Annotated in this window: 217 protein-coding genes and 4 pseudogenes (2 of these 221 cut by a window edge); 138 read left to right on the top strand and 83 right to left on the bottom strand. The window is 63.8% G+C overall.

All coding sequences use genetic code 11. From position 1 onward, the window contains the following. The 4 genes from Q4F19_RS09205 to Q4F19_RS09190 form a co-directional block, all read left to right on the top strand. Positions 1-448, top strand: partial view of an HpcH/HpaI aldolase family protein gene (locus Q4F19_RS09205; RefSeq protein WP_303541801.1) — the 3' portion only. 347 nt of this gene lie to the left of the window's left edge; the window shows 448 of its 795 coding nt (coding positions 348-795); its start codon lies off the left edge, out of view; its stop codon occupies positions 446-448. Between the two features lie 87 nt (positions 449-535). Then, entirely contained in the window at positions 536-1,531 is a 996-nt protein-coding gene (locus Q4F19_RS09200; protein WP_303541799.1) for a thiamine pyrophosphate-dependent dehydrogenase E1 component subunit alpha, read from the top strand. A 10-nt stretch (positions 1,532-1,541) separates the two neighbouring features. Next, on the top strand, positions 1,542-2,546 hold the full coding sequence (locus tag Q4F19_RS09195; RefSeq protein ID WP_303541797.1) for an alpha-ketoacid dehydrogenase subunit beta: 1,005 nt from the start codon (positions 1,542-1,544) through the stop codon (positions 2,544-2,546). After that, a complete protein-coding gene (locus tag Q4F19_RS09190) occupies positions 2,546-2,785 on the top strand; it encodes a biotin/lipoyl-containing protein (protein ID WP_303541796.1) in 240 nt (79 codons plus the stop codon). Before Q4F19_RS09195 ends, Q4F19_RS09190 begins: the two co-directional genes overlap by 1 nt. A 34-nt stretch (positions 2,786-2,819) precedes the next feature. Here the strand turns inward: Q4F19_RS09190 and Q4F19_RS09185 are convergent, their stop codons facing one another. Next, positions 2,820-3,290, bottom strand: a complete 471-nt coding sequence (locus Q4F19_RS09185; RefSeq protein ID WP_303541794.1) for a nuclear transport factor 2 family protein — start codon at positions 3,288-3,290, stop codon at positions 2,820-2,822. Positions 3,291-3,642: 352 nt separating this feature from the next. Here Q4F19_RS09185 and Q4F19_RS09180 point away from each other — a divergent pair, with 352 nt between their 5' ends. The 4 genes from Q4F19_RS09180 (at position 3,643) to Q4F19_RS09165 (ending at position 7,356) form a co-directional block, all read left to right on the top strand. Further along, positions 3,643-5,079, top strand: coding sequence for an aromatic ring-hydroxylating oxygenase subunit alpha (locus tag Q4F19_RS09180; protein WP_341850176.1), 1,437 nt, complete (start codon positions 3,643-3,645; stop codon positions 5,077-5,079). A gap of 160 nt (positions 5,080-5,239) precedes the next feature. Further along, positions 5,240-6,028, top strand: a complete 789-nt coding sequence (locus tag Q4F19_RS09175) for an SDR family NAD(P)-dependent oxidoreductase (protein WP_303541790.1) — start codon at positions 5,240-5,242, stop codon at positions 6,026-6,028. A gap of 18 nt (positions 6,029-6,046) precedes the next feature. Beyond that, positions 6,047-6,538, top strand: coding sequence for a nuclear transport factor 2 family protein (locus Q4F19_RS09170; RefSeq protein WP_303541788.1), 492 nt, complete (start codon positions 6,047-6,049; stop codon positions 6,536-6,538). A 107-nt stretch (positions 6,539-6,645) separates the two neighbouring features. Next, complete coding sequence (locus Q4F19_RS09165) at positions 6,646-7,356, top strand: hypothetical protein (protein WP_303541786.1); 711 nt, start codon at positions 6,646-6,648, stop codon at positions 7,354-7,356. A 150-nt stretch (positions 7,357-7,506) separates the two neighbouring features. Here Q4F19_RS09165 and Q4F19_RS09160 read toward each other — a convergent pair whose 3' ends face one another. From Q4F19_RS09160 to Q4F19_RS09155, 3 genes are all read right to left on the bottom strand, one after another. Continuing rightward, entirely contained in the window at positions 7,507-7,809 is a 303-nt protein-coding gene (locus Q4F19_RS09160) for a hypothetical protein (protein ID WP_303541784.1), read from the bottom strand. Between the two features lie 4 nt (positions 7,810-7,813). Continuing rightward, entirely contained in the window at positions 7,814-8,032 is a 219-nt protein-coding gene (locus Q4F19_RS21475) for a TetR/AcrR family transcriptional regulator (protein WP_431312381.1), read from the bottom strand. A gap of 80 nt (positions 8,033-8,112) precedes the next feature. After that, complete coding sequence (locus tag Q4F19_RS09155; RefSeq protein WP_303541782.1) at positions 8,113-10,176, bottom strand: alpha-ketoacid dehydrogenase subunit alpha/beta; 2,064 nt, start codon at positions 10,174-10,176, stop codon at positions 8,113-8,115. 288 nt (positions 10,177-10,464) lie between these two features. On the opposite strand from Q4F19_RS09155, the gene Q4F19_RS09150 reads away from it, so the two are divergent. The 4 genes from Q4F19_RS09150 (at position 10,465) to Q4F19_RS09135 (ending at position 15,277) form a co-directional block, all read left to right on the top strand. After that, positions 10,465-12,672 (top strand): acyl-CoA dehydrogenase, encoded by a 2,208-nt coding sequence (locus Q4F19_RS09150; RefSeq protein ID WP_303541781.1) that lies wholly within the window; start codon positions 10,465-10,467, stop codon positions 12,670-12,672. A 93-nt stretch (positions 12,673-12,765) separates the two neighbouring features. Next, the gene (locus Q4F19_RS09145; RefSeq protein ID WP_303541779.1) at positions 12,766-13,179 is read left to right on the top strand and encodes a Zn-ribbon domain-containing OB-fold protein; all 414 of its coding nucleotides are present in this window, start codon (positions 12,766-12,768) and stop codon (positions 13,177-13,179) included. Between the two features lie 4 nt (positions 13,180-13,183). Continuing rightward, positions 13,184-14,323, top strand: coding sequence for a thiolase C-terminal domain-containing protein (locus tag Q4F19_RS09140; RefSeq protein ID WP_303541777.1), 1,140 nt, complete (start codon positions 13,184-13,186; stop codon positions 14,321-14,323). A 78-nt stretch (positions 14,324-14,401) separates the two neighbouring features. Continuing rightward, on the top strand, positions 14,402-15,277 hold the full coding sequence (locus tag Q4F19_RS09135; RefSeq protein WP_303541775.1) for an SGNH/GDSL hydrolase family protein: 876 nt from the start codon (positions 14,402-14,404) through the stop codon (positions 15,275-15,277). A gap of 355 nt (positions 15,278-15,632) precedes the next feature. Here Q4F19_RS09135 and Q4F19_RS09130 read toward each other — a convergent pair whose 3' ends face one another. Continuing rightward, entirely contained in the window at positions 15,633-17,033 is a 1,401-nt protein-coding gene (locus Q4F19_RS09130) for an FAD-binding oxidoreductase (RefSeq protein ID WP_303541773.1), read from the bottom strand. 215 nt (positions 17,034-17,248) lie between these two features. Between Q4F19_RS09130 and Q4F19_RS09125 the strand changes: the two genes are divergently transcribed. Further along, positions 17,249-17,629: a nuclear transport factor 2 family protein gene (locus tag Q4F19_RS09125; RefSeq protein ID WP_303541772.1), complete on the top strand. Its 381-nt coding sequence runs from the start codon at positions 17,249-17,251 to the stop codon at positions 17,627-17,629. Positions 17,630-17,677: 48 nt separating this feature from the next. Here the strand turns inward: Q4F19_RS09125 and Q4F19_RS09120 are convergent, their stop codons facing one another. After that, on the bottom strand, positions 17,678-18,196 hold the full coding sequence (locus tag Q4F19_RS09120; RefSeq protein WP_303541769.1) for a cupin domain-containing protein: 519 nt from the start codon (positions 18,194-18,196) through the stop codon (positions 17,678-17,680). A 68-nt stretch (positions 18,197-18,264) separates the two neighbouring features. Continuing rightward, the gene (locus Q4F19_RS09115; protein ID WP_303541767.1) at positions 18,265-19,032 is read right to left on the bottom strand and encodes an SDR family NAD(P)-dependent oxidoreductase; all 768 of its coding nucleotides are present in this window, start codon (positions 19,030-19,032) and stop codon (positions 18,265-18,267) included. A gap of 279 nt (positions 19,033-19,311) precedes the next feature. Between Q4F19_RS09115 and Q4F19_RS09110 the strand changes: the two genes are divergently transcribed. From Q4F19_RS09110 to Q4F19_RS21410, 7 genes are all read left to right on the top strand, one after another. Next, positions 19,312-20,127, top strand: coding sequence for an NAD(P)-dependent oxidoreductase (locus tag Q4F19_RS09110; protein WP_303541765.1), 816 nt, complete (start codon positions 19,312-19,314; stop codon positions 20,125-20,127). A 67-nt stretch (positions 20,128-20,194) separates the two neighbouring features. After that, on the top strand, positions 20,195-21,385 hold the full coding sequence (locus Q4F19_RS09105) for a Gfo/Idh/MocA family protein (RefSeq protein WP_303541763.1): 1,191 nt from the start codon (positions 20,195-20,197) through the stop codon (positions 21,383-21,385). Between the two features lie 88 nt (positions 21,386-21,473). Continuing rightward, positions 21,474-21,842, top strand: coding sequence for a carboxymuconolactone decarboxylase family protein (locus tag Q4F19_RS09100; protein ID WP_303541761.1), 369 nt, complete (start codon positions 21,474-21,476; stop codon positions 21,840-21,842). Positions 21,843-22,122: 280 nt separating this feature from the next. After that, positions 22,123-24,573 (top strand): TonB-dependent receptor, encoded by a 2,451-nt coding sequence (locus Q4F19_RS09095; RefSeq protein ID WP_303541759.1) that lies wholly within the window; start codon positions 22,123-22,125, stop codon positions 24,571-24,573. A 115-nt stretch (positions 24,574-24,688) separates the two neighbouring features. Continuing rightward, positions 24,689-25,816 carry an NAD-dependent epimerase/dehydratase family protein gene (locus Q4F19_RS09090; protein WP_303541757.1) on the top strand — a complete coding sequence of 376 codons (1,128 nt, stop codon included), beginning with the start codon at positions 24,689-24,691 and terminating at the stop codon, positions 25,814-25,816. Between the two features lie 14 nt (positions 25,817-25,830). Further along, the gene (locus Q4F19_RS09085) at positions 25,831-26,676 is read left to right on the top strand and encodes an epoxide hydrolase family protein (RefSeq protein WP_341850175.1); all 846 of its coding nucleotides are present in this window, start codon (positions 25,831-25,833) and stop codon (positions 26,674-26,676) included. Positions 26,677-26,781: 105 nt separating this feature from the next. Beyond that, positions 26,782-26,970 (top strand): hypothetical protein, encoded by a 189-nt coding sequence (locus tag Q4F19_RS21410; protein WP_341850174.1) that lies wholly within the window; start codon positions 26,782-26,784, stop codon positions 26,968-26,970. 36 nt (positions 26,971-27,006) lie between these two features. On the opposite strand, the gene Q4F19_RS09080 is transcribed toward Q4F19_RS21410, so the two are convergent. Next, positions 27,007-27,606: a TetR family transcriptional regulator gene (locus Q4F19_RS09080; protein ID WP_303541755.1), complete on the bottom strand. Its 600-nt coding sequence runs from the start codon at positions 27,604-27,606 to the stop codon at positions 27,007-27,009. 191 nt (positions 27,607-27,797) lie between these two features. On the opposite strand from Q4F19_RS09080, the gene Q4F19_RS09075 reads away from it, so the two are divergent. Together Q4F19_RS09075 and Q4F19_RS09070 are read left to right on the top strand one after the other, a co-directional pair. Further along, entirely contained in the window at positions 27,798-28,082 is a 285-nt protein-coding gene (locus Q4F19_RS09075) for a hypothetical protein (protein ID WP_303541753.1), read from the top strand. A 112-nt stretch (positions 28,083-28,194) separates the two neighbouring features. Beyond that, positions 28,195-28,746, top strand: a complete 552-nt coding sequence (locus Q4F19_RS09070; RefSeq protein ID WP_303541751.1) for a nuclear transport factor 2 family protein — start codon at positions 28,195-28,197, stop codon at positions 28,744-28,746. A 35-nt stretch (positions 28,747-28,781) separates the two neighbouring features. On the opposite strand, the gene Q4F19_RS09065 is transcribed toward Q4F19_RS09070, so the two are convergent. The 3 genes from Q4F19_RS09065 to Q4F19_RS09055 all read right to left on the bottom strand — a co-directional run bounded on the left by Q4F19_RS09065 (position 28,782) and on the right by Q4F19_RS09055 (position 32,691). Next, on the bottom strand, positions 28,782-30,458 hold the full coding sequence (locus tag Q4F19_RS09065; protein ID WP_303541749.1) for an MFS transporter: 1,677 nt from the start codon (positions 30,456-30,458) through the stop codon (positions 28,782-28,784). A gap of 250 nt (positions 30,459-30,708) precedes the next feature. Further along, positions 30,709-31,584 (bottom strand): SDR family NAD(P)-dependent oxidoreductase, encoded by an 876-nt coding sequence (locus tag Q4F19_RS09060; protein ID WP_303541746.1) that lies wholly within the window; start codon positions 31,582-31,584, stop codon positions 30,709-30,711. A 51-nt stretch (positions 31,585-31,635) separates the two neighbouring features. Continuing rightward, complete coding sequence (locus Q4F19_RS09055; RefSeq protein ID WP_303541744.1) at positions 31,636-32,691, bottom strand: cyclase family protein; 1,056 nt, start codon at positions 32,689-32,691, stop codon at positions 31,636-31,638. Between the two features lie 75 nt (positions 32,692-32,766). Between Q4F19_RS09055 and Q4F19_RS09050 the strand changes: the two genes are divergently transcribed. The 7 genes from Q4F19_RS09050 (at position 32,767) to Q4F19_RS09020 (ending at position 40,849) form a co-directional block, all read left to right on the top strand. Then, positions 32,767-33,612: a sugar phosphate isomerase/epimerase family protein gene (locus Q4F19_RS09050; protein ID WP_303541742.1), complete on the top strand. Its 846-nt coding sequence runs from the start codon at positions 32,767-32,769 to the stop codon at positions 33,610-33,612. A 194-nt stretch (positions 33,613-33,806) separates the two neighbouring features. Continuing rightward, positions 33,807-34,616, top strand: a complete 810-nt coding sequence (locus Q4F19_RS09045; protein ID WP_303541740.1) for a helix-turn-helix domain-containing protein — start codon at positions 33,807-33,809, stop codon at positions 34,614-34,616. A 329-nt stretch (positions 34,617-34,945) separates the two neighbouring features. After that, on the top strand, positions 34,946-35,917 hold the full coding sequence (locus tag Q4F19_RS09040; protein WP_303541738.1) for an acyl-CoA dehydrogenase family protein: 972 nt from the start codon (positions 34,946-34,948) through the stop codon (positions 35,915-35,917). 4 nt (positions 35,918-35,921) lie between these two features. Further along, positions 35,922-37,100, top strand: coding sequence for an acyl-CoA dehydrogenase family protein (locus Q4F19_RS09035; protein ID WP_303541736.1), 1,179 nt, complete (start codon positions 35,922-35,924; stop codon positions 37,098-37,100). Next, positions 37,097-38,182 (top strand): Gfo/Idh/MocA family protein, encoded by a 1,086-nt coding sequence (locus Q4F19_RS09030; RefSeq protein WP_303541734.1) that lies wholly within the window; start codon positions 37,097-37,099, stop codon positions 38,180-38,182. Before Q4F19_RS09035 ends, Q4F19_RS09030 begins: the two co-directional genes overlap by 4 nt. A 157-nt stretch (positions 38,183-38,339) precedes the next feature. Then, on the top strand, positions 38,340-39,995 hold the full coding sequence (locus tag Q4F19_RS09025; RefSeq protein ID WP_303541733.1) for an AMP-binding protein: 1,656 nt from the start codon (positions 38,340-38,342) through the stop codon (positions 39,993-39,995). Next, entirely contained in the window at positions 39,992-40,849 is an 858-nt protein-coding gene (locus Q4F19_RS09020; RefSeq protein WP_303541730.1) for an enoyl-CoA hydratase, read from the top strand. The genes Q4F19_RS09025 and Q4F19_RS09020 overlap by 4 nt, the downstream gene beginning before the upstream one ends. On the opposite strand, the gene Q4F19_RS09015 is transcribed toward Q4F19_RS09020, so the two are convergent. Both Q4F19_RS09015 and Q4F19_RS09010 read right to left on the bottom strand, forming a co-directional pair. Next, a complete protein-coding gene (locus Q4F19_RS09015; RefSeq protein ID WP_303541728.1) occupies positions 40,846-41,736 on the bottom strand; it encodes an SGNH/GDSL hydrolase family protein in 891 nt (296 codons plus the stop codon). The genes Q4F19_RS09020 and Q4F19_RS09015 overlap by 4 nt on opposite strands. Before the next feature lie 12 nt (positions 41,737-41,748). Beyond that, entirely contained in the window at positions 41,749-42,846 is a 1,098-nt protein-coding gene (locus tag Q4F19_RS09010; protein ID WP_303541726.1) for a coniferyl-alcohol dehydrogenase, read from the bottom strand. Here Q4F19_RS09010 and Q4F19_RS09005 point away from each other — a divergent pair. Both Q4F19_RS09005 and Q4F19_RS09000 read left to right on the top strand, forming a co-directional pair. Continuing rightward, positions 42,845-44,026, top strand: coding sequence for an MFS transporter (locus Q4F19_RS09005; RefSeq protein ID WP_303541724.1), 1,182 nt, complete (start codon positions 42,845-42,847; stop codon positions 44,024-44,026). The two genes, Q4F19_RS09010 and Q4F19_RS09005, sit on opposite strands and share 2 nt — an antisense overlap. After that, positions 44,023-45,462 (top strand): aldehyde dehydrogenase family protein, encoded by a 1,440-nt coding sequence (locus Q4F19_RS09000; protein WP_303541722.1) that lies wholly within the window; start codon positions 44,023-44,025, stop codon positions 45,460-45,462. Before Q4F19_RS09005 ends, Q4F19_RS09000 begins: the two co-directional genes overlap by 4 nt. A gap of 15 nt (positions 45,463-45,477) precedes the next feature. Here Q4F19_RS09000 and Q4F19_RS08995 read toward each other — a convergent pair whose 3' ends face one another. From Q4F19_RS08995 to Q4F19_RS08985, 3 genes are read right to left on the bottom strand one after another with little or no spacing between them, the layout of a single operon-like run. Further along, positions 45,478-46,725: an acetyl-CoA C-acetyltransferase gene (locus Q4F19_RS08995; protein WP_303541720.1), complete on the bottom strand. Its 1,248-nt coding sequence runs from the start codon at positions 46,723-46,725 to the stop codon at positions 45,478-45,480. A 52-nt stretch (positions 46,726-46,777) separates the two neighbouring features. After that, positions 46,778-47,620 carry an SDR family oxidoreductase gene (locus Q4F19_RS08990; RefSeq protein WP_303541718.1) on the bottom strand — a complete coding sequence of 281 codons (843 nt, stop codon included), beginning with the start codon at positions 47,618-47,620 and terminating at the stop codon, positions 46,778-46,780. Between the two features lie 34 nt (positions 47,621-47,654). Continuing rightward, the gene (locus Q4F19_RS08985) at positions 47,655-48,050 is read right to left on the bottom strand and encodes an MAPEG family protein (protein WP_303541716.1); all 396 of its coding nucleotides are present in this window, start codon (positions 48,048-48,050) and stop codon (positions 47,655-47,657) included. Between the two features lie 218 nt (positions 48,051-48,268). Here Q4F19_RS08985 and Q4F19_RS08980 point away from each other — a divergent pair, with 218 nt between their 5' ends. Then, positions 48,269-48,940, top strand: coding sequence for a nitroreductase (locus Q4F19_RS08980; RefSeq protein WP_303541714.1), 672 nt, complete (start codon positions 48,269-48,271; stop codon positions 48,938-48,940). A 157-nt stretch (positions 48,941-49,097) separates the two neighbouring features. Here Q4F19_RS08980 and budC read toward each other — a convergent pair whose 3' ends face one another. Next, complete coding sequence (gene budC, locus Q4F19_RS08975; protein ID WP_303541713.1) at positions 49,098-49,886, bottom strand: meso-2,3-butanediol dehydrogenase; 789 nt, start codon at positions 49,884-49,886, stop codon at positions 49,098-49,100. An 87-nt stretch (positions 49,887-49,973) separates the two neighbouring features. Further along, positions 49,974-50,408 carry an acyl-CoA thioesterase gene (locus tag Q4F19_RS08970; protein ID WP_303541711.1) on the bottom strand — a complete coding sequence of 145 codons (435 nt, stop codon included), beginning with the start codon at positions 50,406-50,408 and terminating at the stop codon, positions 49,974-49,976. Between the two features lie 146 nt (positions 50,409-50,554). On the opposite strand from Q4F19_RS08970, the gene Q4F19_RS08965 reads away from it, so the two are divergent. From Q4F19_RS08965 to Q4F19_RS08945, 5 genes are all read left to right on the top strand, one after another. Next, entirely contained in the window at positions 50,555-51,451 is an 897-nt protein-coding gene (locus Q4F19_RS08965; protein WP_303541709.1) for a MaoC/PaaZ C-terminal domain-containing protein, read from the top strand. 137 nt (positions 51,452-51,588) lie between these two features. Further along, on the top strand, positions 51,589-52,830 hold the full coding sequence (locus tag Q4F19_RS08960; protein WP_303541707.1) for a cytochrome P450: 1,242 nt from the start codon (positions 51,589-51,591) through the stop codon (positions 52,828-52,830). A 34-nt stretch (positions 52,831-52,864) separates the two neighbouring features. Continuing rightward, positions 52,865-53,239 (top strand): VOC family protein, encoded by a 375-nt coding sequence (locus Q4F19_RS08955; protein ID WP_303541705.1) that lies wholly within the window; start codon positions 52,865-52,867, stop codon positions 53,237-53,239. Between the two features lie 114 nt (positions 53,240-53,353). Further along, entirely contained in the window at positions 53,354-53,671 is a 318-nt protein-coding gene (locus Q4F19_RS08950) for a 2Fe-2S iron-sulfur cluster-binding protein (RefSeq protein WP_303541703.1), read from the top strand. A 17-nt stretch (positions 53,672-53,688) separates the two neighbouring features. After that, the gene (locus tag Q4F19_RS08945; RefSeq protein WP_303541701.1) at positions 53,689-54,438 is read left to right on the top strand and encodes a tyrosine-protein phosphatase; all 750 of its coding nucleotides are present in this window, start codon (positions 53,689-53,691) and stop codon (positions 54,436-54,438) included. A gap of 60 nt (positions 54,439-54,498) precedes the next feature. Here the strand turns inward: Q4F19_RS08945 and Q4F19_RS08940 are convergent, their stop codons facing one another. After that, positions 54,499-54,741, bottom strand: coding sequence for a hypothetical protein (locus Q4F19_RS08940; RefSeq protein ID WP_303541699.1), 243 nt, complete (start codon positions 54,739-54,741; stop codon positions 54,499-54,501). Between the two features lie 120 nt (positions 54,742-54,861). Next, positions 54,862-55,575, bottom strand: a complete 714-nt coding sequence (locus Q4F19_RS08935) for a 2-oxo acid dehydrogenase subunit E2 (protein ID WP_303541697.1) — start codon at positions 55,573-55,575, stop codon at positions 54,862-54,864. Positions 55,576-55,891: 316 nt separating this feature from the next. On the opposite strand from Q4F19_RS08935, the gene Q4F19_RS08930 reads away from it, so the two are divergent. From Q4F19_RS08930 to Q4F19_RS08875, 12 genes are all read left to right on the top strand, one after another. Further along, the gene (locus Q4F19_RS08930; RefSeq protein ID WP_303541694.1) at positions 55,892-57,619 is read left to right on the top strand and encodes an N-acyl-D-amino-acid deacylase family protein; all 1,728 of its coding nucleotides are present in this window, start codon (positions 55,892-55,894) and stop codon (positions 57,617-57,619) included. Beyond that, a complete protein-coding gene (locus Q4F19_RS08925) occupies positions 57,606-58,715 on the top strand; it encodes an alcohol dehydrogenase catalytic domain-containing protein (RefSeq protein ID WP_303541692.1) in 1,110 nt (369 codons plus the stop codon). The genes Q4F19_RS08930 and Q4F19_RS08925 overlap by 14 nt, the downstream gene beginning before the upstream one ends. A 54-nt stretch (positions 58,716-58,769) precedes the next feature. After that, complete coding sequence (locus tag Q4F19_RS08920; RefSeq protein WP_303541690.1) at positions 58,770-59,870, top strand: hypothetical protein; 1,101 nt, start codon at positions 58,770-58,772, stop codon at positions 59,868-59,870. Beyond that, positions 59,867-60,883: a phosphotransferase family protein gene (locus tag Q4F19_RS08915; RefSeq protein ID WP_303541688.1), complete on the top strand. Its 1,017-nt coding sequence runs from the start codon at positions 59,867-59,869 to the stop codon at positions 60,881-60,883. The genes Q4F19_RS08920 and Q4F19_RS08915 overlap by 4 nt, the downstream gene beginning before the upstream one ends. After that, entirely contained in the window at positions 60,880-61,314 is a 435-nt protein-coding gene (locus Q4F19_RS08910; protein ID WP_303541686.1) for a hypothetical protein, read from the top strand. Before Q4F19_RS08915 ends, Q4F19_RS08910 begins: the two co-directional genes overlap by 4 nt. Before the next feature lie 292 nt (positions 61,315-61,606). Next, a complete protein-coding gene (locus tag Q4F19_RS08905; RefSeq protein ID WP_303541683.1) occupies positions 61,607-61,894 on the top strand; it encodes a DUF1330 domain-containing protein in 288 nt (95 codons plus the stop codon). Positions 61,895-62,022: 128 nt separating this feature from the next. Further along, the gene (locus tag Q4F19_RS08900; RefSeq protein WP_303541681.1) at positions 62,023-63,576 is read left to right on the top strand and encodes a class I adenylate-forming enzyme family protein; all 1,554 of its coding nucleotides are present in this window, start codon (positions 62,023-62,025) and stop codon (positions 63,574-63,576) included. A gap of 137 nt (positions 63,577-63,713) precedes the next feature. Beyond that, the gene (locus Q4F19_RS08895; RefSeq protein ID WP_303541679.1) at positions 63,714-64,694 is read left to right on the top strand and encodes a phosphotransferase family protein; all 981 of its coding nucleotides are present in this window, start codon (positions 63,714-63,716) and stop codon (positions 64,692-64,694) included. Positions 64,695-64,711: 17 nt separating this feature from the next. After that, the gene (locus tag Q4F19_RS08890) at positions 64,712-65,881 is read left to right on the top strand and encodes a hypothetical protein (protein WP_303541677.1); all 1,170 of its coding nucleotides are present in this window, start codon (positions 64,712-64,714) and stop codon (positions 65,879-65,881) included. A gap of 20 nt (positions 65,882-65,901) precedes the next feature. Then, positions 65,902-66,528, top strand: a complete 627-nt coding sequence (locus Q4F19_RS08885; protein ID WP_303541676.1) for a TetR/AcrR family transcriptional regulator — start codon at positions 65,902-65,904, stop codon at positions 66,526-66,528. A gap of 433 nt (positions 66,529-66,961) precedes the next feature. Continuing rightward, positions 66,962-67,432, top strand: coding sequence for a hypothetical protein (locus tag Q4F19_RS08880; RefSeq protein ID WP_303541675.1), 471 nt, complete (start codon positions 66,962-66,964; stop codon positions 67,430-67,432). Further along, positions 67,374-68,189: a carbohydrate porin gene (locus Q4F19_RS08875; protein ID WP_303541673.1), complete on the top strand. Its 816-nt coding sequence runs from the start codon at positions 67,374-67,376 to the stop codon at positions 68,187-68,189. Before Q4F19_RS08880 ends, Q4F19_RS08875 begins: the two co-directional genes overlap by 59 nt. Before the next feature lie 108 nt (positions 68,190-68,297). Here Q4F19_RS08875 and Q4F19_RS08870 read toward each other — a convergent pair whose 3' ends face one another. Continuing rightward, positions 68,298-69,269, bottom strand: coding sequence for an alpha/beta hydrolase (locus Q4F19_RS08870; protein WP_303541671.1), 972 nt, complete (start codon positions 69,267-69,269; stop codon positions 68,298-68,300). Positions 69,270-69,562: 293 nt separating this feature from the next. On the opposite strand from Q4F19_RS08870, the gene Q4F19_RS08865 reads away from it, so the two are divergent. The 8 genes from Q4F19_RS08865 (at position 69,563) to Q4F19_RS08830 (ending at position 78,425) form a co-directional block, all read left to right on the top strand. Next, entirely contained in the window at positions 69,563-71,113 is a 1,551-nt protein-coding gene (locus Q4F19_RS08865) for an acyl-CoA synthetase (RefSeq protein WP_303541669.1), read from the top strand. Between the two features lie 83 nt (positions 71,114-71,196). Beyond that, complete coding sequence (locus Q4F19_RS08860; protein ID WP_303541668.1) at positions 71,197-72,081, top strand: enoyl-CoA hydratase-related protein; 885 nt, start codon at positions 71,197-71,199, stop codon at positions 72,079-72,081. 116 nt (positions 72,082-72,197) lie between these two features. Next, positions 72,198-74,531 carry a 5-amino-6-(D-ribitylamino)uracil--L-tyrosine 4-hydroxyphenyl transferase CofH gene (cofH, locus tag Q4F19_RS08855; RefSeq protein WP_431312380.1) on the top strand — a complete coding sequence of 778 codons (2,334 nt, stop codon included), beginning with the start codon at positions 72,198-72,200 and terminating at the stop codon, positions 74,529-74,531. Then, a complete protein-coding gene (gene npdG, locus Q4F19_RS08850) occupies positions 74,528-75,184 on the top strand; it encodes an NADPH-dependent F420 reductase (protein ID WP_303541666.1) in 657 nt (218 codons plus the stop codon). The genes cofH and npdG overlap by 4 nt, the downstream gene beginning before the upstream one ends. Before the next feature lie 2 nt (positions 75,185-75,186). Continuing rightward, positions 75,187-75,957 carry a coenzyme F420-0:L-glutamate ligase gene (gene cofE / locus Q4F19_RS08845; RefSeq protein WP_303541663.1) on the top strand — a complete coding sequence of 257 codons (771 nt, stop codon included), beginning with the start codon at positions 75,187-75,189 and terminating at the stop codon, positions 75,955-75,957. Continuing rightward, positions 75,954-76,880 (top strand): 2-phospho-L-lactate transferase, encoded by a 927-nt coding sequence (cofD, locus tag Q4F19_RS08840; protein ID WP_303541662.1) that lies wholly within the window; start codon positions 75,954-75,956, stop codon positions 76,878-76,880. The genes cofE and cofD overlap by 4 nt, the downstream gene beginning before the upstream one ends. Further along, positions 76,877-77,455: a 2-phospho-L-lactate guanylyltransferase gene (cofC, locus tag Q4F19_RS08835; RefSeq protein WP_303541659.1), complete on the top strand. Its 579-nt coding sequence runs from the start codon at positions 76,877-76,879 to the stop codon at positions 77,453-77,455. The genes cofD and cofC overlap by 4 nt, the downstream gene beginning before the upstream one ends. 31 nt (positions 77,456-77,486) lie before the next feature. Further along, complete coding sequence (locus tag Q4F19_RS08830; protein WP_303541657.1) at positions 77,487-78,425, top strand: LLM class F420-dependent oxidoreductase; 939 nt, start codon at positions 77,487-77,489, stop codon at positions 78,423-78,425. Here the strand turns inward: Q4F19_RS08830 and Q4F19_RS08825 are convergent. The 3 genes from Q4F19_RS08825 to Q4F19_RS08815 all read right to left on the bottom strand — a co-directional run bounded on the left by Q4F19_RS08825 (position 78,418) and on the right by Q4F19_RS08815 (position 80,483). Beyond that, positions 78,418-79,272 (bottom strand): SDR family NAD(P)-dependent oxidoreductase, encoded by an 855-nt coding sequence (locus tag Q4F19_RS08825; protein ID WP_303541656.1) that lies wholly within the window; start codon positions 79,270-79,272, stop codon positions 78,418-78,420. The two genes, Q4F19_RS08830 and Q4F19_RS08825, sit on opposite strands and share 8 nt — an antisense overlap. A gap of 194 nt (positions 79,273-79,466) precedes the next feature. After that, positions 79,467-79,799: a 5-oxoprolinase subunit B family protein gene (locus tag Q4F19_RS08820; protein ID WP_303541655.1), complete on the bottom strand. Its 333-nt coding sequence runs from the start codon at positions 79,797-79,799 to the stop codon at positions 79,467-79,469. A gap of 63 nt (positions 79,800-79,862) precedes the next feature. Next, positions 79,863-80,483, bottom strand: coding sequence for a TetR/AcrR family transcriptional regulator (locus Q4F19_RS08815; RefSeq protein ID WP_303541653.1), 621 nt, complete (start codon positions 80,481-80,483; stop codon positions 79,863-79,865). Between the two features lie 122 nt (positions 80,484-80,605). Here Q4F19_RS08815 and Q4F19_RS08810 point away from each other — a divergent pair, with 122 nt between their 5' ends. Genes Q4F19_RS08810 through Q4F19_RS08800 form a run of 3 tightly spaced genes read left to right on the top strand, consistent with a single transcriptional unit; the run spans position 80,606 to position 85,393 of the window. After that, the gene (locus Q4F19_RS08810; RefSeq protein ID WP_303541651.1) at positions 80,606-82,627 is read left to right on the top strand and encodes an oxidoreductase; all 2,022 of its coding nucleotides are present in this window, start codon (positions 80,606-80,608) and stop codon (positions 82,625-82,627) included. 35 nt (positions 82,628-82,662) lie between these two features. Continuing rightward, positions 82,663-83,829 (top strand): acyl-CoA dehydrogenase family protein, encoded by a 1,167-nt coding sequence (locus Q4F19_RS08805; RefSeq protein WP_303541649.1) that lies wholly within the window; start codon positions 82,663-82,665, stop codon positions 83,827-83,829. Between the two features lie 13 nt (positions 83,830-83,842). Continuing rightward, positions 83,843-85,393 carry an AMP-binding protein gene (locus Q4F19_RS08800; RefSeq protein ID WP_303541647.1) on the top strand — a complete coding sequence of 517 codons (1,551 nt, stop codon included), beginning with the start codon at positions 83,843-83,845 and terminating at the stop codon, positions 85,391-85,393. A 70-nt stretch (positions 85,394-85,463) separates the two neighbouring features. On the opposite strand, the gene Q4F19_RS08795 is transcribed toward Q4F19_RS08800, so the two are convergent. The 3 genes from Q4F19_RS08795 to Q4F19_RS08785 all read right to left on the bottom strand — a co-directional run bounded on the left by Q4F19_RS08795 (position 85,464) and on the right by Q4F19_RS08785 (position 88,017). Further along, entirely contained in the window at positions 85,464-86,735 is a 1,272-nt protein-coding gene (locus tag Q4F19_RS08795; RefSeq protein ID WP_303541645.1) for a cytochrome P450, read from the bottom strand. 99 nt (positions 86,736-86,834) lie between these two features. Beyond that, positions 86,835-87,632, bottom strand: a complete 798-nt coding sequence (locus Q4F19_RS08790; protein WP_303541643.1) for an enoyl-CoA hydratase/isomerase family protein — start codon at positions 87,630-87,632, stop codon at positions 86,835-86,837. A 163-nt stretch (positions 87,633-87,795) separates the two neighbouring features. Beyond that, positions 87,796-88,017 (bottom strand): ferredoxin, encoded by a 222-nt coding sequence (locus Q4F19_RS08785; RefSeq protein ID WP_303541641.1) that lies wholly within the window; start codon positions 88,015-88,017, stop codon positions 87,796-87,798. Positions 88,018-88,280: 263 nt separating this feature from the next. Here Q4F19_RS08785 and Q4F19_RS08780 point away from each other — a divergent pair, with 263 nt between their 5' ends. The 15 genes from Q4F19_RS08780 (at position 88,281) to mmsB (ending at position 102,935) form a co-directional block, all read left to right on the top strand. Continuing rightward, positions 88,281-89,531 (top strand): cytochrome P450, encoded by a 1,251-nt coding sequence (locus Q4F19_RS08780; RefSeq protein WP_303541640.1) that lies wholly within the window; start codon positions 88,281-88,283, stop codon positions 89,529-89,531. 4 nt (positions 89,532-89,535) lie between these two features. Continuing rightward, positions 89,536-89,940, top strand: coding sequence for a Zn-ribbon domain-containing OB-fold protein (locus Q4F19_RS08775; protein WP_303541638.1), 405 nt, complete (start codon positions 89,536-89,538; stop codon positions 89,938-89,940). Then, the gene (locus tag Q4F19_RS08770; RefSeq protein WP_303541636.1) at positions 89,941-91,104 is read left to right on the top strand and encodes a thiolase family protein; all 1,164 of its coding nucleotides are present in this window, start codon (positions 89,941-89,943) and stop codon (positions 91,102-91,104) included. Continuing rightward, the gene (locus Q4F19_RS08765) at positions 91,104-91,838 is read left to right on the top strand and encodes a DUF2889 domain-containing protein (protein ID WP_303541634.1); all 735 of its coding nucleotides are present in this window, start codon (positions 91,104-91,106) and stop codon (positions 91,836-91,838) included. Before Q4F19_RS08770 ends, Q4F19_RS08765 begins: the two co-directional genes overlap by 1 nt. A gap of 16 nt (positions 91,839-91,854) precedes the next feature. Continuing rightward, the gene (locus tag Q4F19_RS08760; RefSeq protein ID WP_303541633.1) at positions 91,855-93,174 is read left to right on the top strand and encodes an amidohydrolase family protein; all 1,320 of its coding nucleotides are present in this window, start codon (positions 91,855-91,857) and stop codon (positions 93,172-93,174) included. A 229-nt stretch (positions 93,175-93,403) separates the two neighbouring features. Further along, positions 93,404-94,639, top strand: coding sequence for an MFS transporter (locus Q4F19_RS08755; RefSeq protein WP_303541630.1), 1,236 nt, complete (start codon positions 93,404-93,406; stop codon positions 94,637-94,639). A 71-nt stretch (positions 94,640-94,710) separates the two neighbouring features. Continuing rightward, positions 94,711-95,505 carry an enoyl-CoA hydratase-related protein gene (locus Q4F19_RS08750; protein ID WP_303541627.1) on the top strand — a complete coding sequence of 265 codons (795 nt, stop codon included), beginning with the start codon at positions 94,711-94,713 and terminating at the stop codon, positions 95,503-95,505. A gap of 16 nt (positions 95,506-95,521) precedes the next feature. Further along, positions 95,522-96,256, top strand: coding sequence for an SDR family NAD(P)-dependent oxidoreductase (locus Q4F19_RS08745; protein WP_303541625.1), 735 nt, complete (start codon positions 95,522-95,524; stop codon positions 96,254-96,256). 40 nt (positions 96,257-96,296) lie between these two features. Beyond that, positions 96,297-96,725, top strand: a complete 429-nt coding sequence (locus Q4F19_RS08740) for a DUF3237 domain-containing protein (protein ID WP_303541623.1) — start codon at positions 96,297-96,299, stop codon at positions 96,723-96,725. A 212-nt stretch (positions 96,726-96,937) separates the two neighbouring features. Next, on the top strand, positions 96,938-97,330 hold the full coding sequence (locus Q4F19_RS08735; protein ID WP_303541622.1) for a nuclear transport factor 2 family protein: 393 nt from the start codon (positions 96,938-96,940) through the stop codon (positions 97,328-97,330). Between the two features lie 94 nt (positions 97,331-97,424). Beyond that, complete coding sequence (locus Q4F19_RS08730) at positions 97,425-98,924, top strand: CoA-acylating methylmalonate-semialdehyde dehydrogenase (protein ID WP_303541621.1); 1,500 nt, start codon at positions 97,425-97,427, stop codon at positions 98,922-98,924. 10 nt (positions 98,925-98,934) lie between these two features. Then, positions 98,935-100,077, top strand: coding sequence for an acyl-CoA dehydrogenase family protein (locus Q4F19_RS08725; protein WP_303541620.1), 1,143 nt, complete (start codon positions 98,935-98,937; stop codon positions 100,075-100,077). Between the two features lie 14 nt (positions 100,078-100,091). Continuing rightward, positions 100,092-101,189 carry an enoyl-CoA hydratase/isomerase family protein gene (locus tag Q4F19_RS08720; protein WP_303541969.1) on the top strand — a complete coding sequence of 366 codons (1,098 nt, stop codon included), beginning with the start codon at positions 100,092-100,094 and terminating at the stop codon, positions 101,187-101,189. A gap of 37 nt (positions 101,190-101,226) precedes the next feature. After that, positions 101,227-102,003, top strand: a complete 777-nt coding sequence (locus Q4F19_RS08715; protein WP_303541618.1) for an enoyl-CoA hydratase-related protein — start codon at positions 101,227-101,229, stop codon at positions 102,001-102,003. A gap of 44 nt (positions 102,004-102,047) precedes the next feature. After that, complete coding sequence (gene mmsB / locus Q4F19_RS08710) at positions 102,048-102,935, top strand: 3-hydroxyisobutyrate dehydrogenase (protein WP_303541615.1); 888 nt, start codon at positions 102,048-102,050, stop codon at positions 102,933-102,935. Between the two features lie 173 nt (positions 102,936-103,108). Here mmsB and Q4F19_RS08705 read toward each other — a convergent pair whose 3' ends face one another. Both Q4F19_RS08705 and Q4F19_RS08700 read right to left on the bottom strand, forming a co-directional pair. Further along, complete coding sequence (locus Q4F19_RS08705; RefSeq protein WP_303541613.1) at positions 103,109-104,620, bottom strand: malonate--CoA ligase; 1,512 nt, start codon at positions 104,618-104,620, stop codon at positions 103,109-103,111. Positions 104,621-104,635: 15 nt separating this feature from the next. Next, complete coding sequence (locus tag Q4F19_RS08700) at positions 104,636-106,072, bottom strand: malonyl-CoA decarboxylase (protein WP_303541611.1); 1,437 nt, start codon at positions 106,070-106,072, stop codon at positions 104,636-104,638. A 149-nt stretch (positions 106,073-106,221) separates the two neighbouring features. Between Q4F19_RS08700 and madL the strand changes: the two genes are divergently transcribed. The 5 genes and pseudogenes from madL to Q4F19_RS21470 form a co-directional block, all read left to right on the top strand. Next, positions 106,222-106,656: a malonate transporter subunit MadL gene (gene madL / locus Q4F19_RS08695; protein WP_303541610.1), complete on the top strand. Its 435-nt coding sequence runs from the start codon at positions 106,222-106,224 to the stop codon at positions 106,654-106,656. After that, positions 106,653-107,432, top strand: coding sequence for a malonate transporter subunit MadM (gene madM / locus Q4F19_RS08690; protein WP_303541608.1), 780 nt, complete (start codon positions 106,653-106,655; stop codon positions 107,430-107,432). The genes madL and madM overlap by 4 nt, the downstream gene beginning before the upstream one ends. Next, complete coding sequence (locus Q4F19_RS08685) at positions 107,429-108,211, top strand: GntR family transcriptional regulator (protein WP_303541606.1); 783 nt, start codon at positions 107,429-107,431, stop codon at positions 108,209-108,211. Before madM ends, Q4F19_RS08685 begins: the two co-directional genes overlap by 4 nt. A 186-nt stretch (positions 108,212-108,397) precedes the next feature. Next, the gene (locus tag Q4F19_RS08680; protein WP_303541604.1) at positions 108,398-108,589 is read left to right on the top strand and encodes a hypothetical protein; all 192 of its coding nucleotides are present in this window, start codon (positions 108,398-108,400) and stop codon (positions 108,587-108,589) included. Between the two features lie 356 nt (positions 108,590-108,945). Beyond that, a pseudogene (locus Q4F19_RS21470) lies at positions 108,946-109,221 on the top strand (autoinducer binding domain-containing protein); the annotation flags it as partial. Positions 109,222-109,516: 295 nt separating this feature from the next. Here Q4F19_RS21470 and Q4F19_RS08675 read toward each other — a convergent pair. Beyond that, the gene (locus Q4F19_RS08675; RefSeq protein ID WP_303541602.1) at positions 109,517-110,137 is read right to left on the bottom strand and encodes an ester cyclase; all 621 of its coding nucleotides are present in this window, start codon (positions 110,135-110,137) and stop codon (positions 109,517-109,519) included. A 302-nt stretch (positions 110,138-110,439) separates the two neighbouring features. On the opposite strand from Q4F19_RS08675, the gene Q4F19_RS08670 reads away from it, so the two are divergent. From Q4F19_RS08670 to Q4F19_RS21465, 4 genes are all read left to right on the top strand, one after another. Then, complete coding sequence (locus tag Q4F19_RS08670; RefSeq protein WP_303541600.1) at positions 110,440-111,381, top strand: tyrosine-protein phosphatase; 942 nt, start codon at positions 110,440-110,442, stop codon at positions 111,379-111,381. A gap of 360 nt (positions 111,382-111,741) precedes the next feature. After that, positions 111,742-114,057, top strand: coding sequence for a TonB-dependent receptor (locus tag Q4F19_RS08665; protein ID WP_303541599.1), 2,316 nt, complete (start codon positions 111,742-111,744; stop codon positions 114,055-114,057). A 135-nt stretch (positions 114,058-114,192) separates the two neighbouring features. Further along, positions 114,193-114,948 carry an enoyl-CoA hydratase gene (locus tag Q4F19_RS08660; protein ID WP_303541598.1) on the top strand — a complete coding sequence of 252 codons (756 nt, stop codon included), beginning with the start codon at positions 114,193-114,195 and terminating at the stop codon, positions 114,946-114,948. A gap of 565 nt (positions 114,949-115,513) precedes the next feature. Next, complete coding sequence (locus Q4F19_RS21465; protein ID WP_431312389.1) at positions 115,514-115,645, top strand: fibronectin type III-like domain-contianing protein; 132 nt, start codon at positions 115,514-115,516, stop codon at positions 115,643-115,645. A gap of 596 nt (positions 115,646-116,241) precedes the next feature. Here the strand turns inward: Q4F19_RS21465 and Q4F19_RS08655 are convergent. The 6 genes from Q4F19_RS08655 to Q4F19_RS08630 form a co-directional block, all read right to left on the bottom strand. Then, the gene (locus tag Q4F19_RS08655; protein ID WP_303541597.1) at positions 116,242-116,652 is read right to left on the bottom strand and encodes a hypothetical protein; all 411 of its coding nucleotides are present in this window, start codon (positions 116,650-116,652) and stop codon (positions 116,242-116,244) included. A 484-nt stretch (positions 116,653-117,136) separates the two neighbouring features. After that, positions 117,137-117,409, bottom strand: a complete 273-nt coding sequence (locus tag Q4F19_RS08650; protein WP_303541595.1) for a hypothetical protein — start codon at positions 117,407-117,409, stop codon at positions 117,137-117,139. 164 nt (positions 117,410-117,573) lie between these two features. Beyond that, a complete protein-coding gene (locus tag Q4F19_RS08645; protein ID WP_303541593.1) occupies positions 117,574-119,055 on the bottom strand; it encodes an NAD(P)(+) transhydrogenase (Re/Si-specific) subunit beta in 1,482 nt (493 codons plus the stop codon). Positions 119,056-119,121: 66 nt separating this feature from the next. Next, on the bottom strand, positions 119,122-119,424 hold the full coding sequence (locus Q4F19_RS08640; protein ID WP_303541592.1) for an NAD(P) transhydrogenase subunit alpha part 2: 303 nt from the start codon (positions 119,422-119,424) through the stop codon (positions 119,122-119,124). Positions 119,425-119,488: 64 nt separating this feature from the next. Beyond that, complete coding sequence (locus Q4F19_RS08635; RefSeq protein WP_303541967.1) at positions 119,489-120,610, bottom strand: NAD(P) transhydrogenase subunit alpha; 1,122 nt, start codon at positions 120,608-120,610, stop codon at positions 119,489-119,491. A gap of 488 nt (positions 120,611-121,098) precedes the next feature. After that, entirely contained in the window at positions 121,099-122,334 is a 1,236-nt protein-coding gene (locus Q4F19_RS08630; RefSeq protein WP_303541590.1) for an NAD(P)/FAD-dependent oxidoreductase, read from the bottom strand. 313 nt (positions 122,335-122,647) lie between these two features. Here Q4F19_RS08630 and bktB point away from each other — a divergent pair, with 313 nt between their 5' ends. Beyond that, the gene (bktB, locus tag Q4F19_RS08625; RefSeq protein ID WP_459112927.1) at positions 122,648-123,838 is read left to right on the top strand and encodes a beta-ketothiolase BktB; all 1,191 of its coding nucleotides are present in this window, start codon (positions 122,648-122,650) and stop codon (positions 123,836-123,838) included. A gap of 298 nt (positions 123,839-124,136) precedes the next feature. Here the strand turns inward: bktB and Q4F19_RS08620 are convergent, their stop codons facing one another. Next, positions 124,137-124,589: a MaoC family dehydratase gene (locus tag Q4F19_RS08620; protein WP_303541587.1), complete on the bottom strand. Its 453-nt coding sequence runs from the start codon at positions 124,587-124,589 to the stop codon at positions 124,137-124,139. 364 nt (positions 124,590-124,953) lie between these two features. Between Q4F19_RS08620 and Q4F19_RS08615 the strand changes: the two genes are divergently transcribed. Further along, on the top strand, positions 124,954-126,225 hold the full coding sequence (locus Q4F19_RS08615) for a tyrosine-type recombinase/integrase (RefSeq protein WP_303541585.1): 1,272 nt from the start codon (positions 124,954-124,956) through the stop codon (positions 126,223-126,225). Between the two features lie 24 nt (positions 126,226-126,249). Here the strand turns inward: Q4F19_RS08615 and Q4F19_RS08610 are convergent, their stop codons facing one another. Genes Q4F19_RS08610 through cysD form a run of 3 tightly spaced genes read right to left on the bottom strand, consistent with a single transcriptional unit; the run spans position 126,250 to position 129,823 of the window. Then, positions 126,250-126,999 (bottom strand): 3'(2'),5'-bisphosphate nucleotidase CysQ, encoded by a 750-nt coding sequence (locus Q4F19_RS08610; protein ID WP_303541583.1) that lies wholly within the window; start codon positions 126,997-126,999, stop codon positions 126,250-126,252. Next, complete coding sequence (cysN, locus tag Q4F19_RS08605; RefSeq protein WP_303541582.1) at positions 126,996-128,918, bottom strand: sulfate adenylyltransferase subunit CysN; 1,923 nt, start codon at positions 128,916-128,918, stop codon at positions 126,996-126,998. The genes Q4F19_RS08610 and cysN overlap by 4 nt, the downstream gene beginning before the upstream one ends. Beyond that, complete coding sequence (cysD, locus tag Q4F19_RS08600; protein ID WP_303541580.1) at positions 128,918-129,823, bottom strand: sulfate adenylyltransferase subunit CysD; 906 nt, start codon at positions 129,821-129,823, stop codon at positions 128,918-128,920. The genes cysN and cysD overlap by 1 nt, the downstream gene beginning before the upstream one ends. Before the next feature lie 145 nt (positions 129,824-129,968). Here cysD and Q4F19_RS08595 point away from each other — a divergent pair, with 145 nt between their 5' ends. The 4 genes and pseudogenes from Q4F19_RS08595 to Q4F19_RS08580 all read left to right on the top strand — a co-directional run bounded on the left by Q4F19_RS08595 (position 129,969) and on the right by Q4F19_RS08580 (position 134,694). Next, complete coding sequence (locus tag Q4F19_RS08595; protein ID WP_303541578.1) at positions 129,969-130,883, top strand: HpcH/HpaI aldolase/citrate lyase family protein; 915 nt, start codon at positions 129,969-129,971, stop codon at positions 130,881-130,883. A gap of 114 nt (positions 130,884-130,997) precedes the next feature. Further along, positions 130,998-131,762 (top strand): SDR family NAD(P)-dependent oxidoreductase, encoded by a 765-nt coding sequence (locus Q4F19_RS08590; protein WP_303541966.1) that lies wholly within the window; start codon positions 130,998-131,000, stop codon positions 131,760-131,762. Between the two features lie 371 nt (positions 131,763-132,133). Further along, positions 132,134-133,420: pseudogene (locus Q4F19_RS08585) on the top strand (FAD-dependent oxidoreductase). A gap of 527 nt (positions 133,421-133,947) precedes the next feature. Beyond that, complete coding sequence (locus Q4F19_RS08580; protein WP_303541575.1) at positions 133,948-134,694, top strand: DUF899 domain-containing protein; 747 nt, start codon at positions 133,948-133,950, stop codon at positions 134,692-134,694. 1,437 nt (positions 134,695-136,131) lie between these two features. Here Q4F19_RS08580 and Q4F19_RS08575 read toward each other — a convergent pair. Next, positions 136,132-136,425 carry a hypothetical protein gene (locus Q4F19_RS08575; protein WP_303541574.1) on the bottom strand — a complete coding sequence of 98 codons (294 nt, stop codon included), beginning with the start codon at positions 136,423-136,425 and terminating at the stop codon, positions 136,132-136,134. Between the two features lie 172 nt (positions 136,426-136,597). Further along, entirely contained in the window at positions 136,598-136,864 is a 267-nt protein-coding gene (locus Q4F19_RS08570) for a hypothetical protein (protein ID WP_303541573.1), read from the bottom strand. A gap of 492 nt (positions 136,865-137,356) precedes the next feature. Between Q4F19_RS08570 and Q4F19_RS08565 the strand changes: the two genes are divergently transcribed. The 4 genes from Q4F19_RS08565 (at position 137,357) to Q4F19_RS21400 (ending at position 140,117) form a co-directional block, all read left to right on the top strand. Continuing rightward, on the top strand, positions 137,357-137,590 hold the full coding sequence (locus tag Q4F19_RS08565; protein WP_303541572.1) for an antitoxin: 234 nt from the start codon (positions 137,357-137,359) through the stop codon (positions 137,588-137,590). 2 nt (positions 137,591-137,592) lie between these two features. Continuing rightward, positions 137,593-138,324: a type II toxin-antitoxin system VapC family toxin gene (locus Q4F19_RS21405; RefSeq protein WP_341850173.1), complete on the top strand. Its 732-nt coding sequence runs from the start codon at positions 137,593-137,595 to the stop codon at positions 138,322-138,324. A 132-nt stretch (positions 138,325-138,456) separates the two neighbouring features. Next, entirely contained in the window at positions 138,457-138,837 is a 381-nt protein-coding gene (locus Q4F19_RS08555) for a single-stranded DNA-binding protein (RefSeq protein WP_303541571.1), read from the top strand. A 410-nt stretch (positions 138,838-139,247) separates the two neighbouring features. Then, complete coding sequence (locus Q4F19_RS21400; protein ID WP_341850172.1) at positions 139,248-140,117, top strand: lytic transglycosylase domain-containing protein; 870 nt, start codon at positions 139,248-139,250, stop codon at positions 140,115-140,117. On the opposite strand, the gene Q4F19_RS08545 is transcribed toward Q4F19_RS21400, so the two are convergent. Both Q4F19_RS08545 and Q4F19_RS08540 read right to left on the bottom strand, forming a co-directional pair. Continuing rightward, positions 140,104-140,379 (bottom strand): hypothetical protein, encoded by a 276-nt coding sequence (locus Q4F19_RS08545; RefSeq protein ID WP_303541569.1) that lies wholly within the window; start codon positions 140,377-140,379, stop codon positions 140,104-140,106. The two genes, Q4F19_RS21400 and Q4F19_RS08545, sit on opposite strands and share 14 nt — an antisense overlap. A gap of 80 nt (positions 140,380-140,459) precedes the next feature. Next, positions 140,460-140,903, bottom strand: a complete 444-nt coding sequence (locus tag Q4F19_RS08540) for a hypothetical protein (RefSeq protein ID WP_303541567.1) — start codon at positions 140,901-140,903, stop codon at positions 140,460-140,462. Positions 140,904-141,746: 843 nt separating this feature from the next. On the opposite strand from Q4F19_RS08540, the gene Q4F19_RS08535 reads away from it, so the two are divergent. The 17 genes from Q4F19_RS08535 (at position 141,747) to Q4F19_RS08455 (ending at position 156,394) form a co-directional block, all read left to right on the top strand. Further along, on the top strand, positions 141,747-142,013 hold the full coding sequence (locus Q4F19_RS08535) for a hypothetical protein (protein WP_303541964.1): 267 nt from the start codon (positions 141,747-141,749) through the stop codon (positions 142,011-142,013). 29 nt (positions 142,014-142,042) lie between these two features. After that, complete coding sequence (gene traL, locus Q4F19_RS08530) at positions 142,043-142,330, top strand: type IV conjugative transfer system protein TraL (RefSeq protein WP_303541566.1); 288 nt, start codon at positions 142,043-142,045, stop codon at positions 142,328-142,330. 9 nt (positions 142,331-142,339) lie between these two features. Beyond that, positions 142,340-142,918: a type IV conjugative transfer system protein TraE gene (locus Q4F19_RS08525; RefSeq protein WP_303541565.1), complete on the top strand. Its 579-nt coding sequence runs from the start codon at positions 142,340-142,342 to the stop codon at positions 142,916-142,918. Beyond that, positions 142,918-143,727 (top strand): type-F conjugative transfer system secretin TraK, encoded by an 810-nt coding sequence (locus Q4F19_RS08520; RefSeq protein ID WP_303541563.1) that lies wholly within the window; start codon positions 142,918-142,920, stop codon positions 143,725-143,727. Before Q4F19_RS08525 ends, Q4F19_RS08520 begins: the two co-directional genes overlap by 1 nt. Continuing rightward, on the top strand, positions 143,727-145,295 hold the full coding sequence (locus tag Q4F19_RS08515) for a TraB/TrbI/VirB10 family type IV secretion system protein (protein WP_303541561.1): 1,569 nt from the start codon (positions 143,727-143,729) through the stop codon (positions 145,293-145,295). Before Q4F19_RS08520 ends, Q4F19_RS08515 begins: the two co-directional genes overlap by 1 nt. After that, entirely contained in the window at positions 145,292-146,140 is an 849-nt protein-coding gene (locus Q4F19_RS08510) for a DsbC family protein (RefSeq protein ID WP_303541559.1), read from the top strand. The genes Q4F19_RS08515 and Q4F19_RS08510 overlap by 4 nt, the downstream gene beginning before the upstream one ends. Positions 146,141-146,258: 118 nt before the next feature. Then, positions 146,259-147,200, top strand: a complete 942-nt coding sequence (locus Q4F19_RS08505) for a hypothetical protein (RefSeq protein ID WP_303541557.1) — start codon at positions 146,259-146,261, stop codon at positions 147,198-147,200. After that, positions 147,197-149,752: a type IV secretion system protein TraC gene (traC, locus tag Q4F19_RS08500; RefSeq protein ID WP_303541555.1), complete on the top strand. Its 2,556-nt coding sequence runs from the start codon at positions 147,197-147,199 to the stop codon at positions 149,750-149,752. The genes Q4F19_RS08505 and traC overlap by 4 nt, the downstream gene beginning before the upstream one ends. After that, positions 149,733-150,119, top strand: a complete 387-nt coding sequence (locus Q4F19_RS08495) for a hypothetical protein (RefSeq protein ID WP_303541554.1) — start codon at positions 149,733-149,735, stop codon at positions 150,117-150,119. The genes traC and Q4F19_RS08495 overlap by 20 nt, the downstream gene beginning before the upstream one ends. Then, positions 150,116-150,724 (top strand): TrbI F-type domain-containing protein, encoded by a 609-nt coding sequence (locus tag Q4F19_RS08490; RefSeq protein ID WP_303541553.1) that lies wholly within the window; start codon positions 150,116-150,118, stop codon positions 150,722-150,724. Before Q4F19_RS08495 ends, Q4F19_RS08490 begins: the two co-directional genes overlap by 4 nt. Continuing rightward, positions 150,711-151,271, top strand: coding sequence for a S26 family signal peptidase (locus Q4F19_RS08485; RefSeq protein ID WP_303541552.1), 561 nt, complete (start codon positions 150,711-150,713; stop codon positions 151,269-151,271). Before Q4F19_RS08490 ends, Q4F19_RS08485 begins: the two co-directional genes overlap by 14 nt. Then, the gene (gene traW, locus Q4F19_RS08480) at positions 151,268-151,909 is read left to right on the top strand and encodes a type-F conjugative transfer system protein TraW (protein ID WP_303541550.1); all 642 of its coding nucleotides are present in this window, start codon (positions 151,268-151,270) and stop codon (positions 151,907-151,909) included. The genes Q4F19_RS08485 and traW overlap by 4 nt, the downstream gene beginning before the upstream one ends. Then, positions 151,906-152,232 (top strand): hypothetical protein, encoded by a 327-nt coding sequence (locus Q4F19_RS08475; protein WP_303541549.1) that lies wholly within the window; start codon positions 151,906-151,908, stop codon positions 152,230-152,232. Before traW ends, Q4F19_RS08475 begins: the two co-directional genes overlap by 4 nt. Continuing rightward, complete coding sequence (gene traU / locus Q4F19_RS08470; protein ID WP_303541547.1) at positions 152,229-153,245, top strand: conjugal transfer pilus assembly protein TraU; 1,017 nt, start codon at positions 152,229-152,231, stop codon at positions 153,243-153,245. Before Q4F19_RS08475 ends, traU begins: the two co-directional genes overlap by 4 nt. A gap of 266 nt (positions 153,246-153,511) precedes the next feature. After that, positions 153,512-154,018 (top strand): type-F conjugative transfer system pilin assembly protein TrbC, encoded by a 507-nt coding sequence (trbC, locus tag Q4F19_RS08465; protein ID WP_303541545.1) that lies wholly within the window; start codon positions 153,512-153,514, stop codon positions 154,016-154,018. 181 nt (positions 154,019-154,199) lie between these two features. Next, positions 154,200-155,954, top strand: coding sequence for a conjugal transfer protein TraN (locus Q4F19_RS08460; protein WP_303541544.1), 1,755 nt, complete (start codon positions 154,200-154,202; stop codon positions 155,952-155,954). A gap of 68 nt (positions 155,955-156,022) precedes the next feature. Continuing rightward, positions 156,023-156,394, top strand: a complete 372-nt coding sequence (locus Q4F19_RS08455) for a hypothetical protein (RefSeq protein WP_303541543.1) — start codon at positions 156,023-156,025, stop codon at positions 156,392-156,394. Positions 156,395-156,402: 8 nt separating this feature from the next. On the opposite strand, the gene Q4F19_RS08450 is transcribed toward Q4F19_RS08455, so the two are convergent. Continuing rightward, the gene (locus Q4F19_RS08450) at positions 156,403-156,690 is read right to left on the bottom strand and encodes a hypothetical protein (protein WP_303541541.1); all 288 of its coding nucleotides are present in this window, start codon (positions 156,688-156,690) and stop codon (positions 156,403-156,405) included. 52 nt (positions 156,691-156,742) lie between these two features. Between Q4F19_RS08450 and traF the strand changes: the two genes are divergently transcribed. Genes traF through Q4F19_RS08435 form a run of 3 tightly spaced genes read left to right on the top strand, consistent with a single transcriptional unit; the run spans position 156,743 to position 161,927 of the window. Further along, positions 156,743-157,561, top strand: coding sequence for a conjugal transfer protein TraF (gene traF / locus Q4F19_RS08445; RefSeq protein ID WP_431312388.1), 819 nt, complete (start codon positions 156,743-156,745; stop codon positions 157,559-157,561). Between the two features lie 12 nt (positions 157,562-157,573). Beyond that, positions 157,574-159,097 (top strand): conjugal transfer protein TraH, encoded by a 1,524-nt coding sequence (locus Q4F19_RS08440; RefSeq protein ID WP_303541538.1) that lies wholly within the window; start codon positions 157,574-157,576, stop codon positions 159,095-159,097. 25 nt (positions 159,098-159,122) lie between these two features. Then, complete coding sequence (locus tag Q4F19_RS08435; RefSeq protein ID WP_303541536.1) at positions 159,123-161,927, top strand: conjugal transfer protein TraG N-terminal domain-containing protein; 2,805 nt, start codon at positions 159,123-159,125, stop codon at positions 161,925-161,927. Here the strand turns inward: Q4F19_RS08435 and Q4F19_RS08430 are convergent. Next, entirely contained in the window at positions 161,924-162,181 is a 258-nt protein-coding gene (locus Q4F19_RS08430) for a hypothetical protein (protein ID WP_303541534.1), read from the bottom strand. The two genes, Q4F19_RS08435 and Q4F19_RS08430, sit on opposite strands and share 4 nt — an antisense overlap. Before the next feature lie 1,617 nt (positions 162,182-163,798). Between Q4F19_RS08430 and Q4F19_RS08420 the strand changes: the two genes are divergently transcribed. Then, positions 163,799-164,260 (top strand): Ros/MucR family transcriptional regulator, encoded by a 462-nt coding sequence (locus Q4F19_RS08420; RefSeq protein WP_303541532.1) that lies wholly within the window; start codon positions 163,799-163,801, stop codon positions 164,258-164,260. Between the two features lie 193 nt (positions 164,261-164,453). Here Q4F19_RS08420 and Q4F19_RS08415 read toward each other — a convergent pair whose 3' ends face one another. Beyond that, a complete protein-coding gene (locus tag Q4F19_RS08415; protein ID WP_303541531.1) occupies positions 164,454-164,690 on the bottom strand; it encodes a hypothetical protein in 237 nt (78 codons plus the stop codon). On the opposite strand from Q4F19_RS08415, the gene Q4F19_RS08410 reads away from it, so the two are divergent. After that, positions 164,676-165,764 carry a DNA/RNA non-specific endonuclease gene (locus Q4F19_RS08410; RefSeq protein ID WP_303541530.1) on the top strand — a complete coding sequence of 363 codons (1,089 nt, stop codon included), beginning with the start codon at positions 164,676-164,678 and terminating at the stop codon, positions 165,762-165,764. The two genes, Q4F19_RS08415 and Q4F19_RS08410, sit on opposite strands and share 15 nt — an antisense overlap. 39 nt (positions 165,765-165,803) lie before the next feature. Next, on the top strand, positions 165,804-166,418 hold the full coding sequence (locus Q4F19_RS08405; RefSeq protein ID WP_303541528.1) for a phospholipase effector Tle1 domain-containing protein: 615 nt from the start codon (positions 165,804-165,806) through the stop codon (positions 166,416-166,418). 385 nt (positions 166,419-166,803) lie between these two features. On the opposite strand, the gene Q4F19_RS08400 is transcribed toward Q4F19_RS08405, so the two are convergent. Further along, the gene (locus tag Q4F19_RS08400; RefSeq protein ID WP_303541526.1) at positions 166,804-167,193 is read right to left on the bottom strand and encodes a type II toxin-antitoxin system VapC family toxin; all 390 of its coding nucleotides are present in this window, start codon (positions 167,191-167,193) and stop codon (positions 166,804-166,806) included. Next, positions 167,186-167,434 (bottom strand): AbrB/MazE/SpoVT family DNA-binding domain-containing protein, encoded by a 249-nt coding sequence (locus Q4F19_RS08395; protein WP_303541524.1) that lies wholly within the window; start codon positions 167,432-167,434, stop codon positions 167,186-167,188. Before Q4F19_RS08395 ends, Q4F19_RS08400 begins: the two co-directional genes overlap by 8 nt. Positions 167,435-168,193: 759 nt before the next feature. On the opposite strand from Q4F19_RS08395, the gene Q4F19_RS08390 reads away from it, so the two are divergent. Continuing rightward, entirely contained in the window at positions 168,194-169,252 is a 1,059-nt protein-coding gene (locus Q4F19_RS08390) for a site-specific integrase (RefSeq protein WP_303541522.1), read from the top strand. A 500-nt stretch (positions 169,253-169,752) separates the two neighbouring features. Here the strand turns inward: Q4F19_RS08390 and Q4F19_RS08385 are convergent, their stop codons facing one another. From Q4F19_RS08385 to Q4F19_RS08360, 6 genes are all read right to left on the bottom strand, one after another. After that, on the bottom strand, positions 169,753-171,456 hold the full coding sequence (locus tag Q4F19_RS08385; protein ID WP_303541520.1) for a hypothetical protein: 1,704 nt from the start codon (positions 171,454-171,456) through the stop codon (positions 169,753-169,755). Between the two features lie 20 nt (positions 171,457-171,476). Beyond that, positions 171,477-172,373, bottom strand: a complete 897-nt coding sequence (locus Q4F19_RS08380) for a trypsin-like peptidase domain-containing protein (RefSeq protein ID WP_303541518.1) — start codon at positions 172,371-172,373, stop codon at positions 171,477-171,479. After that, positions 172,357-172,686, bottom strand: coding sequence for a CU044_2847 family protein (locus tag Q4F19_RS08375; protein WP_303541517.1), 330 nt, complete (start codon positions 172,684-172,686; stop codon positions 172,357-172,359). The genes Q4F19_RS08380 and Q4F19_RS08375 overlap by 17 nt, the downstream gene beginning before the upstream one ends. A gap of 471 nt (positions 172,687-173,157) precedes the next feature. Next, positions 173,158-174,375, bottom strand: a complete 1,218-nt coding sequence (locus tag Q4F19_RS08370; RefSeq protein ID WP_303541515.1) for an MBL fold metallo-hydrolase — start codon at positions 174,373-174,375, stop codon at positions 173,158-173,160. A gap of 107 nt (positions 174,376-174,482) precedes the next feature. After that, positions 174,483-175,187, bottom strand: a complete 705-nt coding sequence (locus Q4F19_RS08365) for a hypothetical protein (protein WP_303541513.1) — start codon at positions 175,185-175,187, stop codon at positions 174,483-174,485. Between the two features lies 1 nt (position 175,188). Further along, positions 175,189-177,279: a helix-turn-helix domain-containing protein gene (locus Q4F19_RS08360; protein ID WP_303541511.1), complete on the bottom strand. Its 2,091-nt coding sequence runs from the start codon at positions 177,277-177,279 to the stop codon at positions 175,189-175,191. Positions 177,280-177,507: 228 nt separating this feature from the next. On the opposite strand from Q4F19_RS08360, the gene Q4F19_RS08355 reads away from it, so the two are divergent. Together Q4F19_RS08355 and Q4F19_RS08350 are read left to right on the top strand one after the other, a co-directional pair. Further along, positions 177,508-177,648, top strand: a complete 141-nt coding sequence (locus Q4F19_RS08355; RefSeq protein ID WP_303541509.1) for a hypothetical protein — start codon at positions 177,508-177,510, stop codon at positions 177,646-177,648. Beyond that, on the top strand, positions 177,638-178,951 hold the full coding sequence (locus Q4F19_RS08350) for a DUF5623 domain-containing protein (protein WP_303541507.1): 1,314 nt from the start codon (positions 177,638-177,640) through the stop codon (positions 178,949-178,951). Before Q4F19_RS08355 ends, Q4F19_RS08350 begins: the two co-directional genes overlap by 11 nt. A 4-nt stretch (positions 178,952-178,955) precedes the next feature. Here Q4F19_RS08350 and Q4F19_RS08345 read toward each other — a convergent pair whose 3' ends face one another. Together Q4F19_RS08345 and Q4F19_RS08340 are read right to left on the bottom strand one after the other, a co-directional pair. Next, a complete protein-coding gene (locus Q4F19_RS08345) occupies positions 178,956-179,477 on the bottom strand; it encodes a hypothetical protein (protein ID WP_303541505.1) in 522 nt (173 codons plus the stop codon). A 14-nt stretch (positions 179,478-179,491) separates the two neighbouring features. Next, a complete protein-coding gene (locus Q4F19_RS08340) occupies positions 179,492-179,950 on the bottom strand; it encodes a DUF4087 domain-containing protein (protein ID WP_303541503.1) in 459 nt (152 codons plus the stop codon). Between the two features lie 219 nt (positions 179,951-180,169). Here Q4F19_RS08340 and rpsU point away from each other — a divergent pair, with 219 nt between their 5' ends. The 3 genes from rpsU to trxC all read left to right on the top strand — a co-directional run bounded on the left by rpsU (position 180,170) and on the right by trxC (position 181,594). Beyond that, on the top strand, positions 180,170-180,370 hold the full coding sequence (rpsU, locus tag Q4F19_RS08335) for a 30S ribosomal protein S21 (RefSeq protein ID WP_209516828.1): 201 nt from the start codon (positions 180,170-180,172) through the stop codon (positions 180,368-180,370). A gap of 180 nt (positions 180,371-180,550) precedes the next feature. Continuing rightward, on the top strand, positions 180,551-181,141 hold the full coding sequence (locus Q4F19_RS08330; RefSeq protein WP_303541498.1) for an alpha-ketoglutarate-dependent dioxygenase AlkB: 591 nt from the start codon (positions 180,551-180,553) through the stop codon (positions 181,139-181,141). 9 nt (positions 181,142-181,150) lie between these two features. Then, the gene (gene trxC / locus Q4F19_RS08325; protein ID WP_303541496.1) at positions 181,151-181,594 is read left to right on the top strand and encodes a thioredoxin TrxC; all 444 of its coding nucleotides are present in this window, start codon (positions 181,151-181,153) and stop codon (positions 181,592-181,594) included. Positions 181,595-181,656: 62 nt separating this feature from the next. On the opposite strand, the gene Q4F19_RS08320 is transcribed toward trxC, so the two are convergent. The 4 genes from Q4F19_RS08320 to Q4F19_RS08305 form a co-directional block, all read right to left on the bottom strand. After that, positions 181,657-182,457: a transglutaminase-like domain-containing protein gene (locus Q4F19_RS08320; RefSeq protein WP_303541494.1), complete on the bottom strand. Its 801-nt coding sequence runs from the start codon at positions 182,455-182,457 to the stop codon at positions 181,657-181,659. Positions 182,458-182,659: 202 nt separating this feature from the next. Further along, a complete protein-coding gene (locus Q4F19_RS08315) occupies positions 182,660-183,211 on the bottom strand; it encodes a hypothetical protein (RefSeq protein ID WP_303541492.1) in 552 nt (183 codons plus the stop codon). A gap of 225 nt (positions 183,212-183,436) precedes the next feature. Further along, on the bottom strand, positions 183,437-184,294 hold the full coding sequence (locus tag Q4F19_RS08310) for a DUF2971 domain-containing protein (RefSeq protein ID WP_303541490.1): 858 nt from the start codon (positions 184,292-184,294) through the stop codon (positions 183,437-183,439). Positions 184,295-184,338: 44 nt separating this feature from the next. Further along, positions 184,339-185,625, bottom strand: coding sequence for a hypothetical protein (locus tag Q4F19_RS08305; protein WP_303541488.1), 1,287 nt, complete (start codon positions 185,623-185,625; stop codon positions 184,339-184,341). Between the two features lie 286 nt (positions 185,626-185,911). Here Q4F19_RS08305 and Q4F19_RS08300 point away from each other — a divergent pair, with 286 nt between their 5' ends. The 3 genes from Q4F19_RS08300 to Q4F19_RS08290 all read left to right on the top strand — a co-directional run bounded on the left by Q4F19_RS08300 (position 185,912) and on the right by Q4F19_RS08290 (position 188,658). After that, positions 185,912-186,469, top strand: a complete 558-nt coding sequence (locus tag Q4F19_RS08300) for an HNH endonuclease (RefSeq protein WP_303541487.1) — start codon at positions 185,912-185,914, stop codon at positions 186,467-186,469. Beyond that, on the top strand, positions 186,466-187,104 hold the full coding sequence (locus tag Q4F19_RS08295) for a hypothetical protein (RefSeq protein ID WP_303541485.1): 639 nt from the start codon (positions 186,466-186,468) through the stop codon (positions 187,102-187,104). Before Q4F19_RS08300 ends, Q4F19_RS08295 begins: the two co-directional genes overlap by 4 nt. 336 nt (positions 187,105-187,440) lie before the next feature. Beyond that, entirely contained in the window at positions 187,441-188,658 is a 1,218-nt protein-coding gene (locus Q4F19_RS08290; RefSeq protein WP_303541483.1) for a phospholipase D family protein, read from the top strand. Positions 188,659-188,697: 39 nt separating this feature from the next. On the opposite strand, the gene Q4F19_RS08285 is transcribed toward Q4F19_RS08290, so the two are convergent. From Q4F19_RS08285 to Q4F19_RS08260, 6 genes are all read right to left on the bottom strand, one after another. Beyond that, positions 188,698-190,440: a DUF2326 domain-containing protein gene (locus Q4F19_RS08285; protein WP_303541481.1), complete on the bottom strand. Its 1,743-nt coding sequence runs from the start codon at positions 190,438-190,440 to the stop codon at positions 188,698-188,700. Then, on the bottom strand, positions 190,440-190,682 hold the full coding sequence (locus Q4F19_RS08280) for an ABC-three component system middle component 6 (protein ID WP_126849339.1): 243 nt from the start codon (positions 190,680-190,682) through the stop codon (positions 190,440-190,442). The genes Q4F19_RS08285 and Q4F19_RS08280 overlap by 1 nt, the downstream gene beginning before the upstream one ends. Then, complete coding sequence (locus tag Q4F19_RS08275; protein ID WP_303541474.1) at positions 190,679-191,734, bottom strand: ABC-three component system protein; 1,056 nt, start codon at positions 191,732-191,734, stop codon at positions 190,679-190,681. The genes Q4F19_RS08280 and Q4F19_RS08275 overlap by 4 nt, the downstream gene beginning before the upstream one ends. After that, a complete protein-coding gene (locus Q4F19_RS08270) occupies positions 191,731-192,891 on the bottom strand; it encodes a tyrosine-type recombinase/integrase (protein ID WP_303541960.1) in 1,161 nt (386 codons plus the stop codon). The genes Q4F19_RS08275 and Q4F19_RS08270 overlap by 4 nt, the downstream gene beginning before the upstream one ends. A gap of 176 nt (positions 192,892-193,067) precedes the next feature. Next, entirely contained in the window at positions 193,068-193,238 is a 171-nt protein-coding gene (locus Q4F19_RS08265; protein WP_303542005.1) for a hypothetical protein, read from the bottom strand. A gap of 179 nt (positions 193,239-193,417) precedes the next feature. Then, positions 193,418-194,617, bottom strand: a complete 1,200-nt coding sequence (locus tag Q4F19_RS08260) for an ATP-binding protein (protein WP_303541472.1) — start codon at positions 194,615-194,617, stop codon at positions 193,418-193,420. Positions 194,618-195,139: 522 nt separating this feature from the next. On the opposite strand from Q4F19_RS08260, the gene Q4F19_RS08255 reads away from it, so the two are divergent. Both Q4F19_RS08255 and Q4F19_RS08250 read left to right on the top strand, forming a co-directional pair. Beyond that, entirely contained in the window at positions 195,140-195,964 is an 825-nt protein-coding gene (locus Q4F19_RS08255) for a hypothetical protein (RefSeq protein ID WP_303541471.1), read from the top strand. A 255-nt stretch (positions 195,965-196,219) separates the two neighbouring features. After that, entirely contained in the window at positions 196,220-196,993 is a 774-nt protein-coding gene (locus Q4F19_RS08250) for a GntR family transcriptional regulator (protein WP_303541469.1), read from the top strand. A 4-nt stretch (positions 196,994-196,997) separates the two neighbouring features. On the opposite strand, the gene Q4F19_RS08245 is transcribed toward Q4F19_RS08250, so the two are convergent. Genes Q4F19_RS08245 through Q4F19_RS08225 form a run of 5 tightly spaced genes read right to left on the bottom strand, consistent with a single transcriptional unit; the run spans position 196,998 to position 204,061 of the window. Next, complete coding sequence (locus tag Q4F19_RS08245) at positions 196,998-197,522, bottom strand: hypothetical protein (RefSeq protein ID WP_303541467.1); 525 nt, start codon at positions 197,520-197,522, stop codon at positions 196,998-197,000. A 2-nt stretch (positions 197,523-197,524) separates the two neighbouring features. Then, entirely contained in the window at positions 197,525-198,148 is a 624-nt protein-coding gene (locus Q4F19_RS08240) for a hypothetical protein (protein ID WP_303541465.1), read from the bottom strand. Next, positions 198,145-201,345, bottom strand: a complete 3,201-nt coding sequence (mobF, locus tag Q4F19_RS08235) for a MobF family relaxase (protein ID WP_303541463.1) — start codon at positions 201,343-201,345, stop codon at positions 198,145-198,147. Before mobF ends, Q4F19_RS08240 begins: the two co-directional genes overlap by 4 nt. Further along, positions 201,345-203,753 carry a type IV secretion system DNA-binding domain-containing protein gene (locus Q4F19_RS08230; protein ID WP_303541460.1) on the bottom strand — a complete coding sequence of 803 codons (2,409 nt, stop codon included), beginning with the start codon at positions 203,751-203,753 and terminating at the stop codon, positions 201,345-201,347. The genes mobF and Q4F19_RS08230 overlap by 1 nt, the downstream gene beginning before the upstream one ends. Then, entirely contained in the window at positions 203,750-204,061 is a 312-nt protein-coding gene (locus Q4F19_RS08225) for a ribbon-helix-helix domain-containing protein (RefSeq protein WP_303541458.1), read from the bottom strand. Before Q4F19_RS08225 ends, Q4F19_RS08230 begins: the two co-directional genes overlap by 4 nt. A gap of 689 nt (positions 204,062-204,750) precedes the next feature. Between Q4F19_RS08225 and Q4F19_RS08220 the strand changes: the two genes are divergently transcribed. Next, the gene (locus Q4F19_RS08220) at positions 204,751-204,975 is read left to right on the top strand and encodes a DUF6437 family protein (RefSeq protein WP_303541456.1); all 225 of its coding nucleotides are present in this window, start codon (positions 204,751-204,753) and stop codon (positions 204,973-204,975) included. A gap of 222 nt (positions 204,976-205,197) precedes the next feature. Here Q4F19_RS08220 and Q4F19_RS08215 read toward each other — a convergent pair whose 3' ends face one another. The 8 genes and pseudogenes from Q4F19_RS08215 to Q4F19_RS08180 form a co-directional block, all read right to left on the bottom strand. Beyond that, positions 205,198-206,493 (bottom strand): hypothetical protein, encoded by a 1,296-nt coding sequence (locus Q4F19_RS08215; protein WP_303541455.1) that lies wholly within the window; start codon positions 206,491-206,493, stop codon positions 205,198-205,200. A 729-nt stretch (positions 206,494-207,222) separates the two neighbouring features. After that, complete coding sequence (locus tag Q4F19_RS08210; protein ID WP_303541453.1) at positions 207,223-207,816, bottom strand: hypothetical protein; 594 nt, start codon at positions 207,814-207,816, stop codon at positions 207,223-207,225. A 96-nt stretch (positions 207,817-207,912) separates the two neighbouring features. Further along, positions 207,913-208,296 (bottom strand): hypothetical protein, encoded by a 384-nt coding sequence (locus tag Q4F19_RS08205; protein ID WP_303541451.1) that lies wholly within the window; start codon positions 208,294-208,296, stop codon positions 207,913-207,915. A gap of 628 nt (positions 208,297-208,924) precedes the next feature. Next, positions 208,925-209,332, bottom strand: coding sequence for a hypothetical protein (locus Q4F19_RS08200; RefSeq protein ID WP_303541449.1), 408 nt, complete (start codon positions 209,330-209,332; stop codon positions 208,925-208,927). 77 nt (positions 209,333-209,409) lie between these two features. Beyond that, positions 209,410-209,892: a hypothetical protein gene (locus Q4F19_RS08195; protein WP_303541447.1), complete on the bottom strand. Its 483-nt coding sequence runs from the start codon at positions 209,890-209,892 to the stop codon at positions 209,410-209,412. 93 nt (positions 209,893-209,985) lie between these two features. After that, a complete protein-coding gene (locus tag Q4F19_RS08190) occupies positions 209,986-210,891 on the bottom strand; it encodes an ArdC family protein (RefSeq protein WP_303541445.1) in 906 nt (301 codons plus the stop codon). A 679-nt stretch (positions 210,892-211,570) separates the two neighbouring features. Beyond that, positions 211,571-211,855 carry a hypothetical protein gene (locus tag Q4F19_RS08185; RefSeq protein WP_303541443.1) on the bottom strand — a complete coding sequence of 95 codons (285 nt, stop codon included), beginning with the start codon at positions 211,853-211,855 and terminating at the stop codon, positions 211,571-211,573. A 657-nt stretch (positions 211,856-212,512) separates the two neighbouring features. After that, a pseudogene (locus Q4F19_RS08180) lies at positions 212,513-212,794 on the bottom strand (S8 family serine peptidase); the annotation flags it as partial. 280 nt (positions 212,795-213,074) lie between these two features. Here Q4F19_RS08180 and Q4F19_RS08175 point away from each other — a divergent pair. From Q4F19_RS08175 to Q4F19_RS08165, 4 genes and pseudogenes are all read left to right on the top strand, one after another. Beyond that, on the top strand, positions 213,075-213,938 hold the full coding sequence (locus Q4F19_RS08175; RefSeq protein WP_303541441.1) for an OmpA family protein: 864 nt from the start codon (positions 213,075-213,077) through the stop codon (positions 213,936-213,938). Positions 213,939-214,398: 460 nt separating this feature from the next. After that, positions 214,399-214,644 (top strand): hypothetical protein, encoded by a 246-nt coding sequence (locus Q4F19_RS08170; RefSeq protein WP_303541440.1) that lies wholly within the window; start codon positions 214,399-214,401, stop codon positions 214,642-214,644. A 64-nt stretch (positions 214,645-214,708) separates the two neighbouring features. Next, positions 214,709-214,882: pseudogene (locus tag Q4F19_RS21550) on the top strand (hypothetical protein); the annotation flags it as partial. A gap of 25 nt (positions 214,883-214,907) precedes the next feature. Beyond that, positions 214,908-215,402: a HipA N-terminal domain-containing protein gene (locus tag Q4F19_RS08165; RefSeq protein WP_303541439.1), complete on the top strand. Its 495-nt coding sequence runs from the start codon at positions 214,908-214,910 to the stop codon at positions 215,400-215,402. Positions 215,403-215,440: 38 nt separating this feature from the next. On the opposite strand, the gene Q4F19_RS08160 is transcribed toward Q4F19_RS08165, so the two are convergent. Further along, positions 215,441-215,980 (bottom strand): Ros/MucR family transcriptional regulator, encoded by a 540-nt coding sequence (locus Q4F19_RS08160; protein ID WP_341850171.1) that lies wholly within the window; start codon positions 215,978-215,980, stop codon positions 215,441-215,443. A 692-nt stretch (positions 215,981-216,672) separates the two neighbouring features. Here Q4F19_RS08160 and Q4F19_RS08155 point away from each other — a divergent pair. After that, entirely contained in the window at positions 216,673-219,585 is a 2,913-nt protein-coding gene (locus Q4F19_RS08155) for a TonB-dependent receptor plug domain-containing protein (protein ID WP_303541437.1), read from the top strand. Positions 219,586-219,782: 197 nt separating this feature from the next. Here Q4F19_RS08155 and Q4F19_RS08150 read toward each other — a convergent pair whose 3' ends face one another. Beyond that, a complete protein-coding gene (locus Q4F19_RS08150) occupies positions 219,783-220,028 on the bottom strand; it encodes a hypothetical protein (protein ID WP_431312379.1) in 246 nt (81 codons plus the stop codon). 575 nt (positions 220,029-220,603) lie between these two features. On the opposite strand from Q4F19_RS08150, the gene Q4F19_RS08145 reads away from it, so the two are divergent. Both Q4F19_RS08145 and Q4F19_RS08140 read left to right on the top strand, forming a co-directional pair. Then, positions 220,604-221,830 carry a multidrug effflux MFS transporter gene (locus Q4F19_RS08145; protein ID WP_303541436.1) on the top strand — a complete coding sequence of 409 codons (1,227 nt, stop codon included), beginning with the start codon at positions 220,604-220,606 and terminating at the stop codon, positions 221,828-221,830. A gap of 356 nt (positions 221,831-222,186) precedes the next feature. Continuing rightward, entirely contained in the window at positions 222,187-223,650 is a 1,464-nt protein-coding gene (locus Q4F19_RS08140; RefSeq protein ID WP_303541435.1) for a serine hydrolase, read from the top strand. A gap of 261 nt (positions 223,651-223,911) precedes the next feature. Here the strand turns inward: Q4F19_RS08140 and Q4F19_RS08135 are convergent, their stop codons facing one another. Next, on the bottom strand, positions 223,912-224,577 hold the full coding sequence (locus tag Q4F19_RS08135; RefSeq protein WP_341850170.1) for an SDR family oxidoreductase: 666 nt from the start codon (positions 224,575-224,577) through the stop codon (positions 223,912-223,914). 911 nt (positions 224,578-225,488) lie between these two features. On the opposite strand from Q4F19_RS08135, the gene Q4F19_RS08130 reads away from it, so the two are divergent. Together Q4F19_RS08130 and Q4F19_RS08125 are read left to right on the top strand one after the other, a co-directional pair. Then, on the top strand, positions 225,489-228,401 hold the full coding sequence (locus Q4F19_RS08130; protein ID WP_303541433.1) for a TonB-dependent receptor: 2,913 nt from the start codon (positions 225,489-225,491) through the stop codon (positions 228,399-228,401). 67 nt (positions 228,402-228,468) lie between these two features. Then, positions 228,469-229,672 carry the 5' end (the start) of a LamG-like jellyroll fold domain-containing protein gene (locus tag Q4F19_RS08125; RefSeq protein ID WP_303541431.1) on the top strand. Its footprint extends 2,642 nt past the window's final position, so 1,204 of the gene's 3,846 nt are visible here — the first part of the coding sequence; it begins with the start codon at positions 228,469-228,471; the stop codon falls past the right edge of the window.

Below are 229,672 nucleotides of genomic sequence, written 5' to 3'. Positions count from 1 at the left end.
GATCGGAGCCGCTCGCAATACGCTGGGCGGCGATCCGCTTAGCCAGGACCCATTCTGTGTCGTCATGATCGAAACCGAGGAGGGCATGCGCAACCTGGATGCGATTGTCGCCACGCCGGGGGTTGACTGCGTGCTGCTGGGCGGCGCCGATCTGGCGGTCAGCATGGGGCTACCGCCGGAACAGATCTATGCGACGACACCGCCGCCGGCCGTTCTCGAGGCCATGACAAAGCTGGCCGACGCCTGTCAGCGGCATGGCAAGATCGCGGGAAATGCCGCCATGGACGCCAGCGAGATCGAAGCGCTTCTCGCGCGCGGGATCCGCTTCATTCCCGTCGGCGCCGCCACCTTGTTCCTGACGAGCGCTGCGAAGCGCGCCCTTCAGGACTGCCGCTCCGCGGTTGGGGAATTCGCGGAAACGCCAGTCCCAGCGGCCATCGCGGTCTGAGCGGAGGGTGCTGGAGACTTCGTCCGACGCCGGCGACACTGCTAGCGGGCACCTCCTCGATCGACATCGCTTTTCGATAGGAATGACATGACCCATCAGGCAAACGATCTCAGTCTCGAGAAATATCGTCGGATGCTTCGGATCCGTGAGTTCGAAGCGGTCGCCGAGGCAATCCATGCGGGCGGCGAGGTCCCGGGGTCGCTTCATACCTACACCGGACAGGAGGCAACGGGCGTCGGCGCCTGCATCGCGCTGCGCCAGGATGATTACATGGTCGGCAATCACCGCAGCCATGGTCATCCGATCGCGAAAGGCGCGGCGCTTGGTCCCCTCATGGCGGAGCTGCTCGGCAAGGTGACCGGCGTCTGCAAGGGCAAGGGCGGCTCGATGCACCTGTCCGATTTCTCCGTCGGCAGCCTTGGTGAAACCAGCATCGTCGGATCGGGCATTCCGGTCGCGGCCGGAGCCGCACTGGGCGCCAAGCTGCAGGGGACAGATCGGGTTTCCCTATGCTTCTTCGGTGACGGCGCCAGCAATGAAGGCGCATTTCACGAGGGCCTGAACCTCGCATCGGTCTGGAAGCTGCCCGCGATCTTCCTATGCGAGAATAACGGCTACGCTGTGTCAACGCCGGTTTCGCAGGCGGTGGCGGTCGCCGATATCGCTGATCGCGCCGCAGCCTATGGCATGCCGTCGGCGGTCGTCGATGGGCAGGACATCGACGCCGTCGAGGCGGTGGTGACCGAGGCCGTCGAGCGCGCGCGCACCGGCGGTGGTCCGACGCTGATCGAGGCCAAAACCTATCGCTACGCCGAGCATGCGGTGAATATGGGGCGCGTGCTGCGCGATCGCGGCGCCGAGGTCGACACCTGGCGTGCGCGCGATCCCATCGAGCTCTACCGCGCCAAGCTGATCGCGCAGGGCGTCGAGAGCGAAGCGCTCGACGCCATCGCGCGCGACGCAAAGGAAGCGGTGCAGGAGGCCCTGCGGTTCGCGCGCGAGAGTGCCTATCCCGATCAGCTCGACGCTTTCGACGACGTGTTCGTCGAGCGCCTGCCGATCCCCGCTTATCTGACGAACTGAGAGACCGGACATGGCCAGAGCCAGCTTTATCGAAGCGATCCGTCAAGCGCAGATGGAGGAGATGCAGCGGGACGAGCGCGTCTTCATCATGGGCGAGGACATCGTCTGCAACGTGTTCGGCACCACGACCGGCTTTGTCGACATGTTCGGCAAGGAGCGGGTGCGCGACACACCCATCTCCGAGAACGGGTTTATCGGTGCCTCCGCCGGAGCCGCGATGGTGGGGATGCGACCGATCGTGGACGTCACGATCTCATCCTTCCTCTACCCGGCGATGGACCAGATCATGAGCATGATTGCCAAGTCGCGCTACATCTACGGCGGCCAGGCCAAGCTGCCTCTCGTGATCCGCAGCTGCCTGTTCTACGGAAACTCGAACGCTGCCCAGCATAGTGACCGGCCCTATGCGATGTTCATGAACGTGCCTGGTCTGAAGATCATCGTGCCATCCGATGCGCGCGACATGAAGGGGCTGTTGAAGGCGGCGATCCGGGACGACGATCCGGTCCTCTGCTTCGAAGACGGCAATTGCTGGTCGAGCAAGATGGAGCTCCCCGAGGATCCGGATTTCCTCATTCCGCTGGGGCAGGGCGAGGTGAAGCGCGAGGGGACAGACATCACGGTGGTGGCCGTTGCCGGCGGAGTTCCCATTGCGCTCAAGGCGGCCCAGCGGCTCGCCAAGGAAGGTATCTCGCTTGAGGTGATCGATCCGCGCTCACTGGTCCCGCTCGATCGGGGGCTGATCGTCAAATCCGTTCGCAAGACGGGCCGCGCGATCATGGTCGACCCGGCTCACCTTTCGTGCAGCGTCGCGAGCGAGGTCTCGGCGACGATCGTCGAAGAGGCCTTCGAGTCCCTGCGCGGACCCATCCTGCGCGTCACCACTCCGGACACCCATCTGCCGTTCAGCCCGGCCATCGAGAAAGCGCTCTACCCCTCTGTCGATCGTATCGTCGCTGCAGCCTACAAACTGGTCGGCGCGGATCACAGAATTCCAGCTCAGGAGACTGTGTAATGGCCAAGATCAAGGTACTCCTGCCGCAGTTCGGCATGGGCATGCAGGACGGTGAAATCGTGCGGTGGCTCAAGGTTGTCGGCGACCGCGTCGAGGCGGGCGAAACCTTGCTGGAAGTGGAGGCCGCCAAGAGCGCGGTCGAGGTGCCGTCGCCGGGCAGCGGGACCTTGACCGAGATCCTCGTGGAGGAGGGGGAGACCGTGGACGTCAGGACCCATATCGCGACGCTGGAAACCTGACGTCGAAGGCCTTGTCGAAGGGCGCCTACGGCTGTCACGCCGGATTCGGCGCGATGGTCGGGGGAAAGATCGCTCCGGGCGATCGGACGGTATGGAGATAGCGCAGACGGCGGCTGGTGAAGAGCCAGGTGCCGTCCCGTCGCTCATAGGTCTCGTAATAATGGCCGAAGGCGAGGAACCAGTGGCTTTCCTCGCCTTGCCGCCAGACCGACAGCCCTTTCATAGCCCAGATGCCTGACGCCGTGGTCTGCGTCTCGAACGTGATCTCCGGGGTGTGCGAATGATGGGCCGTGGTCAGGCCGGCCATGGATCTGCGGACATTCCGGATCATCTCGGCCGCGCTGGTCCAATGGCCGTAATCGTCATTGTAGCTCTGATGGTCGGGTGCGTGCAGTGCCTCGTAAAGGGTCCAGTCCTTGGTGTCTGCCGCCCTGTCCCGGCGCGCCTTCAGGAGAGCGATCTCCTCGAGCGCCGACAGCCTGTCCAGACCGGTCAATGCTTCCATCGCAGGCCTCCCCTCCGTTACGATGCCGATGGCGGGTTTGCCAACAGCAGGCGGGCCCCGGCGGGCAGGACGGGGCATCGCCCCGGCTTCCCCGCTCTTGCTGCCGAGCCGCTACTATTTTATATGCTAATGCATATGGGTGTTGTCTTTCCAGTGCGCTGTCGCTGGAGGCGGCGTCCGAAAATACCGTGCCTGTGATCTTTGCGGCCGTCGCTTGTCGGGCTCTGACCGTCAAACTAGGCCGGCATCGTGGCTGCCGACGGCATGCCGAGCTCAACACCGGCGGTCGGACGAGCAAGCGTAGGCCGAGAAAGAGCGTAGCAGCGCCAAGGCTTCTGGTTTGGAGGATATGATGACGGCACAAGACACGGCGTTGCTGCAGGCTGTCCCGCTGCAGGTGACCGATCCCGAGCAGATCCCGGCCAAGCGCTATTACGATAAGGCGTTCTTCGAGCTGGAGCGCGAGAAGCTGTGGCCGCACGTCTGGCAGATGGCGGCGCGCCTTGAGGAAATTCCCGAGGTCGGCGACTATGTCGAGTATCGCAATCTCGACAAGTCCGTCATCATCGTCCACACCAAGGGCGGCATCAAGGCTTTTCACAATGCCTGTCGCCACCGGGGCGTCCAGCTGGCAAACGGCCATGGCAATTGCAAGAATTCGGGTTTCATCTGCCCGTTCCACGGCTGGCGATGGAACATGGAGGGCGTCAACACCTTCGTATACGGCAAGAAGGTGTTCTCGCCGGACACCTTGTCGAAGGCCGAGATCGACCTGAAGCCGTGTCGCGTCGAGCTGTGGGGCGGCAGCGCCTTCATCAACTTTGACGATAGCGCGCCGTCCTTGCTGGACTCATTAGGGCCGGTGGCCGAGCGGCTCTCGGCGCGCAACGTTGACCAGCTCAAGATGGAATGGTGGTACGCGACAGAGCTGCCGACGAACTGGAAGCTCGCGATGGAGGCCTTCATGGAAGGCTATCATACGATGCGGACCCATCCACAGCTCAATCTTCTGTCGTCGCCGGAAACCAGCCTGTACGGGCCGGAGAGCAATAATCCGGTTCCGCCGTCCGTGATGACCGTCGACAAGTTTCGCGAGCAGATGATCCAATTCATGGAGCGTCTCAGCGAAGGCATGGCCGGTATGGTCCATCCTAGCGAAGTGGACATCGCGCGGCAGCTGCGCGACATGGACCTGCCGGAGGATGTGCCGAGCGCGGCTGGCGTCTTCTATACGCGTCTGCGCCAGGAGATCACGGATCAGGGGCGCGCTCGCGGGCTCCCGATGTTCGATCTGAATGAGGTGGCGGCCAACCACTTCTTCACCGCGGTCGATTTCCTCTTTCCCCATTATTTCCTGTTGCCGATGTTCGGCGCCATGTCGTCCTACCGGATCCGGCCGCTCACCGAGGAAACCTGCCTCTTCGAGATCTGGTCGCTCGCCTTCCTGCCGGAGGATGAGGAGCGCGAGCCGGTACGTCCGGTCTTTCTGCCACATGACAGCAAGGAGTTCCCGCCGATCCCGCGGCAGGACTATGACAATCTGCCGCTGCAGCAACTGGGCCTCCATGCCGGCGGCTTCGAGTTCATGCGCCTTTCCCACAAGGTCGAGGGCATGATCAGCAATTATCAGCGCCTCATCGACGGCTATCTGGCGGGTATTGAGCCCGAGCGGCTGGCCAAGGCGTCGGCAATCGTCAATTCCGGCTTCGAAGGCCCGATCGTCGATATCGGTTTCGGGCCTACGATGCCGCCCGAACCCGTGTCCGAAATCGCGGCGGCGGCCGAATAGTCCGATCGGGCTGCGCACGCGACGGTTCGTGGTGGCGCCCTGGGCGTCACGCCATGAGCCGGGACCGCCTGTCGGTCCAGCCTTTCGCTTCGCGAAAGGTCGTCGCGCGCTGCTGGAGCGATGATCGATCTCGAGCGAGACCAGGACAAAGGGACGGGCGATGACACAGGCGGGCAGGCTGGCAGGCAAGGTCGCGATCATCACGGGTGCCAGCAAGGGCACGGGGGCCGTGATGGGCAAGCAGTTCGCGGAGGCAGGGGCGCGAGTGATGCTGGTTGCCCGCAGCGAGGAGGCCGTGAAGCAGGTCGCGGCCGAGATTGGTGCGGGCGCCCTCGGCCTGGCGGTCGATGTCACGCGGGAAGATCAGGTCATCGCGATGGTGACGCGGGCCATCGAGGAGTTCGGGCAGGTCGACATCCTGGTCAGCAACGCGGTGATTCCAGGACAGGATAAATATGTTTGGGAACAGACCCTCGAAAACTGGAACGCGGTATTCGAGATCTGCATCACGGCGCCCATGCTCGCTGCGCGCGAAGTGCTGCGGCAGAGTATGATGTCGCGCAAATCGGGCTCCATCATCAACGTCTCGTCGACGGCCGGCTACATGGGCATGCCGCGCAAGTCCCATTACGTGACGGCGAAGGCTGCGCAACGCGCACTGACCAAGGTCATCGCAACCGAAGCCGGTCCTTATGGCATCCGCTGCAACTGTCTGGTGCCTGGAGGTATCGAGACCGACCTGTGGAAGAACTGGGGCATCCGCATGGCCGGTGAGCAAGGCATCAGCTTTGAGGAGTGGAAGGACAAGGCGCTGAGCGATGTGCCGCTCCGGACGATCTCCCAGCCCGAGGATATCGGCAATCTCGCCCTCTTCCTCGCCAGCGACGAGAGCCGCACGATCACGGGTCAGTCGATCAATTGCGACGCCGGCTCGATCATGGTCGGCTGACTTGAGGAAGGCATGACCATGGCGAGCGATATCCAGCGACTTGAAGCCCGACTGACCCTTCTGGAGGATCAGTTGGCCATCTATCAGGTGATCAACGGCTACGGCTATGCGGTCGATGGCCTCAATGCCGAGGCGGTTGGCGCCTGTTACGTCGAAAACGGCGTGTACGCGGTCGGGGATATCGGAAACATCGATGGTCGCGACGCGATCGAGGCCATCACTCGGGATGCCGGGCATCGTGCTCTCGTCGCTGGCGGCTGTGCGCACATGTCCACCGTTCCGCATGTGGTGATCGATGGCGATCAAGCCGTCGCAACCTGTCACACGATGGTGGCCCTGCACCGCGACGACGGCTTTGTCATCGGCCGGCTGAGCGCGTCCCGGCTCAGTCTCGCGCGCCAGCAGGACGGTGGCTGGAAGATCGTCCACCGGCAGAATTATCTGCTGAACGGCGATCCGGCCGCCTCGGCGCTGCTCGGTGAGCTCAAGACCGGTCCGACGCATGCATGACGCGGCTCTTCATCCCGGACGGCAAACCCATCGGGGCCCGACCCACCCGCAATTTGTGAGGAATGACCATGCATCTTGAAGGAACACCCTCCGAGCAACTCCCGGTCGTGCTCGGCACCGGCGCGACGGCGGCCAAATATGTGTTCATCTCGATGTCCGGCAAACATCCGGAAGGTCGAGATGCCGAGTATATCGCTTGGCATTCCCTGGACCACCGCCCCGAACAGTATCGGCTTCCCGAAATCCGGCATTCGCTGCGGCTGGTCTCGACGGCTGCCTGCCGGGCTGCGCGCGCCGCAAGCGTCGGCGAATATGATCTGGTCGATCATGTCATGACCTACATGTTCACCGATGCCGGTGGCATTCCCGGGTTCAACATCCTCGGGCAGGCGCTGGGGGAGGGCGGCCGGATGCCAATCCGGCTTCCGAGCATCCGCTACATGACGGCGGACCTGAGCGGGAAGGTGGCTGCACCGCGCGCGGTGGCGGGCGCCGATGTCATTCCGTGGCGGCCCGCCCTAGGCGTCTACATCATCATCGAGCAAGGGCAGACGTCGCCAGAGGCGCTCGCCGACCTTCCCGGGGTTGCCGGTGTCTGTTGGTACCACGGAGCGATCGCTCCGGAGCCCTATGAAGGCGATGCCCGCGGCCTTCAGGTCACCTACTGCTATCTCGATTCCGATCCGGTCGAAGCGGCCGCGGCGCTGGGCGAGGCGCTGCGCGCCCGGTGGGAAACGGAGGGCGTCGAAGGCCTTCTGGCCGCCCCCTTCTACGCGATCGTGCCGTTCGAATGGTCGCGTCACCTGCCCACCGCCTGACGCGCCGTCCGGCGATCGGCCGGGACAATCGCCCGGGATAATCGTCTCGTCACGTGAGTGCCGGGGTCGGGCGCGGCAGGCCCTTGGACGCCGCGCCTTGCGGGCCCGCGCCTCACGGGACCATGCCGGCACGCCCTCGACGTCTGCAGCTCAGCGAGGCGTCAGGCCCCGCATCACCAGATCGAGCGCCTCTGCAATAGTCTGGCGCCTTGCGCCGGGCGTCCAGCCACCGAGAGGTCGCTGCCAGATCATATGCAGCTCGACAAGCACGGTCCAGCCGTTGGCGTCCCCGCGCAATTCTCCGCGCCGATGCGCCTTGTCCACGATCGGACCCAGCGCGGTAACGAGACCGGTCACGCTGGTGCCGCGACGTGTGGCCTCGGCGCTATCCCCATCGCCAGGATCGCCGAAGAGTGCAAGTGGGCCTGCACCTTCGGCCAGCGTGATCAGCATGTCCTCAAACGGCAGGCATCGGCCCGCGCGGCGAGTGCTTCGACATTGCGCTTGAGGATGGCCGCCAACTCAAGCGATCCCGGAAATTCCGATACAGCGTTCCCCGCTCGACGCCGGCCCGCGCCGCGATCTCGCCGAGCGGGACGAGATATCCGCCCTCGGCGAAGCAGTGCGCGCCGGCGTCGATGAGGACCTCTCGACGAGCAGCGGCATCGCATCGCATCGATGGTTCCAGCGTCTTCCGATCCGGCCGACGGGCGAGACTAGCCCTCGGCTATGAGGCGAGGGGGCCGATTTGCCCGCTCAGCCGCGGTCCTTCAAGACCTCGCGCACACGCGCGACGATCGATCCGGTATTCGGCATCTGCTTCGCCTCGATCGCGGCCGAGAAGCTGATTGGCGTATAATAAGCACCAAATCGCGACGCTGGCGCCTTCAGGATCGGGAAAAGTTCCTCGTTAATCGTCGCGGCGATCTCCGAACCCAGACCGCAGAATTCGGTCGCGGCATGGACGACCAGAGCCCGGCGCGTCTTCCTCACGGAGTCCAGCACGCGGTGATAGTCGAGCGGCATCAGCGAGCGAAGATCGATCACCTCGGCGCTGACACCGTCCTTGGCCAGCTCTTCCGCCGCCGCCAGGCACTGGTTCACCTGCCAACCGAACGAAATGATAGTGATGTCGGTGCCTTCGCGGCGCACCTTGGCGACGCCCAGAGGAATGCGATAGTCCCCGATCGGGACTTCCTGCTTCGGCGCGCCGAAGACCATCGCCATCGATTCGAAGTGGACGCAGGGATCCTCGTCGAAAATGCAGCTGGCCAGCAGACCGCGCGCATCGAGCGTGGTGGATGGATAAGCGATCTTGAGACCTGGAACGTGGAGCAGCCACGCCTCGAGAGACTGGCTGTGCTGCGCACCGAAGCCGCCCAGTCCGCCCGCGACCAGGATCCGCATCGTCATCGGCACGTTGGTAGCGCTACCCGACATGTAACGCTGCTTGGCGGCGTGGTTCGCGATCTGGTCCATCGTCACGCCGATGAAATCCGCGAACATCAGTTCGGCCACGGGACGCATTCCGACCAAAGCGGCACCCGTCGCCGCACCGATGATCGCCTGCTCCGCAATCGGGGTCGGCCTGACCCGCTCCTTGCCCCATTTCGTCTGGAGGCCGGCCGTGGTCTTGAAGACGCCGCCGGGCGGATCGCCAATGTCCTCGCCCAGGAGAAAAACGCCGGGATCGGCCTCCAGCGCGAGGTCCTGTGCGCTGATGATCGCCTCGTACATCGCCATCAGCTTCGTCTCGCCGGTGACCGGCGCCTCCTCCTCTCGGAAGGAGTAGACGCCGCGCATCGGGATGACCGACGGATCGTCATAGACGTCGTTGAACATATCCTCTTCGGTGATCGGTTCGCTCGCGGTCGCAAAGGCGACGGCCTCGGCCACTTCCGCTGCGGCAGCACCGTCGATCGCGGCCAGTTCCTCCTCGGTCGCGATCTTGGTTTCCAGCAGGAAGGCGCGAGTCTTCGGAACCGGCCAGTTTGCGCGACCCGCCGCCAGCTCGTCCTTGGTCAGGAGCTCGTTCGGAGCGAAGCCCGCATGCGTGCCAAGCCGCAGCGTGACCGCCTCGACGAACACCGGACCCTTTCCGGCCCGCACGTCCTCGACGATCTCCTTCATGGCGGCGTGAAACGCGATCGGATCGTTGGCATCGACCTTGACGCCCCGGAAGCCATAGCCTGCCGCACGGCCGGCAAAGTCGGGGCTCGCCGTATAGTCCGGGATCTTGGTATATTCGCCGATCTGGTTGTTCTGGCACATGAAGATGATCGGCAGCTTCCAGGCGCCGGCCAGATTCATGGCCTCGTGTACCGCCCCGATGCTGGTCGCCCCGTCACCGAAATTGACGATCGTCACACGGCCTTCGCCCCGCATCTTCGCCGCCAGCGCCAGTCCGTTGGCGATGGGCGCGCCGGCACCGACGATGGCCGTCGTCAGCATCGATCCGCTCGTCGGATCGGAGATGTGCGGCGATCCGCCCTTGCCCTTGTTGAGACCGTCCTTGCGCGACATCGCCTCGGCGAACAGCCCCTTCAAGGGGACGCCCTTGGCGACCTGGTCGTGGATGCCGCGATAGATCGTGACCATATAGTCGCTGGCATCGGTCAGCGTGGCCAGGGTCGCGGGGATCGCTTCCTGGCCCGTCATCGGCCAATAGGTGAACTGGAAGCGGCCCGCCGACAAGCCGGACCGGATGGCCTTGTCGACTTCGTGGATGCGCGACATCTGGCGGTAGATGTCCAGAAGCACCGCGGGATCGATCCCGAGGTTCGTGCGCTCCAGCTCGTCGAGCATATCATCTCCATTCATGTCGGCCGTCATCTGCGCGGCGGCGCTTCACCTGCGGTCTGGTCCTGAACGGAAGCCGCAGCGTTCGACAGCCGCACCGTTTGCCCTCCCGAACTAGTGACGAAGGACAATGCGCTTGGCAATTGCCATTTCGTTGGAAACGCGCCAAGCATCGTCGGGACGAAGAGTGCGGGTTTTGCACGGCCGGAAGGGCCGACACGCTTGGTCGCGCGCACGCACCCGATTACGACGGCTGCGGTCGACCGCCCGTTTCGAGCGGAACCTTTCTCCATAGCTTGAGGCCGTTCGATGAATCTCAACCTGCCCGACGACAGCAAACCACTGCAGGACATGTTCGAACGCTTCTTTACGGACGAGGCGACGATGGCGCGCGTCCGCGCCGCCGAACCGGTCGGTTTCGATCCCGTGCTCTGGAAGGACCTTGTCCAGCTTGAAGCGCCTTTTCTGCGACTGTCGGCGGATCTCGGTGGCGGTGGCCTGGGATTGTTCGACGCATGCCTGCTGATGGCCGAAGCGGGGAGGCGGATTGCCCCGGCACCGCTCGCCGAGACGATCACGGCCTTGCGGATATTGGGTGAGGTTGGCGGCGACCTCGCGCGGGAGTGGATCGCCAAGGTCCGCGACGGCGAGACGCTGCTGACGCTCGCGCTCCGCCCGGTCGAGCCCGGCAAGCCGCAGTTCGTGCCGGGCGCTGCGGTCGCGACGGCCGTGCTGACGTTCGACGGCACAGAGCTTGCCATCGAAGTTCCGGCGGCTAAGCCCGAAGCGCCGAACACGCTTGGCGGCAGCGCTGTGGGCATCTTCACTCCAGGAGCGGGCCAGCGGCATATTCTGTCGGGCAATGCCGATGCGGCGACGATCTGGCAGGCCGGCATTGAGGAGTGGAAGCTGCTGACCTCGGCCGCGCTGATCGGGCTGTCCCGCGAGGCGCTCAGGCTGGCCTCTGAATATGCCTGCGAGCGCGTCGCGTTCGGCCAGCCGATCGGATCCTATCAGGGGATCGGACATCCGCTCGCTGTCGACGTCATCGATGCGGACGGCGCGGAAATGTTCCTGTGGTGGATCCTGCGCGGCATCCATGATCGCAAGTCCGATGCCGGAGCGTCCATCTCGATGCTGTTCTGGTGGGCGAGCCGGACGGCCACGAACGCGGTGGCCCACGCCATCCACACGTTCGGCGGCTATGGGTTGAGCAACGAATATGACATTCAGCTCTATCATCGTCGCGCAAAGTCCTGGGGGCTGGCGCTCGGTGATCCGGAAGCCGAGCTGACGCTAGGCGGCAGGCGGCTCTTTCTGGGCCAGGACACCTGCCTGCCTGATGTCGGGACGGTCGAGGTCGACTTCGAGGCGCCCGACCAGGATGATGCGCTCGCAGCGGAAATGCGCACGATCATGGAGCCGTTGCTCGATCCCGCCCGCGAAAACTTCGGCGAGCAGAATTTCGAAGCCCACGATTGGACCGTGCACCGGACGATGGGCCAGGCGGGCCTGCTTTTCCCGGACTGGCCGGAGCACTGGGGCGGACGGGGCGCGAATGCCGATACCACCCGGGCCTGCTCCGCCGTCTGGCAGGAAGTGGGCTACGCCGGCCTTGCCCGCGGCGTGACCGGAATGGCCGGTGTCCTGGTGCAGAAGGCCGGTACGCCCGAGCTTCAGGAGGAGGTCCTGCTGCCCTTCGCCCGCGGCGAGGTGACGTCGTGTCTGGGATTCACCGAACCCTCGGGTGGTTCGGACGTGTTCGCGGCGAAGACGCGCGCCGTACGCGACGGCGAGGAGTGGATCGTCAACGGACAGAAGATGTTCACGTCCGGTGCCGAGCTTTCCAGTTACGTCCTGCTGCTGGCGCGGACCGACCCGGAGGCGCCCAAGCACAAGGGCCTGACATTGTTTCTGGTGCCGCTGGATCATCCGGGCATCGAGATCCAGCCGGTCCATACCTTCATGGACGAACGCACGAACGCGACCTTCTACGAAGATGTGCGCATTCCCGATCGCTACCGGCTCGGCGACGTCAATGGCGGCGTCCGGATGATGGCGGCGGCGCTGTCGATGGAGCAGGGGGGGAGCTTCTACCACTATCAGCTGCGCGATATGATCGACGCGGTTGCGACGTGGGCACGCGATGAAATCCGCGATGGCGTTCCCCTGATCGAACATCCGGCGACCCTGGCGCGCCTTGCCCGCGTCTACGCTCATGCCAGTATCAGCGAAGGCATGAGCGCGCGGGCGCTCTGGTCGCGTCTCGCCCAGAAGCCGGATCAGGCGCAGGGACCGGCTTCAAAGGTCTTCACCACCCAGGCCTTTATCGAAGACTCGGCCGATCTGCTCGACCTCGCCGCGCCGGCCTCGCTCGTTCGGGGCAATAGCGGCCTCGGGCTCGTCGAGAAGGGCTACCGACACTCCACCGCAACGTCGATCTACGGCGGAACGAGCGAAGTGCTTCGCAGCATGGTGGCCGAAAAGCGCCTAGGGCTGCCGCGCAGCCGCGCCTGAAGACATCGCGGCCGCGGTTTTCCCGCACCGAACTTGCCGCACACTCGCGTCCGGCACTAGCGCGGGTCGGCCGCCCTTCGCTCGAGGAACGTCATGACCATCCTTCGCACGGTCTTGCCCCAGCCGACGCCGGAAACCCAGCATTACTGGGATGGCTGTGCGCAAAGCGAACTCCGGCTCCAGCGCTGTCGCGCCTGCGCGCAGGCCTATTTTCCGCCACGCCCCGTCTGCCCGTCATGCGCGGCGCGGGACATCGAGATTTTCGCCGCGAGCGGGCGCGCGACGCTGCACTCCTACATCATCAACCAGCGCCCCCGGCCCGACATGGGCAAGGACCCGCATTCGATCGCCGTCGTGTTGCTGGAAGAAGGACCGAAGATGATGACCAACATCATCGACTGTCCGCAGACCCCCGAGGCGCTGATCCTCGACATGCCCGTCGAGGTCGTTTTTATCCGGCAGAATGACGCGATCACCCTGCCTTTCTTCCGACCGGCACAAGGCTGATCCGATGAAACCAAACACCATTGCGATCGTCGGCGCGGCCGAGACGACCCGGCTCGGCGTCATCCCGGAACTCTCGACGCTGGGTCTCAATGTCGACTGCGCCATGAACGCGCTCGAGGATGCGGGTCTCAAGCCGAAGGACATCGACGGCATCGCGACCGCCGGCGAGCATCCGTGGAACGTCGCCGCCTCGCTCGGCATCACGCCGAAATGGGTTGATGGCACGAGTGTCGGGGGCTGCTCCTATTTTCTTCACGTGCGCCATGCCGCGGCGGCGATCGCGGCGGGCTATTGCGACACCGTGCTTGTCACGCATGGCGAATCCGGGCGATCGCAGGTTGCCCCGCCGCGCTACGGCGCCAACCCCGCCAACTTCCTCGGTCAGTTCGAGATGCCCTACGGCATTGCAGCGCCCGTGACTCAGTTCACCGTCCCGGTCCTGCGGTTCCTCAAGGACACCGGCACGACGCAGGAAGATCTGGCGCGCGTCGCCGTCGTGCAGCGTGAATGGGCCGCGATGAACCCGCGCGCCACGCTCAAGGCGCCGATCACGATCGACGACGTGATGAACTCGCCGATGATCGCGTATCCGTTCCGGAAACTGATGTGCTGCCTGGTCACGGACGGGGGCGGGGCTCTGATCCTCACCCGCGCCGACCGGGGGAAGGACTTCCCGACCAAGCCGGTCTATATCATGGGCAGCGGCGAGGCTGTCGAGAACCCGACCATCAGCATGATGGCCGACTTCACGAGCTCGGCCTCTTTCCGGGTTTCTGGAAAGGCGGCGTTCGAGTCCGCCGGTATTCGTCATGCCGACGTCGATCATCTGATGATTTACGACGCCTTCGCCCACGTCCCGCTCTATGGCCTTGAGGATCTCGGCTTCTGCAAGCGAGGCGAGGCCAAGGATTTCCTCCGCGAGCGTCGCTCAGCGCCCGGCGGCGAACTGCCGATGAACACCAATGGCGGTGGCCTGTCCTATATGCATTCGGGGATGTACGGCATGTATGCGCTCCAGGAGAGCGTGCGCCAGATGCGCGGAACCGCGGCTGCGCAGGTCGCCGATGCGAAGATCTCGGTGTGTCACGGGGTCGGCAACATGTTCAGCGCGGCCGGAACCTTCGTCTTCACGAACGAGCTTTGACGGGGCTGGCGTTCCCTGTCCGAACGCCGCGATCTGAGGCCGGCGCAACGGCAGCCGGATTGTGATGACGGAGTGTGAATGGTGAAAATCGTCAAGCGCGTCGCGCTCGGCCTAGTGGTGCTGATTGTCGCCGGTGTCGCGGCCCTGATCGGCACAGTCTATTATCAGGGGCGGCAACGTCCTTCGGGAAATCCGGTCTATGTCGCGCTCGGCAGCTCCTTTGCGGCGGGGCTGGGACTTGAGGGGCGCGCTCCCGGGAGTCCGCTGGCCTGCCAGCGAAGCCTAAACGGTTATCCACAGCGCCTTGCGCGCGCGGCCGGCCTGCCGCTTGTCGACATGAGCTGTTCGGGATCGACGGCCGCGCAGGTGAAGGAAGGCGGCCAATTCTTTCAGGGGCCTCAGGTCGCGGCCGTTGCGCCGGCCACCCGTTACGTGACCCTGACGGCCGGTGGCAACGACGTCTCCTATATCGGTGATCTCGTCGGCATGGCCTATCGCAACCGGGGCGGATTGCTCGGGCTCATGGGCAAGCTGATGCACGCCCCCCACGCATCGTCCGAGCGCGATTTCAAAAAGGTCGAGGCCGACATCCGGGGCGCGATTGCAGCCGCACGAAATCGCGCACCGGCAGCACGGATCGTCGTCGTGAGCTATCCGCCGGCGCTGCCGGAGCACGGCACGTGCGCGGCCCTGGGCCTGACCGCAGATCAGGTCGCCCTCATGCGTCCGGTGGCCGAAACCCTGGCCGGCGTGACGAGAGCGGCCGCGCGGGAAGGAGGGGCACAGGTGGTCGACATGGCCGTGATCGGCAAGGGGCACGACGCCTGTTCATCCGAGCCCTGGGTCAATGGCGCGGCTCCCCGCCAGGGTGCGCCGTTTCATCCGACCTTGAAAGGAACCGAGGCGACGGCCCGTCTGGTGGCTCGCGCCTTCGGGCTGAACCCCGTCTCGTAGTGGGTGCGGACCGCAAGCTGGGCCAGGCTAGGACCGACCGGGTTTCGAGGATCCCGCCACTGGTGGGCGCTTGTCTTCTTCCGGATTCAGGGAGCCTGGCTCTCCCGCCGGCGCGCAGTCCCGCCCGTCGCCGTCGCGGGACGTTTTGGGTGGCGGCCGAAAAAACGGGCGAGCCTTTCGGCCGGCCCAGATTAGGAGAGGCTGCCTGAAAGGCAGGGCCACCCTGCCTTAGCCTCACTGCAACGCAAACAAGAAATGAGACTATCTCGTTTTTTCGCCGTGTCGGCGATAATCTCGGCAATGTAAGCTTTTTGGGAACATTCAAGCACACTGCCGGCGCGGCGGACGGGAGGGCTCAGGCGAGCGGCGCCAGAACCTTGCCCGGATTGAGAATGTTGGTCGGGTCGATCGCGGCCTTGATGGTGCGCATCAGGCTGATTTCCGCCTCGGAGCGGGCCCAGGACAGATAGGCGCTTCGCGTGGTCCCGATCCCATGTTCGGCGGCGATCGATCCGCCCACCTGCCGCACTGCGTCATAGATGGCGGTGTCGAAGCTGCGCTGAATGTCCTTGCTCGTCTCGCCCACGCTCAGGATCGCGTGAAGGTTGCCGTCGCCCGCATGGCCGTAGAACAGCATGGCGGCCTCGGGAAAGGCCGCAAGAACGTTGGCGCGCGCAGCGGCGACGAACGCGGGCATGTCGCCGACGCCCATGGATACGTCATACGAGGAGAAGGGGCGCCGCGGCGCCAGACCAGGGGTCATGTCTTCGCGCACCGCCCAGATCGCCTCGCGCTGGGCATCGGACTGGGCGATCACGGCATCGACGACTTTTCCATCCTCGACCAGTGTCATCAGCGACCGCTCGAACTGCGCGCTGTCGCTTTCCTCGTCGCCTCCCATCGCTTCGACAACGACATAGAAGGCGTGGCCGAGGGGCATCGGGCGTGGCCGCTGCTCAAGCTGCGCCTCGGTCATCGCCTCATAGAAATCACCCCACATAAGCTCAAACGACGACAATCGGCCGGACAGGGTGACTTCGAGTCCCCGCAACACGCCGATCGCATCCTCGAAGCTCGGGCAAGCGATCAGCGCGGTCTGCCGAGACGTCGGCAGCGGGCGCAGGCGAATGACAGCCTTGGTGACGATGCCGAGCGTGCCCTCGCTGCCGATCAGGAGATGTTTCCAGTGATAGCCGGCATTGTCCTTGAGCATCTTCGTGAGCGATGACAGCACGGTGCCGTCTGCCAGAACTGCCTCCAGGCCCAGCACCATGTCGCGCATCATGCCCCAGCGCAGCACGCGGTTGCCGCCGGCGTTGGTGCCGATCACGCCGCCGATCATCGCTGAGCCGCGTGCGCCAAGGTCGAGAGGAAGCAGCGCGCCCTGCGCCTCCGCCATCTCCTGGGCGATCTGAAGAATACAGCCGGCCTCGACCGTCATCGTCATCGAAAGTCGGTCGATCTCCAGCACCTGATTCATGCGCTCGAGAGACAAGGCGATCCCGCCATTGGCCGGCACCGCCGAGGCGCATGTCCCGCTTTGCCCCCCGATCGCCGTCACCGGTACACCCGCCGCGTGGGCCAGCTTCATGATGGCGACCACCTCCTGCGTGCTGCCGGGCCTGACGGCAAAGGCAGGAGTGGAGCTGTATTTTCTCGAAATATCGATGCGATAGCGTTCGGCGATGTCCCCCCCGGCCTGGACGTGGCGCTCTCCCACGATTGCGGCCAGTTGCCGAGCCAGTTCGTCGCTCATCATATCCTCGCCCTTCGCGCCGAGGCGTCTGCCGCCTTTGGGGCTGGCAGCGCAAGATACAGGGCCTTCGCCATCGTGCGGGCGGTAAGTGAGCCTGTCCAAGGCGTCCGGGCCGCCGCTTGATTGACACGGCCTGCAGCGCCGTCCCAAGCCGCACTCCGGGTCTGAATCCGGTCACCCGGCGCGGTCCAAGACATCGGAATGGCGAGCGTAAGATGAGCCAGGAATTGAGCGTTACGATCCGAAATGCGGAGCGGCTGCGATGTACAGCGATGCTGCAGAAGGATCTGTCTCAGCTTGATGGTCTACTGGATGAACGCCTGATCTTCGCGCACGCGACCGGCATGGTCGACGACAAGTGTGCCTATATGGCGAAGATGGCGGCCGGCCGCATCGACTATATCGCGATCGATTGGCCCGAGGCGCAGGTCATCGGCCTGGGGGCGGGCCATGCCTTGCTGGCCGGGCGTATGGCCACACATTTGCGCGTCGACGGCACCGAGAAGCAGCTGGACAACAGGGTTACGGCGATATGGGGCGAGACCGCCGGCGCCTGGCGCATGCTTACGTTCCAGTCGACCCCCATCAAGGCCTGATTGCCGGTCGCCGATGCGTGAGGGCCGCCGGCGCCCGGCGGCGTCGCCTCAGCGCGCCATTTGCGAGGGCGGCGTGGCGACCTCCCAATCGGCGACATTGTCCTTCACGATTTGCGTCGCCTTTTCCCAGAACGTGGCGGTCTTGGACAGATTGACGAAGTCGAATTGGGTCGCGTGGCGGAATTCCAGGACTTCGACGCCGTCCGGGCCCGGCCGGTAGGTGTACGGGACACCGGCGGGCACGAAAAAGCTGTCCTGGGCGCCAAGGTCTTCCGTTCCCATCCTCAGCGACCCCGCCACGATATAGTACAGACAGTCGGAATCGTGCGTGTGCAGCGCGAGCGGATAGTGCTTCTTGAGCCATGCGTGCGTCAGGCTGAAGCCCGGCAGATCGACGAGGACGCGAACGACATCGCCCTTCGTGTACCCAGCCTCGACGGCCTTCATCACACCGGCGCGGTGCTCGGCGCTGATCGGCGCGATCGCCATATGTCCCGACTCCATCAAGGTCGGCGCATCTTTTGCCCGATAGATGGTGAAGCTCTTTTTCTCTGCCTCTTCAGCCATGCTTCCGCTCCTTGGAAATCGGATGGTTCGCCATCCTGAGAGTATCGCTTGCGTGAGGGGAGGGGCCGCTAAAAGCGTTGTCCACCGTCCAGGCGAATAGTCGTGCCATTGAGGAAATCATTCTCGATGATCTGCTGTGCCAGCATCGCATATTCTTCTGGTTCACCCATGCGCTTGGGATTGAGCACCATGGGGCCGAAGGTTTCCTGGGCCTTGTTGGCGCCCATCTGCGCATAGGCGTAGGTCAGAAACGTCCCGGGCGCGATCGCCATGGAGCGCACGCCAAGCGGCGCGAGGTCTCGCGCCAGATTGAGCGCCATGGAGATGATCCCGCCTTTGGCCGCCCCATACGGCACCTGACCGGGCTGACCTTCGAACCCGGCGATGGACGCGGTGTTGACGATCACCCCGCGCTGCCCGGACGCGAGCGGCTCATTGGTCGCCATGGCCTGTGCCGCCATGCTGCTGACGGCATAGGCCTGGACCAGGTAGACGCTGACGAGGTGAGCGAAATGGGCGATGCTGACACGGCTCCCATCGCGTCCGATCGTGCGGCCGCCTTTGTCGGGGGGCGGTGGTCCGCCATGGGCGATCACCGCCGCTCGAAGCGGTGCAAGGCTAATCGCCGCATCAATGGCGGCCTGGATGGACGTCTCGTCCATGATGTCGGTCTGCACATAAAGGCCGCCGATTTCCGCCGCGAGCTCGGCACCTCGCTCGTCTGCGAGATCTGCCAGAACCACTTTCGCGCCGAGCGCAGCCAGCCGCCGCGCGGTCGCCCCGCCGAAGCCACCTGCGCCGCCACTGATCAGTACGGATCCGTTCGAGATGTCCATATCGTCCCTGCTTGTCTTCGCACGGCCATGATCTGCTCCAACCGGGGCGGTCCGTATAGGCGTCCGATGAAATACCAGTGGAGCGATGCATTACAACCATCGTGCCGGCGATCAGCGGGCCGCCCGCGTTGACGATAACCATGCGTGCTTCCACGCTCCTGTCGTCGACCGATCGCACAACCTTGGGCGGAAGCTTCGGGCTGCGGAAGCTTCGGGCTAGCGTGAGGCAAGACGCCTTATCGGGATGGGCCAGTTCGGGCGGCTGTGAGGCGGGAAAGCATGCCCAGAAAGCGGCGGATCGGTTGGATCGGTCTCGGCAGTATCGGGACGCAGATGGTCAAGCGGCTGATCGCGGCCGGCGAAGAGGTCATGGTGTATCCGCGCGGGGTGGGACTGACCGACGTGCGCACAGCAGGGGCGGGGCAATGCCCGGACTATCCCGCCTTGGCGTCGCAAAGCGATATACTCGGTCTGTGCGTGTATGACGACGAGCAGGTGTGCGACATTCTGCTGCGCCAAGGCGCTCTGGCCGCACTGGCGCCAGGATCGACCCTGATTATCCATACGACCGGCTCGCCCGACGTGATGCGGAACATCGCGCAGCGGGCACCCGCCGGTGTCGATGTGCTCGACGCCTGTTTCAGCGGCGGCCCTGCCGACGTGGCGGCCGCGACCTTGACCTTGATGGTGGGGGGCGAAGAGGCCGCGCTCGATCGGGTCAGGGTTTTGCTCGGGCATTATGCCGGCCGGATCGTCCGGGTTGGCCCGACAGGGGATGGCCAGAAGCTCAAGCTGATCAACAATCTCCTGTTCGCCACGAACCTCATGAACGCGGCACAGGCCGTGGCTCTGGCCGAGCGGCAGGGTTTCACGCCGCACCTCATAGCGGAGCTGATGGAGACCTGCAGCGGCGCAAGCTATGCGCTGAAGCTGCTCGCTCACCCCGCGCCGTCCGCGATAGTGATGCAGGCCATTCGACCTTATCTCGAGAAAGACGTCGCGCTGGCTATGTCCAATGCCGACAGAGCCGGCCTCGACGTCGCGCCGTTCGCAGCCACGGCCGCATATTTCGCCCGGCCCGAGGTCGCAGAGTGATCGGCGGCGGCACGCAGCCTCGCCTCGCGATCCTGCCGGTCAGCCTGCTTGGTGCGGGTGCGGACCGGTGCGCGTGTCGCGGGCCGCTGTTTCGAAGGACGGGCAGGGGGACGGGATGACCAAGAAACTGAGAGTCGGCATCGTCAGCGCGAACTGGGGGGCGGTCGCGCACCTGCCGGCGTGGCGGACGCTCTGCGAAGATGTCGAGGTGACCGCGATCTGCACCTCGCGCCGGGAGACGGCCGAAGCCGCGGCGCAGCAGTTCGCGGTCGATCGGCCATTCTGGGACTTCGAGGCGATGTGCGCCGATCCGGAGATCGACCTGATCGACGCCGGCACCAATCCGGTCCTGCGTGAGAAGATCGTCACCGCAGCCCTGACAGCCGGCAAGCATGTCGTGAACCAGATGCCGTTTGCCGCGAGCGCCGCTGGCGCGCGTCGCCTCGAAGCATTGCGCGCGGACCAGGGGCGCGTCGGCGCTGCGGCCGCAAGCCTGCTCGGTCTTCCGCACCTGGCGCTCATGAAGGAGATGGTCGAGGCCGGCGAGATCGGCGAGGTGCTGCAGGTCCACTGCTCGTGGCACCTCTCCTTCTTCCTTCAGATCATGCCGGGATTTCCCTATACGTGGTTCGGTAAGGCCGGTCTGGGGGTAAGCGTCACCCGCAATCATGGCTCGCACATGCTGCACGCGCTGCGCCATCTGTTCGGCCCGATCCAATCGGTCTCGAGCCATATTCAAACGATGGTCAAGACCTGGGCCATGCCGGATGGCGAGCGCAGGGCGGTGGAGACCGACGACACCGCGCACGCTCTGCTCTCGTTCGCCAACGGAACGATGGGGACGCTCACGACATCCTGGGTCGGTGCGGACAGCCCGGGCTTCAGCCTCGAAGCGATGGGGACCAAGGGCAGGTTGCACCTGACCGCCCTACGCTATCCCAGCGTGGACAGCGCGCAGCTCTATGCCGGCGGCAATTCGATGACCCTGGCTCCGGACGGGGCGGTGGTCCCGGTGCCCTCGCGGCTGATGATGGTCTCCGGTCGCCCCTGCGAGGAGGAGGCATCGGACCTTCTCAATGGCGGGCAGCGTATCTCGCTGGCCAGGCTTTTCTCCACCGTCGTATCCGGCATCCGCACCGGGAGCACCCCGCTACCGAGCTTTGCCCGGGCCGCCGAAGTCCAGGGGCTGATCGAAGCGCTGTACGCCGCGAACGAACGTCGAGCGTGGGTCGATACGGCAGCCTACCTTTCCGACTGAGGCCGGGAATGAGGAAGCGGCGGGGGCAGGTAGGCGTCGGCGATGCCTAGGATGGCATCGGCCAGCATGCACAAGAGGGCGCGAGGGAATGAGCGAGGAGATGCGACGGGCGACAGGGCGCCAGACCTTCGAGGAGATTTTGGGCTTGCCGGCGGGCGATCCCGCCACGCCCCTCATGGTTGCCGCACAGGATTTCGTTTTCGCCGAGGTCTGGAACCGACCGGGTCTGGACCGCCGTTCGCGCCGCTGGATCACGCTCGCCAGTGTGGCCGCGGCCGGATCTCCCACCGCGATCCACGCTTACGCATTGGCCGGCCTGGCGAGCGGAGACCTGACGATGCCGGAGCTGCGGGAATTCACCCTGCAGTTCGCGATTTTCCAGGGCTTTCCAAAAGCCGTCGAGGTCGAACGGATCCTCGACGAGATCGCACGCGCGCAGGAAGACCAGCTCCTCTAGCGCCCAGGCGCGCCCTGCGCCGCCGCTGACCGTTCACAATGTGAAACGCAATCGTTGCATAGCATTCTACACGAGCCTTGGACTGCTTGGTACGGGGCATCGCCAGAGCGATTTGTTGCGGGCTTTCCCGCGGAACGTTGCGCTTCTTCCGCAAAAGGCGCTTTGCCTGCCCCGACCAAGATTGCTACTTTCGATGGGCATTAACCCAACGGCAGACGGCCATCGGGCCCAAGGCAACAGAAACGTCCGATCGACGGACTAAAAAAGGGGGAGTGATCTCATGCAAAGGACAAATTTACGGTCTTTGCTGCTCGGCGTCAGCATCGGTGCGATCGCGGCAGCGCCGGCCTTCGCGCAGGCGAGTGCTCCGCTGGAGCCCGAGGCGCTCGCCGACATCGTGGTCACCGCGCAAAAGCGCGAGCAGAGCGTGCAGGACGTGCCGATTGCCGTCACGGCGCTGACTGGGACAGCGCTGGCGACGAACCGCGTGACGACGATCAACGATATTTCGGGGCTCGCGCCGGGTGTCACCGTGCGGCCATCCGCCGGCGGCGTCGGCGTGCCGTCCTTCACCATTCGCGGTGCGGTGAGCTACGGTGTCGTTCCCGGCTCGGACAAGCAAGTGTCGATCTATCTCGACGGCGTGTACATTTCGTCGCCGCGCGGTTCGATCTTCGATCTGCCCGACGTTACCCGCATCGAGATGCTGCGCGGTCCGCAGGGCACGCTGTTCGGTCGCAACGCGACCGCCGGCGCGATGAGCGTGACGACACGCGATCCCACCGGCCAGTTCGGCGTCAAGACCAAGCTGACCGTCGGCAATTATGATCAGAACCGCATCCAGGTCGGCGTCGACCTCCCGCAGGTCGGACCGTTCAGCGGCTACGCAAGCTTCGTGCACTATTACAAGCGTGGCGAAGTCCGCAATCTGGGCGCCGGGCAGGTCTGGGACCGCCGCAACTCCCCGGACGGCAAACTGCAGACGTCGCCGAAATGGCTGGGAACGCGCAACTCCGATTCCTATTTTGCCGCGCTGAAATTCGAGCCGAGCGACACCTTCTCGACCGTCTACAAATTCGACTATAGCAAGAGCAAGAATACGCCCGAGGCCTCGGCCTTCGTCGGCTACGATCCCACCTTTCCGCTGATCGGCAACCTGATTGGGTCGCTGATCTCAAGCCAGCCGACGCCGTTTCCCATCGCTTCGGACGGCCGGCGCCCGGATGCGGTGTTCAACAGCTGGAGCACGGTTGTCGATCAGAAGGTCCAGGGCCACAGCCTGACGAGCAATCTGCGGGCAAGCGATAGCCTGACGTTCAAGAATATCGCTGCCTATCGCAAATCGAGCATATTCGCGACGGCGCCGATCGACGGCCTCGCGGCGCTGACATTCACGCCCCAGACAGTCGTGCCTTATGCCACGTTTGCGGCTTTCTCGTCGGTGCCGGGGCTCGCCACCGCATCGCCAGCCGTACAGGCCGCTACCATCGGTGCATTTGCCCGTGGTCTGGCGTCCAGTGTCGGCCAGCCCTTCGTCATCCTGGGATCGTCCTCCTACGGAACGAGCTCGCAATATAGCGACGAACTTCAGGCCAATTTCGAATCCGACTTTGTCACCCTTACGGCCGGTGCCCTGTGGTTTCACGGGAAGGACCGCGCCGGTACGCAGCAGGGGCTGGGCGGAACGACGACCTTCGCCATCGTCCCCAACGGTGTGCTGCCCATCGCCAGCCAGGGTATCTCCTACAACAAGGCAACGTCGCTTGCAGCCTACACGCAGGCAGAGTTCCACGTTCTGAGTACGGTCGACCTCGTCGGCGGAATCCGCGTCACCCATGACAAGAAGTCGGGGTCGTTCATCTACGGTCTGCCGACGGCTCTGACGGCCATCGACTTCACCTACAAGAAGACCAAGCCGTCCTATCTCGTGGGCGTGAACTACAAGCCGTCGCGGGATCTCCTCGTTTATGCGAAATTCTCGACGGCATTCGTGTCAGGCGGCAAGGTCGGCACGATCGAGTTCGACCCTGAGACGGTCGCGTCCTATGAGGGCGGCATCAAGGCGGACCTGTTCGATCGCCGCATCCGCACCAACCTCGCGGTGTTCCACGCCAAGTACAAGAATGTGCAGTCGGCCGCGAGTGGCAGCAGCTTCTCGCCGGGGACCTTTCCTAACCAAGACGTGCTGACCACGTTCATTATTCCCCAAGGTGGCCCCGTCACGGCCAAGGGCTTCGAATTCGAAGGTACGGGGCTGATCGCGCACGGCCTGACCGCGGGCGGCAGCCTTGGCTACACCAAGACGACGTTCAAGGACGTGGCGCCGGTCCTGCTCGCCTCGGGCGCCGGAGAATTCGTGCCGACCCTGCGTCCGAAATGGACCGGGACCGTGTGGGGGCAGTTCGAGAGCCGGCCGATCTTCGACGATGCTCGAGCGATCATCCGGGTCGACGGAAACTGGCGTTCGAAAATGGCGCTTGATCCCAATCAGCATCGTCCGGCGAGCTATCTCGATGCGGCGCGGGTGTCTCCGGCGCACTGGATCGTCAACGGTCGCGCGGGCATCTCGGACATCAAGATTGCAGGGGCGAAGGTCGAGGTGTCAGTCTGGGCGCGCAACATGTTCGACAACAAGTCGTCCACTTACGCGATCATTCCCAACGGATTTCTCGCAAACGTCAATTTCGAACCGGCGCGCACCTTCGGGCTAGATCTGGGGCTCAGCTTCTGAGGGTGTGATGCTGCGCTGGGCGTCCGGATCGGCGGTCCGGGCGCCCTTTTTGCGTCGAACGGACCTCGTCGAGATCCTTCCGGCTGCGCCTGGGTCGATCGAAAGGGTATGAGCCTTGGCCGCCAAAGGGCATGTGCTGATTGTTGGCGCCAGCGGCGTCATCGGAACCGCCGCCATCGATCTGTTCGGCCGGTCGCAGGACTGGAGCGTGACCGGGCTCTCGCGCCGGCCTCCGGTCGTGGCCCCGGCGGCGCATCACAGCCATCTCCCGGTCGATCTCGGCGATCCGTCCGGCTGTCTTGCGGCGCTGCAGCAGCTGTCGCCCGTCACGCATCTCGTTTATGCCGCCGTGAGGGAGAAGCCCGGCCTTGTCGCCGGTTGGCGCGACGCGGACCTGATCGCCGAAAACGGGCGCATGTTCAAGAATGTCCTGGACGCGCTGGTGGCGCGGCACCCGCTGCAGCACGTTATCGTGCTTCAAGGCACCAAGGCCTATGGCGGCCATCATCATCCGGTCCGCATCCCGGCCCGGGAGGATCGCCCGCGCGACGACCACGCCAATTTCTACTGGCTGCACGAAGATCATGCGCGTGAGCAGGCGGGCATCCACGGATTTGCCGTCACCATCTTCCGGCCCCAGGTTCTCGTCGGGACCGCGGCCGGCGTCGCCATGAACCCGGTGCTCGCGATCGGGGCTTATTCAGCCCTGTGCCACGCTCTCGGCCGGCCCTTTGCCTATCCGGGTGCGGCTGACGCTCTCTTCGAGGCGACGGATGCCACGCTGCTGGCCCGCGCCTTTCGGTGGGCCTTCGATATGCCCGCCGCCAGTGGCGAGACGTTCAACATCACCAACGGCGACGTGTTCGTGCCGGCCCATTCCTGGCAGGATCTGGGCGCGGCGCTCGGTCACCCGCCCACCGACGCGACCGAGCGACGGCTGGTGGAATTCTTCGCGCGGGCCGACGCAATCGCTGCCTGGCGGAAGCTCGCGCAAGCGCACGGCCTGCGGTGCGATCATCTCCCGACCTTCCTCGGCGAATCCCACCATTATGTGGACCTGCTGTTCGGGCCCCGTCTGGCGGCGCGCCCCGTGCCTATGCTGGTCAGCACCATCAAGCTTCGCCGGGCCGGTTTCAGCGATTGCCTGGACAGCCAGCAAAGCTTGGTGTCGGCGCTCGCCACCATGGCGGACCTGAAGCTGCTTCCGCCGGGTCCACCACCGCCGCCGGCCGCGCCGGCCTGAGAGGAGAGACAGGGATGAGCGAGGCGATCACACCTTTTCATCTGTGCGTCGAGCAAGCCGCGCTCGACGATCTGCAGCGTCGTCTCTCGCAGATACGGTGGCCGGAGCGGGAGACCGTCGAGGACTGGCGGCAGGGTGTGCCGCTCGATCAGATGCAGCGGCTGTGCGAGCATTGGCGTTCCCGCCATGACTGGCGGCGCTGCGAGGCGATGCTCAACGGCTTTGGTCAGTTCAGGACGAGGATCGACGGTCTCGATCTCCATTTCCTGCATATCCGCTCCCCGGAAGCGAACGTGCTGCCGGTCATCATGACGCATGGCTGGCCGGGTTCGGTGATCGAGTGTCACAAAGTCATCGGCCCGCTGACCGATCCCGCCGCCTACGGCGGCGATCGAGCAGATGCCTTCGACCTCGTGATCCCTTCGCTCCCTGGCTACGGTTTCTCGGATCGACCAGACAGGCCTGGCTGGACCATCGAGCGCATCGCGCAGGCCTGGGCGGTCCTGATGCGGCGTCTGGGCTATGACCGGTTTTGCGCCCAGGGCGGCGATTGGGGGGCGAGCGTCACCACGGAGATGGCCGTCCAGCAGGCTCCCGGATTGGCCGGCATCCATCTCAACCTCATCCTCGCGCCGCCCCCGACGGCCGAGGAGCTGAGCGCAGATCCACAGAGTGAGCAGAGGGCCCAACTCGACAGGGCCCGTTATCACCCGACGGCAGCGGCTATGCGGCGCAGCAGCGCACCCGGCCCCAGACGATCGGCTACGGGCTGTCGGATTCACCGGTCGGGCAGGCAGCGTGGATCTACGAGAAATTCTTCGAATGGTCCGACTGTCGGGGCGATCCCGGCTCCGTGCTGACCCTCGACGAAATGCTCGACAATATCACGTTGTACTGGCTGACCGGGACTGCCGCTTCGTCGGCCCGGCTCTACTGGGAGCTTCGGGGCCGGTGCCTATGAAACCGTGTCGCTCCCGACGGGCTGCTCGCTCTTTCCCGGTGAGATCATTCGGCCGAGCCGCGCGGCCGCGGCGAAACGCTATACCAATATCATCCATTGGGGCGAGCCGGAGCGCGGAGGGCATTTTGCCGCCTTCGAGCAGCCGGACATCTTCATCGATGAGCTTCGAACCACCTTCAGGGCGCTGCGCTGACCACGCGTCACGCTCGGCCCTGGCCTTGCAGAGAGTTCATCGCTCGAACCCGCCGATGATCCGTTCGAGCGTCGGGCGATAATCGCCGAGCACGTCGGGTAGCTGCGCGGCCCCTCCAATGCCATCGAGCATGGCCTCGGACAAAGCCCGCCTGCGGATCAGGAAGATGGCGGCGCCCAGAACGACCTGGTTGGCCTCGATATACACGTTCGCGGCCGCGCGCGGGGAAAGGCCGCGACCGATCAGCATGTCGAGAATCAGCTGCGCATAGCTGGCCGACTGGAGATCGGCCCCGCCAACGATCAGGTTGGTGATAAGCTCGGGCGACGCCTCGAAGATCGCGAAGGTCACCGCAGCGTGCTCGCGGATGATGTCCTGCCAGCTTTGGCCCCGGTCGGGCACCAGGGCCTGGCCCGCGAGCCTCTGCGTGACGAGCGCGAGAAGATGTTCGCGGCCTTTGACATAGCCATAGAGCGTCGCGACCCCCGTATTGAGCCGCTCGGCGAGCAGACCCATCTCGAGCCGCGCGATCCCGATGTCGCAGGCGGCATCGACGATCGCGTCGAGGGTCAACCTGCGCGGCCGTCCGGCCATCTTCTTGATCGGCGAGAGGGGTACCGGGATCTCAGTCGTCATTGCTGCGGGGTCTATCTCTTTTTCGTGCGGGCCGAAAGGTGAGGGGGCGGTTCCGATCCCGACTCGATGGCTTCAAATACATTTACGAACCGCCCTCGGAAATATTTTCGAACCACCCTCGACAATTATGCGGCACCTGCATAAAGCGAGCCATTACCTCGTTCGACAACGCCACCTGAAGGGTGACCATCATGAAGATCTCCGCAGCTCTCGCTCTTGCTCTGGCCGTCTGCGCCGTTCCCGCATCGGCGCAGGAGGCTGCGCCGTCACCCTCGGCGACCAACGTCGCCGTCTCCCAGGGCGCAACGATCTTCACTGCCGATGGCCGGCGCGTCGGACGGATCGACCGCGTGCGCGGCAGCAGCGTCAGCGTGATCTATGCGGGCAAGTTCATCGAGATCCCGATCAGCACGCTCAGTGCCGGCGACAATGGTTTGAAGACATCGCTGGCCAAGGCCGATCTCGCCAAGCTCTGAGCCCGCGTCCGCGGGCGCCGCTGCCCGTCCTGCTGTACCCTCTTTGTTGCAATGCCCTTCGTGCAATGTGATACCCCGCCCCCGCCAAGATAAGAATGGGGAGGAGGGGGGCGTGGACCAGGATCTCGAGCGGAAGCTGCGCGAACTGATCGATCGCCACGAAATCTGGACGCTGCTGCTGCGCTATGCGCGCGGTCTGGACCGGCTCGACCGGGAGATGGTCCGCAGCAGTTACTGGGATGATGCGATCGACGACCATCACGGTTTCGTCGGTACGCCGGACGACTTCATCGACTGGGTCTTCACGTCTCGCGAGGGCCTCGCCGGTGTCCAGCATCATGGGCTCAACAATCATTATTGCGAGCTGGATGGCGACGACGCTTATTCCGAGACTTACTACACCTTCGTCGGCGTCAATCTGACGCCGCCGCACATGTTTTCGATCGGCCGCTACATCGATCATTTTCAGCGGCGGGGCGGGGTATGGAAGATCGCCAATCGCGTGACGGTCATCGAGAAGACGTACGACCTTCATGCGAACGCGGCCGACGCCCTCTCGATCGGTGGCGATACGAGTTACGGCCCCTTGCTCCCGGCAACCTTCGATCGCACCGACTTGAGCTATGAGCGCCCTGTCGTGCCGCGTCGGCCCAAAGCTGCCTGACACCGGCGGACGCGGCGGGCCTTGTCCTCCACGCCTTAAGGTCGGTGGACGGTCAGCCGCTCATCCTGCAGATCGGGGGTGTCGGCACGCCAGCGAACCGAGCCGGTCGGACGCTCAAGCCGCCGGCGGACGCGACTGGGATCCTCGAACCGGTTGAAGCGGTCGGCTGCCTCCTGAAGCAGCTTGTCGCTCTGGGTCATGCGGTCGCGCTGGCGCAGATAGTCGCCCCAGGTCGGACACTGATATTGCTCGGTCCATAATTCAGGATCGCCGATATCGCGCGCCAGGGTCCAGCCGAAAGCGCCACTGCGGAGCCTCGCGCTGCGCAGCTTCTGCATCGCGGAATAATATTCGCGCGCCCGTGACGCATCAACCCGATAATCGACTTCGATGATGACGGGGCCGCTGCGGCTCGTGAGCGGGAGACCGACGACCGGCTGATGCACCTGAAGGTGAATGTCCAGGCCGTCCGGCGTCGCACTCGGCAGTCGCCAGATGAGACCCAGCAGCGGCGTGGCGGCGATCGCGAGCCCCGAAAGCATCATGGTGTCGCTGGTGCCGAGCCGGGCGGCGACCGAGCCCCAGAGCCAGGCACCGATCGCCATGCCCCCGGTAATCGCACAGCCGAAGCAGGACAGCGCGCGCGCGGTGACCCATCGCGGTGCCGACAGCTGTACGCCGACATTGAACTGCGCGATCAGGACCATCCAGGCGGCTCCGGCCCCCATCATCGCCGCGCATGTGACGACCACATTCGTGCTGATGCCGACCACGACGATCAATGCTCCGGTGATCATCGCCAGGAGACGCGCCACCTGCTCGGGCTCGAGGCGCCCTCGGAAGAAATCGAGCAGCAGCGCCCCCAGCACCGCGCCGACGCCATAGGCGCCGAGCAAGAGCCCGTAGGTGCTCGCGCCGCCATGGAGCAGGTCCTTGGCCACCAGCGGGGTCAGCGCCGACACCGAGGCGCCGGCGAGCCCACTGCCCAGCGTGCGGATCAGCACGATGCGGATGGGCGGCGAGTGAAGCGCATAGCGGACCCCCGAGACGATCGCGCGGTCGATCCGCTCGGGCGGCAGCCGGGACGGCGTGTGACGGCGGTTCCAGCGCAGGAAGGCGATGATCAGCGGAAGGTAGAATAATGCGTTCGTCGCGAACGCCGCCATCGCTCCGAAGGCGGCCACGACGATCCCGCCGAGCGCGGGCCCGAAGCTGCGCGCGACATTGTAGCTGATCGTCCCCAGTGCGATCGCGGCCGGCAGATGTTCGCCGCTGACCTGCTCGCCAACGGACGCCTGCCAGGCCGGTCCGTACAGCGCGACGCCCGCGCCGATCAAGAAGCAGAATGCGAGCAGGATCCAGGCCGTCACGAGGCCCGCCCAGGCGAGGGTCGTCAGGCAGATCGCCATCGCGCAGGCGAACAGCAGGCCGATGAGAGCGACTTTGCGCCGGTCGAACATGTCGGCGATCGCGCCAGCCGGCAGCGCCACGAGCATGAGCGGCAGCATGATGGCGGTCTGCACAAGGGCGACCATTTCGGGCGAGGAGGACAGCCGCGTCATCAGCCAGGCCGCGCCGACGCCCTGGATCAGCTGGCCGAAGTTGGAGAACAGGCTCGCGGACCAGATCGTCCGGTAGGTCTTCTCTCGCAATGGCTCGAGCAACGTGAAGCGCGGGCGGGCCGGCGCGGTCGGAATGGGGTCTTCACTCATCGTGTCGCCTCGCAGTCAGCGTGCCAGGTCGTCGTGCACCGCGGGATGAAGCCGGTCAGGTAAGGGCGTCGTCGCGCCGGTCCTGATCTGGTCAGCGACGTGGTCCACGTTCGCCGAGCTGAAAGCGAGCAATTGCTGCGCTGAAACGCCGATTGGGACTTCAGTCCCGCCGGGACGATATTGTGGTCCGCTGCTCGGAGCGGCCGGCGCAGAGGCGCGTGCCAGATGGCACGCTCAGGCCAGGTAGGCGTCAAAGCGAACTGCTGTAGCCGCCATTGACGGCATAGGTCTGTCCGGTCGTCCAGCTGGATGCATCCGAGCACAGCAGCAGAACCGTGGCGACGACGTCTTCCGGCAGGCCGAAGCGGCGGATCGGATAACGGGCGAGCTGGCTTCGCGTGCGATCGGCGGCAAGGAAGGCCCCGAGCTCCGCCGGCGCCATGTCGGGACGCATCGTTGCGATGGCGACGCAATTGGCGGTGATCCCATGGCGCGCAGCATCGGCGGCGATGCTGCGCATGAAGCCGGCAGCACCCGCCTTGGCGGCGGAATATTCGGCCTGTCGCGCCTCGAGATTGCGCGCTGCGTCCGAGATGATGGTGACCACGCGACCGTAGCGCTGCGCCACCATCGACGGCAGGAGTGCGTGGCAGCAGTTCATGACCCCGAACAGGTTGACGTGGAGATACCGGTGCCAGTGGGCCGGATCACTTTCCCAGAAGACCGGAAATCCCGAAAACCCTTCGGCGCCGCCATTGCCCGCATTGTTGACGAGGATGGCGATGGGCCCCAGCGCCGCTTCGACGGTGCCGATGCCGGCCCGCACCGCATCGAGGTCGCCGACGTCGACCGCCATCGGCCACGCGCGGACGCCCAAAGCCTCGATTTCGCCCGCGACCTTTGTCGCACGGTCCTCGTTGATGTCGTTGACGATGATGGCGCCGGCGCCGCTGCGCGCAATACCCAACGCGATCGCGCGGCCGACCCCCTGACCCGCGCCGGTGACCATGACATTGCGACCCTTCAGGTCTAACAGATCGGACGGAGCCGGTGCGCCGTCCGCGTGCGCGCGTGCCGACACGGCCTGCAGGCTTTGCTGCGTCATGATCTTGCTCTCGTCAGCCAAGATGTCTGCCTCCTCTGCGGGCCAGATCCGGTCGCTATGCCCGTCTCCCGCTCAGACGGTGCCGACACCCGTGACCGGTGAGCCGACCGCGCGGGGCAGCCGCAGCGGTGGCGCGGTGAAGAGGAAGCGCGAGCGCTGATGGGCCCGTAGCCAGTCGGCGAGATCGGACAGCAGAAACATTTCACCGAGCGGAATGCCCAGCCGGAACAGGCAGAGATTGTGAAGCGGAATATGGGGCCCGTGGGCCCCCGGGGCGACATGGGAGGTAGGCAGCACTTCCACCGCCTCGTTGTCGGAGACGATCGCCACCAGACCACTCTCGTCGATCCACCGCTGCAAAAGCGGGTCGCCGCCATCCAGTCCGGAACAGCGCTGCTGGTCGAATGGCGCGGCCGGGTTATCGTACCGCGCGAGCAGAGCCCGGTCGAAACCGGTTCTCAAGGCCAGCACGTCGCCCGGTCCGACTTCGGCCCTGTCGGCGTCCAGGATACGCATCAGCTGGTCATATCCGACCGCGACACGTTCGAGCCCGACATGGGCGTGCAGATCGACCATCACGCCGCGCGTCTGAAGTCCGGTCTCGGCAATGGTCTCGATGCCGAGGGCATGCGCACCGTAAGGCCCATCCTTTGATGTTCCGCCGTGCGAATAGTCGATCGGCCCGCAGACATGCTCGCCGGCATGAAAGCCGTTATAATACGTCGCCTCGCGCTCGCCTGTTCCATGAGCATCATATAGCATGCCGATGTGGCAGAGCGCGTCCCACTGCGTCGAATATTGAAGCGAGATCACTGCCTTGTCGTCGCAGACGACATCGTCCTGGCCGGCCTGGACCCGCTCCATCGGATAGTTGAGCGTCGGATCGGTGCCCCGCAGGAACCAGCCGAGTTCGGGCGGCTGCCGACGTGGATGCAGGGAGATGTTGCGGGGGCAGTCGAGAGGTAGCGACAGGCAGAAGGCGATTCCTTCGAGGACTTCCTGCGCCGCGATCCGGCGACGCTCCGGCGTCACGAGGTTCAGGCGACCGAGTTGGTCGTCCGGTCCGAAATCGCCCCAGTTCGATCCTTCGGGCCTGACGGTCCACCGCGGCAGCACGCCGTCGTTCATGTCCGGGATCCTCTTCCTGTGCCTGCGTTAGGTTGCGGCGACGAATCATTGCAACGAGCGAAGCGCATTTGCAACGTGTCGCGCTATGAAGCCGTCGCGCGTTTCGAGGTTCGTCGCATGCATTCCCGTATCTCCGTCAACACACTCAGTCTGGATCACGGCTCGCTTGCGGAGCATATCGACCGTGTCGCGCGTCTCGGCTGCGCGGCGATCAGTCCGACCTGCGAGGATGTGGACGGGCTCGGCATCGAACCCGCGGGCCGACGCCTCCGTGACGCGGGGCTTCAGGTGGCGACGCTCACCCATCGAGCGTTCGGCTTCGCCATGCCCGCCCTGGCAGGCGCCGCGCGTGCCAGACTCGCGCGCAGCATCGAGATCGCGGGAAAGATAGAGGCGTCGTCGGTGACGCTGACGACGGGCGGGCGGGGTGAGCTGACCTGGGCGCAGGCGAATGATCGCTTCGCCGAGGCGATCGCCCCTTGTGTCGAGCAGGCCGCGCGCGCGGGCGTCGCGCTCACCTTGGAACCGACCTCGCATCTCTATGCGGATGCCTCATTCGCGCATCGGCTTTCGGATCTCGTGACCGTCTGCGAGCGGGCAGGGACCGCGATCTGCCTCGACACATTCGCCTGCTGGTTCGACGCCGACATCGACGTGGCGATCAAGGCCACCGCCTCGCGAACCCGGATCGTCCAGCTGAGTGACTATATGGGCGGAGATCGCGGGCTGCCCTGTCGGGCCGTGCCCGGGGACGGCATTGCGGGCCTCCATCACCTGGTCTGGCGCATCGAGGAGGCCGGCTTTCGCGGTTTCTATGACCTGGAGCTCATTGGGCCACGCATCGTGGCGGAGGGCGCGCAGACAGCGCTTCGTCGAGCGGCCGAATGGCTGGCGGCGGTACTCGAGTCGGCCGGTTCCTGACCGCGAATCGGTGCTGTCCGCATGTGACCCGGCATCGTTGGAAGCCTTCGGAAGGCGCGGGCAGACAACGCATTGCACACCACCCTATGCAAAACGGGCCGATCCGACGCAAAAAAACGATAGCCTGTCATTTCTCTATTGACGGGGCCCGTGGCGAGGAGGAATGCTCGGTTCAAATAAACATGGAGAGCGGGATGGCAACGGTCCTTGAATCGAACAAAACCAAGATCGCCAAACGTGTGATCGAGGTCTTTGAGTTCTTCGGAGGCAATCATCGGCAGGCGACGGTAATGGACATCGTTCGCCAATATGGCCGGCCCCAGTCCAGCACCTCGGAACTCCTGGCCAGCCTCGTCGAAATGGGCCTTCTGTACAAAGACCCCCGCTCGCGAACCTACACACCGACCCCGCGACTGGCGACGCTCGGCTCTGGCGCGCAGCCCGACATGGTCCGTAACGGACAGCTTTTTTCGTTCATCGATCGTCTGGCGCAGTCCAGCCGGCACAGTGTCGCGCTCTTTGGGATGGTGGGTACGCATGTGCAGATCTTCCGGTGGTCGCCGGGCATGTTCGCCCTCGGCAACGACATCGGGTGCGGAACGTCCGAACGCCTGTCTGAAAGCGCTGCGGGCCAACTCCTGCTTTCGACATTGCCGTCGGACGCGTCCGGCAAGTTGCTGCGCCGCCTCAACGCCGAAGCGCCCGAGGATCGCAAATTCAGCTTTTCCGCGCTTCAGGAGCGCGTCACCCAGTTCGGTCGTCAGGGCTATGCGACGGGCGCGGCCGGCTTTGGCTGTCAGGGCCGGGTGACGGCAATGCTCATCCCGCAGGGCGGCGGCGAACGCCCGCTGGCGGTCGGCGTCGTCTATCCGGAAGACAGCGCCGTAGATCCCGGAGCGCTGATAGCCACCATGCAGGCTGGCCTGGAATCCTGTGGCGCCGACCGCAGCGACGATTTCTCACCGATGCCGTCGCACATGCCCTCGTTGATGCGGGCCGTCTGATCCGGCACGCGATCTGATCTCGACGACGACGGCCCCAGGCCGTTTCCCTAAATGCAGTCGGCCAGGCGGCCGGGCGTCTTCGCGAAGCCCGGCCGTTTTGCTGTGCTGTGCCAACCGTCCTTCCGCTGTGAAAAGACGAGCGGTTTTTTTGCGCGCTCTAACGCCGGGGCGGTGTTCGCATCGCCGCCCGGAAGCCAACCCGCCGTGGATTGACATAAGGGCAATGGACATGCGCTATTGCATTAAGTCGATTTTGGCCGGTACGGGGCTCAGCGGAGAGATCGTGAACAAGAACAAAATCAGAGGCGGTATCGTGTCGGGAATGCGTGATGTTTCTCGCGCCTGACGGTGATGAAATTGAGATCATCGATGCTGCAGCAGGGTTCCTTGCCGATGTGATGCCCATCAGCCGGCTCCATGAGTCCGGCTCGGCCGACATGAATGGAACGCTGCGCCGCCAGATGGGCGAGATGGGCTGGTTCGCCCTCGCATTGGAGGAAAACAAGGGTGGCAGCGGGCTGACCGCGGTCGAACATGCCTTGTTTTTCCGCGAGATCGGTCGCCTGTGCGGCTCGCTCGACGTGCTGTCGCAGGCCCTGGCGGTGCATGTCGCGGACGGCGATCTTCGCGCCCGGCTGATCAGCGGAGATGTGGGCGTGGCGCTCGCCGTCCGCGATGGCGGGGAATTCCGACTGCTCGGTGCACCGGGTGCAGCGCTCGCGCTGGAAGTCAATGAAACCGGTGCGTGGCTGCGCGACGTTTCGGCGCTTGCTGCTGAGACGCGCTCGTCGCTCGATCCCGCGACCTCGATGCGCGTCTCGACGGCGATGCCGGACGCGGTGCTCGGGCAGGTCGATGGGCCGGAGGTCATGCAGCTCGCGCGCCTTGGAAGTGCCGCGATGCTGATCGGGCTCGCGGAGGCCGCGCTCGACCTGATCGTCGACTATGCGAAGGTCCGTGAGACGTTCGGGCGCAAGATCGGTGCCTATCAGGCCGTCCGTCATGCCTGCGCCGACATGGCGCTCCGCGCCGAGGCCGCACGCTGCCAGCTCTGGTTCTCGGCCGCGGCCATCAAGGAAGGTCGCGGAGATGCGGCCATTCATCTCGATGCCGCCAAGCATCTCGCCAATCAGGCCGCGATCGCCAATGCCGACGCCAACATCCAGCTGCATGGCGGCATCGGCGTCACCGACGAACATGACGCCCATCTCCTGCTGAAACATGCGTGGTTTCTGGCCAAAGTGTTCGGCACCAAGCGTGCCCTGCTCGGCCGGCTTCTCGACGCGCGCGTGGAAGACTGACCGCATGGATCTGACCTATTCCGACGCCGACCGCGCCTTTCGCGAGAAGGCGCGCGGCTGGCTGTCGACCAACGTGCCGACGACGCCGCGGCCGGCGCATGGTGCCGCAGCAGCACAGTTCGACCGCGACTGGCAGCGCAAGCAATATGAGCATGGCTGGGCGGGCGTGGCCTGGCCCAAGGATTTCGGCGGGCTGGGTCTTTCGGGCCTTCAGCAGGTGATCTGGTACGAGGAACTGGCGCGCGCCCGCGCGCCTCATTACATCAACACGACCTATATCGCGCTGATGCATGCCGGTCCGACCCTCATCGCGCGCGGGACGGACGAGCAGAAAGCGTTCCATCTCCCCAAGATCCTGTCGGGCGAGGCTTTGTGGTGCCAGGGTTTCTCAGAGCCCAACGCCGGCTCCGATCTGGCAAGCCTGAAGACCCGCGGCGTCGTCGACGGCGACGCCATCGCGGTGACCGGCTCGAAGATGTGGACGACGGACGCGGTCTATGCCGACTATCAGGAATTGCTGATCCGGACCGATCCGGGCTCGGAGCGGCACAAGGGTCTGACCTGGCTCATCGCGGACATGAAGACGCCCGGCATCGAGGTCAAACCGATCCGGACCATGCTGATGGATGAGCATGTGAACCTCGTTTTCTACGACGAGGCCCGGTTTCCGGTGTCCAATGTGGTCGGCCAGATCAACAAGGGCTGGTCGACCGCCTTGTCGACGCTGTCCTTCGAACGCGGCCTCGGTTTCATCGGCGATCAGCTGGATCTGTACGAGCGCGTGTGCCGTGCGATCGATCTGGCCGGAAAGGTGCGCCTCGAAAACGGGCAGCGTGCGATCGAGGATGCCGGTATCGCCCAGAAGCTGGCCGGACTGAAGGCGGACGCGCTGGCGATCCGCGCGATGACGCTGGCGCACATCACCGAAAGCGACCGGACCGGGGAGCCAGGCCCCAAGGGATCGCTGATGAAGCTGACCGTCACCGCGACCCACAAGGCGCTGTCGGAAACCGTCGGCGACATGCTGGGCTGGGATTTTCTCGAGTTCGACGGTGACCGCGCGAGCCATCCGTGGACATATGATTATCTGTGGAGCTGGGTGTTCTCCATCTCGGGCGGCACGAGCGAGATCCAGCGCGAGATCACCGCAGATCGACTTCTGGACCTTCCGAGAGCACGATGACCGACACTCCCCTCAAGGTCGCCTTTGCTGGAGCTAATGCGGAACGGGCATGGGCGAAGGACGCCCATCTGCCGGCCGTGACCGCATTGCCCGGTCTTGCTCTTCACGCGGTCTCGGCCCGAAGCCAGGATCTCGCGGACAAGGCCGCGCACGCCTTCGGCGCGCCGAAGGCCTATGGCGACAGCCTCGAAATGGTTCAGGATCCCGAGATCGACATCGTTTCGGTGACGGTCAAGGTACCCGAGCATCGCGCCATCGTTCTGGCCGCGCTTGCGGCCGGCAAGCATATCTATTGCGAATGGCCGCTCGGGCGCGACCTGGCGGAGGCGGAAGAGATGGCCGCAGCCGCGCGCGACGCAGACGTCCACGCCGCGATCGGGCTGCAAGGGGCCAACTCCAAGGCCGTGCAGCATGCCGCCAGCCTCGTGCGCGACGGCGCCATCGGTCGCCCTCTGTCGCTGCGGGTCGTTTCCCCGACTGCGGGTTGGGGCCGGGAGGCACCGGCCTTCTACGCCTATCTGCAGGACAAGACGAACGGCGCGACGCTGTCGACGATCGCCGGAGGCCACACGCTCGCGGCGATCGAGAACGTGGTCGGCGCCTATGTCGATGTAAGCGCCATCAACACGATCCGCTTCCCCGAGATGAAGCTGACGGGACAGGACGAAACCGTCGCGCGGACGTCGCCCGATCATATTCTCGTGATCGGCCATCATGCGAGTGGCTGCGTCTCCTCGCTCGAAGTACTGGGCGGCGAGGCGCGTCCCACGTTCCTGTTCGAACTGCGCGGCGAAACAGGCATGCTGACGATCGAGGGGCATTTCGCCGGCGGGTTCCAGGGCGGGGTGCTGGCGGTGACCAGCGATGTCGGTGCGCCCGCCGTGCCGGCAGCGTCCGCGCCCGGCCTGACCGGGCCCGCGGCAAATGTCAGCGAACTCTATGCATCGCTGGAGCGGGACATCCGCACGGGCAGCCGGAGCGCGCCGGATTTCGACCGTGCCGTCCGCCTCACGCGGCTTCTCGACGCGATCGACGAAGCGTCCGAAACGGGACGCCGGATCCTGGTTCAGGAAGGGGCATGACCGCGATCGTACTGCTCGCCGAAAGCGCGTTGCCACTCGCAGCGACCGTGCCACAGCCCGCCCGCGCGCCAGACGGGCGGCAGCCGCACTTTGCAAATGTCGTCCTGGCGACCGATGGATCCGTCCGGTCAGCGGTCGGATGTGAGCAGGAGCCTGCATGAACTGGACGATCAGGACCGACCCGAGCGGGCTCGCGACGCGCTGGTCCGAGACGGCAGCGCGGCATTATCTCGAGGAGGGGCATTGGCGGGCGTCGACGCTCGTCGACGTCGCGCGCGCCGCGGTCGCCGCCGCTCCCGACGTCCTGTTCCAGATCGAGGGGGATCGGCACGCGACGCGGCGTCAGGTTTGGGACGATGCCTTGCGCCTTGCGGGCTTCTTTCTCGAGCGCGGGCTCGTCCCCGGCGACGTCGTTTCCTTCCAACTTCCTAACTGGTCCGAGACGCCCGTCATCGCGCTGGCCGCGCGGATGTGCGGTCTCATCATCAATCCGATCCCGCCCATCTACCGCAGTGCGGAACTGGCCTATATTCTCGCCGACTGCGGCGCGAAGCTGATCTTCATTCCCGGCATTTTCCGCAAGTATGACCATAAGGCCACGCTTGCGGAACTGCGCACGCAACTGCCCGCCTTGAAGGACGTGGTCGTCGTGCGCGACGAAGGCGCGCTCATCTACGAGCAGGCGCTGGCCGGCGACCCTGTCGACGAGCGCCGTTTGCCGCAGGTCGATCCCGCAGCCATCGTCATCGCCATGTACACGTCCGGCACGACCGGTCGGCCGAAGGGGGTGTTGCACACTCATTATTCCTATGACCACCGGGTGCGCGCCATGGCCGATGCATGGCGGATCGGCCCGAACGATGTCGTCTTCATGCCCTCGCCGGTCACGCACATCACCGGCGCCATCTGGGCTTTCGACATGCCCTGGGTCGCAGGCGATGTCAGCGTGCTCATGGACGTCTGGTCGCCCGAGGACGGTATCGCCTGCATCGAGCGAAATCGCTGCACGGTGACGGGCGGTGCCACGCCCTTCCTTCAGCAGATGCTCGACATCGCCGAGGCGACGCCTGAGCGGCTCGCCTCACTTCGCCTGTTCTTCTGCGGCGGGACGACCGTCTCGCCCGATCTGATCAAGCGCGCCAGCGCGACCTTCCCGCACGCTCTGTTCTTTCGCGCCTATGGCTCGACCGAAATGCTGACAGCGACGCTCGGCATCCGCGAGGCCGCGCAGGCGCAGAGAGGCGCCGAGACCGATGGCGAAATTGTCTATCCGGTCGAGATGGAGATCGTGGACGCCACGACCGACGCGCCGGTGGCGGATGGCGAGGAGGGCGAGATCCTGATGCGCGGTCCGGGCCTGTGCGCGGGCTATCTGCATCCGGCCGACAATGACGGCACTTTCCGCGCGGACGGATTCTTCCGGATGGGCGACCTCGGTCGTCGCGTCCATGGCGACTATGTCGTCATCACCGGGCGCAAGAAGGATATCATCATTCGCTCGGGTGAGAATATCAGCCCCAAAGAGGTGGAGGACGTGCTTGCGACCCACCCCTCGGTCGCGGAGGTTGCGATCGTCGCGATGCCCAGCGCCCAGACAGGTGAAAAGGGCTGCGCGTTCGTCATCCCGAGGCCTGGCCAGTCGCTCGACATCACGGACATCACCCGGTTCCTCGATCGCGTCGGCTTGGCGCGCCAGAAATTCCCCGAGCATCTCATTCTCGTCGATGACCTGCCGCGCGTTCCGTCGGGCAAGGTCAGAAAGGACGTGCTCCGGGTCCGGGCACGCGAAATCGCAGAAGGTCAGGAAGCATGAGCGAAGCCCTTATTCGCGTCGACACCCCGGCTCCAGGCGTTGCCCGCATCACGCTGGCCCGCGCGGACAAATATAACGCCATTAATCCGGACATGATCTTCCAGATCAATGACGCCTTCAACGACGCGCTCAAGGACAATGCGATCAAGGTGATCATCCTGGGCGCGGACGGGAAGCATTTCTCCGCCGGCCACGATATCGCCGACTCGGTCGAGCAATATCAGGCCGCAGTGACGGCCTCCGACCGACAGGTCGGGCATTGGAGCGACTTTCAGGCCGAGGGGACGCACGGCTGGTACGCGGCTGAAAAGGAAGCCTATTTCGAGACCGCCAAGCGCTGGCGCAATATCTCGAAGCCGACCATCTGTACGGTGCAGGGCAAGTGCATCGCGGGGGCCCTGATCTTCCCGTGGGTCTGCGACATCATCATCGCCAGCGAGGATGCGGTCTTTTCGGACCCGGTGATGACGTTCGGCATGCCCGGAGTCGAATGGTTCGCGCACCCTTGGGAATTGGGTGCACGCAAGGCCAAGGAGTTCCTGTTCACCGCCGACAGCTGGACGGCCGCGGAAGCGCATCGGCTGGGCATGGTGAACCATGTCGTTCCCCGCGACCAGCTGGACGAGCGCGCGCTCGAGATGGCCCGAAAGATTGCCGGCAAGCCCGTCTTCGCGCTGAAGCTCGCCAAGGAAGCCGTGAACAAGACCCTCGATATTCAGGGCCAGGCAAACGCGCTCGATGCGGCCTTCTACCTCCATCATCTCGGCCACAGTCACAATTTCCGGGTCTTCAACTGGGGCATGGATCCCACCAACGTGCCCGGCCTCGCGACGACGCCCAAGAAAGCCGGCTAACGATCGCGGGCGGGACCGGCGCGCGCGTCGAGCAAGGCTGCGATCGCCTGAGCCGCCGCGGTCGCGCCCGCCAAGGTCGGATGGAACGGCGTCTTGGCGGCATCGCGCCAGCCATTGACCCACGGATCGGGCGCGCAGGCATCGTGGGCACCGCCGAGTTGCTGCAGGTCGATGAATTCGGCCCCGGCCTGCATCGCGGCGGCCCGGGTCGCCGCAACGAGGCGATCGCCGACATTGCGCATGGTCGCAACGTCGCCTTCCGCCAGCGCCAGACGCTCGCAGGTGCCGCTCTCCGGCAGGATCTGCGGATAGCTCAGCACGATGATTGTCGCTGCCGGCGCCCGCTTTCGGATCGCCCTGATAATCGCGACCATCCTGACACGCACGCCGTCATAGTCCCGCGCCCGGTCCAGCCGAGGTGCCCGGGTGGCGGCACGCGCCAGCCACCCTGTCAGCGAGCGTTGCCGGCGTGCGGCCGCGAGGCTGAGGTCGCCCACATAGCCGATGTCGTTGCCACCGATGGTCATCGTCACCAGTCGGGTCTTGCGAGTGATCGCGTCGATCTGGGGGCCGAGGAAGATCTGTCCGCCCGCCAGCACGTGGGTGGACGTAGCGCCCGAACAGGTGACATCGACCAGTGACAGGCCGCGCATCCGCGCCAGTTGCTGGGGATAGCCATTGGTCGTGCGTAGGCAGACCAGCGGACTGCGCGGCGCGCGCGGCCCCAGGCCGATCCCGGCCGCGAAGGAACTGCCGAGCGCCACGTAATCGGCCTGGCCGATCGGCACCCGCCGCGCCTGCCACCAGAGCAGAGCCGCGACGCCGCCCGCCAGGAGAAGGGCCGCCAGGCCCAGGCAGCAGATCGTTCGTACGAGGATCATCGCCATGTCGGAGGGATGCTATTCGCCAAGGGCGACGGTCGCCGCATAGCCGCCGTCCACGGCGAGATCGACGCCATTGACATAGGATGCGGCCTGACTGCCGAGGAAGAGAAGGGGGCCGACCTGTTCTTCGGGCGCGGATCGGCGCCCGATCGGCACCGTCGCGGCGTCGATCGCGGCACCGGGCATCTTCTCCTCGATCTCGCGGAGCATCGGCGTCTCGACCGCGCCGGGGCTCGTACAGTTCAGCCGGATGCCCTGTTCGATCAGACGCGCCGATTCGTGCAGGGTCCAGACCGTCAGCGCCTGCTTGGCAAAGGCATAGCCGTTGATGATCTCGTCCGCGCGCGCCTCGAGCCACGCAAGTCCCTCCGCGAAGCCGTCCCGTCTGATCAGGTCGAGCAGCAAGGCGCGTTGCGCGCGCCAGCGCAGGCCGCCGTTCGATGAGACGCTGACGATGGCGCTGCCCGGTGGCATCAAGGTGGCCATGCCCTCGGTCAGGTGCCGCGTCCCGAGAAAATTGACCTTGAGGATCGCAAGCTTCGGCTGGGTGGGGGCGAGCCCGGCGCAATTGAACAGCGCGTCGACCGCTCCGCCGGCCGCCAGCGTCGTCAGCATGGTGTCGATCGCTGCCGGATCGGCGAGGTCGACGGCAAGAAATTTGTCCAGGCCGTGCGGGCTTGCGATCCGGTCGAGGCCGATGACATGGGCACCTTGCGCCAGGAGAGCCTTCGCAACAGCCGCGCCGATGCCCGAGGCGCAGCCGGTTACCACCACCCGTTTTCCGCGATAACCGTCTGCCATGTCCCAGCCTTCCGACCGCGCCCAGATGCGCGACGGCGAACGGTTACACCCTCCGGCACGCGACGGTCGAAGGCGCGTCGGCGGGACGACGCGATATCGCCCCGGCGAAGCCCGCTCGATGGTCTGCACGGCATGGGGGCGATAAGGTGCGGGCCATGATCGATGCTGCATTCGCCGGGCCTGCCCTGGCGGCTCGACCCCGCACGTGCGCGGGTGTCCCTCCGCTGCCCAGACCGTGATGACGCCAGAAGGGGCGGGCAGCCGGGAGTGGCGCGACCATTGGCCATCGGTCCTTGCCGCCGCGATCGGCATGTCCTTCTCGACGATCTATGTCTATTCGGCGGGCGGCCTGACCGAACCCATCGAGCATGAATTCGGCTGGTCGCGCGCGGCGATCGGATCCGGCATCACCGTGCTGACGGTCACGGGCTCGCTGCTCGGGCCGGCGCTGGGCGCCGCCGTCGACCGCTATGGCTCCCGCAGGATCGCGATACCGGGCGTGCTGGCCTTCTGCCTGGCTTTCGCCGCGCTTTCGTTGACCGGCCGCTCGATCTGGAGCTGGTGGGGATTGTGGTTCGCGCTCGCCTTGTGCGGGGTCGGGATCAAGCCGTCGGTCTGGACCGCAGCCATTGCCGGCCTGTTCACGAGAAGCCGCGGGCTCGCGCTCGCGACGACCCTGTGCGGCGCGAGCCTGGGCTCGATTTTCACGCCGCTGCTGACCGCCTGGCTGGTCGCGCATTATGGCTGGCGAGGGGCTTTCCTCGGCCTGCCCGTGGTCGTGGGCGCGATCGGCTTTCCGATCATAGTGTTGGGCTTTCACGGGCCGTCGGACAAGCAGCGGCGGGGAAAGGCTCTGGGCGCTCCCGTTCAAGCAGCGCCTGCGCTCACGGGGGCGACAATGCGCGAGGCGATCCTGTCCCGTCGCTTCGCGGCCCTCCTGATCGGTGCGATGGCCTTCTCGCTGTTCGCGATCGGCCTGATCGTCTCCCTCATCCCCATCTTCTCGTCTCACGGCATCCCGCGGACGACCGGGGCGGAAATCTCCGCCACCATCGGCGTCACCGCGATCGTCGGACGGCTTTTAACCGGCCTTCTGCTCGATCGCTTCGAGCCCCGCCTGATCTCCGCGCTGGCGATGCTGACGCCGGTGGGGACGCTCGCGCTCCTGCTGGCCATGCCGGGCTCGGTGCCAGCCGGTTTCGTGGCCGTATTGCTCATGGGCCTGTCACTGGGCGCCGAGGTGGATGCGGTGGCCTTCCTGACGGGGCATTATTTCGGCCTGCGCCATTACGGCATGCTGTTCGGGACGATCAACAGCGGGCTCTCTCTTTCGACCGGCGCGGCGCCGCTCCTCGCCGGGTTCATCTATGATCGCTGGGGGTCCTATGATCCGATGCTGATCGGCGCGATCCCGCTCTGCCTGCTGTCAGCCGGTCTGATGGCGAGCCTGGGAAGCTTTCCGCACCCGAACGCGCAACGGAGCATGGAATGACGGATTTCACCCGCGACTTCACCATGACGATCCAGGGGGGCCAAGCGCTGGCCCGCGCCTCCATCGATATCGTCAATCCGTCGACAGGGGCGGTGTTCGCAGCGGCGCCCGATGCAGGGCCGGACGAGCTCGACGCCGCGGTCGCGAGCGCGCGCGGCGCTTTTCCGGATTGGGCCGCCACGGGGATCGACGAGCGTCGGGCTGTCCTGAAGGCCGTTGCCGCCATCATCCAGGCGAACCAGGACGATCTTGCCCGCCTGCTGGTTCAGGAACAGGGCAAACCTCTGGCGGACGCCCGCGCGGAAGTCGGCGGGGCCGCATACTGGGCCAACGCCACGGCCGATCTGGAGATGCCGGGCGACACGGTCGACGGGCCTTTCGGCCAGGTCGTGACGCGCTATGCGCCGCTTGGCGTGTGCGGCGGGATCGTTCCCTGGAATTTCCCGGTCGTCCTCGCCATGTTCAAGATCGCGCCGGCACTGCTGACCGGCAACGTGATGATCCTCAAGCCGTCGCCGTTCACGCCGCTGACGACGCTGAAGATCGGTGAGCTGCTGCGCGGTGTCGTGCCCGATGGTGTGCTCAACGTCGTCAGCGGCGGCGATGCTCTGGGCCCGTTGATGACCGCGCATCCGGGCATCGACAAGATCAGCTTCACCGGTTCGACCGCGACCGGCAAGCGCGTCATGGCCGGCGCGGCGGCGAGCCTGAAGCGGATCACCCTGGAGCTCGGGGGCAATGATGCCGCGATCGTTCTGCCCGATGTCGACATTGCCGCCATCACGCCCACATTGTTCTGGTCCGCCTTCAGGAATGCCGGCCAGATCTGCATCGCCACCAAGCGCATCTACATTCACGACGCCATTTATGACGAACTCGCGGCCTCTCTGGCCGAGTATGCGGCGCGCGTGGTCGTCGGCGACGGATTGCAGCCCGGCGTGCAGATGGGCCCCATCCAGAATCGACCGCAGTTCGAGCGCGTGAAGGATCTGATCGCGGATGCGCGCACGAGCGGACTGCGCTTCCTGACGGGCGGGACCGAAGATCCGGCTGCCAAGGGCTATTTTCTGCCGATCACGCTGATCGACAATCCACCCGAGGCGGCCCGCGTCGTGCAGGAAGAGGCCTTCGGGCCGGTCCTGCCGCTCCTGCGGTATCGCGAGGTCGCAGAGGCGGTCGCGCGCGCCAATGCCTCGTCCTACGGCCTGGGCGGCACCGTCTGGGGCCGCGACCTCGACGCGGCGCAGGCCGTCGCCGATCGGCTGGAGACCGGCTCCGTCACCATCAATGGCGCGACGTCACCGTCGCCGCTCGCGCCTTTTGCCGGCCACAAGCAATCGGGGATCGGGGCGGAAGGGGGCAGGGACGGCTTGCTCGCTTATACCAATCCCAAGACGATCACGATCGCGCGCGACCAGCCGCGGAGCCCCGGCTGATTGCGCTGTCCTGGGTCAGACGCGCTCGATGATAATGGCGGGTGCCATGCCGCCGGCGGCACACATCGTGATCAGCGCGTAACGGCCGCCCGAGCGCTCGAGTTCGTCGAGCGCAGTGCCGATGAGCACCGCGCCGGTCGCCCCGATAGGATGACCGAGCGCGATGGCACCGCCGTTGATGTTGATCTTGCTTCGGTCGATGCCGAGGTCGCGGATGAATTTCTCGACCACCACCGCGAAGGCCTCGTTGACCTCCCAGACGTCGATATCATCCGTCGTCAGGCCAGCCTTGGCGAGCACCTTCCTGGCGGCCGGAACCGGCGCGTTCAGCATCAGCGTCGGATCATCCCCGACATTGGCGGTGGCCACGACCCGCGCGCGGGGGCGCAGGCCGTGCGCATCCGCATAGGCCTTGGACGACAGAAGGAGAGCGGCTGCCCCATCGACGACGCCTGAGGAGGTTCCGACATGATGCACGGGCTTGATATCGACGTCCGGGTAGCGCCGGTTGATCAGCTCGCGAAAGGTCGGCCCGTCCTGACGGCTGGGCATGTCCGCAATCGCTTCGAACGCCGGCTTCATGGTGGCGAGCACTTCGGCGGTCGTGCCGGGTCGCGGATATTCCTCATGATCGAGCAGGACGGTGCCCGCATCGTCCACGACCGAGACGACCGACTTGTCGAAGCGTCCCTCGCGCAAGGCGATGGCGGCGCGCCGCTGACTCTCCACGCCGAAGGCCTCGAGCTCCTCGCGCGATATCCCCTCGATCGCGGCGATCGCGTCTGCCGCGACGCCCTGGTTCGATTGCGGATGTTTTTCCTGGAGCCGGGCGTTTGCGCCCATGTCGCCCATCAGGCCGGCATGCATGGCCCGGCCGATATAATCGTTGACCTGGCTCATCATCTCGGTGCCGCCGGCGATGACGAGATCCTCCATGCCCGAGCGGATCTGGGCCGCCGCCAGCGCGGTTGCGGTGATCCCGCTGCCGCAGAAGCGATCGAGCGTCACCCCGCTGACCCGGACGTCATAATCCGCGTCCAGCGCCGCCATACGCCCGAGATCGCCGCCCTGGGCGCCGAACTGTGCCGACGTCCCCCAGATGACGTCGTCGACATCGGCCGTTTCGAGGTTGTTGCGTTCTCTCAACGCCTTGAGCACGGTTGCTCCCAGATGCTGGGGATGCATGTGGGCAAGGGCGCCCTTTCCGATCTTGCCGATGCTGCGCGGTGTGCGGACGGCATCGATGATATAGGCTTCGGTCATCACGGGGCCCCTCAAAACGGCGGCTGGTCTCGGGCGCAGGGCGCGCTGGCGGTCAGGACGGGTTGGTCGCTCCCGCGAAGCGCAGGCCGGCAACCGAGCCGCCATCGACCCGCAGGTCGGTGCCGCTGATGAAGGCCGCCTGCTCGCTGGCCAGGAACTGGGCGGCGAGGGCGATGTCGATGGCGCGTCCGCCGCGTCCGACCGGGGCTGCGTCCATCATCTGGGCCGCGCCCTGCGTCTCCGCCAGTTCCTTCCGGCCCATCGGCGTCAGAATGAGACCCGGAGATATGCTGACGATCCGCGCGCGGCGCTGACCCCAGCTTCTGGCGCGCTGCTCGACGAGGCGCAGGACCGCCTGCTTGCTGAGCGAGTAACCGATGCCGGGCAGATATTCGGTCGCGCCCTGCGCCATGCCTTCCACGATCGGCGTGAGCTTCTCGGTCAGATCGGGATCCAGCGGGCTATCGAGGATCTGCAGCCAGTCGGGTGACTGCGGAAGCATGTGCCCCGCGGTCGAGGCGATCACGACCGCGACCGAACCGGGGGTGAGCACAGGCTCGACGGCGTCCAGCAGCTTGACGGTGGCGACGAGGTTGACGGTCAGGATCGTTTTCCAGTCGCCCATCGCCGGCGAAAGGCCGGCCGTGTGCACCAACGTCACCGGACCATCTGTCCCGAGGTCCGCGACCAGCGGGGCGAGCAGGCTCGCATCGCCCAGATCCCCGGCCCGCGCCTGACGCACCGAATAGCCTTCGTTGGTCAGATCCTGCGCGAAGCTTTCGAGCGGTGCGGCCGCGACGTCGGTCAGGACCAGGTCATGGGTTGCGCCGAACAGGCGGGCACAGGCCCGGCCCATTCCGCCGGCGGCACCCGTCAACAAGAGCGTTCGCGTCATATCTGAAATCCCTTCCGGAAAAGGTCAGCCGTCTTCAGTGGAAGACGACGGCGCCGATCACGATCGCCAGCCCGACAAGGCTGGCGAGAAAGATGAAGGTGCGGATTTTGGGGATGCCCTTGCCGTAGACCGGCAGATAGACGACCCGCGCGCCGAGCCAGATCCAGCCACCGATGGCGGTCCACTCGCTCGTGCGTCCGGCCGCAACGGCGCCGAGCAGCGCCATGATCGCGATCGGCAGGGTTTCCTGGAAATTGGTCTGCGCCCGCGCCAGCCGACCGGCATAGGGATTGAGCGGCGGCATGGCCTCGTCGCGAGCGCCCATATTCCACTCGATGCCATATTGCTTGGTCCGGGCGTCGCCGGCGGAAAAAACATGAACAAGCAGCAGCAGCGCCGCCAGGAAGAGGATGACGATCTCGACGGGCATGCGACAGCCTCCGATACTTCGATGGACGAAGCCCGTACTGTTGTCGCCGCCGGCCCGTCCAGTGCAGGCGCTGGGTCGCGCAGTTCCCAGGGGCGCAGAAGCCAATGGTATCGCCCGAGCGATCTTCGGCAAGAACTCTCCTGATCGGTCCTAGCACGCGGGCAGCAGGACGGCTCACGCGCTAGGTTCACGCAGGAACTTGCGACGGAGGTGGCGCGATGCGGGCGAAGACAGTGAGCGAGGCGGTCGAGAGCCGTAGGACGGTCCGCGCGTTTCTGCCGACTCCCGTGCCGCGCGACACGATCCTGTCCATTCTCGATCGCGCGCGGATGGCGCCCTCGGGATGCAACTTCCAGCCCTGGGAAGCGACCATCCTCACTGGCGAACCGCTGCGCGCGCTTCAGGCCAAAATGCTTGAGGCGCCGATGCAGGACCCGGTGGAATATGATGTTCAGCCCAAAGCGATCACCGAGGAATATCGGGATCGACTGCGCGCCATCGGCGCACTCATGTACGGCGCGGAAGGTGTCGGTCGCGACGATGCGGAGGGACGCCGCGCGCTTGGCCGGCGCAACCTGATCTCGTTTGGCGCGCCCGTCCTCCTGCTCTGCTATTTCCCACGCTTCATGGGGCCACCCCAATGGTCCGACGTCGGAATGTGGCTTCAGACCATCATGCTTCTGGCGCGCGAGGAAGGGCTCGACACCTGCCCGCAGGAGGCCCTGGCCATCCATGCGCGCCTTATCAAGGCGCATATCGGCGTCGACGATACGACGCACATCTTCTTCTGCGGGCTCGGGATCGGATTTCGTGACGCGGAGACGGACACGAACCGCCACGAGCGCCCTCGCGTGCCCCTCGAGCGACAGGTGCGCCTCATCGGCTTCTGACCGCGCATCCCGCCTGACCAGAGCGCCTGCGCGGGTGGGGCGGGGCGGCGTTGCCTTGCTCGGCCGAACGCCTTCCTGCCCGAGACGGCCGCGGAACGCCGACGAGATCGCGGGCGCCACCCTCAGGACCGACCCTTCCGACCGGGCCGACGCGCCCTCAGTGCGCGGCGGCGTCCGCCAGGCGGCGCTTGCGCTGCGCGATGATGTTGGGCTGGCCGGTATGGGCGGTGACGCCGCCGTCGACGACCATCACGCTGCCGGTGATGTAGGAGGCTTCGTCCGAGGCCAGGAAGGCAATGGCGCTCGCGACTTCGACGGGCGTGCCATAGCGGCCAAGCGGAATCCGGTCGGTCCATTCCTGCTTGTCGGCATCCGACCCATGGCTGCCGACGCCCATCGCCGTCTGGGCCACGGCGCCAGGGCAAAGCGCATTCACGCGGATATGGTCCCGCGCCGCATCGAGCGCGAGTGTGCGGGTGAAGTTCACGACGGCGCCCTTGGAGGCGCTGTAGGCGCCGAACCCATAGTCCCCCGCCAGACCCGAAATCGAGGCGACGTTGACGATGGCGCCGCCGCCGCTGGCCCTCATCGCGGGAATGGCGACCCTGCAGGCGTAGAAAACGGCGTTCACGTTGATCGCAAAGACCCTGTCCCAGGCGTCGAACGGCATGTCCTCGGCCTCCGCGAGATAGCCCACGCCGGCATTGTTGATGAGGATGTCCAGGCGACCATAAAGGCGGACCGTCTCCTCGATCGTGGCTGCCGCGGCCGCCGGATCTGTCACGTCGCAGGCGAGATAGTGCACGGACGCCGCATCGGCGGGGGCATTGACGTCGGCCACGATCACCTGAGCGCCCTCGGCTGCGAGCCGCTCCACCGTAGCGGCGCCGATGCCGGAGGAGCCTCCTGTGACAATCGCGACCTTGCCTGAAAAGCGTCCCGTCATGTCCGTCCTTCTCGTTTTCTCTCCGTCGACCATCGCACCAGGCGGTGGGCCGCGGAAGCGTCCGACATCGCCGGGACGCTAACCGCATCAGGCGGCCTCGTTCGCCTGCTCGGAATAAGCGCGCCGGACATCCTCCGGCAGTGGCGTCGGGCCGTCCGCGTCGGCCATGACGATGACGGTCTCGGCATAGACCGCACTTTGTCCATTCTGTCTGAGCGCCTGGCCCATCACGAACGAGGTCCGTCCGACCGAAAGGATCGTGGTCGCAATCTCAACGGGGGCCGGGTGATAGAGCTCGCGGGCGAATTCGACGCGAAGGCTTGCCACCATGGCGCGCAGGCTATGGGTCATCCGGGGAAGACCAATCGCACCGTTGAACCGCGTGCGGGCCTCCTGAAGCAGCGTGACGGCCGCGCCGTTGTTGATATGACCCTGCATGTCCAGGTCGGCGAAGCGCGTCGCGATCAGTTCAACGACAGGCTCGCGCGCGGCGTCTATCCGATTCCGGTCGATCCTCGACATTCGTCCCAGTCCTCATGGTGAGCACCGGCAGGACCGACGTCCTGCTCGTGCGCCGCGCACGCGATCGCTTGGCAAGGCCTGAACGCAACGGCATGATGGCAATGCAATAAAGTGACCCATCGTGGCAAGATGGACGGGGATGGGTGATGCACGAGGAAGGCAAACGGGGCGGCGCGCAGCCCCTCTCGCTCGACATGCTGGGATCGAGCACGGGAAGCCGTGCCGTCGCGTGGAGCGAGCGCGACACGATGCTTTACGCGCTCGGCGTGGGCGCGGGCCGGGACGGATCGGAAGCGGAACTGGGCTTCGTTACCGAGAATAGCGGCGGATGCGGCCTGCAGGCGATCCCGAGCTTCGTCACCGCCCTGGTCGTCGCCGCCGAGCGGCCACCCGCCATGGCGGCGCTCGATGCGGGGCGGTTCCTTCATGCGGGCCAGGCATTCGAGCTTCCCGAGCCTTTCCCCGCGTCGGGACGCGGGCTGCTGACGAACGCGATCACCGGACTGCGCGACACGGGTGCCGATGCGATCGTCACGAACAGCGCAACGCTCAGGCACGACCAGGATGGGCGGGTCCTGGCGAGGCTCCGCTCGTCGATCTTCGTGCGCGGGGGAGGCGGGTTCGACAAGAGCCCGAGCGAGGGCGTGCCATGGTCGCTTCCCGCCCGGGATCCGGACCGGGAGATCGTCGTCGAGACGCGCCCCGACCAGGCCTTGCTGTACCGGCTGTCCGGCGATCGCCACCGCCTGCATAGCGATCCGGCCTTCGCCAGGAAGCTGGGATTCGAGCGGCCCATCCTCCACGGCCTGTGCACCTATGGCATCGCCTGCCGGGCGCTGGTCCGGGCCGCGGCCGACGGTATGCCCTCGCGTCTGCGCGGGATGGACGCGCGCTTCCGCAGGCCGGTGATGCCGGGCGATACGCTCGCGACCCAGGTCTGGCTCGACGGAACGACGGCGGCGCTGTTTCGGGTCGTGGGCGCGCAAGGCCAGGTCGTTCTGGATCGCGGGACGGCGTTGCTGGCCGCAGAGCTCCGGCCGTGACGCCGAGGAACGCGGCAGCGATGTTTTCGGGTCGCCTTGACAGGCCCGGGTCGATCCGTTCGATTGCACGGTGATAATGCGCTGATGCCGTTGCATTCGGCCAGCCTGTTGATAGCTGATCTTCCTGAGGATGAGTCGTGACCGAACTCTCGACCAAGACCGCATTTCATTACGACCCCTATTCGGAAGAGGCACGGCGCGACCCGCAGAGTCTGTACCCGACGCTGCGTGAACATCATCGCGCTTATTACATACCCGATTACGATGCCTATGCGATCAGCCGCTATGACGATGTGTGGGCGGCCTTCATGGACGCCAAGAATTTCACAGAGTCCGAAGGCCAGGTCTTTCCGCGCAGCCAGATGCTGGTCCATCATCGCGGCGACCCGCCCAAGGCGTCCATCGATCCGAAGACGATGTTCCTGTTTCTCGACCCGCCGGTCCATTCGAGCTTCCGCACGGCGCTTGCGAGCCCGTTCATGAAGGGGAATGTCGGCAAGCTGGAGCCGCAGATCACCGCGCTGATCCGCCGCCAGCTCGATCTCTGCATCGCCAAGGGGCGCTTCGACCTCAACGCCGATTTCGCCAGCTATATCTCGGTGGGAGCGACCGCGATCCTCATGGGGCTGCCGGTCGAGGACAGCGGCGCGATCATCGACCTGGTCAACCGCATGGTCGCACGGGATCCGCAAAAGCCCGGTCCAACGGCCGACGGGATCGCCGCGCGAGGGGAGATCATCGACTTCCTCACCGTCGCGATTCAGCGCCGCCGACGCGAGGAGGGCGAAGCCAGTCGGGTGATCGATCCGCTGATCCATGGCGACATGATCGGCAGGCCCCAGACCGACACCGAAATCGCAAACGACATTCTCGGCATCCTGGTCGGAGGGACGGAGACCGTCCCGAAGGTGTTTTCGGGCGGCCTGCTGGAGCTGCAGAGGCGACCCGAGCAGCTGGCGGCGGTCCGCGCCGATATCGACGCGCATGCTCCGCTCGCCTTCGAGGAGATGTTGCGCTTCAACGCACCGGCACAGTGGTTCGGCCGGACGGCGAAGAACCCGGTCGAGGTCGCAGGCGTGACGGTCGAGCCTGGGCAGCGCGTGATGCTCCTCATCGCCGCGGCCAATCGCGATCCGCGCGAGTTCGACGACCCCGACGCGTTCATTTGGAACCGCAAGGCGCGCCGGATGCTGAGCTTCGGTGTCGGACCGCATTTCTGTATCGGCATCCACCTGGCGAGGCTGGAAGGCCAGATCATGCTCAAGGAGTTCCTCCGCGCCACCCGGGATTTCAGGATCGAGCCCGACGCCGGCGAGTGGGCGGTTTCCGAGTTCCAGATCGGCTGGACGAAGCTTCCCGTGACGGTCGTCCCGGCATGACGCGCCACGCACGAGGCGATCACGGGAGGAACAAATGCTGACCCACGTCACGCTCGGCAGCAACGACATCGACAGGTCGCGCGCCTTCTATGATGCCGCGCTCGAACCCTTGGGGCTCAAGCGCCTCATGGATGGCGAGGTCTATTCCATCTGGGGCGCAGACCGTCCCTCTGTGGTTGTACGCACCCCCCTGAATGGCGAGCCTGCGACCTTCGCCAACGGCGGGACGGTCGGCTTCGCAGCGCCCACCGATGCGGCGGTCGCCGCATTTTATGCCGCCGCACTGGCATCGGGCGGCACGTGCGAAGGACCGCCGGGCCCGCGCGAAGCTGCCGGCGGACTGGTGGGCGCCTATGTGCGCGACCCCGACGGCAACAAGATGTGCGCCTATAGCTATGTGACCGGATAATCCGCCGCACCACCGAATTGTGTCCGGGCCGGCGCACGTCCAGTCTGTCGTGAATCCTCACGTCGCAACCGTATCGAAGAGCCCCGTTATCGGGGAACCATGGGAGCTTGCCAGATGCCGAAACTGATCGTTGTCACCCGCGAGGGCGTCGAGACGGAGCTCGATGCCGGCGAGGGTATCTCGGTGATGGAGGCGATCCGCGATGCAGGCTTTGATGAACTGCTCGCCTTGTGCGGGGGGTGCTGCTCCTGCGCGACCTGTCATGTCCTCGTCGATCCCGCAGGCTTCGCGATGCTGCCGCCGATGAGCGAGGACGAGAACGACCTGCTCGACAGCTCCGAACATCGCGGGCCGACGTCGCGCCTGTCGTGCCAGATCCAGATCAATGCGGCCCTCGATGGGCTCAAAGTGCAGATCGCGCCGGAGGATTGATCGAAACGCCGGCCTTGATGCGGGACCGATTGTCCCGCGCGGTCAATCTGCGCGACCTGGGCGGCTTTCAGGCTTTCCCGGACGGGACGGTCGTTCGTCGCGGACGGCTGTATCGCGCGGCGACGCTGTCAGGGCTCGATGGCGAGTTGCTCGAGGTTGTCCGCGCGCTCGGCATCCGGACGATCATCGATTTCCGCCATAATGGCGAGCGGACCGCCTTTCCGACGCCTTGGGAGGCACTGGGCTGCACCGATTATTGGTGTCGCGATCATCATGCCTCGGGCGCCGACCTCGGCCCGCTGCTGCGCAGCCCCGATTTGACAGCGGACGACAGCCGCGGCGCGATGCTGTCCCTGTACCGGGCGCTTCCCTACGAGCAGAGCGATGCCTTCATCCGGCTGTTTCGATCGGTGATCGACGGACGCTGGCCGGTCCTGTTCCACTGTGCGGCCGGCAAGGACCGGACGGGCGTTGCCGCCGCGTTGATCCTCGCCGCGCTCGGTGTCGCTCGAACCGATATCGTGAAGGATTACGGCCTGACAGCGGAGTTCGACCTGCTGGCCTCGCCGCCCGTCAAGGGACGACCGCCCATGTCGGACGCCAGACGGGCCAGCGTTTCTCCGATGATCGTGCCGGATCCTGCCTATCTCGATGCGATGTTCGAGGCGGTGACCGAGCGCAGCGGTTCGCTCGATGCCTATCTCGCCGAGACCCTCGCGCTGACGGCCGACGACCGCGAGACGCTGCGCGCCGTGCTGCTCGAATGACGATGTGAAAAGCGCTGGCGCGCGAGCCGGCGGTGCCCACCGCGCACCGGCGGCGCCGCTTCAGGCTATGTCTTCGTCCTGCACGACCGGCCTGCTGTCCCGGGTCGCGCGCATCCGCGAAGCCGGATCAGCGGGATCGCTGGTCAGCACGACATGGTCGTCATGGACTTCGAGCAAGGTGCCGGCAAAGGGCATGCCCGACAGGCTGCCCGTGACCCGATAGCTCACCGCGTCGCCGACCTTGAAACTGGCGGGATCGAAATTGAAACTGAAGGGGCAGCTTTCGCCCTGCATTGTGTCCATCGCCGACTCCTTTCCCGACCAGATCCTAGGGCCTGTGCCCGCCCGTCGCCACAGTCTTGGCCCGGATGGCGCCGGCGATCGGGCAGGGAGACCATGGCATTTCGCGGCCCGCTCGCGTCGTCAACCGCGCCATTGGCCGAGCGTATCGCCGATATGCCGCACGAAGCGCGCGGCATCGGCACCGTTGATCACACGATGGTCGTAGCTCAGCGACAAGGGCAGGAGACGACGCGGCTTGAATTCGCTGCCATCCCAGACGGGCTTGGTCTGGATGCCGGTGACGCCCAGGATGGCGACTTCGGGCGCGTTGATGATCGGCGTAAAATAGGTGCCGCCGATGCCGCCGAGCGACGAGATCGAGACGGAGCCGCCCTGCATGCGGTCGAGCGGCAAGCCCTTTGACCGGGCGAGCGCGCTGACCTCCTTCAGTTCGGCCGAAAGCTCGGTAATGTCCTTGGAATCGCAATCGCGCAGCACCGGCACGAGCAGTCCCAGCGGGCCGTCGACGGCGATGCCGACGTGGAAGTATTTCTTGAGGATCAGGCTGTCGCCATCGGCCGACAAGGAGGCGTTGAAGTGCGGGAAGGCCTCGAGCGCGGCCACCACGGCCTTGATCAGAAAGATCAGGGGCGACGCCTTCGCTCCGGGCGCCAGGCTGGCCCGATTGCTCTCGAGATCGGTGACGTCGACCTCGTCATGATGGGTCACGTGCGGGATCTGGCTGGCATTGGCGCTCAGCGTCCGCCCGACGAGCTTCTGGAAGCGGCTCAGCTTGACGGTCTGCGTCTGCCCGAACGAGGCGAAGGGATCCAGGGGATCGAATGCTTCTGGCATGGCCGGCTCCAAGATGGCGGTAGCGCAACTGCGCAACCGTCGCCTGTACTCAGGCCAACCCGACGCAGATAGCGGCTTGCGCGCCGTCCATTGAAAAGGCGCTCGAGCGATATGCGACAGGGCAGGTGCAATCCTACGATCGTGACATATTCGCCTTAACTATCTGATGGCGAACGAATAAAACTATCAGACGCGGTTGACCATGTCGCATCGGTGCGGGCCTGGGTCATGCTGTTTGCTTGACAAGACTTTCCGCGCTTCGGCAATGCACATATGCATAGGCGTTTTTTGAAATGGGTGCGCCGGGGAGGGTTTCGTGGCCACGTACGACATCGTCATTCAGAACGGGACTGTGATCGACGGTCTCCAGACACCGCGATATCGCGGTGACATCGGCATCAAGGATGGCCTGATCGTCACGATGGGCGGCGCCATTCCGGCAGAACTTGGCGAAAAAGTCATCGACGCGCACGGCAAGATCGTCGCGCCGGGCGTCATCGATCTTCACACCCATTATGACAGCCAGCTTTTCTGGGATCCGTGGTGCACGATGTCCGGATGGCACGGCGTCACCAGCGTGGTGATCGGCAATTGCGGATTCGGCTTTGCGCCCTGCAAGCCCGAGGATCGCGAGCGCGCCATGCTCAGCCTTGTCCGGAACGAGGCCGTGCCGCTGGAGACGATGCGTCAGGGCATGCCCTGGGACTGGGTCACCTATCGCGAATATCTCGACAGCGTGGAGCGGGCGCCCAAGGGCGTGAACGTCATGTCGTTCGTGCCGCTGGCGCCGATCTACGGCTATGTCATCGGCATCGACGAAGCCAAGAAGCGGGACGCGACCGAGGACGAGCTCCAGCAGATGTGCGATCTGTTGCTGGAAGGCATGGACGCGGGCGGCTGCGGGTTCAGCATCCAGATCATGGGCGATGTGGGCAACGTCCAGCTCGATCATGACGGCACGCCGATGGTGACGGATCTTATCAGCCGGCGCGACCTCACCGCCTTTTCGAGGACCATGGGTAGCACGGGCCGCGGCATTTCGCAGATGACCGGCGAGCTCGACAATGCCGAGCTGATCGCCCGGGAGAGCGGGCGGCCCGCCATCTGGAACGCGCTGATGGCGGAAGGCGCGCTCAACCAGCATGGGGGCGCCAAGATCCAGCCGCGCGAGGCCATCGCTCGTCTCAAGACGCTGAACGAAGTCGACGGCGTGCGGATCTACGCGCAGGCCCAGACGGTCAATTTCGCCTCGCAGTTCACGTTCGAGGATTACAATCTGGCCGACGCCATCCCTGCGTGGAAGGAGATCTGCACAGGGACGGTCGCCGAGAAGCTCGAGAAGTTCAAGGATCCCGCGCGGCGTACCGCGCTCAAGGCGATCCATGAGGAGCGCGGCGGGCTGTTCTCCTCGGGCTATGTGGTCGACCGCATCAAGGTCGCCTGGATCCCGCTCGACGTGCCGGACGGCTTGGCGCTGCAGGAACGGTATGAAGGCTTCTCGATCGGGGAGATCGCCGTCCGGGAAGGCAAGCATCCGCTCGACGTCATGCTCGACATTGCGGTCTGGGGCGGCCTTCAGAGCGGCTTCGAGACGGAAATGATCGTCACGCCGCCGGAAAACATGCAGGAGATCATCAAGGTGCCGACCGGTCTGCCGGGCATCAGCGATGGCGGCGCGCATACCAAGTTCGTCACGACCGGGCGTTTCCCATCCGACCTGCTGGGCTTGTGGTCGCGCGACCATGACCTGCTCTCGCTCGAGGAGGCGCACTGGCGTTTGTCCGCCTCGCCCGCACGGGCTGCAGGGCTGAAGGGCCGCGGATATCTCGCCGAAGGCATGGCCGCCGACGTCATCGTCTATGATGCTGACGCCATCGGGTCGCTGCCGCAGGAGCGGTTGTGGGACTATCCCGCAGGCGAGTGGCGCCTCGTCCAGAAGGCGACCGGCTATCATTTCATCATCGTCAACGGCGTCGTCACATTCATCGACGGCGAATGCACCCAGGCAACTCCGGGAAAGCTGCTGCGCCATGGCACTGCCTGACACCGACGCCCGCCCGCCCAAGGATGACGCAGCGCCGGGCGGGGCGCCGGCACCGGGTCCTTCGGCCGACTATCGCAAGGTCGTCGCGCGCAGCTTCGGAGACGCCGACGTGCTCGCGGTCGAGCGTGCGAGCCCTCTGCCCGAGCCGGGCGAGGGGGAGGTGCGCGTCCGCGTCGAGGCGGCGGGTACGGGCTATACCGACACGATCGTCCGGCGGGGGCGATATGCGCTCTACAAGGGCGGTCTCCCGTTCACGCCCGGCTATGACATTGCCGGAGTGGTCGACGCGCTGGGCGCCGGGGTCACCCAATGGGAGACTGGCGACCGCGTCTGCGACATGCCCGTGCATGGCGGCCATAGCGAATATCTGGTCCGACCGGCGGCCGATCTCGTGCGAGTCCCCGTGGGCGTCGACATGCTCGCGGCCGTCGAGATACCCCTGATGGGGGTGACCGCGTGGCAATTGCTGACCCGCTGCGTCTCGCTGGCGCCAGGATCGACCATATTGGTCGTGGGAGCGAGTGGGGCGGTGGGCCGTCTGCTGGTCTTGCTCGGCCGCATTCTGGGTCTGACCGTGATCGGGACCAGTTCCGGCGCGAAGCTGGGCCTCGTGGAAAGGCTCGGCGCGCTCGCGCTCGACTATCGGCGCGACGATCTGCGCGCGGCGATCCTGTCCGCCAGCCATGGCAAAGGCGTGGACGCGGCCTTCGATGCCGTCGGCGGAAGCAGCTGGGAGACGAGCTGGGCGGTCCTGGCAAAGGGCGGCGTTCTTGCCGGCTATGGCATGCAGGACTTTCTGGAATCGGGGGCACCGTCGACCGAAGCGATGCGGTCGCTCGAGCAGTTCAACACAGGCTGGAACGAAGAGGGCGCAGCCGATGGAACCCAGCGGCGCACCTTGTTCTACGACATCAACCTGCGGCGCGCCGCGCTTCCTGCCGAGTATCGCGCGGACGCCGAGCATCTCCTCGCGCTCATCGACACGGGCCAACTCGCCTTGCCCGCACCCGAGGTCGTGGCGCTCGAGGACGCGGCGTCGGCTCATCGGCGGATCGCCGGCGGAGACCTTCACCAGCGGCTTGTGATCCGACCCTAACAGCAAACAGCCGGCCGGACGCACCGGCCGCATCAATCTGGAGGATGCCTGGCAATGCTGAGCAAGGGCGACGATTATCCCATTCATCAGACACCGGACCCGATCGCGTTCGCCGGAACGGAGCGCAATTTCTACGACCGCTATTTCTTCAACGGCTATTCCGCCGACGGGTCCCTGTTCTTTCTCTTCGCGCTCGGCGTCTATCCCAACCTCAACATCATGGACGCAGCTTTCGCGGTCCGGATCGGCGACGTCCAATATAACCTGCGCGCCTCGCGGCATCTGAACATGGAGCGGATGGACATCGAGGTCGGTCCGATCAGGATCGAGATCCTCGAGCCGCTCAGGCGGCTTCGCCTGGTCGTCGCCGACAATGAGCACCAGATCGCGGCCGATCTGGTGTTCGAAGGGCGGCATGCGCCCGTCGAGGAAGTGCGCTCGACCCGACGCAACGGGCCGCGGGTGACGATGGACTATAGCCGGTTGACCCAGCTCGGCCGCTATTCGGGCTGGCTGCACGCGGGCGGACAGGACATCAGCGCCGAGGAGGCCGGCGTCATCGGCTCGCGCGATCGGTCCTGGGGTATGCGCGCCGTCGGTCTGCGCGATCCGCAGGAAATGGTGCCAGCGCCGACCCGGCAATTCCACTGGTATTGGGTGCCGGCCCATCTCGAGGACCGCATCGTCCATTTCTATCTCAACGAGGACGAGCAGGGGGCGATCTGGCATCGCGATCTGGTCATGGTGCATGATGACGGGCGGGTCGAACATCTCCATGCGCCGACGATCGCAACGACCGAACATCCCGGAACGCGCTGGCCGAGAGAGGGCGTCATCACCGCCTTCGACGATGCCGGCCGTGCCTATCGTGTTGAGATTCAGGCCGAAAAGAGGATCTATCTTTCGGGCGTCGGCTACATGCATCCCGAGTGGGGACATGGCTTCAACAAGGGGCCGTTCGCGATTGGCTATGACGAGATCCGGGCCGACGAGGTCACCGACCACGCGCCGCCCTATCTGCACACCGAGGCCTTCGCGCGACTGCGAATGGAGACACCCGACGGACGCGCAGTCGGCGGTATCGGAACCTTCGAATCGCTGAGCATGGGACCCAATCCCGCGCGCGGCTTCACCGGCATGTTCGACGCGCCATGAGCGAACTGGAACGGCGGCTCGCCGACTATCTCGCCCATCAGCAACCCGGCGCGCGCAACCTGTCCGTCACGAACCTTGCCCGCATCCAGGGCGGGAGCAGCCAGGAGACCTATCGGTTCCGGGCGACGTGGGAGGAAGAGGGGCGCGCGGTCGAGCGCAACCTTATCCTGCGTCGCGCACCGCCAGCCGGTCTTGTCGTGGCAGAGCGTGACATCGAATTCACGGTCTATCGCGCGCTGGCGGGTCACGGCGTCCCGGTGCCGGGCGCTTATCATTTCGAAACGGAGCCGTGCTGGCTCGATCGGCCCTTTTTCATCATGGATCTGATGCCGGGCAAGCCAGGGCATTTCTATGCGTCCGCAGACCCCTATGACGGTCAGAGCGACGCCGTCGCGCGGGCCTTCTGGCGCCACCTGGGCACCCTTGCCGCGCTCGACCACCGCGTTTTGGGCCTGGCCAAGATACGGAACGGCAAGGCGGACGACGACCTGTGGTCGCGGGAGCTGGATTGGTGGACCGCAATCCTCGAGAAGGGCGAAGACGTTCCCGAACCGATCGTCCATGCCGCCATCCGCTGGCTACGCCGCCATCCGCCGCCTGGCCCCGTCAAGCCGGCCATCGTTCATGGCGACTATCGCGCCGGCAATTTTCTGTTCACGCCGGACGGCCGCATCAGCGCCATCCTCGACTGGGAAATGTGCCACGTCGGCGACCCGCTCGAGGATGTCGCCTGGGCGATCGATCCCTTCTGGCCGATGACCCGCCATCTCGCGTTGGAAGAGGGTTTGCGCGAATGGGAGGCATCGAGCGGTCTGGTCGTGGACCGGCTTGCACTCGACTGGTGGCGGCTCTTTTCTGCGGTCAAGGCTTGCGCCATCTGGACGACCGCCGAAGCCAGTTTCACGCACGGCGAGGCACGTGAAATGGTCGTCGCGATGTCCGGCATTCGCGCGGGGCATTTTCATCGCAATCTGATCCTGACGCTCATGACCGAGCGCGGTATCGCTGCATGAACCTCACGCTCGAAACGCTGCTGCATGGTGTCGCCGCTACCTTGCGCGACCGTATCAGGCCCGAAGTCCCGGAGGGCTTCGCGGCGGAAATGTCGCGGTTGGCGACCTTGCTGGTGAGCGTGGCCGCCAACGCCGTGGATGATGCAGCGGCAGTGCGCGTCTGGGAAAATCAGGAAATGCGCCAGCTCTTCGCCGATGCAGTCAGCCTCGTCGACGGCGATCTGTCATCCCGCCTTGCCGAGGCGGCCGCATCGGTCGACCCTGGTCTGCGGATCAGCGAACTGGACGGCGCGAACGGCCGCCTGCGCACGGTGCTGATCGCGTTGCAGGCCGAGATCGAGGTCGATCGGCGCGCGGCGGCGCAGGACCTGAACGCGCGGATCTGGGGGCTGTTGCGCACGGTCGAGGAGCGACGCGCACCCCGCATGTGAAACGATCCGATCCCTGCTTTCAATCCCACCATCTGGCGGCGGGCGCCGACCATGCCTGTCTCCAGGTGGTGGGCCCGACGCCGGAACCGGACGTTGCCGTGCTCCTGCCCGCCTGGCGGGAGCTCGCGGCGGCCCTGCCGGCCTGACGCGACCGTGTCGCTATCGCCCGGGCGGTAAGTGGGGCGCCGGCTGCCGCAGAACGGTCAATCCGTCTTCGAAGCTGTGGCCGGTGGGCTAAAGACGAAGGCGACAGACTCTCGCTCGGTGCGGATGTCCGCGGAAGAGGAAAATCATGACGACCTATCTCGTGTTCACCCGGCTAGCGACGACGGACCAGTCCGAGATGGATGTCTATTCCAGCAAGGTTGGCGCGACGTTCGCGGGTCATCCCGTCACGCCGCTCGCCGCTTATGGCGCCCAAGAAATCCTCGAAGGGTCGGATCATGAAGGCATGGTCGTGCTGGCCTTTCCGGACAAGGAGGCGGCACTCGGCTGGTATCAGAGCCCGGCCTATCAGGAGGCTCGTGCCCACCGGTTCAAAGGCGCCAGCTATCAGGTGACCCTGACCGAGGGCCTGTAGGGTCGAACATCAAGCCGGTCCGCGAAACGAAGTCGAAAGCAGGCGCCGGTCCGGCGTGTCGTGGCGCAGCCGACCGTCGCGCCGGTTGCGAAACCAACGGCCGGCAACGAGACGGGGAGGGGGCGCGGATGGTTGAAGACGAGAGTCCGCAGGCGGCGCTCGGCGCGGCAAGGCTCGATACCTTTCCGAAGCTGTTGCACGCCGCTGCCGCCGCTTATGGCGAAGAACCGGCGGTCGTTCTCCACGCCGAGACGATCCCGGACGATGCCATCAGCTTTTCCGGGCTGGAGCGCGCGTCCGCCGAACTCGCCCGGGCCCTGCTGGGACGCGGCGTGGGCAAGGGATGCCGGATCGGCTTCATCTATGGCAATAGCCCGACCTTCGCGGTCCTGCTCGCCGCCATCGCGCGCATCGGCGCGATCGCCATCCCGCTGAGCACTCTGGTCAAGGCCGACGAGCTCGTGCGCGTGTTGCGACAGTCGGACGTCCATGGTCTGATCGTCCAGCGCTCGCTTCTGGGACATGATTATGTCGATCGTCTGTGCGACGCGCTGCCCGCTCTGGCCAACGCCACCTCAGCCAATCTGCAAATTCCGGATGCGCCATATCTGCGCTGGATCGTCAGCGACGGCGCCGATCTGCCCGCGTCCATCCACCCGCGGTCCTGGCTGACCGACGCGGCCGGCGGCGTGAGCGACGCCATGTTGCGCGCCGTCGAGGACGCCGTTCATGCCACCGACCAGCTTCTGGAGATCTACACGTCAGGGTCGATGGCCGCGCCCAAGGGGGTGAAGCATCTCCACGGCCCGGTTCTGTTTCGCGCCGACTATATCGCGAGGATGACCAAGCGTGTGCGCGGCCAGGAAGCGGCCGCCATCCTGCCCATGTTCTGGGTCGGCGGGCTGGGCATCGTCCTCCTGCCGAGCCTCATCTCGGGCGCGTGCACGGTCTGCACGGAAGGCACGTCGACGAGCAGCCGCCACGCGATGGGCAGCGTCCTGGCCGCCGACGACCTCGCCATGATGGCCCAGGCCACGCCCTATTGGGCGCTGGGCATGAGCGAGACGTTCGGGCCTTACGCCTATGGCGACGTGTTGCGCGCGGACGGCTTTCCGCTGTGCGCGCCGCTCGATCATATCGCCGAGCGCTACGAGGTCCGCGTGGCCGACACGGACGACCGGCCCGTCGGCGACGGCGAGGTCGGCGAGATCCAGGTGCGCGGCTATGCGCTGACGCCGGGCCTCCACAAGTTCGAGCGGGCGGACTATTTCACAGCCGACGGCTATTATCGCACCGGCGATCTTGGGCTCCTCGACGGTCCCCGCATCCACTTTGTCGGCCGCAGCGGCGACATGATCAAGACGTCCGGATCCAACGTCTCTCCGGCCGAAGTCGAGCAAGAATTGATGCAGATCGACGGCGTCCAGGCGGCCTATGTCGTGGGACTGCCCGACGCAAGGCGCGGCGAACGCGTCGCCGCAGCAATCGTGTCGCGCGATGGGACTGTGTTGGATTTCAACGATTTGGACAGTCATTTGCGCGGCCGTTTGTCGAGATACAAGACGCCACAGACCTACATCCAGATCGCGCCCCACGAAGTCCCGATGCTTCCCAGCAACAAGGTGGCCCGCCGCCTAATCCGGGACATGATCGCCGAGCGGACCGCGCAGGAAGCCGTCTAGGCGGCCCGGGCGCGGATCCCGTGATGGATGGCCTCGACCCGCCCGTTTTTCCGTTTCCAGCGCCCCGGCCGGTTTGACAGGAAAGCGAGATACAGGCTGTATGTCGCTTCGGAAAAAAAGTTCGGGGAGAGGCAGACGTGGCTGATGTCGAGGTGATGGCGCGTGCGTTGCGCGATTACCTGCCAGATGGCGACCGCATCACGCGCATCGTCTCGCTCACAACCGGATTCTCCAACGAGACCTACCGGATCGAAGGGCTCGACCTCATCCTGCGCCTGCCGCCCTCTGCCGGGGCGATGCTCGACGGTCACGACGTGATCGCCCAGGCGCGCATCTATGAAGAGCTCGGGCGGCGACCGGACGCACCGCGCGTGCCAAAGATCGTCGCCATCTGCGACACGCCGGAGATTCTGGGCGTCCCGTTCTTCGTGATGGAGCGCCTGCCCGGCGAAGCGATCGACGACCTTGAGATGCAGGCCTGGTTTGCAGAGGGCAGTGACGCCCTGCGGGCCGATATCTGCCGCCAGTGGGTCGCCGCTTATGCCGGGCTCTCGCGCCTGGCGCCGCTCGACATCTTGGGCGCGCCGGTAGCGCCCGAAGAGGATGCGCGAACCTGGCGCGCCTTCGCGCTGAAGGCGCAAAGCCCGCGACTGGCCGGCCTGTTCGACCGGCTGCTGAGCGTACCGGCGCCGCGCAGCGGCCCGCCGGGCCTCATCCATGGCGACAGCAAATTGGCCAACATCCTGTGGGTGGATGGCCAGGTCGGCGCGGTGCTGGACTGGGAGATGGCGCTGAACGGCGAGCCGCTCGCCAATCTGGGGTACATGCTCTACGCGCTCGAAAGCAAACATCACGCCGCGACCCGTGCCTACAAATTGTCGGGAATGCTCGTGCGTGATGAGGTGATCGCGCTTTGGGAAGAAATCTCCGGCCGGTCGGCCGAAGGACTGGTCTGGCACGAAATCGCGCAGATGGGAAAGCTCGCGGCGATTATCGCCGAGGGTGCCAACATGTTCGCGAGCGGCCGAAGTTCGGATCCCAAGCTGACGATCTTCGCCCGCAGTCTCGAATATTATATCGGCGTCATGCAAAGCATGATCGATGACGCCGGCTTCTGAACACGGAGAAACCGGACATGATACCCTCGATTGCGCCCCTGACCGACGCCGACGAGCTGTTCAATCATCAGATCGTCAACACCCATGCCGCCGTCGGCACGGCCGATCGCTCGTGGACCGAGAAGGCCTGGTTCACGCTGATCCGCAAGGATGCGACGCTCCAGGTCGGGCTCGGGCTCGGCAAATATCCCAACCGCAACGTCATGGACGGCTTCGCCGGCGTCCAGCGCGGCACGCAGCAGCGGACCGTGCGCGCCAGCCGCGTGCTCGCGCCGCGCTTCGACGATATGAGCGTCGGACCGATCGCCTGCGAGGTGATCGAACCTTACAAGACCCTGCGCATCACCCTCGCCGAGAATGACGCGCAGCCGCTGCGCTTCGACCTGCTCTTCCACATGACAATGCCCGCCTTCTTCGAAAATCGCGACATCGTCGTCCATGGCGGCCGGACCGCGTCCGACCTTATCCGCTTTCATCAGCCCGGCACCGTGTCCGGCTGGATCGAGATCGACGGCGAGCGGATCGAGGTTAACCCGGACGATTGGTACGGCTTTCGCGACCGCAGCTGGGGCGTTCGCGAGCATGTCGGCCTGGATCCGACCGACCTCGTTCCCGGCAATGTCGGCATCTCCAGCAGCGACAAGACCGGCAGCGCGTTCCATTTCAACTGGCTGGTCTCGAAGATCGATCGCCCGGATGGGACCAGCTACGATCTGGCCTATTACTTCCGCGACTATGGCGGGCTGGGTGCGCCGACCTTCTTCACCGGTCATATCAACGAGAGCGACGGCCGCCAGATTCCGATCCTCCATCTGCATCCCGAGATGGACTATCGCGACCAGGACCGCGGCGCGATGCGCGGTCGGGTCACCGCAATCCTCGCGGGCCCGGGCAAGCAGGTGGTCGAGCGCGTTTTCGATATCGAGGTGATCAACCCGGAAATGGGGTTCCGCCTGCTGCCGGGCATGTATGGCGCGTGGAAGGGGCAGGTGCACGGCAGCTACAAGGGCGAGGATTTCCTCGACGGCGAATGCATCGACGACGTCAACGCACCCGCCAAACTCGCCGAAACCTACCGGTGGCAAATCCGGGATCGGCCTGTACGGATCCGGGAAGGCGAGAACGAAGGGTTTGGCGATATGGAAAGCATCATTCTGGGCGATTATCCCGGGGTCCGCATCGTCTGAGCGGGCGGGGGCGCACATCCGTGGCGGCGCTCCCCCATACGAAGCGCGGCGGCAGTCCGCAGGATCAGCAGAAGCGGGCCACCGCGACGCGCGATACGATCCTGGCCGTTGCGCGCGCTCTCTTTGCCGAGGCTGGCTATCACGCGACCGCAACCACGGAGATTGCGGCGCGCGCCGGCCTCACGCGCGGCGCGCTCTATCATCATTTCGACGACAAGGAGGCGCTGTTCCTTGCCGTCTCGCGCCTCCTCGCCGAGGAACTGGCCGAGCGCTCGAGCGCGGCTGCCGCGGGCCTGTCGGGCAATCTGTGGGCGCAGGTCACCGAAGCCTTCCGCACCTATCTGCTGTTGATCGTCGCCCACGCCGACTATCGCCGCATCCTGCTCATCGACGGACCCGCCATCCTGGGCTGGGTGCGCTGGCGCGAAGTGCAGGCCGATCATGTCGCCAACCGGACGGCGGACGCGCTTCAACTGCTGATGGATGCCGACCTGGTCGAACCGCGTGCCACGCTGCCGCTCGCAACGATGATCCAGGCGGCCCTGCATGACGCAGCCCTGACAATGGCGAATGCGCCGGAGACCGGCGCGACGCGGGACGAGGCGCTGGCGACGTTCCTCTTCATTCTGCGCGGCATCGGCCGCTAGCTTTTTCGGCCGAAGTGGACCCACAAGGCAGGCCTGCGACAGGAGGCCCAAGGCGTCGCGTGCGCCGGCGGCAACGAACCATCCGTCCCACGCGGCAGTCCATCGGATTTGGCCGATTTCCGCCGCTGGTTACCGCCCAGGCGATGTTGTGGGCTTGGCCGGCAAAGGGCGGGTGTGCATTTCGTAGGCGATCTCGCACCAGCCCAGGATGACCATGCCGCCACACCGCCTGGAGATCCGCACGCGCCTTTGCGCCCCGCTCATGATCCTATGCTGCACGGCCGGGACCGCCGCGATGGCACAACGTCCCACCGCCGCGCAGGAAGGTGGCTCGCCGCAGTCTCCGCCGGCCGCCGACAGTCCCTCGACGGCTGCCGCCCCCTCGACGCCGTCCGCCGAGCCGCCGACGGGTCCCGATCCGGCAGGCGCCGCCATGATGCAGGAGGCGATGAAGTTCGCCAAATTCGATGCCCTGAAATCGCAGGGTCAGACGACCGACCTGCCCGGCAGCTACGATACGATCCTGCAGGATCGCGGCGGCATGCGATCCTGGCTGTACGATCATGATCTGTGGTTTCGCGCGCAATCGGTGAACACCTTCTCCTACGATGTCGCCAAGGGCAAGAGCTCGAAGGACCCGCACGTGTTCAGTGGTCAGAAGCCGACCGGCGGAACCTCGAACGAAGCCCGCATGTCCTGGAAGTTCGCCGGTACGGACGAAGACGTGACCCAGCTCAATGTCGGCTTCCAGGTGTCCGGTGTCACCTTGGCGTCAGCTCGGACCGTCCAAGGTCTTCTTCGACCGCGTCGACATTTCATCGACCCTGTTCGACAACACGCTTCAGGTGACCGTTGGCTTCGGAACGAACCTGCTCAACTATATCGGCATCTTCGCCGGGGGTAATCCGATCCTCGCCAACGAAGTTGCCGCGACGATCCCCATCGAGACCGGGCTCAGCGGCAGCACGGCGCCGACGCCCCTGATCAACATTACCCTCAACGGCAAGGACGGCCTCTATTCGAAGACCGGCCTGCAGCGCAGCATCGGTCCCGACGGCCTCATCGCGGAGGCCGAAGACAATGGCGTCGGCCTGAAGCTGACCCGGCACGGCGCCAAGCCGCTCGTCATCGAGGAAGTCGGCATCCTGCGTCCGGCTTCGCCCGACGGCCATCAGATCTGGCTGCGCGCAGGCGGCCTGTACTATACGACAGACTATGCGCGTCTCGACGGCCGCGGCACGAAACGCAACTGGATGGCCTATGTGCTTGCCGACTATCAGCTGGTCCAGCCGAGCAAGGCCGAGCCCTATCGCGGCATCTTCGTCGGGGCATGCGCTCTGATCGCGCCGAAGAGCGTCAACGTCTACGCCCAGACCTACGAGGTGCGGACCTATGCGATCGGCATGCTGCCGGGCCGGCCGACGGATCAGATGTCCTTCACCGTCGGCTACAATGTCTTCAGCTCCACGGCTGGCAAGACCTATTCGCTGCTCGGCGCCGCGACCCACAAGGGCCAGATTTCGGTCGGCTTCCTCTATGCCTATCACATGGCGCGCGGGCTCTATCTGTCGCCCTCGATTACCTATATTCGCAATCCGTCCTTTATCGGCACGTTCAAGCCGGCCCTGAACCTGGGTACGGCCCTGACTGTCATTCTCTAAGCCGCGCCGGATCCTGCCGCACGCGGCCGCGACGGGGATGTGGCTTATCATCGCCGCCCGCGCCGCTCCGGTCGCATCTCCTCGTGAGGCGACCGGATTCCCGGCGCGTCAGCGCCGGGACAGGATGTCCTTCAGGAAACGGTGCACTTCTGCGTCGATCTCCGCGCCTTCCGGGCTGCCGGGAAAGCCGGTGTGCGGGCCGGCTTCGGTCACATGCAATTCGGCCTCGACGCCGGCGGCGCGCAGCTTGCGATGCATGCGGACCGTGTTCGACAGATACAGGTCGCGCGTCCCGCTCGTCAGGAGCGTCGGCGGGAAGCCCGACACGTCGCCGAACAGCGGAGACAGATACGGGTGCGTCAGATCATGGCCCGCCGCGTAGAGCAGGTTGACTGGCATGAGGCTGCGCAGGCCCGGATCGACGCCGTCATTCGTGTGGAACGAGTCGCCGGATTCGGTGAGATCGGCCTCCGGAGTGGCCAGGATCAGGGCCGCCGGCATGGGCAGCCCCTCGTCGCGCGCGCGCAGCAGCAAGGCGGCAGCCAGATTGCCGCCTGCCGAACCGCCGCTGACGATGATCTCCCCCGGCGAGCGCTCCTCCAGCAAGGCGCGATAGGCCGCCATAGAATCGTCCAGTGCCGCAGGATAGGGGTGGGCCGGCGGCATCCGATAGTCGACCGCCCACACCCGTCGTTGCAGGCGCGCGGCCGAGCCGACGCCCATGAGGCGGCACAATTCGCCTCCACACATGATGAGGCCGCCGCCATGCAGGTCCAGCACGATGCTGCGATCGCCCTCCTCGCGCCCCGGCGGAACGATGTCGAAGATCCGCGCGCCGTCTGCGACCCGCTCCTCGACCTCGCCGGTGGCCTGCGCCATGATCGCGCTCAGCATCGGCAGGATCGCCTGGTCGACGGCGGTGACATAAGCGCTCCAGCCTGCCACGTCGTCGATCGCGGGGTAGGGGGCCGAGGGCGGCTGCGGCATCAGATAGGCGCGTGCCACATCGCTCAGATAGGCGGGCGCCGGGATCGTTCGGGCAGGAACCTGCATCGCGTTTTCCGGGCCGTCATTCGCCATTGTCATTGTCCTTCGAGTTTTGGCCGAGCGCGCGCCGCGCGGTCCGGCAGAGCAATCTGATCGCAGTTCGTAAGATCCAACCGCATGCTCTCCAACCCCGGTCCCGGGAGACATCCGCTCTTTCGCGCGGGCATCGCCCGGCCGCTGTTTTTGCCCGACGAAATGCATGGCGCCTGAAGCATTGTGTATTATCGCCTCCGCGCGCTAGCAGCAATCCGAAGGTGCGGAGGCAGGTCCGGCTCCAGGTTTTTGAACCCGGCGCACGGGCCGACAGCGGACAGGGGAGGGAAGGCGTGTATCTTGGAACGCATGCGCGCGTGCAGCCGGAGCACCCGGCGCTCCTGTTGCCGGCGACCGGCGAGAGCCGTACCTATTTCGAGCTCGAGTGCCGCACGAACCAGCTGGCGCATCTGCTGCGCGCGCATGGTCTGAAACCCGGCAGTCATATCGCCCTGTTCATCGGCAACGATCTGGCCTTCTTCGACGTGGTCTGGGCCGCGCTGCGATCCGGTCTCTATGTCACGCCGGTCAATCGCTACCTGCCCGCAGGCGAGGCGGCCTATATCGTCGACAATTGCGACGCCGAGGCGCTGATCGCGTCGGCCAGACTTCCGGAATCGGCCGAGCTCGGCCGGCTCGCGTCGCGGTGCGCCGTGAAGCTCTCGGTCGACGGCGTGATACCGGGCTTCGACGCCTTCGAGCCCGCAATCGCGGCCTTTCCGACCACGCCCGTACCCGACGAGCAGATCGGCAGCCTGATGCTGTATTCGTCCGGCACCACCGGACGGCCGAAAGGCATAAGGCGACCTCTTTCGGGGCGCCCGGCCGCCGAGGGAAACCCGGCCATGAAGGCGACGGGAGACAGTTTCGGGTTCGGCCCCGGCACCGTCTACCTCAATCCCGCGCCGCTCTACCATTCCGCGCCCGCCGGCTTCACGACCGCCGTCCTCCAGGCCGGGGGCACAGTCGTGCTCATGGACCGGTTCGATCCGGAGGCCGCCCTGTCGCTGATCGACCGTTATCGGGTCACGCACAGCCAATGGGTGCCCACGATGTTCATCCGGATGCTCAAGCTGCCCGCCGACGTCCGCAGCCGCTATGATCTCACCAGCCACCGATGCGCGATCCATGCCGCAGCCCCGTGTCCGGTCGAGGTGAAACGGGAGATGATCGGCTGGTGGGGGCCGATCCTCGAGGAATTCTATTCATCGACCGAGCAGGCGGGTTTCGCGCGGATCGGGAGCGTGGAGTGGCTGGCCCATCCGGGGTCCGTCGGACGCGACCCCAATGCCCCCTTTCACATTTGCGACGAAGACGGTCGCGAATTGCCGCCGGGCGAGCCGGGTCTCATCTTCGGAGAGTCGCCGTCCGGGGTGCAGTTCAGCTACCATAAGGACAATGGCAAGACGGCCAGCGCGTCCCATCCACTCCACCCGACGTGGCGGACGGTCGGCGACATCGGTTATGTCGACGAAGAGGGATATCTGTACCTCACCGACCGCAAGTCCTTTATGATCATCTCGGGCGGCGTGAACATTTATCCGCAACAGATCGAGGATGCGCTGGCGCTGCATCCCAAGATTGCCGACGTCGCCGTGATCGGGGTGCCCAACGTCGAGCTCGGCGAGGAGATCAAGGCCGTCGTCGAACCCGCTTCGGGCGTCGTTCCCTCCGATCTGCTCGCCCAGGAGATCATGCAGTTCGTTCGCGAACGGCTGGGCCGCCAGCTCACGCCGCGCACGGTCGAGTTCACCGACGCGCTGCCCCGCCTGCCCACGGGCAAGCTCTACAAGAAGGCGCTGCGCGATCGGTACTGGCCGGCGCCAGAGATGCGCGCACTCTAGCCGCGTCACCGTCAAGGGCCGGGCCTGGTCGAGGCATGGCCACGCACCTGCCGCCAACGACCCAGCTTTCGGGACAGCGTCATATGACCTTCGAGACACTCCGTTATGCAGTCGACGACGGGATCGGGATCGTGACTCTCGCGCGACCGGAGCGCCTGAATGCGGTGAATGGCGCGATGATCCGCGACCTGCTGACGGTGCTCGACCGCGTCGATGCCGATGACGATGTCCGCGCGCTGATCATCACCGGGGAAGGGCGCGCTTTCTGCGCCGGTGCCGATCTGTCGCGCGGCACCGGCAGTTTCGTGGATCCAGCCTCTGCCGCAGCACTCGGACCAGGCGGCAAGCCCGATTATGGCCGTCCGGAAATGCGCGACGGCGGCGGGATCGTGGCGCTGCGCCTCTATGCTCTACTCAAGCCGGTGATCGCCGCGATCAACGGCCCGGCGGTGGGGCTGGGGATTACGCTCACCCTGCCGATGGACATCAGGCTCGCAAGCTCCGACGCCGACTTCCGCTTCGTGTTCGGGGCGCGCGGCATGGTCCCGGAAGCCGCATCCGGCTTCTTCCTGCCGCGCCTGGTCGGCATCTCGACAGCGCTGGAATGGTGCTACGCCTCGCGCACGGTGACGGCTGCCGACGCTTTGGACAGCGGGCTCGTTCGCGCCGTCTATCCGTCGGAGGAATTGCTGGGCGCAGCGCGGCGTCTGGCTGCAGACTGCGCAGCCGGCTCGGCGCCGGTTTCGGCCGCCCTCATCCGCCACCAGATGTGGCGCGGCCTGGCGGCGAGCCACCCCATGGACGCGCATCGGATCGACAGTCGGGGCATTGCGGCGCGCAGTCGCAGCGCCGACGCGATCGAGGGCGTGGCCGCATGGCAGGAAAAGCGGTCTCCGATCTTTGGAGAGCGCGTCTCACGCGACATGCCGGACTTCTTTCCCTGGTGGGAGGAGCCCGATTATCGCTGAGCGATCGGTCGCCCGGTTCGTGCCGGCCGTCCCGAATAGGCCCGGAAACCCTTCATATATCGCCCGCGCGGTGCGCGGGCGGTTGCACCCGCCTGACCGCAAGAGGAGAATGTGCCATGCATGAATTCTCTCCCGATACGTCGGCTGATCGGATTGTCTATCGGCTCGCAGGCGTGCCGCTCAGCGAGATGCTCGCCGCTGCCGAACATCTGACCCTTGGCGCTCACGGCGCGCTGGTGACCTATTCGCGCAAGGTCTTCATTCCACTGACGCGCCTGTGCCGGGACGTCTGTCATTACTGCACGTTCGCAACCTCGCCCCGCGCGGTCGGCAAGGCCTATCTGACGCGCGACGAGGTGCTGGCGATCGCGCGCGCCGGTGTGGCCGCAGGCTGCCGCGAGGCCCTGTTCACGCTCGGCGACGCGCCCGAGGCGCGGCACGCCGCGGCGCGGACAGCGCTCGACGCGATGGGGCACGAAACGACGCTCACCTATCTGCGCGAGATGGCGGCGGCGGTGCTCGAAGAGACGGGACTGCTGCCGCATCTCAATCCCGGTCTCATGACCGACGCCGACTATGCCGCCCTTCGCCCGGCGGCGGCGTCGATGGGGCTCATGCTCGAGACCATATCGCCCAGGCTCTCGCAGCGCGGCGGGCCGCATTTCGGCTCGCCCGACAAGGTGCCGGCACGCCGGCTGGAGACGATCGCGGCGGCGGGCCGCGCTCGCGTCCCGTTCACGACCGGGCTGCTCATCGGTATCGGCGAGACGCGCGACGAGCGGATCCAGGCGCTGACCGAGATCCGCGATCTCCACGCCCGCTACGGTCATATCCAGGAAGTGATCGTCCAGAACTTCAAGGCCAAGCCGGGCACGCGCATGGCCGCCTTTCCCGAGCCGTCCCTCGAAGAGCATCTGTGGACGATCGCGGCGGCGCGTCTGATCCTCGGTGGGGCGATGACAATCCAGGCGCCCCCGAACCTGCAGCCGGACGCTTTGTCGAAGCTTCTGGCCGCCGGCGTCAACGATTGGGGCGGGGTTTCCCCGGTCACGCCCGACCATGTGAACCCGGAAGCCCCCTGGCCGCATCTGGAGGCGTTGGCCGCAGCGACTGCGGCCACCGGGCGGGTGCTGGTCGAACGCCTAGCCATCGGACCGGCTTTTGCACGCGAGCCCAGCCGCTGGCTTGATCCCGGCCTGGTGCGTCCGGTCCTGCGCGCCGTGGACGCGCGCGGCCTGCCCGTGACCGAGGCCTGGCGGGCCGGCGGGACCATCGATCCTCCCGCCGTGCCGGGCGGAGGCGCCACCCGCACGTCCGCGACGATCGACGCGATCATCGACCGTGCGAGCGCAGGCCACCGCCTGGACGTGCCGGACATCGTAGCCTTGTTCTCCGCCGACGGACCCGACGTGCTGCGGGTCGCGCGCGCGGCCGATCGCCTGCGCGCCGAGGTGTCGGGGGATGCGGTCACCTACGTCATCAACCGGAACATCAACTACACCAACATCTGCCTGTATCGCTGCACCTTCTGCGCCTTCTCAAAGGGCGGGACGAAGGATCTGCGCGGCCCCGCCTACAAGCTGGACATGAGCGAGATCGGCCGCCGGGCCGCCGAGGCCGGTGATCGCGGCGCGACGGAAGTCTGCCTGCAGGGCGGCATTCATCCCGACTATGACGGGCACACCTATCATCAGGTGCTCGCCGCAGTGCGCGCGGCGGCGCCGGACATTCATATCCATGCTTTCTCGCCGCTCGAGGTCACGCACGGCGCGACCACGCTGGGCCTCTCGCTTGCGGACTATCTGGCGAGCCTCAAGGATTCCGGCCTGTCGACCCTCCCGGGCACGGCCGCCGAGATCCTGGATCCCGAGGTTCGGGCGGTCATCTGCCCGGACAAGGTCAGTGCGGTCGAATGGCTCGACGTGATGCGCGCAGCGCATCAGGCTGGCCTGCGATCGACGGCCACCATCATGTTCGGCCATGTCGACACCTATACGCACTGGGCGCGCCACCTCCTCCTGATCCGTGACCTGCAGGAAGAGACGGGCGGCTTCACCGAATTCGTGCCCTTGCCGTTCGTGCATATGGAGGCGCCGATGTGGCGCAAGGGCCGGTCGCGCTCGGGACCCAGTTTCCGCGAAGCCCTGCTCATGCACGCCGTGGCACGGCTCGTCCTGCATGGCCGGATCGACAATATCCAGGCGAGCTGGGTGAAGCTCGGACCGGTGGGGGCCCGGCTCGCGCTGGGCGCCGGGGTCAATGATCTCGGCGGCGTCCTGATGGATGAATCGATCACGCGCGCGGCCGGTGGCCGCAACGGCCAGCTTTTCGGTGTCGAACAGATGCACGAGCTGGCGCGCAGCGCGGGGCGCCCGGCCCGGCAGCGCACAACCCTCTATGGCGTGGTCCCGGCCGCGCATCTCGAACCAGCAGGAGTTTTCGCATCATGACGGCCATCGGAACAGTTGCGGTCATTGGCGGCACGGGCGATCTCGGTTCGGCGATCGCCCGCCGCCTGGCCAAGGCCGGGCATAGGGTGATCCTGGGGTCGCGAGCTCCGGAAAGCGCCGTCGCGGCCGCCGCGTCACTGGGCTTCGGGCTGACCGGGATGGGCAATGAAGAGGCTGCCAAGGCGGCCGACATCGTCATCGTCACAGTGCCGTTCGCCGCGCAGGAAGCGACGCTGGCCAGCATCGCCGCGCACGTCCAGGGCAAGGTCGTCGTCGACACGACCGTGCCCCTGGTCCCGCCAAAGGTCATGCGCGTCCAGCTTCCGACGGAGGGCTCCGCGGCGGTCCGGGCGCAGCGTCTGCTCGGCGAAGGCGCGATCCTCGTGTCCGCCTTCCACAATGTCGCCGCCCACAAGCTTATCAAGGACGATCCGGTCGCCTGCGATGTCCTGGTGTTCGGGGACGATAAGGAAGCGCGCGGGCGCGTCGTCACGCTTGCCAACGACTGTGGCTTGCGCGGCCTGCATGGCGGGGCGCTCGTCAATTCGGCCGCCGCCGAGGCGCTCACCTCGATCCTGATCTTCCTCAACAAGACCTATGCGGTCGATGGCGCCGGCATTCAGATCACGGGCACGCTGACCGAGCCGGCGTGACGATGGTCGGCTCTGAAGGGCTACGCGTCTTCCCCGTGACGGGGATCGGCGAGATCAAGCCCGGCGACGGGCTCGCCGCCATCATTGCGAACGCGCTTGCCGGACAGGAGCTCTGGCCGGTCGCAGACGATGTTCTTGTCGTCACGTCGAAGATCGTATCGAAGGCGGAAGGGCGCTTCGCGTCGCTCGCCGAGGTCCGGCCGGGCGCGGAGGCGCTCGCGCTGGCGGCGACGACCGGCAAGGATCCGCGGCTCGTGGAACTGATCCTTGGGGAGTCGAGCCGCGTCGTGCGCACGGCACCCAATGTTCTCATCACCCGGCATCGCCTGGGCCTGATCATGGCCAATGCCGGCATCGACCAGTCGAATATCGGCCCGGGCAGCGAGGATCGCGCTTTGCTGTTGCCGACCGATCCTGACAAGGCGGCCGCGGCCCTCTCGGAAGAGCTCGTGGGGGCGCTCGGTTTCGCGCCTGCCATCATCATATCGGACAGTTTCGGGCGTCCCTGGCGGCAGGGCGTCGTCAACGTCGCGATCGGATCCTGCGGCTTCCCGTCCCTCGTCGACCGACGCGGCGCGCCGGATCGGGACGGCCGCCTGATGCAGGTCACCCAGATCGCGCTGGCCGACATGGTGGCCGCTGCCGCCGGCCTCGTGACCGGCGAGGGCGACGAAGGCGTACCGGTCGCAATCGTGCGCGGCCTGCCGGCGACGGCGCCCATCCGACCCGCCTCCGCCTTGCTCCGCCCGGCCGACCAGGATCTGTTCGGATGAGCGTCGTCGTGCTCACCGGTGGCGTCGGCGGCGCCAAGCTCGTGCTGGGGCTGACGCAGATCCTTCCAGCGGATCAGATCACGGCGATCGTCAACACCGGAGACGATTTTCGCCATCTCGGCCTGTGGGTCTCGCCCGATCTCGATACCTTGCTCTACACGCTGAGCGGCAAGGCCAATGCGGTCCAGGGCTGGGGCCGGGAAGGGGAGACCTGGACGTTCCTCGAAACGCTGCGCACGCTGGGCGGCGAGGACTGGTTCGCGCTCGGCGATGGCGACCTGGCACTGCATGTGCTGCGCACGATGCGGATGAGCAGAGGCGACACGCTCGCGCAGATCACCGCGGACTTCGCGCATCACTGGGGTGTCGGCATCACAATGCTGCCGATGAGCAACGACGCGGTCGCCACCAGCCTCGAGACCGACGCGGGGCGCCTCGCCTTCCAGTCCTATTTCGTCGAGCGGCGCTGCGCTCCGGTGGTCGAGCGCATCACCTTTGACGGCGCGAAGCAGGCGAGATCCGCGCCCGGCGTGTGCGAAGCCATCCTTTCCGCCGACACCCGCACCATCCTGATCGCGCCGTCCAACCCCTATCTCAGCATCGATCCGCTGCTGGCCGTCCCGGGCATCGAAGCCGCGCTGCGGGCCGCAACCGCACCCGTCGTTGCCGTGACGCCGATCGTGGGTGGCGACGCGGTCAAAGGCCCCACGGCCAAGCTCATGCGCGAGCTTGGGGTTGCGGTCTCGCCGGCTTCGGTCGCCGCCCATTATGGGACGCTGCTGGACGGATTCCTGGTTGACGAACGCGATCCGACGGCGCAGCTGTCGCTTCCCACCTTCGCCTGCGACACGCTCATGCACAGTCTCGCCGATCGCGTGCGCGTGGCCGAAAGCGCGCTGCGGTTCGCCGACAGCCTGCGGTGAAGGCTTGGCACGCTCTCGTGCCGATCAAGGCCGCTGCCGACCGGAAGACGCGCCTCGCCGATCGGTTGTCGCCTGGCGAGCGCATCGCGCTGAGCGAACGGATGCTGCGGCATGTGCTCGCCATCCTGCAGGCCACGGAGGCGATCGGCTCGATCACCCTGCTGGCGTCGGACCCGGTCGCGGGGTGGTACGGGGCGCGCCTGAGCGATGACGGACGAGGCCTTAATGCCGAGGTCCAAGCGGCTGCCGCGCGGATCGGCGATCCCTTGCTGGTAATTCACGCCGATCTCCCGGCGCTTGCGGTTGCGGACATCCGCGCGCTGACGCACGCCGGCCGGAACGGCGTTGCCCTCGCGGCAGATCGGCATCGTCGCGGCACCAACGCGATCGCGCTCGGGCGCCGCGATGACTTCGTTTTCGCCTTCGGACCCGACAGTCTGGCGCGCCATCGCACCCAATGTAGCGCCACGGCGATCATTGAGCGTCCCGGACTGGCGCTCGACATCGATGTGTTCGAGGATTTGACCCTGTTCGCCGGCGATCGCGCGGCGCGGCAGGCGCAGATCGCATTCTAGCGCCGCCCTTCAATGACGCAGGAAGATGCGGATGAAGATCAATCTCACCTTGCCTTTCGATCGCTTCCAGATGGGCGACGAATTCCTGGACTATGAGGCGGTCGTCGCCATGTCCCGGCTGGCCGAACGCACCGGCTATCATGCCGGCCTGGTGACGGATCATCCCTGTCCGACCGGTCGGTGGCTCGATGCCGGCGGCCATCATGCGCAGGATCCGTTCGTTCTTCTCTCCTTCGTCGGCGCGGCGACCACGACGCTCCGGCTGCAGACCGGGATTCTGGTTCTGCCCTACAGGAACCCGTTCATCACCGCGCGCTCGGTCGCCACGCTCGATCTTCTCTCGCGCGGCCGCGTCCGCCTCGGCGTCGGCACCGGTTATCTCAAGGGCGAGTATCGCGCGCTCGGTGTCGATTTCGAGCGCCGCAACGAGCTGATGGACGAATATATTCAGGCCCTGAAGACGGCCTGGACGTCCTCGGAATTCACCTTCTCGGGCTCGGGCTATGAAGCGCTCGGCAACCGCATCCACCCGCTGCCGGTGCAAAAGCCGCATCCCCCGATCCTGATCGGGGGCAACGCCAAGCGTGCCATCCGCCGCGCCGCCGAGCTCGGCGACGCCTGGAATCCCTTTCCGACGGTCAATGCGACGCTGGCCGCGACCAGCCGGACGGTCGAACTGACGACCGAGGCCGACCTTCAGGACAGTATCGACTATCTGCGCTCCCATTGCGAAACGATCGGGCGGGCCGAGCCACCGCCGGTCGAGCTTGCCGGCTGGACCGATGCTGCAACGCCGCTGTCGACGCAGGAGATGATCGACAAGATCGGTCGATATGCCACGATGGGCGTATCCGCGCTGGGGGTTCACTTTCCCGGGGAGAGCCGGTCGGAATGGTCCGATCAGGTCGAGCGCTTCGCGGACGAGGTCGTTGCCCGACTCGATGGCGGACAAGATCCTGCGGTTAGCTGAACAGCTGCCAGCCGCCGCCTTCCGCGGCAGAGCGCGTCCAGCCGCTTGATGCCCATGTCCCGCCGTCCACGTTGATGGTCACGCCGGTCACATAGCCTGCCAGTGCGGAGGCGAGGAACACCGCGACGCCGGCGCAGTCGTCCTGGGTCCCGGCGCGTCCGGCCGGAATGTAGCGTGCCTGCGCCGCCTTTCCGGCGTCGCTGAGCAGCGCGGGCGCAAAACGCGCCATGTGCTCGGTCGGCACGAGGTCGGGTGCGATGCAATTGACACGGATGTCATGCTCGGCGAGCTCGAGCGCCGCGGTGCGGGTAAAGTTGATCATGGCCGCCTTGCAGGCGGCGTAGACCGCATAGCCAGGCGCGGCGCGAAGGCCCTCGATGCTGGCGATGTTGATCACGCTGCCCGGCCGGCCTGCCGCGATCATCGCGCGGACGGCGGCCTGGGTCGTCGCCACGAGGCTCTTCAGATTAAGATCAATCTGCCGATCCGCCTGGCGGTCCGTGATGTCGACGATCGGGATCGGCCGGGTGCCGCCGGCATTGTTCACCAGGATGTCGACCCGGCCCAGGGTTTGAAGAATGTCCGCCACGGCGGCACGGGTCGCATCCCGGTCCGTCACGTCGGCGACAGTCACATGGGCCCGCCGCCCTTTCTCTTCGATCCTTGCTGCGACCTCGTCGGCAGCGGCGGCACCCACGTCGATCAGCGCCACGTCCGCGCCGAACTCCGCGAGGGCGATCGCGATCCCGCGCCCGATGCCGGAGCCACCGCCCGTGACGATCGCGACCTGATCGGTCAGCAGGATGTCGCCGCGGCGCAGAAGTGTCTGCGAGAGGGCAGGAATCATCGGGCAGGCCTTCCCGTCTAGGATCCGTCGCGCAGAAATCGGGACGGCCGACCCTCCCGGTCGCGGGACGCTTGGCAAGTCGGGCGAGCGATTCGTCCGCGGCTCCGGCCAAGTCATCGCCCCGGCGAAATCATGTCCCGGGCCGTGGGAGCCTCACCCTTCGACGACAGGCGAGGGCACAGCGGATGCGGCCTTCACGCCCGCTTCGAAAGGGAGGCCACCACCTGCAGCATGCCGGACTTCTCGATCGCATCGGACATGGGCATCGCGTCGGTCCCCGCCATCGCCGCGATCTTCGCGACGAGGGCTGCGGGATCGTCCGTCTCCAGCTCGTAGATCGTGAGCGAGGTGTAGGACGGGACGTCGAGATCGTAGACCTTCTGATAGTCGATGTTCAGCCGGCGGGCACTGACGATGCCCTCCACACGCGCGACGTCCGCGAGATGGTCGGAATCGTACCAGTCGCGAAACTCCTGATCGCGGCCTTCCTTGCCGCGACCCAGGATCACATATTCATAGCGGGCCATTGAGCCGATCCTTTCCCGTTCCTTCTCGCCGCCGGCAGCTTTCGTGCGGCTTGCGGCCCCATCTCAGGCATAATCACGCACGAATTTTTCGAACATGTCGGCCACGATGCCCAGCAGGGCGCATCCGTCGCCGTCCTCGCGCGCGGCCTCCAGACAGCCCAGACCCAATTCCCGCAGGATGATCTTCGACAGCGCGCGGACATAGGCATGCTCCGGGCCGGGCTGTTCGGCGCGAGCAAAGGCGGGGAAGCGCGCGGCGAGCGCGTCCTGGAAGGACTGGCTCACCTTCTGGACGACCGAAGGCGTGTCATGGCCGACGCCCAGACCGATCAGCAATGTCGCAGGCGTTTTCTGGCTGACGACGAACGCCACGAGATCGGCGATCCATTTGTCGATCGCGGCCCGATCGGGAACAGGTCCTGGCAGCGTCTCGATGATCCGGCCGAGACCCGCATAATAATCCAGACCGATGGCTTCGAGGATCTCGGCCTTGTCGGTGAAGTGCGAATACAGCGTCGTGCGCCGCGTGCCGGCCGCCTTTGCAATCTGCTCGAAGGTCGTCGCCGCATAGCCGTGCCGGAAGAAGAGATCGCGCGCCGCATCGCAGATGTGACCGCGCGCAAACGCCTTGCGCGCCTGCTGGAGCGACGGCGGTGCGGGTTCAACGTCGGAGGGATCGAGCATTCACTGCTTCTTACAGAGCACGCCCGTCATGTCGATAGATTGACCTTCTGACGAAGTCTCGACATGGTGTCGGAAAGAGGCGGTTTTGCTCTTAGGGCCCGCCTGCCATCGGAGAGATCATCGTGACCGACCCCTTGATGCAGCCGTTCCAGACGAAGAATCTCACCTTCAAGAATCGCATCGTCCACGCGCCCACGACGCTGAACATGTCCGATGAACGCGGATACGCGACCCGCCAGGCAGTCGGTGCCTATGAGGCGCTCGCCGCCGGCGGCTATGGCGCGGTGTGCGTGGGCGCCACCTGCGTTCGCTGGGATGGCCTGATCAACGAGCGGATGCTCGGCTTCTACGATGACACCTACACGATCAGCCATCGCGAGATCGTCGAGGTCATTCACAATAACGGGGCGCTGGCCGGCATTCAGCTCTTCTACGGCGGCCTCATTCCCGGAGTCGGCGCGACATTCCCGATCGAGCCCGGCAAGGGCTGGATCCCCGGCACCGTCTCATGGGGACCTTCCGGCAAATATCCGATCGGCAATCCCGAGCCGGGCGTCGTTCCGACCGAGGAATATGAAGATATCGTCGAATGCTTCGGGCAGGCCGCGCGCCGCGCCAAGGAAGCCGGTTATGACTATGTCTCCTATCACTTCTGTCACGGCTCGCTGCCGCACGTGACCTTGTCACTGCTCGAAAATCAGGGGCGCAACGACAAATATCAGGATCGGTTCCTGTTCTGCGAGGAGATCGTCCTGCGCGCCCAGGAACTGTGCGGAAAGGATTATCCGCAGATCCCGCGCCTGGTGTGCGATGAGAATTTCGAGGGCGGATACGACGTCGATTATTTCATCGAGCATTATGCGACGCGCCTGCATGACCTCGGCATCGACGCTCTGGACTGCACCTTCGGCTCGATGCTGCCGGCCAAGAACCGCGATCCGGAAGTCTCGTCCGGCGAGGTCATCGGCGGCGGCTTCTACGTGCCGAACATGGTGGCGCTCCCTTACATCAAGCATCTGCGCGAAGGCCTCCAGGCCAGGGGCATCGACATGCCGCTGATGGGGTCGTGCAACGTCAACACGCCCGACCAGATGCGCGCCATGATCGCGGATGGCGCGGCCGATTTCTATGCCTCCTGTCGCCAGTCGCTCGACGATCCCGATTTCCCGCGCAAGATCGCCGAAGGGCGCGAGAACGAGATCCGCAAGTCGACCCGGACCGGCGCCTCGCTGATGACGGGCAACATCTTCGCCAAGGGTATTGCGGGTTCGGCACAGAATGCCACCTTCGGCCGCAATCGCGACTATGCGCTGACCAAGACGCTCGATCCCAAGAAGGTCGCCATCGTCGGAGGCGGCTCCGGCGGCATGGAATATGCCATCACCGCCCATCAGATCGGGCATGACGTGACCATCTACGAAGCGGGCGACCAGCTCGGTGGCGTCATGGCCTGGGCCGGCAATTACAAGAACCTTCCGAACATGGAGCAGATCGCCTACCAGCCCGACTGGCACAAGCTGATGGTCGCCAAGCACGGCATTTCCGTGAAGCTCAACCAGACCGTGACGGCGGACTTCCTCAAGGGCGAGAAGCCTGACGTCGTCGTGATCGCCACCGGAGCGAAGCCCGCTTTGCCGGTGATCGAGGGCCTGGACGAGGCGCTTGCCTCCGGTGCCGCGATGCCGATCGATGACGTGCTGTCGGGCAAGACGAGCCTCGACAAGGCGCAACCGGTCCTGATCTGGGGTTCAGGCGAGGGGATCGAGCTAGCTTTGGATCTGGTCCGCTCCGGTTATCAGGTCCGGCTCATCGACCCCGCGCCCGCCTTCGTGCCGGCCGCCTATATCGGGTCGCGCGCGCGGCCGGTTCTGCGCTGGGCGGGGCAGGATGGTCTGGCGGTCGAACAGGGCGTGACGCTCGTGCGCGTCACCGATAAAGCCGCGACCTTGCGCAATGCCGATGGGCGCGAGGAAACCGCGTCCTTCGGGGCGCTGGTCGTCGCCCCGGGGCGCGTCGCCTATGACCCTCTCTCGCGCGACTTGCTGGGAAGCGGTCTGCGCGTCCAGGTCGTCGGCGATGCCCGCATCCCGCGCTCCTACGGCAACGCCATCCACGAGGCCGCCTACCTGGCCCGTCACATCTAACAAAACAGAAGGCCGGCACCGGCGAGGAGAGGCACATGTTCGATTGGCTGACAGACGATCAACGGGCGCTGCGGGACATGGCCGCCACGTTCGCGCGCAAGGAGGTGGAGCCGCTCGCGCAGCAGATCGACCGCGACGAGGCGACGCCTGACGGCCTGACCAAGGCCGCGGCCGATCTCGGCCTGTTCGGTCTGTACACCTCGCCCGATTATGGCGGGTCGGGCGCGGACATGGTCTCGGTCTGCCTCGTCAGCGAGGAAATCGCCAAGGCCAGCCCGGCCTTCGCCGGCGCGCTGACTGTCCAGATGGTGCTCTGCCCGAAAACAGTCGAGATCCTCGGCACCGAGGATCAAAAGCAGCGCATGCTCCCGCTGTCGGCCAGCGGCGAGCGCGTGATCGCTTATTCGCAAAGCGAGCCCGCCGGTGCCGCGAACATTCCCTCGCATCTGACCAAGCTTGAGCCGGACGGCGACGGCTGGCGCCTCGACGGTTCGAAGCTCTTCTGTACCCAGGCGTCAGCCAAGACCTATCTGGTCATGTGCAAGACCAAGAACCATGCCGGCGAGGAAGGCTATGGCTGCATCATCGTCGAGGCAGAGGATGAGGGCTTCGAAATCGCGCCCTACGAGCACAAGCTCGGCTGGCGCGGGACGAACACCGGCCCGATCTCGTTCAACAATATCCGTATCACCAAGGATCGCATCCTGGGCGACGTGCTGACCGGCGGTATCGCCCACCGCGCGGCCAACCATGCCAACGTGCTGGCCCATGCGGCGACTTCGCTCGGCTGCGCGCAGGGCATGCTCGACCGGACGCTCGAGCAGGTTAAGGAGCGCAAGCTTTACGGCAAGCATATGGGGGACTTGCAGCCGGTCAGCTATTGGCTCGCCGAATCCCATGCGCGGCTCTCGGCGGGCCGGGCACTGCTCTACGAAAATGCCCGCGCCCTCGAAAACGGCACGATGGCAGCGGGGATGGGCAGCGTCTGCAAGGCCTGGATCGGCGATACCGCGGTCGACATCTGCACCAAGCTCCTGCGGCTGTGGGGCGGCAGCGGGATCATGGATTCAACCGGCGTGAACCGCTTCCTGCGCGACGCCGTCGCCAAGACGATCGCGGAGGGGGCGTCCGAGATGCATTACGCAATCATCGCCAACCAGCTGATCTACGGCAAACCCTATCTCCAGCCGCCCGCAGCCTGAAGGAACCGGCTCGATGACTGACCTTTTGCGGCAACCGACGCATATTGGCGACCTGATCGCAGCGGCGCTCGGCCGTGATCGCGATCGCCTCGTCGCGATAGGCGAAGGCGGCGAACGACTGACGGCCGGCGCACTGTCCGACGGCATCAGTCGGATCGAGCAGTTTTTTCGAACGCTCGACCCTGCCCCGAAGCGCGCTGCGGTGCTGGCGCGCAATCGGCTCGATCTTCTCGCGGTCAACAACGGGATGAGCTTTGCCGGCATCGTCTTGACCGCGCTTCATCCGATGGGCGCGCTCGAGGACTATCTCTATGTCCTCGAAGATGCCGGCATCGATACGCTGGTCTATGATCCGGTCCATTATGAAGAGGTTGCGATCGCGCTGAAGGCGCGGGCGCCCGGCCTGCGGCACATCTTTTCTATGGGGGAGGGCGGCACCGGCCAGGACGTTCTCGACGCGGCCCGGGCCTTCTCGCCCCGGGCGCTTGCCGCACCCGCGACGAAGCCGTCCGACCTGATGCGCATCGCTTACTCGGGCGGCACGACCGGCAAGCCCAAGGGCATCATGGTCACGCAGGCGTCGGCGGCGACGTCGGCCTATATCCAGCAGATGACGTGGGAATGGCCCAAGGAAGTCCGCCACCTGATCTGCGCGCCGCTGAGCCACTCGGGCGCGGCCGTGCTCACGTCGATCCTCATGAATGGCGGAACGATGGTCGTCCTCCCCGGCTTCGATCCGGTCGGCGTCATGCAGGCGATCGAGGAGCACCGGATCACGTCGATCCTGATGGTGCCGACGATGGTCATCTCGTTAATCGACCATCCCCGTTTCGGTGAGTTCGATCTCTCGAGCCTTGAGGTGATCTTCTATGGCGCCTCGGCATTCCCGACCGCGCGCCTGAAGGATGCGATCGGGAAGCTCGGGCCGATCTTCTTCCAGTTTTACGGGCAGTCCGAAGCACCGATGTCGGTCACGGTCATGCGCCGCGACGAACATCTCGTGGACGACCCCATCCGGCTTGCAAGCTGCGGCCGTCCGACGCCGCTTGTGCATGTTGCTTTGCTTGATGACGACAACCAGCCGGTCGCCGACGGCCAGCCGGGAGAGATCTGCGTGCGCGGCCCGCTGTTGATGGGCGGCTATCTGAACATGCCGGAGGAGACGGCGAAGGTCTTTGAGGGCGGCTGGCTTCACACCGGCGACGTCGCGGTGCGCAGCCCCGACGGCTTCCTGCGGATCGTCGATCGCAAGAAGGACATGATCATCACCGGCGGCTTCAATGTGTTCGCCCGCGAGGTCGAGGACGCGCTGACGGAATTTCCCGGCGTTCGTGCCGCCGCCGTGATCGGCGTGCCGGATCCCAAATGGGGCGAGGCGGTCAAGGCGGTGGTGGTCTTGGAGGCCGGCGCGACGGTCGACCCGGTCGCCCTGATCGCCAGCGTCCGTGAAAAGAAGGGGGCAGTCCAGGCGCCCAAGACGGTCGAGTTCATCGACGCGCTCCCGCTCTCCCCGCTGGGCAAGCCCGACAAGAAGGCGCTGCGCGCGCGCTTCGCAACGGCCTAGGCAAGGTGCGGCGGGCGCGTCACGGGCACGCCCGCAGCGAGCCATATGATTGCCGGCCGGCCTGCGGCCCTTAGACGTCCCAGACGAGCGGCAGGTTGCGGATGGACAGAAGTCCGGGATGGACACTGGTGTCCGCGCCCGGTTTGACCCGGAAGGCGGGAATCCGCCGGAACCACTCCTCGAGCAGGATCCGCAATTCGCGTCGGGCGAGCGGCGCGCCGAGGCAGATGTGCACGCCTGCAATGAAGGTCATGTGCCGGTTCGGCTTGCGGGCCGGATCAAAGGTCCGCGGATCCGCGAAGCGCTCCGGATCGAAATTGCCGCCAGGGTTGAAGCACTGGAAGGAATCCCCGGCCTTGATCTGCTGGCCGTGCCACTCGAAATCCTGCTTCGCCCGCCGACCGGAACTCAGGATCGGCTGGGTTCGCAGGAATTCCTCGACCGCGGTCGGGATGAGCGCGCGATCGGCACGGATCCGGTCCTGGATGTCGGGCTGCAGCGCCATCCGGCGGAACATCTGGCTGATCGTCGCCGCAACCGTGTCGAGACCGCCCAGCCACAGGAACCAGACGATCCCGATTTTTTCGTCCCCCGTCAGTGGTCGGCCTTCGATCGTGCCATGAACGATCGCAGATACGAGCTTGTCATCCGGTGCTTTTTCCTTCTCGGAAATGAAACCGCGCAGGAAGTCGACGACGCCCCGCAATGCCGCGGCAATCGGTTCGAAGCTGTTCGAATGAAGGATCGCCCATTCCCATTCGAGGAACTGGTCGAACATGTCGCGGGGAAAGCCCATCAGGCCCATGAAGATCCGGACCGGATAGATGCGACCGAAATCCCAGGCGATGTCGACCTCGCCCCTATCGGCGAAGCCGTCGATCATCTCGTTGACCAGTGCGCGCATGTCGTCGTCCATCAGCTTCAGCCGGGCCGGGCCGAAATGCGGCATCAGGAACATGCGATATTTGTGATGGTCCGGCGGATCGATGGCGAGCGGGATGGACGGAAACGTCTCGCCGATCAGCGCCTGGAATTCCGCCGTCCCCTTGTTCGAGAACAGCTCATTGTCCGAATAGACCCGCTCGATATCCGCATAATGGGTGACGATCCAGCTGCCCGCCGGATGGGCGAACGGGTTGCCGGGTTCGCCGGGGACGGTCGGACTGAACAGCAGGCGCGGTATGTCGGGCCCTGAAAGCCAGCCTGACGGCGCATAAGGATCGACGAGGTCGTTCGGCACGCCGCCCAGGGCGAAACGGATATCGACAAGCCGGTCCCGGGGGACATGGTCGGGTGCGGGATGATCGACGCGCACGGCATCGAGGGTGCTCGGGTAGGTCATCATCCTGTCCTTTGCAATTGTCTCGGCGGTTGTTCGGGCGTCCGCCTTGTTCGAAGCGCTTCGCGGTCAGCCGCGCGCGACGGCCGCCTGACCTCGCGCTCAGTCCCGCTTCTTGCTCCCGATGCTTGCGATGTGCTGCTTCATCATGTCCTGATAGGCAGGCGCGAGCATCAGCGTCGAATTGGCCATGCGCTCGACCGCGGCCGCCTGGTCGGCACCCAGGTCGCGCGCCAGCTCAATCGCGATCTTCGCGGCGCCCATCATCTCGCCATTCTGCTGGGTCAGATGCCGGCAGAAGGCCATGACATCCTCCTCGAACGTCGCGTCGTCGAACACCTCGTGCACCAGCCCCATCGTCAGCGCCTGTGCGGCGGATGCAGGCTTGTTGGCCATGATCAGATATCGCGCCCAATGTGCGCCCACGACGCGCACCAGCCTCGAAACGCCGTTTGTGGCCGGCAGCACACCGAACTTGGCCTCCGGAAACGCATAGCTTGCCGACGCCGTCGCGAGCCGGAAGTCGCAGGACAGCGACAGCTCGAGGCTTCCGCCCACGCAAGCGCCCTGGTGCGCGACCACGAACGGCTTCTCGATATGCTCGATCTCGTCCCAGATGGACCGCATACGGAGGCGGCGATGCATTTCCCGGATCCCGGAACCCGTATCCGGAAGCGCCCCGCCGCCGCCTTCCTTCAGGTCGGCGCCCGAGGAGAAATAGCGCCCCGTCGCCCGGATGAGCATCACCTTGAGCGCGGGCGTGTCCCGGAAATGCTCGACGGCTTCGCCAAGCAGTCCGATTAGCGACGTGGAGAGGGCATTGTACTTTTCCGGGCGATTGAAAGTCGCGATGAGGATGCCATCGCTCTCGTCGACCAGCAGGTGAGGGGCGTCGGTCATCGTCGGTCCTTTCTCGATCGTCCTTCGCACCGAAGGCGCAGCTGCGGGGCCCGTCCGACGATCACGGCGTGAAGCCTCGCGCACGTCGGCGCTGGCAGCCGGTCGCACCTTCGCCGATCCTCGCCGACATCCGGTGCCGCCCTCCGGCGCTGCCCGCCGTCGCTTATCGGGGCGGCCAGCTCTGGGTGCCGTCCTCGTCGAGGACGACGATGATGCGCTCGGGACAGGCCCGCGCGCCGTTGCGTGCCAGCTTTTCCTCGCCTTCGACGACCTCGAACCCTTCGGTGGCGACATAGCCTTCGGCATCGAGCGGATAGAGATGATCGGCGACGGCGTGGCAGCGGGCATTGCCCACGCACTGTGCCTTTTCGATCCTGATCTTCATGGATTGATCCTTCTCCTGCGCGCAAGCGACTGCACGCCTGGCCGGTCCTGCCCGTATCGCGCGGTAGAGCGCAGCCGCCGCCGGTGATCAAGGCTTGGGCGGCGCTTGCAGTCGGGCATCGACGAGCCAAATCGCAGGGGCGGTATTGTAGGGCGCTCGGCTTGAATGCGCCCGGCTTTGTGCCGACACTCTCGCCCTGTCAGCAATGCACCACCGGCAATCCGTTTGCGCGGCACATGCGCTGGTGAGGAGGATCCTGATTCATGACTGCCCTGAGCCCGGCCGTGCCGACCCCCGAGCATGTCCCGCCCGCTGCGATCTACGACTTCGACATGTTTCTCGATCCCGCCTTGCTGGCCGATCCGCATGAGCGGATCCGCGAGCTGGTCCGTGAAGCGCCGCCGGTGTTCTGGACGCCGCGCAACGGCGGCCATTGGACGGTGATCGGCCACAAGGAGAATTATGCCGCCTCGCGCGACACCGAGACCTTCTCCAGCGAGGTCATGACGCGCGACGAGATGGCGGCGATGAAGCCGCACATCCTGGCCGCCATGCCCGGGGCCACCCATCTGCCGCTGCCGACGCCCATCAACATGGATCCGCCGGATCATACTCGCTTCCGAGCGCCGCTGAACACGGCCTTCTCGCCCAAGGCGATGATGGCGCGGAAGGAGGAGGTCCGTGCGCTTGCCAACGAGCTGATCGATGCGGTGATCGCGCAGGGGCATTGCGATTTCATCCCGGCGATTGCCGAGCCGCTGCCGGTGCAGGTGTTCCTCAAGCTGATGGGCCTCCCGATCGAGCGGATGGGCGAGTTTCGTGAGCTCGTGCACGAATTCCTGGCGCCGATGGAGACGCCGCTCGACCCGCTGTTCCGGATGCGCAAGGTCGCCGAGGCGATGCGCCCCGAGCTCGAGGCACGCCGCGACGCGCCCAAGAGCGATCTGATCTCGCTGTTGTGGAGCACCGAGATCGACGGCAAGCCGATGACGTATGAGACGATGGAGGACTTCGGTGTCCTCCTGTTCATCGCCGGCCTGGACACCGTGATCAACGGCATGGGCTACGGCATCCGCCATCTGGCGATGAACCCGGACTTCCAGAACGAGCTGCGCGCCAATCCCAAGCGCATCACCGAAGCCGCGGAGGAATTGCTCCGGCGCTATACTTTCACCGTGCCGACCCGCCGGATCGCCAAGGATGCCGAATTTGCGGGATGGCAGATGAAGACCGGCGACAGGCTGATGCTCTTCCTGCCGGCCGCCGACCTCGATCCGCGCGAATTCGCCGAACCGGAGCGTTTCAGCCTCGAACGCGAGAACAATGTGCATATCGCCTTCGGCGTCGGCCCGCACCGCTGCCTCGGCTCGCACCTGGCGCGCATCGAGCTGCAGGTCATCTACGAGCAGATGCTGGCGCGCCTGCCGACCTTCCGCATCGACGGCACCAAGCCGATGAAATTCCACGGAGGCAACATCATCGCCATCGACTCGCTGCCGCTGCGCTGGGACTGACACCGTGAGCGGTTCCCGCCTGCTGCCGCAGCTCGGTCCCGACAACCGGTTCTTCTGGACCGGCGGGGCCGACGGGCAGCTGCGCCTTCTCCAGTGCGAAGCCTGTGACACGTTCATTCATCCGCCCCGGCCGATCTGTCCGACCTGTCTGTCGGAAGCGGTGGCACCGCGCGTCGTGGCCGGAACGGGCGTGATCGACAGCTACACGATCAATCGCCAGAAATGGCACCCGGCGATGGAGGTGCCGTTCGTGTTCGCGCGCATCGCGATCGACGGCGCGCCCGGCGTCATCCTGTCGACCAACATCGTCGGTTCGCCCGTCGACGCGGTCGAGATCGGCGACCGGGTCCGGGTCGTGTTCGAACAGCAGGACGACGTCTTCCTGCCCTTGTTCGAAAAGGTCGGTTGAGTGGCGACCGAAGCCTTCGTCACCGGCATCGGCCAATCGCAGATCGGTGTCCGCCTCGAGCGGCATCCGCTGCTGCTGACCATCGACGCGATCCGCGAGGCCCTGGACGAATCCGGGCTGACGCTTTCGGATATCGACGGGCTGTCGACCTATCCGGGCAAGACCGCCGCGCCGCCCGGCTACTCGCCGGTCGGCACCGAGGATGTCATGGACGCGCTGCGCCTGCCGATCCGGTGGTATTCGGGCGGGGGCGAGATCAGCTCGCAGCTTGGTGCGATCGTAGCCGCGGTCGCGGCGGTGAAGGCCGACCTCGCCCGCCACGTCATCTGTTTCCGGACGGTCTACGAGGCCGCCGCTCTGTCCCGTCCGCAAGACTATCCGCAGCCGCGCGGCAACGGCCGCATCGATGGCTTTCCGCAGTGGGTCATGCCGTTCAACGCGCTGTCCGCGTCGAACTGGATCGCCCAATATGCGATGAAGCATGTCAAGAAATATGGCCTGACGCGTGAACAGCTCGCCCAGATCGCGCTGACCGATCGCAAGCACGCTTTGCTTAATCCCCGGGCGCTCGTCCGCGAGCCGCTGTCGATGGATCAATATCTGGAGGCGCGGATGATCTCGGATCCGCTGTGCCTGTATGATTGCGACCGCTTCACCGACGCCTCCACGGTCCTCATCGTCTCGGCCGGCGATGCGCTGGGCGACGTCAAATGCCGGCCGGTCCGCATCGCCGCGAGCGCGCATGCCGCCGAGCGCTACAGCTGGGACCAGCCCGACGTGATGGCGTCCTATGCCACGGGCCGCGAGCTGTGGAAGAACACCGATTATCAGCCGAAGGATGTCGACACCGTCCAATTCTATGACGGGTTCAGCTTCCTCGCGCTGACCTGGTTCGAATCCCTCGGCTTCTGCGCGCCGGGAGAGGGCGGCGCTTTCATCGAGGGCGGCGCGCGGATCGCGCTCGACGGCGAGCTGCCGATGAACACGTTCGGCGGACAGCTGGGGGCAGGGCGCCTACACGGCTTCGGCTTCGCCCACGAGGCGATCGTGCAATTGCGCGGCCTGGGCGGAGACCGCCAGATTGCGGGCGATCCGAAGGTCGCGATCGCGACATCGGGCGGCGGACCGCTCGCGACCGCTCTGCTGTTCGCGAGGGACATGTGATGCGCATGGCCGAGACCGGCTATCGCCGGCGCATTCTCATCGAACCCGCACCGGGGCGCGTCGTCGCCGAGCTGGAAGACGATTATCATCGCATGGTCGTCGCGCTCGATCATCACGACGGCGTCGTGACGCGGGTCGAAAGCGACATGAAGCGCGGTCCCTGGACAAGCTGTCCCGGCGCCATGGACACGCTCGAGCAGACCTTCGTCGGGACAACGCTCGCCGACTTCGTGGCGCGCGGCGACAAGACGCTCAACTGCACCCATCTCTACGATCTGAGCCTGTTCGCCGCCGCCCACGCGCATGACGAGGCGGCGACCGCCTACGATATCGTCGTCACCGACGCGGTCGACACCGTCCGCTGTGCGCGGCTCGCCCGCAACGGCGTGCCCCTGCTCGAATGGCATCTCGAGGGCGATCTCTTTCGGTTTCCGGCGGATCTGGCAGGCACCCGCCTCCACGCGCTCGGACCCTGGATCGCGGGGCTCGACAAGGCCGGGGCGGAAGCCTGGCGCATCCTGCGCTGGGCAACCATCATCGCGCAGGGCCGCGGCATGGACATTCCGGCCGGTCTGCCCGCGACCGCTTTCGCCAGCGGCGCCTGTTTCACCTTCCAGCCGGAGACCGCAGGCCGGTCCTTCCGTCGCCCGGGCGCCGACATCGATTTCAGCGCGCCCGGCCTGGAGCCCATGGCCGATCGGGCTGCCCGTTTCAACCGATCCGACGCGATTTGAATAACAGGAGGTCTGTATGAAGATGGAAGATATGGTGCTGATCAGCGTAGACGATCACATCACCGAACCCGGCACCATGTATGACCAGCATCTCTCGGGAGAAGCCCTGGCGACGGCGCCCAAATTGCTCACCCTCGCCGACGGCACCAACCTGTGGGAATATCAGGGCAAGAAGATCCCGTCGGTCGGCCTCAACGCCGTCGTCGGTCGCCCGCCCGAGGAATATGGGATGGAGCCGACCTCCTTCGAGCAGCTACGCGCCGGCTGCTATGACGTGCACGAGCGCGTCAAGGACATGAACATCAACGGCATGGCCGCCTCGCTCAACTTCGCCAGCTATCCCAGCATCGATGGCGGCCTTTTTATTGCGGCCGAGGATAAGGCGCAGGCCCTCACGCACCTGCGCGGCTACAATGACTGGCATGTCGACGAATGGTGCGGCGCCTATCCAGGGCGGTTCATCCCCTGCGGCTTGCTTCCGGTTTGGGACATGGATGCGACCGTGGCCGAGCTCAGGCGCCTGGCCGACAAGGGTTGCCACGCGGTGTCGATCAACGAGAATCCGACCGTCCGCAAGCTGCCCAGCATCCACAATACCTATTGGGAGCCGCTCTACCGGACCGCGGCCGAGATCGGCACGACGCTCTGCCTGCATATCGGCGGCGGCAACGCCTCGCCGCACGCATCGATGGAAACGCCGATCGAGGCCTGGATCACGACCATGCCGCTCGCCGTGTCGGTGGGCGCGGCCGACTGGCTCAACCTGGCGGCCCTGGGGCGCTATCCGAGCCTGCGCATCGCTTTGTCCGAGAGCGGCATCGGCTGGATCCCGTATTTGATGGAGCGCGCGGACTTCAGCCACAAGCAGCACAAGGCGTGGACGCATTCGGACTCGATCTTCGCCGGCAAGAAGCCGAGCGAAGTTTTCCGTCAACATTTCACGAGCTGCTTCATCGACGATGCGTTCGGCCTCAAGAATATCGACGAGATCGGCGAGGACAATATCTGTTACGAATGCGACTATCCGCATTCGGATACTTTGTGGCCGAATGCTCCGGAGTTTCTCTGGGAAACGATCAAGCATCTTCCCGAGCGGCAGATCCAGAAGATCACGCATGAAAATGCCATGCGCGACTTCACCTTCGATCCCTTCGCGCATCACAAGAAGGAAGACCTGACCGTCGCGGCACTTCGGGCGAAGGCGGCCGAACAGGGCGTCGACGTTTCGGTCAAGTCGAGCGGCGGCGCGGCCCCGCTGGCCGCTGGCGAAGCCCAGCGTCCGGTCACGTCCGGCGACATCGTCCAGATGTTCATGAAGCACGCCGAGGCCGCCTGAGCCCATGCGGGTGTGGGGGGACGAAGCCGCCCTCCCACACCCGCAGCCCGCTGCGGTCGTTCAGGCGACCTGGCCTTGTCAGCATCCGGGCACGGTCCGGTCCGCCCCGCGAAGCATCGCGCCCGCGGTGTTGCAGCCGAGCGCTGGCGGCGCTTCGGCCGCTCTTCTAGGCAATCGATGCTTGCGACCGCCAGGCAGACCAAGCGGATAGAACAGGCGGGAGGCGAGGATGACAGCATCCGCACGGCAGGAATGGGCGGCAGGCTGGCCGCTGCCTCTTCTGGGGATGTTCGGCATCGCCGGTGCTGCGACCATGGGCTATTCGAGCGGCGTCTTCATGTCGGCGATGGTCAGCGAATTCCACTGGAGCCGGGCGCAATTCTCGTCGGCCTTCACGGTGCAGATGATCGTGGGCCTGGTCGTGGGGCCCTATGTCGGTCGCGTCATCGACAAGGTGGGGCCGCGCCGAGTCGCCCTGTTCGGCGTCCTGGCCTTTCTTCCCGGTTTCTCGGTCCTGGGGCTCGCCAATGGCGTGCCGTGGCAATGGTGGCTGCTGGGCGTCGTCCAGGCCGTCTGTACGACGGCGATCGGACCTCCGACGTGGCTGGCGGCGATCACCCCGCGGTTCAATGTCTCGCGCGGACTGGCCTTGTCGGTGGCCCTGGCCGGCGTTGGCGTCGGCACCGCGATCTGGCCGGTCCTGGCCGCCTTCCTCGTCGAACATATCGGCTGGCGCGCCACGTTTCCCGCGCTGGCGTGCATCTGGGGCGTCGTGATGGTGCCCGCGACCTTCCTCTTCTTCAAGGACAGGCCGACCCCGGCCGGCAGCGGTCTCCCTGCCGTAGCCGAGCCGATCGTTCCTTCGGCGCCCGGTCAATATTGGCGCGCGCTGCGCTCGCGCAGCTTCGTCTTCATCGCGCTCGCCGGTGGCCTCTATGTCAGCATGTCCTATGCGATGATCCTGCATGCCGTCCCGCTGCTCCAGGCGGGGGGCCTCACGCTCGGGGCCGCAGCGCGGCTCGCCGGCATTGCCGGCCTCTGCTCGATCATCGGGCGGCTCTGCACGGGAGTCCTGCTCGACCGCTTTCCCGCCCGCTCCATCGCCATCGTCGTCTTCCTCCTGCCGTTCGTGGTCAGCCTGCTGCTGCGGTTCGGGGCGGGATCCTGGGAGGCGTCGCTGGCGGCGGTCATCCTCCTCGGCCTCTCGGCCGGCGCGGAGACCGATGTCGTGGTCTATACCGCCTCCCGGCGGTTCGACCGGGCCGTGATGGCCTCGCTCTTCGCGACGATCTTCGCCTTGTTCTCGGTCTTCGCGGCCGCCGGGCCCTTGCTCGCCTCCGCCTTGTTCGACGCCACCAAATCCTATGACGGCTTCCTGATGCTGGTCGGACCGGTGGTGCTCGTCGCGACGATCCTGATGGCGGTCATGCTGTCGCCGCGCGCGCAGCCTGCGGTCGCTTTGTGACCATCGCCGCCCGAGGACGCGCGCCCGCCGCCGACTTCGCCACCCGGATCCCGTAACGCCAAGGTCTCGACATGCCCAACGCTGCACCGACACAAGATGTTGTCCTCTACGAGGAGCTGACGCCCCATATCGCGCTCGTGACGCTCAATCGGCCGGAGAAGCGCAACGCCGTCAATCCAGCCTTGTCCGAGGCGCTGGAGGCCATCGTCCGGCGGATCGAGGCGGATCCCGCCATCCGCGTCGCGATCCTCACGTCCAGTTTCGACCGCGTATTCTGCGCAGGTGCGGATCTCCAGGCGATCGCCGCCGGGCAGGGGAAGGGGACCGAGACCGCCGCCGGCGGCTTTGCCGGCTTCGTCTACGCTCTTCGCAAGACCCCTTGGATCGCCGAGGTCGAAGGGCTCGCGCTGGGCGGCGGCTTCGAACTCGCTCTGGCGTGCGACATGATCGTCGCGTCGGAAAGCGCCCGGTTCGGGCTGCCAGAGGCCAAGCGGGGTCTGCTTGCCAATGCGGGCGGCCTGCACAGGATCGGGGCGGTGCTGCCACGCAACCTCGCCCACGAGATGATCGCCACCGGCGAACCGATCGATGCCGCGCGCGCCTATCATTTCGGCCTGGTCAACCGGGTGGCACCGCCTGGGGGCACGCGCGCGGCGGCGCTGGACCTGGCCGAGCTCGTCGCGGCCAACGCGCCTCTGGCGGTCCAATATGCGCTGCAGGGGGCGAAGATGGCGGCCGCCCAGCCGGAAGCCTTCGGTCGTGTCATCGCGACCGAGCGCTTCACCGCCCTTCGCGCGACGCAGGATTATGAGGAAGGCCCGCGCGCCTTCCTCGAAAAACGTACACCGGTCTGGACCGGGCGATAAGCAGGCGGAGGACATCATGGGACGATTGAGCGATCGCAGGATCGTGATCACGGGCGCGGCCAGCGGCATGGGCCGCGCGATCGCGCTGGCCTTCCATGCCGAGGGTGCGAAGCTGGCCTTGTTGGACCGCAACGCCGACGGGGTCGCGCTGACGGCGGCACAGGCCGACGCAGACGCGTTCGGCTGTGACGTCGCGAACCGTGCTGAGGTGGCGGATGTCATCGCCCGGGCGGCGCAATCGCTGGGCGGCATCGACGGAGTCGTCAATGCCGCCGGCATCCTCGACATCAAGCCCGCCGACGAGCTGACGCCGGAGAGCTGGGACCGGATGATCGCGGTCAACCTGACCGGCCCCTTCAATATCGTCCACGCCGCCTTGCCGCATCTGCGCGCCGCGGAGTGGGCGACGATCGTCAACATCTCGTCCGTCAGCGGGGTCATGCCGATGGCCGGCACGTCGGGCTATTCGGCTAGCAAGGCCGGTGTGCTCATGTGGACCCGGTGCCTGGGCATGGACCTTGGTCCTCACATCCGGGCGAACGCGATCCTGCCCGGCGTCATCGAGACGGAGATGACGCGCTACCTGTCGGAAAATCCGGAGCATCGCGCCGCCGCCGAAGAGCGCGTGGCGCTGAAGCGCCTGGGCGACACGCAGGACATCGTGCGCGCCGCTTTGTTCTTCTCGACCGAGGATTCCGCCTTCACCACCGGCGCCGCGCTGCCCGTCGACGGGGGCTTCTCCTGGCGCTGACGCTTGCCCTTTTTCCCGCTTTTATCGGAGACGACGCATCATGTTGGACCTGAAGCTGCTCTGCACGGCGATCGTCGAAGTCGCGCCGCCCCTGCTCGTCGGCAAGGCGCCTGCCGGGACCCGCACGGTCGGAGAATTGCGCTCCGTCACGATGAGCGGCGAGCGCATCAAGGCGACGCTCGCCGGCGTTGCCGCCGCCGACTGGATCCGGCTCAACGGGCGGGTGGGCGATATCGACGTGCGCATGACGGTTCGCACCGATGACGACGCATTGATCTACATCCATTATACGGGCAAACTGGATCTCGGGCGCCCGGGCGGCCCGGTGGCGACCGTTGCGCCGACCTTCGAGACCGGTGACGCGCGTTACGCCTGGCTCAACGACATCCAGGCGATCGGACGCGCCACGCTGACGGTTGGCGAGGGCGGTGCGGCCCGGCTCGACTATGAATTGTACGAGGTGCTCTGACCCGCCCCCGCAGCCCGATCTGGAGGACGAGCGGACGCAAATGATCGGCCGGGCGAAGAATGCAATGCGGCTGTAGCATAATTCCGCCGGGATGATTAGTAATCTCTGGTTCCCGGTGGACGTGCGGCGTGGGGCTGTGCCGCTGCCGACCGGCCGCGGCCGTCCGGCCCGTCCGAACAGGTCAAGGCGTCAGAGAGTGAGAGCAAGACGACATGGTTCAGGTGGATCATCAGACGTTGTCGGACAAGATCGCCATCCAGGAGGTCCTGAACGAATATTGCCTGCGTCTTGAGATCGACACGTTCGAACGCTGGCTGGATCTCTTCACAGATGACGCGGAATATGAAGTCTTCCGCCAGGTGCTGAAAGGTCGTGCGGAAATCTCGGCCATGCTCTCGCAGGCGCCGCATGGCGTGCATGTCGGCGGGCCGAGCCGGATCATGCTCGACGGTGACGTGGCAGAAACGATCGAGAGCTACATGTTCATCGGCGACGACGACGCGCATTCGAACAACGGCTGGTATTACCGGACCCTCGTCCGAACGCTGGACGGCTGGAAGATCTCGCGCACCCGCGTGAAATTGCAGAAACGCGCGGCCCATTAAGTCGAGCATCCGCGGAGGCCGGGCCCAAGCGACGTTCGGATGCCCGGCCTCTTTCCCAAAGACCGACCCTACCGACCAACAAGGAGCATCCTCGATGCGTACGCTTGACCATATGATTGCAGGCTCCGCTGCGGGCGCGCCGGCGAGCCGCTTCAGCGACATTTTCGATCCCAACACCGGCAAGGTCCAGGCGCGGCTCGGTCTCGGCACCGCCGCCGACCTGGAGCGCGCCGTCGCGGCCGCCGCCAAGGCGCAACCGGCCTGGGCGGCGACCAATCCGCAGCGCCGCGCGCGCGTGATGTTCAACTTCAAGCAGCTCATCGAGAAGAACATGCAGGAGCTGGCCGAGCTCCTCTCGTCCGAGCATGGCAAGGTCGTCGCGGACGCCAAGGGCGACATCCAGCGCGGCCTCGAGGTCGTCGAATTCGCCTGCGGCATCCCTCACGTGCTGAAGGGCGAATATACGCAGGGCGCGGGCCCCGGCATCGACGTCTATTCGATGCGCCAGCCGCTGGGCATCGTCTCGGGCATCACCCCGTTCAACTTCCCGGCGATGATCCCGATGTGGATGTTCGGCGTCGCGATCGCGGTGGGCAACGCCTTCATCCTGAAGCCGTCCGAGCGCGATCCTTCGGTTCCGAACCGGCTGGCCGAACTGATGCTGGAGGCTGGTGCGCCGGAGGGCATCCTCCAGGTCGTCCATGGCGACAAGGAGATGGTGGATGCGATCCTCGATCATCCGGCTATCTCGGCGGTCAGCTTCGTCGGCTCGTCCGACATCGCCCATTATGTCTATCAGCGCGGCGTTGCCGCGGGGAAGCGCGTGCAGGCGATGGGCGGCGCCAAGAATCACGGCATCGTGATGCCGGACGCCGATCTGGACCAGGTCGTCGCCGACCTGTCCGGTGCCGCCTTCGGTTCGGCGGGCGAGCGCTGCATGGCGCTCCCGGTCGTGGTGCCGATCGGCGACAAGACCGCAGTCGCGCTGCGCGAAAAGCTGATCCCCGCGATCGAGGCGCTGCGGGTCGGCGTCTCGACCGATCCCGACGCCCATTATGGACCGGTGGTCACCGCCGCGCACAAGGCGAAGATCGAGAATTACATCCAGATGGGCGTGGACGAGGGCGCCGAGCTCGTCGTCGACGGACGCGGCTTCGCGTTGCAGGGCCACGAAGACGGCTTCTTCGTCGGGCCGACCCTGTTCGACAAGGTGACGACGGGCATGCGCACCTATCAGGAGGAGATTTTCGGTCCCGTCCTGCAGATGGTGCGCGCGCCCGATTTTGAGACGGCGCTGCGGCTGCCGAGCGAGCATCAGTACGGCAACGGCGTCGCCATCTTCACGCGCAACGGCCATGCCGCGCGCGAATTCGCGGCCCGCGTCAATGTCGGCATGGTCGGCATCAACGTGCCGATCCCGGTGCCGGTCGCCTATCACACGTTCGGCGGCTGGAAGCGGTCCGCCTTCGGCGACACCAACCAGCACGGCATGGAGGGCGTGAAGTTCTTCACCAAGGTGAAGACGGTCACCCAGCGCTGGCCGGATGGCGGCGTCTCCGGCGACAGTTCCTTCGTCATTCCGACGATGGGGTGAGCAGGGCACCTTGAGCCAGTTCGACCTGACCGAGGATCAGCGCGCCATCCAGGAGATGGCGCGCCGGTTCACCGCCGAGGCGATCACGCCTCATGCTGGCGCGTGGGACGAGGCGCATCATTTCCCGCGGGCCGTGGTGACGGCCTCGGCCGAACTCGGTTTCGGCGGCATCTACGTGTCCGAAGACGCGGGCGGGGTCGGGCTCGGCCGGCTGGAGGCGGCGCTGATCATGGAGGCGATGGCCTATGGCTGCCCCTCCACGTCCGCCTTCATCTCGATCCACAATATGGGCGCGTGGATGATCGATCGTTTCGGCGGCCAGGTGGTGAAGGAGACCTATCTTTCTCGCCTCGTCTCCTGCGAGATGCTCGCCAGCTATTGCCTGACCGAGCCCTCGTCGGGCTCCGATGCAGCCGCGCTCAAGACCAGAGCCGTCCTCGACGGCGACCATTATGTCGTCTCGGGTTCCAAGCAGTTCATCTCGGGCGGCGGCGTCAACGAATTGTATGTGACGATGGTGCGCACCGGCGCGGATGGCCCCAAGGGCATCACCTGTCTCGCCATCGAGAAGGACATGCCCGGCGTCAGCTTCGGCGCGCAGGAGAAGAAGCTCGGCTGGAACACGCAGCCGACCGCACAGCTGATCCTCGACGAGGTTCGCGTGCCGGTGGCAAACCGGATCGGCGGCGAGGGTGAGGGCTTCCGCATCGCGATGATGGGCCTGGATGGCGGGCGCCTCAATATCGGCGCCTGTTCGCTCGGCGGCGCGCAGCGCGCGCTGGACGAGGCGATCGCCTACACGAAGGATCGCCGTCAGTTCGGCCAGAGCATCGCCGACTTTCAGGCGACCCAGTTCAAGCTGGCGGACATGGAAATCGACCTGCAGGCAGCACGCATGCTGCTTTATGCGGCGGCGGTGAAGGTCACCGAAAATGCACCCGACAAGACCAGGTTCGCGGCGATGGCCAAGAAGCTCGCGACCGAGACCGGCTGGTCGGTGGTCGATCGCGCGCTCCAGCTCTTCGGCGGCTACGGCTACCTCAAGGATTATCCGATCGAGAAGCTCCTGCGCGATCTGCGCGTCCACCGCATCCTGGAAGGAACCAACGAGGTCATGCAGATGATCATCGGCCGCGATCTGGTGCGCCAGTGACGCTTCGCGACGACATGTCGAAAGGCTCGGCCTCTCCCCCGGACGATCGGGAGGTCATCGTCTCGGCGGAAAGCGGCGTCGGGCGGCTCCGGCTCAACCGCCCCCGCGCGATCCACGCGCTGACGCACGGCATGTGCGTCGACATGGCGGCAGCGCTCGCCGACTGGTACGCGGACGACGCGGTCCGGCTCGTCCTGATCGACCATGCCGCCTCGCCGGACGGCGATCCCAAGCTCTCGCGCGGCTTCTGTGCTGGCGGCGACATCCGCGCGATCTGGGATAGCGGCCGCACCGACGGGGACGCGGCGCGCCGCTTCTTCTTCGACGAATATCGGTTGAACCATCAGCTCTTCACCTACGCCAAGCCTGTCGTGGCCTTCATGGACGGGATCACGATGGGAGGCGGCGTCGGCATCTCGCAGCCCGCCAAATACCGGATCGCGACCGAACGGACGATGTTCGCGATGCCCGAGACCGGCATCGGTCTGTTTCCCGACGTCGGCGGCGGCTGGTATCTGTCGCGACTGCCCGGACGGACCGGCGAGTATCTGGCGCTGACCGGTGGGCGGCTCGACGGCGCCGAGTGCGTCGCTCTGGGCCTGGCCACACATTATGTGCGCGCAGGCGCGCTCGACGCGCTGAAGGCCGATCTGATCGCGCGCCCGACCGAGGTGGACGCTTTGCTGGCACAGGCGAGCGAAACGCCGCCTGACGCGGGCATCGATAGCCACCGCGCCGCGATCGACCGGCTGTTCGGAGGCGAAAGCTACGAGACAATCCTCGCGGCGCTGGAAGCGGACGGATCGGAGTGGGCGCAAAAGCAGCGCGCGATCCTCGCCACCAAAAGCCCGCAATCGTGCAAGGTCTCGCTTCGGCTGGTCCGGCACGGCCGCGACCATGTCGATTTCGCGGACGAGATGCGCGTCGAATATCGCGTCGCGGCCCATCTTTGCCAGCGCAGCGATTTTCTCGAGGGCGTGCGCGCGCTGATCGTCGACAAGGACAACCAGCCGACCTGGAACCCATCGACGCCCGAGGGCGTGCCCGATCATGCGATCGACCAGATCTTCGCCCCGCTCGATCCCGCCGAGGAATGGACCCCGGCGGCCTGATCGCGCGCGCGAGACAGCTTCAGCGAGGACGATGACGATGTCGGATTATGAGACCCTTCTGATCGAGCGGCACGATGCGGTGACCCTGGTGCGGCTCAACCGGCCACAGGCGCTTAACGCGCTGAACGCCCAGGTGTTGACCGACCTGATCGCGGCCTTTGCCGCTTATGATGCGGATCCGGAGCAGCGCTGTCTGGTGCTGACCGGCAGCGAGAAGGCGTTCGCGGCCGGCGCCGACATCAAGGAGATGCAGCCTAACGGCTTCTCCCACAATTATGCGACGAACTTTTTCGCGGGCTGGGAGCAGGTCACGGCGACCCGCAAGCCGTGGATAGCTGCCGTGGCGGGCTTCGCGCTGGGTGGCGGTTGCGAGCTGGCGATGATGGCGGATTTCATCCTCGCGGCGGACACGGCCAAGTTCGGCCAGCCGGAGATCAAGCTCGGCGTGGCGCCGGGCATGGGCGGCTCGCAGCGCCTGACCCGCGCTGTGGGCAAGGCCAAGGCGATGGAAATGTGCCTGACCGGGCGGATGATGGGGGCGGACGAGGCCGAGCGCGCGAGCCTGGTCGCGCGGATCGTGCCGGCCGCCGATCTGATCGAGGAGGCGCTCAAGAGCGCGGCAGCGATTGCGGCGATGGCGCCGCTCGCCGCGATCGCGAACAAGGAGATGGTCAACGCGGCCTTCGAGACGGGCCTTGCGATGGGCATCGTCTTCGAACGTCGCCTGTTCGCAGGGCTGACCGCGACCGAGGACAAGACCGAGGGCATGACCGCCTTCGTCGAAAAGCGGCCCGGCGTCTGGTCCGGACGCTGATCGCCGCAGATCCGGGCGGCACCTGATAGAGACTGGGAGAAGCTATGAGCAGGATCGCGTTTGTCGGGCTGGGCAATATGGGCGGCGGCATGGCGGCCAACCTGGCGAAAGCCGGCAATGTCGTGCGCGCGTTCGATCTGGCCGAGGCCGCGCTCGTGCGAGCGGTACAGGCGGGGTGCCAGCGCGCTGCGTCCGCCGCTGACGCTGCCACCGATGCCGAAGTGGTCGTCTCGATGCTGCCTGCCGGCAAGCATGTCCGGGCGGTCTATGAAGGCGAGGTCTTCGCGGCGGTGCCCGCCGGGGCGCTTTTGCTCGACTGTTCTACGATCGACGTCGCGTCGGCCCGCGCGGTCATCGCCGGTGCAGAGGCCAAGGGGCTGGCGATGATGGACGCGCCCGTGTCTGGCGGGATTGCGGCCGCCAATGCCGGGACGCTCACCTTCATGGTCGGCGGCACGGACGGCGCCTTCGCACGCGCCAGGCCGGTCCTGGAGCGGATGGGCAAGGCCGTTATCCATGCCGGCGCGGCCGGCGCGGGGCAGGGCGCCAAAATCTGCAACAACATGCTGCTCGGTGCGACGATGGTCGCGACGTGCGAGGCGTTCCTGCTGGCCGAGAAACTGGGGCTCGATCTCAAGACCTTTTACGACATCTCATCCAAGGCATCCGGCCAGAGCTGGTCGATGACCTCCTACTGCCCGGTGCCCGGCGTCGGCCCCGAAACGCCCGCCGACCGTGGTTATGAAGGCGGCTTTGCCGCCGCCCTGCAGCTCAAGGATCTCAAGCTGGCGGTCGAAGCCGCGCATGGCGTGGATGCGAGCGTGCCGATGGGGGCGGCCGCCGAAGCGCTCTATCAGGCGATGACCAACGCCGGCATGGGCGGGAAGGACTTTTCGGCGATGATCCGCTTCCTCAACGGCGATCGGAGCTAAGCCGCACGAGGCCAAGACGCCGCAGGGTGTGGCGACGGGCCCCACTTCTTCGGAAGCCGGCCGCATCGCACGCGCCGCCACCTCGCCGGAGAAGGTCTCGATCGCCCTGCGCTCCGGCGCCACACCGCATGTGACGCCAGTTCGTCACCGCGCAATTGTCGACCGGGAGGCTATCATTTGAAGCTGTCGGCGAGCTGCTCGCGCAGCACGGTCTTCTGGACCTTGCCCATGCCGTTCTTGGGCAGTTCGTCGACGAAGACGATCCGCCGGGGCTGCTTGAAGCGGGCAAGCGTGTCGGCCAGTTGGGTCGTGAGCGCGGCGGCATCGGCAAAATCCGCATGGACGGGCACGACGACCCCCACGACGCCCTCTCCCAGGTCGGGATGGGGCACGCCGACGACGGCGGATTCACGGACCTGCGGCAATTCGTCGAGCGCGGTCTCAACCTCGGCCGGGTAGATGTTATAGCCGCCCGAGATGATGAGGTCCTTCGCGCGACCGACGATCGAGACATAGCCTCGTCTATCGATGAAGCCCAGGTCGCCGGAGATGAAATAGCCGTCGTGAAATTCCGCGGCGGTCTTCTCGGGCATTCTCCAATAGCCCTGGAAGACATTGGGTCCCTGGATTTCGATCACCCCGATCTCGTCCTGCGGCAGCACCGCGCCGGTCTCGGTATCGGCAATGCGGATCGAGACGCCTGGAAGCGGCACGCCGACCGTGCCGGCAATACGGTCTCCCTCATAGGGGTTGGACGTGTTCATGTTGGTCTCGGTCATGCCGTAGCGCTCCAGGATCGCGTGGCCGGTGCGTTCGGAGAATTCACGGTGGATGTCGGCGGACAGCGGCGCGGAGCCCGACACGAAGAGGCGCATATGGGCGACCAACGCGCGGGTGAAGCGATCCTCCTTGATCAGCCGGATGTAGAAGGTCGGCACGCCCATGAGCACGGTAGCGCGCGGCAGGGCGTCCAGCACCGCATTGGCATCGAAGCCTGGCTGAAAAATCAGGGCCGCGCCCGCGGCGAGCGTCACGTTCGTGGCGACGAACAGGCCGTGGGTGTGGAAGATCGGCAGCGCGTGGAGCAGCACGTCTTCGGCGGTGAATTGCCAATAGTCGCGCAAGGTGAAGCAGTTGGACGCGAGGTTGCCATGACTGAGCATCGCGCCCTTCGACCGCCCTGTCGTGCCGGACGTGTACAGGATCGCGGCAAGATCATCGTCGGCAACGTCGAGCGTCGCGAATGCGGGAGAAATGTCGCGTGCCGCCAGCGTCAGCGTGCCGTCGCCGTGCGCACCCAGCGTCTCGACACGGGCGACGCCTGCGGCCTCGGCCAGGGGGCGAATGGTCTCCGCCTGCGCGGGATCGCAGACGAACAGCGCCGGCTCCGCGTCGCGCATGAAATAGTCGAGCTCGCCGGCCGTGTAGGCGGGGTTGAGCGGCAGGAAGACGGCGCCGGTGCGCAGGCAGGCGAGATAGAGCATCAGCATGTCGATGCTCTTGGGCGTCTGCACCGCCACCCGATCGCCGCGCGCGACGCCCAGCTGCCCAAGCAGGTTGGCGAATTGTCCCGATCGGGCTTCCAGATCGCCATAAGAGAGAATGGCGCCATCCGGGAGCGTCGCGAACGGGCGGGAGCGATCCGCCGGGAAACAGGTCTGGAGGCGCTCGAACAGATTGGCCATGATTGGTGCGAACCCTTATTTTCTGGAACGGACGTCGGCGGCCAGACTCTTGGCCATCTTGCGGAACGGCTCGCCGGTCGCGACCTCTGCGCGATTGGCATAGGCCTCGTGATAGTCTTCGATCTGCGGCAGGTCGTAGAGATAATTGACCATCAGGCCGCCGCTCTGGCGCAGCCCGTTGGCCGAAATGTCGGCCCGCCAGTTAAGCCGCTCGAGCCGGGCCCCGTTACCGAGATGAAAGCGCGCGACCGGATCGACCGGCTTGCCGGCGGCTGTGCGGGCCTGCGTGAAATAGGTCACCGCCTGCCGCAGCAGGAAGGCGCGCGCCGACGTCTCCTGCGCTTCGTCGACTTCGCTCGACGATGCCAGGCGCTCGACCATCGCCGCCTCGGCCGGATCGGAGGTGACCCCGCGAAGCCAGCGCATCAGGCCCGGTATCGGCGACAGGGTGACGAAGGTGGTGAGGTCCGGCAGTTCGCGCTTCAGATCGGTCGCCACCTGCTTGATGAGGAAATGACCGAAGGAAATGCCCTTGAGGCCCGGCTGACAGTTGCTGATCGAATAGAAAGTCGCCGTGCTGGCCTCGCTTGCCGCCAGGATGGTCCGGTCGGGATCGAGCATCGCCTGGATGCTGTCGGGGATCGCCGCCGTCAGACCCACTTCGACGAAGATCAGGGGTTCGTCCGGCATCGCGGGATGGTAGAAGGCGAAGCAGCGCCGATCGTCGGGATCGAGCCTGCGGCGCAATTCCTCCCAGTTGGAAATATCGTGCACGGCCTCGTAGCGGATGATCCGTTCGAGCAGGCTGGCTGGCGAGGACCAGTCGATCGACCGCATCGACAGGAAGCCGCGATTGAACCAGGACTGGAGCAGGTGGACAAGGTCGGCATCGACCGCCTCGAGCGACCTGCTTTTCCCTCCTATTTCCGCCAGCAGGTCCGCCCGCATCCGGACCAGCGCGCCGGTCCCGCCGGGCGCCAGGTTCAGGCGACGAAACAGCTCCTGTCGCGGCGCCTCGGCGGCCTGGGCCAGCGCGGGCAGGGCCGACGCGCCTTCGCTGCGATAGCGGTCCCAGCAGGTGGCCAGCTTGGCTTCGTCGGGGCTGAAGCGGGTCGACAGCGTCTCGAAGAACGCGCGACGGACCGGTGGTTCGGCCTTTTCGTAGTGCGAGAGGAGGTCGGTGGCGATCGCGACGCCGGACGCCTCGCCTCGGACCGACAGCAGGGCTTTGGCAAGTTCCTCGAGCAGTTCGGCCGTGCCGGCCACGGAGCCGCGCTTGCGGCCCCGCGCGGTAAAGGAGGCATGGCCCCGCAGCAGGTCGCGACCTGCCTGCGAGAGGCCGTCGAGCAGATTGGCGATGGCGCTGCGGGGGCTGAACGCCGCACGTCGCGCCGGCTCGGTGTCGGCGGCCGGTGGCGACTTGGGCGGGGGCTCGAGCGAAACATCGTGCATCATGGGCCTCCAGCCATTGTATTTTGGATAGTGATCCTGACAGGACTCGTATACAGAATTACGTCAAATTGCGCATCAAGAATACAGGAGAGCGGCGTGGCTACCTTTGCAGGAGATGAGTGGAGGCGCGGTCGCGCGGGTTCGCCCGCATGACGATATCGGGCGTGGCGCTGCTCGCCTTGTGCAGCCTGCTCGGGCAGATTCTCGGCGAGATGCTGGGCTATGTCCTGGGGGTGAAAGCCAATGTCGGCGGTGTCGGCATCGCCATGCTGCTCCTGATCATCGCGCGCCTCTGGCTGGCGCGGCGCGGCCTGCTGAGCGACGGGGTCAATCGCGGCGTCTTCCTGTGGGGCTCGCTCTACATTCCCATCGTCGTGGCGATGGCCGCGCAGCAGGATGTCGTCGCCGCCATCCAGGGCGGCCCGCTGGTGCTGGCGGGCGGCGCTGGCGTGGTGGTCCTCTGCTTCGCCATGGTCGCCGTCTTGGGACGTCTCGCGGGACGCGGCGAGACGATCGACGAGATCGAGGCGCGCGAGCGAGCCGCCGCCGGCATCGTCGACCCGTCCGTGCGGCCCACGGCATGATCGACGCGGGCTTGGACCGGATCGCCCATCTGCTGGACGGCGAGGCGCTGCTCATCGCCTTCGCCCTCGTCGGCCTCATCATGTGGGTCTCGAACTTCCTGTCGACGAGACTTACCGCCGGCCGAGTGCACGGGTCGGCGATCGCGATCGTGCTCGGGCTCGCGCTCGCCTTCTGGGGCGGTGCGGCGACCGGCGGGCACAAGGGCGTCGCCGACCTTCCGTTTCTCTCGGGCATCGGGCTGATGGGCGGCGCGATGCTGCGCGATTTTGCGATCGTCGCGACCGCGTTTGAGGTCGATGTCGCGCGCGCGAAGCGGGCGGGCGCGATCGGCTCGGTCGCGCTCATCCTGGGAACGGTGCTGCCCTTCTTCTTCGGCGCCGCCCTTGCCTGGGCCTTCGGCTATCGGGATGCCGTTTCGATCTCCACGATCGGCGCGGGCGCGGTCACCTACATCGTCGGTCCGATCACCGGTGCGGCGATCGGCGCTGGCTCGGCCGTGATCGCGCTCTCGATCGCGACCGGCGTGGTGAAGGCCATTCTCGTCATGGTCTTCACGCCGATAGTGGCGCCGCTCATTCGCCTCGACAGTCCGCGTGCCGCGATGATCTTCGGCGGCATGATGGGGACGGTGAGCGGTGTCTCGGCCGGTCTCGCCGCTACCGATCGGCGCCTGGTGCCCTATGGCGCCTTGACCGCCACCTTCCACACCGGGCTCGGCTGCCTGCTCGCGCCCTCGATCCTGTACTTCATCGTGCGCGCGATGCTGGGCGCATGACCGGGGTCGACGCGGCGCCGGGCAACGCGGCAGACCTTTTGTCCGACCGCATTCGCAACGCGCTGACCGACGCGATCGCGGCGGGAGACTATGGGCCGGGCGCGTCGCTCGACGAGCAGGCGCTGGCCGATCGCTACGGCGTCTCGCGTACCCCTGTGCGCGAAGCGTTGCGCCAGCTTTCCGTGGCCGGCCTGGTCAAGATCCGTCCTCGTCGGGGTGCCGTGGTCGCGCCGGTCACCATCGAACGCATCATGGAGATGTTCGAAGCCACGGCCGAGATCGAGGCCCTGTGCGCGCGCCTTGCGACGCATCGGATGACGCCCCTGGAACGTAGCGCCATGTTGCGGATCCACACTGCTGCCGAAGAGGCGGCGCGGGCTGGCGACCTGGACCAATACGATGCACGCAACCGCCATTTCCACGAGGCGCTCTATCAGGGCACGCACAACCAGTTCCTGGCGGAGCAGGCGATGGCGATCCGCGAGCGACTGGGCGCCTATCGCCGGACGCAGTTGCGCCAGGATGGTCGACTGGCGCGCTCCCATAGCGAGCATGGCGTCCTCATCCAGGCGATCATGCGCGGCGATGGCGACGAGGCGGCCAAATGGATGCGCGCCCACCTGCTCAACGCGTCGGGCGCGCTACTCGACTATTTCGACCATGGCGCATCGCCGGTCAGCGATGCCCGAGAGGCGCCCCAACAGAATGAGCCGGTACGTCTGGACGAGGATGCCGAGCAGGCCCCGCCGCCCCGGGAACGGCGCGCCAGGAAAGCGTGAGGGGTCAGTGACTTTTTAACCCGGCGATGAAAATGCACATGGAAATGGCTATTTTCCGGGAAGAACTGTGACGCCCTATTTGCTCCTCGCATCCGCTGCGCAGAGCTTGCTCTTCGGCGGATACGTGCCCCCGCATGCGGCGACGGACGGCGTGAGGTTGCGCTGTCGGCACCCCACAGGTTCGATGTGTCGGCATCGCTGCGCGCTTGCGGTATCGATGATATCCTTGAGGGGCCGACCAATGGCGGGCGACAGGTTTTCAACTTCGCCGTGACGCGCGGCGCGCTGGCCCGGGTCGATTGCGTGAGGGCCGGCCTGAAATGGAACGTCCGGATCGAGCAGCGCCCCGACTGGCCGACGTCCGCGCCGGCCCGCTAAAAGATCCGATACCTCGGCTCGAGCTAGTCCGCTCGCTGCCGGATCGAGCTTCGACCTCTCCGGCGACCCCTGATGCGTGGGCGCGGGTGCAAAGCACCGAAATGGAAGCAAATAACTTCGTCCGTCCGATACGGAATCGGCTGATCACCGTTTCAATTCATGTTACATCTGTGTGACAGTGGCGCAAAGAGCCGCCGTTTTTCCGGAGAGCGTTGCGAAGAGGAAGGCCAGTCGAGGCTTTTGCCGATGATCAGTGGCTTGCAGTTGAATCATGTTCTGGCCGCCTTCAGCGCGGCCCGATCCATCGGCTCTCTTCATGAAGCTCTGCTCCGCGCTACCCATTTGCTGGGTTCACCCGCTTCGCCATGGGGCATCATGTCGACCTGCCGAGCCCCGTCGAAGACGCGATCCGGCTCACATCCTATGGCGACGACTGGATTAGCCATATCCTCGACCGTGGATACTTCGCCGACGACCCTATTCACCTTGCGAGCATGCGCGCACCATGTGGTTTCTCATGGAGCGACGTCAGCAAACAAGAAGGCGCGCATTATTTGGGCGATGATGGCCAGTGGGGAGCGCTACCGCGAGCCGCAGGTCGCGTAAGACACGGCGCGGGCAATCGCGCCTGACGAGGTTGGGAAGGGCGGACAGGAGCTAATGCATCAAGCCGGTTGAACCCGCCGGATCGGGAAAACCCACAACGACCAGGCACCTCGAGTGCGCGGGTTTGATCGGGACCTGAGATGCGCGAATGGCATTACGGCCGGCGGCACCATGCGCCGCACCTACAGGTCGGACACATGGCCGCACCAACCAGCTCGCGACGCAACTGTTCAAACTTGCCAACGGAGGGCCGTCCACACATGGGTCTTCAGCGTCGCGAAGCTGCCAGGCAGCTTCCGCCCCAGAAGCGGACTTTGACGATTAGCCGGTTCGAGTTGGAAGCAGGCCAAGCTGCTGCATCATATCGAGATCGTCGCGCGTCGCGTAATGCTCGACGATCAGCCCTTCTCGGAAGCGCCACCAATGTATGTGCTGCACGACGAAGCTTTTGTTGGTCGGGGCGATACCAACCAGCATGCCACCTTCAACGGGGATTTTGCCGACGCCTTTGTGAGTCCCCGAGACCTTGTTACGAGCGATGACCACGTCACCTGCCGCCGTCAGCTCGATCGCTTCGTGGCGATAATCAGGGAACATCGTCCTAAGATCGCTAAGCACGCGTGTCAGCCCCGGTTTGCCTACGGGTTTCCCGTGATTTCGCGTATCCGGTGAAAAAAAGGCGACTGCTGCCGCAACATCGCCGCTGTTCATTGCCGCCATATAGCGATGGAGCGTCTCAACGTTGGCTTTGGCGAGTGACGAAGGCTCGATGGTCTCGGGTGAGCCATCGGCAGCCGGAACAGGACTTTCTTGGGCTATGGCCCGCCCCGCCACAGGTAACGCTGCCAGCAATCCAAAGAACCAACGTCGCGTGAATGCCATGATCGCCTCCCATCCAAGCACGGCATCATGATGCAGCAGGTCACGACCGCTTTCCACCATTCCGCGCCGTTCGGCCCTCTCGATGCCAGACCTGACAGCGGACGTCAGACCGAGATGAACGGATGGCCGAAGTTGGGAAGGCGCGGAGTGGTTGTAAACGTCCACTTCTGGGTCTTTACTGCCGTGAAGCTACTGGTGGCCAGCGTTTCAATGGCGGCCTTTCCGGCAGCCCGAGAAACGCCAAGAGCAGCGGTCCGCTTACGCCTCGTTGGAGGCGTTCCGGCGACCGCTCACCTTTCCCGATTGCAGCCATTCGCCGGTAGTGCGAGCTTCTCCGGCACGTTGATCCTAAGGAGACAGATATGCGCTTTGGCTTTCCTGCGGTTGCTTTGGTCGCCCTCGCAACGCAGCCGATGTTCGGCGGTCGCGCCCTAGCGCAGTCGTTAGGCCGCCAAAGCGCCGTTGCCACGCTGCCATCAACAACGATTTCGGCACATGAACGATTGTTGCCGCTTCAAGGCGGACAGAACTTCCGCGATCTCGGCGGCTATCGCACGCGAGATGGCCGGCATGTTAAGTGGGGCCTGCTGTTCCGCTCCGGCTCGATGCACGGGTTGACGGCGACCGACTATGCATCTCTCGAGGGCCGTGGAATCCGTGTGGTCTGCGATTTCCGCGACAATCGCGAGCGCGCTGCCCAACCGGTGCATTGGCCGGCTCCGGGTGCCCCGAACGTGCTGTTCGATGCCTACTATCTCGATACGGCCGCGATGATGCCGAATGGACCGCCAAGCAGTTGGACTGAGGATGAGGCAAAAGCCAGCTTTGCGGCCAGTTATCCAAAGATGCTCACCCAGTTCAACAAGCAGTATCGGCGCATGTTCGCAGAACTGATCGCCGCCCACGTACCGCTCGCGTTCAATTGCTCTGCCGGCAAAGATCGGACCGGCATTGCCGCCGCACTCATCCTTACCGCGCTTGGCGTCCCGCGTCAGACAGTGATTGACGACTACATGCTCACCAACAAATATCTCGATCAGAAGAAGCTCGTGGCGGACGGTCCGCCACCAGCGAACATGACGCCGGGCCAAACGGGGGGCGGCGCCAGAGCCGACCCTGCCACGACGATGAGATCGATGTCTCCCGGCGTACTGCGAGCGATCCTTGCGGCCGATCCGAGCTATATCGAGGCGGCGTTGGCGGTTCTCGATCATCATGGGGGCGGCCCCGAGGGATATCTGCGCGACGAGCTTGGCGTTGATCATTCAGCGCTTGTTAGTCTGCGGTCACTCTATCTGGAGTGAGGGCACCGCGTTAGTGGCCACTTCTCCAATCTTATCGGCCAACAGCTGCCCGACCGGACTCCAGGACTTCCAGCCGTCCATCCCCCAAGACGCTCTGCTCAAATGTGGTCATCGGCTGAATATGAACAATGTCCGATTCCGGGACGCCAGCGTGTAAAACGGCTCGACGCCCCTTGGTCTGGGCCTGAAGCCGCCACGCAGATCCCGCCGCCGGAGCGATACTTCCTCTCCCGACGGCCGGCGGCCGCGAGGCACGCCACAGAAATAAATTGATATTGCATATCGGCAATGTCATTAATGCTGGTGCCACGTGGCGGTAAACGAAGGCCGACAAAGATCGGTCGATGAGGGGATAAGGATATGACCGTTCGATCGCACCTGTTGGGGAGCATCGCGCTGATGGCGCTCACGTTCTCGGCCGAGAACGTTCAAGCCCAGAGCGCAACCCGCCAGGATGCGACCGACCTAAATTCCCGGCCTGAACCCGCGCCTTCGTTGGATGCGAACGACATCATCGTGACGGCGCAGCGGCGTGCGGAGCGGCTCGAGAGCGTGCCCGTTTCGATCACTGCCGTCACGGCCGCTACGATCCAGAATTCCGGGATAAAGCGGCTCGACGACATCCAGCAAATCGCCTCCGGCGTCCAGATCAACAAGGGCGGCGCTTTTACACAACCAGCGGTGCGCGGTATCTCCACGCTCACGCTGGGATTTGGTTTCGAAAACAACGTCGCCGTCTATGTCGATGGTTTCTACCAGAACGATATGGTGACGATCAATCAAGACCTGGGGACTGTCTCCAGCGTGCAGGTGCTGAAAGGTCCGCAGGGCACGCTGTACGGGCGTAACGCGACCGGTGGTGCGATCGTGATTGAGACTATGGCGCCGTCAGATGAGTTTACAGTCAGTGGCACTGGCTCATACGGTCGCTTCGATGACAAGCGGCTGCAGGGATACATTTCAGCACCGATCGCAAAAGGTATCAAGTTCAGCGTGGCCGGTTACATGCGGGACAGTGATGGCTATATCACCGACATCGGTGCAGATCCTAATTCGAAAGCTGATGATCGCAAGATCGATCCGCTGAAGAACACGTCGATCCGCACGAAACTCGAGTTCGACCCCACGGAAACTCTCAAGGTCACGCTCGGCTACAATTATGGCTTCGTGCGGGATGATCGCGGTCTGACCTATGTCGTCCACGATTATTATCCGGCATTCGCGACCCCCGGAAACACGCTGACCTGTCCTAACCCGGCGCCAGCCTGTGTCGGCCAAGCCGATTATCGCGCCCACACTCGCGACAAGGCGTCGGTCAACGCCGTCAACGCTGCGGCCCGAGCAAATGAGTTTACCGGCACGATCAAGTTCAACACCGGTATCGGCACCCTGTCGTCCTACACCGGATACGCCAAGCGCCGATCCACGAGCATGTTCGACTTTGACGCGAGCATGGCGGCTTTGTCCTTGTCGGTAGGGCATCCGAAGGACCACTCCTTCCAGCAAACGCTGGATTTCGCGATCGACGCGATTAACAATGTCGATCTGGTGGTCGGCACCTTTTATTATAACGACAAGAACGAGACGCCCGATTCCGCCGCTTATTCGGGCAACCCTTCGGTGCAACAGAGCGGTTATCGGGTGCGTCTGGGAACGAATGCCGGCGCGATCTATGCCGACGGCACGCTGCACATCGGCGACAAGCTGTTCCTGACTGCCGGCGGGCGGTACAGCACCGAGCGGCGACAGCTGCGATACAATTTCACGTTTCCGACGGTCACGGCGGAAGTCGATCGGCATGCGACGTTCAGTTCCTTCACACCGCGCGCTGTCATCCGATATGAGTTGGCGCCCCGCACGAACGTCTATGCGTCCTTCTCGAAGGGCTTCCGGTCCGGCGTGTTCAACACCGCCGCCAGCGCGAACCCCGCTTTCGCGCTCCCGATCAAGCCGGAGAAGATCACCGCCTACGAAATCGGCTTCAAGACCGCGTCGCGCGCATTCCGCTTCGACACCGCCGGCTGGTATTACGAGTTCAGGGATTTGCAGGTCGGCGTGTCGCGCCCCGATCCGACCGATCCCAGCGGATTGCGGCTCATCCAGACGATCGGCAACGCGGCCAAGGCCCGCTCCTACGGCCTCGAGGCCCAGGCGCAATATACCGTCATCGAGAATTTGAACGTACGTGCCGGCGGCGCCTGGATCCACGCACGCTATGTCGACTTCAAGAATGCGGTCGGGACGGCGCTGAACACCGCCACCCAGACGAACGTCAGCGGTCAGATCCAGGACTGGTCGGGCCAGCAGGCGGCCCGAGCCCCGTCATGGTCGGGGAATATCGGGTTCGACTATGGCGTCGATCTCGCCGGAGGGCGCCTGAACATCGCTGGCAACGGCTCCTTCACCGCCTCCTACGTCGTGCAGAACCCGTCCCTCTATGGACCGACGGCAGGTGCTGCGCTCGCCAACAAGCAGCGCTACCGCCAGTCCGGCTATTCGATCTTCAATGGACAGATCAACTGGGTCGCTCCCGGCGGGCGGTATACGATCGGGATCTACGGCGAGAATCTCAGCAACACGCGCTACACGATCATCCGCTCCGGCGGCGCGTTCGGGGACTACAAGCAGTATAACGAGCCGCGCACTTATGGTGTTCGCGCCGGCTTCAAGTTCTGATTGCCGAAGCTATGCGGGTCGGATCGTTCCGGCCCGCAGCTCTCGTCGGCACAGTCGCCGCGGGCGTGCCGCGACCTTCCCGTCGCATGGGCGGGATGCCACAAGGGCTGGAATGGGACAGCAGCACAGGTCGCTATGACAGATCATATCCAGATTGCGCGCTCCGACCGAACGCTCGAGATCAGGTTCGCACGCGCCGATAAGAAAAATGCTCTGACCGGAGCCATGTATCGGTCAATGACCGAAGCTCTCCAGACGGCCTCGACGGACCCTCAGATACGCGCCGTGCTGTTCACCGGTGAAGGCGGTGCCTTTACCGCCGGCAACGATCTTGGCGACTTTCTCAACGGTCCGGACGGAGCCATGCCGGCCTTTGCGTTCATCCGGGCGCTGGCGGCCTTCGAGAAACCTCTGGTCGCCTCGGTGCGAGGGCTTGCCGTCGGCATCGGGACGACGATGCTGTTCCATTGCGATCTGGTCTATGCATCGCCCGATGCCCGGTTCACCATGCCGTTCGTCAATCTGGGGGTGGTCCCGGAGGCGGCCGCCAGTCTGCTGGCCCCACAGCGATTAGGGCACGCGAAGGCCTCGGCGATGCTCCTGCTCGGCGAGCCGATGGATGCCAAGACCGCAGATACGGTCGGTCTGGTCACCGCGCTGGTCGTCGAGGCAGAGCTCGATGACGTGGCCCGCGCGAAGGCCGCGGCGCTCTGCCTAAAGCCGCCGGCAGCCCTGGCGGCAGCGCGGCGACTGATGAGGGGGGACACCGCGCCGATATTGCAGCGGATCGATGAAGAGGCCACGCTTTTCGCAACGGCTCTCGAGTCCGATGACGCGCGCGAAGCGTTCGCAGCCTTCCTGGAAAAACGTCCGCCGGTATTCCTGTCCTAGGCAGGGCATGAGATTAGACCCGTCGCATGGTCGAAGGCGTGTCGGTCTCGCTGGTTCTGCTGGTCGCAAGCTTCGCTGGATCGCCCTTGTAGGGAGGGAAAAGCATCGGAGCGCTCGGGCATTCCCTGCGCGCGAACGCAGTGGAGCCAGCACCGATAACGCTTTCCGCCCCGAGTCCGAGAGGCTAGCGCCCCCCCCCCGGGGGGCGGCTGACGCGCGGCTGAGAGACAGGCAGCAGTGACCCGAATGATATTCTCGAAAACGGCCCAAGCGACGCATGTTCGTTTTTCCGGTGTGAGCACTGCACCGAAAAGAGCGTGCGGAGGGCGGGCTTGGGGGGCCGTGAGACGGAGGTTCAGCTGGGCAGTGCCGCCAGACGGTCCGGCAGCGCCTGACGGACATGGTTCTTCGCGACCCCCTTCCCGTCTTAGCGGATACGGAACCGGACTCCCAGAGCTTCCGCGTTTGGGTGTCAATTGTAGACATGCGATCCGGCGTTCTAGTCAGTCACGCAAGTGTGGGAGGGCGGCGGCGCGTAAGGCGCGCCTAACGGCGAACGGTACGCCTGAATCTTGATGCGGATGCTCTGGCTTTCTGGGACGCCACGATGACCTGGGCGGTCGAACCAGGAACCTTCACGGTGTTGGCGGGGGCAAGCTCTGCCGCGCTAAAGAGCACGATCTTGCGCGTGGTATGATCCGTCCAACGTGTTGCGAACCGCGATTTTATTGGCGGTGTTCGTCCGTGCGGCGCCGGTAGTGTTCCCGCTGAGAGAACAAACATCCGCTGCCGATCCAGGCGGAGTGTGCGAAAGAAAGCTGCGCCGCCCGATGATGTCGACCTTTGGCGCTCAACAACCTAGGTGCGGTGGGGAAGCTCTTGCGAGAAGTCGGCGGCGATCCTCGGCTGCATGCAAAAGCGAATGTCCATCCTCCCTTGTCCAAACAGATTGCGGACGTCCGTCATGGGGGAGGGGGCAATGTCAGATCGTCCGGGCCGATGGCGATTGCCAGCCCATCGCTGCGATCCTAGCCGTTTGGGGGCCCCCATGTCGTCCACAGACTAGTCTGGTAAGCCCATGCTGCTGCAGCATTGTCGTTGCGCAGGCCCGCAGTTCGCGATCGGCAATCATCGAGCTATCTCGGAGCATTCGCGCGCGATGCGCCGGTCCGTATCCTATTCGCGATGAGAGACGGCTTGCCCACGACGCAGCTGCCAGCAGGTTAAGTTCGCCTGCCCGACCACCCGATGCCCAGCGTGCGCCCGTAGCGATCGCGCCCAGCCTGCTCGATCCTAAAAAAGGGTCGCCAGGGCATCGCGCAACCTGGCGGTAGCGGCGACCGACCGCTTTTTCGCAGATTGCGCCGGATTTGGGAAAGGGTCTACAGCGCCCGCTGTGGGATCGTCCGGCGCATCAATGCCAAGCAGGCGGATGCGCTCCGGACCGGCGCGCAGCGTGTCGCCATTGACGACCCGCACGAAGCGCGCCAAAGAGCTGCGACCCCGCTTCGCCAGCGTCATCGCCGCTTGGCCGCGATCAAGCTTCAGCACCGCGGTCCGAAGTGCTGAAACGAGCATGGTGGGCAAGGACTGCCCCTCGGGCGCTTCGATCGGCACGCTCAGGATGCCTTCGCCTTCGGCGGCCCTGCGCATGGCGTTGAGCAAATCTGTCTCGCCCACCCCCCCAAGCCCGGGCAGGATCATGCTTTGCGCATGACGACCGTTTCGAATGCGATCAAGCGCTACTGAAACCATTTCGAAAACGTCTTCCCGGCCGGCCAACTCGGGAGGACGACTGCCTGCACCTGGGCGAAATGGTTACGCCGCGGATCCATAATTCAATGTTTATAGCTTCTATATGATCCGTATAAAACCGCATAAGATTTCTATATGTTGGCTTTGGGTGGTTGGGTGGAGCTAGCGCGAGCGCAACCGATCGAATATCCGCGCTGCCTGCACTTGGCTGCCCGCCGGTATTTTAAGGATCACCTGACGCAGAGCCGGCGGTCTAACGCGGATAAACGTTCCCCAAGATCAACAGGCCTGCCCATCGGTTCAGCGAGCTGACGGGCTTCGTTCTGCTGAACCTTCCCAGTCGTGCCACCGAGTCTTGTACAGCCAGGTCGGCGCGGGCGACGTGGTCGCGCGCCGAAAGCGTCTGATGAATGAACTGCTTTGGGCTGAACCCTTACTCAGGTGAATTGATGTCCGCCCAGTGCGTTACCTTCTCGATCGGTAACACATCGCGTGTCGCCGCCCATCCCGCCCCTTCGAAGCCATCGTCGAACCAAGCACCCACTTCGGCGTCGCCGTTCCAAAGCAGCATATCGCGCCCATCCTTCCGATCATCGGGCATCAATGCGATTGCGTGCCAATGGATAAGTGAAATTGTGATCATCCGCATTTTTCCCAGTTTCGCAAGGAAGCCATTATGATCGAGCGCAAACAGCGTGTTGCCCACTTTGTCACTTGCGCCCTTGTCCTCGTCAACTCACGACCTCGAGCGTTCTGACGGCGTTGACCAGGGTCCCGATGCGACGTCGCCTAAGCGAGACCTGACCGCAACTCGCTTGGTGGATCGCGTCCTGTCGGCCGAGTGCGCTATCCCGCGATCGGCTCCGTGACTTAGTGCGCCATGGCCTTGACGATCTCCTCAACCATCTTCTTGGCGTCGGCGAGCAGCATCATCGTATTGTCCTGATAGAAGACGTCGTTGTCGACGCCCGCATAGCCGACGCCGCCCATCGATCGCTTGATGAACAGCACGGTCTTGGCCTTGTTCACGTCGAACACGGGCATGCCGTAAATGGGCGAGCTCTTGTCGGTCTTGGCGGCGGGGTTCACGACATCGTTGGCGCCGATGATGAAGGCGACGTCGGTCTGCGCGAATTCCGAATTGATGTCCTCCAGTTCGAACACCTCGTCATAGGGAACGTTCGCCTCGGCGAGCAGCACGTTCATGTGCCCCGGCATGCGTCCCGCGACGGGGTGGATCGCGTATTTGATGGTGACGCCCTGCGCCTTCAGCACGTCGCCCATCTCGCGCAGCGCATGCTGCGCCTGCGCGACGGCCATGCCGTAGCCGGGGACGATGATGACCTGCTCGGCCTGGCTCATCAGGAACGCCGCATCCTCGGCGGACCCGCGCTTCCACGGGCGCTGCTCCTTCGCCTCGCCGCCGGCCGCGCCGCCGCTGTCGCCGCCGAAGCCGCCCGCGATCACGCTGATGAAGCTGCGGTTCATCGCCCGGCACATGATGTAGCTCAGGATCGCGCCCGACGATCCGACGAGCGCGCCGGTGATGATCATCGCGCTATTGTGCAGCGTGAAGCCCATCGCCGCTGCCGCCCAGCCCGAATAGCTGTTCAGCATCGAGACGACGACGGGCATGTCCGCGCCGCCGATCGGGATGATCAGCAGGAAGCCGATCACGAAGGACAGGATCGCGATGGCCCAGAACAGGCCCGGCGTATCGAGATGGAACAGGCCGACGAGGATCAGGATCGCTGCGATCGTCGCCAGATTGATGATGTGGCGGCCGGGCAGCATAATGGGCTTGCCGCCCATCGTGCCGTTGAGCTTCAGGAAGGCGATGACCGATCCCGAAAAGGTGATCGCGCCGATCGCGATGCCCAGCCCCATCTCGATCCGACTGCTCTGGAAGATGTCGATTCCGTCGGGCTGGAGGATGCCGAACGCCTGCGGGTTGAGATAGGCCGCGATCGCGACGAGCACCGCGGCGAGGCCGACGAGGCTGTGGAAGGCGGCGACGAGCTGCGGCATCGCCGTCATCGCGATCCGCCGGGCGGTGACGATGCCGATGCCGCCGCCGATGATGATCGCGCCGGCAATCTCGATCGCGCTGATCCAGTCGATCGTGAAGACCGTCCAACAATCCGCCGCGATCGGGCAGACGCGCTGGCTGCTGCCCGGCGCATGCGTGATCAATGTCGTGACGATCGCCAGCGCCATGCCGGCCATGCCGAAGCGGTTGCCGTTGCGGCTGGAAGCGGGGCTGGAGAGTCCGCGCAGCGCGAGGATGAAGCAGATGCCCGAGACCAGATAGGCCAGCATCGCCCATGGATTGACGGCTACGGCTTCATGCATTGCTCAATCCCCCTGGCCGGTCCGCTCGCTTGCGCGCGTGGCGTCCCGGCATCCTCCCGTGCCGGCTCACTTGGCCGCCGGCCGGTCCTTTTTCTTGTACATTGCCAGCATCCGCGCGGTGACCGCGAAGCCGCCGAAGATGTTCACGCTGGCCAGCGCCACCGCGACCAGCCCGAGCCACTTCGACGTCGCCGAACCACCCAGCGCCCCCGCCGCGCTCGCCACCAACGCGCCGACGATGATCACCGACGAGATCGCGTTGGTCACCGCCATCAGCGGCGTATGCAGCGCCGGCGTGACCGACCAGACGACATAATAGCCGACGAAACAGGCCATCACGAAGATCGACAGGATCGAGATGAAGTCCATCAGGCGGCTCCGACGCTAAGTTCCTCTCCATGCGAAGCATGGCGAGGAACTGGGGTGCCCGCTGTCATGACAGCAGCCGCGGGTTCACGATCTTGCCGCCCAGCGTCAGCCGGATCGCATCGCCGATCTCTTCGTCAAGCACGGGCCTGCCCGCCTCCTTGTCCCAGAAAGCCGACAGGAAGTTAAACAGGTTGCGCGAAAAGAGCGCCGACGAATCCGCCGCCATCGTGCCCGCGACATTCTTCGCGCCGATGATCTTCACGCCATGCTTCACCACTGTCTCTCCCGAGACCGCACCCTCGACATTGCCGCCGCTCTCGGCCGCGAGATCGACGATCACCGAACCCGCGCGCATCGAGGCGATCTGCGCGTCCGAGATCAGGCGCGGCGCGGGCCGGCCCGGGATCAGAGCGGTGGTGATGACGATGTCCTGCTTGGCAATGTGCGCCGAGACCAGCTTGGCCTGCGCCGCCTGATATTCGGGGCTCATCTCGGTCGCATAGCCGCCGGCGCCTTCGCCCTCGATGCCCTTCACATTCTCCACGAAGATCGGCTTGGCGCCGAGCGACTGGATCTGCTCCTTCGTAGCCGATCGCACGTCGGTCGCGGACACCTGCGCGCCGAGCCGCCGCGCGGTCGCGATCGCCTGCAGTCCGGCGACACCTACACCCATCACGAAGGCGCGCGCGGCCGACACGGTGCCCGCCGCGGTCATCATCATCGGAAAGGCGCGGCCATATTCGGCGGCCGCCATCAGCACCGATTTGTAGCCGGCGAGATTAGATTGCGAGGAGAGGATGTCCATCGATTGCGCGCGCGTGAGGCGCGGCATGAACTCCATCGCCAGCGCTTCATAGCCCGCGGCGGCATAAGCCTCTATCCGCGCCCGATCCCCGAACGGATTGAGCCCCGCGACGATCCACGCGCCGGGCTTGGCGCCGGTCAGCGCAGCGGGGTCCGGACCCTGGATGCCAAGCACGATCTCCGCGCCCGCAAGCGTTGCCGCGCGATCGCCGATCGTGGCGCCCGCCGCTGCATAATCGGCATCGGCGACCGAAGCGCCGATACCCGCGCCGCTCTCGACCGCGACATCGGCGCCGAGGCCGACGAACTTCTTGACCGTCTCAGGTGTCGCGCCGACGCGCGCCTCTCCGGTCGCCGTCTCTTTGAGGACGGCGATCTTTATCGTCACGAAGGATCAGCGGAAGATGGGAAGATTAATCTGCGCGGCGATCGACGCGCAATGGGATGTACATGACCTGGCGACCCCGATGAAGCTGGCCTTCCGGTAAATCTGTGCGCCGTCGGCCATCCGCGTTCCCCCGCTCCTATACCTATGTGACGGTTAGACACGTGGTCCTTGCGCCTCAAGCTTTTCCGACAAGCATCGTGCGCCCGATAAGTCCTTTCGGCAATCTATCAGAAATCGACCCGGGCATGATAGGCAAGTGCGCTATTCGGCAACAACCGTGCTGCGCACAAGGACAGATCGTCGTTTAGCAAGCGCGGTGGAGACTGCTCTCCACCAACACGTCCAGTTTCGATACTCAGCTTGATGCGTGCACATGGGGCTGACCTCGACGAGGGTCGTTGTCTCATGCTGCATCACGGTGGAAAGATGGGGAGCCCGATCGTTCCACTGCCGAGTCATTTGCGCGACACGGCGGCCGGCGATCAGGACGAGGCGGCGAGCTCCTTCAGCGGCACCGAAGCGTCCGCCAGCCGCGCCGGATCGATCCTCGCTCCGCCCGTCACCAAAGCCCGGCCCTGCACATAATCCTTGGTTGCGTTCACGCAGTCGAGCGCGATGACGCGGCCATGCTTCAGATAGAGGATGCTGAAGCTGCGCGTCGCGGGGTCGCCCCGCTCGACGACGGCATCATATCCGATCGAAAGCCCGACCGTCTGCAGGCGCAGATCATATTGGTTCGACCAGAACCACGGCACGGCATCATAAGTGACGTCGCCGCCGGTGATCGTCTTTGCGACGACCGTCGCCTGATCATTGGCATTCTGGACCGATTCGACGCGGATCGTTGCGCCTTCGGCGAAGCCGTTGCTGTGAAGCGCGCAATCGCCGATCGCGAAGATATCGGGCAGGCTCGTCCGGCATTGGCCATCGACCGCGACGCCGTTGCCGCCGTCTGCCCCCGCCGCGATCAACGGCTCGACCGCGGGGACGATGCCGATGCCGACGATGACCATCTGGCACCCGAGCACTTCCCCATCATGCAGGCGCACGCCCGTGACCTTGCCGTCGACACCCTCGATGGAATCGACCTGTGCGCCCAGCCGGACTTCGACGCCATGCGCGCGATGCTCGGCCTCGTAGAAGCGCGACAGCGCTTCGCCCGCGACGCGCGCCAACACGCGGTCCAGCGCCTCCAAAAGCACGACCTGCTTGCCGAACTTGGTGAGCACCGCCGCCGCCTCCAGCCCGATATAGCCGCCGCCGATGACGACCGCGCGGGTCATGCCGTCCAGCTCGGCCATCATCCGGTCCGCATCGGCGCGGGTGCGCACCGTGTGAACGCCCGCGAAATCGTGGCCGGCGCAGGAGAGGCGGCGGGGCGCGCCGCCCGTCGCCCAGATCAGCGTGCCATAACCGATCGTCGCACCGTCGGCGGTGGTCAGGCTGTGCGCGGCTGGATCGACGGCGGTGACGCGGCGGTCGAGCAGCATCGCGATATCGCGTTCGTCCCAGAAAGCGGGCTGGCGGATCAGGATCCGCTCGAACGTCTTCTCGCCAGCGAGATAATCCTTGGAGAGCGGCGGGCGTTCATAAGGAAGCTCGGGCTCCTCGCCGATCATCGCGATCGTGCCTTCAAACTTGTTCTGGCGCAGCGCGATCGCGGCCTGCGCGCCGCCATGCCCGGCACCCACGATCACGACATCGTACGATTGCTTCACCCGATCCTCCGGTCGCTCGGTATTGCTCGTCTCAAGCTGGTGGCCGCGGCGCTGTCAAATCGAAGAGCGCAACTGCCACCGTCGCACCGCCCAGGCGATGACCGCAGACGATAAGCGGGCAACAATCATGTCTCATGCCGACCGCGAAGACGACCATGCCCGGGCAAAAGACGTCCACACACCAAAATGGTGCTTGCCAAGCCCGCTGTTAGACGACCCTCCAACACTTTTAAATGCGCATGCTAAGTTGCATTCTGATGGGATCGCTCGTAGCTCGCGACCCGAACGACATCACCGGCAAGAGGCGTCCATGATCAACAATGTTGTTATCTTGTCCGGGGTTCGCACCGCCATCGGCGATTTCGGCGGCTCGCTGAAAGATGTCTCCCCTGCCTCGCTGGGCGAGATTGTCATTCGGGAGGCCGTCGCCCGCGCCGGGATCTCCCCAGGCGACGTGGAGCATGTCGTGCTGGGGCAAGTCATTCCGACGAAGCCTCAAGACGCCTACACCGCACGCGTGTCAGCCCTTCAAGCGGGCATTCCCGATTCCGCCGCCGCGCTGACCGTCAACCGCCTTTGTGGTTCCGGATTACAGGCCATCATTTCGGCAGCGCAGATGATCGCGCTTGGCGAAGCCAGGTTTGTTGTCGCGGGGGGTACCGAGAACATGAGCCAGGCACCCCACTATCTAACTGCTGGCCGCTTCGGGCAGAAAATGGGCGCGATCAAGATGCTCGACGCGCTCACCGCCACGCTGTCCGATCCGATCGAAGATTACCACATGGGCGTAACCGCGGAGAATATCGCTGATCGCCATCAAATATCACGTGGGACCCAAGATGCGCTGGCTGTAGAGAGCCATCGCCGGGCGTCGCAAGCGCTCACCGAAGGGCGATTTCAGGATCAAATCGTTCCGGTAGAGGTGAAGACGCGGGGCGGCAGTATTGTCTTCCAGACTGATGAGCATGTCCGCACAGATGTCTCGGTCGAGACGCTCGCAAAGCTCAAACCCGCCTTCGCAAAGGAAGGTTCTGTCACAGCTGGGAATGCCAGCGGAATTAACGACGGTGCCGCCGCAGTCGTTCTGTGTTCGGCTCAGGACGCCGAGGCTGGGTCGCTGCCAGTCCGTGCCCGCATATTGAGTTGGGCTCACGCGGGCGTGGCCCCGGACGTGATGGGCTTGGGTCCCGTGAAAGCTGTGCCCATCGCCCTTGCGCGCGCCGGACTTCCGCTTGACGCGATCGACATCATTGAGTCGAATGAGGCCTTCGCCGCGCAGGCATGCGCCGTCGCGCAAGAGCTCGGGTTCGATCCGAACAAGACGAACGTCAATGGCTCAGGCATCGCGCTCGGCCACCCCATCGGCGCGACCGGCGCCATCCTGACGGTGAAGCTGCTGGCGGAATTGGAGCGCTCCGGGGGACGATACGGCCTCGTCACAATGTGCATCGGAGGTGGCCAGGGGATTGCGATGGTCATCGAACGCGTGGGTGAAGCGGCTTAATCGAACCGGCTCAGCTTTGCGTCAGCGTCTGCGGTCAGCGCTCCCTGAGCGCACGGCCCACGCTACTGGATAAAGCACGGCTGCACGCAACGTAAGCTCCCAACACGCTCAGCAGGCGAGGGGCTCGCGGCGCGTGCGGCCGCGCCGTCGATTTGCGCTTCGCGCCACGAGCACGCCGGCCAGGACGCAGAACGGGCTCGGTTATCTCTACACCGATCGGCCCTGGCAAGCGCTCTGCGCCGCAAGGCGCCACGTCATCGCGTGTCGGCGCTCAGCAATATACCAATCTGCAACAAGCTTAAAGCGGCTCGGGAAGCATCAATGCCGCCCGCGTCGTCTTGCAAACTATTTTGTCGTCTTGATTATATCCGGTGTGCAAGAGCGTTACGATACCTTGGCCCGGTCTCGATGATGACGGCCGCTTCCCGACAATCTCGGTCTCTGCGCGAATTGTGTCACCAGCGAAAACTGGGTTGGGAAACACCGTGTCAGTCATCCCCAAATTGGCTACGGTGGTGCCGAGCGTCGTATCTTGCACCGACAAGCCGATCACGAGCCCCAACGTGAAGATCGAGTTGATCAGCGGCCGGCCAAATTCGGTTGTTGCGGCATAGGCGAAGTCGACGTGGATCGCGGCTGGATTGAAGGTCAGCGACGAAAACAGCATATTATCCATTTCCGTCACACTGCGCCTGATTTCGTGAATGAACACGCGCCCAACCGTGAATTGCTCGAACCACAAACCAGCCATGTGACGCTCCTATCGATCCGACGAATGGCAAGGTCCCGAGACTCTGTCATCTTTGCGTTCACCCATAAACGGTGGCGCAGTGCGTATCCGACGATCCCGCGGCAAAGCGCCGTCTGTTCCACCCGTCGGCACCCGTATCGGGTCGACCGCGAATATGGATCGTTGATACGCTGTTACTCAGGCGTCGAGGAAAGGCCATCCCCGCCGTGTCATTGCGCAAGACGCATGTGTTCGCTCCCGGCAATCGCCCTAAAACTCGTCTCTTTCTCGATCAGCGTCTTCGCTTGTCGCCACCTTTACAAATCACAGGATTCTTAAATAGGGTAAGCGGAGCGTGGTCAACGTGTGAATCACGGAGATAACAATGTTGACAGATAGATATGTCGATCGCCTCAAGCCGAAGCCAGAGAAATATAGAGCCTTTGATAAGAATGGCCTTTATATACTCGTCAAGCCTAACGGCGATAAGTTATGGCGCGTTCGATACACAAAAGGGGGAAAATCCACGATATTGAAAGGCCCATCCTACCCTGAACTCGATGTGGCGGCAGCGAGAACATGGGGCGCGCAAGCGCAGTTCCAATTCACGCTGAAGTCAAAGCCGCGGCTCGAAACCGCTGCGCGAAGCAAATCCGTAACAAACGAGGATGAACGTACGTTTGAATGTATCGCTCGCGAGTGGCTCAGTCATGCCCGCCGTCATTGGTCCCAAAACTATGGGTTGCGGATCGAGCAGAATTTCGAGCGAGATATTTTCCCGGAAATTGGCCACATACCCATCGAATTGGTGGATGGCCCCAGCCTTCGAGGCGCCCTCAAAAAGGTTGAACAGCGAGGCTCGTTGGAAATGTGTCGCCGACTTCGCTCGCAGTGCGGCTCGGTTTTCAGCTTTGCGATTGCTGAGGGAAAGGCAAAGTTCGACCCAAGCGTCAGCATAATCGACGCTTTGCCCAAAAGGAATCTGAATCGTCATCGAAGCGCGCTGAAGGCGCCACGGGTTCCAGCCTTCTTCGTCGCTCTGGCGAAAGATAATGTCAGCAAACTTACTAGCTATTCAATTCAGTGGACAATCATCACGATCGTGAGGTCTGTGGAAACCAGGTACGCTCGATACGACGAACTTGAGGGCCTGGACGGTGCAACGCCTATATGGCGGATTCCTTCGGATCGGGTGAAGACAAAAATCGAGCACATCGTCCCTTTGTCAAAGCAAGCTATCCGACTGTTGTCGGACATAAGGAATCTCGGCCCTGAAAGCGAATATCTATTTCCATCTGATACAAGCCATGATGGGGTAATAGGTCATAACCGCATGCTTGATTGTATAAAGAGTATAGGATTTCGAGGTGAGGTCACCATACACGGCTTCCGCGGATTGGCATCGACCGTTCTCAACGAGGCTACTCGGATTGATGACAGGGGCGAAATAGTTCGACTTTGGGATCCTGACTGGGTCGAGCGTCAATTGGCGCACGTGGAATCGAGGCAGTCGCGCCGCGCATACAATTCAGCCGAGTGGATTGGTCCGAGACGGCGCATGATGCAATGGTGGTCCGACTGGCTGGATGCCCACGGATTCCGAGGGCTTCGCATCCCTTCCGCGGTGGCGCTAAGAGGCTATCAGTTTGTTAACTAGCGGACTTAGCCCGCATCGACGGGATCAACTCATCGTCGGCAGATTAGAGGCCAGCTTTAGCACCTCGTCCGCTAGCTCGCGTCGACAGATCAGCAGGTCTGGCAGATAGGTGTCCTCGGCATTATAGACGAGCGGCGATCCGTCGACGCGGCTGACATGGAGCCCGGCGGCGCGGGCGACCGCGACCGGTGCGCAACTGTCCCACTCATATTGCCCGCCCGTGTGGAGGTAGATTTCCGCTTCGCCGCGCACGACCGCCATTGCCTTGGCGCCCGCCGATCCCATCGCGACGAGTTCGCCGCCCAATGCCTTGGCCACCGCGACCGCTTCCTTGGCCGGCCGCGTGCGGCTGACCAGCATGCGCGGCGGCGAGTGAGCGGGGGGGAGTGCCTGCGGTGCGGCGGAGGTCAGCGTCACGCCCAAGCCCGGTAGCGCGACCGCGCCGATCGTCGCCACGCCGTCGATCGCCAGCCCGACATGCACCGCCCAGTCGGGCCGACCCTCGCCATATTCGCGCGTGCCGTCGACCGGATCGATGATCCACACGCGCGATCGGCCGAGGCGCGATCCGTCGCACTTCATCTCCTCGGACAGCAGGCCGTCCTCGGGCCTCTGTTCGCGGAGCGCGTGGACGAGGAACTGGTTCGCGGTCTGGTCGCCCGCCTTGCCGAGCGCCCTGTCCGAAAACACCCCTGCCTTGCGCACGGCGAGCAGCAGCTTGCCCGCGGTTTCGGCAAGGTGCGCGGCGAGGTCGACGTCCGTCAGGATCCTCATTTGAGCGGCATGATCTGGCGGACGATATATTCGGCTGCCTCGGCTGGAGTCATATCGACGGTGTTGACGCGGATCTCGGCGTGGTTGGGCGCCTCATAGGGGCTGTCGATCCCGGTGAAATTTTTGAGCTCGCCGGCGCGCGCCTTTTTGTAGAGCCCCTTCACGTCGCGCGCCTCGGCGACGTCGAGCGGCGTGTCGACGAAGATCTCGATGAATTCACCCTCCGGCAGCATCGCGCGGATCATGTCGCGTTCGGCGCGGAATGGCGAGATGAAGGCGGTGAGCACGATAAGCCCCGCATCCGCCATCAGCTTGGCCACTTCGCCGACCCGGCGGATATTTTCGATCCGGTCCGCCTCGGTGAAGCCCAGATCCTTGTTGAGTCCGTGACGGACATTGTCGCCATCGAGCAGGAAAGTGTGGCGGTTCATCAGATTGAGCGTTTTCTCGACCTCGTTGGCGATGGTCGATTTGCCCGATCCGGAGAGGCCGGTGAACCACAGGACGCGCGGCTTCTGGTTCTTGAGATCGGCATGCGCATCGCGTCCGATATCGGTCGCCTGCCAATGCACGTTCTGCGCGCGCCGCAGGCTGAAGTGCAGCAAGCCCGCCGCGACCGTCGCGTTGCTGATCTTGTCGATCAGGACGAACCCGCCGAGCGTGCGGTTCTGCGTATAGGGTTCGAACACGATCGCGCGATCGGTACTGAGCTCCGCCACGCCGATCGCATTCAGCTCCAGCGTCTTGGCGGCAAGATGCTCCATCGTGTTGACGTTGACCTGGAATTTGGGCTCGCGGATCGTCGCCGACACCATCTGCGTGCCGAGCTTCAGCCAATAAGCCCGGCCGACGACGAGCGGCTCATCATCCATCCAGACGAGAGTCGATTCAAACTGATCGGCGGTCTCGGGCGGGGCATCGGCGGCCGAAATCACGTTGCCGCGCGAACAATCGATCTCGTCGGCGAGCGAGAGCGTGATCGACTGGCCCGCAACCGCTTCGTCGAGATCGCCGGCGAGCGTCGTGATCCGGCTGACCGTCGAGGTCTTGCCGCCGGGAAGCACGCGGATCGGATCGCCGGGCTTGACGGTGCCGGTCGCGATCTGGCCGGAGAAGCCGCGGAAATCGAGATTGGGACGGTTGACCCACTGCACCGCCATGCGGAACGGCCTGGCCTGATCCTCATCGACGCCGACCTCGACGGTCTCCAGATGCTCCATCAGCGTCGGGCCGGAATACCAGGCCATGTTTTCCGACGGGAACGAGATATTGTCGCCCTTGAAGCCCGAGATCGGCATCGGCGTGAACGCGGTGATGCCGATGCTGGTGGCGAAGGCCGTATAGTCGGCGAGGATCGCCTCGTAGCGCGCCTGATCGTAGCTGATCAGATCCATCTTGTTGATCGCCAGCACGAGATTCTTGATGCCGATCAGATGCGCCAGATAGGAATGGCGGCGCGTCTGGGTGAGGACGCCCTTGCGTGCATCGATCAGGATCACGGCGAGATCGGCGGTCGAGGCGCCGGTCACCATATTGCGCGTATATTGTTCGTGGCCGGGCGTGTCGGCGACGATGAACTTGCGTTTCTCGGTGGAGAAGAAGCGATAGGCGACGTCGATCGTGATGCCCTGTTCACGCTCGGCGGCGAGGCCATCCACCAGGAGCGCGAAATCGATCTCCTGGCCCTGCGTGCCGACGCGCTTGCTGTCCGCCTCCAGCGCGGCGAGCTGATCCTCGAAGATCATCCTGGAATCGTACAGTAGGCGGCCGATCAGCGTCGACTTGCCGTCATCCACCGATCCGCAGGTGATGAAGCGCAGCATGGTCTTGTGCTGATGCTGATCCAGATAGGCATCGATATCCTCGGCGATCAGCGCCTCGGTCTGATAGACGCTCTCCTGCGTGGCGATCCCGCTCATCAGAAATACCCTTCCTGCTTCTTCTTTTCCATGCCCGCGCCGCCGGCATCCTTGTCGATCGCGCGGCCCTGCCGCTCGCTCGTGGTCGTCAGCAGCGTTTCCTGGATGATCTCGGACAAGGTGGAGGCGGTGCTCTCGACCGCGCCCGTCAACGGATAGCAACCGAGCGTGCGGAAGCGGATCGAGCGTTCGACCGGCACTTCGCCGGGCTTCAGCGGGAAGCGATCGTCGTCCACCATCAGCAGCATGCCGTCCCGCTCCACGGTCGCGCGCTTGCCCGCGAAATAGAGTGGCACGATCGGCACGTCGTTGAGCTGGATATATTGCCAGACGTCCAACTCGGTCCAGTTGCTGATCGGGAAGACGCGGATGCTCTCGCCCTTCTTTTTGCGCGCATTGTAGAGATTCCACAGTTCGGGACGCTGGTTCTTGGGATCCCAGCCGTGCGTGGCGGTCCGGAACGAGAAGATCCGTTCCTTGGCGCGGCTCTTTTCCTCGTCGCGCCGCGCGCCGCCGAACGCCGCGTCGAAGCCATATTTGTCGAGCGCCTGCTTCAGCCCCTCGGTCTTCCACATATCGGTGTGGAGCGCGCCGTGATCGAACGGGTTGATGCCGCGCGCGATCGCTTCCGGATTCTGGTAGATGAGCAGTTCCATGCCGGCATCGCGCGCCGCCCGCTCGCGCAATTTGTACATTTCCTGGAATTTCCAGGTCGTATCGACATGCAGCAACGGGAAGGGCGGCGGCGAGGGATAGAAGGCCTTGCGCGCGAGATGCAGCATCACCGCCGAATCCTTACCGACCGAATAGAGCATCACCGGCCGGTTCGCCTCGGCGGCTACCTCGCGCATGATGTGGATCGCCTCGGCTTCGAGGCGTTCCAGGTGGGTCAGTGTCTTGGCCATATATTGGATCTCCACGGTCCGCTTACGCGGCACCGCGATGCCGCGGCAATCAAGGCATTTTTGGAGCCAGGATTGCTCTGCTATCCCGCAACGGACTCAGGCGCGGAGACTCATTGGCCGCGCCGCTATGGGAAGATGGTTGCCGATGCCCGAACCGCTGACCCTCAAGATGCGCTCCTGGTTGTTCGCGCCGGGGGATAGCTCGCGCAAAATGACCAACGCGATCGCCAGCCAGGCGGATATAATCCTGCTCGATCTCGAAGATTCGGTCGTCTGCGCAAACAAGCCGCTCGCCCGGCAGCTTGTGCCGGAGCTGCTTAACGCCAACCCGGCGCAGCGCACGCGGCTTTGGGTGCGCATCAATCCACTCGATGGCTCCCATGCGCTGACCGATCTCGCGGCGATCATGCCCTTTCACCCGGGAGGGATTATGCTTCCCAAAGTGAACGGACGGCAGGACGTTGAACAGCTCGACCATTATTTGTCTGCGTTTGAGGCGGCGCATGGCATTGTGGCCGGATCGACGCCGGTGATCGCCCTTATCACGGAGACGGCCAAAGCAATGTTTCACACTGGGAGTTATGAGGGTGCTCCACGGGTCGCGGCGCTGACCTGGGGGGCAGAAGATTTGGCGGATTCCATTGGCGCGATGTCAAACCTCAATCCCGACGGCAGTTACGGTTTCGTCTACGAACTTGCCCGCAGCATGTGCCTGCTTGGCGCCGCGACGGCGAGCGTTCCAGCGATCGAAACGATCCACAGTGATTTCCGTGATCTTGATGCCCTGAAGCTGCGCACAGAGCAGGTGCGGCGCGCCGGTTACAGCGGCATGCTCGCCATTCACCCAACGCAGATTGAAGTGATCAACGCGGCTTTTACGCCTACCGAACCGGAGATCGCCGAAGCCCGGGCGATTGTCGATGTCTTTGCCGCTAATCCGGGTGTCGGCGCGATCGCCTATTTAGGACGAATGGTCGACCGACCTCATCTGGCGCGGGCGCGGAAGATCCTCTCCGACGCCAATGCAGCGCAGTCCACCGACCGGGTGTCGCGTTCTTGATCAGATCGAGGGTGAAAGTCCAATGACGCGCAAGGTTGACGGATTATCCGCTTGCGTCAGAAATACCGCTGCCGCTTAGCATGCCTGCTCGGCCCGATGGAGCGAACGCCTGAAATGATCCTTGATGCGACTCTTTCCGCGATCGTTTCTGGCGGTTCCTCCGGCTTGGGTGCCGCGGCCGCGGCGATGCTTGCGGCACGTGGTGCGAAGGTGACGATAATTGATCTCAACCAAGAAACAGGCAGCGCGCATGCCGCAGCGATCGGTGGCGTTTTCGCTCTGGCGAACGTTGCCGACGAACAAAGCGTCACCCGCGCGCTCGATATCGCCGAGAAGGCTCACGGCGTGGCCCGGATTTTGGTGAATTGCGCGGGCGTAGCACCCGCAATCAAAACCGTGGGAAAAAATAATGTCCCGCACGGGCTGGAAGCGTTTCGCCAAACGGTTGAAATCAATCTAATAGGCACGTTCAATGTGACTGCGCAGTTTGCCGCCCGGCTCTGCTCCGCCGACCCGATTGGTGAAGAACGCGGCATTGTCGTGAACACTGCTTCGATCGCTGCGTATGATGGCCAGGTGGGGCAGGCGGCCTATGCTGCGTCCAAAAGCGGCGTCGTCGGCATGACACTTCCGATTGCTAGGGATCTTGCGCCGCATAGGATCCGGGTGGTGACCATCGCGCCAGGCATCTTTCTCACGCCAATGCTGCGTGGGCTGCCGCAGCCCGCGCAGGACTCTTTAGGGGGCCAAGTTCCACATCCCAGCCGGCTTGGCAGGCCCGAGGAATTCGCTCAGTTAATTGAAGCAATTATTGCGAACCCAATGCTGAACGGCGAGACGATAAGGCTAGATGGGGCTCTTCGAATGCCGGCTCGATAGTTTGCGCCGCAGTGCCACGCGGGAGTCGATCAGTCGATTCTAGTCTTTGGGAGGTGCCTGGCAGCTGACGATGGTAGCTAGCGCATTCTTACACCATTCGTTTGGCAGCCGCACTTGGTCCCAATTTAAACAATTAGGCGCTGAAAGGCGCCTCGTCGCATTTGGATATTGGCCATGTCTGTCGATGCGCTCGCCTGGGCTTTTTTGTCGAGCGATTTTTTTTGAAACGCGCGACGCCTTTCCTACGCCCCTGGCGTAGATCCTCGCGCCCGCGCGGCACAGCCGATACACCAATCCGTGGGGGCGATCCACGATCAGAATTTCGCCTTTTCAGTGGACGCGATACCGCGAGCCGGGGCAAATACAAGCCTATGGAAAACTCCCTCGCGTTCTATGACGTCGTAATCGTCGGTGCCGGCTACGGGGGTGCGCAGGTGGCGATCGCGCTGCGCCACAACAAGTTTGGGGGCACAATAGCAATAAACGGCGAAGAGCCCGAGCTGCCGTACGAACGGCCGCCACTGTCGAAATAATATCTTGCCGGGGATAAAACGTTCGAGCGAATTCTCATCCGCAAGCCCGCATTCTGGGATGAGCGCAGCATTGTAATGCTTCTCAGCCGTCGTGTTTATTCCGTCGATTCGGTCGCACATCAAGTAAAGACGGACGATGGCGGCACGATCGGATATGGACGGCTGATTTGGGCGGCTGGGGGAGCCCCGAGAAAGTTGGTCTGCTCGGGTCTCGATCTGGTCGGTGTTCATACTGTTCGTACCCGTGCGGATGCAGACCGCATGTTGGACGAGCTCGACGGCATGACACACGCTGTCGTTATTGGCGGCGGCTATATCGGGTTGGAGGCGGCGGCGGTACTCGCCAAGTTCGGCAAGCAGGTTATGCTATTGGAGGCGCTGGATCGCATTCTTGCGCGCGTAGCGGGCGAAGAATTGTCGCGGTTCTATGAGGCGGAGCATCGCAACCACGGTGTCGACGTGCGGCTTTGCGCGAGAGTCGAATGCATTGAAGGGGCGGACGGCCGGATATTAGGTGTCCGACTGCATGACGGCGAATTGCTCACCTGCCAAATGGTGATCGTCGGGATTGGCATCGTGCCGGCGGTGGAACCACTCATCGCGGCGGGTGCGAAAGGGGATAACGGCGTGGCAGTAGACGCCCAGTGTCGGACGAGCCTGCCGGATATCTTTGCGATTGGCGACTGCGCACTCCACAGCAATGGCTTCGCCGAGGGGGCCATGATCCGCGTGGAGTCCGTCCAGAACGCCAATGATTACGCAACGATTGTTGCGAAAAATATCACCGGCGGAGAAGCCCTCTACGAAGCCGTGCCTTGGTTCTGGTCAAATCAATAGGATCTGCGCCTGCAGACTGTAGGACTCTCGATCGGCTATGATCAGGTCGTTCAGCGCGGAGATCCCGCCGACCGGGCAGCCCTCCGACAGCTCGACGTGCCGACGCTCGTGATCCACGGCGCGGACGATCCGCTGGTCAAGCTGGCGGGCGGTCAGGACATTGCGGCACAGATTCCTAAGGCGTGGCTGCTGACGGTTCACGGCATGGGCCACGATCTGCCGGACGAGCTCGCCGATATTTTCACCAACGCCATCGCTGCCAATGCGCGACGGGCGATGGCGGACTGATCCTGCCCGAGCAGCGATCATCCAATCACAGGATGCGATCGCAGGCGACCTGATTTCGGTGCCGATTGTTCGTCACGAGATCGCGCCGCTCGGCCCGAGCGTGCGGTTTGCGACGTTTTTTCGCGGGTTGACCAGACCGACGTGGACGATCCCGGTGCGACGCACCCAGTCCGATCTGTGGATCGTTCGAGGCGTATCGCTACCTAGGTGGCGGTAGGCCCGCAGCAACACGCACGATATCAATTTCCAAACGGAAGCTTGTGGAGGATCGAGATTTGCTCGTCGGAGGGGATGGCGCGCGGGCTGATGTCCACGGAGGCGCCTACGCAGCCCACTGGCGATAGCATAGGTCACCAGACACGACGCCGCCGATACGGTCAACGCCACATCGGCCATACCATGGTGGAACGTGCCGACCGGCCAAGCATTAAGGCCGAAGCGTCGCCTCGGCTGGTAGCGGAGACATCGAACCGGCTCGTCGCCGTGCAGGTGCGGCTGACCAGGCGCAGCGACCACGAGAGGAGTGCATGTTCATGCAGACCCCGCCGATCGTTTCAGCAGAGGAATGGACCGTCGCTCGCGAGAGCCTCCTCGTCAAAGAAAAAGCGCATCTTCGCGAGCACGACGCGTTGGCTGCTGAGCGGCGACGCATGCCTTGGATGAAGGTCGAGAAAGAGTATTGCTTCGAAGGTCCAGATGGCCCAGCGAACCTTCCAGATCTATTCTTGGCGCGACGCCAGCTCATCGTCTACCGCGCCTTCTTTGAACCGGGCGTGCATGGATGGCCGGATCACGCCTGCATGGGCTGCTCGCTCGGAGCGGATCAGGTGTCGAACCTCGTCCATCTCAACGCACGCGACACGACGCTCGTCTATGTCTCACGCGCGCCGCAACCCGACATCGCTCGGCTGAAGACCCGGATGGGATGGGAGCAGATCCCCTGGTTCACGATCACCGACGGATTTGACAAGGATTTTGGCGTCGATGAGTGGCATGGCCACAACGCGTTTATTCGCCAGTACGACGCCATCTATCGAAGCTACTTCATCAACGCTCGCGGCGACGAGACCCTCGGCACCGTATGGGCCTATCTCGATATGACGGCGCTCGGACGGCAGGAGCAGGGCGAGGACTCGCCTGAAGGCTATCCCCAGAGCCCTCGTTACAAATGGTGGAATTGGAGCCACAGCTACGAGCCGGGCACACCCGTGGACCCAGAATGGGACAGAGTCTCCACCGCGGGCGAGGCGCAATTTCGCGAGATTACGGAGTGATCCTATTGTAGGGGATGAGTACAAGCATAGCTCCTCAAGCGTTATAGCCCCAAAGGACGGCGCAAGCGCGGGCTGTGAAGATCAGCTACCCGCGGAAACCCGGCGACTGCTAAGGCGATCCATTCGGCTATGAGACGAACGCATATATATATATATATATATACGCGAACCGATGTGCTCGATGCGGTGCGACTACCAGCGTCAGAGTTAATCGCTATGCTCGCTACCAGTTCCTTCGGGCAAACCCTCCGGAGATGCCGAGCAGCGGGCATCAGAGCATCCGTATTCGGGCCCAATGGTCGGTGATAAATGAATACGGCAGCGCGTGTTCGATGCGGCAGCCGTTGCCTTCGTCGCGCTTCTGTACATTCGCGACGCCTTCGTCGACAGCGCCGGTCGTGGCCGAACGGGGTCGGACCGGTGTTCTAGCAGGACGTCTTTCTGATCGGTTGCTTTGCACTATACGAAACTTTTTAATCTAAGCTCGTCTCCGAGACGATGAGACCGCTTCCCTTTCCTGAAGCGGATGATGAGCACGCTGTCACGCGCAATGAGCCGCGTGCGGCACTCGCACTTTACTATCTCCGCGCTGATGAGTCGACGATACCGATCAAACCATTCTTCCACAGTGCTGCTGATCTCTATAGATTGTCCTCAAAGAACTTCCCGACCCAGAGATCATAAAGAGGGAGGTCAAGTCTGCCTGACGCGCGACGAATAAGGCGGCCGGCGCGGTTGAAAACGAGAACATGTACGAAGCCCTGCTGGACAAATCAAATGTGCTGTAGGGACGATACACCCGAGAACGGGAGCAGGCCAAGCGGCCCCTAGAGCGGGCATGAGCGACCATCTTCAGCATCGGTATGTCTCTGCTTGGCAACTTTCCGTGCTGGAAGACCAGCCTTATTGACGGAAGTTCGCGTCGTCGCTCCAAAGAGGCTTCAGCCCGAAGCCCTGATCTTCACTTTTAAATGCACAGCGGGGCGCCCAACTGCAAGGTGAGACAATCTGCCGAAAGGCCAACAAACTCACCGATTAAACTAATGCAGATTATTGTCAGCTTAATTCGCGCATGTAACATTTCGTTTCCCGCCGAGGCGTGTGGAGGTCGAATGTTAGGCAGTCCCCAGGAGGAGTTCATAGCTAGATGCCGCGACGAGCGCCAAGCCCTCCTTACCAGCATCAAGCTGCTTGCAGAAGGAGTCCTGATCGTTCGCCGCAGCGACGATCCGCACAGGAGGGGCTCTAGGGACGCTCGGATCGCCGAAGGGCTGCAAAAGATTGCTAACTTGGACGCGATCATCGCGGAACATGAGGCGCTCCGCTTCTAGTCGAAACGCATTTAAGTGCGTCATTACCACGAGCCCCGATTCTTTCTGGTTGGCTACAATCATGTCGTCAACGGTTTGGTTCTAACCGGCAGATGACGACTTGAAGTCAGGTCACCAGGGAATCCTCTAGCTGCAATTTCTGCCTGAATAGCTCGACAAGGCTGTTCATCAGCGTCTGCAGATCGTCGATTGTGCCGGTCTCGTTCCACGTCAACGCTGCGATCGACGCCGCCAGCTCACGGAGCCGCGTCGGATCTTTCGGATGAGGTTCGGCCTCTTTGGAAAAAAGAAACGGAACGCGAACCTGGCGATCAACACCAGCATCATGACGCAGACCACTACGGCGGTGCGAACTGACGTGGTCGACCAATTGGAGGTGGCGCTGGGAAATAATTCTCACCCGGTTTCTCCAAAGATGCATATTTTCCAATTCCGACCGCGCTGTGTTTGCTAACATCTATCCTCAAGTAGTCAGGCAGGCCTGGGGGGTGGTGCCGATCTCTGCGCGGTCGCCGTGAAGAGGTCGAAACGGGTATCGGCATCGGCCGAGAGGATCGTGTCGTAACCGGAGTTCATGCAGAGCGCCTCGCGAACAGGAGCGGCCTGAAAAAGTCGTGCATCCACGCTGGCAGGGTCGCCATCCGGTCGCGCAAGTTGTCGCGGACTTCGGTAGCGTTCGACCCTCGATGCAGGATGTCGAGTTTTTGACGGACATCGTCCGGATCATCGGGATCGATCAATGTGTCGCGCAGCCAATGGATCGCCTGGACGACCTGCATTGCCGGCCGCCCCGGCCAGGAAAGCTTGCTTGCGGCCGTTGGCTTGAATGCAATGATCATGTTGCCGAGATGGATCGAGCGCACTCGCGCGTCAGTATGTGCGACAATAGTCGAGCACCGCATTGGTGAGGCTGAGGTCATTCGCGGCACTCATTCCGTCCTCGCGCACTCGGATTTGATCGCGGCGCGCGGTGGCGTCGATCACGTGCCGCGGGTCCGGTGAGGTCGACTGGCGCGGCAGGCGGCTGATGCCTAGCTGTCGTACAGTCCGCGATCGAGGCGTCGAAGAGCGCCCGTGTTGACGCGGCGCTGCAGCACCTTGTCGACCAAATTTCGGAGTCCGAGGGCGGGGAAGTCTACAGGTGTCCAGATTGGGCGCGGCGGCGCGTTAGATCCGGCGGAGGATCTGCAGTTTCAGGTCGCGCTCTCAAGCGCCAGCGCCCCATTGCGAGCTTTTGACCAGTTCATCGCCCCGTGCCTATGAACCTTCTGCGGAGATCATTCTCGCATCGGGTATCGGCATATACTACTGGCATAGGCCGAGGAGCCACCATGAGCGGCGAGCGCCACGTCAAACTGTTCAAGAATGGTCGCAGCCAGGCAGTACGGATTCCGCGCGAGTTCGAGCTGCCCGGGGAAGACGCAATCATCCGCAAAGATGGAAACCGCCTGATCGTCGAACCGACCACGGCGCTTTCGCTTGCCGCCTATTTGGCAACTCTCGAGCCGATCGACGATGAGCTCGGGCCGATCGAAGACCCCGCCGCCGAACCGGTCGATTTCTGACCATGTTCCTCTTCGATACGAATATGGTGTCGGATTTGGTCCGCCACCCCAGCGGCGCGATTGGCGCTCGGATCACCGCGGCCGAGGACGGCGCTGTCGTCACGAGCATCATCGTTGCGGCCGAGCTTCGCTTCGGCGCGGAGCGGCGTGGCTCCGAGCGCCTGACGGCCCAGCTTGAAGGTATCTTAAAGCGCATGCCAGTGCTCCCGCTCGCCGAGGAGGCCGATCGCCGCTATGGCGAGCTGCGCGCTGCGCTTGAGCGGGCGGGAGCGCCAATCGGCGCGAACGACATGCTGATTGCGGCGCACGCCCTCGCCCTCGACGCAATCCTTGTGACCGACAATGTTCGCGAGTTCGATCGTGTCCCCGGCCTGAGGGTCGAAAACTGGCTCCGTTCCTCCCGATGCCGCGCGCCTGTGCCGCCTGGCCGGGCCTCGCGCCCCCCGATCGTGTGCTTGCAAGGACGTGGAAGCCGACCCGGCGGTTGCCTTCGACGGCGCGTCGCAGCAGCTCCGGATAAGGCGGCCGCGCGCATCGACGACGGTGGGCCGCCCACTCCACCCGACGTCTGTCGCAGTCCGGATCGCGGCATCCGGCCGGACATGATCCCACGGGCACCCCGCGCGATCTGGAAACACGCGCCATCCGTGTCGATTCCTGCGCCTTCTCCGCCCTGCCTGTGCCACCTGCGGCGAGACGGCGCGGCATTGCAACCCCTTTGGTCGCCCGGGTAGCCGCTACGCGGCGGCCCGCGCCAGCTCCCGACAGGGGTTTCCCTCCGCTTGCGCGCCGGTGCGATGCCGCGCCGCGCGCCGCTATTCCGGTGTCACCGGCGGAGAGGCCGCCGGATAGCAACGGAGATTGTTATGAACCAGGTCAATATTCCAGATCGCATCGTCAAGAATCCGACCAGCCCCTCGGGCAATGCCTCGGTCAAGCTCCTCGTCGCAACCGATAGGGTGAAGCTCAAAGACGGCAAGACCTCTGTCGACGAGGACACCGGCTACACCGCCAAATCAACGGAGCTTCACTGGATCACCTGCTTCAACGGCCAGGGCAAATCCGCCCTCTCCCGCAAGAAGGGCGACGCGGTCGCCATCGCCGGCTACCTCCACAATTCCCAGTGGGAGATGCTGACCACAGTACGCGCTACGGCACCAAAATCATCGCCGGTCACATCACCTTTCTCTGATCAAACGATGCATCTCCGCGGCGAGACCTCAACCGTGCTGATCGATCTCGGTTAGAAGCGGCAAGGATCCGCTCCCATTCCGGGCCATGCTCACCATCCGATCTGCGCAGCGCCTCCGCACGACAGGTCCTGCGGGAGGTAACTCTGCCACATCGGCGCGCCCTCTAACCGGATTTGCCACTCGCGACGATGTCGCTTCAGGACCAGCGACTATCACACTCAGCGTTGGGCGCCTTGACCGTGCTCGTACAAATGTGCGCATGCACCGAAGAGCGCGTTCGTCGGCGAGCGCATACCTATCAGTATGTCGCAAGCTTGCGGACGAGCATCGGTGCGCCCGCATTTAGAATATCGTCGACGGTCTTGCCAAGCATACTCAATTTACGTCAAGACTTAGCCCGCCGCGCTAGCTACGCCTCTACGACCGGCTTGCTTCGCGCGTGCTCTTCCTCTCGGGGATCAGTCATGCAGAGGGCAGGGGGGATCGCGATCTTTGTGGCGGCGCTGAGCGCGCAAGGTGCAGGTGCGCAAGAGGCCCAAGTCGCGTTCTATGGAAAAGCGCAGGCAGCATTGATAACGCAGCGCAACGGCGCGGCAATTTCGGGAGCGTCGGAGTTCACCCTTTACGAGCTGAACGTCTGGACGCCTCCATCATCTGCCGAGTCGGACGCGGAGGCGCTGGAGCTATCGGCAACCGAAGCCGATGCGATTGGCGGCCCTCGATCGTGGCTGCCATCAGAGGCTACCGTCCTGCGGATGATGGCCGCCGCTTTCTCAGACGCAGGCATACGGCGGAAAGCACCCAAGACCATCGGGGTTGCGAACTGCGATGGGCTTATGGCTGTCGCACCGCTGCGCGCATCGATCTCGGTCGCCACTGACACGGCGCGCAGGACATTCTATCCGATCGTCCGCGCGGCAGAGTGCAAATACCGGCTCCCGGCCGGTTTGATGGACTCGGTTGTCCTTCAGGAATCGCGCTACAATCCTATGGTCGTGAGCCCGAAGGGGGCAGGGGGGTTAAGCCAGCTAATGCCGCTTACAGCCTCCGGGCTCGGCGTCACCAACCGCTTCGACCCGCGAGCCAACATCGATGGCGGCGCGCGATATCTGCGCCAGCTTCTAGACCAATTCGGGGCGGTTCCTCTCGCGCTTGCGGCTTATAATGCGGGTCCTGGAAGCGTGCTGCGAGCAAAGGGAATTCCGCAAAACAAGGAAACGCTGAATTACGTCCGCAACGTCCTGGCGTATTGGCGGGAACCGGGCGAAACGTACCGCAACCCGGGCAGCGAGGCGCATCGGATGGCAGTTCTGCTCGACTTCATGACCAACTGAGCGTTGCGCCGAACCACGACACGATTGCCAAGGTTACGGGTGTCGACAAGAAGTAGCGGCGCTGCCAGCGCCACCAGATTTTTGGAACGAAAAGGAGCATAGTGCGAGGCGATCGGACGTCGATCGTCGACCAAATCCGCTCGCGGTAAAGCTCGTATCCGACGCTCGCGGTCGAAAGCGTGAGTGCGATCACGCAACACGCGAAGGTGGCGGCATAAATTGCCAGCCAATTCTGGAGCTCAAGCGGCGTGAACTGGTTCATGCTCCGACCCAACTGCTGCGTTGTGGTATGAGCTATAACGCGCGGCGCCGCGATTTGGCCGCCGTCCTACCGTCTGACATTCAATTTTCTGCGTGACGTCCGCTGCCTGTCGGCCGGCCGCGGCGCGCACCGGGTCGAACCTGCCGCGACAGACGATGGACCGCAATATCGAACTCGGCGAGCAACGCCGGATTTGCGCCATCCTCAAACTCGTCCATGGTTTCGATGACGTTCAACGCGGCTTGCAGGCTGATCCGCGCGAGCGTTCGCTGGCCCTCGGATTTCAGGCCGCGACCGCCGCTGAACAGGAGCATCGCCAAAGTCGCACTCTCGCCGATCGACTTGTAGATCGGGTGCGCCATGTCCATCGTGACGTTCTTCGTCTTTCCGTTTTTGAGCCGACTTAGCAGCGAACGATCGAGGTGGGTTCGCTCCGCGATTTGCTCAAGCGAATAGGGGGTTGTTTTCAACACCCTGGATAGATCGGCTTTTAAATGGCTATTCAGCGACGATTCGGCCAGCACGACGCCCTCCCTGAGATCAGCGGGGCCGCCTTCTCGACCCTATAAGATCTTATATCGCGAAGTCATCATAACCGGGACCCAGGGAGAAGTGCAAGATAGCTGAACATGGCGACGACGATCGCGTCGAGCGTCGTGTAAGATCCTCCGAAGCGTTCCGATAAGCCCTGTCTAGCCGCAGAAAAGGCCGATTGTTCCGCTTCCGTAAGACTAACCGACACCGCCCGAGTCCCGCGCCAATCCGTGCTATTATAGCGGCGAATGACGAGTTCTAGGTGGGGATTATCGGGAACCTTTAGCAAATCTACGCAGCGAGCGGCGCATTTTCGCAGGCTTATGAACTCACCGGCTTCGCGGCTCATCCGCAAGATCGCGAGCGATCCGAGCTCAATAAATTGTTCGGACACGCGATGTGTCGAGACCGACTTTATTGCTCTCGTGCTGCCTGACGTTTCTTGCGCCACCGACGCCCTCTCCTCCGGATCACATACCCTAGCAGAGCTTCGGAGCACGAGTCTCTCGCGCAGATTATGCGCAGCTTCAGTCAAACGATGCGCGGGCCGCGTAGTAGACGCGGGGCAATTCCACGCAATTATTGCGCACGCCTAAGCAATATCTGCGCACTCTGCGCAAATACTGCGCGACACTGCGCAAAGCGTGACTATTTTTAGTCTATGAAACTTTTTGGCTTTTCAAGATATCGCGCCCGATGAGATTATGACGGGGTCAGTCAACTCCGGCTGATGTTCGTCTCGAAGGGCTCATATCATGAGGACTGCTTCGTTTTTGGCGCGCCGCAAGGCGCTCTTCAGCAAAGAGAGCGCCGCGCGCGCCCTCGACTATGCACTGCCCGTAGCCATCGTCGCCGTTCTCGGCGCCGAAGTGGCGATGGCCGGCGCCGATACGACGTTCGATACCGCTCTGACCAAATTCACCGACTTCCTCGAGGGTTCCGGTGGCAAGATCATCACCGTGCTGTCGCTTGCGGGCGGCGTGGTGGGCCTTGCGTCTGGCCGCTTCTCGATGGGCCAGATCGCAATCCCGGTCGGCGTCGGTGTCGGCGCCGGTACCGGTATTCCGATCGTCACTTCCACCGTCACTGCGACGATCTGAGGCGTCGCAATCGGGGGCAGGGGTCAGCGATGTTTGATCGATACACCATTCCGAGGCACCTGGACGCGCCGCAGCTCATTGGGCTGTGGACGCTCGACGAGTTCCTCGGGATGTTCATCCCCTTCGTTTGGGGGATCCTGACGCAGCATATCTTCATCGGCCTGTTTCTCGCCGTTGGTGCCTGGTTCGGTCTTCGAAAAGCAAAAGCCGGGCGGGCATCGTCGTGGGTGATGCATGCCACCTACTGGTACATGCCGGCGTCATTCATCGGACTGAAGCTGACTCCTCCTTCGCACTGCCGCCTGCTGGCGGGCTGAGGGGGGACCATGGACGCATATGTTTCTCACGGGCGCAGCCAGGCGCTTCTCAAGCAGCGCAATTTGCTGGCGCTGCTCGCCGCGGGTCTGACGGTCTTCGTTGTCGTCCTGTTCGGCGTCATCGCCACCAAGGATCGCGAGGTCGTCCTGCAGCCCGTGCTGAGCCGGCCGATGACGATCAGCAGCTCGTCGGTTGCACCGGATTATCTCGAAGCGGTCACCCGGGACACGGCTTACCTGATCCTCAACCGCAGCCCCGACGGGCTCAATTATTGGATGGATAGCATCCTGAAGCTGGTCGATCCGAGCTTCTACGGCATCATCAAGACGCAGCTCGTGAAGACGGTGAAGGAGCAATCCAATACCGACATCGCCCAGTCTTTCACCATGACGGCCATGACGGTCGACACCGTGAAGCTGAGGTCGGAGGTGAGCGGAGAGGTCCGCACCTTCGTCGGGGACAAGCTGATCTCGACCGAGAAGAAGACCTTCCAGTTCAGCTGGAAATATTCCGGCGTGTCGCTGTCGCTGACCGGTTTCGGTGCGGTCATCGCCGATCCCGCTAACCCGACGAAGGGGAGGCTCTGATGCTGTCCGCCCCGCTATGCCTGCTGTGTGCGGGCACCACCTTGGTCGCGTACGGATCCTCGCGCATCTTCGACACCTTTTTCCGACCGCTCGGGCTGGCGATCGTCGGTGCCGGCCTGTTCTTGATGGCAAGCCCGGCTTTCGCCGATCAGTACAAGGTTGCGGCCGACAACGCCCGCGTTGATTGTACGGTGGCCAAGAACGAGCTGACGCGGATCAGCCTCGTCGGCGACCAGATCGCGGCCGTCACCAAGGTCTCGACGGGTGGACAGTTCAACGACTTTTCGGTCGTGAACGAGCCCATTCGTGGCGATGTCTACGTGGCCATTCCCGAGACGTACGCCCCCAGATCGATCAGCTTCTTTGCGACCTCCAAGAAGGGATACGTGTACAAGTTCGCCTGTTCGATCGCCGCAGTCGAAGCGCAGCAAGTGTTCGTCACCAATCCCCAGATGGCGACCGCCAAGGCCGCGGAGTGGGAGAACCAGACGCCGGTCCAGGACACGGCCGTTCGCCTCATCAAGGCTATGGCGACCCAAGGATCTGTGGACGGTTACGAGATCCGCCAACCTGCGAGTGCACCGTCCAAGGTCGGCGACCTCTCCGTACGTCTGATCGCCGAATATCGCGGCGCCTCCCTCAAAGGAAAGGTCCTGCGGATCGAGAACCGCGGCGCGAAGCCCGTGGTGCTGCACGAGGGCGACCTCGCGCCACAGGGCACGCTCGCGGTCACGATCGGCCAGCCGGATCTCGCGCCAGGGCAAGCAACCGCGGCCTACCTGGTCGGCCAGAATGGGGGAGACCAATAATGTCGGATACTCCTGAAAACGAGGACGAGAACGCTCCGGACGGCGGCGTCCCGGATGGTGGACCGGAGCGCTCGGCGAACTCGCCGCGGTTCGGCGCCGCCGCTGAGGATCGGGAGCATTCCGCATCGCCTGACGGGGCCGCCGGCGGCGACCGCTTCGAGGACACCGCAATACCCCCGACTTCGGCAAGGGCCCGCCCAGGCTTTGGTGCACGCCGGCGGCCGGGCGTCAGCGGTCCCGGCGATCGTTCCGCCGATGGTGCCCGCGCCCCTGGAGCGAGAGGCAACCCGCTCGACGGCGTAAACGAGAAAACCAAGCGTCGTCAGCAGGTCCTTCTGGCGGCCGGCGCCGGCGTGATGCTGCTCGCGGCGACGATGTTCGTCACTGGTGGCGACAACAAGAAGAAGGGTCTCGACCCCAACGTCGACGGCCGGCAGGAGGTGCCGATCTCGACTGACGCGATGGTCAACAAGGTCGAGGACAACAAGACCTGGATGGCCCAGTCGTCGACCCGGCTCAACATGCAGGATGGCCGGATAAAGCAGCTCGAAGGCGAATCCGGCCGCGTCGCCCAACTTCAGGATCAGATCGAGCAGCTCAAGGCGCAAAACCTCGACATCCGCAACAACGGTCAGAAGGTGATCGCCGCTTACGAAACCGAGAATCAGAGCCTGCGGTCGGGCAACTCTGCCAGCGGCTCCGCAGCCGCTCCCTCGGCTGATCCATTCCGCGCGAGCGGACCGACCTACGGACAGGCGGGCGGCTATGACATGCAGACCGCGTCGTTCGGTCCGCAAGGAATGGCGCAAGCCCTGACACCCGCCGAAGTCAAAGTGATCAGCTTCGAAAAGGCGGTCGCGGGCAGCGGCGGCGGTTCGGGCTCCGCGCATCCGGAAACGTCACCCGTCGTGGTCGAGGACAGTCCCGAATATCTGCCGCCCAATAGCTACGCGCCAGCGAAGGTCATTGTCGGCGTGGATGCGAGCGCCGGGGTCAACAGCCAAACCGATCCGCTCCCGGTGGTGCTGCGCATCACCGGGCCGGCGCGCTCCGTCGTGCAGTCGGGGCGGGTGCTCACCACCCGGATAGAGGGCTGCGTGATCAACGGGGCTGCGCGCGGCGATCTCTCGGCCGAGAAAGTTTACGTGAAGCTTGCGAAGATGACCTGCGATCAGCCTGGCGGGCGCGTGGCCGTCTCGGAAGTCAAAGGGTTCATCAGCTTCGCGGGCAAGGCCGGGGTTCGCGGACGCGTTGTCAGTCGCGAGGGCTCCTTGGTCGGACAGGCTCTCTTGGCGGGCATAGCAGGAGGCTTTGGCCGCGGCTTTGCCGCCAATACCAACGCTGCGCTGACGGGGGTGCAGGTCTCGACCAATGGCAAGCGCGAAGAGCTCGGTGCCGGAGAGATCGTCAAGGGCGGGCTCGGCAACGGCGTTGCCGAGGCAGGCGACATGGTCTCGAAATATCTCATCGAACGCGCCGAGCAGTATCAGCCCATTATTGAGATGCCGACCGGCGTGAACGTCGAGATCGTCTTTCTCGACGGCGCCTATGTCCGGACGCCGCGATGAACGGCCGGATCACTCGCCTTGCCCGCGATCATATGGGCAAGCTCGGCCTTGGCGTGGCCGGCGTGGTAGGCGCCGCTCTGCTTTACGCAGGCGCCGACGCCGGCGCGCGGACCGGCCAGCTCGACACCGCCGCGGTTAGCCGGGCGATCGCGGCGCGCCTGCCCAAGACGAAGATCTCGCGGGTCGATTGCGACAAACTCGCCGGTATTTGCGAGGTCACGGCCGGCGCCAACGTGTTCTATACCGACGCAAGCGCGCGCTATCTTGTGATCGGGCGGGTCTACGACATGAAGACCCAGCAGGATCTGACCGCCGCTCGCCTGCTTGAGCTCTCGCCGGACGCGCTCGTGCGCGGATCCGCGCACGCCGACGCCGAGGACGACGGTCTGGAGCATCCGCCCACAGCGCCCGAACGGCGGCACAATGTAGATCTCGGCGAGCTGCCTGCGGCGGGTGCAATCCGCTGGGGTAAGCCTGGCGGTCCCAAGCTCGTCGTCTTCACCGACTTTCACTGTGGCTACTGCAAGGCGATGTCCGGCGAGCTGCAGAAGCTGGGCATGTCGATCGAGGAGCGGCCGATCTCGATCCTCAATTCGCGCGCCATCTCCGAGGCGGTTTACTGCGCCAAGGATCCCGTGGCTGCGCTGCACGCCGCCTATAATGGCGAGGCACCGAAGAGGTCGCCCAAGTGCAACACCAGCGGTCTCGATGCGAACGAGGCGTTCGCGCGGAAGAACGGCTTCGACGGAACGCCGGTGATCGTGCGCGCCAACGACGGTGCCGTCATCGATGGGTATCGCGCGGCGCCGGTGCTCGCCTGGTTCGCCAAGGGAGGCGCGGCCTGATGCTGGGTGGTCTGGTTCTGGGCGGTGCGCTGCTCGGCCTCATTTGCCGGCCGCTTCTCGTGCTCGCGGCCGCTGCGCTCGCCGCCGTCATCGACATGCTTATTTGAGGAGAGGTCTCGTGAAGCGAACTGTCCCACTGCTCCTTTTCGCGATGGTCGGGCTTACGGGTTGCACGACGCTCGGCGGCAACATCAAAGGCTCGTTCGACTGCAAAGCACCAGGTGGCACCTGTGCGCCGATGACCTCGATCGACGCGCAGGCGGTGAACAGTCTGGGCGCTACAACGACCGCCATCGACGGCACGGCGACCGATAATGCGCGAATTTTCTATGCCGGTGTTGGTGACGGCGTACCGGTTCGAACCAGCGACCGCGTCCTCAAGGTCGTGTTTCCGGCGCACACCGATGGCACGGGGATCTACCGCGACGAAGCGGTTGCGCGCGTCGTCGTGGAGCGCGGTGGTTGGGTTCCAGGCCCGGAAACAATCGCCGCACGCTCGCCCAAGGGCGAGCTCGCGGCGTCGGCCAGGACTGAGCGGAAGACGGCGACGCTAAAGACCGGGTCGAAGGTCGGAGACGCGATGGCCGAGGCGTCCGGAACCCCAGCGGCCACGCTGACGGGTGCTGTTGGCGCGCCCGTCGGGCTGCGCGAAGTCGCGGCTTCGCTTGAGGCAGCGCCGATGCCGCAGCTCGAATATGGTGCGGCTCCGACCGCATCCAGCACTGTTCCCGTCGGCAGCGAAGGAGCGCCGACTGCCGAAGCCATCGCCGCGGCAAAGGCGGGGCACCGGATCGGGGCGCCTCGGTCCACCGCGGCACTGCAGCGAGCATCAGGGAGGCGCGGCGTCGGTTCCCGGCGTGTGCTTGGACTGGACCGCGCGCAGGTCGGCGCGGCGCAGCATACGTCATCCCCTTCCCAGCAACAGCTTGCCCGCGTCGCCTTCCGAGCCCCGGCTACGGACGAAGGATCGCAACCCGCAGAAATCGCGCCCGTACCCACCACTGATCCGATCGCAACCGTGGGCGGCGAACCAGCCCCCAGTGAAGGACGCCCCCAATGAGCGTTGCCGCAAAAATCGCGTCGCGGTTGTTCGGCGGCAAGGCCGAGCCCGAGCGGAGCCGCCCGGTCATCGATCTTGCAATGCTGTCGCAGTTCATGCCGTGGCGCATCTACGATCAGAAGGATCGGCTCTACGTCAACCGTGCCAGCAACGGCTTCATCGTTGAAATTCCCCCGATGATGGGAGGCGATGAGCGCTCGGCCGAGATCATCACCCAGTTCCTCTCCGAAGGCTTGCCGAAGGGAACGTGCCTGCAGTTCCTGTCCTGGTCGAGCCCACGCATTGCGCCGCTCGTCGGCCGCTGGTTTGGTCCCCGGTACGACCAGGGCGGCATATTTGAGCGGATGGCCCGCTATCGCACCGACCTCCTGCTCGATGGCGTGTGGAACAGCCTGAGCAACGATGCTCCGTTTCACACGCGCAATTACCGCGTGTTCATCTCGGTCGGCGCCTCGACTGGGAGTTCGGTCGGACGGTCCGACCTTGTGTCGATCCGGGAAAGCCTCGGAGCGGCATTGCGCTCGATCAACCTCGACATCCGCGACGTCACCCCGGTCGAACTCATCGGCCTCGTGGATGACCTGACCTCGCCGACGACGTCCGCCGAGGACGATGCGGTCGAGTATAACGAGTATGATCCGATCGCCGACCAGTGCATCCGCCGGGATATCGAGCTCGTTGTCGAGGAGAACCGCCTCCGCCTTCGGACGGAGCGATTTCGTCCAACCGGGGGAGAGGACAACGGGGTCTCCGAGATTGGAGAAGTGTACCCGGACCATTTCGACATCCGCCACTTCGGCGTGAAGAATTTTCCGCTGCGGTGGCAGCCTTGGGAATGCTCGCGGCTGATCGGCGACATGTTCACCGACAAGCTCCGAATGCCGTGCCCTGCGGCGACGTTTCTCTGCGTCGTCGTGCCCGACACCGAGGCGAGTGTCGCAAGCGCGGGATTCAAGTTCGTTCGCACGACGAGCCTTGCGGATTCGAAAGGTGCGCGTTTCATTCCGAATATCCGGCAGCAGTCAGCGGAGTGGCAGCACGTCCAGGACCAGCTCAAGGAAGGGCGTAAGCTCGTCCAGGTCTTCTACGGCGTCACGGTCTTTTCGCCGGACGGGGAGGGTGATCGCAACGAGCGCACCCTCAAGTCGATGTATAAGTCGGCCGGTTGGGATCTCGCCGACGAGCGATTCCTCCAAATCCAGGGGCTGCTAGCCGCGCTCCCGCTGACGCTCGCCGACGGTCTCGATACGGATCTCAAACGCCTGAAGCGGCTGCGTACGTTTCTCTCATCGACCGCAGCCAACATCGCGCCGCTACAAGGCGAGTATCTCGGTGGCCCGATTCCGCACCTGCTGCTGCTTGGACGCCGAGGGCAGCCATTTTTCTGGTCGCCGTTCGAGAACAAGGCCGGCAACCACAACGTCGCGATCATGGGCAAATCCGGTTCTGGCAAGTCGGTTTTCCTGCAGGAGAAGTGCGCAGCGCTCGTCGGCGCTGGCGCCAAGGTGGTCGTGATCGATGACGGCCGATCCTTCATGAACAGCGTGCTGATCCAGGGCGGCGCGTTCATCGAGTTCACGATGAAATCGGGCTTCTGCATCAACCCGTTTTCGATGATCGACGCGGCCCGCGCCGCCGAAGACGAGGATTACAAGCTCGACTCGATGGCGATGCTCAAGAGCATGGTCGGACAGATGTGTCGCTTCATCGACAAGCTCAACGATACCGAGCGTGGCCTGATCGACGGCGCGGTCAACAGGGTCTGGAACGAGCAGGCCCAGAGCGGCACGGTGAACGACGTGGCCAGGGCGCTGCTTGATGAAGGCGATCCGGTCGCGGCGGCCTTGGCGACCGCAATGCGGCCGTTCTTGACCGGCGGCACCTACGGCGGATTTTTCGCGGGCCAGGCGACGCTCAAGCTGGAAGCAGATTTCACCTGCTTTGAGCTTTCGGATCTCTCGACGCGCGAGGAACTGCGTTCCGTGGTTCTCACCGCGATCATGTTCATGACCACGCAGATGATGACGCACACGTCGCGGTCGGTGAAGAAACTGCTGCTGATCGACGAGGCCTGGCAGATGCTCAAGGGCGGTTCGATGGCGGACTTCGTCGAGGTCTACGCGCGCACCTGCCGCAAATATGGCGGCGCGCTCGCCACCGCGACCCAGTCTCTCAACGACTATTACAAATCCGACGGCGCGAAGGCCGCGCTCGAGAACTCAGACTGGATGGTGATCCTCCAGCAGAAGCCTGAGACGATTGCCGATTTCAAGAAGCATGAGCGACTTGAAATGGACAGCGCGACCGAGAGCGTGATCCGGTCGCTGAAGCGCAACGGCGTCGAATATTCGGAAGCTTTCATCAAGGGTCCGGACGTGCAGGCGGTCGGCCGGCTCTGCCTCGATCCTTTCTCGGCCACCGTTTTCTCGTCCTCCCCCGACACGTTCGCGCGGATCGATCGCATGACCCGCCAGGGCAAGTCGGTCGCCGAGGCGGTCGAGGCGATCGCCTTTCCAACGCAGGAGGTACCCTATGCCATCGCTGCAGAATGAGCGCAGGCAACAGGAACTCCCGTTCGTACCGCCGCTCCTGCGTCGTTTGCCGCTGAAGCGCCTTGGCGCTGACGCCGCGTATCTGGCGATCGCGCTTTCGTGCTGGACGATCGGCAACGTGCTCGCGCTCCTCGGCTGTGTCGTCGCGATGTTTCTGGTCATCAGCCACGGCGATATCGACGTGTTCTTCAGCCATCTGAACAATTTGGCATCTCGCTATGTCGCCGCCGATCTCGGTCGGCGCGCGGCCTTTCAGCACCAGCTCGTGTGGGGCTTTTGGATCATTGCCGTGATCATCTTCGCGGTCCGTCTGCCCCGCTTCGTCACCCGCCTCCGCAAAGAGCTTGTCGAAGGACCTCGCCGGTGAACGCCCTGAACCCTCCGCGCACCGAATGGGCCACCGAGGATCCGGAAACGGATCAACCGCTCGCGCGCCAGCCCCGGACGTTTGCCGGCTTTAGAGTGACCTCGATCGCGGTCGTCGCGGCGTTCGCACTGCTCCTCGCGTGGAATATCTGGCAGACCAAGAAGATCCTTGCGCTCGAAAAGCGGCAGCTGGTCTCGGTCAGCTTGCAAGGTCTGATTACCGACTTCGTGCTGTCTGAATCGCGGCGCGGTGGCACGCCGGAAGAGACGGCGCGGAAGACGAAGGCCTACCTCGACGCCGTTCAGATGGCAGTTACGAGGCTTGGCGCGAACGGCACGCCGGTTCTGGTGTCAGAAGCCGTAGTCGGGCGTTCGATCCCCGACGCCACGCCCGTCGTGAAGGCGGCCGTAGAGAAGGCGATGGGCCTCGCACCGTCTGCCGCGAGTGCCTCGCCGACTGCGATCGTCATGCCCTCCTTTCCCGTGGCGCCAACGCCGGCGAACGAGGCTCCTGCCGCCCCTTCGCCGGCGCCGGATCAACTGGCACCCCCTGCTCAGTCGCCTGATCCCACCTCTGCGCAAGGGTCATTCGATGGCCAGCGCTGATGCCCTCACCGATGTGTCGACAGCCTTCGCGCCGTTCCAGTTTTGGACGCCGAAGCGGCGGCGGTGGTACTCGATCCTGGCCGGCCTGGCCGTCGTCTGGGGCGGGTATAACGCTGTAGCGGGTTGGCGTGACCGTCACGCCTTCCTGATCAATGCGACCGAGAGCTTGCCGTATTGGGCCTTCCTGATCGAACGCGGTCGGGTTCCGGGGAAGGGGCAGCTCGTCTCGTTCGATCCGCCGCGCACGCCGCTGGTGCTTCGCCACTTCGGGAGGCGGCCGCCTATGTTCAACAAATATGTCTGGGGCGTTGGCGGCGACTCCGTCACCCGCGTGAATCGGACCTTCTTCGTCAACGGTGTGAAGGTTGCGGTGGCCAAGCCTGTCTCACGGCTGGGGGAGCCGCTGGCGCTCGGACCGGTCGGAAAGATCCCCATCGGCTGCATGTTCGTGGGGACGCCGCATAAAGACGGCTTCGACAGCCGGTATGCGCAGATCGGATGGATCTGCCGCAACCGGGTCATCGGTACAGCGACGCCGATCCTGTGACCCAGGCCGCTCGCCTCGTTCTGATCCTCGCGGCTTGCTCGCCAATTCCGGCGAGCGCGAAAGACTATGGCCAGCAGGGCGCGACCTTTCCGGTCATCGAAGTGGATCTCCTGCGCGTTATCGAGGCGCGGCTACGCTCGGCCCAGGCGAGTGGTCGCATTGCGGCCATGCAACAGGACATGCAGCGCAAGGCCGACATGCGCGTACGGCGACCGGTGCCCGTCGGGGGTGTGACCATCGTGCGTCAACGTCGATCCTGGACGTTCGACCCCACGATCACGGTGCAGCAGGATATCAATGACGGCCGCGGCCGGCGGATCATCGCCAAGGGCACGCGCGTCAATCCGCTCGACATGGTTCAGATGCGCGCGAGCCTGGTCTTCATTGACGGTGACGATCCGGCGCAGGTTCGCTGGGCGGTGGGCTCTACGTCGGCGCTCAATGCCAAGGTCATCCTGGTGAAGGGCGCGCCGCTTGCGCTCATGGATAGCACGCAACGCCGCCTCTTCTTCGATCAGGGCGGTAAACTGACGGGCAAGTTCGGGATCACCCACGTGCCGGCCATCGTCGAACCCGCGGGCCGGGTGTTGAAGGTCACCGAGTTGCCCGTCCCTTCGAGCCGGGGAGAAGGGGCGTGATCTCGATGCTGTCGCCTAGCGGCATCAAGGCCGCGTGGACTGCCTATCGGCCGGCACCGGAGTCGGCGCCGTTACGCAAGCTGCGCATCAAGACGATGCTCTGGAATGGCGCGGCCGCGCTCTCCGTCGCCGGTGTCGATCTCCTCGTTCGTCTCCACCCAGCGATGGTCCTGATTGTCGCGGGCGTTGCCGTGCAGGCTGTCGCCATCACCATCCGCTACTGGCGCATCAAGAACCGTACCGACCGCGAATTCCAGGCGGCGTCAGCGCCAAGAGATGGTCAGTCCCCCTCGACGAAGAACGGCGACGGAGGCGACGCGTGAGGCGGCTGCTTGGCCTGTTCGCTGCGCTCGCGCTCGGCATTAGCGGGGTCGCGTCTACGCCAGCGCGGGCGGCCGGTCTCTGCACCGGTCACTTCGTCAACCCGATCACCGACGTCTGCTGGAGTTGCCTCTTCCCGCTCTCGGTCGGTGGATTGCCCGTTTGGCCTGGCACCCGTCCGGATACGCCCAATCCAGACCTCCCGATTTGTGCGTGCGGTACGCCAATTCCGCGCGTTGGCATCGCCATTGGATTCTGGGAGCCGATCCGCTTGGCCGACGTGACGATGAAGCCATGGTGCTTCGTCAATCTCGGCGGGATCAACATCGCGCCCGCGCTCAGAATTGGGCAAAAGCAATTCACCCATTCGTCGCAGAAGGGGGGGAACAACCAGAATACCGGTGGATGGAACATTCACTGGTACATGTACCCACTGATCTCCTGGCTCCAGATGGTGGTCGATTTCACATGCCTCGAGATCAGCGGCGGCATGGACATCGCGTACATCACCGAACTCGATCCGCTCTGGCAGGATTCCGAGCTCACCACGATCCTCAATCCCGAAGCGGCGATTTTCGCAAACCCGATCGCGGTGGCAGCGTGCGCGGCGGATTGCGCCGCGGCGACCGTCCGTTTGCCGACGGACCCGCTGTTCTGGTGTGCGGGCTGCCAGGGCACGATGTACCCGCTGAATGGGAATATCGCAGCCCAATGGGGGCACGTCCAGGGAAGCCGTCTCGCGCTCAGCCGCTTCATGCTGAAGCTGCATCGCGAGGGCATCCTGTGGGGCAGCCTCGGGGGAACCGGGCTTTGCGGCTACTATCCGATGCCGATCATGCGGAAGTCGCAATATCGGCTCCAGCTGACCAACCCCATCCCAGGGACCGCGGGGCTCGACGCCTGCCCGCCGATTGGCGCGGCCACGACCATATCCGGCGCTGCCAAGGTGGTGCCTGCGATCGGCGAGGACATGGGGTATCTGGTCTGGCGCAAGCGAAACTGTTGTGCGCTATGAGACCGTCTCGGCGCTCCATTATCGTCACGAGCCTCGTCGGCATCGCGGCCGCGGCGATGGCAGCGCTCGCATCGCCCAGCGTCGATCAGACGATCGACGGCATGGACATTGCCAAAATCCGGGCACGCGCCGCCGAGCAGGAAAAGGAGCAGGCTGCCTTTGCGCGTGAGGTCGCCCGGCGGGGCGATGCGGTCCGCGAGCAGGCGGCGGATGCTCGGGCAACGGCGGTGGAGAATGCGGCGCGCGTGAAAGCGGATCCCCGCGGTTTGAGCGATGGTCGCAACGGTCTGAGCCTGGACCAGATGTTGGCCGACAACGATGCCGTCGCGCGAGCCAGCAAAGAGGCGCAGCCGCGCTTTATCGCTTTCGCCTCGCTCTCGATGCCGCCCGCCTCGCTGCGCCAGCTCATGCGCGAAGTTGGCGGCTCGGGCGGCATCGTCGTCTTTCGCGGCTTCCCGCAAAACAGTTCGAAAGCGTTTCTGGCCGGGCTCGGTAAGGCGATCGACAAGGGGCAGCGTCTGAGCGGGGTGGGAATCGATCCGCGCCTGTTCCGCGCCTTCGCAATCGAGGCGGTACCGACATATGTTGTCGTCTCGACGGACTTCAGACCCTGCGACGGCTTCACCTGCCAGACCGTCGTTCCGCCCCATGACCGAATGGCGGGCAACGTTACCCCGTCTTACGCGCTGCGCACCTTTGCTCAGGGTGGCGGGCCTGGCGCCGCGATCGCCAAGATCTACCTCGCATCGCTCGAGAAGCTTGAGCGACAATGACCGCAATGCTCGCCTCTGCCGCACTTTGCGGGATGGTCGGCTCTTCCGGAGTGAGACTGGCCGGCGTCGCCAGTAGATACGCTATCCGCCTGATCGCGGCCGCCTTGGGCGCGGTCTGGCTACCATCCAGCTATTTGGCGGTTCAGGAGCACGGTGCACTTCTTCATCACTGGACCGGACGGTGAGCGGGGCGGGCCGCTTCTTCGCGGGGCTATGCGGTGGGCTGGCGCTGTTCGGCTCGGCGGCCGTGTTGGCGCAGCAAACCCCGGAGCAGGTGAAGGCCGATGCGAAGGCGTTTGCTAAGACGCTCATTCCGGGCGTCAAAGCGACCGCGACGAACGGGCCAACGCCGAACAATCTGCCGAACTATCAGGCGGGGACACCAGCGGAGGCCGCGCTTTATAACGATCCCGACAATCTGCATGCCTCCGGAGAGGCGGCGGCCGCCAGTAGCGCTGCCTATGGGCAGATGCAGGACAGCATGAACACCCGCGCGAAATTCCAGAAGCCCGATCTGGACGCCGTGGTCGCCCGGTCGCTCGACATCCAGGACGATCCGAAGTCGCTCGTCAGCAATTATACCGACGGCGCCGAAGGCAGCTGCAAGCCGCTGCCTCCGGGCAGCGGTGGCACGATTTATGACGAGGTCACTTGCAACACCGGCACCAAGATTGAGGAGTCATCGCCGATCTGCCGCGTACCGCTCGTGGTGACCGTGACCCCGGGCAGCTCGAAATACGTGTACACCTGCGAAAACTGGTCAAGCCAGCCGCCCCGCGCGGCCGACAACAGCGCCCGTCGTTGCCAGCCAGCATTCAACGCCGTCGTCGCCAGTGGTGTGTGTCGGGAGCGTTCGCGGCAAACGGTCTTTTACGACGTCTGTCGTCAGGGCACGATCACCAAGTGCTTCGAGCCCGATCTCGAAGAGGGCGAGGAGATCACCTACGAGTGCGACACCGCCTCGGTAAGTCGACCTTACACGGTGGAGACAGTGGGCGGGGAGATCAGCGACAGGAAGGATGAAGGCAGCTGCAACGCGGCGACCGCGAGCCTGACCTGCGACCTCGCTTCGGAGATTTGCGTCGATGCTAGTCCGGAGACGCGAACGATCAACGGCGCGGCGGTCACGAGGGCGTGTTGGCAGTGGCAACGGACCTATTCATGCCATCGCCTTTCGGCGGCGAATGACTGCGGTGTTCTCGAGAGCAGGCCGGAGTGCAGCTTCGTTCGCGAACAGTGTCTGGACGATCCGCCCCAAGCGCCATGCCAGGTCACCGACGAGGTCTATAGATGCCCGGTGCCCGACACGATTTCGGCCGAGCAGCAGTATATTTGCGACGGCGACGTCTACTGCATCAACGGTGAATGCGAAACGATCGAGCGTACGCCCAACACCGAATTCGGGCAGGCGGTCATGGCGCTCAACTCCGTTGCCGACGCGAGCCACGCGCTCGACCCCGCCAATCTGACGATCTTCAAGGGCACGCGCGACACCTGCTCGAAAACGATTTTCGGGATCACGAATTGCTGCGCGCCGCGCGGAATTCCGATCATTGGCGGTGGCTGCGGCAGCGAAGACAAGGTGCTCAAGGACAAGCGCGAGAAGGGGCTATGCCATTATGTTGGCACCTATTGTTCCTCGTCCGTGCTCGGGATCTGCACGAAGAAGAAAGAGGCGCACTGCTGCTACGGCAGCAAGCTTGCCCGGATCATTCAGGAGCAGGGCCGACCGCAGCTCGGGCTTGGTTTCGGCAGCGCTAAGTCGGCCAAATGCGAAGGCTTCACGGTCGACCAATTCGCGCATCTCGACCTGAGCCGGCTCGATTTCGCGGAGGTCATGGCTGAGTTCGTGGAGGCGGCAAGGCTGCCCGATGAATTGCAGACCGCCACCGAAGTCCAGAACCGCATCAACGAATATTCCAGCGCGCACCTATGACTGGGGGGATCTCATTCGTGGATTGCACCATCGACATGGCGAGAAGGGCGTCCTTCTTGGATATGGCCGTGGCGTTCGGCCTCTTTCGGTCGGGCGGATATACCGTGGAGAGCACGGCCGCCGATATCGGGCACTATTTCCGGACCAGGGTCGAGCCGGACGACCTCCAATCGACATTCACCCGGATGCTCGAGTGTGAGCACATCGCGCTCCACCCCAAAAAGCCCAGTCACTACGTCATGACACGCGCCGGGCAAGCGACGTTCGAGCGCGTCTTCTTCGGCTTCATGCGCCTTGTGGATGGCGGACAGAACCGCTTTTCGCTCGCCGCCTTATGGCAACTGGCCACCGCGAACCTCGACGCGATCGTCGACCCCATCACCAAGGACTTCATCGTGGACCCGGACAAGCTCTTCGGTCCCAAGAAGGAGACGGAATGATGCGCATCTCAGACCTGCTCGTTCAAGGCCCACTGCTTTTCGTCCTCCAGTTCGTCTCCGCAGCGGACGTCACCGCTGCACCCGCTGGCGCTCGCACATGTCACGCCGATCGGACTGGTACGGTGTTTCGCTGCACCGGCGCCTTCGGCGGCGGTGGCGCGAAGGAACGCCCCATTGGCGCCCTGACATGGTCGATTGCGACGCAGCAGCTTCGCACCATGCGCCTCGCGAATGTCGGGAGCGAGCGGCACTCCACCGATGGCGCGGACACACTCGAAGCCATTCTTGTGGACCATCTTGGCCCCCGTGCCACTTCGAGCGGGAGATGAAATGATGTGCATTCCGCGAATGTGCGGCCGCGTCGCCGGGGCCATATTTCTTATGTTGGCGTCGCTGATGGCCGGTCCCTCCGCCGCGATCGCCGGCCAGAGCGACGGCGTCGCTCCAACCGACAGCGACGATCGCTTCTATTGCCAGGAGCGAAAGCTCGGGACCTGGTTTTATTGCTCGATGCCCAAACCGAAGGATCGCCCAGATGCGCCGGCGGTCGCGCCGACTCCCACCGCGGCCGAGCGGATGGAGCGAATTACGACGGAACTCCGCGAGTTGAAGGCGAGGGCGATCCTTGAGCCAAGTCAGGAGAACATCACCGCTTACGTCCGTTTCCAGCGCGCCCAACTCGATCGCTCCAGCATGTTCGCGGACATGTGGCAGCGTGCGGTCTGGCAGGATCCGAGCCTGGATTACACGCTGCAGCGCCCGGTCAACACGCTCGGAAAGCGGGAATGGCTCGACGATCGCAAGGTCGATCGCGATCGCGCCCTGGTCCGCCTGAGCCAACGATACGGCCTGTTCTATTTCTTCGCGCAGTCCTGCGGTGCCTGCGAGATCTTCTCGCCAATCCTCAAATCGGTGGCCGACAGCCATAACCTGAGCGTGATGGCGGTTTCGACCGATGGCGGACCATCTCCGGTCTTCCGCAATTACGTCGTCGATAGCGGTCAGCGTGAGCGCATGGGCCTCACCGACAAGGTGACCCCCGCTGTGGTGCTGTTCGACACCAAGACGCGCCGCGTCATCCCGGTCGGATACGGCGTGATGGCTGCCGATGAACTGATGGACCGGATCTTCACCCTCACCGAGACCCAGCCAGGTCGCGATTTCTAAAGGTCATCCGCCATGGACCGCATGCCGCACTGCTTCCGCGCCATCCACGTCCGCCGCGCGCTCGACGCGCAGATGGCGTCGGCTCGGGGCGTCCTCCGCCGAATACCCACGCTGCTTGCTTTGATCGGACTACTGGCGGCGCCGTTCTCGCCGGCATCGGCGGATGTGAACGGCGCCATGGAAAGCTATTTCAATTCGATGGGGGCCGCGGCGAACGTCTCCGGTCCGTCCGCCTATAACGGGCAGCGGGCGGGCTATTACAGTCTGGGCAACATCTACACACGCTTCCCGCAAAAGACATTGAACCCGGCGAGCATCCAGCTTCCTGGCTATCGGGCCGGGTGCGGTGGCATCGACCTGTTCGCGGGCAGTTTCTCGTTCGTGAACTCGTCCGAAATCGTGGCGATGCTGAAGGCCGTCGCGAACAACGCGGTCGGCTTCGCGTTCAAGCTGGCGATCGATACGCTCTGCCCGGAATGCGGGGCGACCATGTCCGACCTGTCGCAGCGGGCTCAGCAGATGAACAACGCGACGTTGAACAGCTGCCAACTCGCTCAGGGGCTCGTGAACACGGTGGCGGGCAAGAGCGACCTAGCCGATCGGAACTTCTGCGAGACGATCGCACCCTTCAAGGGGATCTTCTCCGACGCGGCCGCCTCGATGCATGGCTGCGGCAACAAGGGCGAGCGCGCGAGCGCCGCTGACGCTGCGGCCGGAGATCCCAACCTGAAAGATGCGTCGCCGATGGTTGCGCGCAACTTCACGTGGGAAAGCCTGAAGAAGGCGCCGCTCTTCAATCAAGGGGGGAGCTTCGATCGGCAACTCGCCGAGTTCGCGATGACGCTCGTCGGCACCGCGATCTACATCCCGGGCAAGACGAAGGACGAGCCTGCCAGCTTCGATTTGGTCGCCGGCGATGCCAATGTCGGACGCCTGCTGCTGGATGGCACCACGTCGAGCGGTATCAAGGTTATGCGCTGCGACGACGATACCACCTGCCTGAGCTACACGATGGTAGACGCGCCAACGCTCTCCAAGCCGCTCAAAGCGCGGGTCTCGGAACTGATCGACAAGATGATCACGTCGATCAACACCGACGCCCCTCTGGCCGGTAGCGATCTCGCGGCGGCCCAAAATCTGCTCCAGGTCGCCTCGATCCCCCTCTACAAAATTCTGACCGTGAACGCGGCCTATGGGCGCGGGATCTACACCGGTGACAAAGACAGCTTGGCCGAAATCACCTCGGTCGATCTGCTGTTCGCGATGCTCAAGGAGTTCAGCGACGAGGTGCAGCGCGGGCGCACCAGCCTGGTCGGCGTCGAGGATACCAAACTTTCCTTATGGGCCTCGCAGCTCGATCGGTCGCGAAACATCCTCGCGGACCAGCAGCACGTGAATCAGGGCAAGGTGCAGGAGACGCTGGCGATCGTCCAGCGGACCTCCTTCATCGAAAGCATTCTCCAATCGCAGATGAGCCCGGCGCTGAACGCGTCGCTCGATTGGTCGAGGGGTGTCTCCGCGATGACGATGCGCTGAGCACGGGGAGGGGAGGGGGCCCACCATGTTTGAGGTCATCACGGTCGGGGGCGGCGAGTACATCGTCAATGTCTTCAACGCCGTTGCTGCCTGGACGGGTGGCGGCGGTTACAAGAGTATGCTGCAATGCGTGCTCGTGATGGCGTTTGCGATGTCGCTGATGGTGGTGGCGTTCAATCACGACTGGCGTGCCTGGCTCAATTGGTTCCTGCAGGCCACGCTGATGTACATGTGCCTGATGGTCCCTCGCATGGACGTGCAGGTCATCGATCGGATCAATCCCAGTCTCGCCGCGTCACATGTCGAGAACGTGCCGCTAGGCCTCGCGGCGGTCGCGGGCTTCACGAGCCAGATTGGAGATTACCTGGTTCGGACATCAGAGGTGGTCTTCGGCATGCCGGACGATCTCAACTACAGCAAGAACGGCATGATCTATGGGTCGCGTCTCATGGAAGCGACGCAGGGGTTGAGCATCAGCGACCCGTATTTCGCCTCGAACGTCGACGAATATTATCGGCAATGCACCTTCTACGATCTCCAGCTTGGCCTGAAGAACTGGACGGACATCGCCGATGCCGACGACGTGTGGGCGGCGGTAGGGCCGGGCAGTCAGGCTCGGTCGATGATGTTTGTATCGGCGACCTCCGCCGGCGGTTCGACCTCGGAGATCAAGAGCTGCCGGGACGGCTATAACGCGCTCACCGCTGGCTGGGACGGCGTAATCGATGGCATGGGCTCGCGCATCAGTCGCAGGTTCTATCCCGGTATGACCGACGCGGCGGCCAAGGCGAAGCTCTTCGCTGATCTGCCTATCGCCTACAATTACCTGACCGGCGTGTCCAAGGACGCGAGCCACCTGATGAAGCAGACGCTCTCGATCAACGCACTTCAGCAGTCGATCAGTACGCAGGTCGCAGCGGCGGGCGGTTCTTCAACCGACGTGTATGCGCAGACCCGTGCGTCCATCCAGACGCGCAATACCTACCAGGCGGTGGCGCACAATGCGATGGAATGGGTTCCGATCCTCTGCGTCGTGCTGACCGTCGTCTTTTACGCGCTGTTTCCGATCATATTCCCGCTGTTTCTCATGCCCGGCACAGGGGTTGGGGCGCTGCGGGGCTATGTCACCGGCTTCTTCTACCTCGCCGCCTGGGGGCCGCTATATGTCATCTTGAACATGGTCGTGACGTTGCGAGAACATACTCAGCTCGCTTCGACCGCGAAGCTCTCGATGCTCTCGTTCAACGACATGGCTTCGATCAACGCGAACACGGCGGTCCTCGCCGGCTACCTCGTTGCATCGATACCATTCATCGCCGCCGGCATGGCGCGAGGGGCAATGGCGATCTCGGGGCACGCCACGAGCTTCCTCGCGCCCAGCCAGAACGCGGCCGAAGAGGCCGGTCGTGAAGCCGCCACCGGAAACATTGCCTTCGGCAACACGAGCCTCGAAAACCTGTCGTTCAACAATCGCCAGAGCGGCGCCTGGTCGACGGCGGGCCATTATGGCGGCGGTTATGCCACTTTGGGCGACACCACGCGGTTCGGCAGCACGGTGACAAGCTATGCCGACGGATCGTCCTCGGTCGATGTGCCGATGTCGAAGGTGCCGTTCGGCGCGCAGCTCACTCAAGCCGCAGACTATGCGGTCGCAGATGTGGCGTCGTCTTTCCAAACGCAGGGGCAGCGGGCAACCGAGACCGCGCGGGAGTCGACCGCGACGATGCTCCAGAACTTTCGAAACATGGAAAATCGGGTTGCGCATGGGACTTCTGACAGCCTCGGCGTGGGGAGTTCGGAGCTTTCCGCTCTTCGGACCGGATTCTCCGCTCGGGATAGTCTCAGCCAGACGCTGCAAGATAAACACGGTTTGTCAAAGGTTGAGGCGGACAATTACTCCAGCGCATCCCTGTTGGGTGTCGAAGGGAGTCTCGGCTTTAGCAAGAGCCTTTTAGGCGCCAACGTCGGGGTCGGCGCAAAGGCGAGCCAGCATTGGCAGTGGCAGGACACTCTCGGAAAGACCCGAAGCGTGGACACAGCCAGCCTTCGGGATACTGCGAGCACCTGGGCGCGCGATAATCATTGGGATCGAAGCAGCGACGCGTTTCAGCGGGCGGCCACCGAGACCACGAATAGTCAGCTCTCATCGTCTGCGTCCGGTATTAGCGCCAGCCGGACGAAGTCGACGGAGGCAAGTCGCGAAGCCGCCCGGTACATGGACGCTGGCAGCCGGCTTGAAAAGAGTCATTCCCTGCGCGACTCCGATGGGATTTCCACGAGCGTTGCGCTCCAAGATAGGATGCGGACGTGGGCGCGTGCCGAAATGGATGCGCATCACGAGATCTACGGGCCGGCTAGTCAGCGTTTCGACCCGGACAGGCGCGACGACTGGACGACAAGCGACCCCCAGATCAGCGGTCAGCGCGAGCGCCTGATTGGTCGCTTCATCGCCAGCTACCGCGACGAACTACGTTCCGAAGCCGACGCTTACATCAAGGCGCCAGCTATGGATGTGCAGGGGCCCGCAGTGCGGTCGACCGCCGGCGTCGAGCGGGCGGCCCGCGGTGATCTTGGCCAGGTAGGCGGCGCAGGAGTTGGTGCACCGATCGGGCAGGCTGCGCGCGAACGGGCCGGCCATGTCTTTGAGCAGGTTGAGGCCGCTCAAGCTAGTCAGACTGGTGGGTTCGACGCGGCGAACCGCATCGCGACCACGCGTCGGCCGGGCATTGAAGGTCAGACCGATGATGTCGAGGCGCAAGTCGATCGCGAGCTTGCGCCTCGAGTGCCGCTCTCGCCGCTCCGTGACCGCCCGCTAAACGAGCGTCGTTAGAGGATTGCCTTCTGGAGGAGGTTCCAAACGATGATGCTCACGACCAGCAAAGCAAACGACGTAATGAATAGCCGACGCGCGAGGGGCATGTCGCGGAACGGAACATCAGACTCTGTCGTGGGCGCAGGAAAGGGCGCGATGTCGCCGAACGGCGCCGGAGCCATGCCATACAGATTGCCGCCGCTGTCGACGCCATTATTTCTCATCACCAAGCCGGTGGCAGGGTTGATGCGGTCATCGGACCAGTCAGCCATCTTACGCCTCCCTCGGGAACGTAAGTCGAACAATAGCACTACGGGCAATTTCGTTCCAGAGGCAGCCGGCGTCAACCCGACTGTCGGATCGTGGCGATGACGAAAGTTCTTTACGCGCAGTTGCTCTCGTTCGCGGCCGCATCGCCTTCGAGCTGGGTAGATCATCGGGACGCGGCTGTGACGCCACGCCAGGAGAGCGATTGCGGGAGCCTTTCCCCAAGCGGATCTCGGCCGGTGATCGTGCCTTCCCGGGCGGCTCGGCTACTTTCCTCTGTTATCACGGATATCGGCCGGTTATTCAGGCGCTTTAGGCGCTTCCGAGCAGTAGGCCTGCGTACCACTCCGAATAGCAGGTGTTCTTGACCATCTTCTGGTTGAGATCCGGTGCGCCGTCTGTCCACCATGGACTTCCCCTCTCCCGAAGCGCCACTTTCGTCGCGTGGACGGCAGCATGCGCAGCCGCCGCGGCAGCGGCGTCACCTACCCGTTCTGCTTGCCCGACTGCGCGCCGGGCGGCCATGAGTTCGTTGACCAGCTCCTGCCGCCGATCGTGCGACAGATCGAGATTGGCGGCACGCCACAGCCGCCCCCTCACCACGATGTAGCGACCGTCGGGCGTGAGTGGCGGAGCGGCAGCGATCCCTATGTCCTCTCTAGGTGCGTTACGACCTTCCACGGTTCGCCTGCGGTTCGCCGATCTCGATCCTTGTGGGTGCAAAATCGCTGGTCTTCTCCCATCGTCGGACGTGGCGGCACACTTGAGCGTCTCGCAGCCCGTTTGCCAAGTCCGGACTGAGGCGAAGGTGATAGATGCGCAGTCCAGCGTCTTACCTCCCGGGCATGCCGAAAGTAATCGGACGAGGTGTAGATCTCTTCATGCGGCCCAACCATCGCCCCAGCGAAGATCGACCCCGCAAAGGAAATGCGGCCTTATTACCGGTAGCAGATGGGGGGCGCCTGGATAATCATTCCATTTCTTCGCCGAAGCATAGCAACTCGTGAGCTTCCGAAGGCGGACGGCCCGCCGACCAAACCGCGTCCGCGGTCATCTCGACAACGAGCATGCACGGGGCAGGTGGGAGACCGCCGTTGAGGGCGTACCGAACAATGCGGTCCGAAGGTCCCATTGCGTCCGTCAGGTAGATTCCCTCGGCTATCTTCACAGCTCCAAGTGCCTCGATACGCTGGGTCGCGGCCCGGCCCCCTGGATCGTCGGCTTGGCTACGGCATAGGTAGATTGGACGAGGCTTTCACTTTCTCCGATCAGGGTAAGTCTCTCTTTAGGATCGCGAGCGAAGCCGCCAAATCCCCGCGAAGGCCGCTCCTTCGGACCGACATTCTGGCTCGCGGTGCAGGCTGCAAATTTCGAATGAAGGGATCGATCGGGCGCAGGAGGCATGACGCCTAGGCCGAATGTCGGCCGTTTTCTGAACGCGCTGCGAGCTTTTGAAGATCTGCTTTGACAAGCCGCAGCGCCGGTATCCTAACGGAAAATCCTCACCGGCCGCGCAAACCTCGTCACTACTAAAGTCGGAACGATTTACGCCGTGTGCGATCGTACCGGCTATCTCCCCGCAGGCTAATCTATTAGAGCGCGCCTTCCTTTGGAGAACTTATGTGTCTGAAAACAACGAACTGATCACTCTGACTGCCGACATAGTTTCGGCCCACGTGAGCAACAACAGCGTGCCAAGCGCAGAAATCGGCAACCTGATCGCAGCTGTTTACTCCGCGCTGGGTGCGCTGGGCACGCCGGAGGCACCTGCCGCACCGGAGAAACCTAAGGGTGCCGTGTCAGCACGCTCCTCGATCAAGCCTAGCCATCTGATCAGCATGATCGACGGCAAGCCCTACAAGATGCTGCGTCGCCATGTTTCCCAGCATGGCTATACGCCCGAAAGCTACCGAGAGGCCTTCGGCCTTCCGCGCGATTATCCGATGGTAGCGGCCGATTACGCCGAAACGCGGCGTGCGCTCGCTCACAAGATCGGGCTTGGGCGCAAGCCGAAGGCTGTTGAGGTGCCGGCTCCAGTGAAGCGCGGCCGCAAGCCAAAGGCCGCAGTGGCCGCGGACGCCTAACAGACATCTAGGCCGCTGCGTCCTCGGCGGGCGCGGCGCCGGAAGGAATCACTTCTCGTTGGTCCCGTCGGGGACGAAAGCGCCGTCGATCGCAGATCGACGGCGCTTTCATTCGTATGTCGAGCCAACCCTGCGACCTCGCCGCGCGTCGGCAAGCGTAGTCAACGCCGGTACGGTTTGATCTCGTCGGTTCTCATAAAGCCCAGTCGGCCCTGCGTAAGGCCTGATCGGTCTCCCCGGCATTCACAAATATGATGTGCTGCGTCCGCGCGGCCTTGGTCTCGGGCTTGTCGAGCAGGCTAAGACGCTTCAGCGGATAGAACAGCATCGCGTATCGGACCTCGAGCCACTTGGTGCCGCTCTTCATGGCACAGTCCTTCTCGACGCCCGCACGCTGGTTGTCGCCGAGCCCCGGATGCGGGCCGATCACGACGACGAACTTTTGATTCCATATCTCGTCATGGTCACCGCGGAGGCCCGGCGCATCAAAAGCGCGAGCGCCAGCGATGCGGAGGATCAGGAAATCCTTGAAAAGCTCGGAGGAGTGGCAGAATGCGCGACGTGCCAGCGGAAGCCATCGTTCACGACGCGCAGTACCAGGCCGAGCTATTCCGACTGGCGCAAGGGATTCCCTCCGATGCGTAATGATCGATATCGGGCGGCCCCCCGGCATGCAGCGCTCGTCGAACGGGGATTTGGGGCGCTGAAAAGCATCGCGCTCGCAACGGCCATCTTTTGCGCCACGCCAGCGTTCGCCAGCGACGCGCGCCTCCACACCTTCCATTGTCTCGAAGCCTGTCCGGTGGGCGCGCCGGGCAACGACGACGTCGTCGTGCGCGAGATCTACACGCTCTCGTCCGATCCCTTGACCAAGCTGTCCGTATGGGTGGCGTATCGCGTAACGCCCGAAACCGTCGGGCCCTCGCAGAGCCGGAACTGGGCTCCCGACCCGTGGCTGTCCTCGGACCGCACGCTAGAGCCCGACGATTATGACGGATCGAACGCCGTGCTGAAGACTGATCGCGGTCATCAGGCGCCGCTCGCGGCCTTCTCGGGCACGCCGTTCTGGTCCGAGACGAACATCCTCTCGAACATCACGCCGCAATCGTCGGCCCTCAATCAGGGGCCCTGGCAACAACTCGAGGCACGTGAGAGCAAGCTCGCCAAGGATGCCAACATCGCGGTCTACGTGCTGACGGGGCCGCTCTTCGAGAAGCTGATGCCGGCGCTGCCCAAAGCGGACGAGCGCCATCGCGTGCCGTCCGGATACTGGAAGGTCGTCGCCACCGAGGACGGCCGGCTGTCAGCCTTCCTCTTCGATCAGGCGGCGGACCGGAACGATCCCTATTGCGGAGCGAGGGTCAGCCTGGACGAGGTCGAGCTGCGCGCCCGCCTCGAACTGAGGCCGGACCACTCCGGCGCCTTCCGATCCCTTGATGCGGATCTTGGCTGCGCGCCATCCATCCCCCCACCGGTGCCTGCACCCGTCGATCCGGCGCCTTGAGGAACAACGTCATGCCCAAGAACATCGTGATCTTCTCCGATGGGACTGGTCAAGACGGCGGCGTCCGGCCGAGACCAGCGCCTTAGCAACGTCTACAAGATGTATCGCGCGGCGCGCGTCGGTCCGGATAGCGCCATCGATCCAGCTCGGCAGATCGCGTTCTATGATCCAGGTCTTGGCACCGACGACGACGTCCATGGCTTCGGGCGGACCTGGCGCACGGTCGGCAAGTTCCTGGCTTCGGTTGCGGGACGCGGAATCGGCACGAACATCGCCGACTGCTACGAATTCGTGTTGAACCATTGGCAACCGGGCGACCGAATCTTCATCGTCGGATTTTCCCGGGGTGCCTACACCGCACGATGCGTCGGCCAGGTCATCTCGCTCTGTGGCGTGCCTACCCATGAGGCAGGCCAGCCGGCGGTACCGTTTCGACGGTTCGCCCGCTCGACGCGCAAGGCGGCGGAGCGAGCGGTGCATCAGGTCTACGAGCACGGCGCCGGCTTCAAGATCTCCGAATTCGAGGACGAAAGAAACGAGCAGGCCCGCCGCTTCCGAAAGGATTACGGTTCGGCGGACGGCAAGATCGCGAACGCGTATCCATACTTCATCGGTGTGTTCGACACGGTTGCCGCCCTTGGAGCGAAGGGCTAGTATTGGGGACTGATCGGCGGGTTCGTAGCGGCCGGCCTTGTGGGGGTCGCGGTAGCGGCGGGCCTTCTCGACGCCATGTTCGGCATCCGGTTCGGTCCCACGTTCGTCGGGGTCTCAGCATTCACGCTCGCCGTCGCGCTCCTACTCAATCGCAAAAACACGCGGCGCGAGATCCGGGATTTCCCCCATGCGGGTGATCGCCGCGTCCACCATGTCAGCTGGCACGCGGCGAACTACGACCGGGGCCTGAGTGGGCATGTAGGATATGCCCGTCAGGCGAGCGCCATAGACGAGGATCGTGCGGACTTCCCCCGTGTCGCATGGGGCAGCGCGAAATCGGTTCGAATGCAGGGGGAGGGCGAGCCACATCGGGCTCAAATGCCGTTCACCGCACGACCTCGATCGTGACTCCCAGCGTGAGTCCGCCCCAAGCCCGATCAGCGGTGAGCGCAACGGCACCACGGGCCAAGGCAAGCGCCAAACAGCTCCGATCGCCGAGCGATAAGCCGGCGCTGCGGGTCTCGGCGCGCAAAAGGCCGGCGGACATCGCCTGGTCCCGGTCGACCGGGACGACATCAACGTCGAGCTGCGCCATGATCTCGAGAATCTGTTCATGCGGGGTGCCACGATCGATCAGCTTGGCCACAACCTCGGAATAGTTGACCGCGCTGATCAGCGCGCCGTTCATGCGCGCGGCGATGTGGTCCGCACCAGGTTCGTCGAAGAACGCGGCGAGCACCGCGGAGGCGTCGAGCACATAGAGCGTGTCAGTCACGCGCCGCCTCAACGCGGCGATCGGCAATCAGCTCGTCCGCGACCGATCCGTTAGCCGGGGCGTAGGGGCGTAGCATCGTCTGAATGCGCTTCAGAGCGTCGCGCCGCGGACGGATGTGCAGCTCGCCGTCAACGACCCGCATGACCACCGGGTCTCCATCAGCAAGCCCGAGTTCGCGCCGAACGTCGGCCGGTAGCTGCAGCCGCCCGCCGCTGACCAATCTGCCGTTGTGCGCATTCATCGACTGACGTTCCTGTCGTCATACATGTTCGGAATTATCATACAGATGTCTCCCCCACTCGGCAACTCGGGTTTGTGTCAGATCAATCCGACGCGATCGCAGGCCTCTACGACGTAAGTTCGGGATCTCCGTACCGCGGGCGGCGGGACGCCGTTCCACCGCGACAAGCGGCGGTAGGGCGCGAAAAGTCAGGCCTAGGCGGCCGCCACGTCGGGCGCTCTGCAGAAGGGCAAGCGCGCATTCGCAGTCGACGGGCCAGGCAATCCCGATCAGTTCGTCGAGGCGATCGTCTCGCCCAAAGGATTGGATCCCGACGTCGACGGCGACTCGACCACAGCGAGGCGCTGACCAATATGCCGAGGACAAGGCCTGGCCGCTCCTCGATTGATGATTGCGAAAGTCGATCATCCACGCGCATCCTGGTCACTCCCGGTCCGGACGCGAAGGACGAAACGGCGCAGCGACTCGTTGTAAAAGCTTTTGGGCGCGATCGGGGTGGAGCCCGACAATAGCGCAGCTGACCGGCCGCGCGCGCGCCACCAGCGCTGTCGCGGGCGGTCAGCTATGCGGGTTGTCATCGAAGACCCGACCGACGATGCGGTTTGGTGGTGTGACGAGCGCCAAACCGCTGAGAGAGGCGTCCTGCACCGTCGCGCGCACCAGATCTGTCCGATAACGTACATTCTCGGACAGATCTGGCGCGCGCGGCGAAGCTCTGGCAAAAGCCATTGCGACGCCCGAAACTCACCGGAATTGCCCATGAGCGAAGAAGCACCCGACGACCGCCCCAGCGAAAGCCAGAGCGACCAGCTGCCGGTGCTGGTCGAGGTGCAGCCGACCCTGCCCGAGATCCTCCATGCCAAGATCGAGCGCGCGGCTTATTATGCGCGCGCCGCGCGATCCCCCGCGACCCGGCGCGCGTATGAGTCCGACTGGGCGATCTTCGTCGCCTGGTGCGAGCAGCACGACGCGGTGTCGATGCCGGCATCGCCCGACGTGGTCGCGGTCTTCGCCAGCGACCAGGCCGATAGCGGCCTCAACCCGTCGACAATCAACCGGCGGGTCGCGGCGATCGGTCACTTTCATCGCGCCGCCGGCCACCCGGCGCCGACCGCGCTGCCGAACGCCGGCATGCTGGCGAAGGTGATGACCGGGATCCGCAACGAGAAGGGGCGCAAAAAGAACCGCAAGAGCCCGGCGGATGCCGCGGCGCTGCGCAACATGCTCGCCGAGATCAAGGGCGACGGGCTGCGCGCGATCCGCGATCGGGCTGTGCTTGCGGTCGGTATGGCAGCCGCGCTCCGCCGTTCCGAGCTCGTCGCGCTTACCGAGAACGACGTTCAAATGGTCGCGCAGGGGCTCAAGATCTTCATCGAGCAGTCGAAGACCGACCAGGCACGCGAGGGGGACGAGATCGGCGTGCCGGAGGGGACGCGGATCCGGCCAAAGGCGCTGTTGCTCGCGTGGATGGCGGTCGCCGGGCTGCTTGAGCCCGCAGCGCTTGGCGATGATGGTCGCGCTGCGCCGCTCCGCCCGTTGTTCGTGCGTCTCACCAAGGCCGATCAGCTGACGGGGGACGCGATGTCCGACAAATCCATCGCCCGGCTCGTCAAGAAATATGCCGCCGCCGCGGGCTATGATCCGCGACTTTATTCCGGTCACTCGCTGCGCTCGGGGTTCCTCACCGAAGGTGCCGGCCAGGGAGCCACCATCTTCAAGCTGCAGGAGGTCAGCCGCCACAAGACGGTTCAGATCCTGTCCGACTATGTCCGCGATGCCGATCGGTTCAACAATCACGCCGGCGAGCGCTTCCTGTGACCCTCAAGGGGCTGCGGCGGTGGGGCGGCATCGACTGTCACGGATGAAGCGTCGTGCGAATGGAGGTGGTCAGCACGATTTCAAAAAGCTCACCTCGATAACAGGATTTATGTGGACGCTGCCGACGAGGTCCGGATTCGTCCAAGACATGATCAGGTCCATCATTGGGACTTTTCGGACATTCCGAATATTGGCGGCGCAGGACAGCTTTCGGCACGAGCTGACCTACAAGCATTTGTTGTTTCCAACGTGCCGAACGACCAAGCTTGGCCGCCTGCTGGCCGACCGCTTCAGGGGGGGGGGGAGGGTGGCTGCCCTTCACCCCTGCTTCGTACAGCCTCTAGGAACGCCGTCGCTACTACACCGAAGTTCAAATCGATCAGTAGGATCCAAGGTTTGGAGCATTAACGCATGGTCTATGCGCCCTTCAAGCGACGTCCGCTATTAGATGAATGTTCACTCAACAGATGTGCGCGGCCGGGCTGAGTGGCGGGAATCATTCATCGCGTGCTCATCTGCTCCGAGCGGCGCGCCGCCTCCGCGGACTCATAGGACCTGGCCTTGAACTCCATGCCAGTGAACAGTTCCGTACGGACTTCCTTGGACTTCGCTGGGTCTCTCTTCTCCTTCACCTTTTCTAGGAGTTTACCCTCGGTTGTGCCACTCTTGGTCGCGGCGTTGTCCTTCTCCATATAGATGTATACTTCCTTCTGCGCGGCGCCGTCCGCTTTCAGGGTTAGCGGGAACAGGAGGCCGACGACGCGCCCCTGCGCGTCGCGCTTCAGTTCGCCGCGAGACGGATCGATCGAGGCCGCTGCGTTGGACCAACCGCCCGGCGGCTCATCCGGGGGCCAACCTCCGCCACCAAAGCCCGCCCGCGCGAAGTTGTTCATCAATCCATATGTCATTGCCTTCTGTTTGTTCCACGGTTGATCAAGCGTTATTTCGTATTTTTTGCTTGAATCTGCAGCACACTTCGTTGCGCTATACCGCTCTCCATCTGCACCGATCAGAGATGAGTTAAATAGATTGTTGCGCAGTGGTAGACGGCCATACTTACGGGCGACCTCGCCTCCTGTCATTTTACCAGAGTTGACCGATTCGGATTTGTCATTCGCCGTTTGGATATTCGTCTTGATCACCGCGAACGGCACGTTTGCGATCTTCAGGCCTGCGACCACGCCGGCCGTATGCGCCGCGCCGATGACCATCACGACGGGACCAGGGCCGCCGCCCGCAGCCTTAACTGCTTGTTCGACCATGATCCGCGTGGACGCTGCCCGCGATTCGAGGAACTTGAGGTGCCCTTCCAGGCCCGTCTTGATTTCTCCACCAACTTGCGCGGGAAGCTGCCCGGCGAACTCGACCAAGGCTTTCAGATCCTCGATATTCTCCTCGATTTGGGCGTCATCCGCCTGCCGGTCAGCGGCGTTGACCGGACAACTACGACTGAAGGCGCCGCGGAAGCGGCTTCCCTCCGGCACCAGATCGGCGAGGATGGCGTTGTGCTTTGTAGCGAAGCTCGCCGCCTGCGCTGAAGCCGCCGGACATTCGCTCGCCCCGGGTTTCGCGAGGCTGGTTGCGATGCGCTTCGCTTCGCCTTCGAACAGGTCCAACCGTGCGTTGAGATTCTCGCCTCGCGCGCGGACTTCCGCTATTGCCTTCTCATCACCCTGTGCATTGACCAGCGCGTCGTAACTTGCGAGTTGGGCGATCGCGCTGCACAGGTCCGATTTCGGATCGTCGACATTGTAGCTTGCAGCGGTCTCTCCCGGGATCAGCGGTACGCCATAGCCTGCGGCCATGAACTCGGCGCTGCTAATGTCGCCCTCGGCAAGCATGCCAAACGCGACGTCTGGCGAGAAGCGATCGAACTTTGGTATCTTGGTTGCCCCCTCCAGCACGATGCCGCCGATCGCTTTGTGCGACTGCAGGCGCACGAGGAACAGCGCCTGTTCAAGCTGTTCGCCCACGGCGGTGTGGTTCTCCGGCAGCACAAAGATAGGCGCCGTTCCGTCCGCCGCGGCGTTCTCGCCAAGCACGGCGGCGTCGCCGAGCAGCGGATTTGCGATTGCGGCGGGATCGATCCGCGCAGCGGCCGAAGGGGTGACATGGTTCTCCGTCGGCTTGTCACCGCATCCGGCGAGAGCCAGCGGCATAAGAGCTAGCGACACAAGAGCTAGCGAGAACAGTCCTTTTGGCATTGCCCCTCCTTTTTGCTCAGCTATGCGGTCGCGAGCGCCTCCTCCGCACCACTACGAGCATAATCGTCGTCCTCGGTCCTGATCGCGATGCGCAGCAGTTGCTCGACGCGCGCCCCCCCAATTGCCCCCAGGGTGTGATAGACCCAGTAGCGCGAGACGGGATCGTCCCTGAACTCACGTATCTCGCGGGTCAGGAACACGATCGCCTGATCCCGCTCCAGATCGCCAGCGATCGCGGCCAGCATGCTGGACAGCTCGGGCTGGCCGAACTCAAGCGGAGCCTTGCCCACGCGCACGAATTCGGGCCGATCGAGCAGCAGCGCGAAGGGCAGCATGAACCCGACCCTAGGATCGACGGTCGGGTGCTTCGCATTGCCCGTAACCATGCCGACTACGGCCCTTGCGATTCGATCCCACACTGGACCCCCGCTGTACCCCCCCTTCACCGCGAAGCCGCCGAGATCGGCGTTCAGCTGCACCATCCCGAGGCTGTTAGCCGCGCCGATTACGCCGTGCGCGATGTTGCCTGGCAGATCGTAGCCGATGGGAAAACCGAAGGCGTCGAAGCGATGGCCGCTACTCAACCGATCGGACAGCCGGAAAGCGATGTCGTGGTCGAGCGGCTCGTCCAGCCGCAGCAGCGCAAAGTCGTCCGTCGGCGTGAGCGGATCCCCCATCGCGACAAGCGTGGCGGCGCGCGGTCGGCTAGGCTCGGCCGCGCGACTGACCATGACTCGATCGCCAAGGACGGGGGTGACGGTTGGCGTTCCGAGAGCCGGCTTGTCGGGTTTGGCCCTGGCTTCGAGAACATGGGCGCAACTCACGATGTGGCGCGTGTCCAGCGCGACCGCGGACCCGACCACGCCATCCCCCGCCTGCGCCTTAACGCGCAGGGTGAGGTCACGTAGCTGAGACACTGGGATACTTGAGCACGACCGAGACATTGCCCTCAGTAGTGCCCTTAGCCACGACAATATTTCCCTCGATACCGAACTTGAGCCCAACGGCGACCTGAATGTCGGGCGCGTTGCCTACTGACTGCCGGAAACCGGCCACCAGTGTGTCGATCATCGACAGCACAGGTTTAAGTGACGAACCTAGCTCGCCTAAGCGCCTTGCAGCGAAGCTATCAGCGTTCGCTACGCTATAACCTTCCGCCACAATCGTCGGATCCACTTCGATCTCGACTGGATAGCCATCGGGTGCAATATAGGTGGCGATCAACGACATTCCACGACTCCCGCGGGCGCAATCTATCACACGATCAACTTTGATCATAGCACTAAAGACATCACTCGTAGCCCTTTGCTCGCTCTACACCAGGTATAGACAACTCGATCGCCACTCGGCAGCGACGAGTGGCGGCATTCAGTGGCTGGTTGAGCGAAATCGGGCAACGGTAATTGAGGCGATCAGTGCTTGACCGCTCATTCGTATGTGAACGGCGGGTAGCGGCAGAAGCGGTCGTTCCGTGAGCAGCGAGCAATTGACCTGAACTGGTCGGAAGCGGACGCTCAAGCCTTCTGGAATTGGCTCGAAATCATAGTCCGATAATATATCTTATGTTAAATCAACGGGTTAGAGGCATCGATTTTGCGAAGGCAACGGTGACCGCATTCGACCTACATGTGCCGCTTGCACCTTTGCGCCTCCTCGAAGCCAATTCCACCATCGATCAGGGAAAGGGGGACATACCTTTTATCACCGCGCTGTTATCTCCATCACTATCTGGCTCGACTGCTTCTCGCGGACCCGGTGGAACACAGCGCGCCGATGAGCCTGAACGGCGTCACGTACGTCGTCGTGGGGATGGCCGTAACTGTTAGGGCCCGCTGCCGCGAAGCCGATCCAAAGATCAGGCATCGCGTGGAGAACCTCGTCGCTGTGGTTGTGTATCGAGCCGTGATGGGGGAGCATCAGGACGTTGATCAGCGGCAGATAGGCATCGTAAAACTTCAGAAACCGCTGGCGCCGACGCAGGCCGTCGAGGTGCGCGTCGCCGGTAAGCATCCAGCCTCCGGCCTTAGAGGCATCCCGCGGATGCCAATATCCATCGCGATAATGCGGCTTTGCCCATAGCTCGACGTCGAGCGCTTGCTTCTGGATGGGACCGGCATAAAGCGTCATCGAAACTAGGTTGTGATCGCTCCATAACGCGTCGTAGCAGTTGCGCAGCTTTGCGCGCACTGCCGGATCTTTGGCTGTCCTCGCGATCGCCATCTTGTCGGTGGTCTTGAACTCGGCATCGAGTGCGTCGTTGAACGCCTGCATGACCTTCGCCGAAGGCTGATGAACATAGGGTATGAGAACCCAATTGAGCGCGCTCGTGTCTGAACTGACAATCTGGGCGGCACCTGGCGATACCCTTTGCATCAGTGCGACCCCCTGGCCTTGGAGCCGGTCTGCGATCTCCATGCGGATGGGCAGAGTGCCGGTAGTCCATTTGGAGTAACAATCGCCTTCGCCACCGTCCTCCGGAGCCCGAGGGACGATCGGACCGTCACCACCTTCATCGTCACTCCCGTCGACGAATGTGATCGTTTCTACGCCGCGGCTTCCGAACCAACCCCCAAGGTCGCTTACGGCCTCGACGAACACGCCGCTCAGCCTGTCACGGCTCGCATCTTGCACCAGCGTCGCGATCAGCGCGGTCTCGCTCAAATAGGGCAGAACCACCTCGCGAACCTTCACGCGCGAAAGCAGCTGATCAACGCCATTCACATGATCGCTGTCGAGATGAGACAGAAACAACAGGTCGAGATCGCCGCCACGCGCCACCCTGCCGATCTCCCTTGCAAGGTCGCCGGTCTGGTTGGAGCCGCAGTCATAGACCCAGCGGAGCGGCTTCTTGCCGAGCGTCAGCGTTCCGCAGAAAAGCCCGCCCTGGCCGACCCCATGCTGAACCAATGTTACCTGCATCTATTCCTCCTCCGCGATCTTCTTTCCTCGCTGACGAAATTGAGATCGGCCGATTTCCGCTGAAAACTTGCGTGCCATCCCGGAATCCGCGGGGGCGGCGCAAGGATTCAATCGGGCACCTCGGTAAGTGTGCGGCACCGGGCGATCACCCGTTCGACGCCACCGATCGCCTGTTTGAGATAGTGCGCTAGTTCGACATTGATCTCGCCAAGCACGAGGTATCGCGCCTCGTAGGTCATATGCTCCGGCGTCCCACCCGGTTTCTGAAGCAACGCCATCCAAGAGTGATGTCGCTTAGGGCCATGTCCGGGCTCGAACGATGTCCAGGAGGTGCCATTCTCATCACGACGCATATGGATGAGTGCCTCGGGCACGATCGCAACCTGCAGATGCTCGTGCTTAGCCGAATTGCCCAGCGTTGCGAGTTCGGGCAGCCAAATGTTGGCCGGGTCGGCGAACGCCTGCATGTCCGCAAAGGCGGCAAGCGCGCTCGGCGATGCGGATGGAACACCGGGCATCTTCGCGTTCATCAACGATGCGAAGTCGCTCGCTTTGGCTCCCTCACGTGCGATCGGAAAATATATGATCGCGCCCAGTGGCGCCGCAGAGAGATCCTGCCACACCTGTCGGGCGCAATAGTCGAGCGCCGCGCGAAGATGATCGAGGATCTCCTTCGCAGTCACCTGGAGGTCCGTACCAATCTCGTCAGCGAGCATCGCCACTTCATAAGGGTCGCCATGGTCGTCGCCGATCCATGCGGCATGTTTGCGCGCGCGCGAAACTAGCGCTTCGGCCATTGCGAACCGGTCCATCTCAGCCTTCCTCGCCGAGTTCGGTTGCCTCCATCAGCCGGTCTATAACCAGCTCGTTCCAGGCATCGCCTAGACGCGCATCGACGCGCTTGCGTGCCTCATCGAGGGCTGGGGTTTCCTCAAACCAGGTCGCCACCATATCGGCGATATCGTCGCGATAGCCGCCACCGCCGCCGTAGCGCGCGCGCAGATCCGACCAGAATTCGATCGAGCCGTCGAGGTAAGGCTTGAACGTGTTGCGTCCGACGCTGAGCGCACGCGAAAGGAACTCCTGCCGCCAGTCGGCAATATCTTCCCGCAGCGTCTCGATCAAACCCTTCACCTCGGGAAGCGCGGAGAATTTTTCCTCCAGTGCTTCGAGGCGGCCGGTTATCTTGAGCATGTGATCGTTGCTGCGCCGATTGGCGTCAGTCCGCACGCCCGTGCCGATCATGTGGAAGATCTCGAAATTATCCCAGGCGCCGCGTCGCGCGATAGACGCTGCGATTGAGCTCGCATGGCCAGACTTAATCTCGTTGATCAAAGTCTGGTGCGCCGGACGCGCGCTACTAGGCAAAGGGCCATAGGCCTTCGCCATCGCCAACGCCTCCGCGGCGATCGCCACTCGCGCTTGCTGAATGCGCGCAGCGTCCGCATTGGTCACCAAATCCTCGGACAAGCCGACAAAACGCGCGAGCCGCTCGACCTGGTACTGCCGAATGATCCCAACATGATCGTTGAGCTGGTCCCAGACCTTGGGCGCAGAATCTTCAATGGCATTGAAGAACAGGACCGGCAGCCGGCCAATACCCGCCTCGACCAGACTATCCTCCACCTGCGCGGCGCGGATTGCATAGCCATGTTCCACCGATTCCGGCGGCTCGCCGGAATCGTCGATGATTTTCATTGCCTGATCGCCCTGCGGTAGCACCAGCAGGACCACGCGCCGGCGCTCGATTGCGTCCGAGCCGAGCTCCGAGATTTGCTTCATGAGCTTCATCGGATCGGCGCCGGGCGCGTCGTTGAACCCGCAACACAGCACAGTGAGCGTGCGCTGGTCGTGCATGAGCGCCTGAAGATCGGACCGCTCAGTCGTGACGTGCATGCCCTTGGTGTCGATGATGCTGAGATCATACGGCGAACGCCGAACCGCCGATTCGGGCACAAACACGGTGACGCGCTGGGGAATTGAAAACCGGGAATCCTGCCCATAATTGATCGCGGTTATGTTCCTGGAGAGCCAGTTTAGACCGTCCTCGTTGGTCTCCGACAAGATCAACTGGGTTTCAGTGCGCTCGCCGAGCCGCATGCGATTGATGATCTCTTCGACGACATCATCTTGGACGCCGCCGGCCGCCGCGATCATCGCAACGATCGGATCGATCTGGTTGCGGATGTCTTCCGGATTCTTCCTCTTCTTGAGGTCCGCCATGTTGCGGACCGCACGATCGAGCTCGGTCGAGATGCCGCCCTTATTCTCGGCGGTCGCGCGCACCATTTCCGCCACGAGCAGGCGTATTTCATCCTCGCTCTTCGGTTCGACCGCGATACCGTAGGCAGGAGCAATACGAATAACGACCTCACTGGTCGTGGTGCGGCCTCCGGTCGCTGGAAAGACCGGCTGCGGGATCCCGTTCTTTCCCGGGATCATCAGGTTGGTGAGGTTGGACAGCGCCGTGGTCTTGCCGACGCCGACCGTGCCGATCCATGCCATCGCATGATCGGTCTGACCGAGAAACGCCGCCGAGGACTCGATGTTCGTGCGGATTAGGGAGAGCGGCACCGCGAGAAGCGCGTCATATTCAGGACTGCGCTCAAAGGCTTCGAGCCGCTGAAGCGCTTGCTCGCCCGCCCACAGCCCCTCGCGATCGGGGTGGAGTACGGTGGGGCGCTCGGACAGCCTCCAATCGCGCGCGTAGAATTCGAGAATATCGCGGCTTGCCGGCGTGCCGATCGCGTCGAGGTAGCGGCGTGCCATGGTTTCGTCGGTCGATTCGCTGCGCTCAAGTCGCGAGATGACGCTTCCGCTAACCGACAATCGCTCCGCCATCGCGGTCTGCTTGAGCCCTGCATCCTCCCGAGCCCGCTTTAAAACCAGAGTGGGAATCGACATCGCAATCTCCTCGTATCGCGGGTTGCTATTGCACGCGAACAACACGCGCGCAAGGTAGTATGCAAACTTGCAGAAATCATGTCTGCACGATTGCGGCGACTGATTTGATGGCTTCTGCGCCGGACGCGCAGCCGGGCGCTGGTCGTTCCGCAAATCATGTCAGGCGGTTTCGCCGCGATTGAAATGAGGCGGCCGCCGCGCTATACCGAGTGCGCTCTTGGCAGGAGCATGGCACTCGCCGTTCCAAAGCTGCTGGCAGCACTGTCGTTGATCGTGACACGACCCTTTCAACAGGATTTTTCCGGCTTGAGAGGCGGTTGGCGAGTGACGCTTGCGACTTCAAGCCAGGAGAAAGACCATGGTGATTGACGATCTGCGTCCGACGACCCTCGATGGCGTCAAGAGTCTCGCCGCCCAGCTCAGCAAAGAGCGGGGCATCCAGCATCTAAAGGCCCTCGATTTCGCGGCGCGCGCAGCGAATTGCGAGAATTTCAAGCATGCCAGGCACACCCTCCCCGCCCGAGGAACTGGCTTACAACATCCCTATGTGCTGCTGACCATTTACTGGACCGACAAGGATCGGAGATGGCAGGCGGGACGCGAGACGCTCCGCATCGAGCTCGCCCGCCCAATCCTTGACACCTGCAACCGCGCTTTGCTGAAGGAGGTACGCGGCTTCGGCAATCTGCGCATGGCGGCGCCCGATCATTTCGTTTGCGATACGATATCGCCGAACCAGGACTATGCCCGCGAGCGGCTGACGACGGCTGAGCGGTCGCTGCGCTTCATGGAGCGAACCGGGCTGATGCCCACGCGCGACTTCCGCCGCGCGTATCCGAACCGCCAGGCCGACGACAAATTGCCCGGCAACGACCACTCGACCGACTGGGTCGATCCGGCGACCGGTCAGTTCATTCTCGTCGACGAACCCTATCGCCGCGCGCCCGATGATGCCGAGCGTGCGGACTGGATGGCGCGCACCGGATGGCGGGTCACTAAGACGAGCTGGCCCGGCATGTATTATCCGCACAGCTGCGAGCTCCATGTCGCGACTGATGTGCGAACCGGCTACGATTTCGATGGGCTTGTCGCGAAGATCGAGGCGATGCCCGCCCCGCTCCTCGCCAAAGACTGGGCCGGCGTAACCGCCGCCGGTTGGGAGACTTTCGTCAGCCCGATGGCGAAGACGCCGCAGGATCATCGTCGCGCGCGCTGCCGAGGTACGATCTACCCGTCGGCGACCAAGACGTCGGTCCCCTACAGCTACAATATGGGCTGCGACCGACGGCGGCCGAATGGCACAATGCCGGTCGAGGGGCATATCGACGTTGGCAGCATCATCAAAGCGGTGCTCCGAACGGGCCACCGACCCTACGGCGCCTATCGCCGGCTCAATTCGCTTCGCTCGACGCTCGAAGACTGGTTCAGTCTCGAAATCGGGCGCGGACAGATGGAAGGCCCGGAATTCTTCGACGTCTATTATCACGAGGGCGAAAGCGAGAACCCTTATGTCGAGCGTGCGAGCTCGAAAGACGGCGTCCTCGGGCTGCTCGCCGAGCTGAAGGCGAAGCTTCAGGCCGCCTATCCGGATAGCGCGCCGCTGCGTGCCGAACTACATCTCGTCACCACGTCGATCAGGCTGGTCGAGCGGATGAAGCCGGGCGCGGATTGACCGGTCAGGTCGGCGGCGCGCCTGACAGCACGTCGTCCGGCGCTGGCTCGACGCCATCGGGCATGCAGAGCGTCTTCACATCCGCCTCGAGCGCGGTGAGCGCATCGGCGACCTGTTTGAATTCGGGCAGCGGATAGCCGTCGGGCCACTGATAGCGAAAATAATGCTTCGCATAGGGTTCGCTCAGATGGTGGACGATGCCGTGAAGATGCGGAGCGTCAGTCTCGAAGCCCTGTGCCTCTGCTTTCTCAAGAGCGCGCTCGATATTGTGCCCGATCGTGTCGCGCAGATGCCTGTCGCTGGGCTCGCCGCCCTTCGCGACATAGGCTGCCTTCAGGAAGAGCTCAAAGCTCAGCCCGGCCAGATGGTTGATCGAGAGCGACAGTGGACCGTTGAACACGAACAGGTCTGGATCTTCCGGGCTGGCCTCCTCGGCCTCGTCTTTCGCCCATTCCCACAGGCGGATTGCGCCCATGCCGTGTGATCGCCCGGCGGTATAGAGCTTATAGGCATAGGCTAGGCTCATCCCACCCGTCTCCGTCATGGTTTGGGAAGGCGGCGATCGGCTCGACACCGCTCCAGGGGCACGGGCCTAGCCGCATAGAAATGCGTGACCAACATGGTTGAGCGGTCAACGCTCACCGTCATGCACGCACAGCTATGACCATGCGGTCCGTTGATCGCTACCCAGCCCTTCGCAGACATATCCGGCAAAGCATCGAGCCCTTCGGCCTGGTAGCCACCTTGTTGAGCAAGCGTCCACTGACCCTGCGCGTCATCAAGTTCGAAATTTCCGGGGGTGACGTTGACGAACCATCCGCAACGCGTTTCCAGCGTCGGAGCGAGCTTGGCGGACGAGGCCCGGGCCGGCATCGCCGACCATGCCAGAAAAGAGAGAGCTGCGCCGATAGAACAGGCCGAGATTAGTTTCATGACGGCGTCCCGCGAACGGCGCGCTAGCTGAAAATAGCGTGGCCTTGCCAAGTCGATAATGCTCATGATGACCCGATGAAATGGTGTGTTCAAGACATGACCCGACATCGCCTCGTCGGCTGCTATCGACGAAAGCGTCGATAACCGTTGTGCGGCTCGAGGTTGAGCGATCGGCCCGGCCAGCGCCCCCCTCCCGACGCTCGATCACACCTTAGCTTGCTATCCTTCAGCCTATGATGGCATCGGCGTCCTACAAATCGACCAGATACGTGAAAGCCAGTCAGCATGCAGATCATCGTCCGCGACAACAATGTCGATCAAGCTCTGCGCGTCCTGAAGAAGAGGCTGCAGCGCGAGGGCGTCTACCGCGAGATGAAGCTCCGCCGGCACTACGAAAAACCGTCAGAGAAGCGCGCCCGCGAGCGCGCTGCGGCCATTAGCCGCGCCCGCAAGGCCGACCGTAAGCGTGCCGAACGAGACAAATGATCTCCGGCGCGATTTGCGATATTCGCCGAATTCCCGTTATTCACTGCCCAGTGAACAAGCGCACGGCTGAGCGTCGGGCGTCCGATCGGCCGAGACAGATCGCTGCCGCCGCGATGTTCACGGCTCGCGTGCTCGGCCGAGAGGCTTTCCGGGAGCGATGACCGATCCCATATTCGCGGGATGCCCGCCGCCTTTGCAGATCTCTTCGATACCCCGCTCCTTCCCGGCTTGGCGGCAGCGGATGGTTTCCTGAGCGAGGCTGAAGAACAGGCGTTGATCGCTCATATCGACGCGCAGACGCTGGAGCCCTTTCGGTTCCAAGGCTGGCTCGGCAAGCGCCTGACGACATCGTTCGGCTGGTCCTATGATTTCGATCGCGGCGCGTTCGATCAGGCCGATCCGATCCCGGAGTGGCTGAAGTCCGTCAAAGCGTGCGCGGCTGCGTTCGCCGGTCTTCCCGACGACGACCTCGTCCAGGCGCTCCTCATCCGCTACGATCCGGGCGCCGGCATCGGCTGGCACCGCGACCGCCCGGTGTTCGAGCATGTCGTCGGCGTCTCGCTTGGCGTGCCCGCGACAATGCGCTTCCGCCGGCGCCGGGGTGCCGGGTTCGAGCGCGTCTCCGCGCCGCTTGCGCCACGGTCGGTCTATCACCTGAGCGGCGAAGCGCGGCACGAGTGGGAGCATAGCATCGCCGAGATGGAAGTGACGCGCTGGTCGATCACGTTCCGCAGCTTTTCGGAGCGTGGGCGGCGCGCGCGCGACAGTTAGGAGAAGCCCATGGCAACGACATCGACCGACGCCCTGATCGTCGCCTGCCCCCATTGCGCGTCGCTCAACCGCGTGCCGCGCGAGAAGATCGGGGCGGGCACCTGCGGGCGCTGCAAGAACGCGCTCTTTGCCGCCAAGCCGATCACGATCACCGCCGCCAATTTTGATGCCCATGCGTCCCGGTCCGACCTGCCGCTGCTGGTCGATTTTTGGGCCTCATGGTGCGGTCCGTGTCGGCAGATGGCGCCCGCGTTCGAAGCTGCCGCCAGGCAGCTCGAGCCGTGGGTGCGGCTTGGGAAGCTCGACACCGAAGCCGAGCAGGCCATCGCCGGCCGCTATGCTATCAGGTCGATCCCGACGATGATCCTGTTTCGCAAAGGGCGTGAAGTCGCGCGGCAGTCCGGCGCAATGCCGGAGCGGGCGATCGTGGATTGGGCGCGCAGCGCGATCTGACCTGCGCGTAGAGCGGAGACAGGCCTGTTGGCCCCGTCGCAGGCTTCCTTGTCAGACGAAGCCTAGGAAGCGACGAGCGACCGCAGCGTCTCGGTGATGGTCGCGCGTTGGGCTGGATCGCGGGTTACCTCCAGCATGGCGGCCAGGCTGCTGCGCGCGCTCGCGACATCGTGGTCGACGAGCTCAAGCCGCGCGCGCTGCCACCAGCCATGCCCATAGTCGGGCGCAAAGTCGGTGATCCGCTCGTAGATCTCAAGCGCACGACGTCCTCGTCCGGCGTCCTCGGCTCGCGTGGCCTGATTGAGCAAGAGCCTCACCAGGATCGCTCTGTTGGGCATCGCCGCGACCTGCACGACATTCGTGCCCGGCTGCACAGACGCCGACACGAGCGAGACGATCTGCTCCGGTTGGACGAGCACGCCGCCCCGAAAGGGGTCGATCACCGCTGAATCCGCCTCATCGCCGATCAGAACCAGCACATGCCGAGGAAGGTCGAGCACATTCGCGGTCCAGCCGAGCCGTCGCGCCGCAGCGACGTAGAGGATCGACAAGCTCACCGGCAGACCACGTCGACGGTCGATCACGCGGATCATGTCGGCGTTCGCCGAATCGTCATACGTCTCGCGATCACCGATGAAGCCGAACTCGCCGTTGAGCACGAGCGACAGGGCATCGGCCCGTTCGTGGGCCGTCTCGGCATGGGGTGCTTCCGCCTCGAGGCGTGACGCCACCAGCCGCAGAAGCGAATGATAGGGATCCAGGTCCGTTTCCGGGTTATCGGGAAGCGCCAGCGCGAGCGCCGCCTCATCGAGAACGATGGCCTCTTCGTCGACGAGGCCGAGCTGAGTGAAATCATCTTCCATAAGGGGAATATGGTGATGACGCCCGGCTTCGCAAACGAGGCGGCGTTGCCTCGACCGCGCCCGTTCAATCTTCGAACGCGAGCGATCATGGAAGGCGCAACGCACGCCGGGAGGATCTTTGTCGAAATCCGATAGCCGCAGACGGGACCGCGCCCAAGGCTGCCGTCCGCCTTTGCCTTATTCACTGCGCATCGAATAAGATTCAGAAATTGCCGGCAAGCGCCAAACGCACATCCGGAGCTATCGTATAAACGGCTTCGCGCTGCGCCCCTCGATTGGGATGATCGACACGATAGCCCTGGTAATGACGATGCAGCAATCCAGCGCGCACCAGGTCAGACACCGCCCGGCTAACATTCGTCCGTCCGGATCGAAGGATGCGCGCCTCAATCTCCTCATCTTGCTGCTGAGCAAGATCACCCTCGGTTTCTGAAACGTCCGCCTTTGCCATCAGCTCCGACCGAACGGATGCGATCATGGCGGTACGGCGACAGTCGCGATTGGCCAGCGGCGCTAATGCCTGACAGAGCCAGTCGCGGACCGGAACCTGTTCGGCTTCGCTTCGAACATAAGGTCCGAGATTGCCATTCTCTCCTGCGGCCTTCGCGATCAGGTTGAGGATGAGCAAGACATATCTAGGACGTTTCGACACCTGCGAAACCCGCTCGACAAGATCCGGCAGCGCGACGACTGGCGGCACCACAGCCCGCGGGGCTGGTTCGATCGGATCGAAGAGGTCGGTTTGGTGGAACACAGCGTGAATCTAGCACAAGCGATTCCGCTGTGAATCCCCCTAAATCAGCCGGTTCAACAAAAATCACCAGTGTCACTTTACCCGCGCGGTAAAGTGACACTGGTGACACAGTTCCAATATCGCTGGCCGCGCTTGCAAGTCAGACAATGACGCAAATCGCATTGCAAACAGCCCAGAAGCTGTTTGGCGAGAACAGCATCATCGGTGTCACCGTGTGATCGGATCTTAGCTCAGGGGAGACCAGAGTGCCCCTGTGACTTTGGAGAACACCGCCGAGCTGTCACCCCAGTCTTGTGAGCCCGCGATCATCTCCGCCGCGCCCTGGAAAGGCTCGAACCGAACATCATAAGATCCGCGCCGCTTGCGACCGATCAAGCAGCCCTCCAGCTCAAAATCATTGACGATCCGATGAACCTCATAGGGGTTCGCTGAGATCCCGAAACAGATCTGGGTGACGCTTCCCTCGGGTAAATGGAACGCGTGCATCGATGAGCCGTCGTCGCGCCGCACCACCGTGAAGGTGCCGCTCTCGTTCTCTGGCTGGTCCTCATCGACGCCGCGCAGACACTTCACCACCCGAACTTCCTCCTCATACGCCCAACAAAGCGGCTTGGAGAGAAACAGGCGCTGCAGCTGCTGATAATAGTCCACCCGGAAATTATAGAGCTCGCCGACAACGACCCCGGGACCCGAATTGGGCGTGTCCGCATATTGGCTCATATTCGGATTGTTCAGGTAGATGACGCTGCCGAAATGCGCGGGAATTGCGTTCGTGTCGGTATTCAGAAAGCCGGCCGTGCCCACATCGATCTCGATCACGGCGCCGCGATGCTTGTCGGCATAATGCGCCCACATCAGCGAGTTTGTCGCCGTGCGGGTCAGTGAGCAAACGCCCATATATTGTGCCCATATGCTACCCTTCAGGCTGGCTGTCAGCGAACCGAAAAATCCATAGTCCTGGACGTCGGGCGCTGTGGGAAAGTCAAACGGATCGTTCAAATCCTTCGGCAGGGAAAACCCCATCGTGTTGTGCTCGAGCACAGCCTTCAGGCTGGCGAGGCTCATATATTTGTAAAGGCGCATCGACGGCTCAACTCCTCAGCCGGCTCATATCACAGATGAGCCGTCTAAGGGTTCGCAGCTGCCGCTGCCTGCTCCGCCGCGACGTCGGTCATCAGGCGACAACCGGGGAAACTGAGGTAGGCGGTTCGATGCAGCCAGCTCTGATATTGCCCCTCGAAACCGATCGCATCCAAGATGATGCGGGTCACGATTTCCCGCGCCCAGACGATATGATCGAGCAAGCGCGCGTCTTCAGGCCCTTGGTCTGGCGCGACGCCCGTATGTACGATGACATTGCGCGCGTTAGCGCTCAGCCAGCCGATGGGCAGGTCTGCCGTGTGGATGCCTCTATCTTCCAGGAGAAAATCGAGCTTGTCCCGCAAGGAACGACGGTTGAGCTCGCCGACCTTGCCACCCATCGCGGATGGAGCATCAGGGTCCGCCTTCAGGAACTTGCGGACGCGCTTCTTCAGCTCGTGAAACACGGCAGGGTCGTCGACAAACAAGTCGGGAAGATTGGACCGCGCGATGATGCTTTCCAACGCGCTCATGGCATTGGTCAGCCGCGACTCCCGATAGGCGACGGGTGCCGTCATCCAGCGGATGGCCGGATCGAGGCGCTCGATCGCTTCCGGTCGCTCCTCGAAGGAGCGCACGGCGCAATCGAAGATCTGCCGCATGAAGAGCAGGTCAAATGGCGCCATATATGGCAAGGACGTTCTGCCTCGTTGAACGACGCGGAGCGTCATCACCCCATCCCGCACGCGCTGCTCATAGATTGGAACGAGGTACACGTCGCAGGCGAGCGACAGGACGCGCTCGAGGTGGATGAGAAACCGTTCGCTCTGGTCCCACCAGCTTTGGCTCTCCGAGCCGTTGGCATGGATCGCCAGAATGGCCTGAGGCGCCTGGTCAGCACCCTCTCGGTAGCCCGTGAAAACCAGCCGCCCCAACGGGGTTTGGCGCTCAATGCCGTGGATGGTCGCCAGCTTCCGGAAAAACCAAGCGCGCATGTCATTGTGGTCGGCACGGGCGTCCCGACTGAACTCAGCAAGCCCGCAGCTTCCCTCAATTTCGGCCCGTCCCTCCGGGCGTGACCAACGGGACAAATGAAAGGTCTCACTCGAGAAGCGCCAACCATCGTCGGATGTGCCCACCAGCGTGAAAATCGACTGGTCGTCCAGCGGGCGACCCTGCGGCACGAACGGTGTCGCAGCGCGCGCTGGCGTGATCGGATCGAGGACCATCGTCAGATTGCCGTCGTCGTCGATGCCGGCGTCGAAGTCGACAGATGCTACGGCGCCGGGCGAGGACAAGGTGCCGTGAAAACGGATGGGATTGAGGATCGGCATAGCCCGACCATGTACCACGCAACGGCGTCGACGCTCAGCCCGCTTGGCGAGCAAGTCGGCCGCGAGGCTAGCCGCGAAAATAGTTTTGTGTGCTGACGCAGGAAGCAGAGATTTCTATATGCGTATTGGGCACAATAGCGGGGATTTTTGAATGGCGGAAAGAAAGGCGATACCGGCGGGAACGCGACTGCGCCTATTCTCGGACGCAACGGGCTTCTGCCAGAAACCCGACTGCCTGGAAGCCCTGTTTCCGGCGGAGATGGGGGGTGACAAGCACATCGCCGAAATGGCGCATGTCATCCCGCATGGCGATGCCGGTCCGCGCCATGAAGACCGGCCAGCTGACGATTTCGATCCGGACGCCTTCGAGAACCTGATCCTGTTATGTCCGACGTGCCATACGAAGATCGACAAGAACCCCGAGGCCTACCCGCGCGCTATCCTGCTTGATTGGAAGGCCAAACATCTCGGGCGGCTCGCACACAAACAAGGCATCCGGGCTTACGACGATCGCGAGCAGGCACGCGCAGCGGTCGCCGGCATCATGGCCGAGAACCGGGCCATTTGGGAAAAGTTTGCGCCGGAGGACGGCTCGGACTTCGAGTATGATCCGGAATCGGGCACCGCTGCGGCATGGGATCAGCGGGTGAGAAGCGTGATCCTTCCCAACCACTTTCGCGCCTTGGCGATCATCGAGGCCAATCTCGGCCTTGCCACCGAGGCGGAACGCCGCACCTTCGCTGACTATCAGGAGCATGTGCGCGGCTTGTCCGAGCGGCACATATGCGGCGTGTCCGGTCGCGCCATCCGCTTTCCGGGTGCCATGGAGGGGATGTTCGCGTGAACTGGCAGATCAAATATGCGCTCGCCAATTTCGCGAAGGAAGGCCGATCGCAGGCGGAGCATCTCGGCGGTGATGTCATTCGGATCGTAACCAAGGATCGACCCGACGTCGTCGCGGCGATCACGGCCTCCGAAACGGTCGATCAAGCGACGGCGGCCGGCTACCGAGACCATGTCGAGGGCCTCGATTTCCTCTGCGGTTACCGCGCGGAATGTGTCTGGGAGGGGGATGCGATCCGGTATTTCGAAGGCAACCGCGTTGGCTGGGGAAGTTTCGGCACGCTGCGTTCGGCGGCGCTCGATGGCGACGCCAACACCGCGCAGCACAAGGTCTACAAGTTTTCGGATCGGCTTCTTCGGCAATATGGCCCCGTGGTGGCGGTCGATCGGGATTTCGACCGCATTCACCGGGTCACCCTGCAAAACGGCGAGGTTCTGCGGATCGGGATGATAGCGGACTATGAGCCGACGGCTGACGAGGTACGGTCGTTGTGGGATCGCTTCGGCCCGGTCGACATCGTCTGGAACACCAACCCGAATGGGACGCCGCAGCCCGAAGCGAACGACGCCGGGAGAGAGCTGGGGTGCGAGGTGATGCTATGGGACGCGTTGAGAGAGCGCCTGGCGCGGCCATGATGTCGGCCGGTGAGATCGCGTCTCACCTCCTGGCGTCCTGCCCATCGCTGGAACATTTCGAGGCCTATATGTTCGGTTCGGCCGTGGCGGGCGTCGGGGCGGACATCGACATTTTGGTCATTGGTCCCGGCGGCGCGCTACTGTCCCAGGTCAAAAGCGAACTTCGTTGCGCTGGGGAAGCCTTGCCACTGCACGTTCTGTGCATGTCGCCGTCGGAAGCGCTCCACACACAGTTTGTAGCGAGGGAAACATGCGTGCCGCTCTCTCACCTTGCGGTGGCAGGCCGTTGAACGGACAGTCGGCGGACAAGGAAGCGGCCGAGCGTTGAGGGGAACGATGAAGATAGCGCTGCTCGATGCGAGAAAAACGCGATCTGTGCTGAAACGCCTGATCAAAGACTATGATGATATCCAGGTCGCGGTCGCCTGGGGCTATAATGGGAAGCTCGCTGATCTCCTGATGGAGAACAGCAGCAAATTCCGCTCGGTCACCTTTGGCCTCAACGGTTTCGCGACGTCGCCCGATCTGGTGGACCGCTTAATCGGCACCAGAAACGCGTTCATCGCCAAGGCGGATGACGGCATCTTCCATCCCAAGCTCTATCTGTTTCGGGCCCGCGGCAAGTCGGAGGCGATTGTCGGAAGCGCCAATTTCACGAAAGGCGGGCTCGGTCGCAACCATGAGGCGTGCGTCCACATCGAGGGACCCGCCGACAGCGACATTTTCGAGCAGATCCAGCGCGAGCTGTCTGGCTATGGCGTACTCAAGCAGCGCGTCACGCAGATGCTGGCGGACAGTTACCGGCGGCAATACGACGCGGCGCGAAAACAGCGTGGCCAGCGCGACCCGATCCTCCCTGACGACAAGAATGGCGGGAAGGGCTTGACCTCGCCGCTGGCGATGATGACCTGGAAGGCGTTCGCGGCCACCGCGAAGATCGACCCGCATCATAATTTCAGACGCCGGATGAAGCTGCTTCGGGAAATTCAGCGCCTGTTTGCGAGCGTGGAGCGATTCTCGGATCTCACGGCGACTGAGAGGAAGGGGATCGCCGGCACCCTCGGTAAATCCGAGAGGATCGCTGCAGGTCTCGCCATCCATGACTGGGGGTGGTTTGGATCGATGGGCGGCAATGGCGATTTTGCGGGCCTGATCGCAAGGCAGGAGCGCCAGCTCAGCGATGCGGTGGACTGCATTTCCCGAAAGGATCCGGTCAGCCGCGAGGAATTCGAGGAATATTGTCGCCGCTTCCGAAAGGCGTTCACGGATGCCGACGCCCATCATGTTGGGGAGTTTCCGACGGCGACGCGGCTGCTTGCCATGAAGCGTCCCGACACGTTTGTCTGCGCAAACGGTAAGAATAAGGGGAATTTGGCCGAGGCGCTGAATTTTGCTCCGACGACGCTCTCGCTGGCGAATTATTGGGATCGGATCATCGTGCCGATCCAGTCATCGCCTTGGTATAACGCACCTCGTCCCAGCGGAGGCGACGGCGAGCTGTGGGACTATCGCGTCGCTATGCTGGACACGCTCTACTATGACGAGGACGCCTGACCTGTTCCTCGATGAAATGGACCGGCATCGCGCGGCGCCCTAGTCGAAGCGAATCCCGAAGAGGCCGCCATCGGGTGTGTCCGAAAGCTCAGTTTCGAGGACATAGTTGGCGAAGCTGGCGCCGCTCTCACGCTCGGCTCGGACAAGTTCATCCGAGTTGAGAAGCGCCACATATTGGATGCCTGTGCTCTGCGAGAAGTCGGCGGCGATTTGCAGGGCGCGGGCGAATTGACGCCCGTCAACGGGCTCGAACAGGTGGCTGTCGTGGATGATGAAGCCTGGGCCTTCGCCGCGTCCTTTAGCCAGCGCGGCGAGGGTGAGGTCGAAGCAGAATACCTCCATGCTCATCACGCCGGCGCTGCCATCGGCGGGTGTCTGCGGGAGGAAACGCAGGCCCGTATCGGTCGCCGAAATGGCAAGCTGGCCAGGCTTCTCGTAGAGGCGTTCCGAGATCTCCGAGAAGGTACGGCTCGCTGTGTCGACGATCGTCGATCGCTCGCGGCGGTCCTGGCGCAGCGCGCGAACAGCGTCCTCCACCTCACGCTCAAGCGCCTCGGCACGTTCCTCGAGCTTTCGAGCCTCCTGCAGACGCCCCTCGAGCTGCTTGAGCTCGGACTCGCGTCCGGAAAGCTCATCGCGCAGCCGCAGGAGTTCGTCGGCAGGACCGCTCGCGCGCAACGACCGCGTAATGTCGCGGCGGCGCGCTTCGATCAGCTCGCGACGGGGCTGACGGGTGGCGATCCGCTGCTGCGCCGCGGCGATTTCGTTTTGCAGATGGGATTGCCGGTTCTCGAGCAACTTCTCGTGGAAGCGGTGGACCTCGTCGTAGCGATCGGTCACGAGGTCCGGGAACACGATCCTGGCCTCGTCAAACAGACGGGCGATGTCCGGCGCCTCGGTAAAGGTCTCGGCTTCCAGGAATCGCACGTTCACGTCGATCGCTTCCTGATCGATCACGTCGCCGTCGGACAGGTCGCGGAAGTCCTGGTTCAAGCCTGCGAGTTCGCGTTCCAGCTCGCGAAAGGCGGGTAGAACATTGAAGGCTTCGATGCGCTCGGCCAGACGATCGCGTCCGAGTTTAACCGAAGCGATCTGCGCTTCGATCTGAGCCTCAAGGTCGGCGCGTTTGGTCCCCTCAGCCGCAGCCTTATCCAGGGCCGCCAGCGCGGTCTGCGCATCCTTCGTCTGTTTGAGCGCCGCCTTTGACTGGTGCAGGCGGCGCACTAGTTCGGCGTCTAGGCCGAACAGGTGTGCGAGGGAGGTTTCAGCCGAAGCGGTCGACTGGTTGCGAAAGGTCCGGATCGGGCTGTCGAGTCCACCATCTCGCTTGCGGCGCGCAAAATAGCTGACGAGCTGCCGGTACGAGACATCGCCGTTGCCACGCTTCTCGCGGAGCCCGAACCACTCTTCGCCAAGCCGTTTACACCATTGGGCGTTCTGGATGCGATCCACCCCGGTCTTGGCGGAGCGGATGAAGACCTGTTTGGCGTTGGCGACGCTACGCGTGACCTCGATCCGTTCGGCGCCGACATCGACGTCGAGCGAAAAATTCCATTCGGCGACGGCGGCCGCCGCGAGGGCACCCTCGGCTTTGCCGCCGAGAAGGAAGTGGATCAGATCGATGGTGCTCGACTTGCCGGCGCCGTTGCGGCTGCGCCTCTCGCTGGCGCGGCTGCTGTCTGTGTCGCCGCCGTCGGCTCGCGTCGCGAGGATGATGTTAAGGCCGGGCCGGAAGGTCAGCGACCTGAAGCCGTCTCGATCCGCTGTGAGGCGGTGCAGCATCACTGCGCTCCGGCACGGCGACGGATCAACCCGTCGTCGCCGAGCGAAACCAGCTTCATGAGGAAAAGCAGATCGATCGCGAGGATGAAGAAGGCGTAGGAGACCGGGCGAGCCTCCTGCTGCTTGCGAAATTCATCCCAGACGCCGGAAACCGTGCGCGGAGATCCGAGCCCGTCGAAGACCTTGCCTGCCAGCGTGAGCAGGGCCCGATCCGGACTGATATTCTTCGTTGGAAGAATCACGGCACAACGCTCACAACTGGAATCTCAAATATCTGGCACGTCACGAAAAAGCGGGTCACGATCGCCAAAGCTGCGGTGTCGCGCTCCGCTTCGCCCGTGCCGCCGCCTGCGAAGATCACCATTTCCCTGAATGTGTGATCGGGTTCAAGGCCGGAGGTGACGCATTCTGCGTAGCGCGCCTTGAACCCCTGAGCCATGCGTTCGGGTTCCTCGGGGTCGGGCTGGTCGCGGAGATACTCCTCGACTTTGGCGACGCCGGTCTGGCCGATCGACAGGAAGTGGCGCGTCGCATCGGATAGCGCATTGAAGGTTACCTTGGTCGCAAGATCGGCGGAAAGCGGTACGGGCTCGTTGGGATCGGTGGCGATGGCGCGACGGATCAGGGTGAGCGCTCGCCCGAGGTTCGCGTAGGTGATCCGCGCCATGTCGGTGGCCCGGGGCGCGCGGCCGTAAAGCCGTACGCGGTCCTCGGCCGGAAGGCTCTTGATCAGTTCCAGGATATCGGATCGCGTGAGCGACCCAGCCGGCACGTCGAGTTCCTCGGCGAGCTGCTCAATTTTGCGCACAAGTTCCGAGGGCAGCTTGTCGCGGTAAAGATTGACGACGAACTTCCACTCTCGAAGCCGAGTGCCCCAATGCGCCTTCGCTCCACGAAAATCCTCGTCGATTTTCGCGAGAGCGTCGTCGACGTTCGTCTGCCCGTAGCGCGGGCCATAGCACTGGTAGACCGTCCCGGTTGAGCTCCGGAAGCCATCGCACTTCAGGTCGCCGCGACGGCCCATAGGAATGGTGGGCGTGAAGTCCTCGTTCCAGAGCGCCTTCGCGACGGACTGAAACCGCGTTTCGAATGCGTCACCCTCAAGATCTTTGAGGTCCGATTCGGCGCGCAGCCGCTGCCATTCCCAATCAAACTCGTCCATTCGCGGTGTGCTCTCCCCGATACCGACGTATCGATCGAACACGGGACTGTCGAACGTTTCGGACGGTAAGCCGACCGCTCTTTCGGGGCCGGACCAAAGCGAGGCGCAGGCAATGATGCCCGGCGGCGTCATTCGAGTCGCCTCATCAGCCGGCCGACGGCGCCGGCCTCAGCGGCCAGGTTTCGATTGTACGCGAGGGGCATGCGTGGGCTCTTCCAGCGCAGAGCGTCCATGATGCCGGCCAGATCTTCGCCCGCTGCGAACAGGTCCTGGTTGAGCCCTACCCGTGTCGAGTGCGCGCTGATCCCCTTGAGCAGCCGCGCCAGGTCCTCGGCCGTCAGGTCTCCAAGCGCACCGCGGTCGAATGCCCGCTGGATGATCGACCGAAAGATCGGCCCGATCGAGCCGGGGTGTAAAGCTGCTGAACCAACATCATGTTCGACCCGGGCCGGCACCGCAGGCTTCGAGAGCGTCTTGCGCAAATCCCAACGCTCGCGGCTCGAGATACTGTCGATCCGCCGGCCCTTCACGGCAGCGCGGGCTTTGTAGCGCCGCACCTGCACTCGCCGAAACAGCGGGCCGGAGGCGATGTCGGCCGCCTCGGTCCACGCCGCGATCGCTTTCACGGAGCGCGGCGACAGGAAGGCGGTCGCCCCCTCCCCTTCCTGATCGCCCTTGCTACGGTGGATTTTCAAAAGCCGCGCGTCGGGATCAAGTGCCTCGACGATATGCTCGACGGCGACGGCAGTGAGCTCCGACGCGCGCAGACCGGTGTCATAGGCCACCGACAGCAAGGCGCGGTCGCGCAAGTCGGGCAGATCGCCATCACAGGCCTCCAGCAGCGCCGCGACGTTGATCCCGCGTCGCTTGTCCCGCTCGACATCGCGGACCGGCCCCTTGAAGCGAAGCGGCCGCGCCTGGGCCTGGGCGGTGCCCTTCTCCCGCCGAATGGCGCGCAGGCGCAGCTTGACCAGCTCGGCCTGCGTCGGGTCCTTAAGGTCGAGCAGCTGGTGGATCTTCGCGATCGACGCCTTGTAGCGCCCAAGCGAGGCAGGCTTCGCCCCCTGCCCTGCCCGGGAGTCGAGATAATCAGCAACGATTTCTGGGGACGCCGGCAGGGCTATCCGGTTGGTGCGCCGGCACCAGGCATCGAAGGCTTCAAGGTCGTTCTTCAGCGCCCGGATCGAATGCGGCGAACTCGCCGCCTGAAATGCGGCAATCAATGCCTCGTTGATGACGATGCGCGCGCCTGCCCGCATCTGGGTCGCCGTCCAGGCGATCTCCGGCATCGTCGCTACGGTAACGCGCGCATCCGCTGGCGCCGGAACGGGAAGCTGGCCGTTTCGAGGGGCATCGATCGGATCGGTCGCGTTCATTTCCACCGCCGCCGTGTAGCTCACCTTATAAAGAGGGGGCAATTCCGCTTATGTGATAACTGCAATTATCGTATGTGCATCAAGGCTTACTATTCGGGGCGATATTTGCTGCGCAGTAAATACGCACCATCTCGATTGCTGCGCGCTAACGTCAGCCGCACATCCGGCGCGATCGTATAGACGGCTTCGCGCTGCGCGCCCCGATTGGAATGGTCGATGCGGTACCCGTGATAATGGCGCGTCACCAGGCGCGCGAGCAACTCCTCCCACTTCCCGTTATCAAACACCTGATCGAGGGTCTCATATGGAAACCCCAGGCCCTGCAGCCGCGTTCTGCCCGCCGGCTTCGCCGGACCCGATTATCGGTAGCCTTTTTGGTAAGAGGTTCCCCTTTCCAGAGACGCTTGCCCAACGACTCTCTGAACTCGGCTGCGCGCATCTATTCCCCCTGCCCCGCCGCACCATCCGCGACCGGCATCGCTCTGCGCATGAACGCGCCGAACATCGGCACGGTGAACGCCGTCTCCCCGTAGCCCGGCGTGTAGATCATGCCTTTGGCAATCAGCGACGCGCGCACGGGTCCGAAGCTGGAAGGCTTGCGGCCGATATGATCGGCGATGGCCGTCGAGGCGAAGGGCCCCTCCCCCAGATCGGCCATCCCGCGCAGGTAGCGCTTCTCCGACGGCGTGAGCCGGTCGAAGCGGACACGGAAGAAACTGTCGTCGAGTGCGGCGATCGCGGTCGGGTGGGCGAGGTCGACGTCCGCTGCCGTAATCGGGCAAGCATCGGCCGCGTCCCAGCATTGCTTGCCCCATTCCTGCAGAAAATAGGGATAGCCCTCGGTAACGGCGAGGATCCTCGCGACCGCGTCCGGCTCGATGGCACATTCCTCCGCCTCGATCGGATGGACGATGGCGGAAGCGGCAGCGTCGTCCCCAAGCGGACCGATGCTGGTGAACAAAAACAGCCGCTCGGCATAAGACTTTGCCTTGCCCATTTGCCCGGCCAGTTGCGGGAGGCCGGCGGCGACCAACGTGATAGGGCGATCATTTTGGCGAGCGCGGTGAAGCGCCGTGATCAATGCCGCGAGCTCACGTTCAGGCACATATTGCAGTTCATCGATGAACAGCACGAGAGCCGTCTTGCGCTCCCCTGCCGCCGCCCCGGCGAGGTCGATCAGATCGATCAGATCGGCTTCGAGATCGCCGTTGTCAGCAACCCCTATCACGCCAAGGTTGAGCGAAGCCTCCAGTTCACCGTAGCTTAGCTTGAACGCCTTCACGAACCGGGCGAGCGCTCCCAGACCCCGCTTGGCCAGCGTCATCGCCGCCTGCCCGCGATCAAGCTTCAGCATGGCGGTGCGGAGCGCCGGAACCAGCATGGCGGGAAGCGACTGACCCTCTGGTGCCTCGATCGGCACGCTCAAAATGCCCTCGCCGTCCGCTGCCCGACGCATCGCGTTGAGGAGCACCGTCTTGCCAACCCCCCGCAAGCCGAGCAGAATCATGCTCTGCGCATGACGGCCGCTACGGATGCGGTCGAGCGCGATTGCAACGGTTTCGAGGACGTTCTCTCGGCCAGCAAGTTCGGGCGGTCGGCTACCCGCGCCAGGCGAAAAGGGATTGCGGCGTGGGTCCATTCTAAGCCGTTTATATAGTTCTAGGCGATTCGTATAGAACTATGTAAGTCGTCTATATCTCGCTTAATCCTGACCAGACGGACCTGCGCACGTCCGGACGCCCCGACCCCAAAAACCACAAGGCTTCATCAAGGCAGCGGTGAGACGGGCGTATGAGGAATCAATCGAGCTTACCGTCGTCGAGCAGGTCAGAGGGTGCGACGACGTCACCGCTGCAGCCGTCGTTTGAGCTCTGCTAAAGGCGGGCGACAAGCTTTCGATCGGCGCCGTCCGGTCGCTCGAAGTTGACCCGGCAGAGCGCAACTCCCGTCTCGAGAAAGGAGTCCAACCGCTAATCGAATTTTTCGCTGCCGCGCGGAGCCTGCGCGTCGGTGAATGTTACGCAACCTACTACCATCCACGTGTCGAAGCCGGGATCCTGACAGCGCTGAAAGGAGCTCCCGTTCCCCGCAGTCCTCGCCCAGAGAGCGCTTCGTTGCCCTGCTGGTATCGAAGCCGCACCTCGACCATGTCCCAACGCTGATGACGCTCGCTCATGATGAGTGGTCAAACTCCCGTCGCCGCTACGAAGAAGACGATCATTTCCCTATCGCGCCTCGGGCGATCGCGCCCTTGGCAGCCCTGAGCACCCTTCCCGAGGGCGCCCTTGAGCGGCTCGACGCGCTTGCGATTGATACCACCGACCCCAAGCTTCGCTACGACTTCTTTCAACTACTCGTAACGCACGGCGGAAAGCCGATGCAAAAACGGCTGTTGGAACGCGCCTGCGCCCCGGGCCGGCAAGCGGCGGCCCACGCGCTCGTATTCAAGTCCAGGAGCCTCGACCCGACCGTGGTCTTAGCGATCGACGTGGAGACGGCCGCAACGCGGATGCCGAGTGTAGCGGCACCTCTCGTGCTAGTCGTCGCCCACCGTGGCTCAGATCAATTTGTGCTCGAGTTCGCTCAAGTGCTGGCGGACCGCTCCACTATGCGCAAGCAACAGGTGGGACCCGCTCTTGAAGCTCGTAGAATCTCTTATTTGGCCCCCAGTGAATATCGACCGCATATCGAATATTCGACGAGATCGCGATATTTACTGTCCAGCAAATTTTGGCCAAAGATCGTGGGGCCTGCGCTTGGTCCGACGCGCGCGCTGAGTGAGCTCCGTTTTCACCAGAATTCCAGTTTCAGCGGCTCGATGAAACATCAAATTCAGTGGAATTTTGAACCCACAGAGATCAAATTCCTTTTGCAAGTGGATCCTTACGCGAACGGAAACGAAACAACGGCTCCCTCGTACCGCCTCACCGGCGCTGAACGCGAGGCGGCAGTAACGCCAACCACGATCCGTTCATCGAGGCTTTAACATACCTGAGGCAGTCTCGTACTACCATGATCGTGGTTGTGGGAGAGCGTCCGTTTGGCTTTTATGCGAGCATGCACGCTGGCACGCGACGTACGACCAAAAACTAGAGAAGGGCTTTCCAGCCTAAATATGCGGACGTTGAAGATGTAATTTACGATCCTGGGGGCTCTTATTGATGCGAAGCGCCAGATATAACTCCTTCAACATACTTCTCATCATTATAAATGAATTCGAGTCGCCGAGAGGAGACCGAGATTGACCAAGAAGACCGCGATTGCCTATCTTTTTCTTCGGCGCAAGATTCTAGATCTTGCAATAAAGCCGGGATCCCAACTGCGCGTGGGCCAAATCCAGGACCGCCTTGATATGACGCGTCCTCCCGTCCTGGACGCGCTGATTTGGCTTCAGGCGGAAGACTACCTCCAAAACGATCACAACCAGGCTTTTTTTGTAAAGGACTGGGGAGCCGACGAGATAAAACAAACCTACGAGCTAAGGGCCATGTTCGCTGAGCATGCTGCCTCGTGCTGGAGCCAAAGGGCCGACGATCAGTCGATCGCCAACCTCCAGAAGGCCATTTTCGCCGCGGAGGGCACCCTGGACGCTGAGCTATTCGATCCGGAAGAGTTAACGCTCAGCTTCCGGGCCTTCGACCGGACGCTGATAGACCTTCAGGAATTGACGTTACTTGCCAAACTGCATCGGCAGGTAACCCCGCCAGCGCAGTTCCGGCGGACCATGCGAATGCTCAACAAGGACAATTTCGCCGAAGCGCTGCTCGGCCGCCAACGCCTCCTCGAAGCTATAATCCGCAGGGATGTAGCGTGGGCCCGGTCGATTGCGCGGGCGATGATGCTGTTCCTGCAACACCGGCACCTCGATGGGCTGGCAGCCAACCAAGACCGATTCATGGACGACTGGCTCACCGCAGCCGATCTACCATCGATCCACGCAGACGTGGTCTGGGGCGACGGGCGTCCCGACCTTGAGAACAGCACGCTTGCGACATTGCGGCCAAAGGCGTTCTAGCCCGCTACCATTCCTTTGTTTTCTCCGACGCAGGCCTCAGTTTTGGCCGCTTTCGGCCCGACGCGCCGGCTATCGTCTGCGCGACCCGGGTATAGGAGACGGGTCGGACACCGTCGCGCGAAGGGAGCTGACGAAGGTCGTAAAGCCCATCCGCGTAACGCTCCGCCACGAGCTGGACGACCTGGCCCGCGACCGCGCGATACGGACGCAACCAGAGGACGCGGCTGGCTTCGATCGCCTTTCGGAGGCCAGTCAGATTGCGTGCCAGACGGGGCATGTTGCGGTCGTGGGCGCCTAACCCGATTACCACCAGCTTGAACTCTGCCGCCGGCGCGGGCCACGACATGGCATCCGTACTGCTCGCGCCGGCCCGTGCCTGAACCGCGCACGGGCCGATCATCCGGATCAGCGCTGGCGCCATGCCCGAAATGTTTTCGTCGCCGATCAGCAGACACGGAGGCGCCTTGCCCGCTGCATCGACCGGAGAGGACGCGAGGAGAAGAACCAGAGCCAAAAGCCGATGTCTCATAACTATCCACCTTGGTCGTTGCTGGCAGTGATGATGTCGGCGCGGCGCGCGTGGGGCGAAACGGGAAGAGCATTCGACAGAAAGGAGCGTCCACGGGACGATGTCGGGTTCAAGGTCGCCCCGTTGAATGGCGCATTGGCGAGGACCTCGATCGCGCGCGCAACCGAAATGTAGTTCCCCGGATGAACCCGATCGCGCGACGGGAAACGGGCGAGATCAATGGCGAAGTCTCCCCGCACGCTTGCCAGCCCAGCGACTATGGCACTTGCCCGTGGCTCGTAGGGTTTCAGCCAAATCACTTGGTCGGCGTGGATCGCGGCGCGCAGCACAGCCAGGTTTCGGGACAACTTCGGACCGCCGGCATCGTTCGATCCGGCGCCGATGACGGCAATCCGGTGGCGCGCCGTCGATGCAGGCCATCTGAGGATGGCGGCGGTCGTAACCCGCTCTCGAGCTTGCGTTTCACACTGGAGGTTGAAGGCGTTGCGCAGTGCTCTGGCGGTGCCAACCACTGTGGAATCGCCTACCAACAGGCACGATGCAGCGGCGCCTGACGCTGGGCTATGGACGACCGCTATGGCTGCGAGCATCGCATGGGTGACTAATCGTGCGGCCAGCGGCATCATAGATCCAATTCGATCTGCCGAGGTCGCGCGTCGCCATCACCGACGTGTTTCTCCAGCTCCGGTTTCCGGCTGCTGTCCGCGGTGCCTGGCGTGCCCTTCCCGTTGGATCGATCGGGTGCCGGCTTGGCGCCACCCTCCGAACCCGGCGCACGCGGCGCTCGCTTCGTCTCGCCTGCGGCGTCGGCCGATGTCAGTGCCCCTGCCGCCGGTTCGCCGGCACTTAGCGAGCCAGGGCCTGCGCCATCGAAGAACGCCGCAGCCGCACGCTCCCACGCATCTGCTGGCAGCTCCGGCCTTTCTTGCCCTCCGTCGCCCAACGACCCGTCCCCTGGGCGATGCGTCGTGCGGCTCCTGCTCCGGTCGGGCACCTCGCCGATCACCTCGAGCGCCGAGGTCTTGTCGCCGGTGTTCTCCTTGATAAGCCGGATGTAGCGATCCTTGTCATCCATCACCGGAATCAGGCTTTCGCGGACGCGGGTCGCAGCAACCAGGAGCGCGCGCTGGGTGACAAGTTTCGTATTGCGGCTATCGAGCATCGCGATCGCGTGCGTATCGGTCTTCCCCTGCAACATGTGCACGTTCTGCGCATAGGCGAGGTCGATGCGACGCAGGATTGGATCTCCGAGCGGCAGCTTAATCTGTGTCCCCGCGCCGATCTCGAGCGTGACGCCGGTCTCGCTAAAATCAATGACCCTTGCCTGCTGTGCGGTCCAGATGCCTCGCGTTTTGTCGGTGCTCCCAAAACGGATCCGGTCACCTCTGTGCAGCGTCAGCTCCCGCGCCTCGTAGATATCGATCGGCGAAGGCTTGGTACCATCGGGACGGATCTTCTGCGGCAGAAGCTGCTTTGAGCGACCAAGCCGGCTCATCTGCAGCGACACGCTCCCACTGGCCTTGTCGACGCGGCCGACGGTATATTCGCCCTCCCACAGGCGACTGCTGCGAATCTGGCGATTGACGATGACCGTCTGCCCGGGCCGATAGCTTCCTGGGTAGCGGATTTCCTCCTGGCTAAGACTTTCGCGGTCCAGAATCTCGATCTTGACGCTTTCGACGCCAATCGACCCTTCGTTGAGCAGGCCTTGCTGGACCAGCGCGTTGGCTTCGGCCTTCAGGGCTCGCCCATCGGCATAAAGTCCGGTCTGCTCGCGCATCTCGGGCGACAGCGCGAGCCATGCGGAGGTCGCGGTCTCCGCGATGCTATCGGGGGCGATAACGACATAGGGGCTGAGTGCGACGAACGCTCGCTCCGGCTCGCGATCGTAAAGATGAAAGTTCACCCGCTTCATATTGTCGGTCGTGGCGCGCAGGTTCTCGGGCATGTGGGCGGTCTCGAGCCCGAGCCGCTGCATTATTTCAAAGGGTTTGCCGGCTGAAATCGCGCCGAGCTGTCGTTCGTCGCCCATGTTGGGCATCCGGAGTTGGAGCAGGTTGACCAACCGATTGAGTTTGAGCTGGCTGACGTTCGACGTCATCGAGCCCTCGTCGATGATGAACACCGTATCCCTGTAAGTGTCGCGCGCTTTATCGATCCGGGCCCGATCAGCGCCCGGATCGAGCAGGTGCTGATGGGTACCGACGAAGCTGTCGATGGTCCGCGCCTCGATGCCTGCATCCTTGGCGCCTTGCACGAGCTCGTTCATGAACGACATCACGACGAGCGACTTGCCCTCCTCTTTGAGTACGTCACGAAGCGGCAGCAAGGCGGTGGATTTACCCGCGCCGGCAACGCCCTGAATCGCGATCACGCGGTCACGCGTCGATAGGACCTGGCGGCCGGCAGCAAGCTGCCCGGCGTTCAGGTGAAATCCGTGGATGTGCATGGCCGCCGCTTGCAAGCGCTCCTCCGCGACGTCTGGCGCCATCAGCGGCCGATCGGCACCGACGCCCGACTTGGCCTCCTGCATGATCGCGCGTTCGATCGAGATCGCCTGCGCGGTGGTCATGTACCCCTCGTATTTGCCGGTACCGCGGAAAACGACCTTCTGGTTCACCAGCTCGGCCACGCGCCGCTCGATCCCCTCGATCGACACCCCCGGCAGGTCGAAGTTGAGCGCAGTCCTGTAGATGTCATGGATCGTGAAGCCGGCCTCGCGCTCCGACAGATGTCGGATCGCTGACGCAACCGACTGCGCGGTCGCCAGCTTCTCGGGCGTGGCCGGCCAATGCGACCTTGAAGGCGGCATGAGTGGGTCGGTTTTGTCCATTCCAAGCCGGTCTGCGAAGAAGGAGGCGAGCGCCCGCGCCTTCGCAGCGACGGCATTGAGGCCAGCGCCAGCGGACCCCCAGACGGGTTGGGGGAGCGAGGTGGGACTTGCCGCTCGATCGGCCAAAGCCGCGAGGTCGACGCCATGTGTCGCAGCTTTGTCCCGCCACTCCTGATACAATTTGCCGCGATCTTCGACCTCGGCCTTCTCCCCGCGGGTCTGCAGCGTATGCAGGTCTTGCTGCGCGGGCGTCAGCCGCCGATCAGCGATCGCCGCGAGGATCTGCTCGCGCCGGGTAGAGAAGGCCTGAATGAGTTCCCGCCCGATGCCGCTGATTTCGAAGGTGCCATGCTTCCCCAATGGCTCGGTGATGTAACCCAGCGCGGCGATCTTGTTGCGAAGGCTCGCATGGTAGATGGACCCGAGCAGTGTGTTGGCGGCCCAGAGCGGGCGGTTGTCGAGCGCGCGCCATTTGCCGTCATGATCGCGGGTCGCGTTCGCGATCACGGTATGGCTATGGAGCTGCGGTTCCTGCTCCCGGTTCGTATCGTGGAGGAACAGACCGACCACGAGATTGCCCGTCTTGACCGGGCGCATGACGCCGTCGGGACCCTGCACCCGCGCCTGCGCGAGGTTCTTCTCCGCCCAACCGATTGCTTCCTTCACGGCCTGCTGATGAGCTTCGACCAAGCGAGTATCGCCGCCAACGAGGGCGAGCAGCGAGACGCTTTTCGGCGCTGAAAAGGTGAAGTCAGATCCATAGGCACGCTTGCCGTTCGCACCGGTGGGAATGACAGATCCGTCGGGCATCTTGCCCTCCAGAACAGCGCGAAAGTCTTCCTGGGTCGGCGGCCCGCTCAGGCCCGCCTGAAACGAGCCCGCACCGATCCATTCGCTCGCCTCGGTGGCGGCTTCGTTGGTGTAATAATTGTCCGCCGCGAAATACTTCGCAGACCCTCCGGCCGAGCGCACGGACGCCATGGACAGCATCAGTCGCCAATCCCCATCGAGTCTGCCAGCCCGTCCGGAATCGCGGCAGGCGGATGGTGATCGTGATGATGATGCTCGACTTCCGCCTTGGTGACGAACGCCAGCCGCAACTCCTGCTGGGATAAATCGGCGTCACTCGGTCCTTGCCGTTTGCTGGCCGACGCGCGCGTCGGGGACACGCGCTCTATCGCATTGCCGTTACGTCGCTGGGGCAGTTCTGCAGAGCCGGATCCAGTGTCATTCCGCCGTCCAACGGCGGACCCATCGAGCGCATCGTCGGAGCCGTCGGCGCCCAACCGAGAGTCGATTGTCTCAGCCTGCGCGACGGGCGGCATCGACGTCGTGGGCAGCCGCGCGTTCAACCATGCAGTCGCGTTCTCCACGCTCGTATCAGCTTGATCGCCGGCGCTCTCGCGCTTGGGTTCGAGCACCTGCTCAGGTGGCGTCGATCCACTGCCCGTCGGCGGATCGTCCTGGATGCCCTGACCACCGTCCGGGTTGCTACCTGAAAGGGCCCCCTCCCCGTTCTTTCCAGCACTAGCACTGCCAGCGTCCGCCGACGGCGCGGCCGTCGGCTGCGGCGTCAGTTCGGGCGGGAGCGCGATCGCGCGCAGAACGAAACCTTCCGCAATGTGGGGGTAGTCTATGTATTGGAGGCGCACCGCTGCGGCAGGGAAGCCAGACGGGAATTTGAGATATCCATGCAAGTTTTCGAGGTTCATGATGTCGTCGGGGAGGACGAGCGGTTCGAGGTTGCGGCGGGGAGTTAAAGTGACTGCGTCGCGAAGGTTGTCGTACCCGTAGCTGTAGCCTTCCTCCATCTCACGGAACTGCCGGTGGCCGATGCTGTCCGATTCGAACACGGCGGTTGGCCGGTCGTCGGTCGCAAGCAGCAGCTTCGTCCGCGCGAGCGATGCTAGTGTCTGCGCGACATTCTGGCCGTAGGTCTCGGCGAGCTTACCGAAAGCGTGCACCCCCAGGACGATGGCCCCACCGTAATTCCGTGCGGTCTGCAGGCCCTTTTCTAGCGCCGTCAGCCGATGCAACGCCCCGAGCTCGTCGACCAGAAACCACATGCGAACGTCGCGGGTCTTCGGCATCGTCATGAGGGTATTGAGCGCCGTGTCCAACCAGGTCGTCAGCATCGTCCGCGCAACGGCCATGTCGACGTAGCGCGAGGACAGAAAGAGGACCCCGCCCGAGCCGTCGTCGTCCATCATCCAGGTTTTGATCGAGAAGGAAGGACCCTCGTCCGGCAGGAGCCGGATCGGCTTGGCATTTGTGTTCAGAACGGCACGCACGGACTCGGCCATGCGTGCCGCCTCGGGAGCAGTGATCGGGTCAGCAAGCGTCCGTTCTACGAGCTTGTGGACGTGCTTCAGATCGGCCGTCATCAACTCCCGGTAGAGCGCACCATTGGATGTCCGGCCCTCCGCCTTGAGCTTCAGGCATGTTTCGACGCCAAGCATGCGTGCGGCCTGAACCCAGAACGGATCGCTGCCTCCTCCATCATGCGGAACAAGGGCTTCCCACGCCGTCGTGAACTCGGCTTCAGTGTCGCATTCGTTGAAGATCGACCATTGCGGGCAGCGGGCGTCCAAGGGGTTCAGGATCACGTCCCGCTCCTCGTCGTAAAAGCGTTCGATGAAGGCACCGGTGAGGTCGAATATGACCGCCCGGTGGTTCCGCTCGCGGACCTGGGTGACGAGGGAGGACAGCTCGACCGTCTTGCCCGTCCCGGTCGTCCCGATCAGCATCGCGTGGCTCTGCTCAAGGCGATAGGGGAACGGTATTCCAGCGATCTGATATGGACGATAGATACCCGCGGCATCGAGCTCTGCCGTCGTTGCCAGGCGCGATTGAAGCGGCCAGGTCGACCCGAAGGCTGCCTTCATATCCTTCGACCGTTGGGGCCGGTTCCGGATGTCGATAAGCCGGCGGAGATCGAGGTAGGAAGCGAGCTGTGCGCCACCAATATGGTCCCGCTGCTTGGCTTTGCAGCCGAACCGGACCGCGTACCAATAATAGAAAACGAACAGCGGCACGAGCGCGACCACAACGGTCCAGAACGCGCGCCAAAGAACTGCGACTACCTCCGCCCACGCATGAACCATCGGGGGGTAATCCAGCACCGTTCCCCATGTTAGGCGAATAGTGCCGCCGCCGGTCTGGATGTTGACGGCCTTGTCCGGATCGAACTGGAACCAGCGATAAATGCTGGCCTCGACGTGCATCAATCCGAGGTACTGGCTGTGTTCGCTGAGCATGGTCGAACAGTGCCACCAGGCGGACAGCGTGAAGGCGATGATCGCGATCCAGGCGGGCAGCTTGAAGCCCGCTGCAAACATCATCCCGAAATTCTCGAGGAGCTGACTTCCACGGGTGAAATTCTTGAGATTCCGCTTCATGGCCTGCCCTCCAAGATCGGCGTGGACTCGATGTGGGTCGCCACGGCTTTCTGGATGCGGAGCACCTCGTCGCGGATGCCAACCTGAGGGTGGTGACGGAGCAGCGCGTCGATCGCGATGTGGATAAAGCGGAGCGACTTCTCGAGGTTCTGGACCGTGACCGGATCGCCGCTCAGGGCGCGTTCGATCAGATGCCGGACGAGCGCGCTTCGGGTGGTCTTCTGCGTGTCAGCGAGGGCGATAAGCCGCCCGCTCAGGGCGGGCGAAAGCCGCACCGTGAGGACAACGTTGTTGGATCGATCGTCCATAGCAAGCCTTAGCGTTATGCTGTGGCTGCCTGGTCCGGTCTTCGAAAAGCGCCTCTTTCTTACCACAGGAGGTCGGGATCCTCAATGCTGCAGAGCGCCCCGGTAGGCGGGTCGTGTATGACACGGTGGCTACGGCGTGTACGACGTATGACGAAATGTAGGACGATTTGCCGAAACGAGCAGCTTCGAAAGGCGGCTGTGTTCTCAGGAGTTTACGTTACTTCCAAGCCGCTGCCACGCTGCATAGGGTGTGCCCCTTCTGGGCTCTTCAAGTTCGCCCAGGAGTCGGGGGTACCCAGTCTCCAGGGGAGACCTGTCGAGCTCGCTCTCCCGCAGGGGAGCGTTTGGCCGGAGTGCTCTCCGGCCCCGCGAGCGGCAGCCAACGGTCCTGGCCGGACGGGCGTTCCAGCGGCTCACATGCCGCATAATTATCATGGGGAAGAGGAGTCGTGCCGCCTGCGAAGCGGCGCGGTGCATCGATGTTTGGTCCCAAAGTCAGCTGAAATTGTCAGCGATGATCGTGAAGCGCGTGACGGAGAAACAGAGGTTCTGCAGAGCGCAATCAAAGGTCCATGCGCCACGCGACGAAGGTCCCGCCGGCAGCAGTATCTTGCGGGCGTTGGTCTTACATTTCCCGTTGTCTGGGGACGCACTTGACGGCATCATTGGGCCCCAAATGGAGGCGGACGATGGCAGATTCTGCTGTTAAAAAGTTGGCACGTTTGCGGGGCGAGCGTGAGGTTCTCGATGCGCGCGAGGCCGAGCTTCGGCGGGAGGCCGCAGGCGAGATTGGCGCCGCGTTATTACAGGTCGGAGCGGACGCGATCGAGCCGGCGAAGCTGGCGAAAATCGTCCGCCAAGTTGTGAAGCTTGGCGAAGATGAGGCGCTCAAACGGCTCGAGAGAGTTGCCTAAGCCATGCCGCACAGCGGCCCCTCGCCGGCGCTTGAAGCCGTCGAGTCCGAGGTCGCAGCGCTGCTGTCGGACCCGTCCGTGCGGGATCCGGCTCAGCGCTTTTTGAGGACATTCCAAGTCGCGATCCGGTTGACGTCGCAGGCGAAGCGCCGTGCTTGCAGGCATTTTTGAAACGCCGCGCAGCGTCAGGTCTCGTCAAAGTCTCGGGCGAATTTTGAACTTCTAGACACCCGTGAGAGCGAGCATCAGCCGATCCGTCAGAGCGGCTTCATCGGCCAGCTCGGCAACCTCGATTTCGACGACAGGCGCCCGCAGCCGCAACCGGGGAAGCGTCACTTCTTTCGACCGGCAGTACGTCTCGGCATCGTATCCAAGTAGCTCGAGATTGAGCAGCCGTCTGCGCTGGGTCCGGCGGTCCAGTACATCCACAATGAAGTCGGGTCGACATGGCCCCAACTCAGTGTCGAGGTCGAAGACGGGCTTCTTGATGCGGGTCGAGATGCCTTTGTCGTTCAGCAGCCATTGCAACCGCATGAGCAGTTCCTGGAGCGCCCGCTCTGCGTTGGAATGGATCGGGGAAAAATGCCGACCATCCTGGACAGGCTGCGCGTAGGCGCGCACAGGCGCATAGCCTCTGGCTTGAGCATGCTCTCCGATCGCGACGAGCACGAGATAAGGGCCGCGTTCGACTTTCTTTGCCGCCGGCTTGACGATGTCTGAGGCAATAATGATCGGGTCGGCCTCGGGAAGGATGATCTCTCGGCGGGTTACCGAGGGCGCAAAAGCGGCGAGGAACGCTTGGGGTTCATGATTGACTGGCCATGCCTTCGCAGCCTTGCGCAACCGGGCATAAATCTTCTGGGTCCGGAAATCGTCGGGGTGGGTGTAGAAATGCGCTGCGAGCGGGATCTCTGGCGCGATCCAGAGATCGCGCGCCGCGTCCCTCAGGCGCTCATATTCATACCGGATTGATGGACGACGGCGGTGCCCGATCGCGCCGATGACGTTTGTCTCAGCGGCATCGATCAATTGCCAAAGAAGTCGTGCGAGACGTGGCGTCGAGGGACCGCGGACGCGATTGTCGGCGGCATCGCTGATCGGTTGTTGCGCCAGGTGTTCGCCGAGGGGTTTGAGCGCTGCGAAGTAGCCGTCGACGGGTGCAAGTGGCTTGGCATCGAGCTTGCGCTGCTGGCGCTCAAACTCCGCCTGGTCGCGGTAGAATGGGCAGTCGGTCAGATGCTCGGGCCGCCCCTCTCCCGTCAATCGGCGAAGATAAAAGGTCTCGGCGTCGGACAAATAGGCGGGCGACAGAAGTGGCGGTGGACGGTACGATCCGAGGCAGTCGCAGGCCAGCCAGCGCTCGAACATCTTGGCCCGATGGACGAGCATCACGCCGATCTTTTCGTCTGTTTCGCTCCCCTTTCCGACGTACCATCGGATGAGGGCGGCCAGCATATCGCCAGGCACCGCCTCGCGGTGCGGCTCCGTTCCATCGTGAAGTTTGTCCACGAGCCACATCGTTCAAAAATATCAGTCGAGCGCGCGGCTCGCCACGAGAAATTGCGCGGACAAACGCGGCGATCGGCGCCGGCTCCCAAGCCCGATCGCAACCGACCAACCGCAAATAACGGGGTGGCCGTTGCCAGTTTCTCAACGGACCGGTCCTGACGACCCGCACGAGAAAATTTGAACGCCAGATCGAACACCGGCGGCACCCGACGATGTGACTTCAAACACCCATTCCGCAGGAGAATGACAGTGTCGGTAACACCGAAATGGCATCACCGTGTGCGGGTGGACAGCCCCGCAGGTGTCGCACTTGCGATCTTGGCGGGCGGCAGGAAGATTGTACTGCCCTCTGGCATGCGTTGGACGCGGCGGAACGGCTCGCTTTCACCGAGATTTGCGAGGAATTCTCCAAGGCTGAGGTGACGGCGCCCAAGCTCTGGCTGGTCGCTGGACAGGTCGTGATGCTCAATAGCGAGGGGAGCGCCCTTATGATCGAGGCTGGCAGCGCCTCGTGCCATCGCCATTCTCGACACTCGCGACCCGTCTAGAAATCGATACAGCCGGAGTTTTTGTGGAATAGCGCGTGATCCGCCTTCGGGCACAGTCTAGGCGCTACATGACGCTTCGAGAACAAACGACCGAGAAAGCGATAATCCTTCGCAGTGTAATCGCCTAGGCATCCCTGCGTTATCTTAGCCGCATTCGCGTGGGTCGTTAAATTGAGAGGCTTCCCATCACCTAGCGGATAACGCAGACTGTGTCGGGATATCGGATTTTATTGCGTTTGCCGTGATCAGCATCCGATCCGATCCGTCCACTGTCGAGCGCCTGACTTAGGTCACCCGCGAACGCACTAACTTCATCCAGCATTTTATCACGCTTCGTCTTAAGACAGGGATAGTCAGCCTTGCCGGTTTTATACGCCCGTTCCAGAGCGTCCCCAAGGGCACGAAAATGATAGTGGATCTTCCGTTCGGTCTCCCACGATCTAGTCCCATAATAAGTGCTCACCATCTCGCGAAGATAGGTTCGCTCCGAGTTCCAAACTTGAAGTCCGTCGCGATAACGGTCCATGGCTACCTCCAACTTGGCTGATTTAGTTCCATTGGCGTCATCTTCTGACTGCAAGGCATTCAGTAACGAGCTGGTTGCCATCATTCTTTTCCCGATTGCGGCCGTTGTATCCTTGAACACAGATGACGCGAAGGCGGACGTGGCCGCTTCTCGGGAATAGCGTTGGCTAATATAGCTTCCTATCAGTCCCGTAAGCACGAAACCAGATAAAAGAAGTACAAATTCATTGTACTTCCCGAACAGCTTTTCCTCCGCCATACGCCGTCCTCCCGTATATCCGTTCAGAAGGCCGCTATATAACAATGTTGCGGCATGCCCTAAATCGCATTTATCGCATTCCATCCCGGCGGCGTGTCAGTCCTCGGCTGCGCGCAGGACGATGCCGTTGTCGCCGGCGATGCGGTAAATGTCGGTAAGATCGACGCGGCCGATCTCTCCTTGGTGGTTGATGAGCACAGCACTGCCGAAGACATGGTCATGATCGTTGAAGCCGACGAAGAAGGCTGCGATCGCGTCCCGTTGATCGATCAGCTTTGCAAGCCTGTGACCGAGGCTGACCAAGTCGGAGCGCCCGTGATCGGCGTCAACGTCGTTTGACGTGAGCGCGTGCCACCACTCACCAATATCGTCCTGGCGCGACCGAATGCCGATCGCAGGGTGATCCTCGATCGCGTCGCGAATGATCTCGATGTCACAACGAAAGTAATTCGTCCGGGCGGTATGAGCGGGATCTGCCATGTCCGTTCACTCCTTGGATGGGTCACAGCCACATCACACGGATGGTACATCGGTCTTCCGACTAATCATGGTCATTACTATACCGCAATGTCCACCAATAATCCAGATCTAAACTAGGTTTCGCCTCTCTTTTTCATAGAGGATCATGGCTATTTTTAGGTATAGCAAAGCATTCCTGTCGGACCTCGGGCAGGAAATCACCTTATCGATCTGTCAGATATCTTTGTGTTGATATAGTCGACATTTATCGGACAATACCAGAGCAAGTTTATATTATAAATACTGCGTGCCGCGGTCCGGTATTGATACGATTAGCGATTTCTCGTTCAACCTCCCAATCAGCGTTTGATAAGGAGCGTCCGTTGCGGACGCGCATCGAGCACTGGTGACGGCGAAGTTGGCAATCTCCTGCTCTAGCGAGCTTCGCTGGGTATCCCGTCTGTTCAGCCGACGTCCAACAACATCCAGGCCCTCAAACGAGAGCAGTTCATCCCGCTATGGGCGCGATTCCCGCGACGAAGTTGGGTGCAGAGCCAAGCGAGACGAGACAGCGAATGGTTGAAGGTTTGCGCTAGGGTCTGCCCTTAGGCGAACTTGAGGACCCGCCCCGCTGCTGGACGGACAGAAATCAATGAGCAGTCAGATAGGCATCGAAAGCATGGTCGTCGCCCAGCGCGTAGTGGCGTATTTCGTCGGTTTCTTCCATCCGCCCCGCTTCTACCTCTCGGTCGGTAATGCGAAGCAACCCGCGCGCGATTGATCTGGCCATCGGCCAAACTCTCTGCGCGTAGGAATTGCCAAATCTGTGCCTGCCGGTGTGCCCGGAACACGTCCAGGTCGCGCCTTCGCCAGCGCGATGAGATTCGACGAGATCGGCGACCAAGTTGAACAGACGCATTAGTTCGACGCGGCTTTCCTCGTCCTCGATCGCCTCGTGCGATACGAGAACCTCCTCACGCAGCGCCGGCAACGGCATCGCGCCCGTTTCGGAATGCGCGAAGAGGCAAGTTCGAAATTCGATTACCGAAGGACGCATGGCTTCCCCCTGTCCTCAAGCCGCTTGTCTAAAAGGTGCCGACCTCGATCATGACGATCTTCAGCGTATCAACCTGATTATGCATCGGCCGGCTTGACCAATGTGAGGACCTCCTCGGTGCTTCCGTCCAGCCAAATCAAGAGGTCGCGCGGTCGAAGCAGCACGGGCATCGGCTGAGTGCACCACGTCGGCCAGGTCGTCGTGGCGCACGAGAAAGCCTCGGCGAGCTCGGGCGTCAAAGCCCCAGGAAAAAGCCAGTCGGCTGTCAGGAACGCCCAGCCACGGTACAAACGCGGACAATGGGCGCCCATAAAAAAACGCTCCGCCGGGGACCTGGCGGAGCGCGATTTGTCTCTGAGTGGGGAAAGCCCAGAGAAAGCTTCAACCTTAAAGACGCCGCGGCGTTCCACCGAACGGTCGAGCTGCCAGTAGACCAAGGTCGAATGTTTCCTGGAGCCTTCGCAAAATGGGTCGACGCTGATCGAGAAGCGCCACGAGATCGCCTTGGAACCGCGCCCGTCGCGCATGGCCGCTGGACGGAACGACTTCACTTTGTCCAAACGCGGCGACAATTTGAACCCAAGCTCGCGGACCTCGATCCTTCGGTCTGCCTTTCGTCTAACATCCTAACCAGAAGCGACGCGGACCGTGGATCAACGCGCCGCAAGATCCGCTTCCTCCCGATCGCTCCCGCAGTTGAGGATATAGTCCACCGCCCGGCTGGCGTGGCTCGCCGCACGGAAGATCGCTCGGTCATCCTCCCGAAGTATCTCCAGCCAGGCTCCAATATAGTCCGCGTGACGAACGGTCGGAACGATGCCGAGCTCGGCACACAGGAAGGAACTCGCCAGCTCGGCGCACAACTCCTCCCGGGCATATTCCGCTTTGTCGAGAAACGGATCCGCGAGCCGATTGAGCCGGCTTGAGTGACCGGTCCAGTGTCCAAGCTCATGGAGGAGGGTCCGATACCAGTTGATCGGCACGCCATAAGCGAATTGCGGAGGCAGTTGGATATGGTCGGTTAGCGGCGCGTAAAAGGCCTGCTTTCCTCCAATTCGGATTTTGGCTCCGGTTGCTTCTGCGACACGATGCGCGATAGGCACGAGCTCCTGCCCCTGCGGCGCAACGTCATCGACGACAAGATGTGCAGGGAGCCCGTCGCACTGGGCGACATTGAAGACGGTGAAGCGCTTGAGGAATGCGATTGTTCGAGCCTCACGCCCCTCGATCAATGCTTTGTCGCTCTCCGCTTTCGGGATGAACCGGTCAGCGTAGCAAACGGTGCTGCCCTGCTCGCCTCTACGGACATTCCCCCCTAGTGACCGCGCCTGATGGAAGGTCAGCCAGCGTTGAGCCGCAAAGCCCTGCTCGACGACCCGCGCCCAGAGGATAAGGATATTGATCCCCGAATAGCACCGCCCGGTGTGCGCGTTGCGCGGCAGTCCGACGGTCGCTTTCGCATCGTCCCACGGCTGCACCCAGGGCTGCCTGCCTTGCTCGAGCTCGGCGATTATGCGCTGCGTCACCTCGCCTTGGAGCGACGATCGATCCTGGCCCATCTCATTCTCCTGCCAACACGCACCGGCCGCCGGAGGGGCGGGGTGGGCGGCAGGAGGCGGACGGCAGGCCCGTGCCGATAGGCGGGCCGCACCGTCAGGCCGCAACGGATGTGGAGGAGCCGGCGAGAGCCGGCTTGCGGCCCGCCGGCACGGGCCTAGAGGCAGCCGACGCCCACCCCGCACTTCCCGAGCGGCCGCGACCAACGCCATCGCGCGCAGATGCGATGTCCGCTCGCGCCTCGCCGAGGCGCTCCTGCGTCAGGGATCGTCACGCCTGTGGCGCCGGAACGTCGCCTCGCGATGGTCCGGTGGAGCGCAGCGGAATAGAGCCCGTCCATCTCCGATGGGGACGCCGTATTAGCAGCCGGGATGCATCGAACCGCTTATCATCTGTTTGTCGGGGCTGATTGAGCGATTATGATTTAAACTAGCAGGCGCCCGGTACGAATGGACCACGGTGCGCTGGGATTCGCAGCCTCGCGATATCTCACAAGTGCCGCAATGTGAGGCCTTTATACGTCACCTTAGTGAATCAATGCTCGAATTGCGTCGTGAAAGGTGAACGGCACAATCAAAACAGCTCAGCCCAGAGCTTACATCTTTATGAGATTGACTAGTCCAGCGCCATGCACGTAGCGGTCTCGCGCTAAGCCGACGCAGCCGCCTAGCAGCGTGCGTTTTACTCGATCGGGTTCGCGGATAAATTCGTGCCGCTGCGACAAAATGCGGCGATCACTCCCGAGACGCGTGGCGATGCCATGCTCGTACCGCTCATTTCGACACAAAGCGGATCGATCAGATCGGCTTCGAGATCGCCGTGGTCAGCAACCCCTATCTCGCCAAGGCTGAGCGAAGCCTCGAGCTCACCGTAGCTTAGCTTGAACGCCTTCACGAACCTGGCGAGCGCTCCCAGACCCCGCTTGGCCAGCGTCATCGCCGCCTGTCCGCGATCGAGCTTCAGCATGGCGGTACGGAGTGCCGGAACCAGCATGGCGGGAAGCGACTGACCCTCTGGTGCCTCGATCGGACGCTCAAGATGCCCTCGCCGTCCGCTGCCCGACGCATCGCGTTGAGGAGCACCGTCCTTCCAACCCCTCGCAGGTCGAGCAGAATCGTGCTCTGTGCATGACGGCCGCTACGGATGCGGTCGAGCGCGACCGCAACGCTTTCGAGGAAGTCCTCTCGGCCAGCAAGTTCGGGCGATCTGCTACCCGCCAGGCGAAAAGGGATTGCGCCGTGGGTCCATTCTAAACCGTTTATATAGTTCTAGGCAATTCGTATAGAACTACGTAAGTCGTCTATATCTCGCACGCTCCCACGCATCTGCTGGCAGTTCCGGCCTCTCTTGCCCTCAGTCGCCCAACGACCCGTCCCCTGGGCGATGCGTCGTGCGGCTACTGCTCCGATCAGGCACCTCGCCGATCACCTCAAGCGCCGAGGTCTTGTCGCCGGAGTTCTCCTTGATAAGCCGGATCTAGCGATCCTTGTCATCCATCACCGGAATCGGGCTTTCGCGGACGCGGGTCGCAGCAACCAGGAGCGCGCGCTGGGTGACGAGTTTCGTATTGCGGCTATCGAGCATCGCGATCGCGTGCGTATCGGTCTGCCATGCTCGTGCCGCTCATTTCGACATAAAGCGGATCGATCGCGGCACGGGATCCCGTGTCGGCCGCCAGTTGTGGCGGGCGGAGACGATGCGCTCGCCGGGCGCCGCGAAATCGGGTTTTTGCCGCCCATCGGCAGTCGGCTCGCGCGATGAAAGGTAAGAGATGCCGTAGGTGTGCGGGTTGGTCGTGTGGACCGATCCGACCGCGATCGCTGCTTCCAGATTGGCTGAGGCGCCGATCGACAGGTCGAGATTGGCTTGAATTGCGCCCGCCCTCACCGCGGAGCACGGCATAGCCCCGTTGCCGGCGAGCTCGCGCTATCTAGAAACGCGGTTTGAGCTTACTCCTGAGTAACATCGCGCAAAATGGGTAGCCCCGTCGGCGCGGAGGCCCGTAATTGACGCCAATATGCTCACCGTTGATGCAACAGCAACGTTCAGCCGACAGCACGCGATCGGTTCGCCGCATAGTGCATTCCGACCAGCCGTCCTCGGTACGCCGCCGATCGTTGTTCATCGCGCCGACAGGTTTATCAGATCAGACCTTTAGCAGTTAAACAGCAAAGGGAGTGGTTCGATGATTACTACCTTTCCAGTCTCAGGCCGCATGATGCTCATTCTGTCGGCCGTGTCCTTGTCTGGTGGCGTGTTTGCGCAGACTCCTACTCAGCTTGACCCCAACATTATCGTGAATGGCGATACCCGGGGGCCAGAGATTAAAGGCGTCATCTCGGCGCGGAATGGTGACAGGATAAAAGTCACTGCCGCTGACGGCAGCAACACGGTCGTCGCGATCAACGACGCTACCCGTATCAAGGCGGCAAGCAGCCTATTTAGCAGTCGGCGGGGAAAACCCACGGCCGATATGCTGCTCAATGGTCTCCCGGTCACGGTCAAAACCCTGCAGCGCATGGACCAGCAGTCGGGCAGTAACCTCTTCGCGAGCCAGATCAGCTATCGAACAACCGACCTCAAGACTGCGACCATGATTCACAACGGAACGTCTCAGCGCTTCGAGGAGCAAACAGCCGCAACGGAGGCCCTGCGAGGCCGGATCGGTGATATTGATAAATATAATGTGAGGAGCACAACGAACGTGCACTTCGACACGGGCAAAGCTGAGCTATCGGCAGAAGACAAGGCCGGTCTCTGCGCTGCAGCGACTTCGGCGCAGGCAACCGAGAACGCTCTGATGCTTGTTGTTGGTTATACTGACTCGACCGGAGGCGACGACGTAAACCAGCAGCTTAGCGAGAAGCGCGCCGCTCGCGTGATCAATTATCTCCAGCAGAATTGCGGATGGAAGCCATACCGTATGCTGACCCCAACAGGCATGGCCAAAGCCGATCCGCTAGCCAGCAACGATACACCTGAAGGTAAGGCACAGAATCGACGCGTCGCAGTGAATATCTTGGTTAGCAAGAGTGTCGATGGCCTTTGAGGCACGGGAACGCGAGCTGCGAAGCGACGAAGATCGGCCGCGGGGCCTGGGTGGCGGCACGTGAGGCTTCGGGCCGATCCAGGCAACTCCGCCTGGATCGGCGGAGCCAATCGCATTGCTGATCTCCAGCGCTGAGATCATCCGCCGATCCTATGATGCTCCGCCACGGGCCAGCGGGCGCTCTGCGGGCAACGCATGCGGAGAAATAACGCGCGGGGTTTCTGCATAGGGCGTATCGCTCGCCGCGGCGGTCGCCGAGTCAATCCGTTCAACAGCGCAACCACCTCCCGCTTCCCGCAAGCTGGCGTTTCCCTCCCTTACCTCGCGCGCCGAACGTCGCAGTCTTCGACGACTTTGGATTGCGGCGCTGGCGCTGTATCGACCCGTGATTGGCCCCGCCGTCGCGAACAACTCCGCTCGTGGCGCTGTGCATGCCGCCGGACGCGCCTTCCATTGCAAAATGTCATCGCTGATTCCGCGTGCCTCCGGCCCAGGTCGACCGTCGCCGGCCTCCGCACGACTGTTCGCACTCGACGCCAAGACCGGAGCCCGCAGCGCAGGGTTCGGCGACAAGGGCGAGGTCGGCCTGATGACCGGCATGCCCAATCCGAAACCCCGCTTTTACATGGTGACGTCGCCGCCTGTCATTGTCGCCGACCTCGCCATTTTCGGAGCCGCCATCAAACGACAACGTTTCGTTCCATAGCCCGTCAGGCGTGGTCCGCGCCTACGACGTCCACTCCGGCGCGCTGGTCTAGAATTGGGATCCCGGCTCGAAAGCGCCGAACGCCATGCTCAAGCTAGGCGAGACCTACAGCGAAGGCGCCCCTAACATGTGGTCGATCGGCAGCGCCGACGAGAAACTCGGCCTCATTTATCTGCCGTTGGGCAACAAGTCGCCCGACACGTGGGGCGCTCGCCGGTCCCCGGGGCCTCGTCCATGAAGAGCCCGGTGTAGGCCTCTCCAGCTTGTCACGCTCGCTGACGTGGAAGCGCTGCTCCTCCTTCGTGCGCGATGCGTATCTGGTGATGAACTTGCGGACACCGCTCGGCGGGTCTTTCCATGCGGATAACGGTCCGCAGGGTGATGCCCGGCAGCTTCCCGCCCGCCACTATGCTAGCGCCCGCATCGAGCTGCAGCTCGGCCGACATCAGCATCAGCTGGCGCTGGCAAACACGATCCAGCGCTCGGCAAGCGTCCGGTCGCGCGGCGTGTCTACGAGGGCGTCGCCATCCTTTACAGGTTGGCGGGTGATGCAGGCGGCGGCAAGGCCGTTATCGCCCGATGTCGAGACACGATCACTATTGGCGTTCCGGTCTTATCCCTTTTTCGAGCATCTCGCGCCCGAAGGATGGCTCCGCGGCCGTCAGGCGCGGGCCGGCGGCACTGCGGAGCAGGACGATTTCGGACTGCTGCTGCACTATGGCGCTGACTGCCGACGTCCAGTCGTTCGTCGGTTTTAGCGGGTTGAGCCGACATTAGATGCCGGCTCAACCAATACTCAGCCTTCGAGATGACCCTTTGCCGCATCGAGCGCGTCGGTAAGACCCTTGGGCTTGCGACCGCGCTTGGCGGGCGTCGGGGCTTCGACGGCCTTCGGCTTCCGCCCGAGCCCGATTTTGTGAGCGAGCGCGCGGCGCTGCTCGGCGTAATCTGAAGCAACCATCGGATAGTCGCGAGCGAGATCGAACGCCTCGCGGTAGCTCTCTGGCGTATAGCCGTGCTGAGAGATATGGCGACGGAGCATCTTGTAGGGCTTGCCGTCGATCATGCTGATCAGGTGGCCGGGCTTGACCGAGGCACGTGCTGAGACGGCGCCCTTGGGCTTCTCAGGAGTGGCGGGAGCGGCGGGCGTTCCGAGACCCGACAAGGACGCGTGAACGGTCGCGATCAGATTGGCGATCTCGCCGGCGTGCACCGAATTATTGGCTACGTGTGCCGAAACGATATCCGCGGTCAGGGTGATTAGATCATTAGTGTTGTCAGCGTCGGCCATTCTTTGCTCCATGGTAGAGAGCGGCCCATAGGGGAACTTCGGCACTGAACACACCCTGTAAGCGCATCGGGCGGAATTTGACGTGTTATGCGCTGAGGCCACCAACACCTCCCGTCCACACCGACGTCAAATTGAGCGCGGACGGCCGAATGTGGGTGTAATACCGGAATGGCGGCTTTCGAGCGCGCGCCCGTAAGAACTGCAGTTCGTTCATAGCTTGCGCGATCGCGGCTGTTCGAAGTTGAACCAGTCCCGGTCCATACGACCATGATCCGTCGTTGGCGCGAAGCTGACACCTTATCGCTCGGTCACGGCGGCGGACCGCACCCCCGGCAGGATCATTCAGCGAAAATTAACGACCAGACCCTCAGTTATCCCGTGACGCAATCGTTCAATTAAGACATCAAATATGATGGATTGCGTTCACATATAACAACGTGCTGCCGCTTATCGTCGCGTATGCGGCAATGCTAATCAAAAACGACATCGCAAATTTCGGCATGGTTGCGACGCAACCGAACTGCTGAGGCCGACAGGGCAATGGGCATCGGCAAAAGCCGAGCCTCGACGCGATACCCGAAGATTGTTCGGCAAAGGCGCGGTCGCCGCCAGCCGGCTGTCCTCGATTCGCGTCGCCCTGCCGGTGGCTGCGGGCGGTCCAGGCACTAAAATCGATAAAGGGTTTTGCTGTGACGAGATTTCGAGACCTGTATTTTACCAATATTCAAAAATTCGGAATGAAGGCGGTTCTGTTTTCCGGCGGCGCCATGGTTTCGCTCGTCATTGCGGGCCAATCCGCACGAGCCCAAACCGTCGCAGCTCCCCCGCGGGGCAGCGAAGCCGCGATCAGCGCGCAGGCTGATGCGCAGGGCGGCCTGACAACGTCAGCAGATGATGGAGCGGGTCAGAGCGCCGAGATTACCGTCACGGGCAGCCGGATCGTGCGTGACGGCTATAGTGCGCCGACGCCAGTCACTGTGCTCGGGTCGGCCGACATTGCCGCCCAATCGCCGGCAAACATCTCCGATTTCGTCAACCAGCTCCCCGCGATCACGCCGGGCAGCACGTCTGCGAACAGCTCGGGCAGCCTTTCGAGCGGCATTGCTGGCATCAACTCCGTTAACCTTCGCGGCCTCGGTGCGGGTCGCACGCTCGTGCTGCTGGACGGCCAGCGTTCGGTGGCCTCGTCGGTCAGTGGGATTGTCGACGTCAATACGTTCCCGCAGGAACTGGTCGAGCGGGTTGAAGTGGTCACTGGCGGTGCGTCCGCGCAATATGGCTCGGACGCCGTCGGCGGCGTCATCAATTTCATCCTCGACAAGAAGTTCACGGGCTTCAAACTGTCTGCGGACGAGGGGCTGTCGACCTACGGCGACGGCCACAATTACAATTTCGCGGCGACCGCCGGCCTTTCGTTTCTCGACGACCGCATCCATGTCCTGCTCAACGGCGAATATTATCACCAGAGCGGCGTCAATACGATCGATCGCAGCTGGAACGACAGCGGCTATTTCCAGATCAACAACCCCGCTTATACCGCCACGAACGGGCAGCCGCAGCGCCTCGTCGGGTCGGGCTTCGCGCCGGCCACCTACACGTCCGGCGGTCTGGTCGCCTCGGGTCCGCTACGCGGAACGTATTTTCTCGGCAACGGCACGACCGGACAGCTCAACTACGGCACGACCAATACCGTCTCGAGCCCCTGGATGATCGGTGGCGACGGCGCCACCACGCTGGCCGGTCATGTCGGCACGAATTCACTGTTGCCGACCGAGAAGCGGATGGCGGTGTTCGACCGGACCTCGTTCGATCTCACCGATGATATCCAGATCTACGGCCAGTTTTCCTGGAATCGCTACGAGGGACAGAGCTTCTATCAGCAGACGCCGAGCACCGGCGTCACCATCCAGCGCGACAATGCCTATCTGACGAGCCTCTACCCGCAGGTCGCCGCGCAGATGGCGGCCAACAACCTCACCTCGCTCTCCATCGGCACCAGCAACGCCGGCTTCCCGGTGCCCGGAAGCGACAATACCCGCGAGGTGTTCCGCTATGTCGCGGGGGCGAGCGGCAAGTTCAGCCTCTTCGACCGCGACTGGAAGTGGGACGCTTATTATCAGCATGGCGTCACGAAGGCGCACGAGGAGCTGACCAACACCTGGAACAACGCGCGCATGGCGCTCGCCCAGGATGCGGTCTTCTCCAACGGCCAGATCGTCTGCCGCTCGACGCTCACCAATCCGGGCAATGGCTGCGTGCCGATCAACCGGCTGGGCACCAGCGGCCCGTCGCAGGCGGCGCTCAATTATATCTATGGCGCCCAGCAGCCGTATCGCGACGAGACCATCAAGCAGGACGTCGCCTCGGCCAGCATCAACGGGGAATTGTTCAATCTGCCGGGCGGCCCGGTCGCGATCGCCATCGGCGGGGAATGGCGCAAGGAACAAATCAACGGCTATGTTGATCCTCAGTTCAACAGCGGATGGCTGTACGGCAATTATCTCGTCAACAAGGGTCAGTATAACGTCAGGGAAGGCTTCGTCGAAATCGACGCGCCCCTGTTCAAGGGCTTCAATCTCAACGCAGCCGGGCGCTACACCGATTATTCGACCTCGGGCACCGTCCAGACCTGGAAGGCCGGGGCAACCTATTCGCCCATCCCGGATATAAAGTTCCGGGGCACCTATAGCCACGACATCCGGGCGCCCAATCTCCAGGAATTGTTCGCTGCGGGCACGGCGCGAACCAACACCGTCATCCTGCCCGCAAACTCGACGATTGGCGCGGGCAGCTATCAGTTCGTCGAGAGCACGATCGGCAATCGCAATCTCAAGCCGGAAAAGGCCAATACCTGGACGGCCGGATTCGTCACGACGCCCCGTTTCCTTCCCGGGTTCACGGCCTCGTTCGATTATTATGACATCAAGATCACCGATGCGATCGGATCGATCACCGCGCAGAACACGGTCGATTTTTGCTATACCGGGTCGACGGCCTATTGCTCGAACATCGCCTATAGCAGCGGCACGCTCAGCACGATCACGATCCAGCCGTTCAATTTCGCGAGCCAGCGCGAAAAGGGTTTCGACATCGCGGCAAGCTATCGCACCGAACTGGCCGCGATCTCGCCGAACCTCCCCGGCGCCTTCTCGATCCATGCCGACGTCACGCACTACATTTCCAACGTGATCGACAATGGGATTTTCCCGGTCGATTATGCCGGGGTCAACGGCGGAAGCCTCGCGGGCACATATAGCGAGCCAAGCTGGGTCTATCGCGTCAGCGCATTTTACGAGATCAATGCGTTCACCTTCAATCTCGTGGGACGTGGCTTCAGTTCCGGCGTCTATGGAAATGACTATATCGAATGCACGTCGAACTGCCCGACCTCTACCACGCAATATCGCACGATCAACGATAACAGCATCAAGGGCATCAAATATTTCGATGCTTCCGTGAGCGTGAAGGTTAAGGCGGCAGGCCATGATGCGAGCATCACGCTCGTCGTGAACAATATCTTCAACAAGGCGCCGGTGCTCATCGGCAACGGTCCGGATGGCAACAATGTGCCGGCGGCCGCCCAGACAAATCGCTCGCTTTACGATGTCGTCGGACGGGTCGTTCGCGTATCTACCAAACTGAAATTTTGATCGCGACAGCCAGATAATCGATGAGCAATGATCGGTTCGCTGATCACTGAGTGACATGCTTGACTTCACCGGACGGGAAAACCTCCCGTCCGGGTCTTATAAACTCTGCGAATACTGCGTAGGATCAGGAAATTTCATTGTGAGATGTCGGGCGGCATCCACAACCCATTGACCGTACCGGGTCAGGAGGCCAGCGGCTAGACCGCGAACTCTTCACGAGCGACCGCCCCGGAGGGCAACGCGCTCGAATCGCCGCACAATGACTGCTTAGCGGCCGACCGGAATGTGTGGAGCAGCGGTTCGGTATAGCCGTTCGGCTGGGCCAGACCTTCAAAAATCAGTGCGCACGCCGCCTCGAAAGCTATGCCCGCTGGCTGCCCATTCTGGAGCAACGGCAAATAGCCTGGGTCGTTCGGATTCTGCGCATCTCCCTTCGCGGCCATGCGTCGCAGCGAAAGGCCGATCTCCCCGCCTATATCAAGGCATGCCTCTGGTGTGCTTGGGACTATGACGATGCTTATTCTCGTTCAGATCGACCTCTCTAAGGCGAGTATGGCCTTATTCGAAAACGATGAGACTGCGGCTCTGGCTCTGGTAGGAGCTCACGGCGGAAGCCTCTTGGAGCGGTTGCGTACCACGAACGGGAAGAGCGAGGTGCATCTGCTTCACTTTCCCAACGGTGAGGCTTTCGATGCATTCCGTGACGACCCAGTACGGGCTCAGCTTCAGGGCTTGTGGTCACAGTGCGGTGCTTTATCGACCGTCACGCAAGTTTACCGCTTGCGCCAATCTTGACAGTCCCGTCACTGCAAAGCCCATCGCCGACAGGCGCCCTGTGTGCTCCCCATTTTTGTTGCTGAAACGAAATGAACGGACCGCGGCTTTTGGCAAGCGCTGCGGCACTGGGCGGCTGCGAGTGGCTTTTTCGCCGCCGTGAGCTGCCCGGAGCAACTGTCTAATAGCGGATACTTGGGAGAATACCTATTTCGCCCGTCCACCGGTTGAGCAAGGCACCCTAATGAATCGCCCCGATCCAGCGCCTGAACTACATCGCCACGAGTTCGTGGCATTCGTTGCCGCGGTGATGGCAGTGAACGCGCTGGGCGTCGATCTGATGCTCCCGGCGCTGGCCGATATCGGTCGCGACCTGGGCGTCGGGACCGCCAACCATCGCCAGTGGATCGTAACCGCCTACGTTCTGGGCTTCGGCGCGGGCCAGTTGATCTACGGGCCGCTGGCCGACCGCTTCGGCCGCCGTCCTATCTTAATCGCGACGCTTGCCGGCTTCGTCGCCGCCAGCATCTTCGCCGCCGGGTCGGCGACGTTCGATGCGCTGCTGGGCGCCCGCGCACTGCAGGGATTGATGTCGGCATCCACCCGTGTGCTGTCGGTTGCGATCGTTCGCGATCGTTTTTCGGGTCGGCAGATGGCGCGGACACTGTCTGTCGCGCAGATGATCTTCTTTCTCGTACCGATCCTGGCGCCCACCATTGGGCAGGGTCTGCTCGCTTTCGGCCCATGGCGATTTATCTTCTATGCGCTCGGGGCTTTTGCGGCGGCTGTGCTAGCATGGACGATGTGGCGCGTACCAGAGACGCTACCGCAGGAGCGGCGCGTTCCTCTGTCGTTTGCGTCACTGACGAGATCCTACCGGCTCACGCTCTCGAACCGGTTTTCTGCCGGTTATGCGATGGCGGCATCGCTCACCTTCGGCGGCATCATCGCGTTCGTTGCTTCCGCGCAGCAGATCTTCGTCGACGAATTTGGCGCGGGCGGCCGCTTCACCCTGTTGTTCGGCACCTGCGCTTTTGCAATGGCCTGCGCATCATTCGCCAACAGCCGCCTCGTCGAGCGACTAGGAACACGTCTCATCTCGCAAACAGCGGTCGCCGCGCTGATCGGGCTGTCGGTGATGCATCTCGTGGTGATCGCGACAGGCGCGGAGTCGCTGTGGAGCTATGTCCTTTTCCAGGCGCTCAGCATGACCTGCATCGGGCTATGCGGATCGAACTTCGGTGCCATGGCAATGGAGCCAGTAGGCCACATCGCCGGCACCGCATCTTCAATACAGGGGTTTATCACTAGCATCGGAGCGGTGCTGGTCGCTTCTGCGATCGGGCAATCTTACGATGGTACGACCTATCCTCTGGCGGTCGGCTATCTATGCATTGGCATCGCGGTCGCAGCGACCGTCTTCGTAGTCGAGAGCGGACAGCTGTTCCGGCCGCGGCTTATGGCCGGTTGAGAAAGCGTCATGTGCTCGACCCCCAGATGAGCCGGAAATGCGTAGGTGAACGAGCGCCGCTTCGGGCAGCGGCGGGGTTGCAGTGAATGGCGGCTTCTGGGCCGTTTTGATTAGACGTCATGGCGCGATCAGCCGGCGGGACCTCTACAGCGCCACCATTGCCGACAGCTTTGATCTGGCGAGCCAGCGGTCTGGCGTGATAGCCAATTGAAGCGGGATAGGGGGGGCACGGAGTGGGACAATATCGATGGTCTCGTCGCGAGGCCTTGGCAGCCGGTGCAGGTGTTGTCGCGGCCACTGTCGCTTGGCCATCCGCTGCTGGAACGACCACGGTAGGCGAGCGGATCGACGCGGTAGTGCGCCGGTTCATGGATGCGTTCGGCACGCCGGGCATCGGCGTCGCATTGGTTCGGGCAGGCGGTCCGGCGCTAGCCCGAGGTTATGGCGTCCGCCAGCTCGGCCGCCCCGAGAAGGTGGACGCGGATACGCTTTTCGCGATCGCCTCCAATTCGAAGGCGTTCGTCGCCGCGGGCATCGCCATGTTGGTGGAGGCGGATAAGCTGGGCTGGGACGAGCCGGTGATCCGGTATCTGACGGATTTCGCGACCAGTGACCCGGTCGTAACGCAAAGCATGACGGTGCGCGATCTGCTCTGCCATCGTAGCGGGCTTCCGCTGGGCGCGGGGGATCTGATGCAGTTTCCCCTGTCCAATCATACGCGCGCCGACCTCTATCACGGCTTGCGCTATCTGCCGTTCGAGCGGGGCTTTCGCAGCGGCTACGCCTACGACAACATTCTCTATGTGGTCGCCGGCGTGTTGATCGAGCGCGTCTCCGGGATGACGTTCGAGGATTACACGACGAAGCGGCTGCTCGAGCCGCTTGGCATGCGCACCGCCGTCGCCAGCCGCGAACTTGTGCGTACCGCTAACCTGGCGGCCCGCCATGCACGGCTTGGGCCGCCGACGCCCGGTGTCGGTCCGTTGAGCGTGGTCAATCCGGACGAGTCAGCCGCCGCCAGTCCGGCAGGCGGCATCCACGCCAGCGTGACGGACATCTCGCTGTGGCTCCAGACCCAGCTCGCCAAGGGCGTGACGCCGTCCGGGCATCGGCTGTGGAGCGAGAAGGATGCCGACGCGATGTGGACGCCGCAGGTCGTCACCGCGGCGACGGAAGGGCCGACAGCGGACAATCCCGTCCGGGGCGTGCTGCAAGGCTATGGGCTCGGCTGGTTTCTGTCGGATTATCGCGGGCACCGGATCCTCTTCCACTCGGGAGGCCTGAGCGGGCAGGTGACGCAGACCGCCTTGCTGCCGGAACAGGGGATCGGCATCGCTGTGTTCACCAATGTAGAAGACGGGCTCAGCGCGCCATTACGCAACGCGATCCTCGATCTGGCGGTCGCGGCACCGCCGTTCGACTGGGTCGCTGCGGCCGAGCGCGGCCGGGCGCGCAACGAGGCGGAGCTGCGCAAGGAGGCCGGTGGTGGCGACTTCGCGGTCCCGCCCGGCGGTCTCTCGCTGGCGCTTGGCGCCTATCCGGGGCGGTATCGGGACCCTTGGTATGGCGACATCGTCGTCGCCGAAAAGGGCGGGCGCCTGTCCATCGATTTTACGCGCACACCGATCTTCAAGAGCAGGCTGGAACCGTTTGGACCCGACACGTTCCGCACCCGCTTTGCAAAAGGCGCCGGCGAGGATGCCGTGGTCGCCTTCGTGATCGAAAGCGGGAAGGCCGTAAGGCTGAAGCTGCGCGCCCTCTCACCGCTCGCGGATTTTTCCTACGATTTCCAGCATCTCGCACCGGTTCGGGTCGGGTGAGTCTGGCAACCAGTCCGATCGCTGCGATCTTCCTCCGTGCGAACTCATCGTCGACCCGGGCCGGTCCTGCCGCGCAATACCCGGCTGGACAGCGACTGCCCCGATTGCCCAGTCAGCCGATGAACGAAAGTCTGGTTACGGGAAGCACTAAGGCCGGCGCGAATGTCCAGCAATGGGTTTAATCGCGAAGTAGCCGTGAGGTGTCTGAAGCTCGGTCCAGGCGGAGCGTATGGGCGCAATCTAATCGAAGCGGCGCCTGTCTCATGCGCTCCAACCACCATCGATGTCGTAAGTGGAGCCGGTAATGAATCCGGCTTCATGCGAAGCTAGATAAGCGACTAGGCTGGCCACTTCGCCGGGCGTTCCGTGCCGGGCGATAGCAAGCGGGCCTCTATTGGCGATAGCGTTGGGGCCGTCGGCGGGATTGCGTTCCGTGTCGATCGGTCCTGGCTGCACCAGGTTCGCCGTGATGCCCCGAGAGCCAAGATGGCGGGCCAAACCTCGGGTCATTCCACCCAAGGCGGCTTTACTTGCGGCGTAGAGCGTTCCGCCAGCACCGGGCATCCTGTCTGCGACGATGCTGCCGATCGTAATAATCCGTCCACCGGGTGGCATCAACGAGGCGGCTTTCTTCGCGGCGAGAAATGGTGCTCTGACATTCAGCGCAAACGAGCGATCGAAAGCGTCGTCCGCGAGAGATTCCAATGGTCCAAGGATCGACGTCCCGGCCACGCTTACGAGAATGTCCAAACCGCCAAGTTGGGCGGCTATCGCATCAACTGCATCGTTTAGCGCCAATACGTCGCTGACATCGGCTTGCACCATCGCGACCGTCGCACCCTGTTCGCGAAGCTCGTGCCCAACAAGCTCTGCCTCACTTGCTCGACTCAAATAGATTATGCCGACCGACGCGCCATCGGCCGCCATCCTACGGCTGATGGCGCGCCAATCCCCCTCGTCCCGCCGATCACAAGCGCGGCTTTTCCTTCTAACGCCCTCATATGGCACTTTTCCGGAGAATGGTGGCTATCGGCAAGCTACGCATTGGACGGGTCAAAGCCAACGGTGCCGGTTGTGGCTTTTTCATACTAATTACTCGCGCGTGCGTATCCTGGGGCCGATGAAGATGCTCACTGCAGCCTCATCGCGCAGGTCGCCTGCCAGCTGACCTGCCCGCCGTTGGGACGAACGCATGCCATGGTATCGGACGTCGTCGTCAGATCGGCCGATCGCCCAAGACACATTGTCTCGAGGCCTTCACTCACGCTGCACCGTCGCTGCATAGGCAGTGCTGCAAACTCAATCCATGGCGTCCTTACGCCAATGCGATCGACGAAAACACAAGCTGCAGTCTCTTTCGGCCTAAAATGGGAGCGGTAGCGGCCAACGGTCGAGTGGGACGAGCCCGCCGGGCGCTTCACAAAGCGCTAGCAAGATTGCTGGATCGTGAAGAAAACTGCTGACACCGGTGACATTACGTGAGACGTAGGGGCCAGCCTAGTAAGAATCGCACTTTTGATGCGAGCGGCTGCAGGGGATGCTGATGAGTGGTCTAAGATTCCGCTTCGCGGTCGCACAGCTGACCTGCGCCTCCAACAGACCGCCTGGCTTTGAGCGGTCGGGATGCGGCATCTCTGAGCTCGCCTTCACACTGGGATGAGCACCAGCCCCGGCAGGTTGCTGCTGGCCGCCGTGAAAGAGATTGCCATTTACACAGACTTGCTGGCGAAAAGCGGAGCACCGCGCGTCGGACGAACAATAATGCGGAGGGGGATTTAATGAAACTGTTCATCGCTCGGCTTACGTTGTGCTGCTCGACCAGCGCCATCATCGCTGGGATGGCGTCGGCCCAGACCACGCTACCTGCGCCAGGCACGACGGCCTCCGCGCCCGCGCCCGCTGCCGTCGAGAATTCCAGCCAGACCTCTACCTCGCTGAAAACCGATTTGCCCGCCGGGGCCGCCGAAGAGATCGTGGTAACCGGTTTCCGAGCCAGCCTGGCGTCCGCAATTAGCGCCAAGCGAGAATCTCTTGGCGCGATCGACGTCATTAAGGCGGAAGACATTGCGAAATTTCCAGACAACAATCTCGCAGAATCCATTCAGCGCGTTCCTGGCGTCTCGATCGGCCGGGATGCGGGTGAAGGACGCAACATCACCGTCCGCGGTCTGGGCGCGCAGTTCACCCGCATTCGCATTAACGGCATGGAGGCCCTGAGCACCACCACCTCCACCGACAGCTCCGGCGGCGCCAATCGCGGCCGTGGCTTCGACTTCAACGTGTTCGCGTCCGAGCTTTTCAGCGCGATCACGGTCCGCAAGACGCAGTCGGCCGAAATCGACGAAGGGTCGCTCGGTGCAACCGTCGACCTTCAGACCGCCCATCCGCTTGACTATAAGAAGACGACGGTCGCGGCTTCCGCGCAGGGCAATTACAACGATCTGCGCAAGAAGGTCGACCCGCGCCTCGCCGGACTGTTCACGACCAAATTGCTCAACGATACGGTCGGCGTCCTCGTCTCAGGCGCCTATTCGCGCAGCCGGAAATACGAAGATGGCGCCGGATCGGTCGGCTTCGACACGACCGCCACCAATGGCGGCTATTGCTCGCCGATCGGCTTCGCGCCCGCCAATCCCGGTCTCTCCGCGTCGACCGGCACGACAGCCACATCCTGCTCCACCGGCGTGCCGCGTCCCGCCAACACGGCCGACAATATCGCGGCATACAACACCGTAAATGCCGGCAACGGCAATTCGGTGCACGCGCCACGCCTGCCTCGCTACGGTCGCCTGACTCACGACCAGAAGCGTCTCGGCCTGACCGGTTCGCTCCAATGGCAGCCGACCAGCCATACGCTGCTGACATTTGACACCCTCTACTCCAAATATCATGCGACGCGGGAGGAGAACTTCATCGAGGCCTTCTCGTTCAGTCGCGCACTCTCCAACAATGGCAAGCCGCAGACTGCCGTGCGCCAGGCCGTCGTCAACGGCGCGGGCGATCTCGTTTACGGTGTGTTCGACAATGTCGATGTCCGTTCGGAAACACGCTTCACCGATTTCACCACGAAGTTCCAGCAGTATACGCTGAACGGTAAGCAGGACCTGACCGATTGGTGGACGGTGACTGGATCCGCCGGCTATTCGAAGTCGGCATTGACAGTGCCGATAGACACGACGCTCACCATAGATCGACCCAATAGCCAGAATTATAGCTGGGACTATCGTGACAATAGCCGCCGGCCAATCCTGAACTACGGGTTTGACGTCAACAATCCGGGCAACTTCGGATTCATCAACGGCACGTCCGAGATACGCCTGAGCACTGCGAGTTCGATCAACACGTTCAAGAATGCGACCCTGCAGAGCAACATGCGGGTTACCGAGGGGCTGAACGTCAAGATCGGAGGCGCCTACAAGAAGTTCAAATTCGACTCTGACGCGACGTCCCGAGCAGACAATTCGCTGCTCGTTCCGGGCTTGCCGGCGGGCACGACCGTCGCTGATCTGACGCGGACCATTTCGGGCTTCGGCAAGGGGCTCAACGTGCCGTCGCCGACTCCCACCTCGTGGCTGACCCCGGACGTCGATAAGTTCGTAAAAGTCTTCAACATCTTTTCGAACACCGGGACCTTCCTGCAGACCGGGGTGGCGAACAGCAGCGCGCGCGGCAACATCCGCAACGTGACCGAAAAGGACAAGGCCGGTTATGGTCAAGTCGAGTTCAACGGGGATCCGCTTTTCAACTTCCCGCTGCGCGGCGACATCGGGGTTCGGTATGTCGAAACCAACCAGGCCTCGCAGGGCTATCAGTTGGTTGGAGCCGCTCCCGTCCTCGTCCTCGCCGACCGCAAATACCATAACTGGCTCCCGTCGCTGAACCTCGCATATTCGCCGACGCAACAGCTCATTTTCCGTCTTGGCGCGTCCAAGGTGATCGCCCGGCCCGACCTTGGCAATTTGACGCCGGGTGGCTCGATCACGGTGACCGGCGCTCGCAGCGTGACCGTCGGCAACCCCGATCTGGATCCGATCAAGGCAAAGACGCTCGATCTCGCGGCCGAATGGTATCCGTCGCGGGATTCGCTGCTGTCGGTCGCTTACTTCTACAAAAAGATCAGCACCTACATCCAGACGCTGCAACAGGATCTCCCGTTCAACCAGTTGGGCCTCGATCCGTCTCTGCTCAACAATTCGACCACCGTCGTCACGGACATCTTCACCTCTCGGCGTCCGTTCAATACGGACGGTGGACCGCTCAAGGGCTTCGAGATCAATGGACAGACCTCGCTGCCGCTGAACTTCCTGCCGGATTGGCTCAACCACTTCGGCGTGCTCGCCAACTACACGCACGTCACCTCGAAGATCACCTATATCCTGACCAGCGCAGGCGGCGTGCCCGTGACGACGACGACGGCGGCCCTCGTCGGCCTGTCGAAGAACGCCGCAAATGCGACCGTCTATTTCGACGACGGCAAGTTCTCGCTGCGCGGTTCCGTCGCCTATCGCGGCGGATTCTTGGTCAGCGTGCCCGGCCAGAACACCGGCAACGACGTCAATGGCCAGAGCAAGATCACGACGGTCGACGCCAATGCCACCTATCAGATCAACGAATGGCTGAAGGTAACCGTGCAGGGGCTCAATCTGACGGACGCGTATGTCGATCAATACCAGGACTCGAGCCGCAACAGTCCGTTCATCAACACGCACACGGGTCGTCAGATCTATTTCGGCGTCGGCGTGAAGTTCTGATCCCCGAGCCTAGCGGGGGGCCGAAGGCCCCCCTCTTTTTTCCCGAAATCGATAGGCACGCATTTTCATGAGCATGATTGCCCGCAGGCTGATCCTTATCGCGTCCACCTGCCTCGCGGCCAGTGCGCAGGCCCAGTCCGGGGCTGAGACATCTCTAGGCGATGGCCTCCTCTTCTCCCTGTCGGGCGATACCGGCCTCGTCGCGGAGAAGGCCGCCGGCAAGGCGGCCCCCATTTTCGCGGACGGTGCCAAGATCATTCCCGACGGCCGCTCCGGCTCCGCGCTCGGCCTGGCAAACGAACTGACGCTAGCCTGGCCTGCACCGGGCAACATCATGGCCCAGCGCGGCACACTCTCCTTCTTCTTCCGCGCGCGCACGCCGTTGGGCACGACGCCGTTCCCGCTCTTCCGGATCGGCGATAGCGACGGCACCAGCTGGGATATGGCCTGGGGTCGGATCGACTGGAACGGGCACGGCTTCGACGCCTTCGTAACCGACACGGGCCTCGCCCGCACGCGCGTCTCGACGAAGATCGACACTATCCCGACGCCTACAGCCTGGACCCACGTCACGTTCGGCTGGGATGAAACCAGCGGCGTGCGCCTTTGGATCAACGGCAAGCTCGTCGGCCATACCGATCGCAAGGCGGTCTATGACGGCGGACTGTTCGGCTTCGGCCCGTTCCAGCGGATCGTGTCGCCGCATCAGGTGCAAAGCCAGTATAATTTTCATCGCTCGGGCGACATCGACGAGCTGCGCATCTACGATCACATGCTTGACGATGCGCAGGTCGCCTCGCTCGCCGCCGCCCAGGCGCCTCAGGTCCCGGCCGCGCCGCCGCGCTCGCTGGCGGACGCCGGCACGCGCGCCGACTGGTGGCTGCGCTACGGCTGGAACCAGCAGGCGCCAGTCTATCTGTCGGACGCGTCCACCCGCATCCGCAAGGTCGAGTTCGCCGATACGCGGGACCAGAAGGAACGGATGTTCCGGGGCACGGACGGGATCCGCGAGACGACTTGGCCCGGCGTCTACAATCGCTCGCGGCTTCCCGGTCGCCACGATTATTTCGAACTGCCGGATTGGAACGTCTACTCAACCGGCGGCAAGAGCTATACGCTGACGCTGCCCGACGAGCCGTGGAACCGGATCGAAATCAACGGCCCCGCCTACGGCACGCTCAGCGACGCGCGCGGCGTGCTGTTCCGACGCGCTGTGGGACAAGAGCGCACTTCGAATGCGCTGGGACAGCAGCATCGCGGTGGGGTGCTGC

The organism is Sphingomonas natans, assembly GCF_030546695.1.
In the GTDB taxonomy this organism is placed as follows: domain Bacteria; phylum Pseudomonadota; class Alphaproteobacteria; order Sphingomonadales; family Sphingomonadaceae; genus Sphingomonas_I; species Sphingomonas_I natans.
Note: the sequence above shows the minus strand (reverse complement) of the source record. Positions and strands in the feature narration are given on the sequence as shown.

Coding starts and splice junctions, on each gene's coding strand:
- Q4F19_RS09200 (WP_303541799.1), top strand. CDS start 536: ATGACCCATCAGGCAAACGATCTCAGTCTCGAGAAATATCGTCGGATG.
- Q4F19_RS09195 (WP_303541797.1), top strand. CDS start 1,542: ATGGCCAGAGCCAGCTTTATCGAAGCGATCCGTCAAGCGCAGATGGAG.
- Q4F19_RS09190 (WP_303541796.1), top strand. CDS start 2,546: ATGGCCAAGATCAAGGTACTCCTGCCGCAGTTCGGCATGGGCATGCAG.
- Q4F19_RS09185 (WP_303541794.1), bottom strand. CDS start 3,290: ATGGAAGCATTGACCGGTCTGGACAGGCTGTCGGCGCTCGAGGAGATC.
- Q4F19_RS09180 (WP_341850176.1), top strand. CDS start 3,643: ATGACGGCACAAGACACGGCGTTGCTGCAGGCTGTCCCGCTGCAGGTG.
- Q4F19_RS09175 (WP_303541790.1), top strand. CDS start 5,240: ATGACACAGGCGGGCAGGCTGGCAGGCAAGGTCGCGATCATCACGGGT.
- Q4F19_RS09170 (WP_303541788.1), top strand. CDS start 6,047: ATGGCGAGCGATATCCAGCGACTTGAAGCCCGACTGACCCTTCTGGAG.
- Q4F19_RS09160 (WP_303541784.1), bottom strand. CDS start 7,809: ATGCTGATCACGCTGGCCGAAGGTGCAGGCCCACTTGCACTCTTCGGC.
- Q4F19_RS21475 (WP_431312381.1), bottom strand. CDS start 8,032: ATGCGATGCGATGCCGCTGCTCGTCGAGAGGTCCTCATCGACGCCGGC.
- Q4F19_RS09155 (WP_303541782.1), bottom strand. CDS start 10,176: ATGAATGGAGATGATATGCTCGACGAGCTGGAGCGCACGAACCTCGGG.
- Q4F19_RS09150 (WP_303541781.1), top strand. CDS start 10,465: ATGAATCTCAACCTGCCCGACGACAGCAAACCACTGCAGGACATGTTC.
- Q4F19_RS09145 (WP_303541779.1), top strand. CDS start 12,766: ATGACCATCCTTCGCACGGTCTTGCCCCAGCCGACGCCGGAAACCCAG.
- Q4F19_RS09140 (WP_303541777.1), top strand. CDS start 13,184: ATGAAACCAAACACCATTGCGATCGTCGGCGCGGCCGAGACGACCCGG.
- Q4F19_RS09135 (WP_303541775.1), top strand. CDS start 14,402: ATGGTGAAAATCGTCAAGCGCGTCGCGCTCGGCCTAGTGGTGCTGATT.
- Q4F19_RS09130 (WP_303541773.1), bottom strand. CDS start 17,033: ATGAGCGACGAACTGGCTCGGCAACTGGCCGCAATCGTGGGAGAGCGC.
- Q4F19_RS09125 (WP_303541772.1), top strand. CDS start 17,249: ATGAGCCAGGAATTGAGCGTTACGATCCGAAATGCGGAGCGGCTGCGA.
- Q4F19_RS09120 (WP_303541769.1), bottom strand. CDS start 18,196: ATGGCTGAAGAGGCAGAGAAAAAGAGCTTCACCATCTATCGGGCAAAA.
- Q4F19_RS09115 (WP_303541767.1), bottom strand. CDS start 19,032: ATGGACATCTCGAACGGATCCGTACTGATCAGTGGCGGCGCAGGTGGC.
- Q4F19_RS09110 (WP_303541765.1), top strand. CDS start 19,312: ATGCCCAGAAAGCGGCGGATCGGTTGGATCGGTCTCGGCAGTATCGGG.
- Q4F19_RS09100 (WP_303541761.1), top strand. CDS start 21,474: ATGAGCGAGGAGATGCGACGGGCGACAGGGCGCCAGACCTTCGAGGAG.
- Q4F19_RS09095 (WP_303541759.1), top strand. CDS start 22,123: ATGCAAAGGACAAATTTACGGTCTTTGCTGCTCGGCGTCAGCATCGGT.
- Q4F19_RS09085 (WP_341850175.1), top strand. CDS start 25,831: ATGAGCGAGGCGATCACACCTTTTCATCTGTGCGTCGAGCAAGCCGCG.
- Q4F19_RS09080 (WP_303541755.1), bottom strand. CDS start 27,606: ATGACGACTGAGATCCCGGTACCCCTCTCGCCGATCAAGAAGATGGCC.
- Q4F19_RS09075 (WP_303541753.1), top strand. CDS start 27,798: ATGAAGATCTCCGCAGCTCTCGCTCTTGCTCTGGCCGTCTGCGCCGTT.
- Q4F19_RS09065 (WP_303541749.1), bottom strand. CDS start 30,458: ATGAGTGAAGACCCCATTCCGACCGCGCCGGCCCGCCCGCGCTTCACG.
- Q4F19_RS09055 (WP_303541744.1), bottom strand. CDS start 32,691: ATGAACGACGGCGTGCTGCCGCGGTGGACCGTCAGGCCCGAAGGATCG.
- Q4F19_RS09045 (WP_303541740.1), top strand. CDS start 33,807: ATGGCAACGGTCCTTGAATCGAACAAAACCAAGATCGCCAAACGTGTG.
- Q4F19_RS09040 (WP_303541738.1), top strand. CDS start 34,946: ATGTTTCTCGCGCCTGACGGTGATGAAATTGAGATCATCGATGCTGCA.
- Q4F19_RS09035 (WP_303541736.1), top strand. CDS start 35,922: ATGGATCTGACCTATTCCGACGCCGACCGCGCCTTTCGCGAGAAGGCG.
- Q4F19_RS09030 (WP_303541734.1), top strand. CDS start 37,097: ATGACCGACACTCCCCTCAAGGTCGCCTTTGCTGGAGCTAATGCGGAA.
- Q4F19_RS09025 (WP_303541733.1), top strand. CDS start 38,340: ATGAACTGGACGATCAGGACCGACCCGAGCGGGCTCGCGACGCGCTGG.
- Q4F19_RS09020 (WP_303541730.1), top strand. CDS start 39,992: ATGAGCGAAGCCCTTATTCGCGTCGACACCCCGGCTCCAGGCGTTGCC.
- Q4F19_RS09015 (WP_303541728.1), bottom strand. CDS start 41,736: ATGGCGATGATCCTCGTACGAACGATCTGCTGCCTGGGCCTGGCGGCC.
- Q4F19_RS09005 (WP_303541724.1), top strand. CDS start 42,845: ATGTCCTTCTCGACGATCTATGTCTATTCGGCGGGCGGCCTGACCGAA.
- Q4F19_RS09010 (WP_303541726.1), bottom strand. CDS start 42,846: ATGCCGATCGCGGCGGCAAGGACCGATGGCCAATGGTCGCGCCACTCC.
- Q4F19_RS09000 (WP_303541722.1), top strand. CDS start 44,023: ATGACGGATTTCACCCGCGACTTCACCATGACGATCCAGGGGGGCCAA.
- Q4F19_RS08995 (WP_303541720.1), bottom strand. CDS start 46,725: ATGACCGAAGCCTATATCATCGATGCCGTCCGCACACCGCGCAGCATC.
- Q4F19_RS08990 (WP_303541718.1), bottom strand. CDS start 47,620: ATGACGCGAACGCTCTTGTTGACGGGTGCCGCCGGCGGAATGGGCCGG.
- Q4F19_RS08985 (WP_303541716.1), bottom strand. CDS start 48,050: ATGCCCGTCGAGATCGTCATCCTCTTCCTGGCGGCGCTGCTGCTGCTT.
- Q4F19_RS08980 (WP_303541714.1), top strand. CDS start 48,269: ATGCGGGCGAAGACAGTGAGCGAGGCGGTCGAGAGCCGTAGGACGGTC.
- budC (WP_303541713.1), bottom strand. CDS start 49,886: ATGACGGGACGCTTTTCAGGCAAGGTCGCGATTGTCACAGGAGGCTCC.
- Q4F19_RS08970 (WP_303541711.1), bottom strand. CDS start 50,408: ATGTCGAGGATCGACCGGAATCGGATAGACGCCGCGCGCGAGCCTGTC.
- Q4F19_RS08965 (WP_303541709.1), top strand. CDS start 50,555: ATGCACGAGGAAGGCAAACGGGGCGGCGCGCAGCCCCTCTCGCTCGAC.
- Q4F19_RS08955 (WP_303541705.1), top strand. CDS start 52,865: ATGCTGACCCACGTCACGCTCGGCAGCAACGACATCGACAGGTCGCGC.
- Q4F19_RS08950 (WP_303541703.1), top strand. CDS start 53,354: ATGCCGAAACTGATCGTTGTCACCCGCGAGGGCGTCGAGACGGAGCTC.
- Q4F19_RS08945 (WP_303541701.1), top strand. CDS start 53,689: ATGCGGGACCGATTGTCCCGCGCGGTCAATCTGCGCGACCTGGGCGGC.
- Q4F19_RS08940 (WP_303541699.1), bottom strand. CDS start 54,741: ATGGACACAATGCAGGGCGAAAGCTGCCCCTTCAGTTTCAATTTCGAT.
- Q4F19_RS08935 (WP_303541697.1), bottom strand. CDS start 55,575: ATGCCAGAAGCATTCGATCCCCTGGATCCCTTCGCCTCGTTCGGGCAG.
- Q4F19_RS08925 (WP_303541692.1), top strand. CDS start 57,606: ATGGCACTGCCTGACACCGACGCCCGCCCGCCCAAGGATGACGCAGCG.
- Q4F19_RS08920 (WP_303541690.1), top strand. CDS start 58,770: ATGCTGAGCAAGGGCGACGATTATCCCATTCATCAGACACCGGACCCG.
- Q4F19_RS08915 (WP_303541688.1), top strand. CDS start 59,867: ATGAGCGAACTGGAACGGCGGCTCGCCGACTATCTCGCCCATCAGCAA.
- Q4F19_RS08910 (WP_303541686.1), top strand. CDS start 60,880: ATGAACCTCACGCTCGAAACGCTGCTGCATGGTGTCGCCGCTACCTTG.
- Q4F19_RS08905 (WP_303541683.1), top strand. CDS start 61,607: ATGACGACCTATCTCGTGTTCACCCGGCTAGCGACGACGGACCAGTCC.
- Q4F19_RS08900 (WP_303541681.1), top strand. CDS start 62,023: ATGGTTGAAGACGAGAGTCCGCAGGCGGCGCTCGGCGCGGCAAGGCTC.
- Q4F19_RS08890 (WP_303541677.1), top strand. CDS start 64,712: ATGATACCCTCGATTGCGCCCCTGACCGACGCCGACGAGCTGTTCAAT.
- Q4F19_RS08880 (WP_303541675.1), top strand. CDS start 66,962: ATGATGCAGGAGGCGATGAAGTTCGCCAAATTCGATGCCCTGAAATCG.
- Q4F19_RS08870 (WP_303541671.1), bottom strand. CDS start 69,269: ATGGCGAATGACGGCCCGGAAAACGCGATGCAGGTTCCTGCCCGAACG.
- Q4F19_RS08860 (WP_303541668.1), top strand. CDS start 71,197: ATGACCTTCGAGACACTCCGTTATGCAGTCGACGACGGGATCGGGATC.
- cofH (WP_431312380.1), top strand. CDS start 72,198: ATGCATGAATTCTCTCCCGATACGTCGGCTGATCGGATTGTCTATCGG.
- npdG (WP_303541666.1), top strand. CDS start 74,528: ATGACGGCCATCGGAACAGTTGCGGTCATTGGCGGCACGGGCGATCTC.
- cofE (WP_303541663.1), top strand. CDS start 75,187: ATGGTCGGCTCTGAAGGGCTACGCGTCTTCCCCGTGACGGGGATCGGC.
- cofD (WP_303541662.1), top strand. CDS start 75,954: ATGAGCGTCGTCGTGCTCACCGGTGGCGTCGGCGGCGCCAAGCTCGTG.
- Q4F19_RS08830 (WP_303541657.1), top strand. CDS start 77,487: ATGAAGATCAATCTCACCTTGCCTTTCGATCGCTTCCAGATGGGCGAC.
- Q4F19_RS08825 (WP_303541656.1), bottom strand. CDS start 79,272: ATGATTCCTGCCCTCTCGCAGACACTTCTGCGCCGCGGCGACATCCTG.
- Q4F19_RS08820 (WP_303541655.1), bottom strand. CDS start 79,799: ATGGCCCGCTATGAATATGTGATCCTGGGTCGCGGCAAGGAAGGCCGC.
- Q4F19_RS08815 (WP_303541653.1), bottom strand. CDS start 80,483: ATGCTCGATCCCTCCGACGTTGAACCCGCACCGCCGTCGCTCCAGCAG.
- Q4F19_RS08805 (WP_303541649.1), top strand. CDS start 82,663: ATGTTCGATTGGCTGACAGACGATCAACGGGCGCTGCGGGACATGGCC.
- Q4F19_RS08800 (WP_303541647.1), top strand. CDS start 83,843: ATGACTGACCTTTTGCGGCAACCGACGCATATTGGCGACCTGATCGCA.
- Q4F19_RS08795 (WP_303541645.1), bottom strand. CDS start 86,735: ATGACCTACCCGAGCACCCTCGATGCCGTGCGCGTCGATCATCCCGCA.
- Q4F19_RS08790 (WP_303541643.1), bottom strand. CDS start 87,632: ATGACCGACGCCCCTCACCTGCTGGTCGACGAGAGCGATGGCATCCTC.
- Q4F19_RS08785 (WP_303541641.1), bottom strand. CDS start 88,017: ATGAAGATCAGGATCGAAAAGGCACAGTGCGTGGGCAATGCCCGCTGC.
- Q4F19_RS08780 (WP_303541640.1), top strand. CDS start 88,281: ATGACTGCCCTGAGCCCGGCCGTGCCGACCCCCGAGCATGTCCCGCCC.
- Q4F19_RS08765 (WP_303541634.1), top strand. CDS start 91,104: ATGCGCATGGCCGAGACCGGCTATCGCCGGCGCATTCTCATCGAACCC.
- Q4F19_RS08760 (WP_303541633.1), top strand. CDS start 91,855: ATGAAGATGGAAGATATGGTGCTGATCAGCGTAGACGATCACATCACC.
- Q4F19_RS08755 (WP_303541630.1), top strand. CDS start 93,404: ATGACAGCATCCGCACGGCAGGAATGGGCGGCAGGCTGGCCGCTGCCT.
- Q4F19_RS08750 (WP_303541627.1), top strand. CDS start 94,711: ATGCCCAACGCTGCACCGACACAAGATGTTGTCCTCTACGAGGAGCTG.
- Q4F19_RS08745 (WP_303541625.1), top strand. CDS start 95,522: ATGGGACGATTGAGCGATCGCAGGATCGTGATCACGGGCGCGGCCAGC.
- Q4F19_RS08740 (WP_303541623.1), top strand. CDS start 96,297: ATGTTGGACCTGAAGCTGCTCTGCACGGCGATCGTCGAAGTCGCGCCG.
- Q4F19_RS08735 (WP_303541622.1), top strand. CDS start 96,938: ATGGTTCAGGTGGATCATCAGACGTTGTCGGACAAGATCGCCATCCAG.
- Q4F19_RS08730 (WP_303541621.1), top strand. CDS start 97,425: ATGCGTACGCTTGACCATATGATTGCAGGCTCCGCTGCGGGCGCGCCG.
- Q4F19_RS08720 (WP_303541969.1), top strand. CDS start 100,092: ATGTCGAAAGGCTCGGCCTCTCCCCCGGACGATCGGGAGGTCATCGTC.
- Q4F19_RS08715 (WP_303541618.1), top strand. CDS start 101,227: ATGTCGGATTATGAGACCCTTCTGATCGAGCGGCACGATGCGGTGACC.
- mmsB (WP_303541615.1), top strand. CDS start 102,048: ATGAGCAGGATCGCGTTTGTCGGGCTGGGCAATATGGGCGGCGGCATG.
- Q4F19_RS08705 (WP_303541613.1), bottom strand. CDS start 104,620: ATGGCCAATCTGTTCGAGCGCCTCCAGACCTGTTTCCCGGCGGATCGC.
- Q4F19_RS08700 (WP_303541611.1), bottom strand. CDS start 106,072: ATGCACGATGTTTCGCTCGAGCCCCCGCCCAAGTCGCCACCGGCCGCC.
- madL (WP_303541610.1), top strand. CDS start 106,222: ATGACGATATCGGGCGTGGCGCTGCTCGCCTTGTGCAGCCTGCTCGGG.
- madM (WP_303541608.1), top strand. CDS start 106,653: ATGATCGACGCGGGCTTGGACCGGATCGCCCATCTGCTGGACGGCGAG.
- Q4F19_RS08685 (WP_303541606.1), top strand. CDS start 107,429: ATGACCGGGGTCGACGCGGCGCCGGGCAACGCGGCAGACCTTTTGTCC.
- Q4F19_RS08675 (WP_303541602.1), bottom strand. CDS start 110,137: ATGGTGGAAAGCGGTCGTGACCTGCTGCATCATGATGCCGTGCTTGGA.
- Q4F19_RS08670 (WP_303541600.1), top strand. CDS start 110,440: ATGCGCTTTGGCTTTCCTGCGGTTGCTTTGGTCGCCCTCGCAACGCAG.
- Q4F19_RS08665 (WP_303541599.1), top strand. CDS start 111,742: ATGACCGTTCGATCGCACCTGTTGGGGAGCATCGCGCTGATGGCGCTC.
- Q4F19_RS08660 (WP_303541598.1), top strand. CDS start 114,193: ATGACAGATCATATCCAGATTGCGCGCTCCGACCGAACGCTCGAGATC.
- Q4F19_RS08655 (WP_303541597.1), bottom strand. CDS start 116,652: ATGATCCTGCCCGGGCTTGGGGGGGTGGGCGAGACAGATTTGCTCAAC.
- Q4F19_RS08645 (WP_303541593.1), bottom strand. CDS start 119,055: ATGCATGAAGCCGTAGCCGTCAATCCATGGGCGATGCTGGCCTATCTG.
- Q4F19_RS08640 (WP_303541592.1), bottom strand. CDS start 119,424: ATGGACTTCATCTCGATCCTGTCGATCTTCGTGATGGCCTGTTTCGTC.
- Q4F19_RS08620 (WP_303541587.1), bottom strand. CDS start 124,589: ATGGCTGGTTTGTGGTTCGAGCAATTCACGGTTGGGCGCGTGTTCATT.
- Q4F19_RS08615 (WP_303541585.1), top strand. CDS start 124,954: ATGTTGACAGATAGATATGTCGATCGCCTCAAGCCGAAGCCAGAGAAA.
- Q4F19_RS08610 (WP_303541583.1), bottom strand. CDS start 126,999: ATGAGGATCCTGACGGACGTCGACCTCGCCGCGCACCTTGCCGAAACC.
- cysN (WP_303541582.1), bottom strand. CDS start 128,918: ATGAGCGGGATCGCCACGCAGGAGAGCGTCTATCAGACCGAGGCGCTG.
- cysD (WP_303541580.1), bottom strand. CDS start 129,823: ATGGCCAAGACACTGACCCACCTGGAACGCCTCGAAGCCGAGGCGATC.
- Q4F19_RS08595 (WP_303541578.1), top strand. CDS start 129,969: ATGCCCGAACCGCTGACCCTCAAGATGCGCTCCTGGTTGTTCGCGCCG.
- Q4F19_RS08590 (WP_303541966.1), top strand. CDS start 130,998: ATGATCCTTGATGCGACTCTTTCCGCGATCGTTTCTGGCGGTTCCTCC.
- Q4F19_RS08580 (WP_303541575.1), top strand. CDS start 133,948: ATGTTCATGCAGACCCCGCCGATCGTTTCAGCAGAGGAATGGACCGTC.
- Q4F19_RS08570 (WP_303541573.1), bottom strand. CDS start 136,864: ATGATCATTGCATTCAAGCCAACGGCCGCAAGCAAGCTTTCCTGGCCG.
- Q4F19_RS08565 (WP_303541572.1), top strand. CDS start 137,357: ATGAGCGGCGAGCGCCACGTCAAACTGTTCAAGAATGGTCGCAGCCAG.
- Q4F19_RS21405 (WP_341850173.1), top strand. CDS start 137,593: ATGTTCCTCTTCGATACGAATATGGTGTCGGATTTGGTCCGCCACCCC.
- Q4F19_RS08555 (WP_303541571.1), top strand. CDS start 138,457: ATGAACCAGGTCAATATTCCAGATCGCATCGTCAAGAATCCGACCAGC.
- Q4F19_RS21400 (WP_341850172.1), top strand. CDS start 139,248: ATGCAGAGGGCAGGGGGGATCGCGATCTTTGTGGCGGCGCTGAGCGCG.
- Q4F19_RS08545 (WP_303541569.1), bottom strand. CDS start 140,379: ATGAACCAGTTCACGCCGCTTGAGCTCCAGAATTGGCTGGCAATTTAT.
- traL (WP_303541566.1), top strand. CDS start 142,043: ATGTTTGATCGATACACCATTCCGAGGCACCTGGACGCGCCGCAGCTC.
- Q4F19_RS08525 (WP_303541565.1), top strand. CDS start 142,340: ATGGACGCATATGTTTCTCACGGGCGCAGCCAGGCGCTTCTCAAGCAG.
- Q4F19_RS08520 (WP_303541563.1), top strand. CDS start 142,918: ATGCTGTCCGCCCCGCTATGCCTGCTGTGTGCGGGCACCACCTTGGTC.
- Q4F19_RS08515 (WP_303541561.1), top strand. CDS start 143,727: ATGTCGGATACTCCTGAAAACGAGGACGAGAACGCTCCGGACGGCGGC.
- Q4F19_RS08510 (WP_303541559.1), top strand. CDS start 145,292: ATGAACGGCCGGATCACTCGCCTTGCCCGCGATCATATGGGCAAGCTC.
- traC (WP_303541555.1), top strand. CDS start 147,197: ATGAGCGTTGCCGCAAAAATCGCGTCGCGGTTGTTCGGCGGCAAGGCC.
- Q4F19_RS08495 (WP_303541554.1), top strand. CDS start 149,733: ATGCCATCGCTGCAGAATGAGCGCAGGCAACAGGAACTCCCGTTCGTA.
- Q4F19_RS08485 (WP_303541552.1), top strand. CDS start 150,711: ATGGCCAGCGCTGATGCCCTCACCGATGTGTCGACAGCCTTCGCGCCG.
- Q4F19_RS08450 (WP_303541541.1), bottom strand. CDS start 156,690: ATGGTCCACAAGAATGGCTTCGAGTGTGTCCGCGCCATCGGTGGAGTG.
- traF (WP_431312388.1), top strand. CDS start 156,743: ATGTGCGGCCGCGTCGCCGGGGCCATATTTCTTATGTTGGCGTCGCTG.
- Q4F19_RS08440 (WP_303541538.1), top strand. CDS start 157,574: ATGGACCGCATGCCGCACTGCTTCCGCGCCATCCACGTCCGCCGCGCG.
- Q4F19_RS08435 (WP_303541536.1), top strand. CDS start 159,123: ATGTTTGAGGTCATCACGGTCGGGGGCGGCGAGTACATCGTCAATGTC.
- Q4F19_RS08430 (WP_303541534.1), bottom strand. CDS start 162,181: ATGGCTGACTGGTCCGATGACCGCATCAACCCTGCCACCGGCTTGGTG.
- Q4F19_RS08410 (WP_303541530.1), top strand. CDS start 164,676: ATGCGGGCCGATCACGACGACGAACTTTTGATTCCATATCTCGTCATG.
- Q4F19_RS08405 (WP_303541528.1), top strand. CDS start 165,804: ATGGGACTGGTCAAGACGGCGGCGTCCGGCCGAGACCAGCGCCTTAGC.
- Q4F19_RS08395 (WP_303541524.1), bottom strand. CDS start 167,434: ATGAATGCGCACAACGGCAGATTGGTCAGCGGCGGGCGGCTGCAGCTA.
- Q4F19_RS08390 (WP_303541522.1), top strand. CDS start 168,194: ATGAGCGAAGAAGCACCCGACGACCGCCCCAGCGAAAGCCAGAGCGAC.
- Q4F19_RS08385 (WP_303541520.1), bottom strand. CDS start 171,456: ATGCCAAAAGGACTGTTCTCGCTAGCTCTTGTGTCGCTAGCTCTTATG.
- Q4F19_RS08375 (WP_303541517.1), bottom strand. CDS start 172,686: ATGTCGTTGATCGCCACCTATATTGCACCCGATGGCTATCCAGTCGAG.
- Q4F19_RS08370 (WP_303541515.1), bottom strand. CDS start 174,375: ATGCAGGTAACATTGGTTCAGCATGGGGTCGGCCAGGGCGGGCTTTTC.
- Q4F19_RS08365 (WP_303541513.1), bottom strand. CDS start 175,187: ATGGACCGGTTCGCAATGGCCGAAGCGCTAGTTTCGCGCGCGCGCAAA.
- Q4F19_RS08360 (WP_303541511.1), bottom strand. CDS start 177,279: ATGTCGATTCCCACTCTGGTTTTAAAGCGGGCTCGGGAGGATGCAGGG.
- Q4F19_RS08355 (WP_303541509.1), top strand. CDS start 177,508: ATGGCACTCGCCGTTCCAAAGCTGCTGGCAGCACTGTCGTTGATCGTG.
- Q4F19_RS08350 (WP_303541507.1), top strand. CDS start 177,638: ATGGTGATTGACGATCTGCGTCCGACGACCCTCGATGGCGTCAAGAGT.
- Q4F19_RS08345 (WP_303541505.1), bottom strand. CDS start 179,477: ATGAGCCTAGCCTATGCCTATAAGCTCTATACCGCCGGGCGATCACAC.
- Q4F19_RS08340 (WP_303541503.1), bottom strand. CDS start 179,950: ATGAGCATTATCGACTTGGCAAGGCCACGCTATTTTCAGCTAGCGCGC.
- rpsU (WP_209516828.1), top strand. CDS start 180,170: ATGCAGATCATCGTCCGCGACAACAATGTCGATCAAGCTCTGCGCGTC.
- Q4F19_RS08330 (WP_303541498.1), top strand. CDS start 180,551: ATGCCCGCCGCCTTTGCAGATCTCTTCGATACCCCGCTCCTTCCCGGC.
- trxC (WP_303541496.1), top strand. CDS start 181,151: ATGGCAACGACATCGACCGACGCCCTGATCGTCGCCTGCCCCCATTGC.
- Q4F19_RS08320 (WP_303541494.1), bottom strand. CDS start 182,457: ATGGAAGATGATTTCACTCAGCTCGGCCTCGTCGACGAAGAGGCCATC.
- Q4F19_RS08310 (WP_303541490.1), bottom strand. CDS start 184,294: ATGCGCCTTTACAAATATATGAGCCTCGCCAGCCTGAAGGCTGTGCTC.
- Q4F19_RS08305 (WP_303541488.1), bottom strand. CDS start 185,625: ATGCCGATCCTCAATCCCATCCGTTTTCACGGCACCTTGTCCTCGCCC.
- Q4F19_RS08300 (WP_303541487.1), top strand. CDS start 185,912: ATGGCGCATGTCATCCCGCATGGCGATGCCGGTCCGCGCCATGAAGAC.
- Q4F19_RS08290 (WP_303541483.1), top strand. CDS start 187,441: ATGAAGATAGCGCTGCTCGATGCGAGAAAAACGCGATCTGTGCTGAAA.
- Q4F19_RS08285 (WP_303541481.1), bottom strand. CDS start 190,440: ATGCTGCACCGCCTCACAGCGGATCGAGACGGCTTCAGGTCGCTGACC.
- Q4F19_RS08275 (WP_303541474.1), bottom strand. CDS start 191,734: ATGACGCCGCCGGGCATCATTGCCTGCGCCTCGCTTTGGTCCGGCCCC.
- Q4F19_RS08270 (WP_303541960.1), bottom strand. CDS start 192,891: ATGCCGGAGATCGCCTGGACGGCGACCCAGATGCGGGCAGGCGCGCGC.
- Q4F19_RS08260 (WP_303541472.1), bottom strand. CDS start 194,617: ATGGACCCACGCCGCAATCCCTTTTCGCCTGGCGCGGGTAGCCGACCG.
- Q4F19_RS08255 (WP_303541471.1), top strand. CDS start 195,140: ATGACGCTCGCTCATGATGAGTGGTCAAACTCCCGTCGCCGCTACGAA.
- Q4F19_RS08245 (WP_303541467.1), bottom strand. CDS start 197,522: ATGAGACATCGGCTTTTGGCTCTGGTTCTTCTCCTCGCGTCCTCTCCG.
- Q4F19_RS08240 (WP_303541465.1), bottom strand. CDS start 198,148: ATGATGCCGCTGGCCGCACGATTAGTCACCCATGCGATGCTCGCAGCC.
- mobF (WP_303541463.1), bottom strand. CDS start 201,345: ATGCTGTCCATGGCGTCCGTGCGCTCGGCCGGAGGGTCTGCGAAGTAT.
- Q4F19_RS08230 (WP_303541460.1), bottom strand. CDS start 203,753: ATGAAGCGGAATCTCAAGAATTTCACCCGTGGAAGTCAGCTCCTCGAG.
- Q4F19_RS08225 (WP_303541458.1), bottom strand. CDS start 204,061: ATGGACGATCGATCCAACAACGTTGTCCTCACGGTGCGGCTTTCGCCC.
- Q4F19_RS08220 (WP_303541456.1), top strand. CDS start 204,751: ATGGCAGATTCTGCTGTTAAAAAGTTGGCACGTTTGCGGGGCGAGCGT.
- Q4F19_RS08215 (WP_303541455.1), bottom strand. CDS start 206,493: ATGTGGCTCGTGGACAAACTTCACGATGGAACGGAGCCGCACCGCGAG.
- Q4F19_RS08210 (WP_303541453.1), bottom strand. CDS start 207,816: ATGGCGGAGGAAAAGCTGTTCGGGAAGTACAATGAATTTGTACTTCTT.
- Q4F19_RS08205 (WP_303541451.1), bottom strand. CDS start 208,296: ATGGCAGATCCCGCTCATACCGCCCGGACGAATTACTTTCGTTGTGAC.
- Q4F19_RS08200 (WP_303541449.1), bottom strand. CDS start 209,332: ATGCGTCCTTCGGTAATCGAATTTCGAACTTGCCTCTTCGCGCATTCC.
- Q4F19_RS08190 (WP_303541445.1), bottom strand. CDS start 210,891: ATGGGCCAGGATCGATCGTCGCTCCAAGGCGAGGTGACGCAGCGCATA.
- Q4F19_RS08185 (WP_303541443.1), bottom strand. CDS start 211,855: ATGCTGAAGCTCGATCGCGGACAGGCGGCGATGACGCTGGCCAAGCGG.
- Q4F19_RS08175 (WP_303541441.1), top strand. CDS start 213,075: ATGATTACTACCTTTCCAGTCTCAGGCCGCATGATGCTCATTCTGTCG.
- Q4F19_RS08170 (WP_303541440.1), top strand. CDS start 214,399: ATGTCATCGCTGATTCCGCGTGCCTCCGGCCCAGGTCGACCGTCGCCG.
- Q4F19_RS08155 (WP_303541437.1), top strand. CDS start 216,673: ATGAAGGCGGTTCTGTTTTCCGGCGGCGCCATGGTTTCGCTCGTCATT.
- Q4F19_RS08150 (WP_431312379.1), bottom strand. CDS start 220,028: ATGGCCGCGAAGGGAGATGCGCAGAATCCGAACGACCCAGGCTATTTG.
- Q4F19_RS08145 (WP_303541436.1), top strand. CDS start 220,604: ATGAATCGCCCCGATCCAGCGCCTGAACTACATCGCCACGAGTTCGTG.
- Q4F19_RS08135 (WP_341850170.1), bottom strand. CDS start 224,577: ATGGCGGCCGATGGCGCGTCGGTCGGCATAATCTATTTGAGTCGAGCA.
- Q4F19_RS08130 (WP_303541433.1), top strand. CDS start 225,489: ATGGCGTCGGCCCAGACCACGCTACCTGCGCCAGGCACGACGGCCTCC.